This is a genomic window from Paraburkholderia steynii, assembly GCF_900100565.1.
Taxonomy (GTDB): domain Bacteria; phylum Pseudomonadota; class Gammaproteobacteria; order Burkholderiales; family Burkholderiaceae; genus Paraburkholderia; species Paraburkholderia terrae.
In genome coordinates this window covers 1-230686 of record NZ_FNDI01000014.1, presented here as the reverse complement: position 1 = coordinate 230686, position 230686 = coordinate 1, and the positions used below count along the sequence as shown (strand labels likewise).

Sequence of the window (230686 nt, the reverse complement as noted above, 5' to 3'; positions counted from 1 at the left end):
TGCCCCAGTGAAGAGTACAACAGAGCACTTCACTGAACGGCTGCCACAAACTTGTCGAGCATGATGTTGCGGCCGCACAGCACCACGGCAACCGCACGGCCACGATACGAAGGCGCGACTTGCAGGAAACTCGCCAGCGCGACGCCTGCCGCGCCTTCGACCATCCAGCGGTCCGTTTGAGCGAGCCGTTTCATCGCCGCCTTGATTTCCTCTTCGCTGACCAGCACGCATCGGTCGATTACCCGTTGCGCGATCGGCAAGGTGATCGTATCCGGCTCAACACCGCCTGCCGTGCCGTCCGAAATCGTGTCCGTCTCCTCGACGTCGATCACCTTGCCGGCCTGAATGCAGCGATAGAGCGTCGTCGCATTCGCTGGCCAGCATCCCACCACCGCCGTGCTCGCACTAGCCGCCTTGATCGCCGAGCCGATGCCGGAAATCAGCCCACCGCCGCCCACCGATGCAAACACCGCGGCAAGACCCGGCAGTTGCTCGCTCAGTTCGACGCCGATGGTGCCTTGCCCGGCAATCACGTCGATGTCGTTGTACGGCGAGACGAACGGCAAGCCTGCCTCTTTTGCGCGCCGCGCCGCTTCGAGTTCCACTTCAAGCGTGGATGCGTCGATGGTCACGACAGATGCACCGAGCGCGCGTATCGCGTTCAGCTTGACGGGCGAAGCGGACACCGATGCATAGACGGTCACGGGCACGCCCGCGAGTTTGCCCGCGAGCGCGACGCCCTGACCGTGATTGCCCGTCGATACCGTCGCGACACCGCGACGTCGAACGTCGGCATCGAGCAGCCGCAGCTTGTTCGACGCGCCGCGAAACTTGAACGACCCCGTGTGCTGCAAATGCTCGCACTTCAGATAAACGTCGCAACCCGTCTGCTCCGACAGCAGCGCGCTGTGCTCCAGCGGCGTCACGCGCACTTGCGGTCTGAGCGCTTGATGCGCGTCGAGAATACGTTCGTAGAGATCTTCCATCGTCAGAGCCTTTAGAAATCATTCAACAGATTGCCGGCCGTGCGCCCCGGCAGCGGCGTGATGCCGGCGAGCAGCGCAATACGCTGCCCCGCTTTCACGAGCTTGAAATGCTGTGCAACGACGAAGATGCCGTCTACATCGCTGAGCACGACGTCGCGTGGCGTATCCAGCGGTGCATCGATACGCACGATCTCCGCGATCACATCGCCGCGCGCAACGGCATCGCCCGGCTGCTTCCGATACACGACAATGCCCGTGGACGGCGCGCTCACATGCGAGACGCCTTCCAGAGGATAGATGCGCGGCTCGATCTCACCATCCGTATCGCGTTCGTCGTAATCGATGATCGACTCTGCTGCGAGAAAGCGCAGGATGCCGTGCGCATCCGCGATGGCAAGCTCGTCGCTGACATCGGCCTGGCCCCGCAACTCGATGGACGCGCCAAAACCACTGTGTTCCGCATCGACGAGACCCGCCGACGACAGCACGTTCCAAGGCTCCATGAATGCCTCATCGAACGGTCCACCGCCCGCGCGATCTTCGAGAAACACAGCCTCGATGCGCAGCGCTTTTGCGAGCCGCAGCGCGCGCGGCTGTTGAGCGCGCGTGCTGTACAGATGCAGGATGCCGCTCGTATCGCAATGCAGATCGAGCAGGATGTCGTGCCGCAACGCTTCGCGCAGCAGATGCGATTTCATTGCCCTGACGGGATCGCGCGGCTCGTGCGCAGCGAGTAGCCTCTCGAACAGCGTCTTGAATTGCGCGACGTCGTTGCGCTCGTAGCGCGTCTCGCCTAGCGCCTGTTCGACCGCGTCCGCAATCGACGGGAAGTGACGGTTGAAGTTTTCGCCGTTCTCGAGATTGAAGCGCCCTGTCGGCATGCCGAAAATCCGCTGGCTCATCCCGATCGGATTCGCAAACGGCAACACGACCACGCGCCCTTTGACGCGCCCGTCTTTATCGAGCGCCGTCAGCATGCGCAGCAGATGATGGACGACGAGCAGGCCAGGATGCTCATCGGCATGCAGGCCTGCCTGAATATAGGCGCTGCGTGGTGTCTCGCCTGACCCGTCGAACGTGTACCGGATCAACTGATGCGCCGCGCCGGGCGCCACCTGAGGCAGTCCTGTCGTCTCTTTGCGTACCGTCACGTCGATGTCACCCCTTGCAAAGGTTGGTCGAAAACGTCCACGTTCATCGTAGGAGACAAAGAAGTCTCATATGGACAATTACGTCTATAATAGACTACCTAGGCTTTATTTTCCAAGTGGGATCGCAACGCTTCACGCTGCCGCGCTTTTCACCGGCTCGAAGTATTCGACGACTAACCCGTCGGGATGCCGCACCGTCATGTGTCTGCCTGCGGCGTTTTCGTGCGTCTCGCCGAGGAACGTCGCGCCCAACTCGCGCAGACGCTGCGCATACGCATCGAGCGCATCTACGACCAACGCTGCCTGAATGTGCCGCACGGGCGCCAACGCTTCATCGCTTCCCGCAAGCAGAATGAACGAACCGACCACAGCGACCTCGATTCCCATCGGTTCGAAGCTCAGCCGACGTTCACAGCGCAAGTCCTGGATCGCCTCGTAAAATGCGACGCTGAATTCGAGCAGTTCGCGCGCAACGTAAAGCCTATGCATCGTCTTCAGAACTGGCATCGCTCACCTCTGATGATCGACGACGATGCATTCGAGGCCCGACGCGCTAGCGGCACGCTCGATTGCTGAAGGGACTTCGTTCATGGCGAATTCGACGGAACGAATCGCGCGCAGGTCGAGCATGCCCGCGCTCGCCAGCGTCAGCAGCCGTCGCCACGCGTCGCGCGGATACATGAACTGGCCGAGTATCTCCCAGTCATTCAGCATCACCTCCGTATAGGGCAACGGCAGATCCACGCGCATGCTGCCCATCAGCACCAGTCTTCCGCCGCGCCGCAAGCTGCGCAACGCCGACAGTGTCAGGTTCGGATCGCTTGCGTTCCCGACCATATCGAACGCGATATCGGCGCGGCCTGCGCAGGCGGAACGGATTGCATCGGTATCGGCTGCCGCATCGCCGGTTGCCGCGACGGGCACAACGCGGCCGCCGCCCGCCTTTACGAGTTCGTCCAGCGCACGGGCATTGCGGCCCACGGCAACGACGCGCGCCGCGCCCAGTGCCAACGCCAGCAACGCAGCCGCCGACCCATACGCGCCCGTTGCGCCCGACACCACGATCGTTTCGCCCGCCGCAAGCCGGCCACGCAACAGGCCGCCGAACGGCAGGACATAACGCATCGCCACCGCAAGCTGCGCCGCGGGCAGGTCCGCAACGGCATCGGCGGGCGTCAATGTCGCTGCGGGCAGCAGCGCGTAGTCGGCGAGCGTGCCGTTGGGCCAGTCCGCCTGCATCGCGTAACTGTCGGCCTGCGTGGCCGTGATGCCGACGAGTATTTGCGCGGGATCGGCGACATTCTCGTTCGCAACGAAATGCGACGAAACGACCACGCGCTGTCCTGGCTTCAGATGCCACACATCGCCGCCGACCGCGTGTACGACACCGACTCCATTGCCGCCCGGAATGAACGGATGGTCAGGCGCGTGATAGACGGGCAGCTTGCCCGCAACGTAGTCACGCATGTACGACATCATCGCGGACGCCTCCATCCGCACCACGACGCCGCCGGGCCTCGCTGCGGGCACGGGCGCGTCTATCATGCTCAAGGTCCCGCCCAATCGGTCGAGCTGCCACGCTTTCATCGGATCGCTCCTCGTTTCAACGCGCACCATGCGGCGCAACCCGACCATCATCGCGCGGGAATAGCGTTCTACATATAATCAACTGACCGGTTTTTCTTATCGAGCGTACATTTATGGACGCGTTGTCCGAAGTGCTATCGATGCTCAGAGTGCGAAGCGGCGTGTCAGACCGCTTCGAGGGATGCGGCGCATGGGCGTTCAGTTTCCCGGCGTATCAGCATCTGAAGTTCGGCACGGTGCTGCGCGGGCGGCTCTATCTGCGGATGACGGGGCACGACAGCCTGCACGTCATCGAGCAAGGCGATTTCTATCTGCTGACCAACGGCCAGCCCTTTTGCTCCGCGAGTGTGCCCGATTGCCCGCCGCTAGACGGCCCTGCCACCTACCAGTCGATTCGCGGCGCGGATGGCGTCGTGCGCTTTCGCGGCCAGGGCGCCACCGGCCCGGTCGAGCTTGCGAGCGGCCGGTTCGTGTTCGACAACGACGTGACGGGACTCTTGCTGCAGCAGTTGCCGCCCATCGTGCATCTGAAAGCAGCCGATGTGTCGGCCCACGCGCTGTCGCACGTGCTCGCGCTGCTCGGCGCCGAAACAGCCTTTGTGAAGCCGGGGTCGGATGTGGCCAGAACGAGTCTCGCCACGCTCGTTCTGGTGCAGGCGCTGCGCGCGTTCATCGAGCGCGGGGACGTGCCGGACGGATGGCTCAAGGCGTTATCGGACAACAAGGTCGGCGCGGCGCTCACGCTGATGCACGGCTCGCCGCAACAGCGCTGGACCGTCGAGTCGCTCGCTGCAAATGTGGGTATGTCGCGGACCGCGTTCGCGTCGCGGTTCCGGCAACTCGTCGGGAGCGCGCCGCTCGAGTATCTGCATCAGTGGCGCATGACGATTGCAATGAGTGTACTGAAACAGTCGGAAGAACCGCTGCTGCAGATTGCCGAGAAGATCGGCTATCTGTCCGATACCGCGTTCAGCATCGCGTTCAAACGCACGATGGGGGTCAGTCCTGGCCGCTATCGCATCCGGCATCGGCAGGAGGCGGAGGTCCGCTAGAGGCGGCGAGACATCACGCGGACAGATTCCAGTGCCACGCATCCAGCGCCATCTTCGCGCCGAGCGCGAAAAGCATCGCGCCCATCACGCAGCGTTGAACGCCGAGCCAGTTCGGCCGCGTCGAAAGAAACCTGGCGAGATTGCCCGAGAACGTCGCGACCGCCGTATTGACCGAAGCGAACGCGAAGATCAGCGAAAAGCCCAGCGTAAGCGACTGCCTGAACACGCCGCCCGCGCGATAGTCGATGAATTGCGGCAGTAACGACAGGAAGATCAGTGCGAGCTTCGGGTTCAGCAGGCTCGTCGTCGCGCCCATCGCGAACAGACGGCGCGGCCTTTCGATCGACGCCGCCTCGATCTGCAACGGCGAACGGCCACCCGGCCTGAGCATCTGCCAGGCCAGATAAAGCAGGTAGAGCGCGCCAAATACGGCTAGAACGCGGCCTGCGCCGGGTATCGCAAGAAACAGCGTGGTGATCCCGAACGCCGCGCCGAACATGTACGTCAGATAACCGAGCATCACACCCGCGAGCGAGATCAGCCCCGCTTTCGTCCCCTGCGCGACCGAACGCATCATCACGTAGACCATGTTGGGACCTGGCGTCACGGCCAGCATGCCGCCCACCGTAATGAATTCGACCATCGTTCTCATGCGCTACCTCGTCGCGTCCGTAATGCCCATCGCAATTTCAGTATCGGAGCGCGCGACAGCTAAGTAAAACGATTTAAACTGAACGAATTACTCAATTTTTCTGACTGATGAAAAAGCTCGATCTCGACGTTCTGGAAATGGTCGTCGCCGTGGCCGACACCGGCTCGTTCGCGCGAGCCGCGACGTCTCTGCATCGCACGCCTTCCGCTGTCAGCATGCAGATCAAGACCATCGAAGAAGCGCTCGGCAAGCCGCTATTCGTGCGCACGACGCGCAACGTCGCCTTGACCGAGGAAGGCAGGACGCTGATCGACTACGGCAGGCGCATGCTGGCGATGCGCGAGGAAGCGTGGTCGTCGGTGGTGCGTCCGGAGATACGCGGCCGCGTGACGATCGGCGTACCCGACGACTACGCGTCGTCGCTACTGCCGACCGTGTTGCGAAAATTCGCAGTCGCGCATCCGCGTGTGCAGGTTCGCGTGATTGGCATGCCGAGCAGCGCGCTCGTTCCCTTGCTCAAGGACAACACGCTCGATCTCGCGTGCATCACGAAGACGCGGGGCATCACAGGAGAACCGATCCGTTCGGAGCCGATGGTGTGGGCCGCCGCGCGCGGTAATCAGCAGATATGGAAAGAACGCCCACTGCCCATCGCCGTGTTTGCGCCCGGCAGCACGGCGCGCGCGCATGCGATCGGCGCGCTGCAGCAGGCCAACATCAAATACCGGATGTCGTATGAAAGCCCTAGCCTTCTGGGGCTGATCTGCATGGTCGAGGCAGGCCTCGCAGTCGCGCCGCTCGCGCGATGCAGCGTCCCGGCGCATCTTGCGCAACTCGGCGAAGCAGAAGACTTGCCGCCGCTGGCAGCGGTCGAAGTCGTTCTTGTGCGTAGCGCGCGTTCGGCTCGACCGCCGTGCGATTTTCTCGCCGAGCAGATGTTGGCCGATCTGAGATCGTAAGTCTTCCCGTCGCGCATTAACCGAAAGGCTTCACGCCAATCAGCCAGCCGTGCAGAAAGAACGCGAACGCAACCCAGATGATCACACCGGCAACGACGGGCATCACATCGCGCGACAAGGTCCCCTTCGGATACACCACACCTTCCACACGATCCCGCCGAAGCGCAGCAGCCAAATCGAGGACTGCCCAAACGAGAAACGCGCCGAACAGCACCAGCGCGTTCAACGTCCCGTTCGCCAGCAGATGCGCCAACGCCCATAGCACGACAGCGAAGGTCATCGGATGCCTGAAGATGGCCTTGAAGTGGTTGCCCGGCGCATGCGCGGCGGGAAACAGAATGAAGGCGGCAAGCGTCAACAGGCCCGCTAGATGCGGCGCCCATGCGGGCGGCGACCAGAGCACGACTGGCTCGCGCCGCGCGATGCCGTAGCCCCAGATAATCAGCACGAAGCCGATCAGCGACACCACCGAATACGCCGTTTTCCAGTTCTTCTCGCCCATCCGCGCGATGCGCGCCTTGCGCCAATCTTCCGCGAAGATGCGGACGGAATGCCCGCCCAGGAATAGCAGCAACCCCAAGATCAGTATCGACATGACGGCTCCTCATGACAGACATCGACGGATGGCGACGATTGTCACGCATGATGGCATGCTATGCCAATTTCGTGGTGCGCCGAGCTTCCCGCAACCGCTCATGCGACAATGACGCGCTTTCTCGCGCTACCGCCTTACTCCTGAAAGAAAGCAACGGCATGCTCAATAGTCCTTCGAGACATGCCGGCGTGTCATCGAAGAATTAACAATCAAAAGCGATGTTGAATCTTTCTGTCACCAGGCGGCTCATCGGCGTCGCCCTATTCGTTGCATCCGGGGTAGCTGCCGCGCATCCGCACGTATGGATACGGTTTTCGGCGCGCGTGCAGATGCAAGGCACGTCTGTGATCTCGATAGCGCAAACGTGGCGCTTTTCAGAAGGCTTTCCGGTTCAGCTCGTAGGCATCGATACCTTGCCCGACAACGGGCCGCTCGACGCGAAGCAGACCGCGATCTTCCGCGAACAGGCATTTTCATCGCTCGCGGGCGCTCAATACTTCAGCCATCTTTTTGTCGACGGCGAGGCGCAGCGTCTGGGGGACCCCGCAGGTTTTCGCGTATCGGTCGATCATGGCAAGCTCGTTTATACCTTCACACTGGCGCTGAAAAAACCGGTCGACGTGAATGCCCACAAGGTTTCGCTCGGCATCTGGGACGATTCGTTCTTCGTCGATTACGAACCGGACGGCGCAAACGCGGTGACGATAGAGGGACATGCCGCGTCCAGTTGCGCAGCGAAACCCTTTCAGGATCGCGCGCATCCGATCTTCAACGGCATCGTCGTGCCGCAAGCGACGGCGATATCATGCTGACCCTTGAACGCAGGCTACTGCATATCCTGATTGCAGTTTGCGTGGCAGTCATGGGTTTCATTCTCGCTGCGCCGTCACACGCTGCGTCACCCGCCGTCGATGTGTTCGGCCAACCAGTTCAATCGGCTTCGTCACCAGCGGACAGCGCGAGCCCATCGAGCGCGCCATCTGCCAGCGAGACCCACCACACGTTCGTGCTACCCGAGTTCGCGCGCACGGCGCTGGCGACATCGATCATCTGGCAAGGCAGACTCAACGCGCGCATCGCCGACGCCGCACAACAGTTGCATCGCGCGTCGACGCCCTGGACGTGGCTCGCGTTGATCGGCCTCGCGTTCGCCTACGGCGTGCTGCATGCGCTCGGGCCGGGCCACGGCAAGCTGGTCGCCGGCACCTGGCTCGGCTCGCGCGACACGCGCATCGCGCAGGCCGTCGCGCTGGCAAGCTGGAGCGCAGCCGTACAGGCGATGAGCGCGATCGTGCTCGTGTTCGGCGCGCTATGGTTCGCGAAGGCAGGCGTCTCGAGCGTGCTGTCGAACGCGGCATCGCTCGATATCGTCAGCTATGTTCTGCTTTGTGTCGCAGGCGGCTGGACGATCTACAACACGCTCGCGCGCCGTGACTGCTGCGTCGATCCCCGCGCGCTGAAGCTCGTACCCGCTGAGCGCAGTGCGGCACTGTCGCAGACGTCGGAGCACGAACCCGCTTACCTCGGCACGAAACTGCAATTGCACATGCGGCAATCCAGCAGCACAACGCGACTTGGGAAATCGAATTCTTCAGTGACGTCGCAGATCCTCGCGACCGGGTTTGCATCGGGCGTGCGGCCATGCGTCGGGTCGATCTTCGTACTGATCGCGTCGGTTGCGGCGCACGCGCCGTGGATAGGCATTGCGGCAACGTTTGCCATCGGCGCGGGCGTGGCAGTGACCGTCACGCTGTTCGGCCTGGGCGCAGTGGGCGCGAACCGGTTCATCATGGCGCGCAGTGTGCGCCTTCGCTCACGGTTTGAAGCAACAAAACGCGTTGTCGCCATCACGGGCGCACTCGTTATCGTGCTGTTCGGCGCCGTGCAGACTGTGCTGATTCTGACCGGCTACCTGCAACCTGCATTGACGTAGCAGAAGCGCTCGCCTTCGCTTTAAGGATTCGCGAATTCCACCCGGTTTCGCCCGCCGCGCTTGGCGCGATAGAGCGCAGCGTCCGCAAGGCCATACGCGGTGTCGAAACTGGTGCCCGCAGGGTTCGCACTGACGCCAAAGCTGGCCGTGATATGACGGTCCACAGGCGATGCAAAGACGTGTTTGCCGATCGCCTCGCGCATGTTCTCGGCTTGCCGCAACGCATCGTCCACTTCATACCCCGGAAGCAGCACGGTGAATTCTTCGCCGCCCACCCGTCCGATAAAGCCCCGCTCGCCCACGATTCGCCGCAGACAAGCGACGATACCCATGATGACGGCATCGCCTGCCGGATGGCCGAAATCGTCGTTGACCTGCTTGAACTCGTCGATGTCGAGAATGATCATGACCGCGCTGCCATGACGCAAGGCCTTCGATGCCCGCTCGATCACCGCGCTGCGATTGAAGACGCCCGTCAGCGCGTCGTGAGTCGCGCGATGCGCCAATTGCTGCGCAAGTGCCTGCATCTCGCGTTCGGCGCGATCGCTGCGGCCGATCAGGCGCCGCGTCTCGCGCATCAGGCGCTCGAAATGCCCAATGAGCTCGCCGAGCGACTGGCGATAATCACCCGCATCCGCAACAGCCGTCGCATGGATCGCGCGCGCCTTCTCAAGCGCCTCGTTCTCATTCTGGAACAGATCCGGCGCATCGTTTGCAGGCGCATCCAGAGAGGAAATCCGCGGCACCTTATTGTCCCTGGTGAGCGACGGGGCGATCGGTGAATTCGATCGCGTGGAAATCCGCCTTCAGTTCTTCGCCGAATTCGGCAATCGTTTCGTCTTCTTCGTCGCGATACCAGTTCATCAGCACGCGGCTGCCGGACTGCGCGGCTTCGTCCAGCGCATCGAACACGCTGAACAGCATCTTCGTGCTGGAGCTATTGAAGTAGGTGAGAACGACGTCGACAGTAATCACCGCGCCCACCGATTCCGCAAGGTACTGACGCAATTGTTCGATGATCGGCGCGTAGAACGCCGCTGCATTCTCGGGGTAAGACTCGCCCCTGAGCAACAGCGAATGCTGGTCGAATCGGAAGTCGACTTCCGGAGAGGTCGCCGTTGCGGCAATGTAGAGATTGTCCATAGCTCGTGCGCCTTTTACTCAGATGATGGCTTTAAGGCAAAACAGCGTGGTTCCGGGTTCGTCGGCACGCGGATGAAAAGCGAATTCAAGCGGCGCGCTTGCGTCGCGCGCCATCGTCAGGAAACCCAGACCCGCGCCCTTGCTTTCCTCGGGCGTGTCGGCTCTCAACGTGACCTTGTAGGCCTGCTTGATCTCTTCAACCGACATGCTGCGCAGCGGTTCCAGCTTGTTGCGCAAACCCTCGACATCTTCCGCCGCGATGGGATTGACACACATCATCAGATGGCTTTCGCCGTCGGTGGTGATGCACACCGCGCCTTCGCGAATGGACCCGCCGCCGTCGTTGCCGGGCTGCAGGGAATCGGACGAATAGTGGACGATGTTCTGCGACAGTTCGACGAACGATGAGAACAGCTTGCGGCGCGTTGGCCCGCTCACGCCCGCGATTTCCAGTTGCAGCTTCACGACCTCGCCCATGGCGGCCACGATGTTATGAGAGAAATAGCCCTTGTGATAGAAGAGGACGTTTCGCCGCTGCGCCAGATCGAAAAAGGCGCTGTCTTGATCGAGTAGTTGAGACATGCTTATTGGTCGGTAATACGGGCACAAAACAGGGTGAGGTCATCGCGGCGTGGTTGCGCGCCTTGCCAGTCGGCGAGCGCGTGCCGCAGTTTTTCGCAGATTGCCGACGGTGCTTCGGCACGGTTCGCGAGAATCAGGTCCAACGCGCGGCGGCGTCCGAAGGCGATATTTTTCGGGCCGCCAATCTGGTCGATAAGGCCGTCCGTGCAAATGAAAAGCAGGCTACCCGGCGGCACTGAAATCTTGCGCAACTTCCATTCATAATCGGCAAGACTGTCGACATAGCCCACACCCATCCGGTCGCCCGCGATCGTCTCGAAGTGGTCGGCTTCCGGCGTGAGAATATGTAGCGCGATCCTCGCGCCCGCGAAATGCAGTTCGCTTTCCCGTGCATCGAACCAGAAGAAGGCGGCGTCGAGGCCGTCATCCGATTGCGACACTTCGCCTGCGCTGTGTACCTGGCCCAGCAAGCTCTTCACGTTGCGGTTGACTGCCGCGAGCAAGGCAGCAGGGTCGCGCGGTCCGATCTGTTCGAGCGCCTGCGACAACGACGCCGATGCGAGCAGCGTCATGAATGCGCCCGGCACGCCGTGACCGGTGCAGTCGGCGGTGGCACCGAACCAGCCGTGTGGGAACGCGGCGAAATGATAGAAGTCGCCGCCAACGACATCGCGCGGTTCCCATACGAGCGCGGCACCGGGGAGCCTTGCGGCGAGCGTGTCTCTCGACGCGCGCAGCATCGCGCGCTGAATCACGCTCGCGTATTCGATGCTCTGCATGATCTGGCGGTTTCTTTCCGCCTGCATTTCGGCCACTGCGCCCAGAAGCTGGAGTCCGCTTCCCAAGCCTGCGAAGTAGCCGTCCCGCGTCACGATGAAACCGTCCACCAGCGCTTTTTCACCGACTTCCACTGTCTTGAAGGTGAGCGCTTCGATGCTCATGTCGGCGTCGACGACGAGCGGTTCCTTGTCCATGAACGCGATGCAACTCTTCTTGTCGTATAGCTCGCGGTGGAAAGGCTTGCTCATTTGCGACAGGAAGATATCGCGATTGATCAGCCCGATGGGACGATTACCTTCGATCACGGCGAGACTCTTCATGTCGTGACGCGAAGAGAAGATCTCCATTACCACCGAGTTCGGATCTTCTGCGTCGACGGAAGGAACCTGCTGACACAGGTCGCCGGCAGAGTGAGGTTCTCCCTGTGCGGACGGACGGCGTAACCGTGAAAACGCGGGATGCATGGCGAGGCGAGCCAGTCGATGAAGGAACCCCGCACGCTAATATTTCTCTGTGTACTTTGCGTGACAGTGAGTCGTTTCTTTAGACAATTATTAGAAAATTTGCTCGCCTTCTCTATTCGATTTTCAAATTGAAATTGGAAAAGATCTATTCTTTAGTGATATTCGCTGCAATACGTGTATGTGCAAACGTTTGCCATCCGGAGTAATGCGAAACCACTTGATTTGACGGACCTTTGCGCGAAATCTTCGGCGTTGCCATAACTCCCGCTACGTTCACCAGAAAATAGCTGGCCCAGGAAAGCGTATCGCTTATTCACCGCTTTTAATCGACCGCAAACGATTGCCTGACGTTAAGTCTACGTAAATTGGCTTATTGAAAGCAGAAGATTATGGTCCTGACGTAACGCAAGTCAGAAGCGGTCAATTTCAGCAAGCGCCGCTCGTCAACACAGCATCACCCGAGCGATCGTCACAACCCACTTCTCCCCGCCGCGTCGAAACTCGAAGGGGCCGGCGGTTCGGCGGGTGATGCAGCCTCGGTTTGGGTGTCCGCGCGTTTTGCGTTAAAATGTACGAACTAGTTAGTCCTATGCAAATCAGCGCCGTATTTTTGGGCGCATTTGCCCACATCGCATTTGTCGCGCCTAGCCATCGCCCGGCGCGCGATACAGCGATGCCCACGGCTCAGTGCGAACAGCGCTTCGCGCTGTTCGAAGCGCATGCCGAAGCGCGCTGAGCTGGCCGTTCGTCACCGCGCAAGCCCCGACTGAACGGCCGCCCGAGCCAATCCATCACGATGGAAGCGATCGCGCGTCGACCTCGCGGCCGGCTGTACGCGAATGCCCGGCCCCGTAGCGCTTCGCATGCCCCAACTTTTGCGTACCCATGAAGACAAGCAATGTCCAAGCAACCTCAAACTAAGCCACTATCGACGACGGCCCGCGTCGGTCTGACGCTCGCCGGCGCGCTCGGCCTGCTGCTCGGCCTGTACTTCGCGATCGGCGGCGCGCTGCTCGTCGCGCGCGGCGGCACCTGGTATTACCTGCTGATGGGCCTCGCCGTCTGCGCGACGGGCATCCAGCTTGCGCGACGCAAATCGAGCGCGTGTGTGATCTTCGCGCTCGTGATCGTTGCGACCGTGCTGTGGGCGATCTGGGAAAGCGGATTCGACTTCTGGCCGCTGCAGGCCCGCATCTTCATGTTCACGATGATCGGCATGCTGCTCGCGCCCGTGTATCCCGCGCTGCGCTGCTTCCAGGGCAAGCGCCCGGCGAAGGGCGCCGCGTGGACGGCGGGCCTCGTGCTGCTCGCGTGCAATGCGCTGTTCGTGTACGGCATGTTCGTGCCGCACGGCACATTCGGCACCGAGACCAACGCGATCAATGCGAAGGGCGATGCCGGCACGGGCGACTGGTCCGCATACGGCCACTCAGCGGGCGGTGACCGCTTCGCGGGCGCCACGCAGATCGATCGCAACAACGTGAAGAACCTGCAGGTCGCGTGGACCTTTCACACGGGCGACGTGCCCGTCAGCCCTGGGGGCGGCGGCGCGGAAGATCAGGAAACGCCGCTGCAGATCGGCGACACGCTGTTCCTGTGCTCGCCGCACAACACGGTGATCGCGCTCGACGCTGCGAACGGCCGCGAGAAATGGCGCTATGAATTCCCGACCAAGACGACTGTCTGGGTGCGCTGCCGCGGCCTCGCGTATTTCGACGCGACGAAACCCGTGCAGCAGCCGAGCATCGCCGGTTCGACGCCTGTCACACCCCTTGCACTGCCGGACGAGCACGCCGCCTGCCGTCGCCGCATCTACATGAACACGATCGACGCGCAGCTCGTCGCGCTCGATGCCGACACGGGCAAGCTGTGCGACGACTTCGGCAATCACGGCGTGATCGATCTCAAGGCCGGCCTCGGCCACGCGGCGAGCCCGCTGTACGAACTGACGTCGCCGCCAACCGTCGCAGGCACGACCGTCGTGGTCGGCGGACGTGTCGCGGATAACGTGTCGCTCGACATGCCCGGCGGCGTGGTGCGCGGCTTCGACGTGATCACGGGCGCGATGAAGTGGGCGTTCGATCCGGGCAACCCGCAGGACAAACAGGCGCCCGCGCCCGGCAAGACCTTCGTGCGCTCGACGCCGAACGTATGGGCGCCGATGTCGTACGACGCCACGTCGAACACGGTGTACATGCCCGTCGGCAGCGCGGCGATCGACCTGTGGGGCGTGAAGCGCACCAAGCTCGACGAATCCTACGGCGCCTCGATTCTCGCGCTCGACGCGACGACGGGCGCCGAGAAGTGGCACTTCCAGACCGTTCATCACGATCTGTGGGACTACGACGTTCCCATGCAGCCGACGCTCGTCGATTTCCCCGTCGACGGCAAGACGGTGCCGGCGCTGATCGTCGGCACGAAGATGGGTCAGCTGTTCGTGCTCGATCGTCTGACGGGCAAGCCGCTGACGAAGGTGATCGAACAGCCCGTCAAGTCCGCGACGATTCCGGGCGAGCCTTATGCGAAGACCCAGCCGTTGTCGGTCGGCATGCCGCAAATCGGCGCCGATGTGCTGAAGGGCGCCGACATGTGGGGCATGACGCCCGTCGACCAGATGATGTGCCGCATCATCTTCCACGGCATGCGCTACGACGGCCTGTTCACCGCGCCGGACACGGACACGTCGCTGAGCTTCCCCGGTTCGCTCGGCGGAATGAACTGGGGCGGGCTATCGTACGACCCGAATGCGGGCATGATCTTCGTGAACGACATGCGCCTCGGGCTGTGGGTTCATCTCGTCAAGGAAGAGCGCAAGGGCGGCACGTCGAATGGCAACGAAGCAGTGAACGCAGGCATGGGCGCGGTGCCGCTCGGCGGCACGCCGTATTCGGTGACGAAAGACCGCTTCTTCTCGCCGCTCGGCATTCCGTGTCAGAAACCGCCGTTCGGCAGCCTGACGGCGATCGATCTGAAAACGCGCAGCATCGCGTGGCAAGTGCCGCTCGGCACCGTGCGCGACACGCGTCTGTGGGGCGTGCAGATGCACATGCCCACGCCGATTGGCATGCCGACGATCGGCGGTTCGCTCAGCACGGGCGGCGGCCTCGTATTCTTCGCGGCGACGCAAGACTACTACCTGCGCGCGTTCGATAGCTCGACGGGCAAGGAAGTGTGGAAGGCACGGCTCCCCGTGGGCAGCCAGGGCACGCCGATGAGCTACGTGCTCAACGGCAAGCAATACATCGTGATCTCGGCGGGCGGCGCGCGCCAGTCGCCAGATCGCGGCGACTACGTGATCGCCTACGCGCTGCCGCAATAACGCGTGCAGTGCGAGCCTGATGCGCGCGCATTCGCTGTGCGCATCGGGCGGTCGCCATCGTGCCAGTCGCGCACAGACTCACCTCCTCCCTCATGAAACGTTTATTACTTGCGTCGCCTGCTATGCGACGCACGTCCATTGCATTCGCCGTGTTCGCCGCGCACGTCGCAAGCGCGCACGCGCAGGCGTCCGTCACACTCTACGGCGCGCTCGATACCAGCATCGAAATCACCAACCCGGGCGCGGGCTACGTCGCGCGCATGGATTCCGGCGCGTATCGCGGTTCGCGCGTGGGGCTGCGCGGCGCGGAAGATATCGGCAACGGCGTCCAGATTCTGTTCGACCTGGAGAATGGATTTAGCTCAGGTAACGGCTCGCTCGCTGTCGCGAATACGATCTTCAATCGCCAGGCGTGGATCGGCGCGGCGACGCCGTATGGCACCGTGCGCGTCGGCCGCCAGTATTCGCCGATCTACATCCCGTTCAAGGGACAACTCGACGCGTTCGGCGCAGGCACGATCGCCTCGGGCCTGAACAATCTGTCGAAGATCACGCCGTACGCGAGCAACGCGATCACGTATCTGTCACCCGAATTCCACGGTTTCTCGACGACATTCATGGCGATGGTGCGCGACCCCGCCGACGGCGACGGCAACGGTCTCGCCGGACATATCGAGACCTTCGCGTGGCGCAACGGCCCGTTGCGGGTTTCCTATGCGCATCAACAGACGCATGGCGACGGCGCGCTGCGGGCCAATCTTGGCGGCATGTCGTACGCGTATGGCGCACTGACCGGTTTCGTCTCGTTCTTCAACGGCGATGGCGGCACGCCGCGTTATCACAACGACGGCGTATCGGTGTCGGCGCGCTACGCAGTCAATGCACGTTTTCGCGCGTCGCTCGGCTACGCGTATCTGCGCGACCGCTCGGGCGGCGACAATAACGCCGACCAGTTCAGCGCCGCCTGTGAATACGACTTGTCGAAACGCGTGCTCCTCTATGCGAGCGCGGGCTGGTTGAGAAATCGCGGACAGGGCGAATTCACGCTCAAGGGCGTGAACGTCACGGGCCTCGCACCGTCGTGGCCAGGCGCGACAGTGCGAGGCGTGCAGTTGGGGATGATCGACCGCTTCTAGGCTGACTGTTTCATCGCGCTGTAGCAGCCTGCTGCGAAAGACTGCTCGCGACAGCCCGCATCGCGAGCAGATAGCCCTCCGGGCCCAGACCGCAGATCACGCCGCGCGCCGCCAGCGAAATCAGCGAATGCCGGTATTGCTCGTCACGCTGATGAATATTCGTGATGTGTACTTCGATCACCGGCTGACGGATCAGCTTGACGGCATCCAGCACGGGAATCGACGCGAACGAAAAGCCGGCGGGATTGATGATGACAGCCGCGTCCGCTTCGAACGCTTCCTGCAGCCAGTCGACCATCACGCCTTCGTGATTGGTCTGGCGAAACTCGCAGCGCATGCCGAGTTCCTCCGCGAGTGCCTCCGTTCTTTCCTTGATCTGCGCGAGCGTCGTCGTGCCGTACAGATGCGGCTCGCGTTTGCCGAGCATGTTGAGGTTCGAACCGTTCAACACATAAACCGTTGGTTTCATCTTGCTTGCCTGCGTTTCAATGGGAATGGGATTGCATCGAGCCGTGCGTGGAAGCGCCCAGCACTTCCGCTTTGGAATCGGCCCGGTTCATATCGATGCCGAGCGTTTCGGGTGCAGTCAGAATCGCGATGAGCGAGATCACGTTGAACGCCACGCATACGGCCACCACGCCCCACGGCGAGCCGTTGCACACTGAGAACAGCCACACGGCGAGCACGGGCATCGGGCCGCCGGCGACGAGATTGGCGCCCGTGTACGCGAGCGCGGAGCCCGAATAGCGCACGTTGGTCGGAAAGGCTTCTGCGAAAGCAACCGGCTGAATGCCGCTCTGGAATTGCGTGAAGCCGAGAAAGAAGCCCATTGCAAGCAGCATCGGCAGGAAGCTCTTCGTGTCGAGAATCTGGAAATAGAAGAAGAGCATGGCGAGCGTCATGCATGATCCGAGCGCCAGCGCCTTGCGTCGTCCGATGCGATCGCTCAGCATGCCGCCCGCAAGCGCGCCGGCGATCGCGCAGACATTCGCGCCCATCAGCAGCAGAAAGCCGGTTTGTTTCGGCACGCCGAGTGTCTTCGTCACATAGCTGAGCGAGAACACCACGATCAGATAGAAGATCGCCGCCGGGCCGCAGAAGAACAGCATCCAGCGCAACACCGTGCGCCAGTGCAGACGCAGCGCATCGCGCAACGGACTGCCCACTTCCACGACTTCCGTCTTGCGCAGCGCTTCGAACGCGGGCGTCTCGCTGACCCGCAGACGGATATACACGCCGACGATCACGAGAATGAAGCTCATCACGAACGGAATGCGCCAGCCGTAGCTGTCGAATGCTGCAGTCGACATCGTCGACGACAGCGCGAGCAACACGCCGTTCGCCATGATCTGGCTAAGCGGCGAGCACAAACCGAGCAGGCCCGAGTATTTGCCGCGCCGGTCGGCGCTCGCATGTTCGATCGCCATCAGTTGCGCGCCCGTCGATTCGCCACCCAGCGCAAAGCCCTGCAAGATGCGCAGCAACACGAGCAGCAACGGCGCCCACACGCCGATGCTCGCGTAGGTTGGCAGCAGGCCCATCAGCATCGACGACAGGCCCATCACCGACACCGTCGCGAGCATCAGGTTGCGGCGGCCGAGCTTGTCGCCCAGATGCCCGCAGATGATGGCGCCCAGCGGCCGCGCCGCGAGGCCGACGCCGAACGTTGCCAGCGAAGCCAGCAACGCGGAGGTCGAATCCATCGCGGGAAAGAACAGCTTGGGCAGCACGGTCGCGGCCAGTGCGCCGTACAACGTGAAGTCGAACCATTCGAGCGCGGTGCCGATGGCGGCCGCCGTGACGGCACGGGTGCGCATCGCCTGTTGCGCGGGTAGATGCGATGGGTTGTTCATGGTGTCTCCTCTCCAAACCTTTGTCGTTTCGGCGGCATATGCCGCGTGCTCTTTTCTTCGCTCGCGCCGTTGCCGCCGTTGCAGTCACGCATGGCGTCGCGAGTTGTTGCACAGATTAACAGCGCGGCTGGGACGTCATTCCAGGGTGGAATTTCATCCCGCATCGTGCAATCATCGCGAGAAATTCATGCAAACAGGAGACACGTACGATGCCCGGCGTGACCGAACGGACCATGGCCGTCCTTGAATTTCTGGCTACGCAAATGGAGGGAACACCGCTCGCGCTGATCTCGGACCAGTTGGAGATTCCGCGCAGCGCCTGCCACCGGCTACTGGTCGATCTGAAGCAATGCGGTTATGTGCGGCAGCTTCGGGAGCACGGCGACTACGTGCTGACGACGAAGATGGTCGGCCTGGGACTCAGCTATCTGGCGACTTCAGGCATCGTCGATATTGCGCAGACCATGTTGGACCGGCTGGCGGAGGGATCGGGCGAACTGGTGCGGCTCGCCATTGTCGACGGAGACAGGCTGACGTGGGTGGCGAAATCGCAAGGTGCGCTGAAGGGTCTGCGCTACGACCCGGATATGGGCATGGATACGATCCTGTCGTGCAGCGCGACAGGTCACGCGTGGATGATGACGATGACCGACGAGCGCGCGCTCGAACTCGTCACGCGGCAGGGTTTCGGCTCGCCGAAGCAATATGGGCCTAAGGCGCCCACTACGATTGGCGCATTGCTGAAGTTTGTTCATGCCGCCCGGGAGCGCGGGTATGCAACGATCAACGAAGTCTTCGCGCCGGGGATGACGGCGATGGCGGCGCCCGTGCAGCGGCGTGGCTATCCGGCTATTGGTGTGATCAGCATTGCGGGGCCGCTCGTGCGGCTCACGGAAAAGCGCATGGAGACGCTTGGGCCGACGCTGGTTGCTGCTGCTAGTGAACTCGCGGCGGCGAGTCTTGCTTCACCGTTGTTTGCGCGCGTGCGATAGCGGTGCTGCCTGCGCGGCGCGGGCGGTTTGGTTTTGGTTTGCTGGTGCTTTGCGCTGGCATCCGGGATGCGGTGTTTGCTGCGCAGGCCTTTGTGTTGTGCGTTTGCCTTTTGCGCTGGCATCCGCGTTTTGTTAGCGTGCTTCACGCGTCGCCCCTGTGCGGGGCGGCACCTACTTTTCTTTGCCGCCGCAAAGAAAAGTAGGCAAAAGAAAGCGGCTAACACCGCCAATCCTTGTTCCTGCCTGAGGGCCCCCACAGGGTCTTACGCTTCACACGGCAGCCTTTCTGTTTGCGTGCGTTACCAACGCTTCGAATGAACGCCTCACCCGCTTCGAATACCCGTACTCGGGCCAGCGGCAGCGACTGGTATGTGCCGCCCAGGTGGCAAACTGTGTGTAGGTTGTCGCGCCGTATAGCTTGGCGCTCTTACAGGGTGGAACGCGTGCGCTATCGGTCCGGAGTGATGCGTGTGCGGTACTACGGCCTACACACAGTTTGCCACCTGGGCGGCGGTGGACTATCTGGCAAGGCATGCTGAAACGCGGGTGTGTGAAGCGGGTGAGGCGCACCGCAAGAGCGCTGGCAACGAACGCGGGTCACGTGGTTGCCGTGTGAAGCGTAAGACCCTTTGGGGGCCCTCAGGCAAACACAAGCGCTGGCGGTGTGAGCCGCTTTCTTTTGCCTACTTTTCTTTGCGGCGGCAAAGAAAAGTAGGTGCCGCCCCGCACAGGGGCGACGCGTGAAGCACGCTAACAAATCGCGGATGCCAGCGCAAACACAAGCAAACCAAACCGCTTGCGCAGCAAAGAATCACACCACCTCATCCCACTGCGGCGCAAAGACAGGACTCACAAGCCGCTCACCCTTCGGCAACGCCGCAATAACCGCACGGTCTTCATCGTCAAGTCGCACATCAAGCGACGCCAAGTTCGACATCTGATTCGCCGCACCACTCGCCTTCGGCACAGCAGCAACATTCGACTGCTCAAGCAGCCAGGCCAGAGCGACCTGCGTCGGCAGCACGCCATGCTTGCGCGCAATATCAACAATCGCAGGAATCTCCGACACACGATTACGCACAAGCGGGCTATACGCCGTCAGCGCCATCTCATGCAGCCGCGCGAAATCCAGCAGCTTCGACTGACCAAGCGTCACGTGATACTCGACCTGTATCGCCGCGAGCGGCGCACCGATCGTCTCGACCGCCTCACGCAACAGCGGCAACGGGAAGTTAGCAACACCGATCGCCCGCGCAAGCCCGCGCTCCTTCAGCGCGACGAGCGCATCAATCGAGCGGCGCAAGTCCATGTCCTGCGTGGGCCAGTGAATCAGAAACAGATCCACGTACTCGCTACGCAAATCGCGCAACGAGCGCTCGCACGACGCGCGCAGCGCCTGCGGCTCGAGCTGATCCCACCAGACCTTGCTGGTCACGTGAATCTGCTCCCGCGGCACCGGCGACGCAGCGAGCGCGGCACCGACGGCATCCTCATTCTGATAGCCCGCTGCCGTGTCGATATGCCGATAGCCGAGTTCCAGAGCCTGAACGACCGCGCGCGTGCAGTCTTCGCCGAGCATCGGCCAGGTGCCGAGGCCGAGCTTCGGCATGTCGAGGCCGTGTCGATTGACGATGTGTTCCAAGCGTTGTTTCTCCATCATTGATATGGGTGTCAAGATCGTTGAGCGTCGAAACCGAAAAGCCGTCGCGGAGTTTCCCACTGAATCTGATGCCGGGTTTCCGCGTCGGGAACGATCTGCTCGAACAGCGTCAGCAGCGGCCCATAGTCGAGCCGCTCCGGCGCGCGCAGGAACGGCCAGTCAGAACCCCACATGCAGCGTTGCGGGCCGAAGGCGCCAAGCAGCGCGTGCGCGTAAGGCCATGCGTCCTCATACGGATACGCGTTACGCGAGTACTTTTGCCAGCCGGACAGCTTGACGCTCGCGCGCGCGGAATCCGCGAGCCGCAGCAGCGCCTGGAAGCCTGGCTGAGCGATGCCCGCGTCGATATCGGGCCGTCCGCCGTGGTCGATCAGAAGTTGCGCTTGCTGCTGCGCGAGCCACGGCGCCAGCTCGACCATTTGATCGCCGCACACCTGGATCTGCGCAAACATCCCGAGATCGGCCAGCAGCGCAAACAGCGCACCTGCATCGCGTACGAGTTGGACGCCTTCCATCGCCGGATTGAATGCGACGCCAACCACGCCCGCGCGACGCAGCGCGACAAGCTCGCCTCGGCCGATATCGTTATCGACCACCGCGATGCCGCGAAAGCGTTCTTCGTAAGTCCCCAATGCATCGACCAGGCAACGGTTGTCGGTCCGGTAGCCGCTCGTCGGGCCGACCAGCAACGCATGCCGCACGCCGTATGCGTCCATCACGCGAACGAACTGCGCGGCCGTGCCGATCTCCTGCTGTGCAGGCCGATACGCGGTGTCGTCCCGGTACGGAAAACGAACGGGATCGAAGATATGGCAGTGGCAGTCGATCTTGTCTTCGTCGAATACGCTCATCTCAGGTTCCCCATGCAGGCCGTCGTGTTCGCTGCGCGCAGCAGCGCAAATCGCGGCACGGCAATACTAGTGGGTTGCCGTACCGCTGTCGTATGCCGTGTTTAGGCTACCCTATAACCTTTGGTTAATCTCTGCACGGATACGGAACAACGATGCGTTTCAAGCTGCGACAGATGGAAGTGTTCCGCGCGGTGATGCTGACGGGCTCGATCAACGCGGCCGCGAAGATGCTGTACGTCTCGCAGCCCGCCGTCAGCAAGCTGGTCGCGCATACGGAGACGACGCTCGGACTGCGGCTCTTCGAGCGCGCAAAGGGCCGGCTGATTCCGACGGCCGAAGCGCAGGCGCTGTATCGCGAGGTCGAGCAGGTCTATCAATCGGCGCTGCGTGTCGACGAATTCGCGCGGGCGCTCGCGCTTGGCCCGGCCAGCCTGCTGCGCGTCGCGTGCAGCCCGTCGCTTGCGCCTGGCGTGGTCGCGCCCGCCATCGTCGAACTGAAGCGGCAGTTGCCGGGGCTCAGCGTCGACTGGCATACCACGCTGATGGCCGACTTGCCGCTCGAAGTGTTGAGCAAAACCGTCGACGTCGCAATCACGTCGCTGCCAATCGAGCATGAGCATCTGGAGGCCGTGCCGTTCATGCGCGGGCGAATGGTGTGCGCGTTGCCGCCGGGCCATCCGCTCGCCGAGCGCGAGCGGATCGCGCTCGCGGACCTGGAGCAAGAGCCGATGATTCTTTTCCGGCGCGACATCCCGTTCGGCACGATCATCGTGCGCGCATGCCAGCAGGCCAATGTCGAACTGACATCGGTGGTCGACGTCACGCGCGCCGATCAGGCGCTCGCACTCGTGCGCGGCGGACTAGGACTGGCGATCGTCGACGAGTTCGCGGCGGGGGATTTCGACTGCATCGTGCGTCCGCTCGTCGAGGATCTGGAGATGGTATCGACGTTCGTCTATTCGAAGTTCTCCCCACCGTCGCGCAGCGCGACCGTGCTGATGCAGGCCGTCTGCCGACGTGCAGACGAACTCGGCAGACGAACCCGTTGAGCCTTGAGCTCAATTCCCGAATGGCGTCGTCAGTTCGGTCTCGTTCGTATCCACCACGAAGACGGCAAGGAGCTTCGCCGGCTTCGTCTTGCTCGCATTCGCGCTGACGCCGTGGCGGTCGCCGGGCAGTTCAGAAAAATTCTGCCCGGCCTTGTAGACCGTCACAGGTCCGTCATTGACCTGACTGCGGATCGCACCCTCGAGCACGGTCGCATAGATGAACGCGGACTTCGCGTGCGTATGACCGGCCGAATAGCCCCCCGGACCATACTCGACCAGCACGCCCTTGATGCTCTTGCCCGGAACGTTCGGCAGTTCGTGCTGATAGACGAGCGTCACCTTGGCGCTCTTTTCTTTTGGTGCCTGCGCAAGCACGCTGCCGAACGGCAAGCTCGCGATGAGTAGCGAACAGAGGATGCGTTTCATGTCACACCTGTTGTTAGTTAGAAGGATGCGCAATCAGGCCTTGCTCTGCGAGCGGCGAAACCATTCGTCGAAACCGATCTTGCCAAGGCGCGCTTCGCCGAGCGGCACAAGCGAAAGATCTCCGACCAGGCCGCCGAAGTAACGGGCCTCAGGGTCGCGCACGACTTCGCGCGGATCGCCGGCCGCTTTCAGATAGCGGGCGATGATTTCGTCGAACGGCGCGCGTTCGGGTCCGGCAATATCGATGATGCCGTTGCGCGGCGCGGCAAGCGCGACATCGGCGACGATCGCGGCGACGTCATCGGCCGCGATGGGCTGGAACATGCCAGGCGAGAGCCGGACCGCGTTGTCTTGCATGCCTGAATCGGCGATGCCGCCAAGGAATTCGAAGAACTGCGTCGAGCGGACGATCGTGTAGGGAATGCCGGAAGACTCAACCAGCTTCTCCTGCGCGACCTTCGCGCGAAAGTAGCCGTTCTCGGGCGTGCGATCGGTTCCGACGATGGACAGCGCGACATGGTGCCGGACGCCCGCCTCCGCCTCGGCCGTGCGAAGGTTGCGGGCGGAGGTTTCGAAAAATGCCAGCACCGCCTTGTCTTCGAACGAGGGCGAATTGGACAGGTCGATGACCACCTGCGCGCCCGTCAGGCACGCTTTGAGCCCTTCGCCCGTGATGGTGTTGACGCCGCTTCTGGGCGAAGCGGCGACCACATCGTGATCAGCCTGACGCAGGATAGCGGCCGTCTTCGTGCCGATCAGGCCCGTGCCGCCAATGATAACGATCTTCATGAGTCACCCTCCATCGTCGATCGTTGCAGAACTTTCAACCGTTCAAACGCAACCGCTCGTTCAGTGGCCCGAATTCGGGTTGCACCGGGCCATATGGCCGCAACTGGCGGGCAGTGTCCATGCCGGGTGGGCTGCATTGCCCATCGCCATGGTGGTTCCGGATACGCCGCCGTACTCGGTGGTGCCGGGCGTGGACGTGGTTGGGGCCGGTTGCGCATTCTGTTGGGCCGGCGTGCCCTGAGCATGTGCCACGCTCGTCAGAGAGAGCGCAACAGTACACGCTGCCGAAAGGATGATTCGTGTGTTCATGATTTGACTCCTTCAATACGACAGCAGGTTTTGGAACCTGCAGTTGCGTTGGCTTCGTCAAAGCCGACGCAGCGGCAAGCGGTGCTCGACAGGCACTGCTCGTGATTCCCCACGCGGCCGGAACGAGCCGTCGCACGGCTGCGCGTCTGGCCTGCTGCCTGGTTTATGGAAAACGGGACGCGGCAAACACCGCGGGTGGCGTTCGAGGTGGCAGATGCACCTGAAGAATCGTCAGGGGGCCGGTAAGCCCCGCGCGCGTAAAGAAAACGCACCATAAAAACATAGACGTTCTTCAGGAAAATAGAAAATCAATTTGTAAGGCGGTGTACTGCGTTTGAATGCGTGGCACACGCTCGCCGCGTCACATCGCTATGCCTCGCTTTTCGCGCCGTTAGTCGATCGGGTTTGCATCGACAGGCTGATGCATGCCAATCGCCATACGATTCCACGCGTTGATGACGGCGACGGCCCACGTCAATTCGACGATTTCCCCGTCGTTAAAGTACACGCGCAATGCCTGATATTCGACTTCACGATCCGCATGGCCATCAGCAAGGCATGTCAAGGATTCGGCCCACGCCAGCGCGGCCTGCTCTTTGGCGGAGAAGAAGTGGGTCTCGCGCCACGCCGACAGTACGTTCAGGCGCTGCCACGATTCGCCGCCCTTGCGCAGTTCGCGCGCATGCATGTCGAGGCAGTAGGCGCAGCCGTTGATTTGCGACACGCGCGTCTGCACGAGTTCGATCAGCTTGCTGCCAAGGGACGACTCGGCCAGCGACTGGCTGACGGCATACAGCGACTTGAACTGGACGGGTGCGAGGGTAGTCCACGCGAGACGAGGTGCATTCATGATGAGCTCCAGAAAGTAATGGTTAAGCAATAGAAGAAGTGTTGGATTCGGATGACGCGTGGCGCTGCGGGTTGTCGCGCAGCCACTGCGCGGCCTTTGCCTCGACGAGCGCAAGCGGCTCGTCCGTCGATACGAGGCCAGCCGCATGCATGAACGTGACGTCCTTGAGTCCGATCACGCCCAGCACGGCGGACAGATAAGGTCGAAAGAAGTCCGGCTGATAGGCAGGCTCCCGGAACATCGCGCCGCCGGCGGTCACGGCAACGAAGGTGGGGCGGTCGCGCAGCAAGCCGACCTTGCCGTTCGCGCCCGCAGCAAACGTCACGTCGATACGCACCACGTGATCGATCCAGTTCTTGAGCACGGCAGGCACCGTGAAGTTGTGTACGGGCGTCGAGATCCAGAGCATGTCCGCCTGATCCAGTTCACGAATCAGTTCGTCCGATACGGCGAGCGCCTCGCCGAACCGCTCTTTCGCAACGTCACCGGGCAGCACGAGCGATTCCGCGTGCGCTTCCGTGATGGGCGGCAGCGGTTGCGTGCCAAGATCGCGCCGCGTGATCTGAATGTCCCGCCCCAGACGTTCGGCCATGGCAGGCAGCAATTGACGGGTGAAGTGCCGGCTCGTCGAGTTGTCGCGCCGGGGGCTGCAGTCGAGCAGCAACACCTTGAGGCTGTTCATGCCAGCTCCATGCTGAAGTGAAGGCCGCGGGCAAGCAGGCCGCAGCGGAAATAGAAGCGTTGCGCGAGCGCGTTGGCGAGCGCCGTATCGAGCACGAGACGCTGACAGTCTTCCGCGCGGCCCAGCGTACCCAGTTCGGCAAGCAGGCGTTCGCCATGACCATGGCCGCGTCCCGCCTCGTCCGTGATCAGATCGTCGACGTAGATGAAGCGGCCGTGAATCAGGTTGTCGATGCGCCGATAGCCGGCCAGCGCGACGGCCTTGCCGTTTTCCCAAACGCCTAGCAGGCGATAGCCCTGGGCTCGTTGCAGCGCGACACGAGCAAGGAAGTCCTCGGCCGAATTCAATTGGGGACGCAGTTGATGCATGACGTCGAAACAGGCCATCACATCGGCATCTGTTTCGGCATGTCGGAGGGTCAGTGTGTCAGTCATGATGCCGATCGGGAGGGGTTGGTGTAGGCTTCAGTGTCGTCGTTCGATGACCCAGCCAACAGGGCCATTTTTCCTGCTTTAGACCAGGCCATGACACAGCCAACGGCCCGGGCGAAACCCGGCGCTCCCCCCATCCATGAGCAGATCTATGCGCGGTTTCGCGCGATGATCGAGCAGGGACAACTCAGCCCCGGCCAGAAGGTGTCGTCCCTGCGGGCGTTGGCGACTGAACTGGGCGTGGCTCGCGGCACCGTGCAGGTCGCCTACGACCGCCTGCTCGGCGAGGGCTACCTCGTTGCCCGTGGTCCGGCAGGGACATTCGTTTCGGAACACACGGCCCCGGCGCAGCCCGCTCGCGCGAAGCAAGCGGCTGTCGTCGCCCCCCCGCTGCCGGCAGAGGGCGCACCCGGCAACATCATCGAAGTGGATGGCGGCAGTCCCGCACCGTTTCAGATGGGGCTGCCCGCGCTCGACGAATTCCCGAGGAAGCTCTGGGCAGGAGTGATGGCGCGGCAGGTTCGCAAGGCGGGATCGCTCACCAAACCCAAGCCCGCCGGTTACATGCCGTTGCGCGAGGCGCTGGCGGCCTATCTGCACCGCTCGCGCGGCATCGACGCGGATGCGGGCCAGGTCTTCATCGTGCCCGCCTATACCGCAAGCCTCGCGTTGACCGTCGACGCACTCGGCCTTGCGCGCGAAAGCGCCTGGGTCGAGCACCCGGGCTATCCGCCCACTGCGCAAACGCTGAAACGGCTCGGCCTGCCGGTCTGCGATGTATCCGTGGATCAACACGGCATCGACGTCGCCTTTGGATGCGCGCATTTCCCGAACGCACGGCTTGCTGTCGTCACGCCGTCGCATCAGAGTCCGACAGGCGTCGCGCTGCCGCTACAGCGTCGCGTCGAACTTCTCGACTGGGCGGCCGAACGTGACGCGTGGATCGTCGAGGATGACTACGACGGCGAGTACCGGTATCGCGGGCATCCATTGCCCGCGCTGAAAAGCATGGACTCGGGCGGCCGGGTGATCTATTGCGGCACGCTGAGCAAGGTGCTGTTTCCGGGGCTGCGGCTTTCGTATGTGGTCGTCGCGCAAAGCCTCGTTCCGCAGTTCGAACTGGCGTGCAGGCGTACCGCGCATGGCGGTTGCCCCGAACTGCTACAAGCGGCTGTCGCCGAGTTCATCAGCGAGGGCCACTTCTCGCGACATATCAAGCGAATGCGAACGCTCTACGCCCGACGCCGCGCGCTGCTGGCCGAAGCGCTCGCGCCCTACGCTGCCGAGGGTTTCGTCGTCCATTTGCAGGACGGCGGTATGCATCTTCTCGTCGACGTACGCGACGATCTCGACGATGTCGTGCTGGCCAGTCGCGCCCGCAACGCAGGCTTAGCCGTGCATGCGCTCACGACATGGCGCAACGGCGCGCCCGGACGGCGCGGCCTGTTGATGGGATTCACGAACGTTCGCGATCGCGACGAAGCTGAACGGCTGGTTGCGGAAATGATTCGTTCGTTCGAATTGCACGAGGGTTAGCGGCGTAGTGCTTGCGTCTCAAGGCATTCGCTCGATATGCCTGATTCACCCCATATCATTCGCGATCCGAATTATCTGAAGAGTCAATTTCTTCACAAGGCGACACTGCACCGGCGAACGCCCGAGTCAGCAGATTCACCTCATCACGCCCCCAAATTCGAAAGCGTCTGGATTGATGTTCCGGATGCAACACCATGCTCCCCTCCGCGAGTCTTCTGCGCATCGCCGCTTCCCCCTACGATTCACCCTGCGCAGAAAGAGCACACGTCGAACCGCGCGCTCCCGCGCAACGAAACAAGTCACCACTAAACACCGAGACGAATGACAACGCTACGCCCACCGCCATTGACGCTACTCGACAAGTACTCCGGACATGAGCCTCAAATCCTGTATTCGACCACGGTCACCGTCACGGGCGGCGGCACGGGTCATGGACGCGCGTCGGGTATCGCGCGCTCGGACGACGGGCAGCTCGCCGTCGATCTACGCATGCCCAAAGCGCTCGGCGGACCCGGTGGAGGAACCAATCCGGAGCAGTTATTCGCCGCGGGGTATGCGGCCTGTTTTCATGGCGCGCTCAGTCTGTTGGCGGCCCGCTCGGCTGTTCGCATTCACAACGCGTCAGTCGATGTCACCGTCGATTTCGGCCGGGACCCGATCGATGGCCTGTTCGTGCTGAGCGCCCATACGCGCGTCCATTTGCCGGGCGTCGATCGCGCCGTCGCCGAAGAGCTGGTTCGCAAAACCGAGCGGTTTTGCCCGTACACGAAGATGGCAAGGCAGGGCATCGTGAATGTCGTCGCGCTCGTCGTGGCTGGCGAGACGAGCGAGTCGTGACGCAGTTCGCCACATCGTAGAGAGGTTGGAAATGAACAGAATCGATCCATGGTTCCAGATTGTCAGCGGGTTGCACGGCCGCAGCCGGTTCACTGCGCAGCAAAATCCCGCGTCCGCAGGGCGCGGGCCGCGCGAGCGCTGCAGTCCGATGACCACCGCGATGGCCAATGCTTCATCGATCCGCCGCATCGAGTGGCAGACCACCTGCACGATTCTGGTTACGTGGAGCGATTCGACGCTGGGCAGGTTCGAAGATCAGACATGGCGCGCAGGCTTTGCGCGCACTTCAGGCATTTGCGGTCTGACGGGTGTGCCCGTTCGGCGCGGCGACCCGGTGTTCCGGCCGCTTCAGCGAGCCGGCGCGCTGCCGAGGAACGCGTTCGACATGATTCGGGCTGACACGCTAGGGGCACCGACGAGCTATAGGTCGAATGGGTAGTGCATTTAGAGCAAGGCATTAAAACAAGGGCAATGACTATGTCGAAAAACAGTAACCAGAAGCAGAATCCCACGCGCAGAAACATTCTGATCGGCAGCGCCGCAGCCGCTGGCGGCATCGCGGCATCATTGATTCCGGGCACGCTGCAGGCTGCGCAGCCAGGCGCGTCCTCAGGCGCGTCGAAGCCTCATGGCCAACATGCGGGGAGCTACATCGCGACGAAAGACGGCACGCAGCTGTACTACAAGGATTGGGGCGCCGGCCGCCCCGTGGTGTTCTGTCATGGCTGGCCGCTCAGCTCGGATAGCTGGGAGTCACAGATGATGTTCGTGGCGTCGCACGGTTATCGCGCCGTCGCGCACGATCGTCGTGGACATGGACGTTCGAGCCAGCCCTGGAACGGCAACGACATGGACACCTATGCGGACGATCTCGCCACCGTGTTCGAGACGCTCGGGCTGAAGGATGCGATTCTGGTGGGCTTTTCTACGGGCGGCGGAGAAGTGGCACGCTATCTCGGCCGGCATGGCACGAAACGTGTATCCAAAGTCGTGCTCGTTTCCGCTGTGCCGCCGTTGATGCTGAAAACGCCTGCCAATCCAGGCGGATTACCCATCGACGTATTCGATGGCCTGCGCGCAGCGCAACTGGCGAACCGCTCGCAGTTCTACAAGGACGTGCCGGCGGGTCCGTTCTACGGCTTCAATCGTCCGGGTGCCAAGCCCTCGCAGGGTTTGATCGATTCGTGGTGGATGCAGGGCATGCAAGGCGGCCACAAGAACACCTACGATTCGATCGCGGCGTTTGCGCAAACGGACTTTACAGAAGACCTGAAGAAGATCGACGTTCCCACGCTGATCGTCCATGGCGACGACGATCAGATCGTGCCCATTGACGCTGCAGGTCGTGCGTCCGCGAAGCTGATCCGGAACTCGAAACTGATTGTCTATCCCGGCGCGCCGCATGGTTTGACGGACACGCACAAAGAGAAATTCAACGCGGATCTTCTGGCGTTCATCCAGAGCTAAACCCGGTCGAAAGACGACCAGTAAGGGCAAGCACTGCCGTGCTTGCCCTTTTTAATCTGCAGTCACACTTCGTGCCTGATGGCAGAGGCGAACGCCCCGCTATTGTTGTCCTCCCGGCAACATGGAAACCGCCGTTGTCGGTCTTCTACAAGGCGGCGGATATACCTACGATAGAGACCAGTTTCTAGCCCGCTCGAACGCTTAGGCCGCTATCGAACCAGAACAAAGAAATGAACACGATTGCTATCGCTAGCAAGGATGCAGTTGAAGACATGACGGGTGACAGACGCACGCGGCAGATGCTCCGCCCGCCAGAGCACGTGTCAGTCGAAACCGAGGCAAATCATGGCAAATCGAACGCACGGGCCGAAGTCCTTACCGGCCTCGCATGGACGAAGAACTGCTCGCTGTGCCCCGTTGCGTTGGGCAATTTCATGCGGACATCGAACGCGTATCTTTTTTCGTCGGCGTCCGAGGAGTGACACAGACCGATTGCACGTCGCAGCTTCTTGCCCGTGTCGTTGAGCACGGCAAGGTCGCTTACAGGAGAGCAAGATGGTGTCACATGAACTGCTTTCGCGGTATGGCGCGTTGATCATCTTCTTCAATGTACTCGCGTCGTCGCTCGGCCTGCCCTTTCCGTCCATCACGACACTGATGACGATTGCGGCGAGCATCGCGCTCGCCCAGCAAGACCTCTCGCATACGCTGCTGCAGTTTGGCGCGCTGTTCGGCGCTGCCGTCGCCGGCGGCATCATTGGCGACCTGGTCTGGTTTCTTCTCGGCCGACGCTATGGGAAGCGTGCTTTCCGACGGGTGATCGAACTGTCGCCGTCGACGCAAGGCAGTATCACGACGGTCGAACGATACTTCGCGCGCTGGGGTACGCGCGTGCTAGTCATCACCCGCTTCGTGCCGGGCTTGTCGCTCGTCGCCGTGCCTCTTTGCGGGGCCACGGCGATAAGAACACGCTCTTTTCTGCTTCACGATTGCATCAGCATTAGCATATGGGCATGCGTGGGACTTCTCCTCGGCGCGCTGCTTGCGACACACATCGACATGTTGTTGAGCAGCATTCTCCGCTTTGGATGGCAAGTCGCATTCGTTGCCTTCACGCCAGCACTCTTCGTCTTATACCGGTGGTTCGCGCGCCGGCTCCTTTCTGTGGGCCAGCAAGCATGTGCGCCGACACACACGCCGCTTATCGTCAGCTCACACATCATATGAACCGCATTGCCTGATTTGCGACTCGTAGGCGGTTGCGCCTTGCTTCCTCGCCAAAAGAAACGCACGGCGCAAGCAAGCAGTGCTTGCGTCGTGATCTTCTTCAAGACGAAGAGCATGAGCCTTGGTCATGAGCAGCCGCGGAAGGTACAACTCGTCTCCGTTCAGCTCGATGGCCTTGATCGCTTCCTCGCAAACCAGAATCGCGCGCATGGTATCGGTGCTTGCGCATAGCGCCATTGCCAGCGAATTCCTGAACATCGACGCCGACATCGTGTACTGGCACTTCGTCATACCTTCGAGGCAGCTCTCCAGCAGCGAAATACTTTCCTCTAATCGGCCCTCGGCATACGAGAGCTGACCGCGAAGCCCTAGCACCACGTAACGGAATGGCGTGAATCCATTCACCTTGACGATGGCGTCGAATTCATCCGTTATTTCGTTCAGTCTCGGCCAGTTCGCTGCCCACGCGAAAACTTCTCCGGCCCATAGCAGCGTCACGCACTGAGTGGCCGGATGGCACAGCAAGCGTGCGCTTTCAATGGCGTCATTGGCGAAACGCTCTGCCTCCGAAGCCTGACCCGTCAGCCAAAGATTTCTCGCGTTTCCGCTCAACGCACGCAGGTAGGGATTGATGCCGAATTCCGCCGGCTGCAACGCATCCACCCCGTTCATCCTGGCCGACAGAATCACAGGTTCCCAGAGACTGGACGACGACGCGATCTCGCCCTTCATGTGCAACGTGACGCCAAGCATCGAATGAACCGTCGAAGCGTCGCGCCCACACGCAATGATCCATTGCGCAGCTTCGCTCGCGAACATATAGGCGCCCTCGAAATTGCTGGTTCGATAGAGGTACATGATGAGTCCGCACAGCAGTCTGTCATGTCGAACCGAGTCGCCTAGCGACAATGCAATGGAAAGAGCGCGCTCGTACGTCCGCCCAACCTCTGTACTTTCGCTGCCCGTGAACAGCAATGCATTGCCATAGGCCGCAATGAGATCCAGTTCCGTCAGACTCCCTCGTTCGCCGTCGTCCAGTTTCGACAATGCGATTTCGGTCCATTTTCTGGCCTCGCTGAGCATCGACTTTCGCAACAGCAGTTTCGCGTATGAAGCGACCAGCCTGCAACCTTGAACGACGTCCCGTTCACGTACGAGCGTCCATTCCAGCACCGCGCGCAGATTGCCCAGATCGGCGAGCCAGTTATCCCCTGCATTTTCCGTCAAGCCGTCGGTGGGCCACGCCGCCGCATAGTACGACGCGTGGCGTGCGCAGAACTGATCCAGCTCGCCGGCCTCTTCCAGTTTCACGCGCGCATAAGAGCGGGTCGTGTCGAGAAGAAAGTACCGAACTGCGCTCTCGTCTGGTCTCACATCCAGAAGCGACTTGTTCGACAGTTGATTGATGGCTCTCAGCACGTCAGCGCGATCGATGTCCTCCGCGCCGATCACGGCCACAGCCGCATCGAGCGCGAAGCAGCCGACAAAAACCGCCAGCCTGCGCAGACATACCTGCTCCAGCCCGGTCAGCAGCCCGTAGCTCCAGTCGAGCGTCGCGCCGAGCGTCTGGTGCCTCGGAACCGCTGTGCGGCGTCCATGCCACATAAGCCGGCTCTTCTTGTCCACCAGCTCCAGAATCCCGACGAGACCGAAAGTCGGCATCTGTCGCGCGGCGAGTTCAATCGCCAATGGAATGCCATCCAGAGCCCGGCAGAGCCTGCCCACCGACTGCGCGTTATCGTCGGTCAATTCGAAACGGCATCCGGCCTGTACCACCCGTTCGACGAACAATCGGATTGCCGAATAGCTTTGCGCATCGTGTGCTTTGAGCGATTCGCCCGGCGGCGGCGCGTCGAGCGGAGGAAGGCGGAATACGAATTCACCATCGACATTCACGATTTCCCGCGAAGTCACGAGAATATAAATGCCGCTCGCGTTTCGATAGAGAACTTCCGCGGCCTGGGCGACACCGTCTATCAGATGCTCGCAACAGTCGAGAAACACGAGCATTCGGGTATGGCCAATCGACGCACATAATTCGCTGATGGACGCGGCGACTTCCTGCCCTTCACGCAAGGCGGCCACCAGCGTCGACGAAACCAGCTCCGAATCCTGAATCACCGAGAGATCGACGGAGACGATCTTACCGTCGAAATGGTCGCGCAGCCTGTCGATCACCGCATTCGCGACTGTCGTCTTGCCCATTCCGCCCGCGCCGACAATACTGACGAACCTGTGCTCTTCGAGTTGCTGGGCGATATGCGCTATTTCGCGTTCCCGGCCAACGATGGCGGCGCCCGTATGCACGAACCGCAATTGACCACGCGCCGACGGACGCGTGGTCTTGAGTTCGACGCCGGACTGAATTCCGTCACACGGCGTCACGGTCGCGACAAACGTATAACCCCTTCCGGGCACGTTCATCACATACGTGACGCCCGGATCGCCGTCGGCAAACGCTTTACGCAGTGCGACGAGATGAAAGCGAAGGCTCCCTTCTTCGACGACCGTATCGCGCCATACTTCTGCGAGAAGCTCGCGCGCGCTGATGACGCTTCCGGCCCGACGCACGAGCGCAATCAGAATGTCGAGCGCGCGGCTACCCAGCTTGACCTGCTTGCCATGACAGACAAGCAGTCGTTTATCCGGAAACAGGAAGAACGGCCCGAACGAAAAGTTCGTCGTAGTTGAATGCGATGCCGTCGTTCCAAATTTCGATAAGCTGGCAAACAAGTATCGTCTCGCTGGAAGTCGTGGTTTCCACCGATTCTATCTGACCGATACGCTAAATCGAATCTTTCAAATCACTAAACACGAGAAACTGAAACTTTGGCATTCAGGGACTCGTAACGGGACTGATTCGGTACGCGCGCTATATTGCTTTGAGGGTACGACACCGCACATCGGGGAATGTATCGACCTGACGGTTGAGCAGCATGAAGAGCCGCGCAATCTGTCCGTTGAATAGTGAAAAATGAAGATTGACGACGAGTGGATTTGGCAATCCTCTTGAATCGAATGTACCTGTTACGGCGCCAACCACCGTCGTCACGCGGTAGTGCTGAGACACCTGCAGAACTTCGATTCTCAGGTTATCGGCAATGACTTCTCTGGCGATCCAGGCTTCGATTGCGGGGCGTCCCCAAAAATCACGAAGCTGATCATTGACGAGCGCATCGTCTCTGAAGAGAGCCGCCATAGCACCGGCATCGGCGTTATTGAGCGCCAGCAGAAATGAAGCGATCACTTGCGCGTCTTGTTGTGCGGTCTTCCGTATTCGGTTTGCCCGGTCACGCATCCCGTTTCCTTGAGGGATCAACGAGCGCAAATGTTCGTCGATCCTGCCGCTTTTTGTCTGCTATTTGTTGTTAGCGGCTGTTAGCGCTTGCGATAAGTCCATAGTGTTTTGCCTATAACGCTGCTTAATCAACTATAAACCAGCGTCGAATCGACTTCGCGAGGAAAACGTCTTCATGGAATCGACCATGTGCAATCAATCAGGCTTCCCGTCGGAAGAGGTTATGGACACGCTGTCAGCAGGATTCACGACAAGCTACGCCGCCGTCATGACCTTCATCGCCGTTGCGAAGGAAGAAAGTTTCGCCAAGGCGGGAGATCGTCTCGGCATTGGACGATCATCCGTTAGCCGGAACATACAGAAACTGGAACAGCAGCTCGGCACCAAGCTCTTTTCACGTACCACTCGCAGCGTCGGGCTGACAGCTGAAGGGGAGATCTTTTACGAGTCGTGCAAGCCCGGTATCGACGGCATCCTGAACGCGATCGAGCGAATGCGCGACCTGCGCGGCGGGCCGCCGCGTGGACTATTGCGGATCAGCTCCACCGTAGGATTCGGAAGAAAAGTCGTCGCGCCGCTGTTGAGCCGGTTTCGGGACTTGTACCCAGAGGTCTCGATCGACCTGATGCTGTGCGATAGCCCAGCCAACTTTACGAGCGACGGCATCGACATCGCGTTCAGGAACGGCCGGGTGGACGACAGCCAGATCATTGCCCGCCGCATCATTCCCATGCACATGCTTCTCTGCGCTTCTCCTGAGTACGTACTGGAGAAAGGATTGCCGACGGAAATCCAGGATCTGCCACGGCATCGCGCGATCAATTTCCGCTTCTCGTCCGGCAGAATCTACGAATGGGAATTCAAGGTAGCAGGCGAGCTGATCAAACACGCCCCGTCCGCTCATTTGACCTTCAATGACGCGGATCTTGTGCTCAATGCAGTCCTCGATGGTCAGGGGATCGCGCAGGTGGCTGGCTATCAGGCCTGCGATCACATTGCGACGGGCAGACTGATTTCCTGCATGGATCAATATGCACCGGACGATCGAAGCCATTTTCTGTGCTATCTGAGCAAACAGCACATGCCGTCCCGCATGCGGCTCTTTATCGACTTCATGCTCGAGCAGATAAGAATGCTCAACCTTCAGTGCGCGGTGGATGACACTGCGACGAGCACGTCGCGCAGGAGCACACAATGAGACCTTATATCGCCGCGTTCACTGCGATCATTCTCTGGTCGGCATTTGCAACGCTGAGCATGCCACTGCGACATCTTCCTCCGTTGCTGGTCACGGGGCTCGCACTGCTGGCCGGAAGTCTCGTCACGCTCCGGCATATCAGCGCATGGAGAGTCAAATGGTCCACATTCATCTTCGGGTCCGGTTGTCTTTTCCTCTATCACTTTTGCTTGCTGAAATCTTTCACGTATGGGTCGGTTCCCGTTGCCAACCTGATCAACTACACGTGGCCGTTCCTGCTCGTCCTCATGTCGAGTGTCTGCAATGGACGCAAGAGAGGATGCTTTGCCGAACTGACTTGCTGCGCAATCGGCTTCATCGGCTGTGCGGTGCTCGTGCTGCAACCCATAACGAATGGCACGTTCGAGGCGCGCAATTCGATCGGATATGGTTTCGCCGCTGCGGCCGCTGTCGTCTGGGCGGGTTATACGTTTCTCACACCAAGGTTCGAAGCGCATAGCGCATGGGCTGTCGGCGGGTTCTGCGCTGCAAGCGGCCTTGCTGCGCTTGCCGTTCATGCCGTGGCCGGTCCGTCTGTCGAACTGTCCGCTCGCGATGTTGCGTGGATCGCGGCAATCGGCGTGGGACCGCTCGGAATAGCGTTTGTCGCATGGAATCACGCATCCAGGTTTTGCGATCCGGGGCTTCTCGGTTCGATATCGTATCTGTGCCCGCCACTCTCACTGGTCATACTGCGGATCGCCGATCCGACAGCCGTCATCGACTGGAAGACTCTGGCCATTTCGATGCTGATGAGCGTATGCGGGATAGTCATGTCACAACATTGGCGACGTGCAGCGTTGAGTAGTTAGGCGATCTATCGTGGCCGTCAACCGTTTCCACGATAGGGACCCTCGAAAGTTGCTCCCTCGTGACGGCCATCAATGCTTCGTCCATGCCACCTTCGAAAAGTGCGTGGAGCATTCCGATCAGAATAGATGCCAGTGCATGGCTGATCATTTCCTGCCGTTCCGCGCGCATCTCATTGACACGTGAGATCAGTTCGAGCGTTGCGTGATGCAGGCGTGCAGAACCTTCATAGAGCAGCGCCGCTCTTCCGATCTTTGCCCAGACGGCATGAATCGCGTGAAGTTCACGCAAACGGTCGGCATTCGCGGCAATGAAGGCGTTCGCCAGCGCGTCGATCATTGCTTCGGGACGTTCCCCTTGCGCATCGCGACACGCGATCTCCAGAAAGCACACGACATGATCGACGTGACGACGCACCATCGCGCCCATCAGTTCGTCCTTATTCGCGAAGTACTGGTAAATCGTCCCCACGGCAAAGCCGGATCGCTTTGCGACTCGGGTCGTCGTGAGCGCTCGCGGTCCGTCCGCCGTGACGATCTGAACGGCCGCCTCGAGCAAGGCTTCGATAGTGTGTGCTGCGCGCGACTGGCGCGGCAATTTGCGAGGCTGTGGAGCAACGATGCCAATAAAGTCTGCATCGTTTGGAGCCTGGCGTCGAACGTTCATCATCGCAACAGTGTGTAAAGCGGTGGACCGATTCGCCGGTCGCGATTGTTCTAACCGGAACCGGCCCATTGATGTCACGACAGTACGATGAAAATGCCTACATGTAATGTGCCAGTTTGCGATTCGCAAGCTGGTCCACTTTCTCTATCACGTTCTCTAATGTCACAAACTCCGCGCATAAAACGTCTTGGCTATGAGGGAATGTATTTCCCAATTGCGTATTGCCGCGCTTATTAGCGTCAGTATCACGCAATCTCACTACTGCCACATGCTCCAGCTATAGACTCTGCAAATGCTATGAACGATCGGTGTGACGCCCTGGCGGGTACGAATAGACGCGAAAGGTCGACCATCGTATGGTCCCTGCCTTTGGGCACGCCCGATCCCAAAGAAGGCTTGCAGCGTTGGCTGTACGAAGCATTGAGGGTGGCGATAGTCAGTGGCCGCCTGCCCGGCGACAGCGTGCTGCCGGGCACCCGTACTTTGGCGCAGCAATACAATCTCGCGAGAGGCACGGTTGCGGCTGCGTACGAGCAACTGTTGTCCGAGGGCTATCTGGTCACCCGCACGGGAAGCGGCACACGGGTCAGCGCGGCGTTGCCGGACCAACGGCATCCTGCCAGACCGATATCTGCACCATCAGCTGCTGCAAATGCAGGCTTTTCGCGCGAATCGCACGCGCCCTGGATCAAGCGGCTCAAGGAAAACGATCCGCCATTTCCGCTCTCAGGCGCAAACGCGCTGCCGCAGCCTTTCTTCCCGCATCGTGGCGATATACGCCTCTTTCCCATCGATTTGTGGCGACAGCTGCATGTGCGGCAATTGCGGCCCTCGCGTCTGCTCACACTCAATGACACGAGTCCTGCCGGATTGCCGGCGCTACGGGCGGCGATAGCCGACCATCTCGCCATTGCGCGTGGCGTGCGAGTGCCACCGGAACAGATCGTCGTCATCGGTAGCGTGCAACACGCGCTGGACCTTTGCATGCGGTTGTTGACGGGGCCGGGCGACACCGTTTGGATGGAAGACCCCGGTTACGTGGGCGCGCGTCAGATCATGCACGCGAGCGGTGCGAATGTGGTCGATGTTCCCGTCGATCACGACGGTTTGCGCGTACACGACGGCATGCGCGACGCGCCTTCGGCCGCGCTCGTCTATGTAACGCCGACGCGTCATGCGCCGCTCGGCGTGCCATTGTCGAACGAACGGCGTGCTGCGCTGCTACGCTGGGCCGCCGCGAACGGCACGATCATTTTCGAAGATGACTACGACAGCGAGTATTGCTTTCGCTCGCATCCGCTGCCGGCGTTGCGGAGTCTTCCCGGCGCCGATCAGCATGTCGTATTGGCGGGAACGTTCAGCAAGCTGATGTTTCCATCGCTGCGGCTCGCCTATGCGGTACTGCCGCCGCGTCTGGTCGAGCCTTTCGTTCGCGCGGCGTCCCTCACCGTCCGTAGCGCGAGCAGTTTGACGCAAGCCGTTCTTGCAGACTTTCTTGGCGAAGGCCATTTCGACCGGCACGTGCGCCGCACGCGGAAAATCTATGCGCGCCGCGCTCATGCGTTCGAGCGCGCGGCACAGAAGCACTGGCAAGATCTGATCGAAGTTCAGCCGGCCATTGCGGGGCTCGACGTGGTTGGCCGGCTGCTTTCGGTCGACGAGCATACCGCCGTCCAAATGCTCAGAGCCGCGGGCATCGACGCGGCGCCGTTGGGCAGATACACGCAGCGCCATCATCATCCACCGGGCCTCGTGATGGGTTTCGCGCCTTTCAATGAGGAAGAAATCGAACGGTCCGCGCAACAGGTCGCCGCTGTCTTGCGCAAGGCGGAATGACATGAGCGATCCGCCCACGATGCCAGACGGAATGAACGAACGCGCCGACGACGTATCAGTCGCATTCCTGATGCTGCTCGAACGCCTGTCGCCCGAAGCACGCGCGGCATTTCTTCTGCGCGAGATCTTTGGCGCGGACTATCGAGAAGTCGCAGCGGTCATCGGCAAGTCGGAAGCCGAGTGTCGGCGACTGGTCATTCATGCCAGAGCACAGCTGCGTGATGAGCGGCTGCGTTAAGCTCGAATCGACGCAGTCGCTCGATCCGCTTACTGCAGCGTATATCCGTTATCGACGATTAGATCCTGGCCATAGATACCGCGTGACGCGGGCGAGAGCAGGAACATGATCGCATCCGCAATGGCGGCGGGTTCAAGGAAGCGACCGGGAAGCAAACGCTGATTGACGCGTTCCGCAACCGCGGAAAGCTGCGCTTGCGGCAATCCCAGGCTGGACCAGATTGCCGTCGCGGTTGGACCGGGCGAGACGATATTGATTCTGATGTCATCGGATGCGAGTTCGACTGCGAGCGTCCTCGCGTGTGCCTTGAGCGCAGTCTTCGAGGCGATATACGCGGCGAGTCCCGGAAACGTGACCTGTGACAGAAACGTCCCGATGAAAACGACCGATGCAGACTTTCCCAACTGCTCTCTCAAGATCGACAACGTGTTCAGCGCACCAGCGCCGTTCACGGTCCATTGCCGCTCGAATGCGGATACTTCCAGGCCATTGGCCAGCTCGGCAATACCCGCATTGGGGACCAGAAAGTCGACAGAGCCCATCTGACGGGCCTGTTCAGAAAGCGCCGCGAGATCGCCGCTTTGCGTGACATCCCCTTTTACCCATTTGAGCGTGTCGCCATATCTGGACTGCAACGAATCCAGTTCACCCATCGTGCGACTCATCGCCAGCACGCGAGCCCCGCTCGCAAGCAGACGGTCAACCGTCGCAAGACCAATACCGGAACTTGCACCCGTTACGACAGCGAGGCGATTCTCAAATCCTTCAAACATGGTTCTTTCCTTTTCATTTGTCGATTAAGTTCTTCTTGTCGTTGGGCCACAGTGCATGCCGACACGACCCACTTCATATAACAAGGATCGGGCCAGCATAAGAACGCTTTGTTTTCAGCGAGTTGACGACACGCGATGTCAAATTGACCCGAAACGAATCGACTACTTCAGTAGTCTTATCGACAACGAAAGGAAATGTATTGCGCTATGCGGAGAGCGCGAACTGTTCCGCAATGAAATAGATAGATATCCTCGCGCGAGTAGTCATTCCGCCGTCCGATGATATTTCGCAACATAGCGCGCCTGTGCGATCACTTTCCCGTGCATCTGATAAGCGACGAGCGCCGGGCTTGACGCCGCTTTCACATCGATACTCGGCACGCTCAACGCCGACGCTGTAACGATGTATCGATGTGATGTACCTTGAGGCGGGCAAGGTCCGCCGTATTTCGACTCGCCGAAATCCGTCAATGTTTCCATTGCACCTGTCGGCAACAATTTCGAGTTGCCTGAAGCGCCCTTTTCGATCGATGATTCCGACGCCGGTATATTGACGACTTCCCAATGCGTCCAGCCCAGTCCGCCCGTTGGCGCATCGGGATCATGAATCGTCACGACGATGCTCTTCGCTGCGGGCGGAACGTGGGACCACGAGATATGCGGCGAAACGTTGTCGCCGTGACATCCAAATCCGCCGTACACCTGCTCGTTCACGAACTGTCCACGCGTCAGGCCATCCACCTTGACCGTGAACGGCTCGGCAACAGCCATCGCCGGCACGATCGCCAATAGCACCGGTAAGCAGAACGTTGCCCGCAACAGAACGTTGGATCTCATGGTGCGCTCCATTGAAAAGACAGAAAGTGCAACATGCATTCGCCGCCCTCGCCGCTACGGCTCGGGCGGCACTAACGGCTTAGCCGAAAGACGCTTGCGGATTACCCGCTGCCAATGCCTCTGCGCGATTCGGCGCCGGCGGATAGATCCACTGCGTGTTGATCATCTGCTTGCGCGCCTTCCCTTCGGCGTGCGTCAGCTTGATCTGTCGATCCCAGCCTTCCGAATAGACGGCACCCCATTCGCCGAGATCGACGCACGTGGCGTAGAACGGCTGGCGATACGCCAGCGTCGGCACGCCGAGCAGATCCGCCGCGACGTTGTGTCCGCCGAATTGGCCCATCACGATGGCGTGCTGACAGGACATCAGCGCGTAGCGGCCGCTGTCGTCGGTCAACGCTTTCGCGACGTCACCCGCGACGAATACGTTGGGCGCTTCGGGCACGCGCAAATCCGGCGCCACTTCGACGCGTCCGAGCGGGTCGAGATTCGACGACACCTGCGCGGCCAGCGGGCTCGCGCGCATGCCGCCCGCCCAGATCACCGTGCTCGCTTCGATGCGTTGGCCCGACGCCGTGCGAACGCCACCTGCATCGACGGACACCACGCCCGAGCCCAGCACCGCCTCGACGCCGAGCGATTCAAAGGCTTCGGCGACGAACGGACGGGGATTCGGCCCGAGATCCGGACCAATCTCATCTTGCGTGCCGATCACCACGACGCGAATCGCCGCGTCCGCGCCGAACTTCTCGCGCAACCGCTTCGGCAGTTCCGTTGCGACTTCGATGCCCGTGAATCCGCAGCCAACCACGGCCACCGTATTGCGGGCGGGTGAAGCGGGCAGCTTCGCCAGCGCGTCGAGATGGTTATCGAGTTCCACTGCATCCTCGATACGGTCCACCGAGAACGCGTGCTCCAGACCCGGAACAGGCGGCCTGCTGAGTTTGCTGCCGCTCGTCAGCAGCAGGCGGTCATACGCGAGCGAACGCTTTTGTCCGTTGCCCGACACGACGCTCACCGTCCTGTCCTGAACCGAAATGCCGTCGACGCTGCCTTCGACATACTTCACACCGATGGCATCGAGCAGCGGCAGCAGCGGCGCAGCCATCTTCTGCGGCTCGGCCTCGTACATACGCGGGCGGATCTGCAGTTCGGGCTTCGGCGAAATCAACGTGATTTCAACGTCGCTGCTTCTCACACCTGCGCCATCGAGCACGCGAGCGGCGCCTAGCGCGCCCCACACGCCGGCAAAGCCAGCACCCACAATCAGGATCTTCTGCGACATGATATTGCCTTCGTTTAGAGAGTTGCGAAGTCGACGACAGGCGCAAAAACGCTTGCGGAAAACGTTGGCGAACGCGCCTGATCGACGTTGGCGACATTGCTCATGCGACCATCGTCGAGACGGATTGTAGGTTTGGAGATCGAACGCCAGAAGCACCGTGAACGCGTTCACCATGTTGCCTGCACGACAACAATAGGTAGTGAAGCGAGAAGGGATTTTGCAGAGAGATAAAGCAAAGACCGCCAGGAAGGCTAGCGCGCGAACTCCGTCGTCTTCGCCGCCTCAGCCAGATAATCGACGAACGAGGCAATGCGCGCCGATATCGCCGTGTTGCGATAGTAGACGGCGTTGATCGGTTGCCGCACATCCTGAGTCTGCCGCGCAAAAAGCTGGACGAGCCGGCCTTCGCGACGGTCGCGGCCCGTCATGAAATCGGACAGGCAAACGATGCCCGCACTCTCCAGCGCCAGTTGCCGCAGCGTTTCGCCGCTTGACGACGAGATGGCTGGCTCGATCCGATACAGTTCGTTGTCCGGCCCGACCAGCGGCCAGACGTTGAGCGACTCGGGCTGCGTAAATCCCAGCAGCGAGTGCTTCGCGAGGTCGTCCACGCGTTTCGGATGACCATGTGCCTTCAGATACTCGGGCGTAGCCAGCACCCGGATGCGACTGCTGCCCACCGGCCGGCTATGCAACGTCGAATCTTTGAGCCGTCCAATCCGGATCGCGACGTCGGTGCGGCGTTCGAGCAGATCGATGATGCCTTCGTTGCTGTTCAGTTCCAGTTCGACCTGCGGATAGCGCGCGCGATAACCCGCAATGAGCGGCACGATCACGTGCAGCATGAACGGCGTGGCCGCGTCGACGCGCAACCGTCCGGAAGGCCGCTCGCGCCGTGCGGCGAGTTGCTCTTCGGCGTTCTCAACTGCATCGATGATCTCGCGCGCGTTTTGCAGAAACGCCTTGCCCTCTTCCGTCAGTTCGAGGCGTCGTGTGGTCCGGCGCAGCAGCGTGGTTTGCAGCTTTTCCTCGAGTCGTCCCAAGGTGCGGCTCGCGCCGGAAACGGTCTGCTCCAGTTGCTCGGCAGCGGCCGTGATCGAGCCCGTGTCGACTACGGCCGCGAAGGTTTGCAGTTCGTCGAGAGTAACTTTCATACTTGATCTGAAATCAAAAGTGTTTCATTTATAGACCAGTTTTTCTGCAAAAGTAAAGCGGGCACACTTCGTCCATCCGTTAAAGCCTTTCAATCATGCTTCCTGGTAGACGACCATGCCACTTGCCCTCTTTGCGCTGACGCTCAGCGCCTTTGCAATCGGGACCACCGAGTTCGTCATCGTCGGACTCATCCCGACAATCGCCGCCGATCTCGGCGTCACGCTCCCCTCCGCAGGTCTGCTCGTCAGTCTGTATGCGTTGAGCGTAGCGATCGGCGCACCGCTGTTGACCGCCCTGACAGGGCGCGTGCCGCGCAAGACCTTGCTGATCGCGCTAATGGCGCTCTTCACGATCGGCAATCTGGTTGCGTGGCGCGCGCCTTCGTATGAATCGCTTGTCGTTGCGCGCATTCTGACGGGGCTCGCGCACGGCGTGTTCTTCTCGGTCGGCTCGATCATCGCGACAACGCTCGTGCCGAAAGAAAAGTCCGCGAGCGCCATCGCCACGATGTTCAGCGGCATGACCGTCGCGTTCGTCGCGGGCATTCCGCTTGGCACGTTCATCGGCCAGCATTTCGGCTGGCGCGCGACGTTTCTCGTCGTCGCGCTGTTCGGCTTCATCGCGATGCTTGGCGCGTTGTTCTTCATGCCGAACAACCTGCCGCACAAGCGTCCGGCACCGCTCAGCCAGCAGGCTCGCGTGATCGTTCATCCGCGCCTCTTGCTGGTGTATGCGATGACGGCCGTCGGTTACGGCGGCTCGCTGATCGCGTTCACGTTCATGGCACCGATTCTCGAACAGATCACGGGATTCACGCCGTCGCAGGTCAGCATGGTGCTCGTCGCGTATGGTGTTTCCGTCGCGGTCGGCAACGTGTGGGGCGGCAAACTCGCCGACGCGCAAGGACCTGTGAAAGCATTGAAGCGGATATTCCTTCTGCTCGCTGCCGTGCTGCTGGTGTTCACGTTCACGTCGCACAACGCGTGGCTCGCCGTGCTGACCATGCTCGCGTGGGGTGCGGTCGCGTTCGGCAACGTGCCCGGTCTTCAGGTCTATGTCGTCAAGCAGGCGCAGCAGTTCGCGCCGCAAGCAACGGATGTCGCGTCGGGCTTCAACATCGCGGCGTTCAATCTCGGCGTGGCGGGCGGGTCGTCGCTGGGTGGCGTGATCGTCGCGCACCTGGGGCTGGGCCACACGCCGTGGATCGCCGCTGCCGTGACCGTGCTGGCGTTCGGATTGACGGCGTGGAGCGGCAGCCTCGATCGCCGCGTAGGACTCGCCGGGCGCACCGCCGAAGCCGTCGCGGCGACTCATTGAATTCGAATCAAATCCGCGTTACGCGACGGCGTCCATCAAGCGATACCACGCGACACCAGCCGTGATGTAAAAGCGCTGCAGGCCATGAAACGGAATCGACCTGACCGGTGTCACTGCAAATGGGAATGACGCAGGCGATTCCCCACACATGCGTTCGGCCAGGTGCTTGCCGACCGTTGTGGCCATCGCGATGCCGCGTCCGTTATAGCCCAGCGCGATGCTCAGCCCAGGTGCGGGTTCATGAATGTGCGGCAGAAAATCCGCGGTGATTGCAACACGCCCCGCCCATCGATATTCATAGCTTATCCCCTTCAGTTGCGGGTACATCAGTTCCACGGCGCGTTCCAGGTGTGCCCAGTCGCCGTTCGCGCGTGGCTCGGAAAACGGTCCTCGCCCGCCCATCAAGAGACGGCCCGCCGCATCGCGCCGGAAGTACAGCAGCAGACGGCGTGAATCCGACGCGACCTCGCCGCCGCGCAGAATGTCGTCGCCGATTCCGCGCGGCAACGGCTGCGTCGCGACGATAAAGCTGTTCGCCGCGATCACCGATTGCCGCAAGCCCGGCCACAGCGCGCCCGTATAACCGTTGGTGGCGATCACGACACGCTGCGCTTCGACGCTCGCTCCGCCCTGCGTCTCGAGGCGCCAGCCGCGCGCGTTACGCGAGAGCCGCGTCACCGAGGTGCGTCCATGAATCGCCACGCCCAGCCCTTGCGCCGCACGCGTAAGGCCGCGAACATAACTGAGCGGCTGGATGCTGCCCGCGCGATGATCAACCCATCCGCCGATATAGCTCTTCGTACCCAGCCGTTGCGACACCTGTGCGGCATCGAGCAGACTGACCTCGACGCCGCGCGCCGCCCATTGCCGCGCTCGGCGCGTCACGGTTTCGAGCATCGCCGTCGATGGCGCGGGTTGAATCCACCCGCGGCGCACCGCTTCGCATTCGATGCCGTACTTGCCGATCAGATCGAAGACGTTATCGGCTGCCGCGCCGACTGTTTCGACCAGCCGGTTGCCCGCCGTTTCGCCGAAGCGCCGCACGAGTTCGTCGGGATCGTACTTGAGGCCCGGAATCACCTGCCCGCCGTTGCGGCCCGACGCACCCCAGCCGGGCTCGGCCGCGTCGAGCACGCACGCTTTCACGCCACGTTCGGCCAGATGCAAAGCCGTGGACAAACCGGTAAAGCCCGCGCCGACGATCGCCACATCGACGGATGCCGACTCGCGCAGCGGCGGCGTGTCGGGCGCAGGCTGCGCTGTCGCGGCCCACAGCGAATCGGGCAACGCGGCCCCTTCATTCACTTCGATCATGTTCAGTTCTGGTTGGCAGTAGCGTGAGCGTCGCTGGAAGAAAGCAGACGCCGCAAGAATTCCTGCGTACGCGGATGCTTCGGGTCGGTCAGCACGTCGCGCGCCGGACCCGTTTCGCAGATCGTGCCGCCGTGCAGGAAGCACACGCGATCGGCCACTTCGCGCGCAAACGCCATCTCATGCGTGACGACCACCATCGTCATGCCGTCCCGTGCGAGCGAGCGCATCACGTTCAGCACTTCGCCGACAAGCTCCGGGTCGAGCGCCGAGGTCGGTTCGTCGAACAGCAAGGCTTCCGGCTCCATTGCGAGCGCGCGTGCAATCGCCACACGCTGCTGCTGTCCGCCCGACAGTTCCGCCGGGTACGCATTCATCCGATGCGACAGCCCCACCTTGTCGAGTAGTTGCCGCGCCTGTTCGCGCGCCTGGGCCACAGGCGTGCGGCGCACGTACACGGGCCCTTCCATCACGTTTTCGAGGGCCGTGCGATGCGCGAACAGATTGAAGCGCTGGAACACCATGCCCACGCGCATGCGCAATTCGTGGATGTTCTTCGCGTGCGCATCGACACGCACGCCATCAATGGTGATCGAGCCCGCATCGTAGGTTTCGAAACCGTTGATACAGCGCAGCACCGTCGATTTACCCGAACCAGACGGCCCGATCAGGCACACCACTTCCCCGGCCTTCACGCTCAGGCTCACGCCCTTGAGCACTTCCTGATTGTGAAATCGCTTGTGTATTCCGTTGATCTCGATCATCGGCTTTTCCTCACGGCGAGTCGCTTGCCAAGCTGGTTGACGCTGAACATCAGCGGCAGGCTCAGCACCAGGTAGAGCAGCGCGACAAGCGTGTACACCGTCATGTTCTGGAACGTCGACGACGCAATCAGCTGTCCCGCGCGCGTAATTTCGGCAACGGTAATCGTCGAAGCAACGGATGAATCCTTCAGCAACATCACGAGCGTGTTGCCGTATGGCGGCAGCGCGATCCTGAACGCCTGTGGCAGCACCACGCGCCGCATGATGAGCGGACCGCGCATGCCGATCGCGTGCGCAGCTTCAATCTGCCCGTGATCGATCGCCTCGATGCCCGCGCGGAAGTTCTCCGCCTGATACGCCGAATACGCGATGCCCAGACCGATCACGCCCGCCTGAAACGCCGACAGTTGCACGCCCATGTCGGGCAGCACGAAATAGATATAGAAAAGCTGCACGATGATGGGCAGCCCGCGGATCAGATTGATCACCGTGCTGCCGAACGTCGATGCCGCGCGATTACGCGACACCTTCAGCAGCGCGAGCGCGAGACCAAGAATCGAGCTGAGCACGAATGCGCAGGCCGTGATCTCGATGGTGATGACTGCGCCCTTCAGCAGGATCGGCAGAAAGTCGATTGCGTTCTGCAAAAACATCGCGCCTCCTGACACGCTTGGCAGATCGTCCGCGTGCGTTCACACGCTGACAGGTTCGAATGCAGCGATACGCCGTGTCGTTCAGCTCATGTGCCACTTCTGCAGAATCTGCTGCAGCGTGCCGTCGGCCTTCATCTTCCTGATCGCGCTATTCAGCTGTTCCAGTGTTGCCGTGTCGCCTTTGCGCACGATGAAGCACACCTGTCCTTTCACAGCCGACTGATACTCGGGCACGAGCCGCACCTGCGTGTTGGCACCCTGCTGCAACTGATACGCGACGATGGGTTGATCCGCGAAGCCTGCCTTGATGCGGCCCAGTGCGACGTCGCGCATGATGTCCGCGACGGAATCGTAGGTGCGGACTTCCTTGAAAATGCCCTTCTTGTTGAGCGCATCGACGAACGCGGTGCCGACCTGCGCGCCGACCACTTCGCCCTTGAAGTCGTCCATCGACGTGTAATGGCCTTTGTCGTCGGCCTTCACGACCAGACCTTCGCCATACGAATAGACGGTGTCGGAGAAGTCAACGATCTGCTGGCGCGCCGGCGTCTTGAGCATCGCCGCGGAAATGATGTCGATCTTCTGCGTGGTCAACGACGGAATCAGCGCCGAGAACACGTTCTGTTGCACCTCGACCTTGAAGCCGGCTGCGCGGCCGGCCGCGTCGATGGCGTCGACCATCATCCCCTGGATCGAATTCGACTTCACGTCGAGAAACGTGAACGGCACACCCGTGGCCGTTGCGCCAACCTTGTAGACAGGCTCGGCGGCGCGCGCGGCACCCGACGAAATCGCGAAACAGGCGGCGAGACCAGCAGCAAACAGGGTGAAGCGTTTGGCAAACGTGACCATGCATATCTCCAGACGGGAGCCGGCGCGTCAGTACGACCGCTGGCGGATTTCGTTTTGTGACCGCGAAATCATGATAATCGAATCAAAAAAATCGCAAAGAGATTTTTGCGTATCGATATTCGATACGCTATGATGCAATATCGAGTTCACCACTGAGACGACGATGGACCTTTCGCCTTCCGACAGCGCCGCCGGAAACGGCTCCGACCTGCTCTTCAATCAATCGCTGGAGAAGGGTTTGAATGTGCTGCGCGCGTTCAGCGCAAAGCGCCGAACGATGACGCTGGCGGAAGTCGCGGAGTCGACGTCGATGTCGAAAAGTTCGGCGCAGCGGATGGTCTACACGCTCGAAAAGCTCGGCTATATCCGCAAGCATCCCTTGACACGCCGCTATCAGCTCACGCCGCGCGTGATGCAAATCGGCTTCAACTATCTCGCCGCCGACACCTTGATCGACGTCGCCAATCCATTCCTGTCGGAACTTACGAACATCACGGGCGAAACGACGAACCTGACCGAGCCAGACGACGACGAGATGGTCTACGTGTCACGCTTCGTGTCGACCAAGTTCGTGCCGATCCACATGCCGATCGGCAGTCGTATCCCGATGTATTGCACAGGCAGCGGCCGCGCGTATCTGAGCGCATTGCCCGCGGAAGAAGCGCTTGTGCGTCTGGAACAGATGGACCGGGTCGCGTTCACGGCGAACACCGTGACGGACCTCGCTGCGCTAGGCGAGCGGCTCACCGAGGCGCGCCAGCAAGGCTATGCGACGAACCGCGAGGAACTGTTCATCGGCGATATGTCGATCGCGGCGCCCGTGATCGGCAGCCAGGGGCGCCCGGTTGCTGCCGTGCATGTGGTTGCTCCCACAAGCAGATGGACTTTCGAAGACGCGCGTCAGAAGCTCGCCCCTGCCGTTATCGACTGCGCGAGAGGTATCAGCAACTCGATACGGACGCTGGAGTAGCGATCGGCCAGACACGCGATCGATCGAAGGGGCACTTCGCGAGCAAACCCTCGTCGTGACGGTTGCAAGTCCCCGTTGCTCTGAAGTTCCCTACTACAACCGATATTTCGGACGACGTAGATTTCGAGTCAGATAGCGAAGAAAGGGCACGGAGCCAATTCTCTTTAAAGCTCGAATATCCCCACGGTCGCCCGCAACTTTGCAGCCTGTTCATCAAGCGACGCAGCCGCCGCCGCAGCTTCTTCGACAAGTGCCGCGTTCTGCTGGGTGACTTCATCCATCTGCGAAACAGCGCGATTCACCTGCTCGATACCCGTGCTCTGCTCGACGGACGCGGCTGCAATCTCGCCCATGATGCCGCTGACACGCTTGATGGACTGCACGATCTCGCTCATCCGCTCTCCGGCGATTGCGACCTGGCTCGTACCGTCGTCCACGCGCGCCACCGACGAGCCTATGAGTTCCTTGATGTCCTTGGCCGCGGACGCGCTGCGTTGCGCCAGCGTCCTTACTTCGCCCGCGACGACGGCAAAGCCGCGTCCTTCCTCGCCCGCGCGCGCGGCTTCGACGGCCGCGTTCAATGCAAGAATGTTGGTCTGGAACGCGATACCTTCTATTACGCCGATGATCTCGCCGATCTTGCGCGATTCGTCCGCGATCGTTCGCATGGTGCCGATGACTTCATCGACGGCCTGACCGCCGCGCCCGGTCGCGTCAGACGCGAGGACGGCCAGTTCGCTTGCCTGCCTTGCGTTGTCCGCGTTCTGCTTTACGGTGGCCGTCAATTGCTCCATGCTCGCGGCCGTTTCTTCCAGCGATGCCGCTTGCTCTTCAGTGCGTTGCGACAGGTCGATATTGCCTTGAGCGATTTCTCCCGAACCGGTTGCAATCGAATCACTCGAACGCTGAATGTCGCGCACCACATCGCGAAGTTTCAGGCGCATTTCACTCAATGCATAGAGCAGGCTTGAGCGATCCGATGGCGCGAGCCTGATCTCAGACGCGAGGTTGCCTGCGGCAATCTGCGCAGCAAACGCCGCGGCGTCTGACGGTTCACCGCCGAGAGCGCGATACACGCCGCGAGTCATGAACCAGGCCATCGTCCCAACGGCGAGCAGGATCACAAGGGAGATGCTCATCAAGGTCTTTGCAAGCTTCCAGTACGCTGCGTTGATGTCGTCGTAGAAAAATCCTGTGCCGATCCACCAACCCCATGCCGGGATGTCGACCACACCTTGCAGCTTCGCCTCAAGTGGACCGTCCTGAGTACGCTTGATCAGCACGTCGACGAGGGCAATGTGATTGCTCGCCAGCCCCTGCTTGTATGCCTGGGTGTCGGTCAGATTACCCTCTGTCGTTTTGTTGCCGCCCGTCTTGGTGCCGATCAGGCGTGGGTTGGGATGAACCAGATTGATGCTGTCGGTATCGGTCACCCAGTAGTAGCTTTTGGTGTCCGCGTTGAGTTGGCTCAGCGCTGTTTTCGCGGCGGCTTGCGCGTCGGCGCGATTCATCTTGCCGCTCGTTTCGAGCGACTGGTAGTACAGGGTCAGATGCTCGGCCTTGGTCAGCAGTGTGACGATCTGCGCTTTACGGCCGTCGATAAGCGCACGATCAAGTTGCGAAAGGGCAATTGCAGCGACACCGATAACGCCCGCCAGCGCAACGCTGACAAGGATAAGGAGCTTGGTCGAGACTTTCATTTTAATCGGGGCGCACCCGGTGCAAGGTCAGGAAAATTTTAACTGTCTGGTACATATATCGGAATGCGGGAGCCAAACTTTAACTTTCCGCCAGCAGACGGTTGGCCTGACGGCTTTGCAAAGCATTCCCCAGGCCACGGATGCGCCACCCTGTTCGCCGGTCTACGATCAATCCTTCACCTGCCTGTGCGCGAGGCAGGAGGCATGTGCGGATAGGCCGTTCCGCCACCAGACCCCCGAGCGCACGCAAGCTTTCTTGTCGAGCTTCGGTCCAATCCGCCAGCACTTTGCGATAAAGCGCCATTTGCTGCGAGCTTCACTCTATCGAAAACAACCCGGCGAACGCTTCGCTGCCTGGCATCGCTTCACTGATCTCACCCAGAATCCGGCTGGCTTCCGGGAAGGAGGTCGGCCCCAGCAATACTACGTCGCGAACAATTTAACGCGACAGTGCCTGTTGAATGGCTCGCTGTGAACAATAATCGTATGCGTGTTACAGGCGATACGGTTGGTCGCGCGACTTTGTGCATAACATGAACTTCCGTGCGCGTAACATGGTGCAGGCCCGCGAATGACGGGAGCCTGACTGCAGCGCCTGGATTGACGCCATCGAGTGTTTCATCATGCATATGAGGGTGCGCGCGACGTCTGCCTTTCGTGCGGCGGCGACCACGCCAAGGGGCGCGGCGATGGTCGCTGCGCAGCCGACGTCCGGTTGGCGTGGCTGGGCCGCCTCGCCGTGCAATGCCTTGCTCGCAATGGCCTGCGCGCTGAGCGCGGCACCGGCCGCGCTCGCCGAGACACCCGCCAATGCAGCCGGTCCAGCCAGCGCCGCGCCCGCCGTCAACAGCGCGAGCCAGCCCGAACCCGCCATTTCACCGAGCGACGCCGCCGTACGCCAGGCCGTGCTAGGCATCGTGAGCTTCACGCGCTGGCCCACGCCGCCAACCCGCCTGCGCATGTGCGTGACGGGCCGCCCCGACTACGCCCACGGTCTGGTCGACACGCTGCAGGTCGGCTCGACGCCGCTCGACGTGCAGCGCATCGGCTTTGGTGACCCCGCCATCGGTACACGCTGCGACGTCGTCTATTTCGGCAATCTGAGCGACGATGAGAGAGAGCAGATCAGAGCCGCCGTGGTGGGCCACCCGGTGCTGACCATCTCGGAACACAACCCGTCCTGCGCCGTCGGCAGCATGTTCTGCCTCAATGTCGATGGCGAACGCGTCACCTTCGAGATCAATCTCGACGCCGTGGCGCGCAGCGGCGTACGGGTTCACCCGAATGTGCTCAAGCTCGCCCGGCCGGCGCTGACGCCATGAGACAGGCCGCCGCCCCCGCTTCCCCTCCGCGCCCGACGTTGCAGAGCGTGTTGCGCCGCGCGCACCTGCGCCTCGCCTTCGTCGCCATCGCGATGGCCGCCGTGTCGTTGATCCTCGTCGCCGTGATCGCGCTACGTGCCTATGCCGGCAATAACCTGAATCTGCTGGTCCGCTCGCTCGGCTATACGGTCGAGGCAGCACTGGTGTTCGGCGATCGCGTCGCGGCGGCCGAGGCGATCGCGCTGATCGCTAACAAGGAGGACGTGGCCGAGGTCATCGTCACAGATGGCAAGGGCTTGCCGTTCGCGGCGTGGCAGTTGCCCGCCGGAAGTGCGATCGCAAGGCTCGAGCGGGACGTCGCCGACATTGCCTTGCCCGGGCCCGTGACCATACGGGTGCTGCACGACGGCATCGTCGTCGGGCAGGTCGAAGTGCGCGGACAGGGTCACCAGTTCTTCGGCTTCCTGCTCGGTGGCATCGGCGGCATCCTGGCCTGCCTTGCCGTCAGCGTGCTTGGCGCCTATGTCAGCTCGCAGCGCCTGCTGCGCAATATCGTCGCGCCGCTGCGCGCGCTGGCCCGCGTCGCCCACGCGGTGCGGCGCGAGCGCGCGTTCGGGCAGCGGGTCGAGCCTGTGGCGATCGCGGAACTGAACGAGCTCGGCGACGACTTCAACGCCTTGCTCGACGAGTTCGAAGACTGGCAAAACAACCTGCGCGAAGCAAACGTGGCGCTCGAACACCAGGCCAACCACGACGCCCTCACGGGTCTACCCAACCGCGTTCAGTTCGAGTCGCGCCTCGCGAGCGCCCTCAGCGCCGCCGCGGTCACGGGCCAGCGGGTCGCTGTGCTATATCTCGACTGTGACCGTTTCAAGGAGATCAATGACTGCCTCGGCCACGAAGCCGGCGACGTGGTGCTGGTCGGCATCGGGGCGCGGCTGCGCACGCAGTTGCGCGAGATCGATCTGGTCGCGCGCCTCGGTGGCGACGAATTCGCCGTGATGCTGGCGCCAATGCGCGAAGCGGCAAGCGCGGGCCGTATTGCCGAGGGCCTGCTGGCCAGCATGGCGCCGATGATCGTTTTGCCCGATGGCCGCACGGTGGCCACCATGATCAGCATCGGCGTTGCGCTATATCCCGATCATGCGGGCGACGCCGTCGGCTTGCTGCGCGCCGCCGATGCGGCGATGTACCGGGCCAAGCGCGCGCGACCTGGCTCGTGGCAGTTTGCCGAAGGCGTCGCCGGACCGGCCTGAAGCCAACGCCTGGCGTAGCTGCCGGGATAACGGATGAGTTCGAAAGAGCGCATGCAAGGCGGAAGCACTCAAGGGGAATGGGATGATGAGACACTGGTTTCCTGCAAACATCTGGCGGATGTCCATTGCGAGCGCAATGCTTCTGTGCATGCTGCTCGAGGGCTGCCAGACGCAGACGCAGACACAGACACAGCCGCTTTATCGCGGACTGACTCAGACGCAAGTCAACGCGCTCAAGTCGGAAGGATTCCAGGAGACCGAAGAGGGCTTCGAGCTCGGCTCGAGCGAACCGATCCTGTTCGACTTCGACCGCTACGACCTCAAGCCGGACGTCCGCCGGATCGTCGAGCGGATCGGCCACACTCTCGTGTCGGTCGGCATTGTCAGCGTCCGCGTCTACGGCTACACCGACGCAGTAGGCACGAACGCCTATAACTTCCGGTTGTCCGAGCGCCGTGCCGAGACAGTGGCGGCCGAACTCGTCGACATCGGCCTTGCTCCCGGCCGTGTCTACGCCATCGGGAAAGGCAAGCGCGACCCGGTGGGTGACAACCGCACGGACGCGGGCCGGGCGCAGAACCGCCGCGCGGCGATCGTCGTCTCGCCGCGTTGAGCCGGCGCGGCTTTCTGTTCGATTGCGTCAGTCGAGCAGCGGGCTACCGCGCTTCTTCGCGTTACATTTCCCGAATTACATACGTCTGCCCGAGCCTGTTTCATCATATGTATGCCGAAGAAGCTGCGGCGGCTTATCCGCATGCAATGCTGCACGGCCCGGCAGCATTGCAACGCAAGCGAAAGTATCTCCGCTTCGGGACAGTGCTAACGGATCGGCCTCATCCGGACTGGCCCGGTCTCGAAGAACGAGATTCGATCGAGTACCTTGAGGTGACGGTTACGCGCAAGTTCTTTTGGCCGCGCTCGGGATGTTCTTCTATCCTAGAAAGCGGTCCGCGCTTTTGATGGGTTTCCGTGTGCGCGGCCGCCAATGGGACGGAGGTTGGCTGCCGGCCCACGGTGCATCGAACATCCGTTCCAAGGGCCCAGGTGAGCGTGACTTCCGGCGCATGAAAACCTTGGCATCGACGACGGGGAGCAGGAGTCAGAGATGGCGCGCCGCATACTTTTTGTCCCCTTTATCAAGGCCCCAATCGTCGGTGGGAGACCCGGCCGTGCCTACGTCAACAAAAACCTGGGTTGGATCAACAGCTACAACGCTAAAGAAATAAAAAAGAAGGCGGTTCTGGAGGGGGCCGTGGCCCACGACATCCACGAGTGCTGGTATATCCCCCGCACGCCGAACTCCATGATCGCATCGCTCGGTCCGGACGATCAGCTCTATATTCGCGGTCACAGTCTGATCGGTCTGGAAGGAATATTTGATGAGGCCACCAAAGACGAACAGGGCAAGCCGATCCATCAGTCGAGGATGGATCAGGAACTGTTGGTGAAACTCAACGAGGGCAACGACACTGGCACGAAGAAACTCGCATTCATGCTGAAGGCGTCCGACGTTGTCACCCGTCTGTTCGAAAGCGGCCTTCGAGAAGATTTCTCCGGCACGATCAAGTGCTACAACTGCCACAGCGCCGAGGGCGAACAAAACTTCGCCAAAGCGCTTGAGAAAGCGCTCACTGAGCGCGGCTATAAGAAATGCCGCATCTATGGCTACACGGGCGCGCTGTCGTCGATGTATGAAGGCGAACACAAGACCAGCACTGACCCGAAGGGACGCGCGCGAAACGCAAGAGTTGAGATCAAACGAACCTGACCGGAGATCAAGGAACGGCGCTTCGTCGGCCTTGTGGAAAGCTTCACATAAGGCCGAGTTGCGTCCGTCGAGCATCCGGCAGGTTCAGGCGAACAAAGCCGAATCCTATGCCTGCCGATAATAAAGATTCTGCGGATGCCGCGCTTCAGCGAAGAAAAACCACCGCTCGGCGACAAGCCCCGCGTACTGTATCGCGGACGCGGCACACAACAGCGCGAACGAAAAGCCAATCGACCGAACGCTCCCGCCGAAGGCCACCAGAACGAATGGCACGATGAAGCCGGCGACGATAAACGTCCACTTGATGCGCTTCAGCGTCTGAGGCGTCTTGCCATGAAAGAACTCGCGCAGATTGAATGCGCCCGCCGTGAACCCGCGCGATTTCTGCTCGACGTGCGCAGCGCGAATACCCGTCGCGCTCTGCACCGTTGATTTCGGCCTGAGCCGTGCATTGCGCGCCAGCGATGCGCCGCGCGACACGCAACCCGTCAGCGTCAACGTACACGCCGCCACCGCAAGCGGCGAAACGAGTACGGGAGCGAGCAGCGCGGCGCAGGCCGTCGCGAGCGTAAAGCCTGACGCGCAGCCAAGCATCACGAAGTTGACCAGCGTGAGCGGCGTCGCCCATTCCTGGAGGAAGCGCAGACACGCGTAGATCATCCCCGTGCAGACGAACAGCAGGGCACTCGCGATCACGGCGACAGCGCCGATCGCGAGCGTATACGGCGAAGCAAACGCATGCGCGACGCCATAAGCGAACGTGCATCCGAGAAACACCGGCAGGCACAGGCATTCGCGCGAGAGCCACGAAGTACGCCACATCGCAATAGCCCGCCACGCACGCTCGGGATGACCCAGATGAAAGAACGACGCGACGAGCCCCAACACACCAAGCAGGCACGACAGCGCCGCGCCGATGACATACATGACGGGCGGCACCGCGGCTGCATCGCCGAAGCCCAACCGCAAAGCCGCTTCGACGCCGACCAGCGCAATCAGTAACCCTTGCCCCGCCCCGCTCAACGTCGTCAGGAACACCACTGAAAAAGCCGGATTCATGCCACTCTCCCTTGACGTACTGCTTCAGACCCGCGTCGCGATCGAAGCGAGATGAAGCTCGCCGCGTTCGACCTGCGTTTCGACGGATGCGATTTCGTCGCTTTCGGACGGTGTCTTGCACGAACATGATCCGCTGCTGCACGCCGACACCTTCTGGCGCGGCAGATAGTGATTCGCGGGCCGCGTGCCCCACTCCGGCATCAGCTGATAACCGCCCCGTTCGCGGATCGCCTTCGACACGATCGATTCCGGATCGTGAATATCGCCAAACAGGCGCGCCGACGTCGGACACGCGAGCACGCACGCAGGCTTGCGATCGCGCTCGGGCAGCGCCTCGTTGTGGATGCGGTCCACGCAGAGCGTACATTTGGTCATCTCCTTGCGCTTCTCGTCGATTTCGCGCGCGCCGTAGGGGCAAGCCCACGCGCAGTACTTGCAGCCGATACAGCGGTCATAGTCGACCAGCACCAGGCCGTCTTCCTTGCGCTTGTAGCTTGCCCCGGTCGGACAGACGGGCACGCACGGCGGGTCCTCGCAGTGCAGGCACGACTTCGGAAAATGAATGGTGTCGGTAAGCGGGAACTCACCGGCTTCGTAGGTCTGCACGCGGTTGAAGAACGTGCCGGACGGATCGGCGTCGTACGGACGAAAATCCGCCAGACTGCCCGCCTCTCCCGACGTGTTCCACTCCTTGCAGCTCGTCACGCATGCGTGGCAGCCCACGCAGACGTTCAGATCGATCACGAGCGCCATCTGTGTCATGCGATGCTCCCGTTCAGTTACGTTGCGTCGTCTTCCGTTGCACCGCTTTCAGCCGCGCCGCGAACTCGCCGCGGCCCGCGAAATAGGTCTGCACGATGCGATGGATCATCCCGCCCGACCCCGTGCCGACCATGCCGGGCATCGTGGCAGGCATCGGCGCGAACTGCGGCAAGGTATGGTCGGCGTCCGCCTCTGCCGGATAGATGCGCACACGCACGTCATACCAGGCGGCCTGGCCTGTCACGGGATCGGAATTCGACGTGCGGACATGACGCGGATCGTCGACGGGAATCTCATCCGTGATCAGGTGATTCAGCAGGAACCCGCGCTGCGATTCATTGGCGTCGGGGCCGAGATTCCACGCACCCGCCGACTTGCCGATCGCGTTCCACGTCCATACCGTGCCCGGCTCGACGGCCTCGCTGTACCGCGCCATGCAACGCACCTTGCCCCATTGCGATTCGACGTAGATCCACCCGCCGTCCTCGATGCCTTGCGCGGTGGCCGTGCGCGGATTCATGTACAGATAGTTCTCGCCGTGTATCTGGCGCAGCCACGCGTTCTGTGAGTCCCACGAGTGATACATCGCCATCGGACGCTGCGTAACGGCGGCGAGCGGAAAGCGCGCGTGATCGGTGGCGGCGTGTTCTAGCGGCAGATGCCAGCACGGCAGCGGATCGAAATACTGCGCAATGCGCGCGCGCAGATGATCGGGCGGCTGCCGGCCTTGCGTCTTGCCCTGCGCGGCGAGCCTGAACTTCTGCATCACGTCCGAATACAGCGCGATCACGATCGGCGTATTGAACTTGCGAAAGCCCTTTTGGACCGCGAAATCAAGGTATGGCCCGTTGCAGTTGCGCATGTACTGCAGTGTCTCGGGCAACGTGTAGTGATAGACGCAATTGTGCTTCGCGTACTCTTCCCACTGCTTCGGATTCGGCTCGCCGACGAGGGCATCCTTGCCGTCCTTGCCGCGCCAGCCGATCAGGAAGCCGACGCCCGACCCCGGCGCGGTCTGATGATTGACGATGAACTCGGGATAGCCGCGATACTTGCGCTGGCCGTCCAGCGTCGTGAAGGCCGGGAACTTCAGGCGGCTCGCCAGTTCGATGAGCACTTCCTGGAACGGCTTGCATTCTCCTGTCGGCGGCACGACGGGCACGCGCACGGAATCGACGGGACCATCGAACTCGGAGATCGGACGGTCGAGCATAGACATCGCGTCGTAACGTTCGAGGTACGTCGTGTCGGGCAGGATCAGATCGGCGAATGCCGTCATCTCCGACTGAAACGCGTCACAGACGACGATGAACGGAATCTTATACTCGCCGTCTTCATTGCGGTCCGCGAGCATCTTGCGGACTTCGACGGTGTTCATCGATGAGTTCCACGCCAGGTTGGCCATGAAGATCAGCAGCGTATCGATGGGGTATGGATCACCGCGCCATGCATTCGTGATCACGCTATGCATCAGGCCATGCACGGCGAGCGGATATTCCCACGAGAACGCCTTGTCGATACGCACGGGCTCGCCGTTGTCGTGGATGAACAGGTCCTCGGGACCAGCGGGCCAGCCGAGCGGCCCGTTCGCAAGCGGCGTATTCGGCTTGACGTCGTCGGGACTGTTCGGCGGTTTGGCCGACGGCGGCACCGCGCGCGGATACGGTGACTTGTGCCGGAAGCCGCCCGGCCGGTCGATGGTGCCGAGCAGCGACATCAGCACGGCCAGCGCGCGTATCGTCTGAAAGCCGTTTGAATGTCCGGCGAGTCCGCGCATCGCGTGGAAAGCGATGGGCGCGCCCGTCACGGTTTCATGCGTTTCACCCCAGGCATCGGTCCATTGGATCGGCAGCGTGATCTTCTGATCGCGCGAGACATCGGCCATTTCGCCCGCAAGACGCCGGATCGTTTCGGCCGGAATGCCGGTGATCTCCGATGCCCATTCCGGCGTGCAACCGGCAAGCTGTTCGCGCAGCAGCACGAACGAAGGCGCGACGGGCGTGCCGTCCGCAAGCTCATAGCGCCCTTCGAGCGCCGGCCGCACACCCGGCGTGTGATGCAGCACTTCGCGCTGGCTGACGGGGTCCCACCACAGGTGGTTCTGCGGGAACATCGCGTTGCACGCCTGCGCGTCTTCGTCGCACACGAACAGACCATGCGTGTCGCTGTCTTCGCGCATGTCGAGCAGTTCGCCCGCGTTCGTGTAGCGCTCCACGAACTCGCGATCATACGCATTGCTTTCGATCAGCTCACGCATCAGTGCCATGAACAACGCGCCATCCGTACCCGGACGGATCGGCACCCATTCGTCGGCAATCGCCGCGTAACCGGTGCGCACCGGGTTGATCGCGATGAAGCGGCCGCCCGCCCGCTTGAACTTCGAGATCGCGATCTTGAGGGGATTCGAGTGATGGTCCTCGGCCGTGCCGATCATGAAGAACAGCTTCGCGCGATCGAGATCGGGACCGCCGAATTCCCAGAACGAGCCGCCCATCGTATAGATCATGCCCGCCGCCATGTTGACCGAGCAGAAGCCGCCGTGAGCCGCGTAGTTCGGCGTGCCGAACTGCTTCGCGAACAGGCCTGTCAACGCCTGCATCTGGTCGCGGCCGGTGAAGAGGGCAAACTTCTTCGGGTCGGTGGCGCGGATATGCGCGAGACGCTTTTCGAGCACGTCGAACGCGACGTCCCATGACACCGGCTCGAACTGCGCCGTGCCGCGCAATGCATCCGGCTTGCGCATCAGAGGCTGCGTGAGACGCGCGGGCGAATACTGCTTCATGATGCCCGACGAGCCCTTCGCGCAGATCACGCCCTGGTTGAGGGGATGCTCGGGATTGCCGTCGATATAGCGCACCTCACCGTCGCGCAAATGCACGCGGATGCCGCATCGACAGGCACACATGTAGCAGGTCGTCGTCTTGACTTCGAGCTTCTCGTTTTGCGTGCGGGCTTTGTGCTCCATCCTTACCCCCTTCAAATCGCTCTTTCCCGGCGAACGCACGTCATCGATAGTGAAACGTCGCTTGCCGGACTCCCTACATCTTCATGCTAAGAGCGACGCGCACAAAAGAAAAATCGCCGTTTTGAATCCAAATCATCGCGGTAGCCGATAGATCACTCGACGGCATCGGCCGGCGCCCGCAGTACACGCTTCACGCTCGCCACGGAATGGGGTCTCGGGTGATCGTTCCTTTCGTGCTCTTTCTGACGGTTTGACGCGAAAGGGCAGTTCGCTTTGGAGCATGCCCCATTGAGCAAATCTAGTTTGCGCAATGAAGTGGTTCCACCCGTCCGTTGTCGTGTGGCACGCTGTATTCAGTCACAGCGGACTCGGCCAGCATCCCCCACAAAAGGCACGCCGTTTGTGTCACTGGGTACACGGATCGAATGTGACTGGCAGCATGACCGCGTCGTTACCCGCGACTACTTTGTTGCGGATGCCTGGAATCACCGCCACTACTTCATTTATCGGGAATGGGTTGGAAGCCGCGACGAGCGTGTCTGAATCAAAAACTCAAACCGTAAAGAGGACTGAAATCGGCACGATACGCGCCGCCGTCACATCGCCCGTTGCCTGTGCGAGGCATCTGAAGGAATCTTGTCTCTGTGGCAGAACCCGGCCAACGGCGGCACGACCCGCACTGAAACGCCGCGACCGTTGTCCGCTCGAAAGCCGATGTTCATCAATCTGTCGCGGCTCGCTCAGCTCCACGCGTCCGAGCGTCACCGCCTTTCGTTACACGCCTTCGACAAGAACGGCCCGATAGCGTGCCCCCTTGAACCGATGCTGTGCGACTTCCTGATACGCCGGGCTGTCGTACCACGCACGCGCGGCCGCAGTCGACGGAAACTCCACGATCACGACGCCCTCAGGCGCTTCGCCCTCAAGAACCTGTTGAGGTCCGTAGGCAGCGAGAATCTTGACAGGATGACCTTTGAAGGTCTCGCCCACCTTGCTTTGATAGATGTCGAGCTCACCCTGATCCTGCGTGCTCTCCTTCGTGAAGACAATATAAGTCGCCATGACGTACGCTCCTGCGGTGGTGTGAAGGTGCGCACGATGATGCCATAAAACCGCATCGCGCCTCGCTACGCAACGTTGGTGCAGAGGTTTGTTCGACCGCGTTGTCAACTTGACGAAGATGGCAGGAGTGTCGCCAATAAACCATTGGTATCCTTATCAATCGCAGGATTTGGGGACTTCGTTGATTATCCAGCCGCCGTCCGAATGCCCTTTCAATAGCGGGGACGAACGACCGCACTTGCCCGTTTGCCGTCGACTGCCTTCCCAGCGAACTTTTCCGGCTCCCTGCGAGCACACCATTTGCGCCCAAGGATTGATTGAAAGTATGTTGTAATGTTATCGGCTGTTCTCAGCACGATTGTTACGTGGATTAAATGCCCCATCCATACCGCCGGACATACGGCGTGGCAGATCGGGAAAAATCTGGGACCCCATTTCATGATGCCGATATAGGAAAGACCGACCAAACGTGTCTTCGCGGGTTTGACGCAACCGATACGAGGGGGTGCGGTCATGGAATTGAATTTTCGAGTTATCGAGAAGGTGGTATTTTCTGCCGTCGTGTTGTCCGCGTTGTCCTGCCTTGGATTTATTATTTGCGAGAAATTCCCAGGTATTCTGGATTTTCTGCCGCGAGGTCAGCACGTAGCGATTAGCGAATTCGCGCTTGCCTGCCTGTTTCCGAGCGACTGTGAGCAACTGCTTGATCTCTTGAAGACGGCTGATGAGCGCAGTGCTGCGGCGCTCCTCCTGGAGCGACCGGAATAGGCGGTCTCCAGCCCGCCTCTACCGGGGCTGGATCCGAACGGAGCCCCGTGGCGCGTGCAAAGCTGCCATGCTTCCCGCCTGCAAAAGGCGTCGTATGCGAACCTTCAATATGCACATCGACGGCGTCGTGCGAATCGCGATGCACAGTGCCGCCCATTCTCAGATGGTTTGGGACGCAGCCGGCCGTAGCGCCATATCGCACGACGCCTCCTGAATTGCTAGCCCTCCTTCACTGAGCGCCTGGTAGCGCACTCCTCATCAGTGTCTCGTACGGTTGATGGCCACGATTTCGTATCCGGGGTCGGCGTGCTCGTTCGCAACTTTGTTCGCTTCCTCATACGAGAGAAAGGACGTGGCTTCCTTAATCTCCGGCGCCATGCCGATATCGCCGTCCTCTGCGGTGCAGAGGAACTTCTCACCAGTCTTCACGACGTAAAGGGTCGTCATGTCTCCCTCCATAGCTTGCAGGGGAACTTTCAGTCTAGCAGGTCGGAAGGGTTGTTGCCGACGATGCAAAAGGACGCGATTGCGACCAGTTCGTTATGCATAGCATATCAATGACGAATCCTTGTCGGCGCCGAGGGAAGCAACGTGCCGGGCTTCGTGCAGGCATCGGCCCCGCGCGCGCTGAGCACGGAGGAAATCGCCAAAGTGGTCGGGCAGTATCGCGACGCGCATCACACCACGGTGACATGGGCGAGCCGCTTCGAGCCAAACGACCCAAACGAGGCCGAGTCGCTCACCGCCCGTTATTGGAGTCTGTACCTGGCGGGCCTGACGCGCCTCAAGGCGGTTCTGGAAACTCAGGGCCGCTGACCCGCGCTGAACCTGTACGTGCCATTTTGAACGGCGCGTGCGTTTTACGAAACGCGGCATCCGTCGTACCAGTACGTTGCGTAGCTACTGCGGCGCCCAGCTTTCATGGGCTCCGCAGTAACCGCAACATTCGCCATGACTGGTCAACGGAGATTTACATGTCAGCAAACACCATTGCAGCTTACCTGGCTCAAACGCTCGCGGCTGCGGGCGTCGAACGCATCTGGGGCGTGACGGGCGACAGCCTGAACGGCCTTGCCTACGCGCTCGACAAGGTCGGCGGCATCCGCTGGATGCATACGCGCCACGAAGAGTCCGCAGCGTTCGCGGCGGGCGCCGATGCCGCATCCACCGGCCAGCTCGCCGTGTGCGCGGGCAGTTGCGGTCCGGGCAACCTGCATCTGATCAATGGTCTGTTCGACTGTCATCGCAATCACCAGCCCGTGCTTGCGATCGCCGCGCATATTCCGTCGACGGAGATCGGCCTCGGCTACTTTCAGGAAACGCATCCCCAAGAATTGTTCAAGGAATGCAGCCATTACGTGGAGCTCGTGTCGTCCGCCAGGCAGTTTCCGCGCGTCCTCGCGCGCGCGATGCGAACGGCCATCGAGGAACGCGGCGTCGCCGTGATCGTGTTGCCTGGCGACGTCGCATTGGGCGACGGCCCCGATGAAGCGCCGACATGGACAGAAAGCGCGCCGCCGCGCATCGTGCCTGCCGAGGCCGATCTGGAGCGTCTTGCGACGCTGCTGAATGGGTCGGATGCCGTCACGATCATGTGCGGCAGCGGCACGCAGGGCGCGCACGACGAAGTCGTGGCGCTTGCCGATACGCTTGGCGCGCCTGTCGTGCATGCGTTGCGGGGCAAGCAGTTCGTCGAATACGACAATCCTTTCGACGTCGGCATGACAGGGCTGATCGGCTTCAGCTCGGGCTATCACGCGATGATGTCGTGCGACACGCTACTGCTGCTCGGCTGCGATTTTCCGTATCGCCCGTTCTACCCGTCGCACGCGAAGATCGTTCAGATCGACTGGAAGGGTTCGCAACTCGGCCATCGCGCGCCGCTGACGTTGGGTCTCGTAGGCACGATCAAGGAGACGATCTCCGCGACGCTGCCCAGGCTTCAGCGCAAGCAGGACCGCAGCTTCATCGACACGGCGCGCAAGCATTACGCCGCCGCGCGTCAAAGCCTTGATGAACTCGCGACGCCTTCGCCCGCAGGCAAGCCGGTGCATCCGCAGTACCTCACGCGCATGATCGACGAGATCGCCAGCGAGGATGCCATCTTCACCGCCGACGTCGGCACGCCGACCGTGTGGTCGGCGCGTTATCTGACGATGAACGGCAAGCGTCAGTTGCACGGGTCGTTCAATCATGGATCGATGGCCAATGCGATGCCGCAGGCACTCGGCGCGCAGGGCGCGCATCCGGGCCGCCAGGTCGTGTCGCTTTCCGGTGACGGCGGCCTGTCGATGCTGCTCGGCGATCTGCTGACCGCGCGTCAGCTGGGGCTGCCTATCAAGGTCGTGGTGTTCAACAACAGCGTGCTGGGTTTTGTTTCGATGGAGCTGAAAGCGAGTGGCTATCTCGACGCGAACGTCGATCTGAGCAAGACCGATTTCGCAGCGATTGCAAAAGGCGCGGGCATCTTTAGCATTCGCGTCGAAGATTCGGAACACGTTGCCGGGGCGTTGAAGGAAGCCTTCGCGCATGATGGTCCGGCCGTCGTCGATGTCGTGACGGCGAAACAGGAACTCGCGATGCCGCCGAAGATCGAGCTTGAACAGGCCAAGGGTTTTAGTCTGTACATGATGCGCGCCATTCTGAATGGCCGTGGCGACGAAATCGTGGATCTCGTGCGGACGAATTTCCGTTGATGCACGGGCCTTCGGCGCGCCGCGATTCGTACTTTAAGAATGGCGGCCGCCGAAGTCCGGCATTGATTCCCGTCAGGTCGCAATTTCGCGTGTGACGCGCACTTCCGTTAATAGCGCTCCTCCAATCTCGACCACTTTGGCAGAGCCGTCGGGTTCGAATCCTCGCCGGCTGTAGAAGGAACACGCTGCTGCGTTGTCTTTCAACACCCACAGCGCGACAGTACAGTAGCCTTTTGCATGAAGCCTCTCGCAAGCCGCATGAATCAACGCAGTGCCGATGCCGCGACTCCAGAAATCCGATGCGACGTAAATCGCCTCGATCTCCGCGCAGCGCGAGTCAAGGTCTTCGTCACGCGAGGGACCGAACGCAACCCAAGCCGCTACCATCCCGTTCATCACAGCAACCAGCACACACGGCGCTCCCGCAAACAACGCCTTGCGCCATTTTTCCGCTCGTGCGTTTTCGTCGAGATTCGCAAGGTATTCGATTGGCAACAATTCCTTGTATGCGTCCCGCCAGGTCGCGACGTGAATCTTCGCTATTTCTTGTGCGTCATCAATTGTCGCAAGCCTTATATTCGCGCTCTGCGATAACCCCGCTCCATCATTCAAATCCCACCTCCTGTCGTTTTCCGCCGGTTTCCGGACGCATGAGCGACGGCCCGGTCGTGGGCATATCAGCACACTGTACTTGATGATTTTGCCTGGCGTGTTCGACGCGAAGGCATTCCACAGCCCACTGGCGCCCCATTTCGCGATCGGCTTCATGTTCGATCGAATGCCTGCTGCATCCGACGGGTTCGCCATGCAATTCATGGAGTGTGTCAATTGAGTCAATCTCAAGCGCGCGTCGCAAGCCGCGATTCTTCGAGCCCATCGCTCACGCTTGACGACATCACGATCGTCGACCACAGCCTGCTCAAACGTGCCGTCGGCGCCATGGCGCTCGGTAACGCAATGGAATGGTTCGATTTCGGCGTGTACAGCTATATCGCTGTCACGCTCGGCAAAGTGTTCTTCCCGTCGAGCAGTCCGTCCGCGCAGTTGATCGCGACCTTCGGCACGTTCGCCGCCGCGTTCCTCGTGCGGCCAATCGGCGGCATGGTGTTCGGGCCGCTCGGCGACCGCATAGGCCGTCAGCGCGTGCTCGCGATGACGATGATCATGATGGCCGTCGGCACCTTCGCGATCGGCCTGATCCCGAGCTATGGTTCGATCGGCATTCTTGCGCCCGCGCTGCTGCTCGTCGCACGTCTCGTGCAGGGCTTTTCGACGGGCGGCGAGTATGGTGGCGCGGCCACTTTCATCGCCGAGTTTGCGACGGATCGCCGTCGTGGCTTCGCGGGCAGCTTCCTCGAATTCGGCACGCTGGTCGGCTATATCCTCGGCGCGGGTACGGTTGCCGTGCTGACGGCGACGCTCTCGCAGGAAGCGCTGCTGTCGTGGGGCTGGCGTGTGCCGTTCTTCATCGCGGGTCCGCTGGGTCTTGTGGGTCTGTATATCCGGATGAAGCTCGAAGAGACGCCTGCGTTCAAGAAGGAAGCGGAAGCGCGTGAAGCGGATGAGAAGTCGCGTCCGCAGCAGAGCTTCGTGGAACTGCTCGCGCAGCAATGGAAGCCCTTGCTGCTGTGCGTTGGCCTCGTGCTGATCTTCAACGTGACCGACTACATGGCGCTCTCGTATCTGCCGAGCTACCTGTCGGCCACGCTGCACTTCAACGAATCGCACGGTCTGTTCCTCGTGCTGCTCGTGATGGTGCTGATGATGCCGATGACGCTCTACGCGGGCCACCTGTCGGACAAGATCGGCCGCAAGCCCGTCATGCTGTTCGGTTGCGTGGGTCTGTTCGTGCTGTCGATTCCGGCGCTGCTGCTGATCCGCATGGGCACTGTCCTGCCCGTGTTCAGCGGCCTGCTGATTCTCGGCGCGCTACTGTCGACGTTCACGGGCGTGATGCCGTCGTCGCTGCCCGCCCTCTTCCCGACGAAGATCCGTTACGGCGCGCTGGCGATCGGTTTCAACGTGTCGGTATCGCTGTTCGGCGGTACGACGCCGCTGGTTGCTGCATGGCTGGTAGACAGAACCGGTGACGCGATGATGCCCGCGTACTACCTGATGGGCGCATCGATCATCGGCATCGCGTCGGTGCTCGCGCTGCGCGAGACTTCATGCAAGCCGCTGCTTGGCTCGGGTCCGTGCGTGGCGACGCGTGCGGAAGCGATGAGCCTGATTCGCGGCGCCAAACGCGCTCACGCTGAGAAGAAGCGTCTGGCGCTGGTGCGCGAACGTGCGTAGCGTCAGCGCCCCGCGAGCATCCTTCCACCGAGGCCAATCAACAGCACGCCCGCCGTCGTATCGATCACGGCTTTGCGCCGAACCATGACGCTGCGAATGGCGGGGTGAGAGGCCAGCAGCGCCATCGCGCAGTACCACGCGCACGATATGCCGATCGACAGCGCCACGACAGCGATATCGAACGATAGTCCGGCATGCGCGGGCACCATCACGGCAAATATGCTTCCGTAGAACGCGACCGATTTGGGATTCGTCATGCTCACGAGATAGCCGCGTTTCGCGGCGGCCCAACCAGACCCTGCCGTCCGTGCCGGCGCGGACAAAGGTTGGCGCGCAGTCACGATCATCTTCGCGCCGAGCCAGATCAGATAGGACGCGCCCGCAATCCGCAACGCCGTCTCGATCCAGGCGACGTGCGTGACGATCAGACTCAGGCCCGCAATCGCTATCAACGCCCATGTGCCTGACGCAGCCGCCAGCCCAAGTCCAGTCGATACGCCCGCGCGTCGCGACACAACCGCCGTCGATGTGACGATCACGAAGTTAGGCCCCGGGCTGGCAACGCTCAGCAGCAACACGCCGCACAGCGCGAGCAAACTGTTGATGGGATCGAGCATGTTTTCTTCCGCGGACATTGGATGAAAGTTGGATTTCCATCATAACCGAGGCTATTTCAGTAAGCGTAGCCGCTTATCACGCGCCTGACCGTTTCCAGCGATTCGCGCAGCACATCGAGTTCGACGGAACCCAACGCGAGGCGGACGGCATGCGGCACATGGTGCGAAGTCGCGTAGGGTTCCGCCGTCGACACCGAAATACGCTCGCGCATCAGCGCCGCCGCAACCTGATCGGCGCGCACATCTTCCGACAACGGCAACCAGACGAAATACGACGACGGGTGACGAACGCAATTCAGGCCCGCGAGAATCTCGGCGGCCATGGCTTGCCGGATCTTCGCGTCGCGGCGTTTCTCCGCTTCCAGTCGCTTGACGGTGCCATCGTCGAGCCACGCGCACGCGATCGACGTCATCACGCCGGGTGTGTTCCAGGTCGTCGCCCGGATCACCTGCTCGATCGCTTTCATCGATTCAGCCGACGCCACGACATACCCCACACGCAAGCCGGTGGCGACGCTCTTCGAAAAACCTGACACATATACGGTTGTTTCCGGCGCGAGCGCCGCGAGCGGCGCGGGCGCCTTGTCGGCGAGGAACGCGTAGGCGGCGTCTTCGATAATCAATAGCCCGTGCCGGCGCGCAATCGCGACCAGTTGTTTGCGCCACTGCGCGCCCGTCACCCAGCCGAGCGGATTGTGCAGCGTCGGCATGACGTACACGGCCCGCACGCGCCGCCTCTTGCACAGACTTTCGAGCGCGTCGAGATCGAACCCCTGCCCATCCGCCGCGATCGGCGCCAGCTCGAGGCGGCAGGCCTCGGCCAGCACCTTGAAACCCGGATACGTCAACGCGTCCACGGCGACCACGTCGCCGGGGCCTAGCAGCGCCATCACCGTGGACGCCAGCCCTGCTTGCGCGCCATTCACCAGCGACACCTGTTCCCAACCGACCTTCAGCCCCCGGCTCGCGAGATGACGCGCCACTGCCGCACGTTCGTGCTGGCGTCCGCCATGCGGCTGATAGCGCAGCAGGCTTTCCAGATCGCCGGACGCAGCAAGCTGGCGCAACGCGCCGCGCAACAGATCGGCCTGGCCGGGCAGCGCCGGATAGTTGAAGTTGAGGTCGACCATGCCCGCCGCGAGCGCGAACTGATCGATGCCTTGCCTCGGCGGCAGCGAAATTTCCCGCACGAACGTGCCGCGTCCCGTCTCTCCGCTGACGAGACCCATCGCCGCGAGTTCGGCGTAGACCCGCGTCGCCGTGACAAGCGCGAGCCCGTGCGCGGACGCGAGCTGCCGATGCGTCGGCAGGCGCGTGCCGGCGCGCAGGCGTCCCGAGCGGATATCCGCGGCGAGCGTATCGACAAGTTCCTTGTACCGGGCCTGAGCCATCTGCAGATGTATCCATGACAATTATTTGATTGTAATGGTATCTGCGCATAGCATCTCTTCACCACATTCATTGGCGAGCGGACATCATGCACATCGCGATTCTCACTTTCGAAGGCTTCAACGAACTCGATTCGCTGATTGCGCTCGGCATTCTCAACCGGATCAAGAAGCCGGACTGGCGCGTGTCGCTTGCAACGCCGCATGCACGCGTGAAGTCGATGAACGGCGTGGTGATCGAAGGGCAGATCGCGCTGCACGAAGCAAATGCTGCGGATGCAGTGATTGTCGGCAGTGGCGTGATGACGCGAGACGTCGTTGCAGACCAGACGTTGATGGCGCAGATGCAATTCGATCTGTCACGGCAACTGCTCGGCGCGCAGTGCTCCGGCACACTCGTGCTGGCGAAGCTCGGGCTGCTCAACGGCGTTCCCGCCTGCACGGACCTGACGACAAAGCCGTGGGTCGAGGAGGCAGGCGTGGACGTGCTCAATCAGCCCTTTGTCGCGCGAGGCAACGTCGCGACTGCGGGCGGATGTCTTGCTTCCCAGTATCTGGCTGCGTGGGTCATCGCGCGACTCGAAGGCGTCGATGCAGCTGCGAGCGCCATGCATTACGTTGCGCCTGTCGGCGAAAAGGATGAATACGTTGCGCGCGCGATGCGCAATATCACGCCTTTCCTGCAAGAGACGAGCGCGGCCGTGTAAGCGCCGCACTTTTAAACCGTTTGCCGCTTCTCCGTCATCGAAATCGCGACACGATTCCCACGCGATGCGACATGGAAAAGGGCACAAAAAAGGCACTGAAAAAATAAATCGAATCCAGCGTCATATCCGCTCAAGCCGCCCCGATATCGGCCGACAACCAACGTAATCAACGATGCGCATTGCTTCGTCTTTCGCGCACCGCAAGTCGATATCGGATGGTAGTTCGTCATTGGGCAGAGGTCATTTTGAAGCTTACGGATTCGATCGCATTCAAATTCAGCGCGGCATCGGGCGCCGCGCTCGCAGTCACGGTTCTACTTCTCACGACGGTCGGCGCGTTGAACGTGCGTCATCAGGCTGTCGACGAGTTCGAGCAGTCCAGTCACGCCAGAATCGTCCAGGCCGACGAATCGCTCGATGTGAGCTTCAAGGAGGTCGAACAGAACCTCACATATCTGACGCAAACGGCGCAACTGAAAGCCGCCGACCAGAGCATCACCGATTATCTGAACCAAGGCGGCCAGATGACGCCGGACAAGAACGGCGAAGTCGAGAAGTCGATCTTCGCGTTGCTCAAGCAGTTCGGCGATACGCATCCGAACATGCGCTATCTCGACATCGGCACGCATTGGGGCGGCTACGTGCAGTGGCCGATCGAAAGCCTGAACGGCGAGCACTACGATCCGCGCGTCAGGCCGTGGTATCAACTGGCGATGACGGCGCCCGATCGTGTCGTGCGGCCCGCGCCTTATCTGAGCGCGGCCGGTTCCGGCGGCGCGATCATTCCGTTCGCGCGCGTCGTGAAGGACAGCAAGGACGAGATTCTCGGCGTGCTCGAAGGCGACATCTCGCTCGACGACTTCGCGCGACTCACCAGCGGCATCCAGTTCGGCAAGACCGGCTATCTGCTCGTCACGGACAGCAGCGGAAAAATTCTGATCGATCCGCGTGAGAAGAAACACGAGTTCAAGGAACTCAAGGGTCTCGGCGGCGGATACGAACAACTGTCCAATGGCAGCGACGGGCTCGTTCGCATCCAGATGGACGGCGTCGAGTATCAGTCGTTCATCTATACGTCGCCGAAGAACGGCTGGAAGTACTACGCGCTCGTGCCCGAATCGGAAATGATGGCGGCCGCCAACCGGCTCACGTGGACGCTGATCGGGATGGGGCTGCTGGTGCTCGTGGTTGCCGTGCTCATCATGATTGCATTGGGTCGCCGGATAACTGATCCCATTCGCAATCTTGCCAACTCGATGCACGAAATCGCATCCGGCGACGGCGACATGACGCGGCGTCTTCCGCAGCTCAGCAACGACGAAGTCGGCCATCTCGCGAAGCAGTTCAACGCATTCGTCGAAAAGCTGCATGGTGTGCTGCTGAAGGTGAGGACGAACAGCCGCCACCTCGAACTCGCTGCCGGTGAGGTGTCGGCGGGCAATCTCGATCTGTCGTCGAGAACCGAACAACAGGCCGCGTCGATCCAGCAAACGGCGGCCAGCATGGAAGAACTGGCTGGCACGGTGCGCGGCACGGCCGATCAGGCGACGACGGCCAACGCAGTCGCTGCGGGCGCCGTGGATGTGGCGCGGCGCGGCAACGAGGCCGTTGCGGGCGCGGCGAAGACGATGAACGCGGCCGTCGAACAATCGGGGCGCATCGTCGGGATTGTCGGGATGATCGAGGGCATCGCATTCCAGACCAACATCCTGGCGTTGAATGCCGCTGTCGAATCGGCGCGCGCGGGCGAGAGTGGCCGTGGGTTTGCCGTCGTCGCCGCCGAAGTGCGCAACCTGGCTCAGCGTTCGACCAGCGCGGCAAAAGAGATCAAGGGACTGTTGGAGGCGTCCGTCGGCAATGTCGAGGCGGGTGCCGAACAGGTCAATCTCGCGGGCAAGACAATCGCCGAACTGACGGATGCCGTTTCCAACCTCGCCACCATTACCAGCGAAATCGCGGATTCCGCACGCGAGCAAAGCCGCGCGATTGGCGAAGTGAATCAGGCCGTGTCGCTGATGGATCAGTCGACGCAGCAGAACGCAGCGCTAGTGGAGGAGATTGCCGCCACGTCCGAATCGCTCAGCACGCAAGGCAAGGATCTGAATGCGACGGTTGGGTTCTTCAAGCTTGGTGCGTGAGGCATGCAATAGCTGGCGGCAAAGCGACCCGAATTTATTCGCCGCTTTGCGGCGCCGCCGAGACGAGATACATGCGCACGAGTTGACGCATTTCGGCGAGCAGCGCGGCTCTCACTGAAGATTCCTCGTCAGCAATGCCGACTACGGCCTTCAGCATATGGATCAGCACCACCGACATCACCTTCGCCTTCGCGGCGGGCAACGCGGGGATCGCTTCACACAGGATATCCGCCACACCGCCGCGCATCACCTTGCGAAAACGCTTGCGTTCGTCCGCGCTTCCGCCGCGCGCATCCATCAACGCGATCGCGAAACTGCGCTGCGACCGTAGTAAAAGCATCATGTCGACGAATGCGTCGGCCACACGCTCCAGCGTCATGCCGGGCACCTGTTGTTTCAGTTCCGTTAGCCCGTTCTTCACCTGCTGCGCGTATTGCAGCAGCAGTGCATCGGCAAGCGCCTCCTTGGTCGGAAAGAAGCGATACAGCGAGCCGATCGCCGTTCCCGAACGCGCCGCGATCTCGGTCATCGTCGCGGCATCGTAGCCCTTCTCCGTAAATACTTCGACGCCCGCGGTCATGATCGCGGCGACGCGCAGACGCCCTCGTTCGCGTTTGGGTTCGGTGGCGCGCGCCGGGTCGGTCGATGATGTGCTCATAGTCATTACGATTCGACGATATGCGATGATTTGATAGGTATTCCTCGCATATTATCGCACTCCGCTTGCCGTGCGTCTGGTTCCTGTAATTTCGCTGCAATGTGTTATCAATTGACTTATGCGAGGGTGCCCTCTAGTATGTTTTGAGAGGATACCCTCGCATTTAAACATCACAGGTCGCATTGCTCTTTCTTCATGTTCCAGAAAATGCTCCGCAAGCCTTTCGTGTGGATCGATCGCTCGCCGCCGGTCTTGCAGTGGGCGGCGCTCATCGGCCTGTCGCTTGCGTTCGGCGCCGTGCTCTATTGGCTCGATATCCCAGCCGCCATGTTGATCGGTCCGTTGCTCGCGGGGATCGTGGTGGCCGGCGGCGGTGCAAGGCTGCCGCTTTCGCGGCGCGCGTTCGTGCCCGTCCAGGGACTGATCGGCTGCATGATCGCGAAAATGCTGCCGTCGTCGGCATCCATGGAACTCGCCGTTCATTGGCCACTGTTCGCCGCTGGCGTGTTCTCCGTCATTGCGGCGAGCGCGCTGCTCGGCTGGCTGCTGGTCCGCATGGACGTGTTGCCAGGCACGACCGCGTTGTGGGGCGTCAGTCCAGGCGCGGCCACGGTGATGACCTTGATGGCGGAATCGTTCGGCGCGGATGCGCAGCTGGTCGCTGTCATGCAGTACCTCAGGGTGTTGATCGTGGCCGCCGTCGCGTCCGTTCTCGCCCGGATCTTCGGAGCAAGCGGACCCCACGTGGCGCACGTCGTCGAGTGGTTCGCGCCCATTGCGGCATTGCCACTCGTCCAGACGCTTGCGCTCGCGCTAGCCGGGTCGCTCGTTGGGCAGCGCTTGCGCATTCCGCTTGGGCCCATGCTCGTTACGATCGTTGCGGGCGTATTGTTCGCGCATCACGGCTGGCTCACGATCGAACTGCCGCGGTGACTGCTCGCCGTCGCCTACGCATTCGTAGGCTGGCGCATCGGCCTGAGATTCACCCGGCCGCTGCTCGCGCACGCGATGAAGGCGTTGCCGCGCCTGATCGCGTGCTCGGTCGCGTTGATCGCGATTTGCGCGGGCATCGGCGGCGCGCTCGTCGTGACGGCGGGTGTCGATCCGCTGACCGCGTATCTGGCGACGAGTCCCGGCGGCGCGGATTCAGTGGCGATCATCGCGGCATCGAGCAACGTCGACGTGCGCTTCGTCATGGCGATGCAGATGGCCCGCTTCGTCGCCGTGCTCGTGATCGGACCGGCCGCAGCGCGCTTCATTGCGAAACGCGTGCATTCGAAAACCGATGAACCCGGGCGTTCGTAAAGCGACGCCTTTTCACTCCCCACGCAAGAGGTAAAACCATGCAGCATGTCTGGCTCTTTTTCGCCGGAGCACTTCTGTGCAATAGCGTCCCGCATCTGTCTTCCGGTCTGCAAGGGCATCCGTTTCCCACGCCTTTTGCCAAACCGCACGGCGTCGGCGACTCGTCGCCTCTGGTGAATATCCTGTGGGGATTCGTGAATCTCGCGCTGGCGCTGGTGATCACCTCGCATCACTGGGACGCGGCTCGCCTCGTTCCGGATGCCTCGGCCATGCTGCTGGGCGCGCTCGCGATCGGCATTTTTCTTTCGCTTCACTTCGGCAAGGTGCAACGGGACAAACGCGCGGGCTGAACCGCCGAACGCCATTATTCTCGGGCGCACAACCACCGTTCTCGTTTCGAGAAGTATCAATTGACCTGGCGAGGGATTCTGCTGCAAAGGCAGCATCCCTAGACTTTGCATCAAGTGATCGGGATGTCCCAGTCACCTCTGACCAAAGGAAACCGCCATGAAGCTCTACTACCACCCGCTGTCCGGCCACTCGCACCGCGCCCGCCTGTTCCTGTCGCTGCTCGGCATCGAGCATCAATCGATTCAGGTCGATCTCGCCGCCGCCGAGCACAAATCCGCCGACTTCCTGAAGCTGAACCGCTTCGGCCAGGTCCCGGTTCTCGTCGACGGCGACACCACGATCGCCGACTCCAACGCGATTCTGGTGTACATCGCCCGCAAGTTCGGCAAGACCGACTGGCTGCCGCAAACGCCCGCGCTGGAAGCCGCCGTGCAGCGCTGGCTGTCCGTGGCCGCTGGTGAGATCGCGTTCGGCCCGGCTGCCGCGCGACTCATCACCGTGTTCGGCGCAAAATACAACGCCGAAGAGCTGATTGCCCGCGCGCATCGCATCCTCAAGCTGATCGACGAAGAACTGGCCGGGCATGAGTTCATCGCGCAACCGCATCCGACCGTTGCCGATGTCGCGCTGTACAGCTACATCGCGCGTGCGCCGGAAGGCAACGTCGACCTGTCGTTCTACCCGAACGTCAACGCGTGGTTGCGCCGCATCGAGGCGCTGCCTGGCTTCGTCGAGTTTCAGAAAACGCCTGTCGGCCTCACCGCCAACAGCTGAGCGCGTCAGTGAGCGGGAAGCCCAACGCGTGGCTTTCCCGGCTTTACGCCCGGAGGCAAATCATGAGCACGGTATCGACGGATAAAGGGTCGCCCTGGCATGCAGGCGAAGTGGCGCTGCAAGAGAAAGTCGGCGTGGCGCCGAAGATGCAGGAACTCGGCCGCCGGGTGATCCGCGACTACCTGCCCGATCAGCACCGCACTTTCTACAGACAATTGCCGTTCATCGTGGCCGGTGCAGTGGCCGACGACGGCGACGTATGGGCGACACTCGTGGCCGGTCAACCGGGCTTCATGCAGTCGCCGACCGAGAAGATTCTGCACATGCACGTTGCCGCCGATCCGCAAGACCCTGCGTCTGCGGGATTTCATGACGGTGCGGCGATCGGCCTGCTCGGGATCGAGTTGCACACGCGCCGCCGCAATCGCATGAATGGTCTGCTGCGTGGCGCGACGTCACAAGGGTTCGACGTCGAGGTCATACAGAGCTTCGGCAATTGCCCGCAATATATCCAGGCGCGCGATTTCGAATTCATCCGCGATCCCGGTATGTTCTCCGATATCGCGCCCACGGAGTTCGACGGCCTGACGGGTCAGGCCCGCGCGATGATCGAAGCCGCGGACACGCTGTTTGTCGCGTCCTATGTGGGCGAAGGCGAGCAACGCCAGGTCGACGTGTCGCATCGCGGCGGCAAGGCGGGCTTCGTGCGTATCGGCGACGACGGCCGCCTGACCATTCCCGATTTCGCGGGCAACCTCTTCTTCGCGACGCTCGGCAACTTCCTTATCAACCCGCGCGCGGGTCTGATCTTCGCCGACTTCGAAACGGGCGACGTCCTGCAACTGACGGGCGATGCGACCGTCGATCTCGACTCGCCGGAAATCGCCGCGTTTCAGGGCGCGGAGCGGCTGTGGCATTTCACGCCGCGACGCATCGTCTATCGCAAGGGCGCGCTGCCGCTGCGGTGGAAGTTTCAGGCCAATGGCTGGTCGCCGAACTCGCTGATGACAGGCAGCTGGGACGAAGTGACAAGCCGCCTGAAGGCCGCCGAACTGGCGAATGCATGGCGGCCGTTCAAGGTGACGAATGTCGTCGATGAAAGCTCGGTGATCCGTTCGTTTCACCTCGAACCTGTGGACGGTGCGGGGCTCATTCCACATATCGCGGGTCAGCATCTGCCCATCCGCGTCATGCCGCCCGGTCACGACAAGCCTGTGATCCGCACCTATACGCTGTCGACGGCACCCGCCGATGGCCTCTATCGGATCAGCGTGAAGCGCGATGGACTCGTGTCGTCGCATCTGCACGATACGCTGCATATCGGCAGCATCATCGAAGCGCGTGCGCCCGCCGGCCAGTTCACGATCGATGCCGCCGAGCGCCGTCCCGCCGTGCTGCTCGCCGCCGGCGTCGGCATCACGCCGATGCTCGCGATGCTCAGGCATGTCGTCTACGAAGGGCTGCGCACGCGGCGCGTACGCCCGACATGGTTCTTCCATTCGGCGCGATCGCTGAAAGAGCGCGCGTTCAGCCGCGAGATCGAACGTCTCGCGGCATCCGCGAAAGGCGCGGTGAACGTGGTGCGCGCATTGAGTCACACCGACGGTGCGCGCGAAGGCAAGGACTTCGACGTGGAAGGCAGGATCGATGTCGCGCTGCTGTGCGACACGCTGCCCTTCAACGACTACGACTTCTATCTTTGCGGACCGTCGGCGTTCATGCAGTCCATGTACGATGGCTTGCGCAATCTCAACGTCGCCGACAACCGCATTCATGCCGAGGCATTCGGGCCGTCCGGGCTGCAACGCAGGAAAGATGCTGCAGCCGTCACAGGTCCCGCTCGCGTCGCAGCGGAGCAACCGGTTCCCATCGCGTTCGTCAAGTCGGGCAAAGAAGCGCGCTGGAATCCGGACAGCGGTACGTTGCTCGAGCTTGCGGAAGCACGCGGCCTGAATCCTGAATTCGGTTGCCGCGGCGGCAGTTGCGGCACGTGCCGCACACGCATCGTGGAGGGCGCGGTCGCCTACACGATCACGCCCGAGTTCACGGTGCCGGACAACGAAGCGTTGATCTGTTGCGCCGTGCCGGCCAACGCGGAAACGGGCGGCGGCGACCGTCTGCTGCTCGATCTGTGAGGCAGGCCGCGCGCGGAGGGCTGTGAAACGCTGTTATGCTTGACGCTCGCTTGCCTGTCGACGCCCGGCAGGCGTCCTCTATCCCCTTCCCGTTCATCTCCTCAGACATGGACAGGCTCCAGGCAATGAACACCTTCGTGACCGTGGTCGAGACGGAGGGCTTCGCGTCCGCGGCGCGCAAGCTCAACGTGTCGCCATCGGTCATCAGCCGGGTGATGAACGAGCTCGAAGAACACCTCGGCGTGCGGCTGTTGACCCGCACGACGCGCGTCGTGCGAATGACGGATGCAGGCGCCACGTTCTTCGAGGATTGTCGCCGCATCCTCGCGGAAGTCGAGGTGGCCGAGCTGTCCGCTGCCGGTGCGAACACCACGCCGCGCGGCCAGTTGACCGTGACGGCACCTGTCCTGTTCGGAAAGATGTATGTGACGCCCATCGCTCACGACTATCTGACGCGCTATCCGGCCGTCAATCTGAATTGCTGGTTTCTGGACCGAATCGTGAATCTCGTCGACGAAGGGGCGGATGTCGCGATCCGCATCGGCGAGTTGCCGAGTTCATCGTTGCAGGCGATCGCGGTCGGCAAGGTGCGCCGCGTGCTGTGCGCTTCGCCCGCTTATCTGGACGCGCACGGCGTGCCGCAGTATCCCGACGATCTCACGTCTCATGTGACCATCCAGGCGACAGGCCTCACGTCCGCGCCCGAATGGCGCTTCCGCGTGGACGACAAGCCGCTGACGGTGCCCATCCAGCCGCGTCTCGTGACCACCACCAATGATTCCGCGATCTCGGCAGCCTTGGCGGGGCTAGGCATCGTGCGTCTGTTGTCGTATCAGATCGCGCAGGAACTGGCAGACGGTACGTTGCGCGCCGTGCTGGCCGAATACGAACTGGCTACATTGCCCGTTCATGTCGTCCATCGTGAAGGCAAGCATGCGAACCAGAAAGTGCGCGCCTTTCTCGACCTCGCAATCGAAACGCTCCGGGCGAAAGCTTCGCTCTGGCATGCGTAGCGTGCGCTGCCCGGCTGATTCATGAAACGCACGATGCCCCATCCCGCACACAACGCGCAGCCCGCAACGAGAGAGCATACGCAGTATGGCTATGTCGACGGCGCGGGTATCGAGGTGCTTCATGCCCGCTTCGAGCACCATCGGTTTGCTACGCATGCGCACGACACGTGGGCGATCGGCGCGGTGCTCCGCGGCGCAAAGGACTCGATGACCAACTCGCGGCAACCGTCGATCGTCAATGCCGGCGAGGTGTACGCGATCCCACCGCACGTCGCGCATGCGGGAATGTCCATCGGCGATCACGGATGCGAGTACGTAATGCTCTATGTGCCCGACGCCGAATGGCAATTGCAGTGCGAGATTCACGGTGTTTCGCCGCACGCGTTTTCGCAGCCTGTGAAGATGCGCCGCGCGATGGCGCCGTTCGTGCAGTTCGCTGCGCTGTCGATGCAAAGCTTGCACATGTCATCGACATGGCCCGATGAATGGGCGCTGTTGTGTGAGGCCGTGCTCGGCTCGATGAACGATCGCGATGCGTCCGCACAGTCTTCTTCGATAGTCGCCGACAAGCGCCTGCGCGACGCGCGGGCCTATTTGCAGGCGTTTTCCAGCCGTAACGTGTCGCTCGACGAACTGGCGCGCGAGGCGTCGCTATCGGCATCCGAGTTGTGCCGTCGCTTTACTGCTGCGTTTGGACTGAGTCCGCATCGTTACCAGCTCGTGCTGCGTCTGAAGACGGCAAAGCACTTGTTGCTGGATGGCGTGACGCCTTCCGCCGCAGCTGCCGCAACCGGCTTCGCGGATCAAAGCCACCTCGGACGCCACTTCAAGTCCGTATTCGGCGTGACGCCTGGCGCCGTCGCGCGGCGAAACAGCGCAAGAACGTTCTAGATCGCATCCTGCGCGACGCATAAGGTAGTGCCTCGCACATTGCCCGAGAGCACTTTTCCATGCACGCCGCGACCACACCGCCTCGCATCGCCATGTTTCAGGATTCGTTCACCGACGAGGTAGTCGGCTTGATCCTGCATATCCAGAATGACGAGAGCAAGGTCGGTATATCGATCGACGATCAGCCCGAGCTTCTCGATATCAATCGATACTTCATCGCGAATGGCGGCGGCTTCTGGATTGCACTCGACCCGCAAGGACACGTGGTTGGCACGATCGCTCTGCAGATCGAGACGGCAACGGTTGCGGTGCTGAAGAAGTTCTTTGTAGCGGCAGCGTGGAGAGGCGCGGGGATGGGATGCGCGTCGCGCCTTTACGAAACGTTGTTGGCGCATGCAAGGCTCAAAGGCATCGAAACGATTCTGCTCGATACCCCTTCCGTTTCGACGCGCTCACATGCGTTTTATCGACGTCAGGGGTTTCAGCAGATCGCGGCTGATGAGTTGCCCGTCACGTACGCTTACCCGGATCGGGATTCGCTGCTGTTCAGGCTGGATCTTGCCTGAAATCAAAACCGGTAATTCACCGATGCAAGCGTATTGAGTTCGCTTCGACGCTCGGTGATCGGACTCGCGGCGGCGTAGTGCTGCAAACGGCCAAGCGTCACCGCGACTGAGGCGGCCCAGTGCTTCGAAATGTCGTAGCTGACGTAACCGTTCAGATGCACGTCACGAATGCCTGCACCCGTGTTGTACGCAGGCAATCCCGACGCTGCGCTCTGCTGGTTCGACACGCCAAAGAACGTTCGCGTGTACTCGGCATCCGCCCAGGTAAAGCCGGGACCCATCGAAAACAACCAGCCTCCAACAGGCAGCGAAGCATAAAGGTCGGTGACAACAGTCTTGCCCTGACCATGTCCGGCGATGTCCTGATACAACGCTACGGACCCGGTGAACATCCACACGGTGTAGTCGGCGAAGAGCTTGAGTTTCGGACCGCCGTCGACGTTACCCAGCCCGTGCAGATGCGGATCGTCCTTTTCTTGGCGCGACTGGAAATCGAAGCTCAGCGCTGCACCGACGTGATAGTCCTCGCTGCGCAACACGTTCAGGCCCAGCACGTCGGGACCTTGCGAAAACACGCGATCGTCGTAAGAGATGTCGAGCGCGGGATAGGGAAACACACGCAGTTCACGCGAGCCGGGATACAGCGGCGTGATGACGACACCCGGCCCGATGCCGATCTTCCATTTGCTGGCGGGCTTTGCTGTCGCGTCGCTTTGCTGCGAAGTTGACGAATTCGACGAAGAGGACGGAGGCGGCGCGTCGTCGGCCCATGCTCCCGCTGTGTGGAACGTCAGCGTCATTGCCGCCGCCAACGTAGCGGCGCGTCGCACCGCGTTGAAGCAACTCGACTTCGTCATCACGCGCGACCTTTACCCATCGCCGCAAGTTGCCGCAACCGGCGGGCAAGCGCCTTCGACACCACGGGCTTTCCGCCCGCATCGCCCGTACGGCTCGTGATTTCGCTTTCGCGCAGGAACAGCGCGGTCTCCCGCGCGACGATCTCGCGCTCGTTGTCGGATGTAATCATGTGATACGAATCGTCGAGCCAGATGGTGCGCAAGAACGTCGATCCAATCGACGAAGCCACGAAGCGCGGATTGCGCGGACTCGATGTTTCATCGTCGATGGCGTGGATGATCAGGCAGTCGTTGCGGATCGCGCGCACTTGCGAGCGCACGCTCGCCGCGAGTCGGCTGGCTTCGTGCAACGCGGGCAGCGAGATTGTCGATGGTCCGACTTCGCTGAAGTCGTCGCGTTCCATCGCGCGCGCGATCTTGGCCCGCAGCGCGTCGTTGCGCAGCCCGTATGGCGCCGATTCGCGATAGCGATAGCGCGAACGCAACGGCGAGTAGTACGCCCAGTTCAGCAAGAAGCGATACCACGGGATCGCCCAGCCGTCGTACGCGAGCGTAAGCGACAGCAGCGCGACGGCCTGTGCCTGCGGGCGACGATGCACGAGCGAGAGCGAGAGCGCCGCGCCGATCGAAAGCCCGCAGATCGACACGCGCTCGTAGCGCGCGGCAAGCGCATCGTATTCGCGTGTCGCCGCGTCGAGCCAGTGCTCCATCGCCTGCTCTTTCGAACCCGCCGTATAGCCGTTCAGCACGGGCACGCAGGTCGTGAAGCCTTCGTCGTTCAGAAAGCGCGCGAGGTAGCGCAATTCCAGCGGCGAGCTGGACAGACCATGCAACATCAGCACGGCGTGGCCGTCGCCTTCGTTGAAGATCGTTCGGACAGAGGTTTTCATGTGTGTCACTCGCCGACGCGCAGCACGAGGAAATCGCCCGCGTGCGTCGTGAAGCGCTCGCAGATGCAATCGACAAGTTGCGCAGCGCTATCGCCCATCTCGCCTTGAACGCCTGCCGATGCATGCATCGCGGTGGCGTCGCCCGCGCGCAGCCGCACACGATGCGAGCCCGGCCACAGTGCGTTCGACAAGCGGCGAATATCCTCGGGTTCGACATCGTCGAAGCGAGGGCCCGGTGCGATCTCCGCCGGTGGCGGCGCAACGGCAAGAACACTTGCCCCGGCCTCGCGCGTGCTGCTAGCGTCAGTACCGTGGGTCCACGCAGGCATGCGCTCGAGTGCCTGAATCAGCACAAACGACTTTCTGTGTTGCGACAGATGACGCAGCAGCCGGTGCGTTTCATCGACGGCGCGGCGCGCGAGCATGCGATCGTTGTCGTGACGCAGCAGCATCTCGTAACGTGACTGCGCGACCGACGTGATCAGTTCCGCGCGAAATTGCGCGCGCCTCAACCTTTCAACCAGCGTAATGAAGACGAGCGCAACCATCGGGTACGACACGACGAACAGCACATCGGAACGGTCGATGAAACCAAACATCGCGTAAGGCGGGACGAACAGATAGTCACCGATGCACACGCCGGCCAGCATCATGGTCAGCGCGGGCGCAAGGCCAAAGTAGTACTCGATCAGGACGGCCGCAACGCAGAACGCAGCGCCCGGCATCGCTGGACCGAGCAGCGGATGCAGGAGAAGGCGCACGCCACTCGCAATACAGAGCGCGGCAATCGCGGCAAGCCATCGCCGCGCCCCCCGAGGCGCCCAGCGACGGGCGTTTTGAACTTGCATGAATTGTTGTTTGCCGGACTACCGGACACTCTTCGACGTGCGGCCGTCATGGCCAAGATAGGCAGACAAACTAAAAATGCCTTGAACGGTCCGAAAGATATCACATGTAATTCGCCGTAATACTCGAACCTCTCCGATTTCAGCATTTATGCGACGGTAGTATTTGCCTTGTATGCGCGCTAACGTTTGCGTGCTTTAGGGGATCGATTGAAAGCGAAGTGATAGACAGTCAAAAGTACTTGCTTCTATTCGCACCGTGGCCCCACTTCACCATGAGCATTGGCTGGAGATTTCCCGCGCACAAATGAAAGGAAAACGTTAGGAGAGCAGGCAATGCCCGTGCTTTTCGTCGTACTTCAACCTTCGATCCCGTCGCGCCGTCGGTACTGACGAGCACCACAGCGCGAGTAATAGAGCAGACTCACATCGCGCCGCTACTGTCATTTCTTATCAACTATCAACTAATGCAATTCAAACGGTAATTCGTATCCGCGCAATGCGCGGATACGACCTCACATTCGAATCACATCCATTACCGTTTTCTTCTTGTCCTTGAATTGATAAATCGTAATGGCCGCGTCCTTCAGATCGCCGTGCATATCGAATGCGATTTTGCCGATCACGCCGTCATACTGAGTGACGGGCATCGCAGCCAGAACTTTGGCCCGCTCCGTCGAATTGGCGCGCTTCATGGCGTCGTAAATAACGTAGACGGCATCGTACGCAAACGGCGCGTACGCATCGATGGGCACCTTGTAGCGCGCGGTATAACGACGATCGAACTCCTGCCCCTTGGGCATCTTCGAGAGCGCGAGTCCCGCTTCGGAGCACACCAGGTTGCCGATCGCGTCGCCCGCAAGGCTCACCATCTTGTCCGTGCATGCGCCGTCGCCGCCGAGCACGCTCGCCGTCATGCCGAGATTCGCCGCCTGCTTCACCAGCGGTCCGGCCGTCGCATCGGAACCGCCATACATGATGACGTCGGGCCGCAGCCCCTTGATCTTCGTCAGGATCGCGCGGAAGTCGGTGGCCTTGTCGTTGGTCGCTTCGCGCGTGACGATCGTACCGCCGTTCGCCTTCGCCGCTTTCACGAACTCGTCGGCAAGCCCCTGTCCATAAGCCGTCGAATCGTCGATCACGGCAATCCGTTTCGCGTGCAGCGAATTGAGCGCGTAACGCGCGAGTGCAGGTCCCTGCAATGCATCCGTCGCCACGACGCGAAACGTCGTCTTGTAGCCCTGTTGCGTGTAAGCAGGATTCGTCGAGCCTTGCGAAATCTGCACGACTTGCGCTTCGCTATAGATGCGCGACGCGGGAATCGACACGCCCGAATTGATGTCGCCGACCACGGCCACCACGCCTTCGTCGACCAGTTTCTGTGCGACCTGGGTTCCCGTGCGCGGGTCGGCGGCATCGTCCTGCGAGTCCAGTTGCAGACGTACCGGCTTGCCGCCGATCACAGGGTGCTGACTGTTGATTTCATCGACTGCGAGGCGCGCAGCGTTCTCGCTGTCCTTGCCCATGTTCGCGAGTTGCCCGGTGAGCGGCGCCGCGTGGCCGATCAGCACGACAGCGGGAGTGGCATCGGCGGCATGCGCGGATGTCTGAATGGCGGCCAGCGCAACGACACCAGCTAATGAGCGAAAAGTTTGATTCACGGACTGCCTCACTTTGGTCATGAATGCGGTAAAGGTGCTGAATAAGCGCGCCGACGTTTTCATCGCGCCTGAAATCCAGTATTCGTTCGCCGTAATTGCGCGTCCAACGAGAAATTCTTTTTGCTGCCGATAAACAAACGTTATGCGTGTACGACAGTCTCGCTATGCGTGAGTAACGCTTCAACGCTGCGCGCTATCGCGAGAATCGAAGCATCGGCGAGCGCGGGCCCGCAGATCGACAGGCCGACGGGCAATTCGCCGTCCCGATGGCAAGGCAGCGTCAGCGCGCAGCCGTCCATGAAGTTCACGACAGCGGGATTGCGCAGCACCTTCGCATTCGTCGACGAGAATGCATCGTCGTCGCTTTCGACGCTCGCAATGGCAGGCGGAACGATGGCGACAGTCGGCATCAGCCACGCATCGAATCTCGCAAGACGCGTCCGCGTGTCGCGCACGAAGCGCTCGCGCGCGGCGAGCAGGTCGATATAGTCGGCGGCGCTGCGCCCTTCTCCTGTGCGCAGGCGCTTGAGCACGCGCGGGTCGTACCCATCGGCATCGCGCGCGACGTGCTCGCGATGCCACGCCCACGCCTGCGCCGCCGTGATGCCCGCGAGCGGATAGCGGCCCGCGACCTCATGCAACTCGGGAAACGCAAAGCGCTCCACGGACGCCCCCGCGCGCCGCAACATGCCGATCGCGCGATTGAACGCGGTGCTGACGGACTCGTCGAGATCGTCGGCCACGTAGTCTGACGTGACGCCCAGCCGAAGTCCTGCGAGCGGGCGCGGCGCCGTGTCGAGCGCTTGTCCGGAGACAATGCCGTCGATCAGCGCGCAACAGTCGACGCTGTGCGCAATCGGCCCGATCGAATCGAACGACGTCGACAGCGGCACGATGCCGTCAAGCGGCACGCGCCGCGCGGTCGGCTTGAAGCCGACCAGTCCGCAGAACGCGGCGGGAATGCGGACCGAGCCACCCGTGTCGGTGCCGAGCGCGGCGGCCACATGGCCGAGCGCGACGGACACCGCCGCGCCTGAACTGGAGCCGCCCGCAAGACGCGTTGCATGAGCAGGATTCAGCGGCGTGCCATAGTGCGGATTCAGCCCGAGCCCTGAGAACGCAAACTCGCTCATGTTGGTGCGGCCCACAAACACCGCGCCCGCCTCGCGCAAACGCGCAACGGCGGCAGCGTCGCGCACGGCAGGCGTCGCGTCGCGCAGTATCCGCGAGCCCGCTGTCGTCACCTGTCCTTTGATGTCAAACAGGTCCTTCACGGAAACCGGCACACCTGCCAGTGCGGAAGGCACGTAGCCGCGCTCGCGAAACGCGTCGCTGCTGGCGGCCGCTTCGCGTGCCGCCACCCGGTCGATATGCGTGTAGGTCGATCCGCCTCGTGCGAGGTCGGCGTCGATAGCTGCGAGGCTCGCGTCGAGCAGTTCGCCTGCAGAGAGCTTTTTGGCCGCGAGCGCCTTGCCGGATTCACGAATGGTGCGCATCGCCATCACTCCGTATGCGCAAGCGCATCGACGCTATAGCGATGCCGCAGGCTGCGTCCAAGCACAGGATCGTGCAGTTCCAGTTCGTACGCGCCCGCAGGCGTCAGCGCGCCGAGCACGGGCTGCGTGCCGCAGAACAGCACGGTCTCGGGAATCATCGACGTCGAACCGAACGCGCGCCAGATCAGCGGCTCGGGATGCATCAGCCGTGCAAGCGTGCCTTCCTGATAACGGATACGCTCGCCGCTCGCATCGATACGCCAGCTACGCGCGATCAGCGCGTCCCAATGCGCGGCCACATCCGCATAGCGCCACAGCGTTTTGCCGAGCGGCTTCGCGCACATCTGCTTCGACACGGCAACGTCATAGCCTTCGACCTTGCGGTCTGTATGATCCGAGCCAATGCCGACCAGCAAGCCATCCTCTTGCGTCTGGATCAGCACGACTTCCACTTCGCCCGACGAATGCTCGCCGATCACTTCGATGCCGTCCGCCGTCGTCAGCAAGGCGGGCGCCACCTCGTAGAAGCATGGCACGCTCGACGGCCTGCGCACGCCGATCGCTTCCAGCTCGCGAATATGATGCTCGACCTCGGCATGGTCGCGTCCCGCCCAGCCCGCAATCACGAGACGGCTCGCGCTCACTTCGACATGCAGCCCGCCTTCGATTTCGCATGACACTTTCTTCATCGCAACGTCCTCTGGTTTGACAGGGTGTTTGCCCTTCCATCAACGGGCATCTGTTGCAAAGTTTTGGCGCGCGGTGCGTGCGTGTCCAACAAATTAAAGTTGTCGCGCGGTTGAAATTTTTCTTGTCACCGAAGGCGGGACGCGGCGCTACACTGAGCCAATCGTGCTTGCCTCGTCAGGGCTGTGAATGAATCTGCGATTTCTGGAAACCTTCGTCTGGCTGGCGCGGCTGCGCAGCTTCCGGCTGACGGCCGAACGGCTGCACGCAACCCAGGCAGCCATTTCTAGCCGCATCTCCGCGCTCGAACAGGAACTCGGCGTGCGGCTATTCGAGCGCGGCTCGAAGGAAGCGACGCTCACGCAGGACGGCAGCAAAGCGCTGCCGTTCGCCGAACAGATGCTGAAGCTGAATCAGGCGATGCTCGCGAGCGTCGGCGATCGCTCGAAGGTGTCGGGCCTGCTGCGGCTCGGCGCGATCGAATCGATCGTACATACGTGGCTGCCCGATCTGCTCAAGCGCATCCGCGACGAGTATCCGAACCTCGTGATCGAGTTGACCAGCGACACGTCCGCGAACCTCTCCGCGCAACTGGCGAACGGCCATATCGATGTGTCGTTTCAGACGACGAGCGTCGCCGGCGCGGACATGACGAATGTCCCGCTCGGCAGTCTTCCGATGCGCTGGATGGCGAGCCCTGCGCTCAATCTGTCCGCGCAGGCGCTCACCGAAACAGAACTGGCCGCGTATCCCGTGATCAGTTTTGCGCGCCATTCGCCGCCGCATGAGTTTCTGACGGGCCTGTTCGCGGCAAGCGGGGACGTGCAGGTGCAGATCAATTGTCTTTCATCGGTGGCGGCGATCATCCGGCTCGTGGTCGACGGATTCGGCATTGCCGTGCTGCCGCCCGCGTTCGTGATGCGCGAACTCGAAGCGGGCCAGTTGCAACTGCTGCAAGTCACGCATCGCGTGCCCGCGTTGCCGCTGGTCGCCGCATACCGGCGCACGCCCGACAGTCTGCTTGCCGAGTCGATCACTCGGCTCGCGCTGAACGTCGTGCTCGATTTCAGCCTGAAGCATGGGCCGGAGTTCGCGCTGTTCCCACCATCGGACGACGCCATCTCGCATGCATGACCGATCCATTCATCAACACGAGTACGCCGACATGCTGACCGCTCTTTCCATTCCGATCGAACCGCTCGAAGCGAATCGCTGTGAACCGTATGGCTGGATGCTCGGCAAGCCCGTGCGCACGGACGGCGATGCGCCCGCGTTCGTCAGTCCGGCGTCGGACTTCTGGCGCGAGCATCTGTTCGATACGGGCACGCCGGGCGAAACCGAAATACTCTGGGTCGTGTACCGCAATCGTGGCGCAGAGATCTCCGCGCTCGAACTGCATCGTTTGACGCAGCAGGCCATCGTGCCGTTGACGGCGCCCGTCGTGCATATCGTCGCGACGTCGCTTGAAGACGGCGAGCCGGACCTCAACTCGCTGCGCGCATTCGAGATTCCCGTCGGCAAGGGTCTTTGCATGCGGCCTAATGTCTGGCATGCAACGCGTGTCGCGAACACAGAGTCCACCTGCCTGATGCTCACTCGCCCTTCGACAACCTACGATCTCGTCGTCCATCTGAAGACGGGCGCACCTGCATGCGAAAGCGTCATCAGGACGATCGACACACGCACGCTCGAATTCAGCGCGGCCTGAATGTGTTCGCGTGCAATCGCACGCGTCACGCCTCCAGAAAGTTTTGTGTAATCACTGTCTGCTTGCGATGCGTCCCGACACGGTGCAGGATAAGTCGAGTCAACAGGGCGCATGCGACGCATCGCCTTGCGCACTGATTCACTTCGCATACGTTCAGGTCCGCATGTTGCTAAGCGATACAGGTTGAGCATCGCACGCGCAACGCGCCGTGAAGCACGAACAGGAGGCTGACAGCATGAACAACGAGAGCAAAGCGAACACCTCTGAAGGCCCGTCGAGGCACACGTCGCCGCCCGTCATCGCATGGCTGACTGTTCTCTTCGCCGTGCTGTCCGGTCTGTATCTGCTGATAGGCGGCATCTGGCTCGTCACGATAGGCGGCTCACCTTACTACATCGTGGCCGGCGTCGTTCTGCTCGCCGTCGCATGGCTGATCTATCGCGGCAACGGGCTCGCGTTGTCGCTCTATGCGCTGTTGCTGATCGGCACGCTGATATGGGCCGTCTTCGAAGCGGGTTTCGATTTCTGGGCGCTCGCGCCGCGCACCGATATCCTCGTTCTGTTCGGCATCTGGCTGCTGTTGCCGTTCGTCTTCCGTCTGTTCGATGTGTCCGCGCGGCGCGGCGGCGCCGTTGCGCTCGTGGCGTGCCTCGTTCTCACGGGCGTCGCGCTCGCGTATGCGGCAATCAACGACCCGCAGGAGATCAACGGCAAGGTCGCGGAAAACGCGGCCGTGTCGCCGACGCAATCCGACTCGAACCCCGGCGACTGGACGGCATACGGCCGCACGCAAGCGGGCACCCGCTATTCGCCGCTCACGCAGATCAACCAGGATAACGCGAAGGACCTGCAAGTCGCGTGGACGTTCCAGACGGGCGACAAGAAAGGCCCCAACGATCCCGGTGAGATCACCGACGAAGTGACACCGCTCAAGGTCGGCGACATGCTTTATCTGTGCTCGCCGCATCAGATCCTGTTCGCACTGGACGCCGCGACGGGCAAAGAAAAATGGCGCTTCGATCCGGGCCTGAAAACCGACCCGAGCTTCCAGCACGTGACCTGCCGCGGCGTGTCGTATCACGAGACAGCGGCTGCCGCCGCCGCAAAAGACGAAGCCGCGCGAAGCGCATTACCCGCGTGCGCGCGCCGCGTGATCCTGCCCGTCAACAACGGCCATCTGTTCGAAGTCGACGCCGCAACGGGACAGCGCTGCGCCGGCTTCGGCAACAACGGCGACCTCGACTTGCAGCATCTGCAACCCGTGACGACCGTGGGGCAGTACGAACCGACCTCGCCGCCTATCGTCACCGACAAGATCATCGTCATGGCGGGAGCGGTGACGGACAACTATTCGACGCGCGAGCCGTCCGGCGTGATACGCGGCTTCGACGTCGAAACGGGCAAGCTCGTGTGGGCGTTCGATCCAGGCTCGGCCACACCGAACGTCATTCCCGACGACCAGCACACGTTCACGTTCAATTCCCCCAACTCGTGGGCGCCCGCCGCCTACGACGCGAAACTCGACCTCGTCTATCTGCCGATGGGCGTGAAGACGCCCGACATCTGGGGCGGCGATCGCACGCCGCTGTACGAGCGCTACGCGAGCGGCTTGCTGGCGCTGAATGCATCGACGGGCAAGCTCGCGTGGTTCTATCAGACGGTGCATCACGATCTGTGGGACATGGACCTGCCCGCGCAGCCAACCATCGCCGACATCACCGACCGCAACGGCAATGTCGTGCCCGCGATCTACGCGCCGGCGAAGACGGGCAACATCTTCGTGCTGGATCGCCGCACGGGCACGCCGATCGTGCCCGCGCCCGAGCAGCCCGTGCCGCAAGGCGCGGCCGAAGGCGATCATGTGTCGCCGACGCAGCCGTACTCGCAACTGACCTTCCGGCCCGCGAAGAACCTGTCGGGCGCCGACATGTGGGGCGCAACGATGTTCGACCAGCTCGCGTGCCGCGTGCTCTTTCATCGGTTGCGCTACGAAGGACCGTTTACGCCGCCGTCCGAAAACGGCACGCTGGTTTTTCCGGGCAATCTTGGCATGTTCGAATGGGGCGGCCTCGCCGTCGATACCGACCGGCAACTCGCCATCGCCAACCCGATCGCGCTGCCGTTCGTGTCGAAGCTCGTCGCGCGCGGGCCGCACAACCCGATTCAGCCGCCCGAGAACGGCCAGGGCGGCACGGGGACGGAAGCGGGCATCCAGCCGCAATATGGCGTGCCGTTTGGCGTGGAGTTGAACCCGTTCCTGTCGCCGATCGGCTTGCCTTGCAAGCAGCCCGCATGGGGCTACGTTGCCGCGCTCGATCTGAAGACGAACCAGGTGGTGTGGAAGAAGCGCATCGGCACGGTTCGCGATAGCGCGCCCGTTCCGCTGCCGTTCAAGATGGGCATGCCGATGCTAGGCGGCCCGATGACGACGGCAGGCCACGTGTTCTTCATCGGCGCGACGGCCGACAACTATCTGCGCGCCTACAGCACCGACACCGGCGAGGAGCTATGGCGCGCGCGGCTACCCGCTGGCGGCCAGGCCACGCCGATGACCTATGAGGCGAACGGCAAGCAGTACGTGGTGATCGCTGCGGGTGGACACGGGTCGTTCGGCACGAAGCTCGGCGACTATGTGATCGCGTATGCGCTGCCGGACAAGTGACGCTCACTGCTTCGTGAGATACCGCTGCGCCAGCGCTTCATAAAGCGGTGGCGCAAACAGCTTCGACACCTGGCTGGAAATGAGCGCGGTCGCCATCAGCGAGAGCACCAGCGCGTGTCCATTGATCATCTCGATCACGATCACGAACGCGGTGATCGGGCTTTGCGTGACTGCGGCAAGATAGCCGACCATGCCGAGCGCGATCAGCATCGGCAGCTGCATTTGCCCGAACACGAGATGCAGCGCGTTGCCGATGCCCGCGCCGATCGCCAGCGATGGTGCAAACAACCCGCCCGGCGCGCCAGGCAGATAAGACCCGACCATCGACGCCATCTTCAGCAACGGATAACTCGCGCCAAGCTGCGAATTGCCTTCTAGCATGCCGCGCGCTTCGGCGTAGCCGCTGCCGAACGTGTGACCGCCCGCAGCCACACCGATCACCGCAATGAAGAGGCCGCACGCCGCGCCGAATGCAACCGGATGTTCCTTTCTCCACGCCACGAGCCGCGCGGGCATCCAGCGGTCAGTGTTCAGCAGCAGCCAGCAGAACGCGCCGCCCGCCACGCCCGTCACGACGCCCAGCATCACGACGGCAACCACGAGTAGATCCGGAAAATGCCCGTCGATGTCGATCGTGCCGAAGTACGTGTAGTTGCCCTGCAAGCCTAGCGAGACGATGCCCGCGAAGATGATCGCCGTAATCAGGACGCCGCTGGTTCGCGTTTCGAAGCTGCGTGTCAGTTCTTCGATGGCGAAGACGACGCCCGCGAGCGGCGCATTAAATGCCGCAGACAGCCCTGCAGCCGCGCCCGCCAGCGCGAGTTTGCGCTCCAGACCCACGCCGCGAAGGCTGCGCAAGCGGGCCGGATAGAAGCGCCGCAGGCTGAACATCAGCGCGGCGCCAACGTGGATGGTCGGCCCCTCACGTCCAATGGTGAATCCACCGAGAATCGACAGAAACGACACGGCGATCTTGCCGACCAGAATGCGCATATTCAGCAGACGCGGGCCGAGGTCGCGCCCTTCGTGCAGCGTCGCGATGACTTGCGGAATGCCGCTGCCTTCAGCGCCCGCGAAGCAGCGCCGCGTAATCCAGACGCCGAGCGCCGCGACTGCGGGTGTCAGCACGAGCGGCAGCCACCAGAACTTCGTCGTATAGCGCAGAAACGCGTCGTAGCCGAAATCGATCAGCCGCGCATACATGACGGCGACAAGGCCTGTCGCGACCGCGCCGAGCCAGAACACGCCGTAATGCAGCCAAAGCCGCCTGCCGCGCAGCAACGCGCGTCGGTCGAGAAGTACTGGAATGCGCATCGGGGCGTCAACGTGATCAAAATCAAAGTAAGGCACATTGTGACATAAATGCGCGATCTCCCGTTTCGACACGTACAACCCGTGCGCAAAGGGTTATTCGCCCGTGTCGCCGAACACCCAGCCAAATGAGCCGTAGTGCGCCTTGTGCTCCGCTGCGAGCTTGAGCAGGCAGCGCTCGCCCTTCGGCGTCAGATGCACCTGCACCTGGCGGCGATCTTCGGCGTCGGGCTTGCGCGTCACGAGACCGGCCGATTCGCAACGCGACACGAGCGCCGCCGTGCCGTTCGGCGCGGCCTGCAGACGCTCTGCCAGTTCGCCGACAGTGGCCCACTGCCGCCCCTCGAAACCGCGCACGTGCAACAGCAGTTGATATTGCAGCGTCGTGATGCCCGCCGCGTTGGCGATCTCCTCGGACGCGCGCAAGAACTTGCGCAGCTCGTAACGGAATACCGACATCGCTTCCAGATCCTGTTTGCCCGGAAGGTTGCGTTTGGGCTGCCTGCTTGAACTCATCTGAAGTCCTGGTGAATGGGTGAAGACACGGTGATGTTCGCGGATCATACACACGATCGAATCGCCCGCCGTCACATGGTCTTTGCCTTTCATCTGTCTTTTCAGTATCTATACTTGGCATGGGCGAAGTCGGCGAAACGCAAGCATCGACGGGACGCTCTTTTCGTCATATCAATTCTGCCTTCTTCACGGAGGTGGCACGTGCAATACGACGAACAGAAAGTGCAGGACTTCATGGCGCGCATGGTTGGAGAGTTCGGCGCGGTTGCGTCGGCGCCGCTGATCGCGCTGGGCGACCGGCTCGGCCTGTACAAGGCGATGGCCGAACAGGGCTGGATGACCTCGGAACAGGTCGCCGACCGCGCCGGCCTCGCTGAGCGATACGTGCGCGAATGGCTTGCGGCGCAGGCCGCATCGGGCTTCATCCGTTACGATGCCGAAACCGCCCGCTACCAGCTCGAAAACGAAATGGCGATGTGCTTCGCCGAAGAAGGCAGCCCGACGTTCATTCCCGGTTTCGTCGACTGCGCCGAAGCGATGTTCCGCAGCCTGCCGAAGCTCGAAGGCGCGTTTCGCACGGGGCTGGGCGTCGGATGGCATCAGCATCATCCATCACTCTTCAAGGGCACCGAGCGGTTCTTTCGTCCCGGCTATGCGGCGCATCTGGTCGACGAATGGATACCGGCGCTAATCGGTGTCGAAGCAATACTCAAGGGACGCGGCGCGAAAGTCGCGGATGTCGGCTGCGGCCACGGCATATCGACGATGTTGATGGCGCAGGCCTATCCGGACGCGACCTTCGTCGGCTTCGACTATCACGAACCGTCCGTGCAGCGAGCACGAGAACTCGCCGATGAATCGGGTCTCAGCGAGCGCGTCACGTTTGAAATTGCGAGCGCGCAGCAATACCCAGGAAGCGACTACGATCTCGTCGCATTCTTCGATTGCCTGCACGACATGGGTGACCCGACGGGCGCGGCGGCCCACGTATTGCAATCGCTGAAGCCGGGCGGCACGTGGATGATCGTCGAACCCTTCGCGAACGACCGGCTCGAAGACAATCTCAACCCGATAGGGCGTGTGTTCTATTCGGCATCGACGATGATCTGCACGGGCGCGTCGTTGTCGCAGGAAGGTAGAAAAGCGCTCGGCGCGCAGGCGGGCGAAGCACGGCTCAGAGAAGTCGTGACTGCGGGCGGCTTCACGCGTTTCAGGCGCGCGACGCAAACACCGTTCAATCTGGTTTTTCAGGCGCAGGCCTGAACGGCCCAAATGAAATCAGCCGGGCGCGCATGCACGCCCGGCTTGTGCGGTTGCGCCAGCTTACTGCGACATCGCGCCCGATGCGGGATGATCCATTCCCATCGCGTCGTGCTTCTTCATCTTGTTGCTCTTCTTCATCGAATCGTGGGACATGTTGTCCTTTTTCATCGCGTCGTGCGACATGCTGTCTTTGCTCATCGCATCGTTTGCCATCGCGCCGCTTGCCTGTGCGAATGCAGCCGTCGTGCCCAACGCCATCGCTGCTGCGAACACTGCCGTCATCAGTCGTTTCATTGCTCATCTCCTTGCTGGGTTGAAATTGGTATCCGGTATGACCGGAACCGGAAAAACATGAACTGCGTTCAGGAACCGCCAAACCAGTTGTAGCCCTGATCGACCCAATAGCCGCCGGGATACGTGTTGGTAACGAAGATCTCGACGATATGCTTCGGGTTCTTGTAGCCGAGCTTGGTCGGCATCCGGAGCTTCATCGGATAGCCGTATTTCGCGGGCAAACGCTGGCCGTCGTACTCGAACGTGAGCAAGGTCTGCGGATGCAGCGCCGTCGGCATATCGACACTTTCGTAGTAGTCGTCCGCGCAGCGAAAGCCGACGTACTTCGCGCTCGTATCCGCGCCGACGCGGCGCAGGAACTCCGCGAACGGCGTGCCGCCCCAGCGTCCGATTGCGCTCCACCCTTCCACGCAGATATGCCGCGTGATCTGCTCCGCGTGCGGCAGCGCGTACAACTCGGGCAGTGTCCACACGCGTTGCCCCGTCACGAGACCGCTCACCTTCAGCCGATAGTCGCTGCCGTTCACTTCAGGCACATCGTCGATGCCGTAGAACGCGTTGAACGGAAAGGGCCGCGTGAGTTGTGCTTCGGTATAGGTCGGCGCGAGCTGGTGTGGATCGAACAGGAACGCCTGCGCGCGATCGTTCAGCCGTGAAACCGCAGTCAGAAATGCGTTGACCGATTTGTCGTCGGTGATCGAGCAGCCTGTGAGCAGCGACAGGCCGCCCAGGGTCAACAGGCGCTTGCCGAACAGACGGCGCGAAGGCATGTCCAGTTCGCGGCGCGCATCCGCGAGAATCGCTGCGCGGTCGAGCTTCATGATGGGTTTGTCGTCGGTCTTCATGTCGTGTCCTCGGGCGGAAATCAGCGGCCGCGCAGCATGGTCAGGAGCGAGCGCGGCACGAGCGCAACCATCGCGACATGCACGACGACGAACGCCGCCATCACGGCCATCGCGCAGAAGTGAACGATGCGCGCGTTGTCATAGCCGCCCATCAGCTCGCGCAACAGCGGAAACTGGACCGACTTCCAGATCGCGAGCCCCGACAGCACGAGCACCACGAGATCGACGATGACGACGAGATACGCGAGCTTCTGCACCGCGTTGTACTGGCGCAAATCCGTGTGAGACAGCTTGCCGCTCAATGCGGCGATGAGGTCGCGCAGCACGGCGCGTGGCGAGATCGGGAAGAACTTCGCGACGAGGCGCCCGCTCGCGATGTTGAGCGCGAGATACACGATGCCGTTGAACACCAGCAGCCACATCGCCGCGAAGTGCCATTGCAGCGCCCCGCCGAGCCAGCCGCCGAGGGTAATCGACGGCGGAATGACGATTTGAGGAAACACCGGCGACGCGTCATAGATGCGCCAGCCCGAGAACATCATCACGAGTGCGGCGAACGCATTGAGCCAATGCGTGATGCGCAGCCAGATCGGATGAATCGGTGCGGTGCGCGGTGCGGTTTCGGGCGCCGGAGTGAGAGTCGCTTTCATCGTGTCCATGTCGATCACCATGACGGTCTGATACACGTCAATTCGTCAGGGACACGGGATTGGTTACAGCCTCGCGTGCTTTTTCGAGCAATTCACTCCGCTCGCAAAAAATTTTGCGCACGGTGTAACCGGAAACTTCGAAACGACGAATTAACCCGGTAAAGGAGGCGGGTGACGACGATGGACGACGACCGCGCTATAGTGGCGCATCACGGCTTCGGCTATGCCGAAACGCTCGATCTGAAGCTCAGCGCCCCGCTCGCCGCGGCAGCGAGCCACGTGCATGTCTCGTCGTCTCGCCGTCCTGCCAATAAGGGAGTCATGTTGCAAGAAGCGGAAAGCCGCCTGAAAGCGTTGTTCGTTCGCGGTCTCGACGGCGATGCCGACGCTTATCGCAGCTTTTTGCAGGCACTCACGCGGCACCTGCGCGGCTTTCTGCGCCGGCGCATTCCGCACTATCGCGACGACGTCGAAGACCTCGTCCAGGAGATTCTGCTCGCGGTGCATAACGCGCGTCACACCTATCGTCCGGACGAACCGCTGACTGCGTGGCTGCACGCGATCGCCCGCTACAAGCTGATGGATTTCTTCCGCTCGCGCGCACGCCGCGAATCCCTCAACGATCCGCTCGACGACTACGCCGAGCTGCTCGCCGACACCGACGACGAACCCGCTCAGGCGCGCCACGACATCGGCAAGCTGCTCGAACATCTGCCCGACAAGCAGCGGCTGCCCATCGTTCATATGAAGCTCGAAGGCCTGTCGGTGACGGAGACGGCGCGCATCACGGGTCTGTCCGAATCGGCTGTGAAGGTCGGCGTACACAGGGGTCTCAAGGCGCTGTCCGCGCTCATTCGGGGGCTGCGATGAAGACCGACGACCTCATTGGCCTCCTGTCGAACCAGGTGACGCGTATCGAGCGCGGCGCCGTGGCGCGCCGCTTCACCAAAGCGCTGCTGCTCGGCGCGTTGGGCTCGCTGATCCTGATGAGCGTGGTGTTCGGCGTGCGGCACGATCTGGGCAGCGTCGCGCGCACCACGATCTTCTGGGCGAAGATGGCGTATCCGCTCGCGATCGCGGTGGGCGCGATGCTCGCCGTGATGCGGCTCGGCCGACCGGGCGCGCGCGCCGGCTATTCGTGGGCGATCATCGCGTTGCCGTTTGTCGCGGTGTGGATCGCGAGCATGATGGTGCTCGACAGTGCGGCGCCCGGCACGCGCTTGCCGATCGTGCTCGGTCATACGTGGCGCACGTGCCCGTTCAACATCGTGTTGCTTTCGGTGCCGACGTTTCCTGCCGTGTTCTGGGCCGTCAAATCGCTTGCGCCGACGCAGTTGCGGCTCGCGGGCGCCGTCGCCGGGCTGCTTGCGAGTTCCACTGCGACGATCGTGTATTGCCTGCATTGCCCGGAGATGAGCCCGGCGTTCTGGAGCGTGTGGTACGCGATCGGGATGTTGCTACCCGCGTGCATCGGCGCGTGGCTGGGGCCGAAGCTGCTGCGCTGGTAGGGACGGCGTGTGGCTCAGGCTTCGAGGTCGTCTCCTTCGGCGACGGGAGGCCCGATATAGTGCGCGCGAGGACGCAACAGGCTGCCGCTCGTCATCTGTTCGATCGAGTGCGCAGCCCAGCCTACGCTTCTTGCGATCGCGAACAGCGCGAAGGCCGCGTCCCTTTGCAGCTCGCAATGCTCGACGAGTACGGCAAGCGCAATATCGATAGTGGGCTGCATGCCCGTCAAGCTGTCCACGCAAGCGATCAGCTCGCTCGTGGTTTGCGAAGGCGCTAACGTCGACAGCAGACAGGCTGCTCGCGGATCGCCTTGCGGGTAAAGCTCATGTCCAAAACCGGGTAACGACTTGTTATCGGCGAGCCGGCGTCGCACGGTCTGCTCGGCTCCCGAATCGCGCGCATCGTCGATCAGCGCATACACCCGTGTAATCGCGTCGCCGTGCAGCGGCCCGGAGAACGCAGCAAGTCCCGCCATCATGCACGCACCAAGCGACGCCCCCGTCGACGCAGCAACACGCGCAGCAAACGACGAGCTGGTCAGTTCCTGATCCGCGAGCAGCACGAGCGTGCGGCGCAAAAGCTCCGCGTGCCGCTCATCCCGCCATGCACGAGCGATGCGCAAATGCAGCGGCCCCTCGTCCGAATCGAGCCCGACAAAAGCACTTGCGAGATGGCCGACCAATCCGGCCGCGTCCTCATGCAGGCGCTCGACGTTCGGCGCATGAACCGATCCGCCCTCAGCCGCCGCCATGCTCATTGCGGCAAAGACACGCGCTCTTGCGGAACCTTCCATCCTGACCTGTTGGGAAGCCGGAAAGCGGGGCCCTTCGGCCGAGTCCCACAACAGTTGCGCGGCTTCCTCCAGCGTCGCGGTCGCGGCCATTTGAATCGCGTCCTTGCCGCGGTAATACAGCCTGCCACGAACGATGGTCGAGATATGCGTATTGATGATCGGCTCGCCCCACGCCATCGTGCTCGCCGCGATGTTCTTGCGCGCGCGCCCGAGGTCGCGCTTTTTCATCAGCATCGAAATATCCGACGCGCGATACAGCTTGCGGCTGATGTGATCCGGGTCCCAGCGCACCTCGATCTGACCGCGGCTGACATAGGCGTATAGCGTCTGCTTGCGCACGCCGAGCGCAGCGCACGCCTCCTCCTGTGTCATCCAGTTCTTCACGTTGATTGACTCAATCAAGGTTGACGGTCATAGGTGCCGCCGGTTTAATGCAAAACATAAACACACAAAAAGATCCGCACGACGCGTACACCAAGGAGGAGATATCGATGGCTTCAGACCGAACGACCCAGTATATATCGACGGCATCAGAGCGCATGACGCGCACGCGCTACTCGATCCTCGCAACGATCCTGCTGCTGGCGACGATCGCCTATGCGGACCGCGCGATCCTGTCGATTGCAGGGCCCGGCATCGCGAAGGAATTCGGCCTGAATCACGTGCAGTTGGGTTATGTGCTGTCGGCATTCAGCTGGGCGTATGTGGTGGGCCAGATTCCAGGCGGCCTGCTGCTCGACCGGCTCGGCACCAAGAAGATGTATGGCGCGACGCTCATTTTGTGGTCGATCGCGACCATGCTGGTCGGTTTCATCGGCAACGTCACGTCGGATGTCTCCGTTGCACTTGCACTGCTGTTTGCACTGCGCTTCGCGCTCGGCCTGATCGAGGCGCCGAGCTTCCCGGCGAACGGCCGCGTCGCGGTCATGTGGTTCCCGAAGGAAGAGCGCGGGCTCGCGACATCGCTGTTCGCGTCCGCTTCCTACTTCGCGGTGGCGATCTTCTCGCCTTTCGCGGGCTGGCTCACGGCGAAGTTCGGCTGGCCCTCGCCGTTCATCGCGCTTGGACTCATCGGCATTGCAGCGGCTGGCCTGTGGGCCGTCGTCATGCACGAACCGCGCAACCATCCGCGTGTGTCGTCGAGCGAACTCGATCACATCATTGCGGGCGGCGCGATGATCGACATCGACTCGAAGCATGAACTGCAGGCTCGGCCTGCCGTGTCGTGGGCGCTCATGCGGACGCTGCTCGGCAACCGGATGCTGTGGTGCTCGTATATCGGCCAGTATTGCACCATCGCGCTGAGCTATTTCTTCATCACGTGGTTCCCGATCTATCTCGTGCAGGCACGCGGCATGAACGTCATGGAAGCGGGCTTCGCTACGATGATTCCCGCCGTGTCCGGCTTTCTCGGCGGCATTGCGGGTGGCGTGATCTCCGACATGCTCATCCGCCACGGCTGGAGCGTTTCGTGGGCGCGCAAGACGCCGTATATCGTCGGCATGCTGGTGGGCTGCTGCCTCGTGCTGTCCGCCTTCACCGAGAGCAATGTCCTGATCGTGCTGTTGATGACGCTCGCGTTCTTCGGCAAAGGCACTGCCGCGGGCGCGGGCACGTGGGCCATCGTCAGCGATACGGCGCCGCGCGAAGCGGTTGGCCTTGCGGGCGCGATCTTCAATTGCGTGGGCAACATCGGCGGCATCGTCACGCCGATCGCGTTCGGCTACATCGTGCAGGCAACGGGCGGCTATACAGTCGGGCTCTACTTCGTCGCCGCACACTGCCTCGTCGCGGCTGTCGTCTACCTGCTGTTCATGGGCAATATCAAGCGCGTGCAGATGAGCACGCCCGGCATTTAATGGAAACCAAGCTATGCAACAACCGGACACGCTGAAGCCAACCATACTCAACGCGGCGGAATTGCCCGAGTGGACCAATGCGGAACTCAGGGCGCTGTTCAATGTGCTCGATCTGCCGAAAGATCCCGACGCCGCCACTGCGTTTCTGGCGAAGCATGGCCATGAAGTGCGCGGCATTGCGTTGCGCAAGACGAAGATCGATGCAGCATTTCTTGATGCCGTGCCTGCTGTCGAGATCATTTCGAGCTACAGCGCAGGTCTCGATAATCTGGACGTGCAGGCAGCCAGGTCGCGCGGCATCACGATCGAAAACACGTCGCACATTCTGGCCGAAGACGTCGCGAATGCAGCCATCGGTCTTGCGCTTGCCGTTACCCGCGACTTCATCAACGCGGATGCCTTCGTCCGTACAGGTACGTGGCCGGAGCACGGACAATATCCGCTTGGACGTTCGATCTCGCGCATGAAGGTCGGGATTGTCGGACTCGGCACGATTGGATCGGCAATCGCGAAGCGTCTGCAGGCATTCGGCTCAAGCCTCGCGTATTTCGGCCCGAGCCGGAAATCGGTCGAAATTCCGTACTATGACGACGTCGTCCGCCTCGCGCTCGATTGCGACATGCTGATTCTGACGTGTCCGCTTTCTTCGTCCACACATCATCTCGTCGATAAAGCCGTGCTCGATGCGCTTGGACCTCGCGGGTATCTCGTGAACATCTCGCGCGGGCCTGTGGTCGACGAGGCGGCGCTGATTGCCGCGCTGGCGCAAGACGGGATTGCGGGCGCGGCGCTCGATGTTTTCGAGCACGAACCGGTCGTTCCCGAAGCGCTGATACACGATCGCAGAGTGGTGTTGACGCCGCATATCGGCTCGGCGACGGGTGAAACGCGGCGGAGCATGGCGGAGAACGTCGTCGATACGCTCGCCAGGCATTTCGGGCTCCCCGGCCCGCGCGACCAGCGGGTCGATGCTGCCGTCGAAAGTATCGGATGACATGGCCGACGCCGTTCCGGGTTCAGGCATCGCGAATGCTCAATGCCAAGGCGCTATTGATCCCGGGAGAATGACATGGCTGAATATGATGGCGAACGCAGCACCGACGAACGGATTCGCGAACGTGCGTATCAACTTTGGGAGCGGGACGACGATCCCAAGAAACATGCCGACGAGTACTGGGATACGGCACGCCGGCAGATCGAAGCAGAGGGCGCGGATGATGCGCCCGTCGAGCCCCCAATCGAGCAATCCGACAAGCGACAGCTGGAAAGCGAAGACCCGCAGGAAGACGATGCGTCAGGCAAGCCGCGCGCGAAGCGGACGAGGTGACTACCGCGGAGTGAAATCGTCACTGACTGAAAGGGCGCCCACGTCTCTATCCGCGCATGAACGTGGCTGCGCTCATTCCGTTTCGCTGTCGTCGGTGTCGGCATTCGAACTGGTTTCGTGTCGCATCGCCGCGCTGGCAAGCGTGCTTGCCGGCGCGGGCGCTGCCTCCTTCCGTTCACTATAGCGATCGGTCAGATAGTCCGAACGATCCCGAACAAGCAGCGTGAACTTGAACAGCTCTTCCATCACGTCGACCACGCGGTCGTAGTAGGCAGAGGGCTTCATCCGACCGTCGGAATCGAACTCCTGCCAGGCCTTCGCAACCGACGACTGGTTGGGGATCGTCACCATCCGCATCCAGCGGCCGAGCACGCGCAGCGCATTCACCGCGTTGAAAGACTGTGAGCCGCCACATACCTGCATGACAGCGAGCGTGCGGCCTTGCGTCGGCCGTATTCCCGCGCTTTCGAGCGGCAGCCAGTCGATCTGGTTCTTGAACACGGCCGTCAGATTGCCGTGACGCTCGGGGCTGCACCATACCTGTCCCTCGGACCACTCCGACAGTTTGCGCAGTTCGATGACCTTCGGATGGTCTGCCGCGACACTATCGGCGAGCGGCAGGCCGTGAGGATCGAATATGCGTGTGTCCGCGCCGAAATGCCGGAGGATGCGCTCAGCTTCGAGCGTAAGCAGCCGGCTGTACGACGTGGCCCGCAGCGACCCATACAGCAGCAGGATGCGCGGCGGATGCGTCGATGCAGCCGCGGGTGTCAGCCCATCCAGTTGCGGTGTTTCGAGATGTGAAGCGCTGATATTCGGCAGATCGCTCAGCATGGTCAGTTTCTCCGAAGGCTGGGCGCGGCTTGCCGATGCCCTGATTCATACCAGGCCTGCGAACGGTTCACGATGCCGACGACCAGCAGCATCACGGGCACCTCGATCAATACGCCGACCACTGTCGCTAGCGCCGCGCCCGAGTGAAAACCGAACAGGCTGATTGCCGTCGCGACTGCGAGTTCGAAGAAGTTGCTCGCGCCGATAAGACTGGATGGTCCAGCCACGCAATGTGCGACGCCAAGCCGGCGATTGAGCAGATAGGCGAGCCCCGAGTTCAGAAACACCTGAACGAGGATCGGCACGGCGAGCATCGCAATCACCAGCGGCTGCGCGACAATCGCCTGGCCTTGAAACGCGAACAGCAGGACCAGCGTCGCAAGCAATGCGCAGATCGACCACGGGCCAAGGCGCGCAACGACGCTGCGAAAATGCGCTTCGCCGCGCGCAAGCAGATGGCGCCGCAGCAGTTGCGCGAGGATCACGGGAATGACGATGTACAGACAGACGGACGCGATCAGCGTATCCCACGGCACCGTGATCGCAGACAAGCCGAGCAGCAGCGCGACGAGGGGAGCGAACGCCACGATCATGATCGAGTCGTTCAGCGCGACCTGCGACAACGTGAAATACGGATCGCCCTTGCACAGTTGCGACCACACGAACACCATCGCCGTGCAGGGCGCGGCAGCCAGCAGGATCAGACCCGCGACATAGCTGTCGAGTTGCTCGACGGGTAGCCACGGCCGGAACACGTGACGGATGAACAGCCAACCGAGCAGCGCCATCGAGAAAGGCTTGACGAGCCAGTTGACCGCAAGCGTCACGCCGATGCCGCGCCACTGGCTGCCGACCTGCTTCATCGCCGCGAAGTCGATCTTGACGAGCATCGGGATGATCATGATCCAGATCAGCACCCCGACGGGCACGTTGACTTGCGCCACTTCCATACGGCCGATCGCCTGAAACACGCGCGGAAGTATCTGCCCGAACACCACACCGGCTACGATGCACAGCGCAACCCATAGCGTCAGGTAGCGCTCGAAAAAACCGATCGCCGGGCGCACGGCTGTGCGAGCCTCAGTGCTGCTCATTGGCTTCTTCTGCCGGGCGCTCGCCGATCGCGCGCATTTCGCGCTGGATCGCGTTGTGATCGAGAACGTGCAAAGGCAGGTTCACGAATTGGCTCACGCGGTTCATGATCTGTCGATACACCTTGTCGAAGACTTTGCGCTTCTCGTCGTCGGTTCCCTGGAAGGCGGCGGGATCTTCAAATCCCCAATGCGCCGTCACGGGCTTGCCAGGCCAGATCGGACAGACCTCGCCAGCAGCCTGATCGCACACGGTGATGACGAAGTCCATCTGCGGCGCGTCGGGTTTGGCGAATTCGTCCCAACTCTTGCTGCGCATCTGTGCCGTGTCATAGCCCAGCGCGTTGCATCGCTCGATCGCAAACGGATTGACCGCGCCGGATGGATGGCTGCCCGCGCTGTATGCGCGAAAGCGGCCCTTGCCAAGCACGTTGAACAGCGCTTCAGCCATGATGCTGCGCGCGCTGTTGCCCGTGCAGAGGATCAGCACGGAATAAGGTTTGTCGCTCATTGGCGGCTCCGGAATGAAATAGCGGTCTCGGACGGAACGCAGCAGGCTGCCGTCGATCCGCTCACTGGTAGTGCCTCGATATGGGACTGCCCGTAGACGGGCGCCGATTCGAGCGTTCGAAAGGTTTCCCACGCGACGCCTTGCGGATCGACGGTCCACGCCTTGTCGGACTTCGCATAGCAACACGTGGTGCCGCTCTGGTGTTGCACAGGGAGTGCGGCCGCGGCGAAGCGCGCGTTCATCTCGGCAAGTTCTTCATCGGTTTCGACCTGGATGCCGATGTGGTCGACGCCCGGCTTCGCACCGCGTTGCGAGATCGCGAAATTCACGGGCGGATCGATCAACTCCCACTTGCAATAGTCGCTCTTCGTAACCGTCGGCTCGACGTTGCCGAACATCGCGCTGTAGAAGCGGACGCTGTCCGCAAGGTTCTCGACCGCGACGTGGATGTGCATGCGTTTCATGGCTTGTCTCCGCAGCAGTTGGAAAGGTCGCTGGCGGCGCAGGGGGCGCCGGCACAGCAGTTCTCAGTGAGAAAGCCGATCAGCGTGGTCATCGCATCGAAGTTGGCGGTGTAGATGACGTAGCGCCCCTCCTGTCGCGAACTCACCAGTTCAGCGTGCGTGAGGTCTTTCAGGTGAAACGACAGGCTGGAAGGCGAGATTCCCAACTGCTGCGCGATTTCACCCGCCGCCATACCTTCAGGGCCGGCAATGACGAGCTGGCGAAAGATGGCGAGGCGGGATTCGTGAGCGAGCGCGCCGAGCGCGCGTACGGCATTGATCGTGTCCATGTCGATTACTTTACCCGCTCCATTTCTATATTTCAAGAAATGTTGAAATGATAGTTTTTCAGGGACAGGACTGATCGTTTAGCCGTGGAGCAATCGCAACGCGTGATCGATTGCGAGATGCGGGCCCAGTTTATAGATGCGCCGGGTATTCGCGCCCGACCGCGCAAGAAATGTTGCAAAATGGACCAAACCACGGGGTGGTATAGATGCCAAATTTACCGGTTTCACTCGATTCGCAAGAGTCGCTTGCCCGCGACCTTGGTGCGGTAGCCCGGATTTCCGCCGTACCGTCCATTCTGCGGATGATTTGTGATGAGACGGGAATGGGATTCGCGGCTGTTGCGCGAGTCACTGACACCAGTTGGACCGCTTGCGCCGTGCAGGACAACGTCGGCTTCGGGTTGAAGCCCGGCGGCCAACTGGAACTCCAGACGACGCTGTGCTTTGAGTCTCGCGCAGCACGCGCGCCTATCATCATCGACAAGTTCAGTGAAGATCCGACCTACCAAGGTCACCACACCCCTGCAATCTACGGCCTGGAAAGCTACATCTCCGTTCCAATCATCTTGCCGAACGGTGAGTATTTCGGAAACCTCTGTGCAATTGACGCCCGGCCAGCGCAAGTCTCGGAGCCACGCATCGTCCGGATGTTTGAGGTCTTCGCCAATCTGATTGCGATGCAACTGGAAAGCGAAAAGCGCCAGTGGTCGACGGAAGCACAACTGATGAGCGAAAGGGAAACGGCCGCGCTGAGAGAGCAGTTCATCGCCGTGCTTGGCCATGACCTGCGAAACCCACTCGCAGCCGTGAATGCAACCGCCGAAATACTGAGCCGTCGTCACGCTGACCCAGACCTGACGAACATGGGGAAGCGCCTTAAGGCGACGGTGTTCCGGATGAGCCGGCTAATCGACGACGTGATGGATTTCGCGCGAATTCGACTCGGGTCAGGGATGAGAGTCGCCATCACGCCTGACGAAGACCTCGCAGCACACCTGCGCGCGGTCGTCGACGAGCTTCGCGCCGCAAATGAATCGCGTATTGTGACCAGCCATCTTGATGTTCGAGCAGCCGTCCGTTGCGACACTGGGCGCATCCAGCAGTTGCTATCCAACCTGCTAGCTAACGCTCTCACGCATGGATCGACCGATGCGCCGGTTGTCGTGGAAGCGAGTAGTGACGAGACTCATCTGGTTCTCGCGGTCACCAACGATGGAGAGCCTATTGAGCCGCATTTATTGGCGAAGGTGTTCGAGCCATACTGGCGACCTCCGACAAGCGCACCTGGCGGCGGATTAGGCCTCGGTCTCTACATCTGCAAGCAGATTGTCGAAGCACACGCTGGCACGCTCGAGGTGGTTTCCACCGCCGACGCAGGCACCCGTTTTACGGCGCGAATCCCTCTTATGTGAATCGTCGCATTTGACATCGCTGGTTGCTTCGCTCAAAGCAACGTTGTCAAAACCACCCGCTACTGAAGCGTAGGCTGCTGGATATCACCTGGAGACGACCATGACGCTTACCGGCAAGACGATATTCATGTCAGGCGGCAGTCGCGGTATCGGACTTGCCATTGCACTCCGCGCGGCACGTGACGGCGCGAACGTCGTGATTGCAGCGAAGACGGCCGACCCGGACCCACGGCTAGACGGCACGATACATACGGCAGCCGCTGCCGTGGAAGCTGCCGGCGGAAAGGCGCTACCGCTTGTCGTCGACATTCGCGATGAAGAACGCGTAAAGGCCGCGGTTGCCAGGGCCGTAGACGTGTTCGGCGGCATCGACATACTGGTGAACAATGCCAGCGCCATCCGGCTGACGGGAACGCTGGATACCCCCGTCAAGCGGTACGACCTGATGCATGGGGTGAACGGCAGAGGCACGTTTGTGTGTGCTCAGGCCTGCCTGCCTCACCTCCTCGATTCGCCGAATCCACACATCCTTACGCTGTCGCCTCCGCTGGTCACGGACCCCAAGTGGTTCAAGGATTTCCCGGCATACGCTATCGCGAAGTACACGATGAGCCTGTTCACGCTGGCGCTAGCAGGCGAGTTCAAGGACCGTGGCGTCGCCGTCAATTCGCTATGGCCAAGAACCGCGATTGCGACCGCGGCCGTGCGAAACGAGATTGGCGGCGCGGAAATGATTGCTACGTGCCGCAAACCGGAGATAGTTGCCGACGCGGCCTACTTTATCCTGACACGCCCATCCAGGGAGTGCTCGGGAAATTTCTTTCTCGATGACGAAGTACTATTGGCAGCTGGCGTCCGGGACTTCTCTCAATACGACATCCAGGCTGGGGCCGCATTGCAAGCTGATTTTTTTGTCGATGCCTTGCCGGGCATGCTACCGGCGGACAACATGATAAAGCCCGCCAAGCCCTCATGAGATTCGCTGGTCGCGTAGCAATGAGCCCGGAGGCGACATAGACTTGCGTGAGAAAACCACTAACGCGCAGGAGGCAACGATTCACTTCTCCAGAAGACGGTCCAGTTCTCGACGGTCGTGGGTTGCACTTCACGCAAAGGAACGGGTGAGTCAACGGTCTACGTTATCGGCAACATCTATTCGAGAATTGTTGGATGCAGGTCGATGCGTGTTGCTTGGGGAGGTTCCGCCCAACCGCCGCTGCTGCCTCATCTACAGCAAAGCGGACGACCGCTGTTTTGTCGTTGTGCAGGACATCGGTAACTGGGCTGTCGTTACCGTTCTGCCACTCTGGATGTGGAACAACGGCGGTTTGTCGGAAAGCTCGCCTCAGGCAACCGAAGCTCGCGAGCTGGCGCTCGAACCACGCTCACGCCGGCCAAAACGAGAAAATTTCGGATATCAGTCGCGACAGCGGACCGGGCTGTTCAGGCGTAGACGATAAGCCCGCCCGGCGCTTGACGACTCTCGCCGACGCGCCCACCCTCCACGTCGCGCTCTCGCTGCCTTCAATGACACATTTCACATTTCGCACAATCCTGCTTGGCGCCCGGCTCCGCGGAGTGTGTTGCCCTCAAGCAGGCGGTGAGCGTGTCATCACATGCGGGCGTGGGCAATCAAAAGCACGTGGCCCGTCCGCATTCGCGAACGGCACATAGTTGCAAGAAGAACGGTCCACCTAGGCGGACAATTCCTTGCGAGACCGCAAAAGCTCTCAGGTATCAGAGCGGTTGAATGTTGGCCGCCTGCTTGCCCTTCGGTCCTTGCTTGACCTCGAAGCTCACCTTTTGCCCCTCCTGAAGAGACTTGAAGCCCTCCGCCTTCACTTCCGAAAAATGCGCAAACAGGTCTTCGCCGCCATCGTCTGGCGTAATGAAGCCAAAGCCCTTCGCATCGTTAAACCACTTCACAGTACCGGTTGCCATGATTGTTTCCAAAATTGAAATAGGCCGCGTTTTGCAGACGCCATCGGCCTCGTCGTAGGTGCGTTCAATGTCTTCAGACGACGGAGTGTCGCGGTCCACCGTCAATCGCGTCCCCATCGTTTGCCAAGGCTTGCCGAGAAAGCACGCCCCGCAAGAATAAACCCTATGCGAACTTGCCGCGCAGCACAATGGGCGTCTTTCCGGACTACCGGATGACTGAAAAAGACTGGCGGTTGACGCCCGGACGCCGTCGCAACGACGACATGTTTGCAGTCAATTGAAATGCGACGAGCGAAGCGTTTCCGGCAAAACAGAGGGATCGCCATGAAGGCTATTGAACACGACTGCGCTTCCAGAGAAACGCTGCGCCTGAGTGCGCATGAGATTGCTACACCCCTGCTGCTACTTCATGCATCCGTCGATTTGATTGCAGCGACACCAGACGTGATCTCGCTTCGGGAAAGTGAGCTGGTTCATCTCGTCGAGTCGGGCAAGGCCAAACTATGTTCGCGATTACGGACAAAGGAAACGCCGTGCTGCGGATACTGAGCGCACGAGCGACAACCCAGCCCCACTGGGAGTCCCCGTCTTCCGACCGAGACCCCGTCTTTCGACCCAGCATGCAGCACCCCTGCGCCGGCGCTCCAATATACGAAATATGCTCAGTCGGCAGGGCCGAGCTAGCGCTATCCCTGGCTGACAGCGGTTTCGACGGCCTTTTTGGTCGTCCTTGTGGCTGCCGCATACGCTGCATCAGCGGCCTGGCTCGCGGCGCCGAAACTCGACTTCCAGAAGGCAACAATCGTGTCGCCTCCCGGCAGTGCATTTTTCGACATGTTGTCGAACCAGGCTTTGGGTTCGAATGAAGGTTGCTTGAAAACCACTTTGGCCGCCTCCTCGAACTCAGCCTGAGTGCTCGAGACAATTTCGGTTACGTGCTTCCAATAGCCCTGCGCCCTTTGAACGCCAGTCTGAAGTTGGCTCGTTTGAACTGCGAAGGCTGCTTGCGGACCCTTGCCAATGACGGGTTGGACAGCGACTTCCTGCACCTCGGCCAGAGTCGCTTTGAGCGTCTGTGTATTGAGTTCAAGCAGCATTTCGAACCCGTGGAGAGCTTTGTTCGCAAGACCGAAGACTGTGTCGACGCTTGCTTTGGTGGCGCTAATCGTTTGTTCCGGTACGAGCGTGGTCATGGCTGACTCCAAAAATAGGGGCATGTTGCCCAATTCGCATGCTGCGTTGCAGCAATTCATGAACCTATCTTAATGATAAATTCCGTGAAGTCAAACATATATTTAGCCGGTCTGGAGTACCAATCCCTGTAGAAGGCTCGCCCTGTATGAATTGTCGCGTGACCGGCCGTCAAACGAGTCATTTCTCCGGAATTTCCGTCTCCGCGCTGCGTCGCAGCAAATTTCAGCGGTTATCTCGGCGGTGGCGATAGGTTGCTGCCTTGCACGAGCGCGCTCTGCCCCGATTTCCTGAGGCAGGCAGCAATCTATCCGGATGAATAGGCTCGATGCTCGGGCGAAGGGCTTGCGTTGCCTGAACGAATTCCTGGCCGGTCTCGCAGTTGTGTCCGAACCGAACCCCACACGCTCATCGATTTGATTCGTTGGCGATTTCCAATCAAGAAATCACATGAAAAAAACTACGTGTGGAAAATTGTCGCGTGATACTCGAGGTGCCCGCCTGGTCTGCTCGCGGGTTCCTCACCTTGGCCCGCTCCAACGGGCTTGCTTTTCCTCCAGTGTCGACGGCCTGTTTTCCACCAGGAGGCAGAAACTATGGACGACTGTACCGTTTGCGCCAGTCTCGAAGGGCGGCCTGCTGACATTGCGCGCGCAGAAGGCATGAAGTTGATAGGCATAGGCCAATGCGAAGGCGTGACAGCTATTGAGCACTATCGCTGCGAGCGATGCGGTGCTGTCATGGCGCGCCAACTTTGCGGGTGCTCGTCTGAGAAAGTGTGGACAGTCCTTGCTTGACCATTACCCCGGGATAGCGACATCAACTCGAAGGTTTCGAGTTGCGAGTTCAAGTCCCGCCCTGGGCACCACGTTCGAGTTGTAGCGACGCGTACTCTGGTTCGTCACTCCACGAAGGCAACACTAACGGGTGTCGGCATATCGACCGACTCTCCCGTGTCCGACACCATGCCCGTCGTGCGGTCGATGCTGAACACATTCACTTTCCCGCTACGCTGGTTAGCGACCAGCAGCCACTTCCCCGACGGATGAATGGCAAAACCCCACGGCTTGTCGCCACCCGACGACGCGCGCTGAATCAACGAGAGCATGCCTGATTCAGGATTCACGCGATAGACGACCAGTTCGTTTTCGCCGCGGTTTTCGACATAAACAAAGCGGCCATCCTGGCTGATCGCAATTTCCGCCCCGCTCTTCACGCCTTGAAACGCGGCATTGCTGACAGGTAACGATTGCACGAGCGTCAGGCGCGCGTTCGTCGCATCCCAGCGCAGCACCATGACTTCCGCCGACAACTCAGTGAGCAGATAAGCGAGCGTGCCATCCGGACCAAACGCGATATGACGAGGGCCACTGCCAGGCGGAACGACGAACGGATGCAGACCAGCGTCGTCGCCGGTCATCAATGCATGCGTCGCGAGGTCAAAGCGATAGATGAACACGCGATCGGCGCCGAGATCGGGAACGAGTACATATCGCCCCGACGGATCGACTACGGCACTGTGCGCGTGCGCGCTCGCCTGTCGTCGGTTCGGCCCGGAGCCCGTCTCCTTGATCGTGGACACCCGCGAGCCCAGGCTCCCATCGGAATTGACCGCAATGCTAGACACCGAACCACCACCGAAATTCGCGGCAAGCAAGGTCGTCGCGGACATGTCGAGCCAGAGATTCGTCGTGCCACTGCCGCCAGCGAGAACCACGTTCATTTTCGTTAGCGCGCCCGATGCCCGGTGTACTGCATAAGCGGTGACGTTGCCTTCTCTGGCGCTGTCGTCATCGACGGCATAAAGCACGGGAAGTCGGGGATGCGCGGCGACCCACGTCGCTTTCGGGCCCTGCGCTACTCTGCCGATCGCACTCAGCTTGCCGGTTGACGTGTCGAAGCGCAGCGCGCGAATCTCGCTATTTTGCGTACCCACATAGACGAGATCCGTTTGCGCATCGCTCGGCCGCGTCGCGGCGCTCTTGCATGCGCTGATCAATCCCGTCAACAACGTCAGCGCGATGAATGCAGCGACGAATCCGTAACGCGTTAGCCTGTCTCTCTGGAGGGACCGAGTCATCAGCGGTTAGCTTCGAGAACAAATGGGCTAAGCGTAGTCGATATGCAATTGGACGTCCTTGCACAAAAATCGGATTCGCTGGTATTTTCCGATCCGATTACTGCGGCACATAGCAATGCAGACGTTTGCGACTACTGTCGCGCCGCCGCGCGGAACTGGCTCGGTGCCTGCCCCACTTCTCTGCGGAAGAAGCGCGTAAAGTACGCGGCATCAGCGAAGCCAAGCCCGAAAGCAATCTGCTCCACCGACATGTTCCCAAAGATGAGATCGCGCTTAGCCTCGGTGATGATCCGCGCGTGAATCATCTTGGTGGGACTTTGCTCGGTGGCCGAAGCACAGGCGGCGCGAAGCTGAACCAGCGACACCGCCATCTTCGATGCATAGTCTTGCAGCGGCAGGTTCTCGCGGTAATGCAGGTCGATCAGTTTGCGGAACCGGTCGACGAGGCGGATATCGTTGCGTGTTGCACTCTCGCTGCCCGTCTGGTCGAGCCGCGCTTCACGCAGCAACATCAGCAGCAGCGTGGTCAGCATTGCTTCCGCACCGACCACATGACCGACCGCGTCGGACTCAACCTCATCCTTAAGGCGCTGCATCAGGCTGTAGAACGCCATTCCCGCGTCGGCGGAATCCGCGAGCGGGATCATCCGCGGCGACGCCCACAACTCGATGAACTCGTGGAGCTTCGCGTTGACTTGCGTCAGATAGGCGACCTCGATCGTCACGACCCATCTGTCTACATCGACTTCGTAGTCGAGGCCGTGAACGCATTCTGTCGGTAACAGCAATGCGCAGGGACCTCCGAACGGCACGCTGCTGCCTTCCAGGTTCATGACGCCGCGCCCGCTACGAACGAATATGACCTGCCCGTAGGCCGGATGCGCGTGAGGTTCTGTTCGCCAGCGTCCCCGGTCCGTCACATGTCCCACATGCACCAGCCAGTTCTTTTCTTCAGGGCGTTCAACGTACAAACGGACCTTGGGAACGGTGGCGTGCTTCGCCTTGTCGTTCCACTTGGGTTGAACCTTTGCCATGGCACTGTACGTCATCTTGTCTCTCTGACGGTCTGGCTGACTGTGTGTCAGCCGCCATCGCTATTTCAGTATCACAGGACTGGGTCCCTGCGTAATTCACCGTCTCCAGGTTGCTCCACATCTTCGCACACCGTACCGTGTGCAGCGACCTGCGATTTACCCCAACGCACGCGCCGCCTGCTTCCAGATATCAGAACGTATGCACCATTCCGAGCGTGATACCGCGCGTATTGTTGCCGGGCGCAACCGTCACGCCCGTGTACGCCGTGCCGTTCAGCGTGAAGTGCGCCTGGTTCCGGTTCTGGATGAACCCGGCCGATGCGTAAAGCGTCGTGACCTTGGAAAGAAAGTGTTCGTAAGCAAGACCGACTTGCTGCGCGTTGTTTCCTTGACCCGTTTTATCGTGCGCATAACCGTACAGCAGCGCCACCGTGTCGGCGGGACTGATCAGATACGATCCCGATGCTTCGTAGACGTCACGCTTCGTGCTGTCGTCGGTTTGCCGTTCTGTGTGGTACGCCAGATAGAAGCGCGCAGCGCCTACTCCAACAGACGCACCAGCGTTGAAAATTTTCAGTATCGACGTTCCCGCCGCGTTGGCGGCCTGCTCATAGCCGGCCGCTGCGCGGAACGGTCCGTTCACGTAACGGACAGCCGCGTTATAGAACTGCAATCCGTTAGTCGGCTTCGTCGTTGCATCGCGCATCGCGACCATGAACTGCGCAGTCAGGCCGTAGACGGTCGGCGTGAAGTAGGAGATCGCGTTGTTGACGCGCACCGTCAGGCTGTTGAAGTTGTTCATCGGCGACGCGACGCTCATCACTGCGAGCGGGTCGAGTTCGGGGTTCATGAAGATGTATTGAGGCGTGTTTTGAAGCCCAAAACGCATCTCGCCGAAGCTACCCGACATGCCGACCCATGCCTGTCGATTGAAGGCGGCGGCCGAATTCGAAGCCGCCCCTGTCACGCCTGAAAAGCCCTGCTCCAGTTGAAAGTTGACGTGCAGGCCACCGCCGATATCCTCGCTGCCTTTCAATCCATATCGGCTCGCAAACAGTCCGCCCGATTCCGCACGCGTCACAGACCCCGTACCCGGATTCTGATACTCGATGCCATTGTCGATCACGCCGTACAACGTGACCGACGATTGCGCGTGTGCAATGTTGACGGCGCATACACTCGCGACGCCCGATGCGATAACCATCAGCTTCTTCATTTCGTCTCCGAACAGTCTCTGCTTTTTCTGGAACCAGCCGGATCGTCGTGAATGCATAACTCACGACGAAGCCATGCATGTGGTTCCGTTGATTAAATTCGTAGAGCTGATTGCGTCGCGTGCGCGGCTGCGCGGCGAGACGACGGGGATACGCGGCGTGGCGTGTGTCCGGGTCGTAGGGAAGCGGGAGAAGGTGCAAGGTGTGAGCGAATGCTCATCGACTGCTCAATTGGGGCGACCTTGCCTGGCAATAGCGTCTCCTGTTGACTTCGCTCGCCGACAACCGGAAGAAGACTCCAGCCGCCGGACGCATTGTCTTGTGAGAGCAAGAATAGGTGTGGCCCGCTCGCGCGTCCCTACACAAAAGTCAGATTCACTGGCATTTTTTATCAGCGAACGATCGACGACGATTCGAGACGACCACTCGACTGCGCTTCAACACACCACACAAAAATGCCAGCGAATCTGATTTTTGTGTAAAGGCAAACGTCGAGGCATTCAATAGTATTTCTTCCCACCGCGACACCCTTTTCCGTGTTGATTCGTTCAACCACACGTCGGCGGTGCGGCCGGACCGGGAGCCCGAAAGCGGCCACGCTTGATGGTCCAGACGGCTTCTCACAACTACGCCCCGAGCATCTTGCTCCTTGTTCGTCCTCCAGCAAGCTGGACAAAGCGGGGTTGATAACAAATGCACATTGGACGGAGACATGAAAAACATATCGGTAGCTTTGCGCACATCGCTTCTCGGCGCGGCAATGCTCTGTTGCTTGAGCGAACCCACGTACGCGGAGGTCTACACCGCGCCCGCTGTTTCAGCGCCGCAGGATGCGCCGCAAAAGCCACAGACACAAACGAACACCGCTGCGCCTCTCACTGCGCCGAGTCTGAAGTCGGGCGAGGAACCCGGCGAGCCGCCTGTGTCATGGAACGATACATATATCGGCTACCGCTACGGCAACGACTTCCACTATCCGGGCATGAGCGCCAAGATCGTGCAGAACATCGGCTCGCTCACGACAACGGGCGGCTTCCGGTTCGGCAGCTACGCGTTCAATGTCGATTACCTCGTCTCCAACGCTGCGAATCCTGAAGCGGGCGGTCCGTCGTCAGGTGGCGCGCAAGAGGTGTATAGCATCGGCCGCGTCGAACTGAGCGCAGGCAAGATTCTTGGACGGCGCGTGGGCATTGGCATCATCCGCGACGTGGGTTTCACCGGCGGTTATGAGTTCGGCGCGAAGAACGACGCTTACGGGGAGCGCGCACGCATGCTGGTATTCGGTCCGACCATCGAATTCGCCTTGCCGCGCGGCTTCCTGAATCTGACGGCAGGTACGCGAACCGAGAGCAATCACAACGGCATTACCGGCGTGGACGTGCATTTTCATACGGCGTGGCACATCGAAAGTTCGTGGCTGTTTCCGTTCAGGGCCGGTCCCGTTCCATTCATTTTCCGCGGCTTCGCCAGTGTGACGGGGCCGAAAGGCAAGGACGGCTTCGGCGTCGAAACAACCACCGAATTCCTCACGCGCGTCTCGCTGCTCGCAGATCTCGGCTCGTTCGCCGGTCATCCTCGCGCGGTCTACGCTGGTGTCGGCTATGAGTATTGGCATCACATGTACGGCACGCCGACCAGCGAAACAGTCGGCACCATCACATCCGCACCGATGCTCATGGCAGAAATTCACTTCTGATCGGCGGCGTGACTGAGTGCGATGATTGGCGACCCGTCAAGCGGGTTGCCAATTGTCGTTTGTGCGCTCGTTATAGCAATTACGTCCGCTATTAAAGCGATCTTCATCGCACCACATTACTCCCAACGACCGTCCATTCGAAAGCGCGGCAACTGCCGCGCTTTGTACGTCTGGGCGATAAGAAAAACTGGGCGCGATATGGCGAATTCGAATTCGCCCTGCACTCAATTTATCCGGCATCCAGCCGATAAACCTTGCAGAGCCCTAACCATTCCAACCGCAAACCAATGAGAATTTCCACCCGACTGATCGTGCTGGTCACCGTGGCACTACTGGGCATAGCCTGTGTCGTCGCCGTGTCTCTGCATGCGCTGAGCAATGCGCTGATTGCCAACCGCCAGGCCGAAGCGGTCAATCTTCTGACGAAAGCAGAACACATGATCCAGTCATACCGCGCGCTCGAAGCAAGCGGCAAGATGACGCGCGACGAAGCGCAGGCGGCTGCGAAACGCACATTGAATGCGCTCAACGCCGACAAGAAGAGCTACTACTGGGTGATGAATCCAAACGGCCTGATGCTCGTGCATCCCGTCGACGAGCTGATCGGCAGGCGCATGGTCGGTAAAGGCGCGTTGCCGGGCGAAACGGATCTGGACGCTTACCGGCGTGGTTTGTCGAACAGTCACTACGCACTCGTCGACGTGCTGATCCAGCGCTCGCAGAACGGCAAGTACGAGGCGAAGCTGCAAGGCGTCGTCGCGGTTCCCGAATGGGAATGGTGGATCGGCACCGGCTTTTTCTACGACGACATCGACGCTGCCTTCTGGCGCACCGCCACCCGCCTGCTCGCGATTTCAGCGGCGATTCTCGCGGTGGTGTGCCTGATGGCGTGGTACATGACGAAGAGCATTCGCAAGACGCTCGGCGGCGAGCCTGCGGACGCCGCCGCGTTCGCCGCGCAGATCGCGGCAGGCAATCTGGCAGCTGAGATCGATCTCGCATCGGCGGATCGCGGCAGCCTGATGTTCGCGCTGCACGAGATGAAACTCAAATTGCGCGAACTCGTGCGCGACATCCAGCTCACCAGCGAATCCATCGCAACGGGATCGAGCGAAATCTCACAAGGCAACACCGACCTGTCGCAACGAACGGAGGAGCAGGCGGCATCGCTGCAGGAAACGGCCGCGAGCATGGAGCAACTGACGACGACCGTACAGCACAACGCCGACAACGCGCGCCAGGCCAGCCAGCTTGCCGTGCAGGCGTCGGCGGCGAGCAAGAGCGGCGGCGAAGCGGTCGATCAGGTGGTCGGCACGATGCAGGGCATCGTCGAACAGTCGCGCAAGATTGGCGACATCATCGGCGTGATCGAAGGCATCGCGTTTCAAACCAACATTCTCGCGTTGAACGCAGCCGTCGAAGCAGCGCGCGCCGGCGAGGAAGGCCGTGGCTTCGCGGTCGTTGCGGGCGAAGTGCGCTCGCTTGCGCAACGCAGCGCATCGGCGGCGAAGGACATCAAGGCGCTGATCCATGCATCGCTTGTGCGTGTCGACGAAGGCACCGGTCAGGTTGCCGACGCGGGCGAACGGATGCGCGAAATCCTTCAATCGATTGCACGCGTGAGCGACATCATGGGCGAGATCGCAGCGGCATCGACCGAACAGAGCACGGGCATCGAGCAGGTCAACCGTGCTGTCTCGCAGATGGATGAAGTCACACAACAGAATGCCGCGCTGGTCGAACAGGCTGCGGCGGCGGCTGCATCTCTCGACGATCAGGCTGCACGCCTGCGCGCTTCCGTTACGCAGTTCCGGCTCGCCTGAGTCAAGCGCAAGCACGTCGGTTAGCAAATGCAAAAAAGGCGCTGTGCAAAAACACAGCGCCCTTTTTCATATCGATGCAATCAACCGGTCATGGATTCGGAATGTACATCGGCATCGCTTCTTCCCACAGCGTGTCGGTGATGGCGTGCTGATCGGTGCCGTCGGCGTTCATCACCCAGTTCTGTCCGTCAGGCTGGAAGCTGTTGTCGTATAGCGCGAGTTCGTCCCTGAAACCATAGGTGCCCGAGCTATACGCGATACGCCCATCCCACGTCCACACAGCGTGCCCCTGGTTCGAGCCGTCGTCGGTCAGGCGGCTCAGACCGGTGCCATCCGGCTTGATGGTGAACACGTCATAGTTGAACTTGTTTGGATCGGTCGGGTTGATCTGTTTGCGCGTGAAGACGATCTTCGTGCCGTCCGGCGACCAGCCCGGCAGGTTGTCCGCTTCCGTGGTCAGGACCGTCGTGGTGCGAGTATCCAGATCGAGAATGCGCAGACCCTGCACCTTCTGGCTCCATACGCGATAAACGATCTTCTTGCCGTCCGGCGAGTAGCTCGGAAAACCTGCGTTGATCGAGCCGTCCGTCAGGATTTCCGGATGTCCGCTCATGCTGCCGTCGGCCTTGATCCGCGCGATACGGCCCGGACCCGCGCCACGTGTGAAGAACCAGTCACCCACGCCAAACGCGACCCATTGACGGTCCGGCGACCACGTCGGCTGGAATGCGCCTGCGAGGCCCTTCTTCACCATATCCGGATCGAGTCCGCTCGTCGACGGATCGTAGATGCGCGTATAGCCGGAGAAATCGGGGTTGATGATGGCAATCGACGAATTGATCGCCTTTTCCGTGTACACCAGTTTCTTGCGATCCGCCGACAGCTGCGGGAACACGTCGATGTACTTGTAGTTCCATGCGCGGTCGAAGCTGAAGAGCGGCGTTCCATTCGCGTGCGCCGGGCGGAACGTCACTTTCTCATAGACCATCTTGCTGCCGTCCGCCGAATAGCGCGGCGAGCGGATACCTGTACCCGCTGTCGAGCGGAACGTGCCCGCCGTCGTGTAGATGCCTTCCGTGTCGCCGCCCTTGACGTGATAGGCAACGTTCGTCGCGCTCACGTATTGCGGAAACACCTTCAGGCCCGGCGTCGATGTCAACGTCGTTCTACCAAGGCTCGATACATCCACCGACACCAGTTGCGAACTAACCGAGTTGATCCCTTCGGGACGATGCGCGCCCCACGTCGACTCGACGGGTGTTTCATAGAACACGACCTGCTTGCCATCCTGCGACCACGACGGCGAGCCTTCATCGAAACCCGGATTGCCCGCAATCTCTTTCCAGCCGGAACCGTCGGGCCGAATCAGATAGATGCTGCTTTCCTGCGTGCGCTCCCAGCCGACGGGCAGGTTATGACCGCGCCAGTCGGAGCCGATATCCGACGACAACGCGAGCCACTTGCCGTCCGGCGACCACGAAGGCCGGAAGTAGCTATGCGGCTTGCCCGGATCGAACGCGATCGACCCCGTGACGTTCTTCAGCGCGCCCGTCGCGATGTTCAGCGTCCACACGTTGGTGGTGCCGAAACCCGCCTCGCCCCTGCGCGACGAAACGAATGCAATGAGGTTCGGATCGGTTGGCGAGATGACGGCTGCATCGTCTACGGCGATGTGATCGGTGAGCCGTTGCAAGCCCGTACCGTCGATCTTCACGCGATACAGATTCGACTCGCCGAGCCCATCGCGCTCCGACGTGAAAACGATCCACTGTCCATCCTTCGAGAAGGAAGCGTGATAGTCGAAGCCATCGGTTGCGATCAGGCGGTGCTCGCCTGAACCGTCTGCATTCGAGACATACAACTCGGACGTCACGGGTCCGATACGGTTGAGCAACAGGTCCCCGTTCTGCGCTGCACCGGCTACGGCCGGTATCACGATGCAAACGCCCCCTGCTGCAATGCATGCCAGCAGTTTCCTTAATGACGAAGTCAAATACACAGCGAAATGCCTCCAGTTGATTATGCGTCAGAGAGCGGACCGAATTGTCCGACCGCTCCTGCGTCTCCATTGTCTTGAGCGCTTTGTGTTTCTGTCTCTTACTGCTTCTTCCTGTATGTCGTCACTGTGACGCGTCGCTGTCAGCCCAGACTGCCCGTGACGTCATCGAACAGTTCGTCTACCGTCAGCCGATGCGGAATGATCTTCTGATCGAGCGCCCAATCGATCGCCAACTGGATGCCCTTGCGGTTCGCCTCCAGCCCGATCGGCGGAAACACGGTGGGCACGCCGCCTTCCGTCTGCGCGCGGCTTTCGACGATCATCCGGTACAACTCGCGAACCACGTCAGGGTGCTTCTTCGAAAGGTCCTCATGCACGACGAACATGTGATTGATGGGAACCACGCCTTCACGCGCGAACCAGTCTTTCGCAGCAGCCTGTGCATCGGGAACGAGCGTGCGCACGCGCGGGTCTTTCGGCATGTCTTCGCCGAGCAACGCGGCGCTCAGTTCACCGTCGAGCATCATCTGCGGGATCGACGAGCCCGCCGGCAAGCGCTCGCAGTTGTTCGGATCGCGGTACTCGGCGAGATGGCCGTCGCCGAGCGTCATCCACGTCACCTTGTCGAGATCGACTCCGTATTCGTGGCGCAGAATGCCGCGAATCCACAGCGCCGTCGTCTGCGTATAGGTGCGCACGCCGACCTTCTTGCCTTCGATATCCTTTGGATCGAGATGACCGAAGTCGATATTGAAGCCCGCGCAATGATGCTGGAAGCGGCCCGAGATCGGCGCCGGCAGCAGCACGTAGGGCTTGCCATACGCCTTGGCCTGCAGGAACGTGACGATCGCCAGTTCACCCGCATCGAACTTGTTCTCGCGCACCATCGCCTTGAAGCCGTTATGCGCGGGCGTCGGTCCGCAGAAGTCGAGGTTGACGAGGTCCGATGCAACCCGTCCGTCCTTCATCGCCTTCGTCACGGGATAAGTGGCGAGATTGGTGCGCAGCGTCGGCACCTCAGTGAGAGTGGTAGTCATGGATCTCCGTCCTTATGCTTGAATGAATTGCAGTCTGACCTCGACTACGTGTTCGGCTCCGTTCATTCAATACCCCGCCATCTCGCGCGCCATGCCGACGACGCCATAGCTCTTCAGCGGCGCCGACATCAGGAAGCGGTAACCTTCTTCCAGCAACCGCTTGTGATTCTTCGCGTTCACATGCGGATTGCCGACGACGACATTGTGCTTATGGCAAATCGAAACGATCTGCCGCATCGCATCGGCTACGACGGGGTGCTCGTAGTCGCGCGGATAGCCGAGTTGCTGACTCAGATCGCCTTCGCCGATCAGGATGAAGCCGATGCCGGGCACATTCGACAGAATGTCGTCGAGGTTCTCGATAGCCTCGGTGCTCTCGCACATCAGGCCGACGAGAATTTCCCCATGCGGCGCCAAAGGCCACACATCGGCCTTCTTGTAGTATTCGGCCATGCTCAAGCCCCAGTAGCGCGCCGCCGTCGCCGGGCCGTCGCCGCGTATGCCTTTCGGCTCGTACAGCGGCGCATTGTTGGGTCGCGCGTAGCGGCACGACGCGACGGCGTTATAGGCCTGCTCGACCGTCGACACATGCGGCCACACCACGCCATACGCGCCGCGATCGAGCACCTGCTTCGCAAACGCCTGATTCATTTCGGCGCCGTTGGCGGGAATACGGGCGATCGGCGTGACGCGCGGCGCGACCGAGCCGGATTCGACGATCTGCTTGCGGCTGAGCATGTACTGCAACGCGTCGCCGAGTGCCGACACGTCGTACGGGTTGTGCTCCATTTCGAAGACGATGCCGTCATACGGCGCGTCGCTCATCTCGATGGCCGACTGTTTGTCCAGTTTGGAAAACGCGGCAAACGCGGGCTTGCCGGATTCGAAAGCGCGAATGATGCTGTTCAGGCGCGAATCGCTCATGGTCTTTACTCTCTTTTGAATTGGGTCAATGCGATAAACGATGACGATCAGTCAGCGGCTTTCCAGTACATGAAGCCCATGCCTTCGCCGGTTCCCGCTGGCGTGCGCCAGCACGGCACGTAGTCCACCAGCGTCATTTCCGCGCCCGTTTCCTGCACGGCCTTCATCACGCTCACGTAGAGCTTGATTTCCGACGTACCCGACTGATACGAGCGGTCATCCACGGCAGCGAGACCGTCGTAGTCGTACTCGGCCAGCATCTTCATGATGCGGTGATCGAACTCTTCATCATTGACGAAGTGCGACAGTCCACCCGACGCGAAAATGCCGACGCGCACATCCTCGGGCCATGCGGTAATCGCGTCGCGCAACACGCGTCCGAATTCGATGCAGCGCGACATCGAAGGCTGCGTCGGCGGATAGAAGCAGTTCATGATGACGGGCACATGCGGCGGCGGATCGTCGCTCATGATCTGGTGATACACGAAGCTGTACGCGTGCGGCACCACGGGATACTCAGGCAGCGGCTTCATCCACACGTTGTCGGGCCATGCGAACAGATCGGTCAGATCGAAGCCTTCTTTCTGGAAATGGTCGATCAGATACGTGGCGAGTTGCGGATGACACTTGTGTGTGACGTGATGGTCCGGTGCGTACACGGAACGTTGCGGCGGACCGTTGTGTACTTCCTCGCCGCTGTAGATCGCAATCGACGGCGAGAAGTCGGTGAAGATCTCCTTTTGATCCTTGCCCAGAATGATCGCGACATCGATCTTCGCGTCGCGGTATGCCGCCGCCATTTCGTCGAGCGCGACACGGCAGCGCGCGGCGCGCGCGGTGCGTTCTTCCAGCGTCAGGTATTTTTCGAACGCGGCTTCGCGGTGCGCTTCCAGTTCGGGATATGTCCACGTCCGGTTGCGATACCACAGTTCCGGATTGTTGCGGTCGCGCTCGCCGTTCTTGAGCCAGTCTTCCGGTGCCTGGCCCAGCATGCCGCTATGCGGCACTGCCATCCCGAATACGATCTTCGCCATATATGGTTTCTCAATGATTGAACAGGTTCTTCAGGGCCGGGTCCCGGCCATGCTGTGTTTTTGCGTGGCTAACCAGGCCAGTCAGGCTTGCCGCAGCGAGCCGTGCGACCCGGTGACCTTGGGCGCCCATTCGGGGCGGTACAGAATCAGCGTGGCCGTCGCGCCTATCAGCAGGAAGCCGAGGATCACCATCATCGGCAGGTCATAACTTCCGCTGACATGCAGCAGCCATCCCGACAAACTCGCCGCGATGCCGCCCGCGAGACTCGTGGCAACCTGCTGCACGCCCGTGACGAGGCCGATGGCCTGCTTCGGAATCAGCGTCAGGCGCGACAGCACGAGGTTGTTCGCGGTGACGAAGCCAAGCAGCGAGAGCGACAGCACGTTCCAGAACAGCGCCATTTCGACGGTATGCGCATACGCGCCGAGCAACACCGTGCATCCGCCGATAAAGCCCGCCACCGTGAATGCCTTGCGCACGCGAATCGGATCGCGTCCTCGCGCGATGACGCGGTCTGCGGCCCACCCCGCAAGCGCCGCGACGATAGCGATGCCCGCGAAGCTGAAGAACGTGAACAGCCCGGAACGCGAGATCGACAGGTTGCGTTGCTCGACCAGATAGGCGGGCATCCACGTCATGCAGTAGAACGTGAAATAGCCGTAGCAGAAGTTGGTGATCATGCCGCCCCACACGACGGGGCTCGCCAGGATGCTCGCGAGGCTAACCGTGCGCGCGCTGCGATTGCTCGCCGTGAGTTCGGCCTTCGACGGCAGATCGTTGCGCACCACCAGCAGCCAGGGCGCGAGCCAGATCAACCCGACAAGGCCCGTCGCGATGAACATCACTTGCCACGAATAGTTGACGATGAACCAGGCGCCGACGGGCGCGCCGAGCGCCGGGCCGAACTTGTTGCCCATTGCCAGGATGCCGACCGCGAGACCGTTCTGGCTTTCGTCGAAGTTGTTGCGAATCCAGCGGTAGCTTGCGGGAATCACAATGGCTTCTGCCATGCCGATGATTAGACGCATCACGACGAGACTCGCGAGCGCCGTCACCGCGCCCATCAGCGCCGTCGCGATGCACCACAACGCGAAGCTGATCGCGTACGGCCACTTCACGCCATAGCGGTCGGCGACCCAGCCCATCGGCACCTGGAACAGACCGTACGACCAGAAGAAGGCCGAGTTGATCCAGCCGCGATCGATGTCCGTCAGCGCGAAATGCCGGATGAAGCCCGCGTCGGCCAGCGTCGAAGAAATGCTGGTGCGATCGATAAAGGAAACCAACACGCCGATCGCAAGGAGCGCGAGTGTCGCCCAGCGACTCGCGATGCCTGGTCGCCCAGATTTGTTTGTCTCCATCTTTAGCTTCTCTTCAGTTTTGTTTGGATGCTGCGTGCCGCTGGCGTCTTGTGCGGTTCGAGTCGCCCTCTGACGTCAGGCCAGCGCCGGATACAGCTTTTGCGCGGTCTTGCCGAAGATCCACGCACGATCTTCGTCGCTCAGGCTCGCGAGACCTGCCTGAGCTGTCGCGAGAATCTCGGCGAGCGTTCCCGGCGACGTGGGGAAGTTCGAGCCCCATGCCATCCGTTGCGCGCCGAAGGCCTCGACCACGCGCGGAAAGAACGTCTCCGCGCTCGCCTTTTCCTTCTTCACGTCGCCGAAAATGCGCGGCGTGAGCTTCAGGTAGATGTTATCGAGTGGCGCCAGCTCGAACAGGCTTTGAGCGTTCGCGTAAGGCGAGCCATCGGCGACTTCGGGGCGGCCCAGGTGATCGAGGACGATCGGCACAGTCGGAAAGCGTCGCGCGAGCGCGGTCACCTGCGGCAGTCCGATCGGGCCCGTCTGGATGCACATCGGCAGGGCGAATTCCGCGCACAGTTCCCATGCCGGGAATGAGCGCGGATCGTCGAGTTCGCTCGGGTCGAACTCCTTCGTGCTGCCGCCCGTGAAGAGACGCAGGCCCGCGAGACCGCGTCCGACCCATTCGCGGATACGTTTCGGCGCATCCTCTTGCAGCACATCCACCGAGCCGACCGCCACGAGACGGTCCGCATATTTTGCGCAGCCGTCGACCACGTAGCTGTTATCGAAGCCGTAAGTGGTCGACGAATGGACCACGGCGGCCTTCGCGACGCCGGCGGCGTCCATTGCGGCGATCAGCGTCTCGACGGTCGTCGGGCGTTCCTTCGACCATTCGGAGCGCTTGCCGAACAGCGGCGCGGGCGGATAAGCGCCTTCGTCGTCGGAAATGATGTGCGGGTGGATATCAACGATTGAAGTCATGAGTGTCTCTGTGTCTGTCGTCGTGCTTGCGTGCTTATTTGCGTCGTCACTTGCCGCGCGCCTCGAGCCGCGCGTCGAGGCGCGGGTAGACGCGCCGTGCGTTGCCTTCGAAAATCTTGTAGCGGTCTTCGTCGGTCAATGCGGCGCAACCGTCGATGTAGCGCTTCGTGTCGTCGAAGTACTGGCCCGTTAGCGGGTCTTTGCCACGCACCGCGCCGATCATCTCCGAGCCGAACAGCACGTTGTCCGACGGCACGACCTTGGTCAGCAACTCGACGCCCGGCTGGTGGTACACGCACGAGTCGAAGAAGATGTTGTTCAGCAGACCTTCGAGCGGACGCTCGTGCATTTCCAGCGACATGCCGCGATAACGTCCCCAGTGATAAGGCACCGCGCCGCCGCCGTGCGGAATCACGAGGCGCAGCGTCGGGAAGTCCTTGAACAGATCGCCTTGCAGCAATTGCATGAACACCGACGTATCCGCATTCAGATAATGCGCGCCCGTGCCGTGGAAGCACGGGTTGCACGACGCGGCGACGTGAATCATCGCGGGCACGTCGAGGTCGACGAGTGCTTCATACAGCGGATACCATTCGCGGTCGGTCATCGGCTTGCCAGTCCAGTAACCGCCCGTCGGATCGGGATTCAGGTTGCAGCCGACAAACCCGAGTTGCTCGACACAGCGCCGCAGTTCCTTGATCGAATTGGCAGGCGCCGCGCCCGGCGATTGCGGCAACTGGCACACCGGCGCGAAGTTGTCCGGATACAGTTCCGTCACGCGGTACACGAGATCGTTCGATACCTCGGCCCATTCGAGGCTTGTGCGCTCGTTGCCCAGGTGGTGGCTCATCAAACCGGCGATCGGCGAGAACAGCGTAAGGTCGCTGCCGCGCTCGCGTTGCAGCTTGAGCTGGCCGTTGCCGATCGCTTCGCGGATTTCGTCGTCGCTCACCCGTGCGCCATCGCGCGAAGGTGCATTGGCCGGATCGTTCGCGAATTCGACCTGTTTGGCGCGCCAGGCGCGAAACGATGCGGGAACGGTCGTGAAGTGACCGTGGCAATCGATAATCATGTTGTCTCCGTTCTGTTCGATCAGCGCGCTTGTGGATCGACGAAGAGTTCGCCAATCGACATGCGGCGCGGTGTCAACCCTTGCTTGAACGCGGTGGCTTCCAGCGTTTCGATCGTCTTGAGGTTTTCCTGCAGACCGTACGGCAGCGGATCGTGTCCGACGATCTTGCGCAGTTCGAGATACTTCTTGTCGCTTGCGCTCGTCGCTTCACCGGCGTCGAGCCGCCCGAGCCATTCTTTCTTCGCCTGCGCGAACGCATCGAAAATCGACTTCGCGATCCACGGATGCTCGGCCAGCACCGAATCCTTCACGACGATCGTGCCGTGCATCGGATACACGCCCGTGCGCTTGTAGTAATCGGCTTCGAGCGCTGCTGCGTTCGGCAGCAGGTCCGGATAGTCCGCTTCGACTTCCTTCCAGCCGCCTGTCGGCGCGCCCGTACGGCCGATGCCCGCAGCAGCCGCGAAGCCCGCCGACAGTTCGCCCTTCTCCATCATTTCCGCCAACGAACTGCCAGCGGGCGCGTGAATCACGTTCGACGGCAATTTGAGTTGCGTGACGTGTTCTTCGTCGTCGACCACCCACGTCACCTTCGACGAATCGAGACCGAACTCGTCGATCAGCACCTGACGCGTCCACACGCCCGTCGTCACCGAATAGGCGCGCACGCCGACCTTCTTGCCTTCGAGGTCCTTCGGCTCCTTGATCCCGGCATCCGGACGCACCAGCAGCCCGCCGTGATGAAAACGCCGCACGACGAAGATCGGCAATCCGACGAAGGGCGCGCCATACGCACGGGCGATGATGTAAGTTGTCGGCGCCAGTTCGCACACGTCGAATTCGACATCGCGCACCATCCGGCGAAACGCGCCGATTTGCGGCTGAACGGTGATGAACTCGGCATCCACGCCTTCGATGGGAATGGAGCCGTTGCGGATAGCCGATGTATGCGGATGCTCCGCGATGGCGATCTTGAGCGGGACTTTTCTGGTCAACATCCTCTCCTTGAGTGGTTCGTCGCCGGCGACGGGATCAGCGCCTGGCGTATCGTCTCGATGGGTTGAGAATATTTGACGGGGCCTGCCGTGTCCCTACACAAAACGCAGATTCAATGGCACTTTTGTCGATGCCGCGCGGGCGCGAGGTGATGTTCAGCGGGACTTTTGTGCGCCGACACAAAACCGGTTTATCCTTGCACGCTCAGGCCGCAGCACAAAAACGCGGTCGCCACGGGAGCATTCATGACTATCGATCAAACCGTCGTCGCCGCGTTCACGCCCACTGGCAAGGTGCGCGCGTCGATCAATCTCGGCAACCCGATCCTCGCTAACAAGAACGCTGAAACGGGCGAGCCGTTCGGCGTATCCGTCGATCTGGCGCGCGCGTTCGCCGACAAGCTCGGCGTCGAACTGGAACTGGTCGTGTTCGACGCAGCGGGCAAATCGGTTCAGGCGGTCAGCGAGGAGCGCGCGGATTTTGGCTTCTTCGCCGTCGATCCGTTGCGCGGCGAGACGATTGCGTTCACGGCGCCGTATGTGTTGATTGAAGGTTTCTATCTCGTGCGCGATGACTCGCCCGTGAAGACGAATGCCGATGTCGATCATGCGCACAACCGCGTCGCCGTCGGCAAGGGCAGCGCGTATGACCTGTTCCTGACGCGCGAATTGAAGGCCGCGGAGATCGTGCGCGCGCCGACGTCACCCGCTGTCGTACAGACGTTCCTCGAACAGAATCTCGAAGTCGCTGCGGGCGTGAAGCAGCAGCTCGAAGCCGATGCGAAGAAGGCCAGCGGACTTCGGCTGCTCGACGAACGGTTCATGGTGATCCAGCAGGCAATGGGTACGCCGAAGAGCCGTGGGCAAGCGGCGGCGGCAGCGTTGCATGCGTTTGTCGAAGAGATGAAGGCTTCCGGGTTTGTCGCCGACGCGCTGGCGAGACATGGGATCGCGGGAGCGTCGGTCGCTCCGAAAGCGTAGTGGTTGCGCGCCCAGCGCGCGCTCCAGCCAGCTTTGCATAGAAACGGCCCGAGGCGGCCGTCACGTCCAGTCAGCCCTCCGCCGGCATTGCCGACATGTTCGATCCGATGCAACGAGTTCATCGGCAAACACGTACGTCAATTGGCCGGCACCTCCCTACTATCGATTCCAGTCGCCGCACGGTGTCGTTGACAGCGTGCCGGCATTGCCATCCCGGCTTTCGCACATGTTCGCCCTTCAGGACGACTGGAATCATCATGCGCAATACGTTTATCTCCGCTTTGCTCGCCGCGTCGATTGTTTTGACGGGCGCGGCGCATCACGCCCACGCTGCCACCAATGACGACTATCTGCCGACTACATCGGCGGCCATCTCGACCGCGACCGCAAAAATCGTCGACGGCAAGGTCGACGTGAACGGCGTGCGTTACCACTACCTTCTGGCGCAGGGCGACAAGAAAGGCACGCCCGTCGTGCTGTTGCACGGTTGGGGCTCCACGTCGTACATGTGGCGCTACGTGATGCCGCAACTCGTCGCGCGCGGCTATACGGTGCTCGCGCCGGATCTACGCGGCCTCGGCGATACGTCGAAGCCCGCAACAGGCTACGACAAGGCGAACGTCGCCGAGGACATCCGCGCGCTCGTCGCGAAGCTCAACCTCGGTCCGCAGGTCAACGTCGTCGGCCACGACATGGGCGGGATGGTCGCTTATGCGTATGCGGCGCAGCATCCTGACGACGTTCGCACGCTCGCGATTCTCGACGTGCCGCTGCCCGGCATCGAGCCATGGGATCAACTCGTACAGACGCCGCGCACGTGGCACTTCCGCTTTTATTCGGTGCAGGACGTGCCCGAGATGCTGATCGCCGGACACGAACTCGAATACCTGAAGTGGTTCCACAACTCGGAAGCGGTGAATGCCCGCGCGTTCACGAACGAAGTTGAAGAAACCTATGCCCGCGAATACGCGATGCCGGGCGCGCTGCGCGCAGGCTTCGAGTACTACCGCGCGTTTCCGCAAGATGTGAAGGCCAATCAGGCGTTTTCCGCGACGAAGCTGACGATGCCGGTGCTTGGCATCGGCGGTGCGGGGAGCTTCGGGCCGATCATCGGCGATCATTTGCGGCATGTCGCCACGAATGTCGAGGCGGTCAATGTGCAGGGCTCGGGCCATTGGGTCGCCGAAGAGCAGCCTGCCGTCGTGACGGGTGCGTTGCTCCGGTTTCTGCCGCCTGCGCGTTGAATGTCGAGGCGCCTTGCCTTCGCTCGTCGGATCACGCGCCCACCAGCCACGGGCGCAAAAAGGGCCGCTGTTAATATGGCCGCTGACGGACTGCCTCGATCAGTCCGCCCCACAAGCCAAGAACGTCGACAAGGTCCGGCAGCATGCGCATCGATCCGTACAGCCTGGAGCTGTTCATATCCGTCGTGCAGGAAGGCTCCATCGCTCGGGCGGCCAGCCGCAATCACATCGCTCCTTCGGCGCTGAGCAGACGCATTGCGGATCTCGAATCCGCAATGGGCCTTCCTTTGCTGATCCGCTCGCCCGCTGGCGTCGAGTTGACCGAGGCGGGGCGCCACGCATTCTCGCGTGCGGTATCGGTCCATGACGAGTTGCAGTCGCTCGCGCGCGAGGTTCAATCGCTCAGCGGCCAGGTCGCCGGCGTCGTGCGTCTGTATGCGAATGCGTCCGCGATCGTCGGCTTTTTGCCCGAGCGCCTAAAAGCCTTTCAGGCCCGCTACCCGCTCGTACAGATCGCGTTGACCGAGCAGATCAGCGACGAAGTGATTCGCGCGTGCGTGGACGATCGCGCAGACGTGGGCATCTCGGCGAGCAGCAAGATACCGGGAGGCCTGGATTCATGGCACTTCGCCGATGATCCGCTGATGGTCGTGCTCCCGCTCGATCATGAACTCGCCGCCCTCGATGCGCCGACATTCAGCGACGTCATCCGTTTTCCGCTCGTCGCGCTGCAGGCGGGCGGCTCACTCGATCAGACGCTGAAGGAGCGCGCCGATGCGGTTCGGACGCCGCTCAATCTGTCCGTGACGGTCAACAGTTTCGATGCGCAATGCCGGATGGTCGAAGCGGGGCTCGGCATCGGCATCGTCCCGACGAGCGCCGCGTCCGCTTTCGCCGGATCGCGCGGTTTCGTGCGCCGGCCGCTCGATGAAACGTGGGCGCGTAACCGCAGCCTGCGGGTTCACGCGCTCAAAAAATCGTCACGCCTTAAAGCCGTGCAGGCGTTGATCGATTCACTCTCTCAGGCCGAGGGTTAACGAGGACATCGCGATTTGCGATGTCCCCTTTGCCGATCGAGCACTTCGTGATCGACGCCGTCGCCGTCTAGATTTCCCGTTGAAGGAGAAATCAGATGGCGAAACTGGATTTGACGGGCCGGATACTGTTTCTTTGCGACGATCCTGAACGGATCGAACGGCAACTCGACGGCTCCGATCTGACGCAAGCATCGGCGGGAACGTTGAGAGACGACGTATCGACGGACGAGATCACGCCGATGAGCGTGCTCACCCGCTTCGACGAACGTCTCGGCCGGTTTCCATACGTCGGGTTCCGCACGGGAGATCGCAATCCGATCGGCCCCGACGCGATCCGCACTGGCGGCTTTTGTGTGACGGTCGCGGGCAATCGATACGGTAAAGGTTCGTCGCGCGAACACAGTCCCGTCGCGGAATATCGCGCGGGCATACGGCTCGTGATTGCGAAGAGCTTCGAACGGATTTATCGACAGAACGCGGATAACCTTGGGCTGTTTACGTCGACGGATTTCGGGCTGATCGAACGCATCCAGCGCGGCGAGCCGATCGACATCGAGGAACTCGTTGCTTCGCGCGACAGCCTGTCTGCGTCGATCCTGAGAAGCGGCGGCCTGTTGCGCTATGGCGCGCGGCATATGCAGCGCATCGAAATCGCCGCGTGTCCCGTCGATTCCATCGATACCGAACCGCGCACGCTGGCGCACAAGATTCTGCAGCGCCACGCGCTTCGCACGGAAGGTACGGGCGATTCGCTGACGCCCGGCTCCGGCGTATTCGTTCGTGCCGACTGGCGCTTTATCCACGAGTACTACACGGGTATGGCAACGCACATGCTGCACGCGACGTTCGGCAAGCCATTGTCGCTGCATCAGCCCGAGACCATTCTCACGTTCGAAGACCATCTCTCCTATTCGCACAAGAGCGAACTGCACGTGAGAAACGGTCTGCTGCCTGATGTGCGCGAACTGTCGGAGGCACACCGGCAATTCGCCAAAGATTACGGCTTGACGAATCACGGCTACCTGAACGCCACCGGCGACACCCTTAGCGAAGGCTCCGAAGGCATCTCGCACGCGATGATGGCGGAGCGCTACGCGCTGCCGGGTCAGCTCATCGTCGGCACGGATTCACACACGCCGCACAGCGGCGCGCTCGGCTGCGTGGCGTTCGGTGTCGGCACGACGGATATGGCGAACGCTTTCGTCACGGGCGCGGTACGGATGACCGTGCCGCAATCGCTGCGTGTTGATTTCAACGGCTCCGTCCCGGCTGGTGTGACGGCGAAGGATCTCGCGCTGCATCTGCTCGCCGACCCGAGAATCCGTGCCGGCGCGGGCGTCGGCAAGATATTCGAGTTCGCCGGCGCCGCAATCTCGCAACTGACGACGGACGAACGCGCGACTCTCACGAACATGACGGCGGAACTCGGTGGCTTCACCGGTATCGTCGCGCCCGATGAAGAAACCATCCGCTTTCTCAAGGAACGGCGCGGCATCGACTTCGTAGTCGAACCGTGGATGCGCAGCGATCCGGACGCAGTCTACGCCGACGTGATCGCGATCGACTGCACGCAGATTTCGCCGATGCTCGCCGCGCCCGGCGACCCCGGCAACGGCGTTGCGCTGCGCGATCTTGCCCAACGTCCGCGCGTCGAGATTGCGTATGGCGGTTCGTGTACAGCGGGAAAGCGCGAGGACTTCGACCACTATCACGCGGTGCTGGCATGGGCCGCCGCGCGCGGCATGCGCGTGCCATCCGATGTGAAGCTCTATCTGCAGTTCGGCACTTCCGACGTCAGGGACTATTGCGTGCGGCGCGGCTATATCGACGCGTTCGAGCAGGTCGGCGCCATCCTGCTGCAACCGTCGTGCGGCGCATGCGCGAACTGCGGGCCGGGTTCATCGACGGATGCAAGCCAGGTGACGATCAGCGCGATCAACCGCAATTTCCCCGGCCGCTCCGGTCCTGGTCAGGTATGGCTTGCGAGTCCGCCAACTGTCGTCGCGAGCGCGCTTGTGGGCCGGATCGCGTCATTCGCCGAGTTGCAGGAGCAGTACGCGTGAAGCGCCGAGCGATCGACTACGGATAGCGAGCAGTCGCACGAGCCGTGAAACATTCAAACTACGAGACAGGAGACAGACATGGCCATTCTGGAGGGCGCCTCGGATCTACGCGCCACTGACATTCCAACGCGCGTCGAGACGGCATCGGCGGCCGCTACGGGCGCGATTTCGGCGCGCCTCGACAGGCTTCCCGCGACGCGCGCCGTCTGGAAGCTGATCCTGCTGCTGAGCCTTGGTTTCTTCTTCGAACTCTACGATCTTCTGTTCACGGGCTACATCGCGCCCGGTCTCGTCAAGAGCGGCATTCTCACGCCGACCACCACGGGTCTGTTCGGCACGTCAGGCGTCGCGAGCTTCATCGCTGCGCTGTTCAGCGGACTGTTCGTCGGCACCATCGCGTGCGGCTTTCTCGCCGACCGTTTCGGCCGACGCGCGATCTTCACGTGGTCTTTACTGTGGTACGTCGCGGCGAACACGGTGATGGCCTTTCAGGATACGGCGAGCGGTTTGAACTTGTGGCGCTTCATCTCGGGTATGGGGATTGGCGTCGAGCTGATTACCATCGGCACCTACATGTCCGAACTCGCGCCGAAGCATCTGCGCGGCAGGGCGTTCGCAATCTGTCAGACGATCGGCTTCTCGGCTGTGCCTGTCGTCGCGTTTCTTTCGTGGCTGCTCGTACCCACGTCGCCGTTTGGCGTGGATGGCTGGCGATGGGTCGTGCTGCTCGGCGGCATCAGCGCGCTGTTCGTCTGGTACTTCAGGCGCAATCTTCCGGAAAGTCCGCGCTGGCTGGCGGGCAAAGGCCGGCTTCGCGAAGCCGACGAAGTGCTCGCGCGACTCGAAGAAAAAGTCGCGCAGCAGCACGGACAGGCGTTGCCCGAGCCGGGACCGTCTGAACCCGTCCCGCGCAAGGCCGGATTCGCCGATATGTGGAAACCGCCGTATCGCAAGCGCACCGTGATGCTGATCATCTTCCACATCTTCCAGACAGTCGGTTTCTTTGGCTTCGCGAACTGGGTGCCGACGCTGCTCGTCAAGCAAGGCATCACGGTGACGTCCAGCTTGCTGTACACGACCGTCATCGGCCTGGCGGCACCGCTTGGGCCATTGCTCGGCTACTGGATTGCGGACCGCTTCGAACGCAAACATGTGATCGTCTGTATGGCCGCGCTCAATATCGTGGCGGGCCTGCTCTTCAGCCAGGCAGCATCGGCCGTCGAGATCGTGATACTGGGCGTGCTTCTGACGCTGGCGGGCAACATCATCTCGTTCACCTATCACGCGTATCAGCAGGAACTCTATCCGACGGCGATTCGCGCGCGTGCAGTGGGCTTCGTCTATTCGTGGAGCCGTCTGTCGGCGGTGTTCAGTTCGTTCGTGATCGCGTTCACGCTGAAGGATTTCGGCGTCGCAGGCGTGTTCGTCTTCATTGCGGGCGCGATGACACTCGTGATCTTCACGATCGGCCTGATGGGCCCGCGAACGCTCGGCAAATCGCTCGAGAGCATTTCACACTGAACAACGTCTGGCGTGTGCCGGCGGCCTGCAAGGCGGGCCGCCGCGCGCGGCATCGTTCACGTGCCGCACGCGTGAATCAGAAACTGCTGTAGCGCCGTCGCCGGCCCGCTCAACTGCGCGCCCTTCGGCCAGATCATGCCCGCATCCATTTGCGGCACCACGTCCGTGATGGGCCGCGCGTCGATGCGCTTGCCTTCCAGCGACCACGGACGGAACACCATATCCGACAGCACCGTCACGCCGAAACCATGCGCGACCAGTCCGCGCAGCGCTTCCATCGAACTCGTGCGAAACGCGATGTTCGGCTCGATCCCCTTTTTCTTCCAGTAACGCAGCGTCGACTGCTCGCCCTCGTCGACCGTAATCAGGATGTACGGATGCGCCGCGATGTCCCTCAGCGACGGCGCGTCCACCTGCGCCAGCGGATGCGACGGTGCGAGCCACAATTGTCGCCGCGAGCGGATCAAAACCTGGCTGCCGAACCGGCTGAGCTTTTCGACATTCGACAGCAGCACCACGCCGATCTCGACATCGCCATCGAGCACGGCGCGCTCGATATCCGCCCGCTCCATGTCGCGCAAGTCGAACTCGATGAACGGATACGTCGCGCGAAAACGCGCCAGCAGTTCGGGCAGGAAATAGCCCAGCACCGTATACGAAGCGGCAATGCGCACGGTCCCGCGCATATCGTGCGAGCGGAACGGCGGCATGTGGACGGCGTCGCGCGCGGCGTCGAGCACGCGGCGCGCGTGGTTGTAGAAATCCTGGCCGTCCGGCGTGAGCGTGACGCCCTGCGGCAGCCGCTCGAACAGCCGCGTGCCGAGACCGCTTTCCAGTGCGAGCACCGCGTTGGTGATCGCCGATTGCGACACGTGCTCGTTGGCCGCCGCCATCGAGAACTGGCCCGTTTGCGCCGCGGCCACGAAGTAACGCAACTGCCGGAGTGTGAGATCGAACGCCATCTGATTTTCGAATACCGGAATTGTCTATTTGTGATTTTACGATAGCAATTCGGCTTTCTATACTCGGCGAAAAACACATTCCCCGGAGACAGCCCTGCCATGAATGCGCCCGATCTAGCCGTCGCATCCGACCTAGCGACCGAAACACCCGACACGCCCGTCACGCTTGAAGACAAGTACACGCTCGAGAAAGGCCGTGTGTATATCAGCGGCACGCAGGCGCTGGTGCGTCTTCCGATGCTGCAAAAAGCACGCGACCGTAAGGCCGGGCTCAACACGGCAGGCTTCATTTCCGGCTATCGCGGCTCGCCGCTGGGCGCGCTCGATCAGTCGCTGTGGAAAGCAAAAAAGCATCTGCAGGACAACGACATCGTCTTCCAGCCCGGCGTCAACGAAGATCTGGCCGCGACGTCCGTCTGGGGCACGCAGCAGATCAACCTGTGGCCGGGCGCGACGCGCGACGGCGTATTCGGCATGTGGTACGGCAAAGGCCCCGGCGTCGACCGTACGGGCGACGTGTTCAAGCACGCGAATTCCGCTGGCAGCGACGCGCGCGGCGGCGTGCTCGTGCTGGCGGGCGACGATCACGCGGCGAAGTCGTCGTCGGTTGCGCATCAGTCGGAGCACGCGTTCATCGCGGCGGGCATTCCCGTGCTGTATCCGGCGAACGTGCAGGAATATCTCGACTACGGGTTGCACGGCTGGGCGATGAGCCGCTACTCGGGCCTTTGGGTCGCGATGAAGTGCGTGACGGACGTGATCGAATCCACGGCGTCGATCGATCTCGATCCGGACCGCGTCGAAATCGTCACGCCGACCGATTACACGATGCCCGAGGGCGGCCTCAACATCCGCTGGCCCGATGCGCCGCTCGCGCAGGAAGCGCGGCTGCTCGACGAGAAATGGTATGCGGCGCTCGCCTATGTCCGCGCGAACAAGCTGAACCGCGTCGTGATCGATTCACCGACGCCGCGCTTCGGCATCATCACGGCGGGCAAGGCCTATCTCGACGTGCGCCAGGCGCTCAGCGACCTGGGCCTCGATGAAGACACCTGCGCTCAAATTGGCTTGCGTGTACTGAAAGTCGGCTGCGTGTGGCCGCTCGACGCGCAGGATGCACGTTCATTCGCGACGGGTCTGGAAGAAATTCTCGTCGTGGAAGAAAAGCGCCAGATTCTCGAATACGCGCTGAAGGAAGAGCTATACAACTGGCGCGAGGACGTACGGCCAAAGATCTATGGCAAGTTCGACGAGCGCGACAACGAAGGCGGCGAATGGTCGGTGCCGCGCGGCGACTGGCTGCTGCCCGCGCATTACGAACTGTCGCCGGCGCTGATTGCGAAGGCCGTGGCGCGGCGTCTGTCGCGCGCGGACCTGCCCGACGACGTGCGCGCGCGGATGCTCGCACGCGTCGCAATCATCGAAGCGAAAGAGCGCGAAGCGGCGAAGCCGCGCGTGTCCGTCGAACGCAAGCCGTGGTTCTGCTCCGGCTGCCCGCACAACACGTCGACTAACGTGCCTGAAGGCTCGCGCGCGCTCGCGGGCATCGGTTGTCACTACATGTCGATGTGGATGGACCGCAAGACGGAAACCTTCAGCCAGATGGGCGGCGAAGGGGTCGCGTGGATCGGCCAGATGCATTTCTCCGGCGATAAGCACGTGTTCGTCAATCTCGGCGATGGCACGTACTTCCACTCCGGGCTGCTGGCGGTTCGCGCGGCGATCGCGGCGAACGCGAACATCACGTACAAGATTCTTTACAACGATGCCGTCGCGATGACGGGCGGTCAGCCCGTCGACGGCGTGCTGACCGTGCCGCAGATCGCGCATCAGGTGCATGCCGAGGGCGCAAAGCGCATCGTCATCGTCACCGACGAGCCGCAGAAGTATCACTCGGGCATCGTGTTGCCCGCGGGCGTCGATGTCCATCATCGCGATCAGCTCGATACCGTGCAGCGCGCGCTGCGCGATATGCCCGGCACGACCGTGCTGATCTACGACCAGACTTGCGCGACCGAGAAACGGCGGCGGCGCAAACGCGGTGCGTATCCTGATCCGGCGCGCCGTGCGTTCATCAACGATGCCGTGTGCGAAGGCTGCGGCGATTGCTCGGTTCAATCGAACTGCCTCTCCGTCGAGCCGCTCGATACGCCGCTCGGCACGAAGCGCAAGATCAACCAGTCGTCGTGCAACAAGGACTTTTCTTGCGTGAAGGGCTTTTGTCCGAGCTTCGTCACGGCTGAAGGCGCGCAGCTTCGCAAGCCTCAGGCCGCGCGCGGCAGCGGCGCTGTCAATGGCGAGTTCGATACGCTGCCGATGCCATCGCTACCGGCGCTTGCAAGACCGTACGGCATTCTCGTGACGGGCGTCGGCGGCACGGGCGTCGTGACGATCGGCGGCCTGATCGGCATGGCCGCGCATATCGAACGCAAGGGCGTCACCGTGCTCGACATGGCTGGCCTCGCGCAAAAGGGCGGCGCCGTGCTCAGCCACGTGCAGGTCGCGTCCTCGCCCGATGCGTTGCACGCGACGCGCATCGCGACGGGCGAAGCGCGGCTTGTGATCGGTTGCGACGCGATCGTGTCGGCGTCGAACGATGTGCTGTCGCGCACGCAACACGGCGTGACGGTTGCCGCGATCAACAGCGGTGCGACGCCGACGGCCGAATTCGTCAAGAACCCGAAGTGGACTTTCCCGGGCACGCAGACGGAAGCGGGACTGCGCGACAGCATCGGCGAAGGATGCGCCTTCATCGACGCCAATGCGCTCGCGCTGAAACTGCTCGGCGACACGATCTATAGCAATCCGCTGCTGCTTGGCTTCGCGTGGCAGAAAGGCTGGCTGCCGCTGCAGCTGTCGAGTCTTGTGCGCGCGATCGAACTCAACGGCGTATCGGTCGAGAAGAACCAGCAGGCGTTCAATTGGGGACGATATATCGCGCATCATGGCGAGGCGGCTATGCAGGCGCTGCTCAAGCCGGCTGTCGCGCAGCAGGCGATCGTCATGCAGATGCCGGAATCGCTCGACAAGCTGATCGCATCGCGTGAAGCGCTGTTGACGGCGTACCAGAACGCAGCGTATGCGCAGCGATATCGCGACGTGATCGACCGTATCCACGCGAAGGAAACGCAGGTCGCAGGCAACGCGAAACTGCCGCTCACGCGCGCCGTGGCGACGGGCCTCGCGAAACTGATGGCCTACAAGGATGAGTATGAAGTCGCTCGCCTGTACGCGGATCCCGCTTATCTGGACAAACTGCGCCAACAGTTCGAGGGCGAACCGGGCCGCGATTACAAGCTGAGCTTCCATCTCGCGCCGCCGTTGCTCGCGAAGCGCGACGAACGTGGGAACTTGCAGAAGAAAAGCTTCGGCCCGTGGATGCTGCCCGTCTTCCGTGCGCTCGCACGTATGAAGGGACTGCGCGGCACCGCGCTGGATGTATTCGGCAAGACGGCCGAGCGGCGCGGCGAGCGGCAACTGATTGCGGAGTACATCGCGCTGGTCGACGAGTTTTGCGCGACGCTCTCTGTTGATCGCCTTCCCTTGGCGCTCCAGCTCGCCAGCCTGCCGGACGATATTCGCGGCTTCGGTCACGTGAAGGAACGCAATATCCAGGCAGCGGCGAAGAAGAAGGAGCGGTTGCTCAACGACTATCGGACGCCGGAGCGGTTGACTGCGAGCGCGTAACATCGATTGGATGGAAGCCGAACCGGGGCTTGCGGCAAACGCTGGCCCCGGTGCTTCGCCCGATACGCGCTTCGAGGTACAACATGCCCGGGTTCTTCATCCGCCGAAGAAGGGACGCACGCGCAGGGATGATGTGCCTGTTGGCGTACCTGATCGCCGGTTGTTCGACAGTGAATCAACCGCAAGCCGGCCAGACAGAAACGGCGCAATGCCGCGTACCTGGCCACTTTTGCCAGACGTTCTTTGGCCCGTAACTGAAAAGCCAACACGCCGTGCGCATACCGAGGGGAAAAAAAGAAAAGCCCACCAAGTGGTGGGCTGAATCCATATCAGGAGGAGACATGGAGGAGACAGAGATCAGTATAAACCCCTATTCGTGTAATGCAAGCGTTTGTATCGCCGTAGCAACGTTCATTTCTCCCGCCGCCCCTGCCAAGCCCGCCCGCGTGTAGCCTGCGCGCCACACCGTACCTCCCGCCTGTTGCACCAGAGCAACGCTTGACAAGCATTATCAAACATCAGTGGGGCGGTGGCCGCTCCGGAAGGCACCGTTCAAAGCAAGCTCTCGCGCTTGCGAAACTCACGCGGCGACACGCCATAGCCATCGCGGAAACGCCTGCTGAAATGCGCCGCGTCATTGAAGCCATTGCGATACGCAATCTGTTCGATCGATAAACCGGCTAACAACGGATTGACCAACTCATCGCGACACCGCGCGAGCCTTTGCTGCAACACGTATTTCCCATACTGCAGATCGAGCGCTTCAAACAGCTTGTGTACGTAGCGCTTCGAGACACCCAACGCCATCGCGCACGCTTCGACATCCAGTTCCGGGTCGCACAGATTCGCTTCGATAAACCGGGTCAGTTGCACCCAGCGCAGCGGTTGCGCGACGGTTGGCGCCGCCTCGCGGCCAGTGCGCTGCGCGATTTCCTCCGCTTCCCGATACGCCGCGCCGAGCAACGCAACCAGCGCTTCTTCGGCAGCGGCGAGCGTGACGGGACTCATGCTCTCGAACGAAGGCAACACCTCGTCGACGAAACAACGCAGGCTCTTCACGATGCCCGATGCAGCATCCGCCCGCTGTGGACGAAACTGCGCGTACCGCGAAACCGCCTGACCAAGAAAACGCGCAATCGGCAAACGGATCATCAGCAGATGCGCGGGCTCTTCGATACGCGCAACCGACGGCACGCGTACACGCCGAAACGTGATATCGCCCTTTGCGAACGGCAGCGTGCAGCCTTGCTGGGTGACTGTGCCGCGCCCGGCCAGCGCGACCAGCACGACGACGTCGTCGCCCGTAAGCCAGCGCAGATGGTCGTTGTCGTGCCGCACTTCCTGGCGGCCCATATGTGCCGTCGCGAGTACGCCGCCGCCTGTCAGCCGGCATGCGCGCAACTCGTCTTGCGCGACCTGTCCGTCGAACAGCAGTTCGCCCGGCATCACGATGTAATCGAGCGAACGCTTCAACTCGTCGATACCGCTCGACGGCATCGGGAAAAGCGTCGGCGCATAGGGCAGACGAAACGCGGAACTGTCGGGCATGGCGAAATCCTCCCGGCCTGGACGCCGCTGGAAAATCATGAGATCGCAACGGCCCATTCTCGCATGTGTTTCCGGCCCACTCCGCCCTCAGAACAGCACGTCCGGCTCCCGCTTGATCACGCGTCGTGCGAACAGCGCAAAGCTCGACTTGACGATGCTCGGCAGCAGCAGAAAATCGTGCGACTCTTTTGCGCGCGCGGCGTCGATGGGTTTCAGTTCGCCCACTGACTGCGCAAGAATCTGGCTGCGCGCCGCGCGCTCAATCAGCATCGACAGATACGCCGATTCTTCCAGCGAAGCAGTCGCCGCGAGAAACCCGTGGTTCGCCAGCAGAATCACACGCTTGCTGCCGAGCGCCGTCGAAATGATCTCGCCTTCGCTATCGCCGATCGGCAAGCCGGGCCATTCACGCAGGAACGCGCAGTCGTCGTGAAACGGCGTGGCGTCCATGTGCGCGACTTCGAGCGGACGTCCCGTCATCGACAGCGCGTTCACGTACGGCGGATGCGTATGCACGATGCAGTTCACGTCGGGCCGCCGCCGGTAGATCCACAGGTGAAAACGGATCGCCGGATTGGCCATGCCGCGGCCTTCGATCACGTTCATCTCGTCGTCGATGCGGATCACGTTGCTGCGCGTGGCTTCGTCGAAGCCGTACGCCATCGCCGTGGTCAGAAACGTGCCATCGGATTCGCGCACGGTGATCTGTCCGGCGAGCGTTTCGGAATGGCCCTCGTACGCGAGCATGCGGCACGCGAGCGCAATTTTCTGGTGCGCGTCCCACACGCCCTGTTCGAGCTTGCGGTCCATCTTCGCCGCGAGGCCGTCGTTCAGTTCTCTGTCGTGTTCATTCATTGACTACTCCATTTGGAAAGCGTGTTTGCTTCGCGGTGCATCACGCGGAACGTGTGTCGCCCAGCGGGTTCGGGCGGATCTCCGGCGCCTGCGTTAACGGTTCCGCGTGCGTTGCATCGAGCGGGCGGCGCGGAGCAAAGAACGTGAAGCACGCAGCGACGAGCGCGCTCGCGGTAATGTAAGTCGCCACCGCGTTCGGATTGCCGTGTCCTTGCGCGAGCAACGACGAACAGATCAACGGATTAATCCCGCCGCCGACAATCGCGCCGATCGCACCAATCGATACACCCGAAAAACGCACGCGCACGTCGAACATATCGGCGAAGAAGCCGCCTTGCGGGCCGTACATCATCGGATGCACGACGCCGAGCGCGAGCACGACGGCGACGGTGATCCACATAGGATCGCGCGTATTGAGCATCGTAAAGAACGGCCACACATAAAGCGCGCATGTAACCAGTCCGGCGAGATAGATCGGCTTTCGTCCGATGCGGTCCGACAGCGCCGCAAAGAACGGCACCATGAAAACGCCGAGCGCCGCGCCACTCATGATCGCGCCAAGAATCACGGATTTCGGCAGCTTGAGCTGCACCGTGACATACGCGACCGCGAACAGCACCACGAACACCGACCACGTAATTTCACCCAGCCGCGCCATGAAGACGATCAACACCGCGCGCGCGTGGTCGCGCATCAGGTCTCTGAGCGGAAAGCGGGCCACGCCGTGACGCGCCTGCAATTGCGCGAATTCGACGGTTTCCGGCAGACGCGCGCGGCCAACAAGCCCGATCACCACCAGCACCGCGCTAAACAGAAACGGCAGACGCCAGCCCCATGACAGAAACGCAGGCTCGGGCAATAGCGAAGTCAGCAGCAACGCGCCCGTCGACAGCAGCACGCCGCCGTAGCTGCCCGAGTTGCTCCAGCTGCCGTAAAGTCCACGGCGATGCGCCGGCGCGCTCTCGACGCCGAGCACGATCGCCCCGCTCTGCTCGCCGCCGATGGCGAAGCCTTGCAGCACGCGCAGCGTCGTTAGCAGGATCGGCGCCCAGATGCCGATGGACGCGTAAGTCGGCAAACAGCCGACCAGCGTCGACGCGATGCCCATCACGAGCAGCGTGACCATCAACAGCGTCTTGCGGCCGATCCTGTCGCCGAAGTGCCCGCAGATCAACGCCCCCGCGCCGCGCGCGAAATAGCCCGCCGCGTAGGTGCCGAGCGAGGCAATCGTGCCGGCGAGCGGATCGAGGTTCGGGAAAAAGAGCCGGTTGAACACGAGCGCCGAGGCCGTGCCGTACAGAAGGAAATCGTATTGCTCGATGGCCGTGCCGAGAAACGCGGAGACAAACACATACGGCCAGCGGGCGCGGGCAGGCGTGGACATGAGGACCTCGGGCGTGGGGTGGGATGCCTGCAGTATCGTTTTTGACACGCCCGAGAATTTGTCTATGCGCGAACCGATGTCTTGTTTGCGGGTGTACCTCTTATGGCGCGACGCGGATGGGTTTTCTGCGTTGGTCGGGCTTAGCCGCGAAGCATTCGTCCCCAGCTTTTCACCGCATCGCCCGAGCAACTGCTGCTTCTCCATCCGATATGCCCATCCGGCCGCACGATCCACGCCGCGCCGCCGGATGCGCGAAACGTCGCCGCAAACTCGCCGTTCGTATCCGTCAAAACCGTCATCAGTTCGCCGCCGGGCACTTCGCAGCCCGGCGCCGCAACCAGCACAGTCGACGCTACACCAGGCAGCAACTCGGCAAGCGCCCGACAGCCATCGGCAAACGCTTCGACCTGCGCGTCAGCCGCATCGACATAACCAAGCAGCACATGCCGTCCATGCCCGACAAACTCCTGCAATCGCCGTGGACGCCCCACAAAACGCTGCGCCAAACCATACACATCCGGCAGCCGGTCGCCCGGCGCTGGCAACTCCGGGTCCGCATCCGCGCACATGTCGGCGACGATCGGACTGCCGCGATACGTAACCAGCAACTGGGTCTCGCGCATGGCCGGATTGGCGGCCTGGCGGGCGAGCACGGCGTTGAGCGCGGCGCTCGTCGACTGAACGACGTCCACGCCGACGGGATGCCGTTCCGCCGAATAGCTATCAAGCAACGCAGGATGCGCAAGACCTTTCGCCACGTGCGCGAGTTTCCACGCGAGGTTGTGCGCGTCCTGCAATCCCGTGTTCATCCCCTGGCCGCCGACGGGCGGATGAATATGCGCGGCGTCGCCCGCAATGAACACGCGGCCATGTCCATACTCGGACGCGATGCGATGACTCACCCGATACACCGACGACCAGCGCATCGAAGACAAACGCGTGCCTTCCGGCAGCGAGGGCAACAGCAGGGCGCACATCGTGTCGAAATCAGGTGCGGCAACGCCCGCCAGCGAAGCTGAATGCTCGTCCGGCACGATCATCGACAACCGGTAGCGCCGCGCCGATCCGCGAACCGGCACCGCGGCCACGCTGGTTTTCGCGCGCGCCGCGTCGCTCCATTCGAAGCGGTACATGGGCCCGCGCGGATGATCCCAGTCGACATCCACGTCAGCGAGCGCAAAAGTCTGCGGAAATTGCGCGCCTTCGTACGACAGCCCCAATGCCGAACGCACCTTGCTATGCGCGCCGTCACATCCGACGAGCCATCGGCAGCGCACCGTGCGTGCCTCGCCGTGTGGCCCCGTCAGAAACGCTTCGACCCCGTCGCCCGTTTCGACGAAGCTGTCGAGCGTGAACCCATAGTTCACACGTCCGCCGTGCTCGGTGAACGCCGCTTCGAGCAGCCGCTCCGTCTCGTACTGCGCAAGCGAAAGCGACCCGTACGGCAAGTCCTGCTCCGGCACATGCATGCTGCGCGCAGGCACCATCGCCCCGTCGACCCACGTTTCGACGCCCGTAAGCCAGACACCCGCCTCGATTGCGCGATCAACGATTCCCAGATCGTCGAAAATCTCCAGCGTGCGAGGCGTGATGCCGAGCGCCTTGCAGAAGAACCCTCTCGCCGGCATCCCGTCGATCACGCTCACGGCGACACCGTCGCGCTGCAATTCGGTGCCAAGCAGCAAGCCGACGGGACCAGCGCCGACGACGAGCACATCCACGTCTTCCATGTTCCGCTCCTCACGGTTCATCGCGCACTCAAATGGAATCAAGGCGAACTGTCACGCAAACCCAAAAAGAATAGGCGATACGGCACCGCATATCAGCGCAAGGGCGCTGTGAATCCGCTCCCGCGCTATAGCGGCGAGCTATTGGCGGGATTGCCGCAAACGAATTCAGTTGCCCTTCGCCGTCGCATATATTGAAACCGAACAGATGCGCCGACAACGCGGCGATATGCGTAATCGCACATACCGCCGCGCTTGTAACCCGAGGTGCGGGCGCAGGACGGCGATCTGTCGCACAAGCCCGACACCATCGTAAAACGCATAGTGGAGACATCTCCCAAGGAGACGACGCATGTCAAACGATGCAAAGTGCCCGTTCATTCATGCCGCCGGCGGCGGAACAACCAATCGCGACTGGTGGCCAAAGCAACTTCGGCTGGACCTGCTCAGCCAGCATTCCAGCCGGTCCAATCCGCTGGACAAGGATTTCGACTACGCCGAGGCATTCAAGAGCCTCGACCTCGCCGCCGTCAAGAAAGACCTCGCGGCGCTGATGACCGACTCGCAGGACTGGTGGCCCGCCGACTTTGGCCACTATGGACCGCTGTTCATTCGCATGGCATGGCACAGCGCCGGCACGTACCGCACGGGCGACGGACGCGGAGGCGGCGGTCGCGGCCAGCAGCGTTTCGCGCCCCTAAACAGTTGGCCGGACAATGTCAGCCTCGACAAAGCCCGCCGCCTGCTGTGGCCAGTCAAACAGAAATACGGCCAGAAAATCTCGTGGGCCGATCTGCTGATCCTGTCCGGCAATGTCGCGCTCGAAACCATGGGCTTCAAGACCTTCGGCTTCGCGGGCGGTCGCGAGGACACGTGGGAACCGGACCAGGACGTCTACTGGGGTAATGAAAAAACCTGGCTCGGCGGCGACGTCCGCTACGGCAAAGCCGCCGCGCCCCGCGACGCAGGCGACGAAGGCGTGCTCGTCGCCGACGAGGAACTGCACGGCGAAGAAGCCAGCCGCACCGATAGCGGGCGGAATCTGGAGAACCCGCTCGGCGCCGTGCAGATGGGCCTGATCTACGTGAACCCGGAAGGCCCGGACGGCAATCCCGATCCGCTCGCCGCCGCGCACGACATCCGCGAAACCTTCGCGCGCATGGCGATGAACGACGAGGAAACCGTCGCGCTGATCGCGGGCGGCCACACTTTCGGTAAAACGCACGGCGCCGGTCCCGCCGATAACGTCGGCGTGGAACCCGAAGCCGCCGAACTCGAAAACCAGGGGTTGGGCTGGAAAAGCAGCTTCGGCAGCGGCAAGGGCGGCGACACGATCACGAGCGGCCTGGAAGTGACCTGGACGGCCACGCCGACGCAGTGGGGCATGGGGTTCTTCGAGAACCTGTTCGGCCATGAATGGGAATTGACCAAGAGCCCCGCCGGCGCGAACCAGTGGGTCGCCAAGGGCGCGACGGCCACGATCCCGCACGCGCACGATCCGTCGAAAAAGCTGCTGCCGACGATGCTCACCACCGACCTGTCGCTGCGCCTCGACCCCGAGTACGAAAAGATTTCGCGGCGCTTCATGCAGAACCCGGATGAGTTCGCCGACGCCTTCGCGCGCGCCTGGTTCAAGCTGACGCACCGCGACATGGGGCCGCGCGCCCGCTATCTCGGCCCGGAAGTGCCCGCCGAACAACTGCTGTGGCAAGACCCGATTCCCGCCGTGAATCATCCGTTGGTCGATTCCAACGACATTGCGTCACTGAAGCAGAAGATTCTGGCTTCGGGGCTTTCCGTCGCGCAGCTGGTGTCGACGGCGTGGGCGGCGGCGTCGACGTTCCGCGGCTCGGACATGCGCGGTGGCGCCAATGGCGCGCGCATCCGCCTTGTGCCGCAGAAGGATTGGGCGGCCAATCAGCCCGAGCAACTGGCGAAGGTGCTGAAAACGCTCGAAGGCATCCAGAGCGAGTTCAATGGCGCGGCGGCCGGCGGCAAGAAGATTTCGCTCGCCGATCTGATCGTGCTGGCGGGCGGCGCGGCGATCGAGCAGGCCGCGAAGAGTGCCGGGCAGCTCGTCAGCGTGCCGTTCACGCCGGGACGCATGGACGCGTCGCAGGAACAGACCGACGTGCAATCCGTCGCCGTGCTGGAGCCGGTCGCCGATGGCTTCCGCAATTTCCTCAAGGGCAAGTACAACGTGCCGGCGGAAGCGCTGCTGATCGACAAGGCGCAACGGCTGACGCTGACCGCGCCGGAGATGACGGTGTTGATCGGCGGCTTGCGCGTGCTGAACGTACACACGGGCGCCGATTCGCACGGTGTCTTCACGAAACGGCCCGAAACGCTGACCAACGACTTCTTCCGCAACCTGCTCGACATGGGCACGGAATGGACGCCTACGACACCCGCGCGCGAGGTGTTCGAAGGTGCCGACCGCCGAACGGGCGAAGTGAAGTGGACGGGCACGCGCGTCGATCTGATCTTCGGTTCGCACGCGCAGTTGCGCGCGCTTTGCGAGGTCTATGCGAGCGAGGACGCGCAGGAGAAGTTCACGCGCGACTTCGTTGCAGCGTGGGTGAAGGTGATGAACCTGGACCGCTTCGATCTGGCTTGAGCGGTTGCCGCGTTTGCGGCTGTTGAATGCGCGGTGCGATTGCCGTTGTTAAAGCGGCAACGCACCGCGTTGTTTTTTTGTGCGCCGCGCATCACACCGGCTGCGGCGGTGTCGCAACGCACGACACTTGCCCAACTCATTGACCACGCATCGACATTTCCTTCCGCGCCCACAAACGCCTCGCAAACATGCGCCGTGGTGGCCCCAAAACTTGAAATCCGCGATGCGTCCCGCTATACCACAAGCATCGGTCGGGAATCTGTAAGGATCGAGCGCCGCTCCGGCGCGGGTCGTCCGTTGCCGGATGAACGTGAATCCTTGGATCAGGAAGGTAAGCCATGTACCAGCAGACCTATAACCCGTTGGGCAATGCATTCCTTTCCACGATCGTTGCCGCGATCCCGATTCTGACGCTGCTCTACTTCATCGCCCTGCACCGCCACCGCGATGCGCAGGGCAACGTGCATCTGGGCATCTCCGCGCCGTATGCGGCGTTTTTCGGCGTCATCGCCGCGTTCATCATCTCGTGTCTGGTCTTCAGGATGCCGGTGGCGTCGGCCGTTTCCGCGTTTGCGCTCGGTTCGCTTTCCGGCTTTCTCGGCATCATCTGGATCGTGCTCGCCGCGATGTTCCTGTACACGATGAGCGTCGTGACGGGCAAGTTCGAGATCGTCAAGGAGTCGATCGTCCATATTTCCTTCGATCGGCGGCTGCAATGCGTGCTGATCGCTTTCTCGTTCGGCGCGATCATCGAAGGCACATCGGGCTTCGGCACGCCTGTCGCGATCGCCGGCGCCGTGATGGTCGGGCTCGGTTTCAGGCCTTTCCAGTCCGCAGTGCTCAATCTGCTGGCGAATACGGCACCCGTCGCGTGGGGCGCGATCGGCACGCCGATCGTCACGCTCGCGGCCGTGAGCGAACTCGATCAGGTCACGCTGTCGGCGATGGCGGGCCATCAATTGCCGTTCGTCTCGGTCCTCGTGCCTTTCTGGCTGGTCGCGACCTTCGTGAAGATGGAAGGCGGCACGTGGAAAGAAGTCTTCGAAGTCTGGCCCGCGATGCTATGCGCAGGCGGCTCGTTCGCGCTCATGCAGTTCTACGCGTCGGGCAGCCCCGCGCTGCATCTGATGACGGACGTCGTATCCGGCGTGTTCTCGGTGATCTGCACGGCGTTGTTCCTGCGCTTCGTGTGGCACCCGAAAACGCGCTTTCTGCTGCGCGATGAACGCGAAGCGCTCGCGCGCGCCGGCAAGAGCACGACACCCGTCGTGACAGACCGCGGCGAATGGAAGTACAAGTACTCGGCGGCGCAAACGGTCTATGCGTGGATGCCGTGGGTGATCCTGATCGCCTGTTGCGCGCTGTGGGGCGTGCCTGAGTTCAAGAAGCTGCTCAACAACCTGTTCGCGGGCGTCACGTTTTCGACGACGCTGCTCGGCTCGCCGTTCAAAGGCACGCTGTCGCTGCCCGTCTGGGACATGCCCGCGCTGCACAACCTCGTGCAGCGGATGCCGCCCGTCGTGGCCGCCAACGCAAAAGCGGAAGCGGCGCGCTTCACGATCAACTGGCTGTCGGCGGCGGGAACGGGCGTTTTTGTCGCCGCCGTGCTGTCGGGCCTCGTGCTGAGACTGAGCGCAACGCAATGGAAAGACGCCTTCATTCAGACCATGCGCCGCATGAAAATCCCCGTGCTGGTGATCGCCCAGGTGCTGGGCCTTGGATTCCTAACGCGCTACTCCGGCACCGACGCCGTGCTCGGCCTCGCGTTCACGGGGGCGGGCGTGCTCTATCCGTTCTTCGCGGCGTTCCTCGGTTGGCTCGGCGTGTTCCTGACAGGCTCCGACACGGCGTCGAACGCGCTGTTCGGCAGCCTGCAACGCATCACCGCGCAGCAGCTCAACCTGAACCCAATCCTGATCGTGGCGACGAACTCGACGGGCGGTGTAATGGGCAAAATGATCGACGCGCAGTCGATCATGGTCGCCTGCGCGGCCTGCTATGACGATCCGAAGGAGCGTTCGTTCGCGCTCGGACCGATTTTCCGCACGGTATTCTTCCATTCCATTGCCGGCGCCGCGCTAATCGGCGTGATTGCGATGTTGCAGGCGTATGTATTCCCCGGGATGATTCCGATCCCGCCTGTTGGCAAATAGCGCTGTCGTGGCCGTCTGGCCGTCCGCGAACGGCCGCGAACGCTCCCCTGCTCCCTCCGACCCGTTGCCCGCAGGCAACGCGACCTTGCGCGTCGGTATAACCCCGCTTGCATGTGTAATTTTGCATCGTTAACATGAAACGATATATACGGTTTTCTACGCTGCGGAATTCGACGCAGTGTGGCGACAAGCGGTGATACCGCATCACACTACATAGAGCCTGTGTGGCAAGGGGGCGCATCATGTCCGACAAGCATCTCTCCAGTCAGTTCGACGCTGCGCTCAACATGCTATCGACCAACCTGCTGGAAATGGGCGGCGTAGTCGAACGGCAAATTACCCGCTGTCTGTCGTTGCTCGACGCCTATGACCCCGCGCTCGTCGAAGCCATTCGCGACAGCGAGCGTGAGTTGAACGCGCTCGAAATCGAAATCGATGAAGAAATACACCGCGTGATCGCGCGCCGTCAGCCGGCTGCACGCGACCTGCGGCTATTGATGGCCATGTCGAAGTGCGTCACCAACCTCGAACGCATGGGCGACGAAGCGCGCAAGATCTCCAAACGTATGCGGCGCATCGACGAATATGGCGGAATGCCGTCCATCTCGCTGGCCGAGCTGAAGCAGTGCGGTGAACTGGCGTCGTCGATCCTGCATCGGGTGCTCGACGCGTTTGCGCGCATGGACGCCGTGGCCGCCGCGCAGATCGTGCGCGACGACAAGGCCATCGACGATGTATTCCGCGCATTCGTCCAGCGGCTCGTGACACACATGAACGAGACGCCGCGCACCGTTTCGGTCGCGCTCGAATATCTGTTTATCGCGAAGGCGTTGGAGCGGATCGGCGATCACGCGAAGAACATTGCCGAATTCGTCGTGTTCGTCGTCAAGGGGCGCGATGTACGTCACATTCCGCTGCGCGAACTCGAACGCGAGGCATTGACGAACTGAGCACGCACTGACACACGGCATTGACATACGTTAGCGGCGAATCAACGGGTCAGGCATCCGCATCGTTCACTGTTGCAGATGCCTGTTCACGATAACAAGCGCAGCCGCACCAGAACGTGACAGGAAAGCATCGCAGCGCATATGAATAGCTCGAATGCTTTCTTGTCGTGACGTACTGCGTCGACAAGAATGAGCGCTCAAAGACGACCACTGCGCTCATTCCCATGTCGAAAGCACCCAGCCTGCAGCTCGATTCCGCCACGCTTGCCGACGAATACGATCGCCTCGGCATCCGCCAGTTCAATCATGGTCTGCAACTGCTCGACGCGCTCGACCTGCGCGAAGGCGAACGCGTGCTCGACATTGGCTGCGGCACGGGCCGCCTGACGGAATCGGCCGCGCAGCGTGTCGGCGCACAGGGCGAAGTGCTCGGCATTGATCCGTTGCCGCTGCGTGTCGAGCGCGCGCTGCAACGCGCGCAAGGCCGTTTCGCGGCGCGCGTCGGCCGTGCCGAGCAACTCGCGGGAATCGCCGACGCGCACTTCGACGTCGTCTACCTGAACAGCGTGATTCACTGGATACCGGACCAGCAAGCGGCGTTGCGCGAAGCGTGGCGCGTGCTGAAGCCCGGCGGCCGGATCGGCTTCACGACCATGCCCGCAGACGTGCCACACGACTTGCATCGCGTGCTGCACGCGCTGATCGCCGAAGACCCGGTCTCGCAGCAAGCGGAGATCGGCGCACCGAACAAGCTCACGCGCGAAAGCACGGCAACGCTAGTGGCTTCCGTGGGCTTCGAACCCACGCTCAACGAAATCCGCGAGTTCGACGACGCATTCGACAACGTCGACGACGTGCTGTCGTTCAGCCGTGCGAGTTCCTTCGGCAATTTCCTGTCGTCGCTGCCCGATCCACACGTTGCGCGTCTGCGCGAGCACCTCGCCGACGCGCTCGAGTCGCATCGCGGTCCGCGTGGTCTGCAGTTGACGCGCCGCATGATCTTCACCACGGCTCGCAAACCGCTCGCGCACTAATCGCGGCGACGGTTCGCCACCATCGGCGTCCGCCCTTCATCCCTTCTTCCGTTTGCATTCGCTCATTCAATGGACAACCGATTCCGCCGCACCTTCACGCTCGTGAAGTCCGTTCTGCTTGCGACCGCGCTCGCCTTCACCGTGCCGCAGGCACACGCCGATAAACCTGCCGTGATCCGCATCGGCGTCGCGCAGCAAGGCGCGGGCGATCCGCCCACGTTCGGCGGCTCGCCCGCCGCGACGGTGCAGCAGTTGCAATTGCTCGAAAAGGAATTCGCCGCCGACGGCATCAAGGTCGAATGGCTGTTCTTCAAGGGCGCGGGGCCCGCCGTCAACGAAGCCATCGCCGACAAATCGCTGGACTTCGCTTTTCAGGGCGATCTGCCTTCCGTGCTCGGCCGCGCGAATGGCCTGAAGACGCGCATTCTGCTCGAATCGGGCGTGCGCGTCGGTGTGAAGATCGCCGTGCCGCCCGATTCGCCCGTGCAGTCGGTGAAGGATCTGAAAGGCCGGCGCGTGTCGATCTTTCGCGGCACCAATCTGCAACTCGTCGCGGACAACGTGCTCGCCGCGAACCAGCTCGACGAACGCGACCTGCGCGTGATCAATCTCGACTCGGCGAGTTCGCTGGCTGCGTTGTCGTCGAAGGGCATCGACGCGTCGGTCAACGACTATCACCTCTACAAGCTCCGCGATCAGGGTCTCGCGAAGATCATCTACGAATCGCAGACGGACGGCCCGCAATTCACGCGACAGTCGCATTTGCTCGTGCTCGACGACTTCGACCGCGCGCATCCCGACATCGTGCAGCGCGTGGTCAATGGCTTCGTCAAAGGCGCGCAATGGTCGTCAGACGAAGCGAACCGCGACGCGCTCTTCAAGCTGTGGGCGAAGAGCGGCGTCACCTACGCGTCGTGGCAGGCGGAGTTCGCCAACCAGCCTCTGAAGTCGCGCAACTCGCCGCTCGTCGATCCGTTTATCGTCGCGCGCTACAAGGCCGTGGCGAGCGACGCGCTCAAACTGAAGCTGATCCGCCAACCCGTCGAAGTCGACGGCTGGTTCGAGACGCGCTATCTCGACAACGCACTGCGCACACAGTCGCTCGAGCACTACTGGACGCGTTACGACGCGCAAGGCAAACCGCTGGGTTGATGGGGTCCGCGATGAGCAAGGCGATAGACCAGTGGCCGGCTATTACGAAGCGCGCCAGATCGGACCAGGAGCAGGCAAGCCCGACGTCGGAGCAGATACAACGGCGCGTGCGCGCGATCGTGTGGCATCTCGCTCCGTGGTTGCTGCCTGCCGCGCTGTTTGCGCTATGGAGCGTCGGCTGCGCGCGCGGCTGGATCGCGCCGCAAATTCTTCCGCCGCCGCAACAGGTATTCGACACGCTGTACGAACTCGCGATCAGCGGCGACCTGGCGCGCAACACACTGGTCAGCCTGCAACGCGTGCTGGTCGGCTTCGGCGTCGGTGCGCTCGCGGGCTTCTTCATCGGCGCGGCATTGGGTTTGTCGCGCACCGTCGAAGCCTACGTGCTGCCCGCCTTCAATGCGCTCGTGCAAATTCCCGTATTGGGCTGGCTGCCGTTTCTGCTGTTGCTGGTCGGCGTCGGCGAGCCGTTGAAGTACATCCTGATCGCACATGCCGCGCTTGTGCCCGTTACGTTGAGCACGATGCAAGGCGTGCGGAACACGCCCGCCACGCTCGATGAAGTTGCGCGCGTATTCGGCTACAGCCGTTTGCAGCGCGTCGTGTATGTCGTGCTGCCCGCCGCCGTGCCGACACTCGCCACGGGCGTGCGGCTCGCGTTCACCAAGGCGTGGCTTGCGCTCGTCGTGGTCGAACTGGTGGCGTCGTCGGAAGGGCTCGGCTATCTGATCGTGTATGGCCGGCAGTTGTTTCAGCTCGACCTGGTGATGGCTTCCGTCGTGATCGTCGGCGCAATCGGCTTTGCGATCAACCGCGCGCTCGATGCACTCGAAGCCCGTCTGCGGCGCGGACAACCATCGGCATTTCGCGAGTGAATCATTCGATCGAGGACACACGTCATGCCTTCCACACGTCCGCTTCCACGTCTTTTTTCGCAGCGCAAACCCAGCGGACCGCCGCCGTGCAGTTGCGACGCTCCCGTAAAGCCCGAACGTCAGTCCGCACTCAAACAGCGTCTTTCCACACTCAACTTGCGCGGCCTTGTGCTGCCGCTCGCCGCGTTCGCGCTGTGGTGGCTCGTGTCGGCCTTGCATCTCGTCAAGAGCGGCTTGCTCGTCAGCCCTGTCGATGTCGCGCGCACTGCGGTGCAGCAGATTCAAAGCGGCGCGTTGCTGCGCGCGCTGTCGGCTTCGCTCGCGCGTGAAGCGAGCGGCTTCGTGATCGGCACGGCGGGCGGCCTGCTGCTCGGCGCGATGCTCGGTTTCTCGCGCATCGCCACACGACTGATCGGCCCGACCTTCGACACCTTCAAGCAAATCTCGCTGTTCGCATGGATACCGCTGATCTCCGTGTGGTTCGGTCTCGGCGACATGGCGAAAGTCGTGTTCCTGTCGCTGGCCGCGGTGCTGCCCGTCGCCGCGCACACCTGCGACGGCATTCACGCCGTGTCGCCGCGCTATGTCGAAGTCGCTCGCGCGTTTCGCTATTCGCGCCTGCAAATGGCGCGCTTCGTGATTCTTCCCGCCGCGCTGCCGTCGATCTTCACGGGCATCTATCTCGCGCTGATCTACTCGTGGCTCGCGACGCTCGGCGCCGAATATCTGCTCGTCGCGGGCAGCGGGATCGGCAACACGCTGATCGACGGCAGCGAGCAGTTCAGGATGGATCTCGTGCTGTTTGGAATCATCGTCGTCGGCATCACGGGCTGGGCGCTCAACGCGCTTGCGCGCGGCGTCGAACGGCGCGTGCTTGCGCGGCGCAGCGGTGCATCGCGCGAACGCGCCGCTGCATGACATCAACATTCAGGTAACGGCATATGACGACGACAGTCTCCGAAGGCATCCGCATCCGCAACGTCAGCAAACGCTACGCGCAACAGGACGAAGCGAACGGCACCTTGCTCGTGCTCGACGACATCTCGCTCGATATCGCGCAAGGCGAATTCGTCAGCGTGCTCGGCGCCAGCGGTTGCGGTAAGTCGACGCTGCTGCGCCTCGTCGCTGGGCTCGACCGCGACTTTCGCGGCGATATCAGCGTGGACGGCGAGCGGGTGCGCGACACGTCGCTCGAACGCGGCATCGTGTTTCAGGATCACCGGCTGTTCCCGTGGCTCACGGCTTCGCAGAACATTCTCGCCGCGTTGCGCAACGCGCCGCTTTCGACACAGCAAAAGCGCGACGCCGTCGCCGAGCATGTTGCGCTCGTTGGCCTCGAAGGCTTCGAGCATGCGTATCCGCATCAGTTGTCGGGCGGCATGGCGCAGCGCGTCGCGATTGCCCGAGGGCTCGTGAACCGGCCACGCGTGCTGTTGCTCGACGAACCGTTCGGCGCGCTCGACGCATTGACGCGCGGCCGCCTGCAAAACGAATTGCAGCGCATCTGGCAGCACGAGCGGATTACGATGATTCTCGTCACGCACGACGTCGACGAAGCGATCTATCTGGGCGACCGCGTCGTGACGATGGCGCCGCGTCCAGGCCGCGTGAAGCGCATCGCCCATGTCGATCTGCCACGCCCGCGCGAGCGCGGCGATGCGCGTTTCGTACGACTGCGCGAGCAGATTCTCGCCGATTTCACCGACCGGCCCGTGCCCGCCGATCACGACACGCCTGGCAGCGGCCTGCGTGCGAGCGTGCATGAACCGCGCATCACCGAATGGCGCCTCGCGTGGTGAAGCCCAATTTCTTTCGACGTCGATCAAGGAAACTACAGTGAGCGAAGCACGACAACACCAAAGACAGATCAGCCTCGGCGCATTCCTGATGGAAACAGGACATCACATCGCCGCATGGCGACACCCCGACACGCACGCGACGGGCGGCCTCGACTTCGCGCACTACGCGCAACTCGCGCAGATCGCCGAGCGCGCGAAATTCGACGCGATCTTCTTCGCCGACAGCGTCAGCGTGCGCGACACGCATCTGCCGTCGCTGTCGCGTACGGCACGCGCGGATCACTTCGAGCCGCTGACGCTACTGTCCGCGCTGTCCGTCGTGACTTCGCATATCGGTCTGGTCGCCACGGTTTCCACGACGTTCAACGAGCCGTACAACGTCGCGCGCAAGTTTGCTTCGCTCGATCATCTGAGCGGCGGCCGCTCCGGCTGGAATCTCGTCACGTCGAGCACGGAGACGGAGGCGCACAATTTCGGCTTCGACAAGCATCCGGACCACGCGCTGCGCTACGAGCGCGCGAAAGAATTCCACGACGTGGTGACGGGCCTGTGGGATAGCTGGGACGACGACGCGTTCCTTCGCGACAAGGCGAGCGGCGTCTATTTCGATCCCGACAAGGTCCACGTGCTCGACTATCGCGGCAAGCATTTCAAGGTACGCGGGCCGTTGAACGTCGCGCGTTCGCCGCAGGGACGGCCCGTCGTGATTCAGGCGGGTGCATCCGATGCAGGCAAGGAACTCGCCGCGCAAACGGCCGAAGTAATTTTCGTCGCGCACCAGACGCTCGCCGAAGCGAAGCATTTCTATCGCGACGTGAAAGGCCGGCTCGCGCGCTATGGACGCCGGCCCGAGCATCTGAAGATCATGCCCGGCATTTTTCCCGTGATCGGCAGGACGCAGCAGGAGGCGCAAGACAAGTTCGACGCGTTGCAAGACCTGATTCATCCGACTGTCGGATTGCAGTTGCTGTCGAATATGTCGGGTGGCGTCGATCTGTCGAAGTACGACGTCGACGGGCCTGTGCCGGAGTTGCCGGAAACCAATGGCGGCAAGAGCCGGCAACGGCTTCTGCTCGACCTCGCGCGCCGCGACAATCTGACGATACGCCAGCTATATCTGCGCATCGCGGGTGCGCGTGGGCATCAGCAGGTGATCGGCACGCCGCAGAGCATCGCCGACCAGTTGCAGCAATGGTTCGAAGAAGAAGGCGCCGATGGCTTCAACATCATGTCGCCGTGGCTGCCTGGCGGGCTGAGCGAGTTCGCCGAACTGGTCGTGCCGGAATTGCAGCGGCGTGGACTGTTTCGGACTGAATACGCGGGCCGCACGCTGCGCGATCATCTGGGACTACCGCGTCCGGAGAACCAGTTCTCGGCACGATCGGTACAAGCTGCGCAACTTGCGCAGACGGCCTGACCGGTTGTTCTACGCGCGACGGGGCGAGTCGGCTACAGACGCCCCGGTCGCGGATCAGCAACGAAGCCGTCGCGATTGGGCATGCGAACCGACGCCAGCGAATGCGCATCGAGACGCGCATCGTCGGGCACGATGCCGTTCTGGTTCAGAATCCACGCACTCACCGCATAGACTTCATCGGCGCTCAGCGATTGCGGCGCGTTGTACGGCATCGCGCGGCGGATGTAGTCGAACAGCGTCGTCGCATATGGCCAATAGCTGCCTACTGTGCGCTTCGGATTCGCTGAGGTAAGCGTGCCGCGTCCGCCAATCAGTTGATCGCCGATCAGCCCTTCTCCCTTCGCGCCATGGCACGCCGCGCATTTGGCCGCGAAGATCTTGCCGCCCATCGCGACATCACCGCTGCCCGCAGGCAAACCGTGGCCATCGGGCGCGACGTCGATATTCCACGCGGCGATGTCGGCATCGCTGACGGGCGTGCCGATCGCATCGGCCGATTTGCGCAGATCCGCATTCAACGCGGGCCGTTGCGCATCATGCGACGCGGTCAACGAAGCCGAACACGCAGCCAGCGACGCGCAAAGCAAAGACACTCGAAAAATGGACTTAAGCATTTTTCACGCTTCCATCGGCGCCGATGCGCCACTGGTGGATGCCGTTGTAGTGATAGTTCGAGTTCAGCCCGCGCGCCTGCACGAGAGTCTCGCGCGTCGGCTGCACATAACCGGTCGAATCCGTGGCGCGCGACAGAATGGCGGCTGGCTCACCGTTCCAGACCCAGCCCGATTGAAAACGCGTCAACGCGCGATCGCGCGGCGTGTCGTCGAGCGCCGCGTCCTGCCACGTCCTCCCGCCATCCGTCGATACTTCGACCCGGCGAATCGCGCCGCGCCCCGACCACGCGAGACCGACGATCGGATAAAAGCCGCGCACCGTCAGCTTTTGCCCCGACGAAGGCCGCGTAATCACCGACTTCGCGTCCATCTCGAACGCGAACTGCCGCGCGCTTCCATCCGGCAGCAGTCCCGTGTATTTCGACGTTTCCTCGCGCGTCTCCAGCGGCGCATCGACGATCTTCAGACGCCGCAGCCACTTCACGTTCGTATTGCCTTCGAAGCCCGGCACAAGCAGCCGCAGCGGATAACCGTTCTCGGGCCGGAGACGCTCGCCGTTTTGCGCATAGACGATGAGCGCCCGGTCGAGAATCCGGTCGAGTGGCAAGCTGCGCGTCATCGCGGCAGCATCGGCGCCTTCGGCGAGCAGCCATTTCGGCGCGCGTCCGTCCGTCGCCGCCGCGAGTCCGCCTGTCGCTTCGAGCAGGGTCGAAAGACGCACACCCGTCCATTCGCAACACGACAGCAGTCCGTGCGTGATCTGCACAGGCAGGCCGCTCGGGCCTTTCCATTCGCTCCCCGTGTTGCCCGAACATTCCAGGAAATGAATCCGCGACTCGGACGGCAGACGCAGCAGATCATCCATCGTGAACAGCTTCGGCTCGCGCACGAGGCCATGCACGACGAGGCGATGCGCGTCGGGATCGATATCCGGCACGCCAGAATGATGACGCTCGTACACGAGCCCGTTCGGCGTGATCGTGCCGTGCAGGTCCGCGAGTGGCGTGAGCGACGAGGCCGCGCCCGGCATCGGCCACGCGCGCGCCGCGCGGCGCACCACGTTCGCTTCGCGCGGCGACGGTTGTCCGTACGGATGATCGAGGATCGGCGCACCGGGCGTTTGCGTCCACGGATCGACGTCCAGCGGGCGCAACAGCGTCGCTGCCTTCACGCCGGGCGCGACCAGCGCGGAGAGCGCCAGCCCGCCGAGCATCCGGCGACGCGGCAACGCGGGAGCGGTTTTGGATTCAGGAATCGGCGGATTGGACATGAGAGAACCGGGTGATTCGCGAGTGCGCGTCGGGCGTATTTCGACGCCGCCCGGCATCGAGCAGGCGCGTCGCGCAAAATTGCAGCGCGGAGCACAGCAGCAGATAAACCAGACCGACGAACAGGAATATCTGCACGGGATAGACCATCAGCCGGTTATTGACCTGGTTGGCGAGAAACGTGAACTCGGGCACGCCGACGATATACGCCAGCGACGTATCCTTGATCAGCGACACCCACTGGTTCACGAACGACGGCGTCATGATCCGAACGGCCTGCGGCAGCAGCACATAGCGCAACGCCTGCCAGCGCGTGAGGCCCAGCGACAACGCCGCCTGCTCTTGCCCCGCGCGGACGGCGGCGATGCCCGCCTGCACCGAATGCGACAGATACGCGCCGCCGATCAGCGCCAGCGCGCATACGACCGTCGCGAGTCCGGGCACGTCGATGTGCAGCAGCATCGGCATCAGAAAGAAGGTCCAGAAGATCAGCATCAGGACGGGAATCGCGCGGAAAAAGCCAACCACTGCAATCAGCGCGAGATGCGCCGCGCCGCGCGTCATCGACAGTGCAATGCCGCCCGCGAGTCCGACCAAAGCGGACAGCAGCGCCGACACAATCGACATCACCAGCGTCAACGCGGCCCCACCAAGCGGGCCATTCGGAAACGTGCCTAGCAGCAGATAACGCAACGTCGGCAACCAGTCGATTGCGCTCATGCGGTGCCTCGCTGCCACGCGTGCGCGCTGCGGCGCTTCCAGAGAAGCAAACCGACTTCGATCGCCGCGATGGTCGCGATATAGAGAACCGTCGCAGCGCCGAACGCCTGGAACGTCTTGAACGTTTCCGTATCGACTTGCCGCGATGTGTATGACAGTTCCGCGAGACCGATCGCCATCGTCAGCGACGAGTTCTTCACGATGTTCATGTATTGCCCTGCAAGCGGCGGCGTCGCAATACGGATCGCCTGCGGCAGGATCACGTAGCGAAACGTGCCGAGCGGCGCGAGTCCCAACGCGGCGGCGGCCTGATACTGCCCGTCCTTGACGCCGCGCATTCCCGCGCGAAATTCTTCACCGACGAACGTCGTCGCATAACACGTCAATCCGATCCAGCCCGCGACGAATTCGAACGGCGGCCATGCAAGCGTGAACGTCCACAAGGAAAGCGTATGCGGCGTGTTGAGCCATTCCATCCAGCTTTGCGGCAGCAATGTCGCCGCGCCGAAGTACCAGAACAGCAGTTGCACGAGCAACGGCGAGTTGCGAAAGACGAGCACATACAGCGCAGCAACGCGCGTAACGAAGCCGTTACGCGCGTTGCGCGCCATCGCGAGTGCGAAACCCAACAGCGTCGCCGACACGATCACGCACGCCGACAACAGCAACGTCATCAAAAAGCCGTGCGCGAGCCACCCGACGTACTTCGGTTCCAGCCAGCCGTTCATACGTGGTTCAGCTCTTCTGCGGATCGCCGATCTTGAACAGACGCGGCAACGGCGCGCGGCTGGTCGGACCGAACCACTGATCGTAGATCTTGCCCGCCGTGCCGTTCGCTTCGAGTCCCTTGAGCGTGTCATCGACCACGTTCAACAGACGCGTCTCGCCCTTCGGCACGCCCACGCCTTCGTAGTCGTTGGAAATCGTGAACGGCGAAATTTCGTAGTTTGCCTTGTCCGGCACGTTCGCCAGCAGCGCGACGAGCTTCGGGCCGTCCTGCGTGATCGCCTGCACGTTGCCCGTGCGCAGCGCGGCGAATGCGAACGGCGTGTCGTCATACGCGACGATCGTCGCGCCCGGGAATTGCGCGCGAACCTGCTGCTCGTTCGTCGTGCCCTTATCAGCGCCGACGCGCAGGCTGTTCAGTTGCTGCGGCGTCTTAAGCACGCCCTTCTTCGCGATGAACTGCGTGCCCGACGCAAAATACGGCGTGCTGAAGTCGACCTCTTTCTTGCGCTCGTCGGTGATCGTGAAGTTCGCGAACACCAGATCGACCTTGCCCGACTTCAGAAACGCAATGCGGTTGGCGGGATTGGTCGGCTGGATTTCGAGCTTCACGCCGAGCTTGTCTGCGACGGCGCGCGCGTAATCGACATCGAGTCCGACGATCTGATTGTTCTTCGGATCGACGAAGCCAAACGGCGGATTACTGTCGAAGGTCGCGACGCGCAGCACGCCCGCCTTCTTGATGTCGTCGAGACGGTCGGCATGCGCCGCACTGGAAGCGGCGAGCATCAACCCCATGATGACAGCGCCAGCGAATCGGATTTTCATGGTAAAGACCTTCTGATAGTTATGCGTGTAGCGGCGTGCAACGGCTCATCGCCGATATCGATGATGAGCCGCGACTTTAGCAACGCCCATGCGCGCGACGAACCAATAAATCGTCACGAGCAAAGCGGTACACGTCATATGCGCCGCATGCGGCACACTTCACTATTCAGAGGCTTCCGCCGCCTTCGCGGTTTTCACGTCGCCATCCCAGCCGCCGCCCAATGCTTTCACGAGCATGACGGCGTTCTGTAGCGCGGTGCTGCTGTAATCGAGCGCGATCTTGCGGTCCTGTACTTGCGTCAATTTCGTATCGAGCACGTCGATGCGGCTAGATGTCCCCGCTGCGAAATTGCGCTGCTGACTGGCCGCGAGTTCGCCGCTGCGTTGCGCAACGTCGGTCGATGCCGCCGCCTGGCGCGTCGCGATCTGCACTGCGCTCAAATAGTCTTCGACGTCCTGGAACGCGCTCAACACCGTCTGCCGGTACGCGGCGACTTCCTGATCGTAGTTGGCGCGGGCAGCGCGCACCGACGCGCTCGTCGCGCCAGCGTCGAACACCGTTTGCGCAACGTCGAATCCAAGCGACCAGAAGCGCGTCGGCAGCGAGACTAGATGCGCAAGCGAGGTGCCGCTCCAGCCGCCATCCGCCGATAGTGTGATGGTCGGGAAATAGCCCGCCTTCGCGACGCCGATCTTCGCGTTGTATTGCGCAACCGTGCGTTCGGCCTGCACGACGTCAGGCCGCCGCTGCAACAACGCAGACGGCAGCGAAACGGGCAGCGCAGGCAAGTCGAACCGATAGTCCGCCTGCACCGGTAACGAGAACGCGGCAGGCGCTTCGCCGATCAGCACGGCAATCGCATGCTCATACTGACGGCGCGTGAGTTGCGCGCTCGCGATGCTTTCGTCGATGGCTTGCAGCGTGTTGTGTGCGGTGCGCACATCGTCATATGACGACACGCCGTGCTTATACTTTGCTTCCGTCAGCGCGAGCAGTTCGGCGTCGATCCGGCGTTCTTCATCGAGGATCGCGAGATCGGCGTCGGCGGCCCGAACGGTGAAATAGTCGACGGCCAGTGTCGCGAGCACGCTCAGGCGTTCGCCTGCCAGTTGCGCATCCGATGCCTGCGCGCTCGCCTCGCTCGCTTCGACGGAGCGCCGCACGCTGCCCCACAAATCCGGCTCCCAGCTCGCCTCCAGTTGCGCCGACACGCTCTTCGACGCATAGCTGCTGACGGTTCCGCTCGACGATACCTGCGTCGTGCTGCCGCTGCCCGAACGCGTGCCCGAGCCTGCGAATGACACCGTCGGAAACAGGCTCGCGCGTGCCGACGCCACCTGGGCGCGCGCGGAGCGATACGCCGCGTCGTACTGCGCAAGCGTCTGGTTCGCCTTCAATGCGCGCTCGCACAGATCGTTGAGCGTCTGGTCGCCGAACATCGTCCACCAGCGGCTGTCGAGCGATGCCGCCGGATCTGGCTGCGCCTGTTGCCACATTCCGCTCGCGTCGGGGCTGCTCATTTCCTTGAATGTGGCGGGCACGGCGACGTCGGGCTTTTTGTAGTCGGGGCCGATTGCGCAGCCAGCGCACAGAGTCGCAATGGCGGCAGCCACGATCGTTCGATGCACACGCCGCATCGTGCGCGTTGCTTTGTCCATCATGAAGGGTTTCCGTTACGTGAGGCGCGGCGGCCGTTGAAGCGGTCGAGCCAGAGGTAAATCACGGGCGTCGTGAAGAGCGTCAGCAACTGGCTGACCATCAGGCCACCGAGAATCGCGACGCCGAGCGGATGACGAAACTCGTGCCCATAGCCCGAACTGACGATCAGCGGCACCGCGCCGAACAGCGCGGCGAGCGTCGTCATCATGATCGGCCGGAAGCGCGTGAGGCACGCCTGATAGATCGACTCTTCCGCGCTCGCGCCTTGTTCCCGTTCGTACGTGACCGCGAAGTCGACCATCATGATCGCGTTCTTCTTCACGATACCGATCAGCAGCACGATGCCGATCAGCGCGATGATCGTCAGTTCATAGCCGCATACGTAGAGCGCGATCAGTGCGCCGAGGCCCGCTGAAGGCAGTGTCGAGAGTATCGTCAGCGGATGAATCAGGTTCTCGTACAGAATGCCGAGCGCGATATACACGGCAATCAACGCGCCGATGATCAGCAGCACTTCGCTGCCGCCCGACTGCTGCATCATCGCGCCTTGCCCCGCGAACGCCGGCAAAATCGTGTTCGGCAGATTCAGCGACGCGACGGCCGCCTTGATGGCCGCATTCGCATCGCTCATCGACACGCCTTCGCGCAGGTTGTACGACAGCGTGACAGCGGGAAACTGGTTGTCGTGCGCGATCGTGACGGGCGCGTGCGACAGCGTGCGTGTGGCGAGCGCGGATAGTGGAACCAGTGTTGCGTTTGTTGAGGAAGATGTACTTGAGGTACTGGTCGCGTTCGTCGCAGGCACGTACAACGTGTCCAACGTCTTCGGGTCTTGCCAATACTGCGGTGCGACCTCCATCACCACGTGATACTGGTTCGCCGGGCCATAAACCGTCGCAATCTGGCGCTGGCTGAACGCGTCGTTCAATGCATCGTCGATTGCTTCGAACGGCACGCCCATGCGCGCCGCCGCGTCGCGATTCACCTGCAGCATCATCGAAAGACTTGCGCTCTGCACGTCGGCATTCACGTCGCGCAGTTGCGGCAGCGCGCGCAGCTTCGCCTCGATGCGCGGCACCCACGTATCCAGTTCGTCCTGATTCTCCGCCGTCACCGAGTATTGAAACTGCGCCGAGCTTTGCCGCGCGCCGAACATCAGGTCCTGCGCGGATTGCATCAACAGACGCACGCCGGGAATGTCGGCCGTACGATGGCTCAGATCGGCGATCACCTGATTCGCGTTGTGCTTGCGTTCCGACAACGGCTTGAGCGTAATGAACATCATGCTGTTGCTCACCGCATTGCGTCCGCCGACATAGCCCGACACCGATTGCACATCCGGGTTCTGCAGAATGCGCTTGTTGATTTCATCGAACTTCTGCTTCATCGCCTGAAATGAAATGCTCTGCGACGCCTGAACGTTGCCCATCAGCCGCCCCGTGTCTTCGATCGGGAAAAAGCCTTTCGGCATCACGGCCACCATGCCGACATTGGCGAACAGCAGGAACACAGTGACGACAAGCATCGTCTTCGGATGACGCAGCGCCCAGCGCAGACTGCGCCCGTAAGCGCGTTCGACACGCGGCCCCAACGCGCCTTCGCTCTGCTTGTGCGGCACATGGCGCAACAACAGACGCCCGAGCGTCGGCGCGAGCGTCAGCGAAATGACCATCGAAATCAGGATCGCAATCGCCAGCGACACCGAGAACTCGCGGAACAGCCGCCCAACCAGACCGCTCATCATGATGAGCGGCAGAAACACAACCACCAGCGACACGCTGATCGTCAGCACCGTGAAGCCGACTTCGCGCGTGCCGTCGAGCGCGGCGGCGAGCGGCGACTTGCCCTGATCCAGATGCCGCATGATGTTTTCGACGACGACGATCGCGTCGTCGACCACGAAGCCCGTCGAGATCGTCAGCGCCATCAGCGACAGGTTGTTCAGGCTGTAGCCGAGGAAGTACATCGCGGTGAACGTGCCCGCGAGCGCGAGCGGCACGGTGATCGCCGGGATGAGCGTGCTGCGCCAGTCGCGGAAGAACGCGTACGACACTGCCGTCACCAGCAGCACGGCCGCCAGCAGCGAGACTTTGACATCGAACACCGACGAGCGGATCGTCTGCGTGCCGTCCAGCACGACGTTCAGCTTCACCGTCGACGGCAAACTCGCGGCGAGTTGCGGCAGCGTGGCGCGAATCGCATCGACGGTCTTGATCACGTTCGCGTTCGGCTGCTTCGACACGATCAGCAGCACCGCCGGCTTTCCGTTCGCGAGGCCATAGTTGCGCAGGTCTTCCGTCGACTTCACCACTTGCGCGACATCGGTGACATGCACCACCGTGCCGTCGTGCGTGCGGATCACGAGCGGCTTGTAGTCGGCGGGTTCCATCAACTGATCGTTCGCGCCCAGCACATAGTGCTCGCCGTTCATGCTGACGGCGCCCTTCGGCAGATCGACGCTCGCGTTCGCCAACGCAGTACGCACGGAGTCGAGCGCGATGCCGTAGTGGCTCAGCTGATCCGGATTCAGTTCGACGCGCACCGCCGGCAGCGCGCCGCCGCCCACGGTCACATCGCCGACGCCTTGCACCTGCAACAGCTTCTGTTGCAGCACCGACGACGCATAGTCGTACATCTGCCCGACGCCCACCGTATCCGACGTCAGCCCGACGATCATCACGGGCGCGGCAGCCGGATTCATCTTGCGATAAGTCGGCGTTTGCGTGAGCGTCGTGGGCAGATTGCTGCGCGCGGCGTTGATCGCCGCCTGCACGTCGCGCGCGGCGCCGTCGATGTCGCGGTTCAGATCGAACTGCAACACGATCTGCGACGAACCCGACGAGCTTTGCGACGTCATCTGCGTGAGGCCCGCAATCGAGCCGAAGGCGCGTTCGAGCGGCGCCGTCACGGTCTTGGCGACCGTGTCGGGATTCGCGCCCGAAAGCGTCGCGCTGACCATCACGACAGGAAAGTCCACCGACGGCAGCGCCGCGACAGGCAGCAGCCGGAACGCGACGATGCCGAACAGCGCGAGACCGATCGCAAGCAGCATCGTGCCGACGGGACGGCGAATGAACGGAGCGGACAGATTCATGCTTTAGCTCGCGTTCGTATCGCCGGACGGCGTGATCGCGGCACGCGTCGCAAGACGATGCAGCGCGAGGAAGATCACGGGCGTCGAGAACAGCGTGAGCAACTGACTCACCACTAGCCCACCGATGATCGCGATGCCGAGCGGCTGCCGCAATTCGTGGCCCATACCCGTGCCGAGCGCGAGTGGCAGCGCGCCGAACAACGATGCGCAGGTCGTCATCAGGATCGGCCGGAAGCGCAGTTCGCACGCGCGGCGCATCGCGTCGTGCGCGGTGAGGCCGAGCGTGCGCTCCTGTTCGAGCGCGAAGTCGACCATCATGATCGCGTTTTTCATCACGATGCCGACCAGCAGCACGATGCCGATCAGACCGATGATGTCCAGCTCGCCGCCGCAGAACAACAGCGCCGCGAGCGCGCCGCATGCGGCGGAAGGCAGCGTCGAGAGAATCGTCAGCGGATGGATCAGGCTTTCGTACAGGATGCCGAGCAGGATATACACGGCGATCAACGCGCCGACCAGCAACAAGGCTTCGTTGCCGAGCGACGTGCTGTAAAGCTGCGCCGCGCCTTCGAGGTTCATCTGCACGCTTGCGGGCGGGTTCAGCTTCGCTTCGATCGCCTCGATACGGTCGATGGCCGTGCCGAGCGTCACGCCATCCGCGAGATTGAACGACACATCCGCGTATGGAAACTGTGCCTGGCGTTGAATCGTCAACGGCGCGGCGCCGACCGTCGCGGTCGCGATGCTAGACAGCGGCGAGAGCGATGTCGACGTGCTGGTCGATGTCGAAGTGGAAGAAGAAGTCGATGAGGCGCTAGTCGTGCCCACATACAGCCCGTCGAGCAACGCGAGCGGCGACTCGCCAACCACCCGCACGTCCGCGCCCAACGTCACGTGATACTGGTTCACGTGCGTATAGATAGTCGAAATCTGCCGGTCGCCGAACGCGTCGTACAGCGCGTTGTCGATGTCCTGCGCGGTAAGACCAAGCCGCGATGCCGTCGCGCGGTCGAAGTCGAACTTCACCACGTTGCCTTGCTGTTGCGCCTGGCTCTGCACGTCGGTGAACATCGGGTCGGCTCGTAGCGCAGCGAGCAGGCGCTGCGTCCATTCGTTGAGTTCGGCGCGATCAGTCGCCTGCACGCCGACGCGGTAGCTGTTCGCGTTGATCTGATCGTCGAGCGTCAAGTCCTGCACGGGATGCAGATAGAGCTTGAGGTCGGCGCGCTCCGCGGCATCTTGCGTGAGCCTTTGAATCACGGAGCGGCTCGAATCGCCATCTTTCAGGCTGATGAGCATGCGGCCCTGGTTGATGGTCGGATTGTTCTGGTCGATGCCGACGAACGACGACACATTGGCCACCGCGCTATCGCTCGCGACACGGCCCGCCAGCGTGCGCGTCGAAGCCGCCATCCGCTCGAACGACGCGCGCGGCGAACCCAGCGAAATCCCTTCGATCAGGCCCGTGTCCTGCACCGGGAACAAACCCTTCGGCAGCACCACGAACAGCACGACTGTCAGCAGCGTCGCGGCAGCAACACCCAGCAGCACCACGAGGCGCTGCGCGAACGCCCAATCGAGTACACGCAGATAGCCGCGATTCAAACGCGCGAGCCAGTCCTTTGCGGCGGCATCGCTGTCGCTCGCGGCGTGATCGGCACGCAGCATGCGCGCGGCCATCATCGGCGTGAGCGTCAACGAGACCCACGCGGAGATCACGATCGCAATCGCCAGCGTCAACGCAAACTCGCGGAACAACCGGCCTATCACGTCGGGCATGAAGAACAGCGGTATCAGCACGGCAACGAGCGCCACCGAGATCGACAGGATCGTGAAGCCGATCTGCCGCGCGCCCTTTAACGCGGCGTCCAAAGGCGTATCGCCGTTCTCGATGTGGCGCATCACGTTTTCGAGCATCACGATCGCGTCATCGACGACGAAGCCCGTCGCCACCGTCAGCGCCATCAGCGTGAGGTTGTTGACCGAGAAACCGAGCGCATAGATGCCCGCCACCGTGCCGACCAGCGCGAACGGCACCGTCACGGCGGGAATCAGCGTGAATTCGAGCCGCCGCAGGAACACGAACACGACCATCACGACGAGCGCGATCGCGGCGGCCAGTTCCATCTTCACGTCATGCACGGAAGCGCGGATGGTCTGCGTGCGGTCGCTGAGCACGCTGATCTTCACGGTCGCGGGCAGCGACGCGCGCAGTTGCGGCAACAGCGCTTCGATCCGGTCGACGACTTCGATCACGTTCGCGCCCGGCTGCCGTTGCACGTTGATGATGATCGCGGGCGTCGCGCCGCTCCATGCTGCCTGGCGCGGATTTTCAGCCGTCTCCGAGATCTTCGCGACATCGGCGAGGCGCACGGGCGCGCCGTTGCGATACGAGAGCACGAGGTCCTGGTAATCGGCGGCGGACGTGAGCTGGTCGTTCGCGTCGATCGTGAAGGCCTGCAGCGGGCCGTCGATCGTGCCTTTCGCGCTGTTCACGTTCGCGTCGCCGACCGCCGTGCGCACGTCTTCGAGCGACAGGCCCATCGCGTTGAGCGCCCGCGTGTCGGTCTGCACGCGCACGGCAGGCCGCGCGCCGCCCGACAGCGTGACAAGCCCGACGCCCGACACCTGCGAGAGCTTCTGCGCAATGCGCGTATCCGTCAGGTCTTCAACGCGCGTGAGCGGCAATGCATCGGACGTGACGGCGAGCGTGAGCACGGCCGTATCGGCGGGATTGACCTTGCTGTAGACAGGCGGATACGGCAGGTTCGTCGGCAGCGTGCTGTTCGCGCTGTTGATCGCGGCCTGCACTTCCTGTTCGGCTTCGTCGAGATTGGTCGAGGTCTGGAACTGCAACGTGACGAGCGACACGCCGAGCGAACTCGTCGAATTCATGCGCTTCAGTCCCGCCATCTGCCCGAACTGCTTTTCGAGGGGCGCGGTGACGGAAGTGCTGATCACATCGGGCGATGCGCCGGGATACTGCGTGTAGACCTGGATCGTCGGATAGTCGATTTCGGGCAACGCGGAAACCGGCATCAGCCGGTAAGCGATCAGGCCGATCAGCAACAGGGCAAGCGTCATCAAACCCGTCGCGACAGGACGGCGGATGAACGGGCGGGAAATATCCATCGGTATCTTTGGGTTCGGAAGCGCGCGTCAGGGGCGAACGATCTTCACGGCGCTGCCGTCGTCGAGCTTGTCCGCGCCATCCAGCACGATCGTGTCGCCCGCCTTGAGGCCGCCTTGTTCGACGACGGTCGCGTCGTTGTAGGCGACGCTCGCCGTCACACGGCGCAGCGCGACCTTGCCTTCGCCCTGCTTCGCATCGGCGGCGCTCAGCGTCAGCACGAAATCGCCCGATGCGCCGTGCTGGATCGCGACCGTCGGCACGGTCAACGCGTCGCGCAAGGTGCCGACCGTCATCCGCACGTTGACGAAGCGGTTCGGAAACAGCCGGCCGTCGCGGTTCGGCGCGCTCGCCTTCAGCTTGACCGTGCCCGTTGTCGTGTCGGCCTGGTTGTCGATGGCGGCGAGCGTCGCGTGATCGAGCACGGTGCGCTTGTCGCGCGCGAAAATCTCGACGGGCAACGCGCCCTTGTCGTGAAACGCATCGACCACGTCGCCCATCTTGTCTTCGGGCAGCGCGTAGACGACGGTGGTCGGCGAGTCACTGGTGATGGTCGCGATGCCCGTCGTGTCGCTGGTCGTCACGTAGTTGCCCGCGTCGGTGGAAAGCAGGCCGATCGTGCCGTCCATCGGCGCGCCGATTTCGCAATAGCCGACCTGCACGCGCAGATTCGCGACGCTGCCCTGATCTGCCTTGACGGTGCCTTGATACTGGCGCAGCGTCGCGCGCTGCGTGTCGAGCGTCTGATGCGAAATCGAGCCGCCATCGATCAAGCTTTCGTAACGCGTCAGGTCCGCGCGCGCATTGGCGAGCAGCGCTTCATCGTGTTCGAGCGTGCCTTGCGCTTCCAGCAACTGCGCGCGCAGCGCGCGTGAATCGATCCGCGCGATCGGCTGGCCCGCTTTCACGCGCTGGCCTTCCTTCACGAGCATCGCTTCGAGCGTGCCGTTGACCTGCGTTTTCACGGTGACAGTGGCGCGCGGCGTGACGGTGCCGAGCGCATCGAGTTGCAGCGGCACGTCGGCGCGCGCCACCGTGCCGATGGTGACGGGCGTGACTTGCGCAACGGGACGCGGCGGCTTGTGAAACGCGGCGAACGCCTGCCAGACGACAACGCCGGCAGCAACGATGCCTGCGGCGATCAACACACGACGGATTGGACGATTGAATTTCACGCGGAGATTTGTCGGCGCTCAGGCCGTTCAACGGTTTGCCAAACGGAATAAAAGAACGACGCCACGCGGGCGTCGCCGGAAAGCAGCGCCGCGCCTCACGCGAGGATCGGCAACTGCTCAGGAGATGAAGGGGAATGTAGCAACGGGAAAGCGCGCCCAGGTTTAGCGCGCTTAGCAGGTGTTTCAGCGTGTTACGGCTGCGCGGCGACGCGCGTGGGCTGTCGAGGCTGCGCGGCTTGCTGCGCGTAGGGTGCATCGGCGGAACGGGGCGTGTCGCCCGTGCGCTCGATCCAGCCGCCGCCAAGATACTGATAGAGATCGACGAGATTCGTCAGCCGGTTCAGCGACGCCGTAATCAGCGACTGTTGCGCCGAGTACAGATCGGTCTGCGCGGTCAGCACGTTCAGGTAACTGTCCACGCCCTGGCGATACCGCAGATCCGACAGATCATAGCGACGCTGCTGCGACTCGACGTTCTCCTGCAACGCCTTGATCTGCCGGTCATACGTGCCGCGCGCCGCCAGCCCGTCTGAGACTTCGCGGAACGCCGTCTGGATCGCCTTTTCGTACTGCGCGACCGCGACGTTCTTTTCGAGCTTCGCGAGATCGAGGTTCGCGCGATTCACGCCGCCCTTGAAGATCGGCACCGAGATCGTCGGCCCGAAGCTCCATGCGAGTTGGCCTGGCTTGAACAACGTGCCGAGGCTCGCACTCGCCGTGCCGAAGTCGCCCGTCAGCGAGATGCTCGGGAAGAACGCCGCGCGCGCCGCGCCGATGTTCGCGTTCGCGCCGATCAGCGTCGCTTCGGCTTCCATGATGTCGGGACGCCGCATCAGCAAATCGGACGGCAGGCCCGCCGGAACGTCCGCAAGCAGTTGCTGGCTCGCGAGCGGCAAGCCTTGCGGCAGGTCGGCAGGCAGCGGCGCGCCGACCAGCAGCACCAGCGCGTTCTCGGCCTGCGCGCGCGAACGCTGCTGGCTTTCGTAGTTCGCCTGCGCCTGCTGCATCGTGCCCGCCGCTTCGCGCAGATCGAGTTCGGAGCCCGTGCCCGTGTCGTACTGGAGCTTCGTCAGCTCGTACGAGCGGCGCGCCGTGTCGTACGTGTTCTTCGTGCTTGCCAGCATTTCGTCGAAGGCGACGAGCGTCAGATATTGATCGGCGACTTGCGAGACGAGCAGGATTTCTTCCGCCTTGCGCGCCTGCGCCGTCGAGAAGTACGTCTGCAGAGTCTGCTCGGTGAGGCTGCGCACCTTGCCGAAGAAGTCGAGTTCCCATGAAGCGCTCGCCGCCACCTGATAGTCGGCGCCCACCGTTGCCTTGCCGACGTACGACAAATCCTTCGGCGTGCGACTGCGCGTGCCCGTGCCATCGACGGAAAGCGACGGCATCAGGTCGGCGCGTTGAATGCGGTATTGCGCCCGTGCTTCTTCGACCTTGAGCGCCGACACGCGCAAGTCGCGGTTGTTCTGCAACGCGAGTTCGATCAACTGTTGCAGGCGCGGATCGACGAAGAACTCGCGCCAGCCGATGTCAACAGCAGAGTGGTCATTAGCCGTGCGCGTTGCTGTGCCCTTCGCGGGCTGGTTGTCGTAGACGCCGCCTTGCGGAAAGGTCGCCGCGACAGGCGCGGCCGGACGCTCATAAGTCGGCGCGAGCGTGCAGCCCGTCGCGAAGAGCGCGGCGGCGAGCGTCGTCAGTAGTGTTCTGTTCATATGCTTGTCCTTACTGGGCCGTTTCTTCTTCGACGTCGTGTTCGGCGCCATGCGGTGTCGAGTCGTCGCGCGAGAACTTCTCGCGGATCACGACGTAGAACATCGGGATCATGAAAACGGCGAGGAACGTGGCCGTCAGCATCCCGCCGATCACGCCCGTGCCGATTGCATGCTGGCTCGACGAACCGGCGCCGTTGCTGATCGCGAGCGGCAGCACGCCGAGCACGAACGCCAGCGACGTCATCAGGATCGGACGCAGCCGCAGACGCGCCGCTTCGAGCGCGGCCTGCACGGCCGTCATGCCTTCCTTGATCTGCAATTCGCGCGCAAACTCGACGATCAGAATCGCGTTCTTCGCGGACAAACCGACGGTGGTCAGCAAGCCGACCTGGAAGAACACATCGTTCTCCAGTCCGCGCATCGTGACGGCAAGCAATGCGCCGATCACGCCGAGCGGCACGACGAGAATCACCGCGAACGGAATTGACCAGCTTTCGTACAACGCGGCGAGACACAGGAACACGACGAGGATCGAGATGCCGTACAGAATCGGCGCCTGCGAACCCGATTGACGTTCCTGGAACGACAGGCCCGTCCATTCGTAGCCGATGCCTTGCGGCAGCTTCGCGGCGAGCGCTTCCATGGCGGTCATCGCCTGGCCCGTGCTCTTGCCTGCGGACGCCTGCCCCTGGATTTCGACGGATGAAATGCCGTTGTAGCGTTCGAGCTTCGGCGAACCGTAGACCCAGTGTCCCGACGCCACAGACGTCAGCGGCATCATCGATCCCGAACTGCCGCGCACGTACCACTTGCTCATATCTTCGGGGGTCATGCGGAACGGCGCGTCGCCTTGCAGATAGACCTTCTTGATCCGGCCATCGGTATCGAGGAAGTTGTTAACGTACGCCGATGCCCAAGCAATCGAGAACGTCTGGTCGATGTCCGACACGGTGACGCCGAGCGCCTGCGCTTTCTCGCGGTCGATATCGACCTTGAACTGCGGCGTGTCGGACAACCCGTTCGGACGCACCAGCGCCAGCGACGGATCTTTCGCGGCCATCCCGAGCAACTGGTTGCGCGCGGCCATCAGCGCGTCGTGGCCGAGACCGGCGTTGTCAGTCAGTTCGAAGTCGAAGCCGGATGCCGTGCCGAGTTCGGGAATCGACGGCGGGTTCACGGCGAGCACGGTCGCGTCTTTGTACGACGCGTAGTGCCCGAACACGCGGCCCACCAGCGCCTGCACTTTCTGGTTCGCATGCTGACGTTGCGAGTAGTCCTTCATCCGCACGAACGCGATACCTGCGTTCTGGCCGCGGCCCGCGAAGCTGAAGCCGTTCACGGTGAACACCGAGTCGACGATGTCTTTTTCGTCGTGAAGCAGATAGTCGGTGACGTTCTTCAGCGTGCGCGCCGTGGTCTCCTGCGTCGAGCCGGGCGGCGTCTGCACGAGCACGAACATCGTGCCCTGATCTTCATCGGGCAGGAACGACTTCGGCAGACGCATGAACAGGAAACCCACGCCGACGATCACCGCGAGATACAGCACGAGCCAACGCCCCGAACGGCGGATCACATGCTGCACACCCGAGTGATACTTGTCGCGGCCGTTGTCGAAGGTGCGGTTGAACCAGCCGAAGAAGCCCGTCTTCGTGCCGTGATGCCCCTTCGGGATCGGCTTGAGGATCGTCGCGCACAGTGCGGGCGTGAGAACCAGCGCAACAAGGACGGACAGCACCATCGCCGCCACAATAGTCAGCGAGAACTGACGGTAGATCGCACCGACCGATCCGCCCGAGAACGCAACAGGCACGAACACGGCCGACAGCACCAGCGCCACGCCGACCAGCGCGCCCGTGATCTGGCCCATCGCCTTGCGGGTGGCCTCTCTTGGCGATAGCCCTTCCTCGGACATCACGCGCTCGACGTTCTCGACCACCACGATTGCATCGTCCACCAGCAGGCCGATGGCGAGCACGAGACCGAACATCGACAGCGTGTTGATCGAGAAGCCCGCCGCGCTCATGATCGCGAACGTGCCGAGCAGCACCACGGGCACCGCGATGGTCGGAATCAACGTCGCACGCAGGTTCTGCAGGAACAGATACATCACGAGGAACACCAGCACGATGCCCTCGAGCAGCGTCTTCACGACTTCCTCGATCGACATCTTCACGAACGGCGTCGTGTCATACGGATACTGCACGACGAGACCGTGCGGGAAGTTCTTCGACAGTGCGTCGATCTTCGCGCGCACCAGTTTCGCCGTCTGCAGCGCGTTCGCACCCGTTGCGAGCTGGATGCCGAAGCCCGCTGTCGGCTGGCCGTTGTACTTGGTGTCGAAGTTGTAGTTTTCGCCGCCCAGATCGATACGCGCAACGTCTTTGATGCGCACCTGCGAGCCGTCCTGATTGACCTTCAGCAGCACGTTGCCGAACTGTTCCTGCGTTTGCAGCAAGGTTGCCTGCGTGATGGTCGCCTGCAATACCTGGCCGGGTACGGAAGGCGTGCCGCCGAGTGAACCTGCCGCGACCTGCACGTTCTGATTCGTCAACGCAGTTTCCACGTCAACAGGCGTGAGGCTGTACTGGTTCAGCTTGTTCGCGTCGAGCCAGACGCGCATCGCGAATTGCGAGCCGAACAGCTGCACGGTGCCAACGCCGTCGACGCGGCTCACCGGGTCTTCGACATGCGAAGCCACATAGTTCGCGAGGTCGTAGCGGTCCATGCTGCCGTCCGTCGATACGAACGCCATCACCAGCAGGAAGCTGCTGCTCGACTTCGTCACCTTCGTGCCCTGCTGCTGCACGCTTTCGGGCAACAGCGGCGTCGCGAGCTGCAGCTTGTTCTGCACCTGCACCTGCGCGATGTCAGGGTTGGTGCCAGCCGCGAAAGTCAGCGTAATCGTCGCGTTGCCGGAGTCGTCGCTCGATGACGACATGTAGAGCAGATGGTCGAGGCCGCTCATCTGCTGTTCGATCACCTGCGTAACGGTGTTTTCAACCGTTTTCGCCGATGCGCCCGGATACGTCGCGCTGATCTGCACGGCGGGCGGCGCGATGGTCGGATACTGCGCGATAGGTAGATTGAAAATCGAAGCGACGCCCGCGAGCATCAGAATGATTGCGATAACCCAAGCAAAAATGGGCCTGTCGATAAAGAACTTTGCCATTTAAACGCCCTCGTTACTGCGCGCTGTGCGCGTCGGATGCGGGCGCTGCGGCTGCTGTTTGTGCTGCCGGGTCGGTGCCAGGCAGTTGCGCGTCGACCGTCTTCACCGTCATGCCGGGACGCACCTTGTCGACGCCTTGCACGATCACGCGGTCGCCCGTTTGCAGGCCGCTCTCGACCACCCAGTTCGCGCCATACGTGCCCGATGTCACCAGTTGCCGCGTCGCGACCTTGCCGTCTGCGCCGACCACAAGCGCCGTCGGGTCGCCCTTCTGGTCGTGCGTGACACCCTGTTGCGGCACGACGTACGCCTGCTCGTTGATGCCTTCTTCGATCTTCGCGCGCACATACATGCCCGGCAGCAACACGCGCTGCGCGTTGTCGAACAGCGCGCGCACGGTGACGGAGCCGGTGGTCTGGTCGACGGTGACGTCGGAGAATTCGAGCTTGCCCGTGCCGCCATAGGGACGGCCGTCTTCGAGAATCAGCGTGACCTTCGCCGCGTTCGGGCCGCTCGTCTTGAGCCGCCCTTCCTGCGCGTCGCGGCGCAGCTTGAGACCGACCAGACTCGATTGCGTGAGGTCCACGTAGACGGGATCGAGCTGTTGCACGGTGGCGAGCAGCGTCGCCGCGCTCGACTGCACATACGCGCCTTCCGTCACCGACGACTTGCCGATGCGCCCCGAAATCGGCGAGGTCACGTCGGTATAGCCAAGGTTGATCTGCGCCGTTTCGACGGCGGCCTTGCCCGACGCGACGTCAGCGGCGGCCTGGCCTTCGGAGGCGACGGCGTTGTCGTAGTCCTGCTTGCTGATCGCGTTCGCTGCCACCAGCACCTTGTAGCGCTCGGCTTCCGCGTGCGTCGAAACGAGCGTGGCCTGCGCCTTCGCAAGCGTCGCCTTCGCGCTGTTCAATGAGGCGATGTAGGGCGCGGGGTCGATCTTGTAGAGCATCTGTCCCGCCTTGACTTCGCTGCCTTCCGTGAACGCGCGCTTCAGCACGATGCCGTCGACACGTGCCCGCACTTCAGCGACGAGATGCGCGCTCACGCGACCCGGCAATTCGACGGTGACGGGCACGCCCGTCGGCTTGATGCTGACGACGCCGACTTCGGGCGTCTGTTGAGGAGGCGCTGCGGGCTTGTCACTGCACGCGGCGAGAAACGGGATTACAGCGGAGATCGCAGCCGTGGCCGCGAGCATACGAAAGTTACGGTTCTTTAATAGCGCTGGCATCGTACAAAGTTGTTTGAATTGAACGGGGCCGGCGCGCAACGAGTGTTGATCCAACACGCACCGACACGATAAGGTCGTGACGATAGGGGTTGTTCGCCTTTCTCGGGTTACAGCCACCAGGCTGCCGTAAGACTTGTTAATCCAACGCGGCGTCGCGCCGACTACGATGGCCGCGTGATTCACACGGTCGCTGCGCGGATTCGCGTGCGCGGCGCCGAACGGCAGGAGAAAGGCACCCGTCATGGGACGAACGAAGCAACAGGCGCTCGACACGCGGGCAAAGATCATCGACGCCGCCGAGCGCGTGTTCTTCGTGCGTGGCTTTGCGCGCGCCGCGCTGGAAGACATTGCGTCGGAAGCGGGCGTGACGCGCGGCGCCGTCTACGGTCACTTCAGGAACAAGGAGGCCGTGTTTCAGGCGATCTACGAGTGCGCGGACATGCCGCTCGATCCATTCGTCGTACAGTCTTGCGAGCAGGACGCCGATCCGTTGCAGCATCTGCATGCGCAATTGCTTCAGCGTCTGCGCGACGCGCTATATCTGCGGCGCGCGCGGCGTCTGTACAGCATCGCGCTGACGAAGTGCGAGGTGACGGCAGAGACGGCGGCGTTTTATGAGCGCGTCGCGATGGCCGCCTTGCGCGCCGAAACACAGATCGATGCGGCGCTACGAGCCGCGTCGCTGCGCGGACAGTTGCCGCCCGACGTCGATACGCGGGCGGCCGCTGGTTTCATTCACGCGGCGCTAACCGGGTTCTTACACAAGCGATTGTTGATGTCGGCCGAGTCGCGCTCCGACCTTGAAGCGGAGCAGACGCTTGCTTCGGCGCTGAGATGCGTGGGCGCAAACACTGCGTTCGCCACGTTCGAGCCCGCCCGCGCCTGACTGCGCGGCGTTGCGGGCGGAGGCCGGAATCCGTTAAGACTTGGTAAGACTTGCTAAGTCCCCCGAACCGGGGCCGCACCGCGTTGCGCTATAGTCATACGCACATCCGATACCTTGCGGCAACGACGCTGCCCCGCCCAACGCGGCGAAGCGCCGGCGCAGCCCGCTCACATCATGCCCGACACGCCCATTCAGGTGCTGCTCGTCGACGACGACGCCGACCTGCGCGACCTGCTTCGCAACTTCTTCCAGCAACGCGGCATCGAATTCTCGGTGCTGCACGACGCCACGCATCTCGCGCGCAGGCTTGAACGCGAGCGTCCGTCGATCATCGTGCTTGACCTGATGATGCCCGGCGTCGACGGGCTCACCGCGCTCAAGCAGTTGCGCGCAAGCGGCGACACGATTCCCGTCGTCATGCTGACGGCGCGCGCCGATGGCGTCGATCGCGTGATCGGCCTCGAACTCGGCGCGGACGACTATCTCGGCAAGCCGTTCATGCCGCAGGAACTGCTCGCACGTATTCACGCCGTGCTGCGGCGCCATAAGCTGCATCCCGAAGCGCCGCCTGCCGAGCATCGCGAGGCGCTCGTGTTTGGACGCTTCCGGCTCGACTTCGCTTCGCGCACGCTCTTTTGCGACAACGAACCCGTCAAGCTGACGGGCAGCGAATATGCGCTGCTCGAAGTGTTCGCGCAGCATCCGATGGAAACGCTGTCGCGCACGCGCATCGTTGATCTGCTGCACGGTCCGGATTCGGAAGTGACGGAGCGCGGCATCGACGTGCCCGTGTGGCGTCTGCGGCGTCTGCTCGAAGACGACCCCGCTGCGCCGCGCCGCATTCAAACGATGCGTGGGATCGGCTATATGTTCGTGCCGGGCGAAGGCGGTGAAGTCGGCGATGGCGGCGACGCTAGCGAAGGCGACGACAACGCATCGCGATGAAAAACCCGTTCAATACGCTTTTCGGCCGTCTCGCGACGCTGACGGTCGGCCTGATCGTGGCCGTACACGTGACGTCGCTGTTCGTCGTCGACCGCGATCGCGGCCATATCGACGCCGAGCATGCGCGCCGCGACGTGCTGCTGGCCGTGCAGGCCAAGCACGATGGCGAGGCAACCGCACGACACGTAGCGCAGACGCTCGGCATCGAATATGTCCCCGATGCCGACGCGATCCGCCTGGGTTGTCCGAACCAGTGCGAGGGCTCCAACGCGCCATTCGAGCATGATCTGTTGCCGCGCCTGCCCGAGGGCAGCCGCGTCGTGTTCGATCCGCACACGGGCTCGCTGTGGATACGGTACGGCAACGAGCCGTACTGGCTCTTCATGCGCAACGCGAATCTGCCGGGCATGCGCTTTCTCGGCTCGTCGCTGGTGATGCTGGTGCTGGCCGTTTGCGCGGCGCTGCTGGCCGCGTGGCAGTTTCAGCGTCCGTTGCACAGGCTGGCGGACGCGGCGCGTGAATTCAGAGTCGGCCGGCGCGTGCCGCCCGTGACGCCGAGTGGTCCCGCCGAAATGCGCGCGCTGATCGGCGACTTCAACCAGATGATGCGCGAACTCGCGCAGTCCGAGCAGGAACGCGCCGTGATGCTGGCGGGCGTCGCGCACGATCTGCGCGCGCCTATCACGCGCATGCAGGTGCGCGCGGACCTGCTGCCCGATGCGGCGAACCGCAGCGGCTTCTTGCGCGATGCCGAGTCACTGTCGCGCATCGTCACGCAGTTCCTCGACTATGCGCGCGATACGGCCGATCCCTCGCCACATGCGAATGTCGATGCGCATTGCCGCCGTCACTATGGCGACGGACTCGACGACGAAGCACTCGTGCGTCTGCATCTGAATGCGGGCGATGGCTTCAATCTGCCGCTCGTGGACCTCGACCGGATTCTGTCGAACCTGATCGAAAACGCGATGAACTACGGCGAGCCGCCCGTCGAGATTTCGACGTCCGCGCATAACGGCGTCTACACGCTCATCGTGCGCGATCATGGACGTGGCATTCCGCGCGAACAGCTCGAACGCGCGTTGCAGCCGTTCACGCGGCTCGATCCGGCGCGCGGCGGCGACGCGCATTGCGGGCTGGGCCTCGCGATCGTGCGACGGCTCACGCGCTATAACGGTGGACAGTTTGAATGCGATAACGCGCCCGATGGCGGGTTTCGCGTGACGTTGACGTTCGGGCGTGAAGGCTAACGGCGCGCTTTTTTTCACGCACGCCCTAAACGAAATGCCGCCCGCAATGGGCGGCATTTTTCATGGATCAACGATGCGGCGCAAGCAGGATGCTCGAAATCACGCCCGTCGCGATCGCGGCGAGCACGAAGTCGCCATTGACCTGCACCCATTGATAACCCGACGGCGGCGGCTGAAGATCATACCCACGCCAGTCGTCGACGACATATTGCGGACCGCGATAGTCGGGTGGCAAGCGGTCGCCGCGATGCCAGTCGCGGTGCGGCACCGGACGATGCGATGCATCCGCGCGAACCGGGCCGCCAGCGTGCTGCGGACCACCAGGGCCGCCGGGGCCGCCGGGACCACCATCGGGACCGCCGCGCTCGTCGGCAGCGGGATGACGGCCCGGACCGCCGTCATCGCCCGGCGCGTATTGCGCGAACGCCTGAGTTTGAGCAACGACACACGAAGCAGCAAGCAACAATACAGATACAGCTTTTTTCATCAAACACTCCCCCAAATAAAGTGAGAGTGTTTTCTGGCGCAACGATTCAAACGACGTCCTTACTGTGTCTTACGGGCGGCTTTTATGCTTGCTCCACAGGCAGTTCGAGACGCGCCAGCTCCGCGAAATATCGCGCGCCTGTCAGCAGGATATCGTCGTTGAAATCGTAGGTTGCGTTGTGCAAAGGCACGCCGCCCTTGTCCGCCGCGTCGCCATTACCGATGAAGATGAAGTTACCGGGCACGGCCTGCAAAAACGCGCCGAAGTCTTCGGAGATCATCATTGGCGGCACGTTGGCGTCGACGTTTTCCGCACCCGCGATATTGCGCGCCGCGTTCACCGCCACATCGACACATTGTGCCGAGTTCACCGTCGGCGCGAACTCGTGCGTGTATTCGAACGTGCAATCCGCACCGTGCGCCCGGCAGATGCCTTCGCTTACTTCGCGCATGCGGGTTTCGAGCAGCGTTTGCACTTCCCGCGAATAACTACGCGTATCGCCCTTGATAGTGACGTTCGACGGGATCACGTTTCTGAGTCCATCCGTAATGAACTCCGTGCAAGAGATTACCGCTTGCAGACCCGGATCAAGATTGCGCGACACGATCGTCTGCAATGCGAGCACGATCTGCGATGCGATCACGATGGGATCGTTGCCCATATGCGGACGCGCCGCGTGCGTGCCGCGTCCCTTGATGTGAATGACGAAGTTATCTTCGCTCGCCATGATGCCGCCCGCGCGCGTCGCAAATGTTCCAGCGCGCATGCCGGGCATATTGTGTGCGCCGAAAATGGCATCGACGGGAAAGCGCTCGAACAGTCCGTCCGACATCATCGCCTTCGCGCCGCGTCCGTGTTCTTCCGCAGGCTGGAAGATGAAACGCACCGTGCCGTTGAAATCGCGCCGCTCGGCCAGTAGCCGCGCGGCGCCCAGAATCATCGACATATGCCCGTCATGCCCGCACGCGTGCATCTTTCCCGGCGTACGCGATGCATGCGTACGCGCAGGCGCGCGCTCCGTGATGTTCAACGCGTCCATATCGGCGCGCAGTCCGATCGCGCGCTTGCCGTCGCCGACCGTCAGGTTCGCAACCAGCCCCGTTCCACCGATGCCGCGATGCACGTCGAGCCCCAAGGTCGCGAGAATGTTCGCGACATAGTCGGACGTGTTCACCTCTTCGAAACCTGTCTCGGGATATTGATGCAGGTGCTGGCGCCAGTTCTTCAGTTGTCCCTGCAGCGTGCTTTCCATATCGGTTGTCCTTGTCGATCGGATTCGGGTGCGCCTGTTAACGGACGCAGCTTTGCTTCCACGCCTGCTGACGCGCGGCCACCTCTTGCGCAGACTCGCCGACGAACTGCGCATAAGCGGCGGGTGCCGTCGCGCCTTCCGTGTTGATGACGAGCACGCGCGCGTTGCGATCCAGGCCTGCCGCGCGCGCGAGTTCGCCATCTCGCATCAATGCGCAAAGGCCTGCGAAACCCGCCGCGCCCGATTCGCCGGCGACGAGCGGCACATCGTCGCCCGCGCCCTTTGCGAGGCGGCGCATTGCATCGACTGCGTCGTCGTCATCGATCAGCATGAAATCGTCGACGCATTGCTCCAGGATCTTCCACGCGAGCGGCGATGTTTCGCCGCAGGCGAGACCCGCCATCACGGAATCGACCGATCCCGTCGCTCGCGCTGCGTGTCCGGCGATGGCGCTCTGATACAGGCAGTCCGCCTGGCGCGGTTCGACAACGATGAAGCGCGGCCTTTGCGCGCCAGCACGCTCCCAAAGATAACTCGCGACACCCGCCGCAAGTCCGCCGACGCCGCCTTGCAAGAAGACATGCGTACAAGCCGGCGCATCCGCGGATTGCTCGATGATTTCAGCGGCAATCGTGCCGTAGCCCTGCATGACGTCACGCGGAATCGCTTCATAGCCGTCATACGACGTGTCCGAAACCACATGCCAACCGTTGTTCTTCGCGAGCGTCGCAGCGTGTTCGACCGATTCGTCGTAGTTACCCGCGATGCGGACGATGCGCGCGCCATACGCGGCAATCGCCTGTTCACGCTCGGCGCTGACATTCGCGTGCAGCACGATCACACAATGACAGCCGATACTCTGCGCCGCGGCCGCGAGCGCCTTGCCGTGATTGCCGTCCGTCGCGCTGATGACCGTGAGATTCGCGAGCATCTCCGCATAGCGTCCTTCGATGAGCGCCTGCGGTTCGATGTCGTGCGCGTGCCATAGACGCATGACGAGACGCATCAACGCGATCGGCGCGCCCAACGCCTTGAAGCTGCCCAGCGGCGAGCGGAACGACTCGTCCTTCACGTACAGACGCGCGATGCCGAGTTGCGAAGCCGCATCCGTTAGCTCCCACAGAGGCGTGGCTTGCTGGCTAATGAGTTCCCAGCCTGACAGCCAGACGCGGCTTTGATCCGCAGATTCGACGTTGAGTATGGTCCGCAGCGTGTCCGGGTAGGCGACGTGAATGGCGCGGGGATTGGAGATCAGCATCCGTGGTTGCTCCAGAAATCGGACCGCTCGAAGGTCCGTTGATCAAAACTAAACGCGTTTGCGCGCATAGCCATGATGAAATGATATTGCGCGACACAATCAATAAAGTCTCGAAGTTTGGCCTTATCGTGCAAAAATATCTCTCACACTACGGCCCCAACGCGAAAACCATGGCTACCCAACTCGACAACTTCGACCGCAAGCTTCTGATGGAAGTCCAGCGCGATGCGCAGATTCCCCAGACCGAACTCGGTGTGCGCGTCAATCTGTCGACGGCCGCCGTCAACCGGAGATTGCGCCGTCTCGCGGATGAAGGGGTGATCGACCGTTACTCGGCGATCGTCGCGCCCGAGAAAGTGGATTACCCGCTGACCATCGTCGCGAACGTCGAGGTCGAGAGCGAGCAGATCGATCTGCTCGACGCGATGAAACGCACGTTCGCGCAGTGTCCGCAAATCCAGCAGTGCTACTACGTCGCGGGCGAATGGGACTTCGTGCTGGTGATGACGGTACGCAACATGGACCAATACACCGAACTCACGCGGCAACTCTTCTTTTCCAACAACAACGTCAAACGCTTCAAGACGCTGGTGAGCATGAGCCGCGTGAAAGTGGGCCTGGGCGTGCCCGTCGATATCGTCGACGAATGACGCGTCAGCGCACCACCGACCGATCAGTCCAGCTGCCCTGATCGAACTGCCGAACGGTAATCGCACCGTTACGGATATCGCCTTTCTCGTCGAACTGGATCGGACCCGTGACGCCGTCGAGCTTCGCCGCGCGGAGCTTTGGCAGATAGGCTTTCGGATCGGTCGATCCCGCTGCCTGCATCGCATTCGCTATGGCGATCACCGCGTCGTACGCGTACGGCGCGTACAACTGCACAGGCACGCCGAAGCGCTGCTCATAGCGTTTGAAGAACTCCGGCCCTTGCGGCATCTTGGCGGGTGGCACGCCTGCCAGCGTGCAGTACGTGTCGCTGCTCATCGACGCGCCCGCCAGCTTGATGAACTGCGGCGTGCATGCTTCATCGCCTGCAACGAACTTGACCTTCAAGCCAAGCTTCTGCGCCTGCTGCACGAACGCGGCGGCCTGCGTGTCGCCGCCCGTGAATGCGATGCCGTCCGGTTGACGGCTCTTGATGGTCGTGAGAATGGCCATCCAGTTGGTCGTCTTGTCGGTGCCGTATTCGCGCGCGACCACGTTGCCGCCCGCCGCCTTGACCGCCTTTTCGACCTCGTCGGCAAGACCTTGCCCGTATGCCGTGCGGTCGTCGACGATCGCGATTTTCCGCGCGCCGAGATCGTGAACCAGATACGTGCCGATCACCGTGCCCTGTCTCACGTCGTTGGCAACCATGCGGAACACGTTCGTGAAGCCTTGCTGCGTCAGTTTCGGATTGGTGGCGGACTCGGTGATCATCGGCACGCCTGCATCCGAATAGATTTTCGATGCCGGAATCGACGTGCCCGAATTCGCGTGCCCAACGACGCCCGCTACGCCGTCGTCGATCAGTTTCTGCGCGACGGTCACGGCTGTTTTCGGATCGGCTGCATCGTCCTGCGAATCGAGGACGAACGTGACGCTCTGTCCATTGATGCGGATTTTCCGGCTGTTCAGATCCTCGATCGCGAGGCGCACGCCGTTTTCGTCGTCTTTGCCGATGTGCGACAACTCGCCCGTCAAAGGCGAAACCTGTCCGATCTTCACCGTGAGATCCGCATGCGCCGCGAGCGGCTGCAATGCAAGCGCGGTGAGCGTCAGAAGCGATAGGGGTCGAAGTGTTTGCATGGTGGTCAGCTTGAAGAGTGGGCTCGCGCTCGGGGATGGACGTTTTCGCCATCCGGATTTGGCCTTGGGCTGCTTTGCAAGGTTGTATCGATCGTATTCGCGCGCCCTGATAGCCAAAATTTGCAGCCCGCCCGTTCCCGCAAAATCCAGTCGATACAGCGGACGTTTGAGAGATTTTTTATCGCACCGCCGCTTTTCGCCTGCTTTCGCCCGAATCGGGCCTGATTTCGGCCAAAGCAGGCGCCCTCATTCTTCGCTAATTCCCCGCCGATACGATGCACGTCATCCGCTAGTGCAGTCCGTCATCACCGATCCGAAAACATTTCGTCTGACGCATTCGTCTGAAGGAGATCATCATGTCACTCGCAGCCATCATTCACGGCACGCCCATCTGGGTTTGGGTGTTGCTCGTCTACCTGCTTTCGCGCGGATTCAAAGCCATGAACAGCGGCACCGCGCCGCTTTCCCGCCTGGCCATCGTGCCGCTCGTTTTCACGGTCTGGGGCATTGCGCACCTGGTAACAGACCCGCTGACAGGTTGGGCCGACGCGATCGTCTGGGTGGTCGCCGCGCTCGTGGGCGTCGCGGCTGGCGTGTTCATGGCGAGCCGCACGCGCTTCATCGTCGATCCGATCGCGAACACCGTGATGCTGCCCGGCTCCATGCTGCCGCTGGCGCTGATTGTCATCACCTTCGCGGCCAAGTTCTGGCTCGGCGTCGAACTGGCGACGGCAACCAGTCTCGCGTCGCTCGGCACGTATATGTTGATCAGCGCAGCCGTATCGGGCGCCGTTGCAGGCATGTTCGCCGGCCGCTTCCTGACCTACTGGCGAGCCATGAGCGCGCGCCGCATTCTCCGGACCTGCTCGCAGCAAGGCGCGTAAGCGGAGAACTGACGGAAGCGGGCACGTCCGTTGCGACCCGTGACTCAAAGAAATATCGCCAAACTTGTTACTCCCAGCGTTCGCTTTCCGGGTCCAGACTGTCTCTCGGCAAGCAATGCGCGATGAACAACCAACGAAGCCGCGCCTCATCCCCGAGGCGCGGCAACTTGTTCAAATCAGGAGGTCGCAAGCGCCATGACTACATCGGACGAAAGCGGAAGCAAAGGCGGACAACGGGCGATGCGCACACCACCCGTCGTATCGCAGCAGGAATGGGAAACCGCGCGCGAGCAATTGCTCGTGAAGGAAAAAGCCCACACGCGCGCCCGCGACGCGCTCGCCGCCGAGCGCCGCCGCATGCCGTGGACGGCCGTCGACAAGACCTACGCATTCGAAGGGCCATCAGGCAAGCTCAGTCTGCCCGATCTGTTCGACGGCCGGCGTCAGCTGATCGTGTATCGCGCGTTTTATGAACCGGGCGTGTTCGGATGGCCCGAGCATGCGTGCCGCGGATGCTCGATGGTGGCCGACCAGGTCGCTCATATCGCCCACCTGAACGCCCGCGACACGACGCTCGTTTTCGTTTCGCGCGCGCCTCAGGCGGACATCGAGCGGCTGAAGGCGCGTATGGGCTGGCAGATCCCGTGGTTTACGATTACGGACACCTTCGACACCGACTTCGGCGTCGGCGAATGGCACGGCACGAACGTGTTCTATCGCGACGGCAACCGGATATTCCGCACCTACTTCATCAACAATCGCGGCGACGAGCAGATGGGCGGCACGTGGAATTATCTCGACATCACGCCGCTAGGCCGGCAAGAGGTCTGGGAAGATTCACCCGAAGGCTATCCGCAGACGCCGACCTACAAGTGGTGGAACTGGCACGACAGCTATGTCGACGATGCGCCGCCCGATAAGAAGTGGGTCGAGATATCGGACGCTGGCGAGGCGGCATTCAGGAACAAGCCCGAGGCGTAAGCGCTGCGGCAGGTCATTTGTCGATCTGCTTCACCGTGACCACTTCGGGCCTGCCCGCCGCTTCGCCGCTGCGCAGTTTCACGCGCCAGCTTCCGTATCCGGCAAACGGAAACTGCGCGAACGCGCTTTTGACAAGCCATGGAATGGGATGCAACGCATCAGCATTGCGGTCATGGCTCGTCGCGGTGACCTTATAGACTTCCTTGCCGGTCGCGGCGTCGAAGAGGCGCAAGGTCATCGAATGCTGATACTCGCGCCCGAAGAGCGAAAAGCCTGGCTTCGCGACGCCATTGCAGGCCGAGTCTGCGCAGTCGCCCGCGATCACGCCGACAGCGGCCGGCCGCGTATCGTATGCGAGCGAGAGCATGTAACTAGCGCGCTCCGCCGATCGATCGACAAGCCCGTAATTGCCAAGCTCGCTGTGAATCAGCGCCTCGTACTGCTCGCGCGCGGCGCCCGTTTCCTGCGACGGCGTCTGCACGATCGCATACGTGCGCTCGCCCTGCAACACGACGGGCGTTCCCGACACCTGAACGTCCGTCGTCACGCCCGCGCATCCCGCGAGACCCACCACGCCCGCGACAACGACGACAGCACAACATAGCGTCTTCTTCACATTCTTCTCGCTTCGATCGAATACAGATTCATGTTCGAGTTGTTCAAGCGTTCGTCTCATCGAGCGCGGGCAGCGTGATCGTGAATGCCGTTCCCTGCCCGAGCGCGCTTTCCACATGCACGTCGCCGCCGTGCCGCATCACGACGGCTTTCACGAAAGCCATGCCGAGCCCCGTACCCGTCGCCTCAGGCCGTTCGACTTCGTGAAAGCGCTGAAACCGCTCGAACAGATGTGCCTGGTTTTCGGCCGACATCCCGTAGCCTTCGTCGCGGACCGTGCAGCGCACGCGCGCCGGCCATTCGCCCGACGCGGGTTTATCCTGCGCGACGATGCACGTAATACGCGTTTCGGGCGGACTATATTTCACCGCGTTGTTCAGAATGTTGACGAGCGCGCGCGTCATCAGCGAGCGGTCCGCGTTGATCCAGTGGCCGTCGCCCTGTTCGTCGTACGCGGCTTCAAGACGAATGTGCCTGGCTTGCGCCTGCGGCCACACTTCATCGCTTGCGTCGATCACGAGTTCGACGAGACTTACGGGTTCGAGCGAATAAGCCTGGGATTCGGCGCGCGCGAGTTGCACGAAATCGTCGGCGAGCATCAAGGCCCGCTGCGCGTATCGCTCGACACGGTTCAACAATTCGCGCAGGCGTTCGGAGTCGGGCGTGCGCGCGCGTTCGAGTTCGACGAGCGCAAGAATCGACGCTTGCGGCGAGCGCATGTCATGCGACAGCAGACGCAACGCGTCTTCACGTAGCCGTTCCGCCGCATGCACGGCCGTCACGTCGACAAGACCCGCGATCCATCCGATCACCGCGCCTTGCGCATCGGTACACTTCGCGTAACGCAACAGATGATCGCGCTGGTTGCGATCGCGGACCTCGATGCCGCGCTCCATCATCTCCGCGAATGCGACGCGGCCGGGATCGAGCAGCGCGGGCCAATGCGCGCGTCCGAGCGCATCGGCCTCCGCGCGAGAACCGATCGCCTTCACGAACGCGAGGTCGCCGAGCACGTGGCGCAGTTGCGTGCCTTCAGGCGTCGCCGCGCCGAGCCGTTCGAAGTACGCCTTCGCCGCGTGGTTCGCGATCAGCACGACACCATGCACGTCGCTGACGAGAATCGGCTCCGGCACGCTATCGAGGCTGTTCCACACGAAGCGCTTCATGTCCTGCACGCGGCGCGCCGCCTGCGCCATCAGCGCCATCTGCTGCGCGAGCGCGTCGCCGCGAAATTCACGGCTGCGTTGCGGCGCTTCGGGCAACAGATGCGGCTCGTCGGCGAGACGTTGCAGTTCCTTGCGCAGATACGACATCGTCATTTCGAGCCGCCGCCAGTTCCAGATCGGATAGACGGCAGCCAGTCCAACGATCGCGGGCACGGGCGACATCCACAGCCGCATGCCGTACAGCAGCGCTGCGCTGAGACCCAGCATCGTTACGCAGAGCACGATCGTCATCAGCAGCGAGCGCAGCGGCGACAGCACGAGCAGACCCGCAAGCAGCACGCCGAGCGGCACCAGCGACACCGCGAACACCCACAGTCCGCTGACGGGATCGATCGCGCGGCCTGTCACGAGCGTATCGAGCACGTTCGCATGAATGTAGACGCCGGGCAGCGGCCCGAGCCGGCCCGACACCGGCGTCGAGAACCGGTCGTAGAGGCCCGATGCCGTCACGCCGATCAGCACGATCTTGCCGCGCAGCATGTCGCGGGGCACGTCGCCCGCGAGCACGCTGGCGAACGACACCTTCGGATAGGTCTGCGCGAGCGGGCTGAACGGGATCAGCACCCGCCTTTCGTCATCGCCCGCGATCGAGGTGCGGTCGGGCGCGTCCGCGGTGGCGTTCGCCGGATGCGGCAGCTTCACCACGCCGCCGTCGATCGCGCGCCATACGGGCACCATCAACTGCGGCCAGCGCATATGCGCGTCGCCTTCGAACAGCGCGACACTGCGCACGATGCCGTCGGCATCCACTTCGAGGTTGATATGGCCAAGTCCCGCAGCGGCGCTCGCGAGCGGCTCGACCGGCTTGACGGCGACACGCTCGCCGTTGGCATCGTCGGGAGAAAGGAGAATTGGCAGGTATGTCGGCGTTGTGGCGATCGCGCGCGCCAGTTGCGCGTCGTCCGGCGCGGGCTCGGTGAAGAGCACGTCGTAGACCACGGCCGCCGGTTTGGCCTTCGCGATTTCGTCGAGCAGTTGCGCATGCACGGCGCGCGGCCAGGGCCAGCGGCCGAGCCGCGCAATGCTCGCATTGTCAATTTCGACGACGGCGATATCGGGCAGCACCGGTTGCGCGCGCAAGCGCAGGAAGCCGTCATAGACGAGATGATCGACGTTCGCCGTGAACCTGCCGAGCGAGCCGGCCAGAATCACCAGGATGCCAAGGCAGCCGATGCACAGCCATTCGAACAGGAAGCGGCGCCCGACTGGCCGCCCAAGACGTATGCGCGGATCGAAACTCATGCGCGGGCCGCTGGTGGTCATCACCGTGCCAGTGTAAATGAGCGGATCGCGCTGCCCTTCTGGTATAGCCGGCCGTTGTCGAACTGCTCGGCGATCACGGTCCAGTAGTAGTCGCCCGGCGGCAGATCGGAGACGACGATCTGCCCGGCTTCGAGATCCGTGCGATCGACGAGCGGCTCGCGTAGATCGGCTGTCGTAGCCAGAACGAAGCGGAAGCGGGTTTCGACACCCGTGCCGCTTGCGAGCCAGCGAAACTCGAAATCGCGGCTGCCCGCACGCGGCCCGGCGGAGACGTCGAGTCCAAATTGGCGGCGCTCGAACGCATAGATATGCGGCAGACCTTCGAGGCCCATGCCGTCGATCGACGAAATGCGCACGAAGTAGTTGCCGTCAGGCAAGTCGCCGAACGTCGCGTGCGGCACGTGTACGCGCTGGTCGCGGATCAGGTCGAACAGGTCGGCGTCGCGCGCGATCTGCACGCGGTACGCGCGGGCGTTCGCGTCGGGCGCGAGATCGAACGCGACGTCCTTGTCGTCCTGCACCTTGCCCGGGTCCACCAGCGCGGGCGCGGGCAGCAAGGCCACCGGCCCGCCGACGACGCCCGTCGAACGCGTGACGCTGCCGAAATGCGCGCCAATCAGTTGCGTCGATGCCTGCAACGGCACGCCCGGCGCGCGTGGCCGCATGCGCGCCGCATCTACGCCCACTGCGCCGTCGAGCACGGCAACGGCTGTCGATTGTTCGTCGCCGTCGTAGCTCACGCGAAAGCGCGTACCACGCACGCCCGCCACCACCGACGGCGCGCGGATCTGGAAGCGATCGTCTTTTTTGGTTGCATGGTTGACCTCGCTATCGACCTCGCCCCGCTTCAGGTCGATCACGCGGTCTTTCACGCCCGTCAGCACGGTCTGCCGCAGCGCGCCGATTTCGATCGTGCTGTCCTGAGGCACGGACACATGCGAGCCGTCATCCAGTTCCAGCGTGACGAAGCCGTTGTGCCCCGTCTGCACGCGGTCGCCTTCGACGAGCACCATGCCGACCGTGACGGGCGCGAACGGATTCTGTCTGAATGCATGCCCGGCGGGACCGCTCACGGCGACGACGCGCGCCGAGCGCGGCTCCTGCTTCAGCAATGCAACGGGCAAGCGCAACTGCACGCCAGGCTGAAGATGCAGCGGATCGGCGACATGATTCAGCTTGCGCAGCACGGTCCAGTCGCGCGGATCGCGCAGATAGTGATCGGCGACGTCGTACAGCGTGTCGCCGGACCGCGGCGTCACGTAGATTGCCGTCGCCGCCGTTGCATGCGCATTGGATGTCTGCGCGTTAGAGCTGGCAGGCAGCAGGCCCGACGCCGCGACCAGAAACGCAATGATGCCGGGAGCGCGCCGCGCCGCCCACGAAAGCGCACGCGGCGTGTTACTCGGTACAGCCACCGTCACGCATCCCCCTTTTCGATCCGTTCCAGCCGATAGCCGTAGCCGTAGATGGGAGTCAACCGGTAGCCGTGTTCGGGGCGCAGGCCGAGCTTGGCGCGCAGCATCGACACATGGGTGTCCATCGTGCGCGAAGGAATGTCGACGTCCTGCCGCCAGATCGCTTCGAGAATGTGCGCGCGCGACAGCGGCTGGCTCAGATGCCGGAACAGCAACAGCGCGAGCTCGAACTCTTTTTGCGTCAGCGTGACGGGCGTGCCGCGCGCGATGACCTGTTTCGATCCCAGCTCGAACTCGAATTCCCCGAAGATTTCTTTCGTCGCCATGTGATTGAGTTGGTAGGCGCGGCGCAGTAGCGATCGCACACGCGCGAGCAGCACGCCCGATGCAACCGGCTTGACGACGTAGTCGTCCGCGCCTTTGTTCAGCATCGACGCGATATCCGTTTCGCGGCTGCGGCTCGTCATGAACAGCACAGGCAGGCGGTCGGACAGGCTTTGACGCACCCAGTGCAGCACCTCTTCGCCCGACATGTCGGGCACGTTCCAGTCGAGCACCAGCAGGTCGAACGTTTGACGGCGCAGGTGCTTGACGAGCGCGCGGCCTTCTGCGAACGCATGGCAATCGTGGCCATCGACGGCCAGTGACTGGCAGACCAGATCGGCTTGCGCCACGTCATCGTCCAGGACTGCAATTCTCATAGATCCCCGCACGCGAAATCATTCATCGGGCCAACGGAGCAAGCGCGCCTAGGCTTGCACGCGGCTCAAGGCCACCACGTCATCATCACCAGTATCTTTCGACCGCAGATGCGCAGTCAGCGCCGCCTCGAGATGAAGCCGCACATGTTCCCACGCGGCATGCGCGTAGTCCGGCTCGCGCGCCGCCCATTCCTGCGCGAGGCCGAACACGCGGCGAACCGTCGACGCGCAATGCGTCAGACCCACACTGCTTCCAGCTGCGGAATCACGCAGCCACTCGGCCAGCCACGGCATCTCCGACGCACACGAATCCGCATACGCCTCGGTTGCCGCGCGCGCGTGCGAATCGGTCGCAGGATCGAGTTCGATCCGCTGCGGATAGCCGCTGCGTTTGCGCGTGCGTTTGCCCGTCTTGAAAGGAATCCGCGTGGTGCCTGGTCTGAAAAACATCCGATCCCTCGATATGCAACGACGATTCAGATCCACTGCGCCGACTTACCCCGTTTGCCCGCGAATCGCCATCCGGCATCAACGTTTTTCAACAATTGAGAGGGACAGTATAAAAAGAGGGCGCAATAAAATCATTTAAAGATTGTCAGATCGTGGCGCGCGCCCGGTCAGGAGGTGTTGGTTGGTCTCCTCCCGCTGTCATGTTGCTGTCTTACTTCACCCCGTTCGATTTGTAAATTGGCATGCAAGACTTTGTAAGCCTCTCTTTTCATCATTCCGGAAAGGAATGTGAAGTGCCGATTCTCCCTGATTGCTGCCTTTTGAATTCCGTACTATATGAGATTCATTGCTTGAAAACTTTTAGCAATTGTCAAGTCAGGAAAGCGCTTGAAAGCGAATACATTAAAAATGCGCTTCATGCGATCGAAACTTCACTAACATTATTTAGCAAACTGGCTCGCGCCGTTTTGGTAGTCTGCCGATGTGCCAGCCGTGCAAGGTGGTATGTGACAAGGCGCTGCAACTAATCGCAGCTTGAGCAATGCCAGCTGATATGCGAGGGGTTCATCATGCTGATGTGGATTGCAAACTGGGCAGCACGCCACGCTCCGACTCCCGAGAAACAGGCCGAACGCGCGCTTCATGAATTGCGCATGGAATTGTTCCGCGCGGAACAGCAGGTCATGGACGCACAGTTACGCGCTGAATATTTCCGCGCGCGGTTGCTCTTTCTCGAAGATGTCACGAGACAGGGTATTGAAGCGGTTTCTGATCAGCGCAAAGGTCAGCAGGAATTGACGCAGCCATCGCGGCCGGGCCCGAGACTCACTGCCGCGCAATAGCAGCGAGACCCATGTCATTTGCGGCGCAGAAAAAAAGAAGCCGCAGCGAAATTGCTGCGGCTCTAACATGCCAACTCGCGGTACGGTCACCGCAATTTCATTCTCTGACTTTGCGCTGAGTGCATCAACGCCGAATCGGCGGATTTGACTATCTTTAACAAGCGTCGCCCGATTCGTTCGAATTACGCAGACTGATTCAAGCTCGCCAACGTCTCCCCGCGCTCGACCAGTTCCACCAGCAACGGCGAAGGCTTCCAGAACAGCGGATCGTGCTTCTCGAACTCGCGGATATCCGCGAGCAACGCAGGCAAACCGATCGTATCCGCGTAATGCATCGGACCGCCGCGATACGCCGGAAACCCGAAACCATTGATCAACGTCACGTCCACATCGAGCGGTCGCAACGCGATGCGCTCGTGAATCACGTTCGCGCCTTCGTTGATCATCGCGGCCATGTAGCGACGCACGATCTGCTCGTCACTGAACGTGCGCGGCGTGACGCCCGCGCGCTCGCGCTCCGCGACGATGATCGCTTCCACTTCCGCATCGGGCGTGCCGGCGCGCTTGCCTTCGTCATAGCGGTAGAAACCGCGCTTCGTCTTCTGGCCGAACCAGCCGCGCTCACAGAGGCGATCGGGAATCTGCACATAGCGCGCATCGGGATGACGCGTCGCTGCGCGGCGCTTACGCGACGCCCAGCCAATGTCGCCGCCGGCCAGATCGATCACCTGATACGGTCCCATCGGAAAACCGAATTCACGCACGGCTTTGTCGATCTGATACGGCGACGCGCCGTCCTCCATCAGATGGTCCGCCGCCGCGCGATACACCGCGAGCATCCGGTTGCCGATGAAGCCGTCGCACACGCCCGCGCGCACGGGCACCTTGCGCAGTTTCTTCGCCAGATCGAATGACGTTGCGACGACGTCGGCGCTCACATGCGCGGGCACGACGACTTCCAGCAGCTTCATAATGTGCGCGGGCGAGAAGAAGTGCAGCCCGATCACATCTTGCGGTCGCGAAATACTGGCTGCGATCGCGTCGATGTCGAGATACGACGTGTTGGTCGCGAGCACGGCACCTTGCTTGCACACACGGTCGAGTTCCGCGAACACGGCCTGCTTCACGGCCATGTCTTCGAACGCGGCTTCGATCACGATATCGACATCGGCGAGTGCATCGTACGACGTGCTGCCGATGAAGCGCGCCAGTTTCTTCGCCTTCGCATCGCTGGTCAGGCGTCCTTTCGCGATCAGGCCGTCGTAGACCTTCTCGACGTGCGCGCGCCCACGAGCCAGCGATTCGTCGTCGCGCTCGATCATCGTCACGGGCAAGCCCGCGTCGAGCAATGCGACGGCGATGCCCGCGCCCATCGTGCCGCCGCCCACCACGCCCGCCGACGCGATCGGCCTCGGCTGCGCGCTGCGCGTTTCAGGCGCCTTCTGCACTTCACGTTCAGCATGGAATGCGTGGACGAGGGCCGCGCGCTGCGGGCTATCGAGGCATTCCAGGAATTGCTTGCGCTCGAAGCGCAGGCCTTCGTCGAACGGCAGGTTCAGCGCGGCCTCGACGCAATCGACGATCTTCAGCGGCGACAGCAGGCCGCGTGATTTCTTCGCGGTCTCGGCGCGCGCGGCGATAACGGCAGCCGCACTCGCTTCTTGGTCCGCGAGCCCTTGCGCATCGCGCGTACGCCGCACGGGTGCATGTTCGACGAGCAGTTGCTGCACATACGCGAGCCCCTCGGCGAGCACGTCATCGCTCTGACCCACGCGATCGACAAGCCCGATTTTCAGCGCTTCCTGCTCGCCGATATGCTTGCCGCTCAGCATCAGCGACAAAGCCGCCTCGGCGCCGATCAGGCGCGGCGCGCGCTGCGTGCCGCCCGCGCCGGGCAGCAGACCGAGCAGCACCTCAGGCAAGCCAAGCTTCGCGCCCGCGACCGCAATCCGATAATGCGACGCCAGCGCGATCTCGAGTCCGCCGCCGAGCGCGGCGCCATGAATCGCGACGACGACAGGCTTGCCGCACGTCTCAATGCGGTTGCACACATCGGGCAGCGTCGGCATTTGCGGCGGCTTGCCGAATTCGCGAATGTCCGCGCCCGCGATGAAATTGCGGCCCGCGCCGACGATCAGCACCGCGCGCACGGCCGGATTCGCTTCCGCGGCTTCGATCGCCGCGACGAGGCCGCGCCGGACGTCCACGCCCAGCGCGTTGACGGGCGGATTGTCGACGGTGACGAGCAGGATGTTGCCGCGTAGCTCATGGGTAACCGGCAATGCGGATGCGGCGGTCGGCGTCATACGATTTGTCTCCTCGTTGCAGCGTGTAAGCAGAATTGCCATGCGATTTGGGATTGTCTTGGGGACAACCGGAATTGACAATCACCTCACCAATTGACAGAGTGTCAAAGAATCTTTGACAGTAGGGCCGCCGTGGACGTCAACGCGCTAACGCTGCTGGTCGAGATCATCGATGCCGGCAATCTCAGCGAGGCTGCGCGCCGGCTGAAGATGACCCGCGCCAACGTCAGCTACCACCTCAACCAGTTCGAAAAGTCGATCGGCCTGCAACTGGTCCGGCGCACGACGCGCCGCGTCGAGCCGACCGAAATCGGGCTGAAGCTCTACGAGCATGGCCGCGCGATCCGCAATTCGCTGCTGGCCGCGAAGGAATCGATATCGACGCTCGGCGAAAGCCTGCAAGGGCGCGTGCGCCTGTCGGTGCCGAGCGGCTACGGGCAGCTGGTGATGTCGGCGTGGCTGATCGCCTTCAAGCGCGAATATCCCGGCATCGTGCTCGACGTGATGTTCGAGAACCGTGTCGAAGACCTGCTGCGCGACGAAGTGGACATTGCCGTGCGCGTGATGTCGGAGCCGCCGCAAAATCTCGTCGCGCGCGACATGGGGCCCGTGAGATGGGTCGCGTGCGCGTCGTCGGCGTATGCCGCGCAACATGGCATGCCTGTGCAGCTCGACGAGCTTCGCACCGCGCCGATCATTACGTCCGCCGTGGTCGGCCGGCAACTGCGCGTCGCCGCGTATCTGCGCGACGAACGGCATGAGGTGTTGCTGGAACCTGGCCTCATCTCCGAAAACTTCCTGTTTTTGCGCGACGCGATTCTCGCCGGCCTCGGCGTCGGACTCGTGCCCGATTACGTCGTACACGACGACATCCGGCGCGGCGACGTCGTCACGGCGCTCGACCCGTGGCGGCTCAGCATCTTCGGCACGAACATGTACATGCTGTATATGCCGAATCTTCACCATACGCGCGCCACGTCGCAGTTCATCGAATTCATGCTCGACGAAGCGCGCAAGGCCGGACGCGGCGCCATGCCAACCCGACCCGCCCATTTGTAGCGCAATGTATCCGCCGCAGCAGCGGATACATACGCATACACACGTCCGTTTCCACGACACAAGCGAGATACATCCGCACGCTTCAATACGGTCATCGATTGTTTGCCCCTCACCTACTCAACGGAGCACTCACCATGACGCGTATCGACAACGTACTGTACACAGGCAAGGTTCACACGACGGGCGGCCGCGAAGGTGCCGCACATAGTTCCGACGGTCGCCTCGACATCAAGCTGTCGACGCCGGGCGGCAATGGCGCGGGCACGAACCCCGAGCAACTGCTCGGCGCCGGCTGGTCGGCCTGTTTCATTGGCGCGATGGGCGGCGCTGCGCGCGCGCTGAAGATCTCGCTGCCGGCTGACACCAGCGTCGATGCTGAAATCGATCTCGGCACCACCGACAACGCGTATTTCATTCAGGCACGTCTGAACGTGAGCCTGCCCGGCCTGCCGCGCGACGTGGCCCAGGAAGTGGTCGACCGCGCGCATCAAACCTGCCCGTACTCGAAGGCGACGCGCGGCAACATCGGCGTCACGATCACGCTCGTTTAAGCCGCATGAAGAAGGGCAGTGCGACCACTGCCCTTGCCACGATATTGCATATGCAACACGAGCATCGATCATGACTTCAGACCATCGGCACGACACCTGTGCCAACGTCAGCCGGAAGATCGCGCAAAGCTGTCTGCTCACGCGCACACGGCAGATTTCAAGAGTGCTGACCGCGATCTACGATGAAGCGTTGAGGCCGTTTGGCGTCAATGCATCGCAATTCACGCTGCTAGTGCTGATCATGGAATTTGGGCCGCTTAGCCGCGCCACGCTCGGGCGCAAAAACCATCACGACCGCTCGACGCTCACGCGCAATCTTCAGCCCTTAGTCGCGCAGGGATGGGTCGTCGAAGGCATGCCTGGCGACGACGGCCGCAGCCGCCCTCTATCGCTCACGAAGCAAGGCAAGGCCCTATTGCACGACGCCGCGTCCGCGTGGTCGGCGGCGCAATCGAAGGCTCAGTCGCTGCTTGGCGAAGCGGGCGCAAACGCGCTGATGGGTATCGCGGGTGACCTGCCGAATCGAATCGGCTGATTTTTCTGTTGTTGATGTTGTATGTGCAACACGTAGCACGTTCGTTCCGCGTAGCGCAAAGTATCCGCTATGTGCCAACCGGTACTTGCGTCTACAAAAGCATCGTTTCAGAAAACACGCGCGATACATCCGCGCGTTCCAATACGCTCTCGCCGGACGCGCGCCGCGTCCGGACCGTGCGTCCAATGGCTCGTGCAACTACGCGGCCATTACCTGGAATCATTGGCGCAAAGCCAATTGGAGTTCTTATGTCAGACCACCTTCCTCCATCGCCGTCGCGTCGGCGCTTTGTCGGTGTCGCCGCGGCCACCGTCGCCGCAGGTTCGTTGAGCCAGCTTGCATTCGCACAAGCAAATCAGGCGATAATCTCAGTCGCGCAGCCAACGGGCGGCGACAAGACGGCGATTCGTCCACTTCGTGTGCATGTGCCCGAGGCGCAACTGATCGATTTGCGTCGACGCATCAAGGCGACGCGATGGCCCGAGCGCGAGACGGTTGCCGACAACACACAAGGCGTTCAGCTTGCGATGATGCAGGAACTCGCGCGCCATTGGTCCACCGGCTACGACTGGCGCAAATGCGAAGCAAAGCTGAATGCGCTGCCGAACTTCGTGACCGAGATCGACGGACTGGATATTCATTTCATCCACGTGCGCTCGAAGCATGCCAACGCGATGCCGTTGATCGTCACGCACGGCTGGCCCGGCTCGGTGATCGAGCAGTTCAAGATCATCGATCCGCTGGTCAACCCGACGGCGCATGGCGCGAGCGCATCCGATGCGTTTCATCTGGTCATTCCGTCGTTGCCGGGCTATGGCTTTTCCGGCAAGCCCGCCACGACGGGCTGGGGCCCGGAGCGCACGGCGCGCGCGTGGGTCGTGCTGATGAAGCGTCTCGGATACGACAGATTCGCGGCGCAAGGCGGCGACCTCGGCGGTGTCGTCGCGAACGTGATGGGCAAGCAGGCGCCGCCCGAGTTGCTGGGCATCCACGTCAACTTTCCCGCGACGATTCCGCCCGAGATCGCCAAGGCGCTTCAGGCGGGCGACCCGCCGCCATCCGGCCTTTCGGACGACGAAAAGCATGCATACGACCAGTTGAGCAGCGCGGCCAAAAAGCGGCGCGCCTACGCGCTGGAGATGGGAACGCGCCCGCAAACGCTCTATGGCATTTCGGACTCGCCGATCGGGTTGGCCAGTTGGCTGCTCGACCATGGCGACGGCTACGAGCAGCCGGCAGCGGCGCTCACTTCCGCTGTATTCGGCCGGGCCGTGAATGGAGAATCGTCAGGCGCGCTGACCCTCGACGACGTGCTCGACGACATCACGCTTTACTGGCTAACGAACACGGGTATCTCCGCGGCGCGCTTCTATTGGGAGTCCCATTTCAACTTCCTCGCCGCCGCCGATGTGTCCGTCCCCGCCGCCGTAAGCGTCTTTCCTCGCGAGAACTATCAGGCGCCGCGTAGCTGGACCGAGCGCGCGTATCACAACCTCATTTACTACAACCGGCTCGACAAGGGCGGGCATTTTGCGGCGTGGGAACAGCCGCAACTGTTTGCCGAAGAAGTGCGGGCGGGATTGAGGCCGTTGCGTTGATAGAGGGTTGAGCGGGGAGTCGTCACTCCCCGTCTGCCCGCCCCCGTCTCGCCGCATCGACCAACGCGCGGATCGCCCAGCGCTTCACTTTCCGGGCCCGCGCGTCGTCGAGTTGCAGCACGTCCTTGAACACCACCATCGCCTCAGTGCCGATCACCAGCGCGAGCGCCTGCGTCAACGTTTCGAACGCGGCGGACTTGAACTGGTCCTGCACAGGTTCCAGCGCCGCCTCGATCAGCGCAGTCCGCCGATTCTGCCGCAGCGGAACCTCACTGTCGGTATCGCCCTTCGCCACGCGCTCCAGCGAATGCGCGAGCATCATTCGCAGCGGCGCTTCGTTGGCGAGGATCATGTCGTGAAGCGCCGTATCGACACGCGTAAGCCGCGCCACGGGATCATCCGACGCACGCGGGCCAAACAGCGCTGACGCATCCGGCGTCGCGACATCGAGCGACGCTTCCAGCAGCAGCGCATCCATGCTCGGAAAATGGCGATATGCGGTGGCGCGCGACACCATCGCTTCCTCCGCGATCTCCTCGAGACTCGGCTTGCGCCCCTGCTTCATCAAACGCGAAGCCGCCAGCAACAAGTCCTTGCGCGTGCGCCGCTTCTGGTTCGCGCGCCCGTTGGTCGTGACGTCGGCCATATCAGGCTTGCGGCAACTGCTGCATGATCGCCGCGAGATCGACCCATACGTTCTCACGCGTGATCTGCCCGCTTTCCGCGAATTCAAGCACATGCAACATGCGGAATTCCAGCGGACGCCCGCGCCCTTCGAGTCCAAATGGCCGCCCCGGCGCCTTGCCGCGCCAGAGTGATTCGTCGACGACGAAACCGTCGCCATACAGGCGGCGCAAGCACTCGACCCGGCTCTCCGATAAATCCGCGAATAGCGCCTCGTAGAACGGCCGCACTTCGCCCCGGCCACGCACCGGCCCGGCAGGCCAGCCGACGACGTCATGCTCGACGTCCGGCGCGAGCGTGGCGAGCACGCCTTCGACATCGTCGCGTCTCTCAAAACCGAAGTGCTCTTCGATCTTCCCGTCCATCTGCACAGGCGTCAGCGTCATGATTGGCTCCTCGCGATTGCATTCGCACCGTTTGCCAATTCATTCTAGTGAGACTCGCGTCTCATTACAAGATCGTAATGTAGTTTTAACCTCAGGTAGAATTTTGTCCGACATCGACGCTATGATCCAGGCGCGGTCCAGGCAGTCTTCCCTGCAATCGGAATCACCTCATCCGGGTTCATCCACAGCCTTGAAGATCGAGCATCCGACCGACGGCCCGACGCGGCTCCCATACGCGCACGACTACTTCAGCACCGCCAGCGAGTCGCCGCAGCAGCAATTGCTCGCCTGGCGAAATCGCATCGGTCATATCCTGGATGTGCCCGTCGCAAAGAGTCAGCGGGAAAGCGGCTTTCGAGGGACCATCGACAGCTATCGCTCTGCGGATCTCGCCTTCATGGACTGCCGCACCGACGCGATCCTGCAAACGCGCACCGCCGCGCGAATCTCCACCGATAGCGCGCGCCAGTTCGTGTTCCATGTGCTCGTCGATGGCCAGATCGAGACGACGACGGGCATGTATCCCAAGCGCGTTTCCACGCAGATCAAACCCGGCATTCTCGCGCTGGACATGGGGCAGCCGATGCGCATGCAACGCACCGACTGCCGCTTGCTGGCGATCTTCCTGCCGCGCGAATGGCTCGCGCCCGTGCTACCCGAGCCTGAGTCGATTCACGGCCATGTCATCGAATACGACTCGCCGCTCGCGCGCCTGATTCCGGGCTATCTCGCCGCGTTGTCCCAAACCGGTCAGTCGACGAACCCCGCCGACTTCCACGACGCGCTGAAAACCTGCGCCATGTTGATCGCGGCCGCGTTCGGCAAGCGGACGGGACGCGCGGGCGGCACGCGCGCGGCCGCGCGCGCCGCCGTGTTCGGCACCCTCCGGCGCTACATCGAAGCCAATCTGCATGAACCCGATCTTTCGCCCGAAAGCGTACTGCTCGCGTCGCAGTTGTCGCGCCCGACGCTCTACCGGCTGTTCGAGAGCGAAGGCGGGCTCGCAACGTATATTCGCAACCGCCGGCTGAGCCAGGCCGCCGACGAACTGCGCCGCTATCCGAACAAGGCGGTGGTCGAAATCGCATATGGACTCGGCTTCAACAGCGCGTCCGATTTCAATCGCGCGTTCCGCCGCGCATTCGATATGTCGCCGCTCGATTTCCGGATGTTCACCGTTTAACGTCCCGCCACAAACGCTCAACAGGAGAAGTCATGTCGGCTGTGTCGGCATTCAAGCTGGTGCTGCTTTCGCTGATTGCGATCATCGCGCTCGAACTGATCGCGAAGCGCTTGCGGCTGCCGCCTGCGGCCGCATTGCTGGTCGGCGGCGTAGCCATGGCGTTCGCCCCCGGCCTGCCGCCCGTCGTGCTCGACCCCGACCTCGTGCTGATCGTTTTCCTGCCGCCATTGCTGATGGATGGCGCGTACTTTTTCGTCTGGACCGACTTCAAGCGGCACCTGAAGCCCATTCTGCTGTTCGCGATCGGCGCGGTTGCGTTCACGACATGGATAGTCGGCGTGGTCGTGCATTTCGTTGTGCCGTCGCTGCCGTGGGCAGCCTGCTTCGCGCTCGGCGCGGTCGTCTCGCCGCCCGACGCCGTCGCGGCGAAAGCGGTGCTCGAACGGCTCGCGCTGCCGCGCCGCCTGATGGTGCTGCTCGAAGGCGAAAGCCTGCTCAACGACGCGGCCGGCCTCGTGCTGTTCCGCTTCGCCGTCGCCGCCGCGCTCACGGGCGCGTTCAGCGCGTCGCATGCCGTGCTGAGCTTCGCGGGACTCGCGGTGGGCGGCGTGGTGGTCGGATGCGTGGTCGGCTATGGCGTCGTGTGTCTGCTGCGCCTGCTCGACGACGACTATCTGATTATCACGACTTCAGTGATCTCCGCGTGGATCAGCTACATCGCGGGCGAAATGCTCGGCGTATCGAGCGTCATCTCAACTGTGACGTGCGGCATGCTGCTCGGCTGGCATCAGCACGAAGTCTTCTCCGCCACCGCGCGAACGCGTGGCACCGCGTTCTGGCAAGTCGTCGTGTTCGTGTTCGAGGCGCTCGTGTTCGTGCTGATCGGGCTGTCGCTGCGTGGCGTGATGCAGCGGCTTGGCGGCATCGACAATGCGCTCGCACTGCTCGGTCCCGCCGCGATGGCGACCGTGGCCACGGTCGTCGTTTCGCGCTGCGTGTGGACCTTCGCGCTCGAATCGATCAACGCGGTACTGCACCGCATCTCGCGTCGCGCCGCGCCGCCCGCCGACTGGCGCTCCGCTGCCGTCGTGAGTTGGGCGGGCATGCGCGGCGTCGTAACGCTGGCGATCGCTCTTTCGCTGCCTGAAACAATGCCGGGCCGCGATCTGATTCTGTTCTCCGCGTTCGTCGTCATTCTGTTTACGGTGCTGCTGCAAGGCACGACGATCGGCATGGTGATCCGGCTCGTCAAACCAGCAAGCGATGCACACGCATCGGCCTATCTGAACGAGATGCAGGCATGGGCGCGGCTGGAGGCGGCACAACTGGAAGCGATCAAGCCGCTCGTCTATGGGCCGGACGGCAGCGTCCTGCATCCGCGGCTGCTCGAACAGTACAGCTATCGCGCGCGTCTCACGGAAGAGTTCCAGCACGCGCCGAGCTTTCCGCTGGAAGCGCGCAAAGCGCACTACGACGTCATCCTCGCCGCGATCGCCGCTGGCCGCGTGGAACTGTTGCGCCTGCATCGGAGCGGCCTGATTCACGACGACCTGCTGCACGTGATGGAACACGATCTCGACCTGCAGGAAATCTCGTCCCGCCATGCCCGAGGCTAGGCGTCGCACGCGTGGCCGCCTCAAGTAATGACCTGACTTGCCGATATGCAATTGAGGTACTGCCTCGCCCGATTTCCTAGCCGCCGTCAGGGCCCGATATGCGTGTCGCACTCGCCGCAAGCGTTTCTTTACAGGTTTCGACCGCAACGTCACGTCATGTAATCGGGCCCTTGTTTCACGGCAATCGTTTGCCGTTCGCCGCTTCGCCCATTCCGTCGCTCAAACAGCCATGCGCTTCGATCCGAAGAACCGCTCGCGCCTGCGTTTGCCGCGAAGCGGACGCGCACGCGTTCATGGCGACGCGACCGGTTTTCTCGCGAAGCAGATTGCGACGGCGTTGCGCCCGGTGCGCGACCGCTCGCTGCTAAGTGCTGCCCGATCCACTCCGAAACTGAAAGCGATTCTCACGTGCGACGACTTGCGCTTGCCTCCCTGCTATCTGGCCTGGTGACTCTGATTTTTTTGTCGTTGTACGGTTGTCACCAGAAGGACTCTGCTTCGCCGGGCGCATCCGCGCCAGCGAAGACGATCATTACCGCGCTGATCTGGGCGCCTGACTGGCCGGAAGAGATGCTCCAGATCGCCGCCGAATTCAGCAAGGAGAATCCGGACATCGGCGTGAACGTGCAGTTCATGGTCGGCAATTCCGTCGAGGCGAACATCAAGCCGCGAATCGCGTCGGGTAATCTGCCGGATCTCGTCAGTGTGAACCCGAACGCGTACTCGGCTGAACTGGCCGACCAGCACGTCCTCGCCGACGTCAGTCAGACGGCAGCGTGGAACAACATGATCGATCCGTTGAAGGGCGACTGGACGAGCCGCCAGTCGAAAGCATTCGGCATTTCCGGCGGCGTCGCGACGGTGCTGATGTACTACAACGAGGATATGTTTGCGAAGGCGGGCATCAAGACACTGCCGACCAACTTTCGCGAGTTCCTCGCGGTCTGCGAGCAGCTCAAGCGCGCGGGCTTCACGCCGATCATGTGGAACGGCGGGTTTCCCAATATGCTGGGCAACGGTCTGTTCGGCTCCGGCTTCGCGAACAACGTGGTGGCGCGCGACCCCGCGTGGAAGAAGAAAATCGACGACGGCACGCTGAATCTGAATACGCCCGCCGTCGCCGATATCTTTGCCAAAATGGCGCTGATGCCGGAACGCGGCTACGTGCAGGACGGATTCATGGCGACGGACTACGACGGCGGCATCCGCCTGTTCAAGGAAGGCAAGGTCGCAATGGCGATTCACGGCAGCTGGGCAGCCGGCCTGTTGCTGCATGGCAATCCCTTCGAAACAGGCGTTTTCATTCCGCCATGGAACGCTCCCGGCAAGCGGGTCGTGCCCATTGTCGGCAGCGAAACGGGCTTTGCGGTGTGCGAAACGCCGAACAAGGTTGCCGCCATGCGCTTTCTCGAGTTCATCGCTGCAAAGGGTTTCGCGATTCTCCAGGCGAAGCGCCAGAACATTTCGCCGTTCAGACAGAGCACGGGCGCGATGGCGGGCGACCCGAAGATCGTCGAGTACACGAATGAAGTCAGTCGCTATCCCGTCACCGCAAGCCCGTATTATTCGGTGCTTCCGTCCAACTCCATCGAGCGTTTGCACCGGTTGATGCAGGATGTCCTGTTGAACAGGATCACGCCCAAACAGGCGGCCCAGCTGCTGGATGCGTCCGTCAAGAACGAAGCGAAGATGCATTACAAATGAGCTCGATCATCGGTTCACTGCAACGCGTTCTTGAATACCTGTCGCAGGATCTGCTGCGCCGTGTCGAAATACGGTACCGGCTGATCACCGCGTTTATCCTGCTGTCGCTGTTGCCCGTACTCATTTCGGGCTACATATCGTATGCGGAGTCGACGGCGGCCATCAAGGAAAAGGCGGAGATATTCTCGAAAGAGGTCGTCAAGCAGGTCTCGCGAAACATCGTGCTGCGCATGGAGCAGATCGAAACGGAAAGCAGCCTGCTGGTGCTCTCCGATCAGGTTCAGTCCTCGCTGATGAAGGTCGCGAACGGCAACGCGAAGGAACAGAACGAGGCGCGCCTCGACATGACGCGTCTGCTGCTCGATCACTACGGCTCCGTCGATTTCATCAACGAGAAGTATCTGCTCGACACGCACGACCGGGTGATGGACACCCAGGCGTTCGCGCAACTGACGCGCGGCGTCATGCGCTTCGTCAAGCAGGCGCCCGATCGCAGCGGACGTCCATACTGGGGCAGTTACGACAACGGCGTCGGACAGCTGAACCTGGGGATGGTGCGGGCGGTTATCGGCAAGAGCAACAACCGGCGCCTCGGCAATCTGGTGCTGGTGATTCGCCCCGAGCATTTCTCGACGATCTTCAACGACGTGGCCCTCGGCACGGGAACGGAAATCTACGTGCTCGACAGCAGCAACAACAAGCTGATAGTGCGCGCCGACGACATGCCCGCCAGCACGGACACGACGGCCGAACCCGGCCTGATCGACGGGATCGCGCACAACACCGAGATGCTCGGCCAGCCAAACGGCTTCGTCAGCTTCGAAGGCAAGAATCACGCGGGCTACTTCGCGGCCTACACGCGCATTCCCGGCACGACATGGTTCGTCGTCAGCACGATTCCGGAGAAGAAGCTGACGGCCGAGGCGCAATCCGTGCGCAACCAGATCGTGCTGGTCGGCATTTCGGGCTTTCTGCTGTCGATCTTCTTCGCCTACTTCATCTCGCACAGCATTTCGTCGCCGCTGAAAGATCTCGTGCGGAAAATGCACGACACAGGCAGCGATGCGGGCGCCGAAGAGCAGGCGCTTGCCGAAGCGCACGTCGATGCCGATGGGCAGGACGAACTGGGCCGGCTCGCGCAGCGCTTCGAACGAATGCGCGGGGCGATCCGGCAGAAGATCCAGAAGATCAACGAGATCAATGCGTCGCTGGAGCAGACCGTCGTCGAACGTACGGCGGAGCTGGTCAGCCGGGAACTGGAATCGCGCACGCTGATCGAGAATTCGCCCGACACGATCACGCGCTACGACCGCGATCTGCGCCGCACGTATGCAAACCCGGCCTTTTGCGCGTCGGCGGGACGCACCCTTGGCGAAGCGCTCGGCAAGCGGCCTTCGGAAATACCCGGCGGATCGAACGCGCTGATCTACGAGCGCAAGATCAGCGAAGCGATATCGACGGGAAAAAGCGGGCAATTCGAGCTGCGCTGGCTCAGCAAGGATGGACAGGAGCAGTGCTCGCATATTCGCCTCACGCCGGAAATCGATCCATCGGGCAACGTCAATTCGGTGCTCGCCGTGGGCCGCGACCTGTCGGACCGGATGGCGTTCGAAGCCGCCATCTGGAAGCAGGCCAACTTCGACACGCTGACGCAACTGCCGAATCGCCAGATGTTCCAGAACCGTCTCGAGCAGGAAGCGAAGATCGCGCAGCGCTCCGGGCATCGGATGGCCTTGATGCTGATCGATCTGGACCGCTTCAAGGAAGTCAACGATTCTCTGGGACACGATACGGGCGACACGCTGTTGATCGAAGCCGCGCGGCGAATCACGTCGTGCGTGCGCGAAGCGGATATCGTTGCGCGTCTTGGCGGCGACGAGTTCACCGTGATCCTGCCGAATCTCGATCACATTGGCAGCATCGAGCGGATCGCGCGGACGATCATCGACAAGCTGTGCGAGCCGTTCACGCTCGGCCCGGACGAGGCGTTCATTTCGGCGAGCATTGGCGTGACGCTTTATCCGGACGACGCGAGCGAACTCGACGTCCTCTTCAAGAACGCCGATCAGGCAATGTACGCGGCCAAGAACGCGGGTCGTAACTGCCTCAGCTATTTCACGCAGGATTTGCAGATCGCGGCGGAAAAGCGCCTGCGTCTGACGAGCGATCTGCGCGCCGCGCTGCCGGGCGATCAGTTCCGGCTCTACTACCAGCCTATCGTCGATCTGACGACGGGCGAGATCTATAAGGCCGAGGCGCTGATCCGCTGGCTGCATCCCGAGCGCGGCATGATCAGCCCGCTGGACTTCATACCGTTGGCCGAAGACACGGGCCTCATCGTGCCGATCGGCGATTGGGTGTTCAGGCAGGCCGTGCAGCAGGCGAAGCACTGGCGCAACCGCTTCCATTCGTCGTTCCAGATCAGCGTCAACGTGTCGCCGGTGCAGATTCGCCAGGACAATCTGGTGTGCTCGCAATGGTCTGAGTATCTGCATCGCGAAGGCATGCCGGGACAAAGCGTTGCCGTCGAGATCACCGAAGGGCTGCTGATGCACGCCGACCTGAAGATCGACGAACGGCTGATGACGTTCCGCAATGCGGGCATCCGCATTTCGATCGACGACTTCGGCACGGGTTATTCGTCGCTGGCGTATTTGAAGCGCTTCGAGATCGACTTCCTGAAGATCGACCGGTCCTTCGTGCAGAACCTTGGCTTCGATGCGGACAATCAGGCGCTCTGCGAGGCGATGGTAGTGCTGGCGCACAAGCTCGGGCTGAAGGTCATCGCCGAAGGCGTGGAAACCATCGAGCAGCGCGATTTTCTAGTGGCCGTCGGCTGCGACTTTGCGCAAGGCTTTTTGTACTCGCAGCCGGTTCTGCCCGATCAGTTCGAAGCGCTGGTCTGGCCGCGCGTCGAAGTCAGCAGCCCGGCAAACAGCTGATGCGCAGCGCCGCCGGCTCGCGCGTCATTGCTGCGGCGTTGGTGCAGCGCGCGGTTTCACGCGCGCTTGCACGGCATCCGCAACCTGCCCGGCAACCTGTTTGATATCGGCCTGCTGATCGTTGCCCGCCATCACGTATCGTGCGGCCGCTGCATAGGGATTGAGCTTGACGATCGCACCGGGAACGTGCCGGTCCGACTGTCCTTCGACTGTCTGATAAAGCGGCGCGGGCGATTGGTTGGGCAGCGGATCAATGGCGACCGCCAGTTCGATCTTGCCTTGTCCCGCGCCGAAACCCACAACGGCACGCCGCACGCGGTTGCCTTCGTCCACGCTCAGAAATACGCCGCGCACCAGCCAGCCTTGCGCGGGAAGCGGCGCGTCGCCGGGCAGACGGCGCGCGTCGATGCCGTCGTGCTGCAAATCGGCGACGAGCGTTTCCGACATCTTCGCGACCAGTTCCTGCGATTTCTTCTGCGGGTCCTGCTCCGACAGATGCAGCGGCGACAGGCTGCCCGCGAGGCGTCGCGCGCGGCTCAAGCGGCTCTGATCGGGTGTGATGTCGGCGGCATCGAGCTCGAAGTCCGACACGTAGACGACGGGCGCCGAGGCGCCCGGCGCGCCGCTTTGCTGCGCGAGCGCAACGGACGCGAACGCGGCGAGCCAGAACGCTGCAACCGGGTATGCCCACCATCGATTGTTCATCGCTGTCTCCTGATCGTGGCCGTCGCGCGGAAACTGTTTGCGCCAGAGACGAATATACGCCGCCCGCCGCAAAGCGACCGGCACGGGCGCTTCAATGACTCTGCGACGCCACAGGATTAGGCAAGACTTCCGGAGTTTTCGAACAACAGAAACGGCCGCTTTGAGCCACACTCCGACACGTTCCCACTGCTTCGTCATCGCTGCGCATGCGGCAAGCGCGGGCGCGGGCAACCGTGTAAAACCAGAACCCGAACCTACTCGGAGTCATCGATGTCCACCACTCTGATTCTCAACGGCAAGTCCACGACGCTGGACGCCGATCCCAACATGCCGCTGCTCTGGGCCATCCGCGAAGTCGCCGGTCTGCATGGAACGAAGTTCGGCTGCGGGATGGCGCAATGCGGCGCGTGTACGGTCCATCTCGAAGGCCAGCCGATCCGCTCTTGCATCACGCCGCTCGCGGCTGTCGAGGGCCGCCACATCACGACGATCGAAGGATTGCAGGGCAAGCCGGCCAAGGCCGTGCAGGCCGCGTGGGTGAAGCTGCAGGTGCCGCAGTGCGGCTACTGTCAGTCCGGGCAGATCATGTCCGCCGCTGCGCTGCTCGCGCAAAACGCCAAGCCGTCCGACGCCGATATCGACGCCGCGATGAGCGGCAATATCTGTCGCTGTGCGACCTACACGCGCATTCGCGCGGCGATTCACGACGCCGCCGACGCGATGGGAGCGTGAGCGATGACAACCGATATCGTTGACGTTCAGCGCCCGTCGCGGCGCACCTTCCTGAAAGGCGCAGGCACGGCAGCCGCCCTCGCGCTCACGATCGGCTTCGAATGGGCGGGCACGTCGCGCCGTGCGATCGCCGCGCAAGCGCCTGGCGGCACGTTTGCGCCGAACGCGTTCCTCCGCGTCGGCGCCGACGACAGCGTGACCGTGATCGCGAAGCACGTCGAAATGGGCCAAGGCGCGTACACGGGCATCGCGACGATCGTCGCGGAAGAGCTCGACGCGGACTGGTCGCGCGTACGCGTCGAAAGCGCGCCCGCCGATGCGAAGCGCTACGCGAATCTCGCGTTCGGCACGATCCAGGGCACAGGCGGCAGCTCGGCGATGGCCAACTCGTGGACGCAACTGCGCGAAGCGGGCGCGACCGCGCGCGTGATGCTGGTCACGGCGGCGGCACAGCAGTGGAAGGTGCCCGCATCCGAATTGCGCACGGAGCGCGGCGTCGTCTATCACGACGCGAGCGGCAAGCATGCGACGTACGGTTCGCTGGCATCGGCGGCCGCCGCATTGCCCGTACCGGAAAACGTGACGCTGAAGGACCCGAAGACCTTCAAGCTGATCGGCAGCCAGGCACCGCGCGTCGACGTGCCGCCGAAAACCGACGGCACCGCGCAGTTCACGCTCGACGTGACGCTGCCCGGCATGCTCGTCGCCGTGATGCAGCGGCCGCCGCTGTTCGGCGCGACGGTGCGCTCGTTCGACGCATCGGCGGCGAAAGCGGTCCCTGGCGTGGTGAACGTGGTGCAGGTGCCGCGCGGCGTCGCTGTCGTGGCAAAGAGTTTCTGGGCCGCGAAGCAGGGCCGCGACGCGCTGAAAATCGAATGGGACGATACGCACGCGGAAAAGCGCAGTTCGGCGGACATCATGGCCGAGTACCGCAAGGCCGCCGACAAGCCCGGCCTGCCCGCGCGCACCGAAGGCGATGCGTCGAAGGCGATCCAGGGTGCGGCGCGCAAGCTCTCCGCGAGCTACGAATTTCCGTATCTCGCACACGCGCCAATGGAACCACTCGACGCCGTCATCAAGCTGACGGCCAATAGCTGCGAAATCTGGGCGGGCGATCAGTTCCAGACCGTCGATCAGGCGAACGCCGCGCGCGTCGCGGGCCTGCAGCCGCAGCAGGTCAGCATCCACACGCTGTATGCGGGCGGCAGCTTCGGCCGGCGCGCCAATCCCGGCTCGGACTATATCGTCGAAGCCGTGTCGGTCGCGAAGGCGCTCGGCGCGAACGGCACGCCCGTCAAGCTGCAATGGACGCGCGAGGACGACATCCACGGCGGCCTCTATCGCCCGATGTATTTCCACAAGCTCGATGCCGGCCTGACGCGCGACGGCAAGCTGGTCGGCTGGCAGCATCGGATCGTCGGGCAGTCGATCGTCGCCGATACGCCGTTCGCGGGGCTGATCAAGAACGGGATCGACGGGACCTCGGTGGAAGGCGCGGCGAATATCGCGTACGCGATTCCGAACATCTCGGTCGAACTGTCGACGATGCAAACGGGCGTGCCCGTTCTGTGGTGGCGGGTGGTCGGCAGTTCGCACACGGCGTTCGCGGTCGAAGCGTTCATCGACGAAGCGGCGCACGCGGCTGGAAAAGACCCGTACACGTTCCGGCGCGATCTGCTCGAACACGAGCCGCGCATGCGTGGCGTGCTCGACCTCGCGGCGCAGAAAGCGGGCTGGAGCAATGCGCCTCTGCCGGCCGGCAAGGGACGCGGCATCGCCGTCGCCGAAGCGTTCAAGACGTTCGTCGCACAGGTCGCCGAGGTGTCCGTGGATAAAGACGGCAAGGTCAAGGTCGATCGCGTGGTGTGCGCGGTCGACTGCGGCACCGCCATCAACCCGGACGTGATCGCGGCGCAGATCGAAGGCGGAATTGGCTTCGGGCTGGGCGCGGCGCTGTATGGCGCGATCACGCTGAAGGACGGTCGCGTCGAGCAGAACAACTTCGACGGCTACCGCGTGCTGCGCATCGATGCAATGCCGAAGGTCGAGGTACACATCGTTGCATCGACGCAAGCGCCGACGGGCATCGGCGAACCCGGTGTCGCGCCCGTGGGCCCCGCTGTCGCCAACGCGATTTTCGCGGCGACGGGCAAGCGGGTCTATGCGATGCCGTTCTCGACGGAAAGCCTTGCCTGAAGCAAGTGATCGCGAGCCGCCTCTGGCAGGCGGCTACGCGATGCGCTGACCGTCACGGCAGGCGGCGGGCAATGCGCCCGCTGCCTTAACTTCAATTTCCAAAGAACACCGGCTGCGGATTCCCGTCCGACGTCGTCGATCTTGGTGAGCCCATCTGCATCGTGCCGCTCGGCGCGACGCCGCCCACAGCCGTGTGCTCCATCGGCTGATCGCCTGCCGAGGCCTTGGTTTCGGCTGCCTGGATATCGGCGGGATAAGTCGCGTCGTCGGACACCGGGCGATAGCCCGCCTGTTCGACGCGTTGCAGATCATCACGCACCTGCGCACGCGTGACCTCGCCCTGCTGGGCCTGAGCGAAAGAAAGTGCCGGCGCAGCCAGCGCGCACGAAACGACTACGGCCTGAATCAGTGCTTTCATGATGGTTCACCTGCAAGAGAGTCTTCGACCAGCGCCACATCCTTGCGGGTGTGACCCCAATGCCCTTTGCCCGTTGCGGAATGCAAAGGCGGGTTGCAAAGGGTTAACGCCATTGTGTGCATTCACTGCTGACCTAACCCTGTCTCTCAGATGACAAATCGGTCATTTACGAAAGGGCGATGTAACGCGGCCATTTATCCTCAGCGTTAGATGTCGGATTCGTAATGTTGCAGTCACTAATCAGTAAGTGCCCCGCCGCCACACTGCGACCCTGTGAATTGCCCGCGCGTGATCCGCGTCTGGGCGTACCGACAGACCATCGTCCAAGGAAACGTCATGTGGATCGTCAAACTGGCCCTGCGGCGGCCTTACACATTTATCGTGCTGGCCGTGCTGCTATTCATCATCGGGCCGCTCGCGATCCTGCGCACGCCGACCGATATCTTTCCGAACATCAACATTCCCGTTGTCAGCATCGTCTGGTCGTATAACGGCTTTTCCGCCGAGGACATGGCGCACCGGATCACGTCGAACTACGAGCGCGCGCTCACGACCGACGTCGATGACATCGAACATATCGAATCGCAATCGTTGAATGGTGTATCCGTGGTGAAGGTGTTCTTTCATCCGGGCGCCGACATCAACCGCGCGATCGCCGAGGCCGCATCGAACTCCGCGTCGATTCTGCGCGTGCTGCCACCAGGCACGCTGCCGCCGAACATCATCTCGTACAACGCATCGACGGTGCCTGTGCTGCAACTGGGCCTGTCGAGCAACACGCTGCCGGAACAGACGCTCTACGATCTGGGCAACAGCTTCATCCGCACACAGCTCGCGACCATTCAAGGCGCGGCCGTGCCGCTGCCATACGGCGGCAAGATCCGCCAGATCATGGTCCAGCTCGATCCGAAAGCGCTACAGGCCAAGGGCCTCGCGCCCATCGACGTGGTCAACGCCGTCAACGCGCAAAGCCTGATTCTGCCAGGCGGCACCGCGAAGATCGGCGCGCGCGAATACAACGTCGAGATGAACGGCAGCACGAGCACGGTCGCCGCGCTCAACGATCTGCCCATCAAGACGGTCAACGGCAGCGTGGTCTATGTGCGCGACGTCGCGCATGTGATCGACGGCTATGCGCCGCAGACGAACATCGTGCGCAGCGACGGCAAGCGCGCGGCGCTTCTGCAAATCGAAAAGACGGGCAGCGCATCGACGCTCACCATCATCCAGCAGGTGAAGGCGATGTTGCCGAAGATCGCCGCCGGCCTGCCGAGCGCGCTGAAGATCACGCCGCTTTCCGATCAGTCGGTGTTCGTGAAGTCCGCGATTTCGGGCGTGGTGCGCGAAGCACTGATCGCCGCGTGCCTGACGGCCGCGATGATCCTGCTGTTTCTCGGCAGCTGGCGCGCGACGTTGATCATCGCGGTGTCCATTCCGCTTGCCGTGCTCACCTCGCTGATTGCGCTGGCTGCCCTCGGGCAGACCATCAACATCATGACGCTGGGCGGCCTGGCGCTCGCTGTCGGCATACTCGTCGACGACGCGACCGTGGCAATCGAAAACATCACGCATCACCTCGAAAACGGCGAGCCGCTGCACGACGCTATTCTGAACGGCTCCGGCGAAATCGCCGTGCCGACGTTCGTCTCGACGCTCTCGATCTGCATCGTGTTCGTGCCGATGTTTCTTCTTTCGGGCGTCGCGCGTTATCTGTTCGTGCCGCTGGCGGAAGCCGTCGTGTTCGCGATGTGCGCGTCGTACTTCTTCTCGCGCACGCTGATTCCGACACTCGCGATGTATCTGATGCGCGCGCCTTCGAAGAACGGTCACGCAGCGAAAGGACCCTTCGCGATCTTTGCGCGCTTTCAGGCAGGTTTCGAGCGGCGCTTCGAAGCACTGCGCAACGGCTACCACGACGTGCTGCAACGCGCGGTCGCGAATCGCCGCCGCTTCATTCCCGTGTATCTCGCGCTGTGCTTCGGTTCGCTCGCGCTGATTCCGTTCGCCGGGCGCGACTTCTTCCCCGCCGTCGATACGGGCGAAATCCGCCTGCATCTGCGCGCGCCAACGGGAACGCGCATCGAGCAAACGGCGCGTATCACCGATGAAGTCGAAGCCAAGATTCGCAGCGTGATTCCGAAGCCGGAACAGGCGGCCGTGCTCGACAACATCGGCGTGCCCGTGAGCGGCATCAACCTGACGTACGACTCGTCGGACCCGGTCGGCCCTGAAGACGCCGACATCATGATCACGCTGAAGCCCGATCACAAGCCGACGGCACAATACGTCGCGCAGTTGCGCAACGTGCTCGCTCAATCGTTTCCTGGTGTGACGTTCGCGTTCCTGCCCGCCGATATCGTCAGCCAGATTCTGAACTTCGGCCTGCCCGCGCCTATCGACGTGCAGATCGTCGGCAACAAGCTCGATCAGAACCGCGTCGTCGCGGACAAGCTGCTCGCGCAGATGCGCGGCGTGCGCGGTCTCGTCGATGCACGCATCCAGCAGCCCGGCGACGAGCCGACCATCGACATCAATGTCGATCGCACCAAGGCGATGCAGGCGGGCCTCACGCAGAAGGATGTCGCGCAGAACATGCTGATCGCGCTGTCGGGCAGTTCGCAGACCACGCCGAATTTCTGGCTCGATCCGAAGAACGGCGTCAGCTATCCGTTGCTGGCGGAAGTGCCGCAATACGACATTCACTCGCTGCAAACGCTCGCCAACATTCCGTTGACGACGAACCAGGTCAGCGTCAATCCGCAGAATCAGCTGGGCACGCTCGGCACGATGTCGCGCACCATGCAGCAGGCCGTCGTGTCGCACTACAACGTGCAGCCCGTGCTCGACATTTTCGCGTCGACGCAAGGGCGCGATCTGGGCGGCGTCGCAACCGACGTGACGAAGCTCGTCGACGCCGCGCGCGCGCAATTGCCGCCCGGCTCGTCGATTGTGATCCGCGGACAGGTGCAGTCGATGAACGAGTCGTTCGCGGGTCTCGGCGCCGGTCTCGTGTTCGCGATCGCGCTCGTCTATCTGCTGATGGTCGTGAATTTCCAGTCGTGGCTCGATCCGCTCATCATCATCAGCGGCTTGCCGGGATCGCTGGCGGGCATCGCGTGGATGCTGTTTGCAACGCACACGACGCTCAGCGTCCCCGCGTTGACGGGCACGATTCTCTGCATCGGCATTGCCACCGCCAACAGCATTCTCGTCATCAACACCGCGCGCGAATCGCTCGCGAACGGCATGGCGCCGCTCGCTGCCGCGCTCGATGCAGGCTTCAACCGCTTCCGCCCCGTGCTGATGACGGCCCTCGCAATGCTGATCGGCATGCTGCCGATGGCCCTCGGACTCGGCGACGGCGGCGAGCAGAACGCGCCGCTCGGCCGCGCGGTGATCGGCGGTCTCGCGATCGGCACGGTGTCGACGCTGTTGTTCGTGCCCGTCGTGTTCGGCATGGTTCACGCGTGGCTCGCGAAGCGCCGCGCAAAGCGTGCCGCCGATTCCGCCGAAGTGACCACACACGCCCAGTAAGGACTTTTCATGACCACGCCCAATCTGCCGAACGGTCACGAGCCGTCGGCCAGCACCGACCTTGCGCTGTCCAACGGCGCGCCTTTGCCCCACAAGCGGCGCTTCGTGCTGCCTGTCGCGCTCGCAGTCGTCGCCGCCGCGCTGCTCGCAATCGGCATCGTGCCGCGGCTTCACGCCAGCACGGCGCTCACGCAGCAGGTCGATGCACAGCGCTATCTGAGCGTCGATGCGCTGACGCCGACGCGCGCGCCCGCATCGCAGGAACTGCTGTTGCCGGGCAATGTAATGCCGTACGCCGATGCATCGATCTACGCGCGCACGAGCGGCTACATCCAGCACTGGTACGCCGATATCGGCGCAAAGGTCCAGGCGGGCCAAACGCTCGCCGATATCCAGACGCCGGAACTCGACGCGCAACTGCGTCAGGCACGCGCCGACGAAGCGAACGCGAAAGCCAATTACAGCTTCGCGGACAGCACCGCACAGCGCTGGCAAACGATGCTGCAAACGCAGTCGGTCTCGCAACAGGACGCGAACGCGAAGACAAGCGACAGCGCGGCGAAGCTCGCGGCATGGCAAGCGGCGCAAGCGAACGTGGCCCGGCTATCCGAACTGGTGTCGTACGAGAAAGTGACGGCGCCGTTCAACGGCGTCATCACCGCGCGCAAAGTCGATGTCGGCGCGCTGGTGACGGCGGGCGGCTCGCCGGGCATCGCGGCCAATGGCGGCGAGCTGTTTCATATCGAACAGACCGACCGTTTGCGCGTCTACGTCGACGTGCCGCAAAACGACGCGCAGAGCATCGCGCCTGGCACGAAGGTCTATCTGACGACGCAACAGTATCCGGGGCGGCAATTCGACGCGAGCGTCGCGCGCAGCGCCGATTCGATCGACCCTGTGAGTCGCACGCTTCACGTCGAAGTCGATGTCGATAACCGCGACGGCGCGTTGCTGCCGGGCGCGTATGCGCAGGTTCATCTCGCGCTGGTTACGGCGCATCCCGCGCTCGAAGTGCCCGTCAGCGCGCTGCTGTTCCGGCCGGATGGCGTGACGGTCGCCGTGATCGGCAAGGACGACAAGGTGCAGCTGAAGGCGGTGACCATCGGCCGCGATTTCGGCACGTATGTCGAAGTTGCCACGGGACTCGATGCAACCGACCGAGTCATCAACAATCCCGGCGACGCGATCAGCAACGGCGAAACGGTGCGCATCGCACCTGCGACGTCGACGACGTCGGCGAAGCACGGTTAAGCGCGAGGCGAGGCTCATCATGTTGAATATCCGTGCGTCGCTGGTTCGCAAGTCGATCGTCATTGCTGTCGCAAGCGCGTTGACAGCGTGTTCGACGCTGCCGCACTACTCGCAGCCGCAAACGGCTGTGCCCGATCATTTCGCGAGCGTGCCGCAGGCATCGGCGGGCTGGACGCTCGCAACTCCCGCCGACGCGCAGTCGCGCGGCCCGTGGTGGACGCTCTACGGCGACGACGAGCTAAATAAACTCGAAGCGCAGGTCGACGTGTCGAACCAGACCGTGGCGAAGGCCGTCGCGCAACTCGAAGCGGCGCGCGCGATGGTCGACTATCAGCGCGCTGGTTATGCGCCCACTGTGACGGCGGGAACGTCGGCGCAGCGCTTTCGAACCTCGCAGAACGTTGTACACCGGGGCCTGGCGGGCCATACCGTGCCCGATTATTCGGTGGGCGTTGCGGCGAGCTGGGAGCCCGATCTGTTCGGTCGTGTAAAGGATGCGACGGTCAACGCGCGCGATAACGCGCAGGCCAGCGAAGCGGATCTGCAATCGGTGCGCCTTGCCGTCGCCGCCGATCTCGCCACCGACTATTTCGATCTGCGCTCGCTCGACCGGCAAAAGAAGCTGCTCGACGATACCGTCACCGCTTACTCCGCCGCGCTGCGCATCCTGCAACAGCAGTTGAACGACGGCGCAATCGATGCGTCGGCCGTCGCGCAGGCGCAAACGCAGCTTGAAAGCACGCGCACGCAGGACAGCGATATCGACGTGCAGCGCGCGCAGCTTCAGCACGCCATCGCGACGCTGATCGGCCAGCCCGCTTCGTCGTTTTCGCTGCCACCGAAGGTCGAGACCATCGCGCTACCGCAGATTCCGGCAGGCGTGCCGTCGCAATTGCTGGAGCGCCGCCCCGACATCGCTGCCGCCGAGCGGCGCGTCGCTGCCGCGAACGCGCAGATCGGCCAGGCGCGCGCGGCGTTCTATCCGAATCTCACCCTGTCGGCGACAGCGGGGCTCGAAAGCACGTTCTTTGCGCCGTGGCTCACTGCGTCGAGTCTGTTCTGGTCGCTGGGCTCGCAGATCGCCGGCACGCTGTTCGACGGCGGACGCCGCACAGCGGCACTGAAGGGCGCGAACGCGCAGTATGACGGTACGGTCGCCGATTACCGGCAAACGGTGCTGGTCGCATTTCAGCAGGTCGAAGACAACCTGTCGTCGCTCGATACGCTCGCGAACGAGGCCGACAGCCAGCAACGCGCAACGACAGCGGCGGACCTCTCGCTGAAGCTGACGTCCAATCGCTTTCAGGCAGGCGCGGTCAACTACCTCGATGTCGTCACGGCGCAGACCATCGCGTTATCCAATGAACGTACGGCCGAGCAGATCGACGCGCGACGTATCGACGCGAGCGTGCAGTTGCTGAAGGCGCTGGGCGGCGGCTGGGATCGTGCCTCGTTGACGGATGCGCGCGCAACGGATTGACAGCCGCTTGCGTACACGTGGCGTGCAAATACGCGCTGTCGCGTGTTGTCCCGACTGCAGCGTCAATGACGGTCGTCGTAATATATGGCCGTTCATAACGCAACGGGGAAATCGTGATGCGCAAGCTGTTGTTGTCGGGAATCGTGTTGACGGGTCTTCTTTTCACGGGCGCCGCTTCCGCCGATGAAGGCAAGGTCGAGGTGCTGTACGCGGGTTCGCTCGTGAATCTGATGGAACGCAGCGTCGGTCCGGCTTTCGAAAAGGAAACAGGTCTGCATTTTCAGGGCTATGCGGCGGGCTCGAACCTGATCGCCAATCAGATCAAGGGCAAGCTGCGGCGCGGCGACGTGTTCATCAGCGCGAGCCCGACGGTCAATTCGGGTTTGATGGGCGCGGCGAACGGCGATCATGTGTCGTGGTACGTGAATTTCGCCGAGTCGCCGTTGATGATCGGCTACAACCCACAAAGCCGCTTCGCCGCCGACTTCAAGAAGAAGCGCTGGGACGAAGTGCTGCAGGAGCCGGGCATTCGCATCGGGCGCACCGATCCGAAGCTCGATCCGAAGGGCGCCTTCACGGTTCAGATGATGACGAAGGCGGCTGAGCTTTATAAACAGCCGGACCTCGTCGAGAAGACGCTCGGCGATCCGGAGAATCCGGCGCAGGTGTTGCCCGAAGAGACGCTGGTTGGGCGGCTGCAATCGGGTCAGCTCGACGCGGGCTTCTTCTATTCGACGGAAACCTCCGATCTGAAGATTCCCGCTTTGCGCCCCGCGCCCGAGCTTCAGGCGAAGGCCAGCTACACGCTGACTATTCTCAATGACGCGCCGAATCAGGCGGGCGCCGCACGCTTCGTCGATTTTCTGTTGAGCGCGTCCGGTCGTGCGTTGCTGAAGCAGCATGGCGTCGATATCGTCAAGCCTGCCGTGACGGGCAATGCGCAAGCCGTGCCGTCGTCCGTGCAAGCCGTCCTCGACGCCGCGCAATGACACGCAAGACCGCGCGGCCGTTGCTGTGGCTCGCCTGCCTGCTCGCCGTCTATCTGTGCGCGCCGTTTATCGCGAGCATTCCGCAGGTCGGCCACGCGGACTGGACGGGCGTCGACTGGCGCGGAACGTGGTCGGCTGTCGCGGTCTCGGCGGGCAGCGCGAGTGTCGCGGCGCTCGTGATCCTGATCGGCGGCGTGCCGCTCGGTTACTGGCTGTCACGTTCGACGTCGCGCGGTATGGCGCTGCTCGGCTTTATCGTGCAGTTGCCTCTTGCACTGCCGCCGCTCACGAGCGGCATCTTGCTGCTGTTTCTGCTCGGGCCGTATAGCTGGCTCGGTCGATTGACGAACGGCGCCCTCACCGATTCGTTCGCGGGCATCGTGCTCGCCGAAACCTTCGTGGCTGCGCCGTTTCTGATCGTCGCGGCGCGCTCGGCGTTCGCGGCGATCGATCCCGTCTACGAAGACGTCGCGGCCACACTCGGCCATCGCGCGGCAAGCCGCTTTTTCCGCGTGATGCTGCCCATCGCCTGGCCGTCGATACGCGCCGGTCTGGTGCTCGCGTGGCTGCGCGCGTTCGGCGAATTCGGCGCGACGGTGATGGTTGCCTATCATCCGTATTCGCTGCCTGTGTACACCTACGTTGTATTCGGCGGCCAGGGCTTGCCCGCGATGATGCCGCTGTTGCTGCCGACGCTCGTCATCGCCGTGTTGTGCGCCGCGCTTTCGGTGGCGTGGCGTGATGGTCGTTCAAGCCTGTTCGATATTGCCGAAAACGGCGATGCATCGGACCAACCCGCACAAGATGCAGCGCGCCCTGCCCTGCCGAATCCGCGTCTTGCGTTCGCGCTCAAACGTCATCTCGGCGCGTTCGATCTCGACATCGAATGGACGCCTTCGACACGGCGGCTCGCGATCATCGGCCCTTCGGGTTCGGGTAAATCGCTCGCGCTGAAGTTGATCGCTGGCCTTGAACGCAATGAAGCGGGCTTCGTGCGCTTCGGCGAAACGCAACTGGATGCGTTGCCGCCCGAGCAGCGCCACATCGGCTATGTGCCGCAGGACTATGGGCTGTTTCCGCACATGACACTGATGCGGCAGTTGTCGTTTCCCGTCGATGCGGATGCTGCGAGCGCGCGTTATTGGGCCGAGCACCTTGGACTGTCGGCGCTGATGGATCGCTTGCCGCGTCAGCTGTCGTTCGGTCAACGGCAGCGTGTCGCGCTGGCGCGCGCGCTTTCGCGGCACAGCCAGCTTTTAGTGTTCGATGAGCCGTTTTCCGCGCTCGATACGCCGCGCCGTCGCCGGCTGCAACAGGCGCTGCGCGCGTTGCAGCGCGAGATTTCGGCCGTCACCGTACTCGTCACGCACGATCCCGACGAAGCCGCATTGCTGGCGGATGAAGTGCTCGTCATCGAGCGTGGGCGCGTGCTGCAGGCAGGCGCCGTCGATCACGTATTCCGTCAGCCTGCGTCATTGCAGGTCGCGGCGCTGCTTGGGTTGCATAACGTCGGTGAAGGCACGGTTCGCGCGCCGGGCTCGATCGAAACCGCGTCGGGGCTCGCGATCGACACGGCAGACCGCGCCATTCCTGTCGGCGAGCGGGTGATGTGGCGTGTCGCGCCGTCTTCGATTGCGATCGCGGCGAACGGCGCGCACGTCGGGACCATCGACTCCATCGAGCTACGGCACGGCGATCTGTTCGCGGTCGCGGATATCGGCGGCATGCGCTTCGATATCGCTTGCGATGCCGAACCCGCGCACGTTCTGAAACGCGGACCCGCGCGCTTTGCAATCGATCCGCGCGGCGTCAGTGTGTGGACGAATGTCACGCGCGTGACGCCATCGGAACGCGTCTTGTCGATTGCTTCGCAGCCGTAGACAGTGCAAAGCCGTCGCGTCAGGTCAACACGACGATCTTTCCGTTCGCTGCGTTTCGCTCCATACAGCGATGCGCCTCGACAATCTCGTCCAGGCGAAACACCTTGCCGACATTGATGCGCAACTGGCCTCGCTCGATCATGCGAATCAGCCGTGCAAAAGGCGTCGTGACGAATTCCTGTGAACCGCCGCTGTAGACGGTCAGCTTCACTGTGCTCGGAATGGCTTCCAGCGGATCGGTATGGCTTCCATGATGTAGATCATGAAAGCACGCAAACTTGATGGCGATTCACAACCGGCGCGGGTAGCGAACGTGCTATATGCCCGCGTCCCGAACTGCAACGTCACTCTTTCGGAGGCGACGCCTGGCGGAACGCGTTCGGCTCGATGCCATGGCGGGTAATCTTGTCGTATAGCGTTTTACGCGGCAAGCCCAGCTGTTCGGCGGCCCTGATCACCTGTCCACCGGCACTGCGCAACGCTTCCTCGATATAGCCGCGCTCCGCACGCACCATCCGCGATGCAAGCGAATCGGCGCCTGCGGGAGGCTGCGGCAAGCCATCATCGAGGCCGAGCGTAAAGCGCTCCGCTACGTTCTTCAGTTCGCGGACATTGCCCGGCCAGTCATGCAGTTGCCAACGCATCATGTCTTCTGACGTCCACGCAGGTTCGGGTTTGCCGTATCGTGCGCATGCCGCCCGCACGAAGTGGGCGAACAGTTCGGGAATATCGTCGGCGCGCTGCCGCAACGGAGGCAGTTCGATCGAAACGACGTTGAGCCGGTAGTACAGGTCCGCGCGGAAATGGCCCTGATCGGAGAGCTGTTTGAGGTCCTGCTTGACGGCGGCGATGACGCGCACATCGATCGTCACGGACGTGTTGCTGCCCAACCTTTCAATGCAGCGTTCCTGAAGCGCGCGCAACAGTTTGGCCTGCAACGCGAGCGGCATCGTTTCGAGTTCGTCGAGGAAAAGCGTCCCGCCATTTGCATATTCGAACTTGCCGACTCTTCGTTGCTGCGCGCCTGTAAAGGCGCCCGGCTCGTGACCGAAGATCTCGCTTTCGAACACCGCTTCCGGCAAAGCCGCGCAGTTCAGCGCGACGAACGGACCGCTGCGGCGGCTTGCCGTGTGGAGCGTTCGTGCCAGCACTTCCTTGCCTGTGCCTGTCTCGCCGACGATCAACACGTCGGCGCCCGTCGGCCCGATTGCATCGATCAGACTGTGGATACGCCGCATCGGCGCAGACCTGCCGAGCAAGGTTCGTTCGCTGCTCAGTTGCGCGCGCAAGCTGCGGTTCTCGGCGACGAGCTTGCGATGCTCCAGCGCGCGTCGCACGGTATCGAGGAGACGCTCAGAATGAAACGGCTTTTCGATGAAATCGTAGGCGCCCGAGCGCATCGCGCCGACGGCCATCGCGACATCACCGTGACCGGTTGTCAGGATGACGGGAATGTCGGCGCCGTCGGGACGCGCCTTGATGCTGTCCAGCAACGTTAGGCCGTCGATGCCCGGCAAGCGGACGTCGCTCACGATTACGGCCGGCGGCGCCTGTCTGAGCGAGGCAAGCGCGCTTTCGGCATCGTCGAATTCACGCACGGCGATGCCTTCCAGCGACAACGCTTGCGTACAACCGAGCCGCACGACGGGATCATCTTCAATCACGTAGACCAGCATGCTGGCGAAGTTATCGGGCGAGTTCATAGCCTGGTTGTGACCTTTTCCGTGACACGCTGCAATTCGACGACGAAGACCGCTCCACCCAATCCTGAGTCCGCGTCGCGGCTGTTTTTCGCTTCAAGGCGACCGCCGAACTCATCGACGATGGCCTGCGAGATGACGAGACCCAGCCCCAATCCTTTTCCCGACGGCTTGGTCGTATAGAACGGCTCGAATAGCCGCGACATCGTATGCGGCGCGATGCCGGGGCCGCTATCGGCAATACTGATGCGCACGCGCGTATCGACGATCTCGGTCGTCACGAGCACTTCGCGCCGCGCTGCGGCGGCCGCACTTGCATCGATTGCGTTGGTCAACAGATTCACGAAGACTTGTTCGATGCGGATCGGACTGGCGAGCACGACGACGTCATCCGGCACGGACGCTACGCGCACCGTAACGCCCGCCGCCTTGCGATGCGATTCGATCAGCGCGAGAGCCTGTTGCAACGAATCGGCGATTGCGACGGGTTCCCTGCTGGTGGCGTCGTTTCTGGCAAACGCTTTGACATGCGAAATGATCTTGCCCATCCGCGCGGCCAGCTCGTTGATGAGCGTCAGGTTTTTCTTCAGATCCTCCGGACGGTCGAGTTCGGTCATCCGGATGGCGTTGCTGGACAGCGTCATCACGGCCGCAAGCGGCTGATTCAACTCGTGTGTAATGCCGGCCGCCATCTGGCCGAGCGCCGCGAGTTTGCCTGCCTGAATCGCCGTGTCGCGCGTATCGCGCAGAATGCGGCGCGCGTCGTCAAGTGCGTCGACCTTTTCTTCCAGCGCGGTGTTGGCGCGGGTCAATTCGGCTGTGCGTTCCGCAATCCGTTGTTCGAGGTCGCGCTGCGCCTGCTGCAATGCCGCCCGCGCGCGCAGCCGCTCCTGGTTCCGGCTGTTGCGCAGGCGCGCAGCCCAAATGAGCGCAAACACGAGGGCCGTTGCCGCGCCAGCGCTGATGGCGGCGAACATCGCGCTGCGCTCGTCGTCGGCGTCATCGGTCAGGATCGCGACCTTCCATCCGAGCGGCCCAACCGGTCGATAATGCACGTGGAACCACTTTGAACCTTGCCCCGGAGGCGCGACGAATAGCTTATCGGGGCCGACCTGCCCTTCAGGTCCGCTTTGTGCGGCATCGGCGCGCTCGGTCATTGCAGCCCGCGTGGATAGCGCGACGAGCGACGCGTCGCCGTATTGTTGCGTCTGCTGCAGTGCGCGCCGCGCCGCGTCCGATAGCGGCGCCAGCGCCCGGTAACGCCATGCGGGCACAGACGAGAGAAACGCGACGTTGTCCCGGTCGACGAACAGCACGATGTCGCCGCTCTTCGCCAATGCGCTCTCATAGTCATCCAGCGACGCCTTGATCGCGACGACGCCCACCATCCGTCGAGCCGCACCCGAGCCCTCGCTGACGGGCACGGCCAGAAAGTACCCGGCCTTCTTCGTCGTGTTGCCCACGCCGTAGAAGCGCCCCGTGCCACGCTTCATCGCATCGATGAAATAGGGGCGAAATGCATAGTCGAAGCCCACGAAGCTGCCCTCTTCGTCCCAGTTGCTTGCGGCCAGCGTTTTGCCGCTCATATCCATCACGTACGCCGCCGACAGGTCGGCATTCGTCTGGACTGCTTTCAGATAGGCGTTCGCCGCCCGCTGCAGTGCGGGATCGCCCGGCTTCGCGAGCAGCCGCGGAAGCACGGGATCGAGCGCGGCGATGCGCGGCAGCGACTCATAGCGCGCGAGTTGCGACTCGAGCGTCAATGCGTAGAGAGACGCGCGCTGCGCCACTTCGTTTGCGTGTGTACGCGAGTAGTAATGCAGCGCGGCGACGTACGCGAGTCCGGCAGTCGCGATGCAACACGCGAGCACCGCGACCGCCGTTGCGACGTGCCGTATCCGCCTCATAGGATGCGTTTTCATGATGCCGTGTCCTCGTGAAGACGGACACCACTGGCGATCTTTAACAGGACGTCAGTCCTTGATGAGCGAGTGCTTGCCGGTGTCGCGCATACAGAGGTACACCACCAGTGAGCAAAAAATCGCACCCGTGACATACCAGTAGAAGAGCGGTTCATGTCCTGCCTGTTTGAGCCATAGCGCCAGATATTCAGCGGTGCCGCCGAAGACGGATACGGTCAAAGCATAAGGAAGTCCCACGCCCAACGCACGGATTTCCGCCGGGAACAGTTCCGCCTTGACGACCGCGTTGATCGACGTGTAGCCCGACACGATCACCAGCGCTGCCATGATCAGGAAGAACGCGACCCACGCGTCATGCGTCTGGCTGATGGCCGTCATGATCGGCACGGTGAACAGGGTGCCGAGCACGCCGAAGGCAATCAGAACAGGCCGGCGGCCGATCCGGTCGGATATCGATCCGACGATCGGCTGAAGAAGCGCGAACAGGAACAGCGAGGACGCGGAAACGAGCGTCGCGTCGTGCTTGCTCATGCCGACCGTATTCACGAGGAATTTCTGCATGTAGATCGAGTACGTATAGAACGCGATCGTGCCGCCCATCGTCAGCCCGACAACGGTCAACACCGCGCGCGGATGCTTGCGCAATTCGGCAAGCGTGCCGCGCCGGTCCTTCTTGTGTTTGGCCTTTTCGAATTCGCCGGTTTCTTCCATCGTCGCGCGTAGGCGCATCGCGGCAAGCGCTGCGGCCGCGCCGATGAAAAACGGAATGCGCCAGCCCCAGCTTTCGAGTTGCTGCGTCGTCAGAAGGAACTGCTGCAGGATCACGAGCAGCGCCAGCGCGACAAGCTGTCCGGCGATGAGCGTCACATACTGGAAGCTCGAGTAGAAGCCGCGATCCTTCGCGGTGGCGACTTCGCTCAGGTAAGTCGCCGATGTGCCGTACTCACCACCCACGCTCAAGCCCTGCAACAGGCGCGCGATGACCAGCAGCGCGGGCGCGGCCACGCCGATCACGTCATAGCTGGGGCACAGCGCGATGATGAGCGAACCGAAACACATCAGCACCACCGAAACCAGCAGGGCCGAGCGCCGTCCGTGGCGATCTGCGTAAATGCCCATCAGCCAGCCGCCGATCGGCCGGGCAAGAAAGCCGACCGCGAACACGGCAGCTGTATTGAGCAGCTGGGCCGTCTGGTTCCCGGCAGGGAAGAACGACCGCGCGAAGTACAAGGCAAACGCCGAGTACACATACCAGTCATACCACTCGATCAGGTTGCCGGCAGACCCGGAGAAGATCGACTTGAGGCGGCGAAGGCGGTCGCTGGATGCGGAGGGTGCGATTGCGTGGGATTGAGGCTGACTGGCGCGCGCGCCTGCTTCCGTGTAGCTCGGATCCATAGTGTCTCCTTGGGTTTTATCGGATGCCGCACGATGCGGCGCGCCCATCTTTGCAACTCCGATGCCAACGTCGCGCGCGCAGTGCAGTTGCCTAATCCATTGTTTTTATTTGTTTTTTTTGGCGACGCGGATTCACTGGCGCAGGTGCCTGTGCGGATTGCCAGAATCCGGCCGTTTCGATGTGCGGCGAACCGCTCAGAGGGTCCCTGCGGCTGAAGCGGACGCGAGCGCGTTCGAAAGGCCTTGCATAGATGCAGGCGCAACGCCGCAATTCATTGGGGTCAGGTATGGCGTTTGCTGATTTTCCGCCGGATTCCCTCTTCCTGAATTGAACACGTTATGTGTGGCCGCAACGGACCGCGTCCACGATCCATAACCCAAGACGTTCGTCGACATGACAAAGCTACCGGTCTACGCCAGCCTCGCCTATCTCATCTGCAGCGCGCCATCCGCCCTGGCGCAAACGCCGTCGCCCCTTGGCGAATGGCAATACTCCGCAGGCATCCCGCTCGAAAAGCTGTTCCAGCCGACCAATCGGCCCGATTGGGAAGTGCGGATCGGTATAGGTTCAACGTTCGAGCCGCGCTATGACGGATCCGACCGCTATCACACGCTGGTTGGGCCAAGTACCGACATCCGCTACAAGGACCTCGCTTTTCTTTCGACAGGCGAAGGGCTGGGCGTCAATGTGCTGCAAGGCCCGAACTGGCGCGTGAGCATCGCGGCCGTCTACGATCTCGGCCGGCGTGCGCACGACGATCCTTCACGACTCGATGGCCTTGGCAATATCAATCCAGCGCCCGAGGTCAAGCTGGCCGGGGAATATGTGATCTCGAAGGAGTTTCCGCTGGTGTTTCGCGGCGCGGTGACGCGTAGCTTCGGTGGATCGAACGGATGGGTCGCGGACCTCGGCGCGTATATGCCATTGCCTGGCAGCTCGGAGAGTTTCTTCTGGTTCGCCGGACCGTCGGTGACCTTTGCGGACTCGAAGTATATGAATAGCTGGTTTGGCGTGAATGCGATGCAGGCGGCGAATTCCCGATACTCGCAATACGACGCCAGCGCGGGGCTGAAATCGGCAGGGTTCGGCGTCACGATGATCTGGTTCGTCAACAAGCATTGGTTCGTGACGGCGGATGGCGCGCTCAAACGGCTGTTGGGAAGCGCGGCTAACAGCCCGATCACGCAGACAAAGACGGGCGGCGTGTGCGATGTGTCGATCAATTATCAGTTTTAGGGCGGTTCTGATTTGGGATTCGCGCTTCGAGGGATTGTCGTAGCGCGGACAGGGGGTTGGACGGTCCGTTTGGGTCGTTTTACCTCTTCGAATTACCTGGTGATCCTTATGGTCGATTTGGATTCAGCGCTCGAGTTACGCCCATCGGGCAGTTGGCGACACGCTTTTGGGGCTGTCTTCGCCAGGTTTCCTGGCTCGTCGGATGAGTGGATGCGAGCGCTTGCGGGTTGAAAACGGGCGGGCGACTAGTGATGTTGACCATAGGTTTGTCTCGCGCGCGACCCGATTTTGGCGTTGAACGGGTCCCGGCACGCGATTATTTACCGTAAATAGACAGAGGATCGGTGTGATGTCCCCGCTTGGGGTGAGCCTGGTAGCGATGCGCTGCTGTCTGCAGGGCGTTCGCGTGAATGTCCCCATCTAGGGTGACCGTTGCGAGAGATTCTTTAGAAATGGCGCATCAGCGTGGACGTTCAAGGCTGCTCAGGCGGGATGGAGGCCCTTTTCGCCGCGTCATCGCGCGAGAATCGGTTCAATGTCCCCATTCGGGGTGGCGTACGCAGTCGCAGAGGACAACCCGTCCAATTGTCCCCAACTGGGGCGAAAGATCTAGGCGAGTAACGAACTGGCTGGCACTTATTTACGATAAATAGACGGACGGTGAGTTTGCAATTTCGAGATCCACGGAAATTGCGTTTTGCACTCAGAGAGTTAGCTCGGGTTGCTGTTAACGCTTCGAGGTTTTTTCGATTTGCTGGATCGCTGAATGTTTGCTTTGCAATCGAATCTCTCGGTAGAAAACAGCAACAAAAGCTCGGCGATTGTCCCCGAATGGGGTGTATTGAGGTTTGTATACCGTTTGGTAAACAACGTTTACTTCGTTTACACACCTAGAACCCTTATCCAGTAAGGCTTTGCAGACGTAAACGTCCCCGGTTGGGGCGTTAACTGTCCCTGTTCGGGGTGTCATGTCCGCCTATACGTCCCCGTCTGGGGTGTTTCGCGACCCCAAATGCGGCGGAAGCGTCCCCGTTTGTGGTGAATCGATCGAAAGGGGTGTGGATAGGTCTCGTCGCGCAACGCAAATTGGGACGTTTCAACTTTCTCGTCGAACAGATGTCCCGCATGGTGATTGCGCGGTGGGGTCATTTAGAGCACAATCCCGGGCATGCCCAGATCTTCGCCGACTGCGGTTCGTACTGAAAGCGTCAAAAAGCACGTGGCGGCCATCCACACGAGCGGCGAACTTTCGCTGCTGGAGCGGAAGCTGTCCAACGTGCTGCTACTGCATTCATACGACAACCTTCTGAACACGAGAACCCACCGTCTACCGGTGCGGACGCTCATGCTCGTGCTCGGCTGGACCGAAAGCGAAAACACCGAAAAGCTTCGAGAAGCGCTCAGGCAGCTTGCCACCACGGCCGTCGAGTTCAACGTCATGGACGATGGCCGGGAACGGTGGAGCGTCATGCCGATTCTGTCGTTTGCGGAGATTCGCGCTGGCGTCTGCTCGTATCGCTACGACGAGGCACTGGCGGAAAAGCTTTACGATCCGTCGATTTACGCGACCGTCAATCTCGGCGTGCAGCGCAAATTTTCGAAGTCGCATGCGTTGACGCTTTACGAAAACTGCCTGCGTTTTCAGAAGGTTGGCTCAACCGGTTGGATCGAACTACCCGTCCTTCGGAAACTGCTGGGTGCGACCCAGGAGTATTACGACGACTTTCGCCGACTGAACAGCAAGGTGATTCAGAAGGCCGTGAAGGAGATCAACGACGTCTCAGACATTAACGTCGACGTCGAATATCAGCGGCTCGGCCGGTCAGTGACTGGGGTGAAGTTTCTTATCCGGCAAGGCGCGCAGCAGTCGCTTCTTACGCCTGAGACAGAGGACGAGTTCGCACATGTCCGTGACAGCGAAATCTATCGGAAGCTTCGGGCTCACGGGATTGGCGACAAGCTGGCGCTCAGTTTCGTCATCGAGGATGAGGAGCGGGCCCGTCTGGTCGTTCAGTTGGCAGAGGAGAAAGACCGTAAAGGTCAGATCAAGCGTTCGACAGCCGGCTTTATTCGCACACTGATCGAAAACAAGGCAGATGTTTCTGAGCCGGAATACGAAAAAGAAAAGCGCGAAAAGGCTCAGAAGCAGGCGGCGGCAGCGCGCACGCGCACGCTCGACGCTCGCATGCAGGAATTGCGGATCGACTTCGATCGCCTCCAGTGCGCCTCGGCCGTCAAGGCGCTGACGCAGGATGAGAAGCGCGCGTTTGCTCGACAGTTCGTCGAAGGCGACGGAGCGAAGTATGCGCGTGAGTTCCGCCCGGATAGCCCGGGGCTGTTTTCCGGCTCCGTGGGGCGTGTGAATTTCGCGTCGTGGCTGAGAAACCGCGTGCGTCCGGAATTCGACGCGACAAAGTTTGACGGTTGGCTTTCTGAGAATCACCAGGAAGTTTCGTTGCAACGGAATTCATAAAAATAGCGATTTTCCGTTGAATGAATGGCTTTCTGTCGAGCCATCTGATATAAGCTGACTGCATTGTCTTTCGCGGATCAGCTAATGAACATCACTATTCAAGATATCGTCGATCAGGCCGCTCGCGCGACTGACATCGTCTCGCAGGTTCGGGGTCGTATGCTGGCCCCGAACGCACGCAAAAACCCCCCCGTTTTTAACGCTTCACAGCTCGCTGCGCTGTGTGAAGTCGACAAGAGTCAAATCACTTATCGCACGTCGAAGGGGGACCTTCCGCCGGGCACCGTCAATGCAACAGGCTCGCGGCGCGAATTCTCCTTGGTGGAAGCCCGCGAATGGGTACGCGCGTACCGCGGCAACGCGCTGCGGCCGGCGAAGGCGCCGGCCATGACAGTCGCCATCGGTAACTTCAAGGGCGGCGTCAGTAAGACGACGACGGCGATGACGCTCGCGCAGGGCTTGAGTCTGCGCGGTCATCGCGTGCTCGTGATCGACACCGATCCGCAGGGTTCGCTGACGACGCTGTTCGGCATTCTTCCTGATACCGAAGTCGAGGAAGATTCGACGATCACGGCTCTGGCGACGGGCGATCAAACGAGCATCGAATACGCGATCCGCGAAACCTATTGGGATGGCATCGATCTCGTGCCCGCGTCGTCGTCGCTGTTCAACGTCGAATTCATCTTGCCGAGCCGGCAGATGAAGGAACCGGACTTCGAATTCTGGAACGTGTTGAACACGAGCCTCGAGCAGGCGCGCAGCAACTATGACGTGATCATCATCGACACGCCGCCTGCGCTGAGCTACGGCACCGTCAACGCGTTCATGGCCGCCGACGGCTTGATCGTCCCGACGCCGCCGAATGCACTCGACTTTGCCAGCTCGGCGCAATTCTGGACGCTCTTTAGCGATCTCGCGTCGAACCTCACGGCAGAAACGAACACGGACAAATCGTTCGAGTTCATCCACGTGCTGCTTTCGCGGGTGGACCCTGCGGATGCAGCGGCGGGCGTCGTGCGGGAATGGATATCGGCGACGTATGCGGAGAAGGTTCTGCCCGTCGAAATTCCGAAGACCGCGGTGACGGCGGCAAGCTCGGCTGAGTTCGGCACCGTGTACGACATCTCCCGATACGACGGCAACGCGAAGACGTACCGAAGGGCGCGCGAAGCCTATGACCGTGTGACGGAAATCGTCGAGCAATCCATTGTGGCCTTCTGGGCGAAGTCAGAATAAAGGGAGGAGTAAATGTCGATCAAGGACAGACTTGCGAAAAAGACGGGGGACTTGATGGTTCCTGCCCCGTCCCAGGAGGCGGGGCGGAATGCATCACCGCGAACTGCGCCGGGGCAGATGCTCGCGTTTCGCAGCGCGATGCGGGAGAGCTCTGATCGCGTCTCGCAACTTGAAGCTCAACTCAAGGAGTACGACGGCGCCGTTGCGATTCGTGCGCTCGATCCGAAGACGATCCAGGCGTCGAAATGGGCGAACCGCCAGGATTTCGGCGATGAGAGTTTTACCGAACTCAAGTCGCTGATCGCGGAGGCGGGCGGCAATACGCAACCGATCAAGGTACGTCCTTCGAGCGACGGTGAAGGATACGAGATTGTGTTCGGGCATCGCCGGCATCGTGCGTGTCTGGAACTCGATTTGCCGGTGAACGCGATCGTCGATGGAGAGATCACTGAGCAAGGCCAGTTTGTTCAGATGGATCAGGAGAACCGCGCGCGGAAGAACCTGAGTCCGTGGGAACAGGGCGTCTGGTACAAGCGAGCGCTCGACGACAAGCTGTGGCCGTCGCAGAACGCGATGGCGAAGGCGTGTGGTCTGTCGCAGGGGAATATCTCCAGCGCGCTTCTGGTGGCTGAGCTTCCGGCCGAGGTGGTTGGTGCGTTTCCGTCGCCGCACGATATCCAGTTTCAGGCTGCGCGGAAGTTGTCGGTCGCACTCAAGAAGGCAGCCGATGAGATCGTGCAGCGGGCGGTAGAGCTTGTCGAGGATTCGTCGCGGACCGCGCCTGAGGTGCTTTCTGCATTGCTGGCGGCGGCTCGTCCTGCGGCTCCTGCTCGGAAGGAAGAGGAGGTTGGGATCGAGCGAAAGGGTGAACTGCTGGTGATTCGTCTGCGTGCTAGCGGTGTGCCGCAAGATCGCGTCGAAGAGTTGCGGCAGTTGATTACTGGGTTCCTTGAGGACGTGCAGTCGTCGGCTGATTAAGGTTTTGGCGGGGTGCCTCGCTGATAGGCGGTGGCACCCGGCCTGATGTGGTTTGTTTGTGTTTCGGTAGTTGAATGCCTTCCACTTGCGGCGTTTGTTTTTGGTGACGCCGCTTCTCTTCTCGGTCGTTCGACCGGTCTCTTCCTCACTCTCCGCGATTTTGTCCAGCACGGCGCTTTTACCGGCTGGCGTGCTTCGACGTGGCGTTGCTCGTGGGGACTTCACGGCACGGGGATTCTTCGCGGCGCTTGTGGGTGGGAGTTCCTTGATCGGTCCTGTGAAGTCGTGTGCGAGGTGGGTCACCGGCCTGATGTGGTTTGTTTGTGTTTCGGTAGTTGAACGCCTTTCCCTTGAAGCGTTTGGCTTGGTGACACCGTTTCTCTTCTCGGTCGCTCGACCGGCCTTTTCCTCACTCTCTCCGATTTTGGCCAGCACGGCGCTTCTGCCGGCTGGTGTGCTTCGGCGTGGCCTTGCTCGCGCGTGGTGCTTCAGGTTCCGGCGATTCTTCGCGTGGCACTTGTGGGGATTTCCTTGATCGGGCCCGTCACGTCGCGTGCTCACTGCGTTGCGGTGAGCGCGGCCGGCGCGCTTGCTGCCGCGTTGGCTTGGGGCTTCGCGGTGGAATTCTTCGTAGACGTTTGGGAGAGTGTCGGGTTATTTACGGTAAATAAGGCTGTGCGTATGGCTGCGTGCGTGGAGAGGGTGTCATCTCATTTCGTTATGCATTGGGGAAAATGCACGGGGATTTGCCTCGCTTGAAAGTCGGACGTGAATGGTAGTCGGGCGGACGACGGGCTATTTACCGTAAATAGCCCGCGCTAGCTGAGAAGGTGAATGCGCCAGCCATCGCGCGTCCCGGGGGTATTTACTGTAAATAGCTGCCTCACGAGCGCGACCGCGACAATGACAATTGGACTTCGAGCGGTTCCCACGTGGATTCGCTGACGCGCCGGGGAGAGTTGTCGTGCTCAGAGCGCAACGAGCGCGTCAGATGCTGGAAGCTCTTCGAGTGGTGAAAGATGGCTCGTGCTATTCGATGACGAGTGGGTCGCCGTGAAGGTCGACTGCCAATGCACTTCGCCGCGCGATATCCGCAGGGAGATTGTGTAGATGAGACGCCAACGTAGGCCAATTGCGATCGATCGAAAATTGCGCTTTCCGATTCTGGGGGATTGTCAGCGACCGAACTTCTCCATCTAGACCAGGCGCGCGACACCTCACCTCAGGAGGGGACCATGCGCTATCAGACCAACTGCCAGAAACACAGGGCGTTAATCGTCTCCGATACATTACGACCGGACCGGAAGCTGAAGTGCGTCGAACACGTCAGCCGTAGTCTTCGAAACCATGATCAGCCGAGCTGTCTTGTGTGAACTGACGGTGTGGGTTCCCCGTGATACTTCGGTTCTTCGTATGTCACATGCCACATCAACGACCGCTGTCGTGCGGCGAGCGAAGGGATTTTCGTCGCCCCACATATATGTGCCCACCGCGGAATTGATGGGCACGCGGTGGGTGCGGTTGACATAGGAGGGAGATCGCGATGATGTAGGGATTCCGACGCGGCCCCACTTTTCCTGATCGGCACACGCCGGGGATCTCCATGGCAGCGGCAAGATGATTTGCGGTAACGGCCGCAGCCAGACCTCCGGAGCGAATTAGGCTCTCGTGCATACGTCGCAGCGACAGCGACAGCGACAGCGACAGCGACAGCGACAGCGACAGCGACAGCGACAGCGACAGCGACAGCGACAGCGACAGCGACAGCGACAGCG

At 62.1% G+C, this 230686-nt stretch carries 196 protein-coding genes and 3 pseudogenes; 92 read left to right on the top strand and 107 right to left on the bottom strand.

Annotation, left to right across the window (positions count from 1 at the left end):
- Nucleotides 1-29: 29 nt before the first annotated feature.
- The 4 genes from BLT65_RS24990 to BLT65_RS24975 all read right to left on the bottom strand — a co-directional run bounded on the left by BLT65_RS24990 (nt 30) and on the right by BLT65_RS24975 (nt 3724).
- Nucleotides 30-986 carry a threonine/serine dehydratase gene (locus BLT65_RS24990; RefSeq protein ID WP_091782180.1) on the bottom strand — a complete coding sequence of 319 codons (957 nt, stop codon included), beginning with the start codon at nt 984-986 and terminating at the stop codon, nt 30-32.
- An 11-nt stretch (nt 987-997) separates the two neighbouring features.
- Nucleotides 998-2137: a succinylglutamate desuccinylase/aspartoacylase family protein gene (locus tag BLT65_RS24985; protein ID WP_091782177.1), complete on the bottom strand. Its 1140-nt coding sequence runs from the start codon at nt 2135-2137 to the stop codon at nt 998-1000.
- 132 nt (nt 2138-2269) lie between these two features.
- Nucleotides 2270-2644 carry a VOC family protein gene (locus tag BLT65_RS24980; RefSeq protein ID WP_091782175.1) on the bottom strand — a complete coding sequence of 125 codons (375 nt, stop codon included), beginning with the start codon at nt 2642-2644 and terminating at the stop codon, nt 2270-2272.
- Nucleotides 2645-2647: 3 nt separating this feature from the next.
- On the bottom strand, nt 2648-3724 hold the full coding sequence (locus tag BLT65_RS24975; protein WP_091782278.1) for a zinc-binding dehydrogenase: 1077 nt from the start codon (nt 3722-3724) through the stop codon (nt 2648-2650).
- A 113-nt stretch (nt 3725-3837) separates the two neighbouring features.
- Between BLT65_RS24975 and BLT65_RS24970 the strand changes: the two genes are divergently transcribed.
- The gene (locus tag BLT65_RS24970) at nt 3838-4776 is read left to right on the top strand and encodes an AraC family transcriptional regulator (protein WP_091782173.1); all 939 of its coding nucleotides are present in this window, start codon (nt 3838-3840) and stop codon (nt 4774-4776) included.
- A 13-nt stretch (nt 4777-4789) separates the two neighbouring features.
- On the opposite strand, the gene BLT65_RS24965 is transcribed toward BLT65_RS24970, so the two are convergent.
- Nucleotides 4790-5428, bottom strand: coding sequence for a LysE family translocator (locus tag BLT65_RS24965; protein ID WP_079502252.1), 639 nt, complete (start codon nt 5426-5428; stop codon nt 4790-4792).
- 107 nt (nt 5429-5535) lie between these two features.
- Here BLT65_RS24965 and BLT65_RS24960 point away from each other — a divergent pair, with 107 nt between their 5' ends.
- Nucleotides 5536-6387: a LysR substrate-binding domain-containing protein gene (locus tag BLT65_RS24960; RefSeq protein WP_007736292.1), complete on the top strand. Its 852-nt coding sequence runs from the start codon at nt 5536-5538 to the stop codon at nt 6385-6387.
- Nucleotides 6388-6403: 16 nt separating this feature from the next.
- On the opposite strand, the gene BLT65_RS24955 is transcribed toward BLT65_RS24960, so the two are convergent.
- The gene (locus BLT65_RS24955) at nt 6404-6982 is read right to left on the bottom strand and encodes an NnrU family protein (protein WP_091782171.1); all 579 of its coding nucleotides are present in this window, start codon (nt 6980-6982) and stop codon (nt 6404-6406) included.
- 218 nt (nt 6983-7200) lie between these two features.
- On the opposite strand from BLT65_RS24955, the gene BLT65_RS24950 reads away from it, so the two are divergent.
- Together BLT65_RS24950 and BLT65_RS24945 are read left to right on the top strand one after the other, a co-directional pair.
- Entirely contained in the window at nt 7201-7794 is a 594-nt protein-coding gene (locus tag BLT65_RS24950) for a DUF1007 family protein (RefSeq protein WP_091782169.1), read from the top strand.
- Nucleotides 7788-8915 carry a nickel/cobalt transporter gene (locus BLT65_RS24945; protein WP_091782167.1) on the top strand — a complete coding sequence of 376 codons (1128 nt, stop codon included), beginning with the start codon at nt 7788-7790 and terminating at the stop codon, nt 8913-8915. The genes BLT65_RS24950 and BLT65_RS24945 overlap by 7 nt, the downstream gene beginning before the upstream one ends.
- A 20-nt stretch (nt 8916-8935) precedes the next feature.
- Here the strand turns inward: BLT65_RS24945 and BLT65_RS24940 are convergent, their stop codons facing one another.
- The 4 genes from BLT65_RS24940 to BLT65_RS24925 are packed head-to-tail and all read right to left on the bottom strand — an operon-like array spanning nt 8936 to nt 11884.
- Complete coding sequence (locus tag BLT65_RS24940) at nt 8936-9661, bottom strand: GGDEF domain-containing protein (protein ID WP_042305587.1); 726 nt, start codon at nt 9659-9661, stop codon at nt 8936-8938.
- 1 nt (nt 9662) lies between these two features.
- Nucleotides 9663-10058 (bottom strand): DUF1987 domain-containing protein, encoded by a 396-nt coding sequence (locus BLT65_RS24935; RefSeq protein WP_007578566.1) that lies wholly within the window; start codon nt 10056-10058, stop codon nt 9663-9665.
- Nucleotides 10059-10076: 18 nt separating this feature from the next.
- Nucleotides 10077-10640 (bottom strand): SiaB family protein kinase, encoded by a 564-nt coding sequence (locus tag BLT65_RS24930; RefSeq protein ID WP_091782165.1) that lies wholly within the window; start codon nt 10638-10640, stop codon nt 10077-10079.
- A 2-nt stretch (nt 10641-10642) separates the two neighbouring features.
- Entirely contained in the window at nt 10643-11884 is a 1242-nt protein-coding gene (locus BLT65_RS24925; RefSeq protein WP_341865834.1) for a SpoIIE family protein phosphatase, read from the bottom strand.
- A gap of 898 nt (nt 11885-12782) precedes the next feature.
- Here BLT65_RS24925 and BLT65_RS24920 point away from each other — a divergent pair.
- Nucleotides 12783-15203 (top strand): membrane-bound PQQ-dependent dehydrogenase, glucose/quinate/shikimate family, encoded by a 2421-nt coding sequence (locus tag BLT65_RS24920; protein ID WP_091782160.1) that lies wholly within the window; start codon nt 12783-12785, stop codon nt 15201-15203.
- A gap of 92 nt (nt 15204-15295) precedes the next feature.
- On the top strand, nt 15296-16339 hold the full coding sequence (locus BLT65_RS24915; protein WP_091782157.1) for a porin: 1044 nt from the start codon (nt 15296-15298) through the stop codon (nt 16337-16339).
- Between the two features lie 10 nt (nt 16340-16349).
- Here BLT65_RS24915 and BLT65_RS24910 read toward each other — a convergent pair whose 3' ends face one another.
- Together BLT65_RS24910 and BLT65_RS24905 are read right to left on the bottom strand one after the other, a co-directional pair.
- Nucleotides 16350-16808 carry a type II 3-dehydroquinate dehydratase gene (locus tag BLT65_RS24910; protein ID WP_091782154.1) on the bottom strand — a complete coding sequence of 153 codons (459 nt, stop codon included), beginning with the start codon at nt 16806-16808 and terminating at the stop codon, nt 16350-16352.
- A gap of 16 nt (nt 16809-16824) precedes the next feature.
- Nucleotides 16825-18192: an MFS transporter gene (locus BLT65_RS24905; RefSeq protein WP_091782152.1), complete on the bottom strand. Its 1368-nt coding sequence runs from the start codon at nt 18190-18192 to the stop codon at nt 16825-16827.
- 209 nt (nt 18193-18401) lie between these two features.
- Here BLT65_RS24905 and BLT65_RS24900 point away from each other — a divergent pair, with 209 nt between their 5' ends.
- The gene (locus tag BLT65_RS24900; protein ID WP_007736279.1) at nt 18402-19184 is read left to right on the top strand and encodes an IclR family transcriptional regulator; all 783 of its coding nucleotides are present in this window, start codon (nt 18402-18404) and stop codon (nt 19182-19184) included.
- A gap of 811 nt (nt 19185-19995) precedes the next feature.
- Here the strand turns inward: BLT65_RS24900 and BLT65_RS24895 are convergent.
- Together BLT65_RS24895 and BLT65_RS24890 are read right to left on the bottom strand one after the other, a co-directional pair.
- Nucleotides 19996-20826 (bottom strand): aldo/keto reductase, encoded by an 831-nt coding sequence (locus BLT65_RS24895; protein WP_091782149.1) that lies wholly within the window; start codon nt 20824-20826, stop codon nt 19996-19998.
- 29 nt (nt 20827-20855) lie between these two features.
- Nucleotides 20856-21695 (bottom strand): amidohydrolase family protein, encoded by an 840-nt coding sequence (locus tag BLT65_RS24890; RefSeq protein WP_091782146.1) that lies wholly within the window; start codon nt 21693-21695, stop codon nt 20856-20858.
- A gap of 152 nt (nt 21696-21847) precedes the next feature.
- Here BLT65_RS24890 and BLT65_RS24885 point away from each other — a divergent pair, with 152 nt between their 5' ends.
- Nucleotides 21848-22744, top strand: a complete 897-nt coding sequence (locus BLT65_RS24885; protein ID WP_091782143.1) for a LysR family transcriptional regulator — start codon at nt 21848-21850, stop codon at nt 22742-22744.
- Between the two features lie 9 nt (nt 22745-22753).
- Here BLT65_RS24885 and BLT65_RS24880 read toward each other — a convergent pair whose 3' ends face one another.
- From BLT65_RS24880 to BLT65_RS24855, 6 genes are all read right to left on the bottom strand, one after another.
- Entirely contained in the window at nt 22754-23170 is a 417-nt protein-coding gene (locus tag BLT65_RS24880) for a cupin domain-containing protein (protein WP_042305601.1), read from the bottom strand.
- A gap of 33 nt (nt 23171-23203) precedes the next feature.
- The gene (locus BLT65_RS24875) at nt 23204-23959 is read right to left on the bottom strand and encodes an SDR family oxidoreductase (RefSeq protein ID WP_091782140.1); all 756 of its coding nucleotides are present in this window, start codon (nt 23957-23959) and stop codon (nt 23204-23206) included.
- A gap of 60 nt (nt 23960-24019) precedes the next feature.
- The gene (locus BLT65_RS24870; RefSeq protein WP_081920795.1) at nt 24020-24268 is read right to left on the bottom strand and encodes a hypothetical protein; all 249 of its coding nucleotides are present in this window, start codon (nt 24266-24268) and stop codon (nt 24020-24022) included.
- A gap of 391 nt (nt 24269-24659) precedes the next feature.
- Nucleotides 24660-25118 (bottom strand): carboxymuconolactone decarboxylase family protein, encoded by a 459-nt coding sequence (locus BLT65_RS24865; RefSeq protein WP_091782137.1) that lies wholly within the window; start codon nt 25116-25118, stop codon nt 24660-24662.
- 22 nt (nt 25119-25140) lie between these two features.
- Complete coding sequence (locus BLT65_RS24860) at nt 25141-25800, bottom strand: FMN-dependent NADH-azoreductase (RefSeq protein WP_091782134.1); 660 nt, start codon at nt 25798-25800, stop codon at nt 25141-25143.
- Nucleotides 25797-26234 (bottom strand): GNAT family N-acetyltransferase, encoded by a 438-nt coding sequence (locus tag BLT65_RS24855; RefSeq protein ID WP_091782132.1) that lies wholly within the window; start codon nt 26232-26234, stop codon nt 25797-25799. The genes BLT65_RS24860 and BLT65_RS24855 overlap by 4 nt, the downstream gene beginning before the upstream one ends.
- 90 nt (nt 26235-26324) lie before the next feature.
- On the opposite strand from BLT65_RS24855, the gene pdxR (BLT65_RS24850) reads away from it, so the two are divergent.
- The 5 genes from pdxR (BLT65_RS24850) (at nt 26325) to BLT65_RS24825 (ending at nt 31298) form a co-directional block, all read left to right on the top strand.
- On the top strand, nt 26325-27767 hold the full coding sequence (gene pdxR / locus BLT65_RS24850; protein WP_091782130.1) for a MocR-like pyridoxine biosynthesis transcription factor PdxR: 1443 nt from the start codon (nt 26325-26327) through the stop codon (nt 27765-27767).
- Nucleotides 27768-28088: 321 nt separating this feature from the next.
- Nucleotides 28089-28604 (top strand): Ohr family peroxiredoxin, encoded by a 516-nt coding sequence (locus tag BLT65_RS24845; protein ID WP_042305607.1) that lies wholly within the window; start codon nt 28089-28091, stop codon nt 28602-28604.
- A gap of 31 nt (nt 28605-28635) precedes the next feature.
- Complete coding sequence (locus BLT65_RS24840) at nt 28636-29043, top strand: DUF3331 domain-containing protein (RefSeq protein WP_091782128.1); 408 nt, start codon at nt 28636-28638, stop codon at nt 29041-29043.
- Nucleotides 29044-29081: 38 nt separating this feature from the next.
- The gene (locus tag BLT65_RS24835) at nt 29082-30071 is read left to right on the top strand and encodes an alpha/beta fold hydrolase (protein WP_091782127.1); all 990 of its coding nucleotides are present in this window, start codon (nt 29082-29084) and stop codon (nt 30069-30071) included.
- Between the two features lie 555 nt (nt 30072-30626).
- Complete coding sequence (locus tag BLT65_RS24825) at nt 30627-31298, top strand: DedA family protein (RefSeq protein ID WP_244186589.1); 672 nt, start codon at nt 30627-30629, stop codon at nt 31296-31298.
- Here BLT65_RS24825 and BLT65_RS24820 read toward each other — a convergent pair.
- Together BLT65_RS24820 and BLT65_RS24815 are read right to left on the bottom strand one after the other, a co-directional pair.
- A complete protein-coding gene (locus BLT65_RS24820; protein WP_091782123.1) occupies nt 31284-34031 on the bottom strand; it encodes an ATP-binding protein in 2748 nt (915 codons plus the stop codon). The two genes, BLT65_RS24825 and BLT65_RS24820, sit on opposite strands and share 15 nt — an antisense overlap.
- 139 nt (nt 34032-34170) lie before the next feature.
- Nucleotides 34171-34596, bottom strand: coding sequence for a nuclear transport factor 2 family protein (locus BLT65_RS24815; RefSeq protein ID WP_091782121.1), 426 nt, complete (start codon nt 34594-34596; stop codon nt 34171-34173).
- A gap of 175 nt (nt 34597-34771) precedes the next feature.
- Here BLT65_RS24815 and BLT65_RS24810 point away from each other — a divergent pair, with 175 nt between their 5' ends.
- Both BLT65_RS24810 and BLT65_RS24805 read left to right on the top strand, forming a co-directional pair.
- Entirely contained in the window at nt 34772-35794 is a 1023-nt protein-coding gene (locus BLT65_RS24810; RefSeq protein WP_091782119.1) for a LysR family transcriptional regulator, read from the top strand.
- Nucleotides 35791-36645, top strand: coding sequence for a DMT family transporter (locus BLT65_RS24805; RefSeq protein ID WP_091782116.1), 855 nt, complete (start codon nt 35791-35793; stop codon nt 36643-36645). The genes BLT65_RS24810 and BLT65_RS24805 overlap by 4 nt, the downstream gene beginning before the upstream one ends.
- On the opposite strand, the gene BLT65_RS24800 is transcribed toward BLT65_RS24805, so the two are convergent.
- Nucleotides 36605-37378 carry a TetR/AcrR family transcriptional regulator gene (locus BLT65_RS24800; RefSeq protein WP_244186588.1) on the bottom strand — a complete coding sequence of 258 codons (774 nt, stop codon included), beginning with the start codon at nt 37376-37378 and terminating at the stop codon, nt 36605-36607. The genes BLT65_RS24805 and BLT65_RS24800 overlap by 41 nt on opposite strands.
- A 300-nt stretch (nt 37379-37678) precedes the next feature.
- Between BLT65_RS24800 and pdxR (BLT65_RS24795) the strand changes: the two genes are divergently transcribed.
- A complete protein-coding gene (gene pdxR, locus BLT65_RS24795; protein ID WP_091782111.1) occupies nt 37679-39145 on the top strand; it encodes a MocR-like pyridoxine biosynthesis transcription factor PdxR in 1467 nt (488 codons plus the stop codon).
- Nucleotides 39146-39176: 31 nt separating this feature from the next.
- Nucleotides 39177-39380 (top strand): annotated as a pseudogene (locus BLT65_RS24790) (sigma factor-like helix-turn-helix DNA-binding protein); the annotation flags it as partial.
- 32 nt (nt 39381-39412) lie between these two features.
- On the opposite strand, the gene BLT65_RS24785 reads toward BLT65_RS24790, so the two are convergent.
- The 4 genes from BLT65_RS24785 to BLT65_RS24770 all read right to left on the bottom strand — a co-directional run bounded on the left by BLT65_RS24785 (nt 39413) and on the right by BLT65_RS24770 (nt 43432).
- Nucleotides 39413-40156: an SDR family NAD(P)-dependent oxidoreductase gene (locus BLT65_RS24785; protein WP_091782105.1), complete on the bottom strand. Its 744-nt coding sequence runs from the start codon at nt 40154-40156 to the stop codon at nt 39413-39415.
- Between the two features lie 264 nt (nt 40157-40420).
- On the bottom strand, nt 40421-40993 hold the full coding sequence (locus BLT65_RS24780; protein WP_091782102.1) for a YbhB/YbcL family Raf kinase inhibitor-like protein: 573 nt from the start codon (nt 40991-40993) through the stop codon (nt 40421-40423).
- Nucleotides 40994-41072: 79 nt separating this feature from the next.
- Entirely contained in the window at nt 41073-42278 is a 1206-nt protein-coding gene (locus tag BLT65_RS24775; RefSeq protein ID WP_091782099.1) for an NAD(P)/FAD-dependent oxidoreductase, read from the bottom strand.
- Nucleotides 42279-42529: 251 nt separating this feature from the next.
- The gene (locus BLT65_RS24770) at nt 42530-43432 is read right to left on the bottom strand and encodes a LysR family transcriptional regulator (RefSeq protein ID WP_079490514.1); all 903 of its coding nucleotides are present in this window, start codon (nt 43430-43432) and stop codon (nt 42530-42532) included.
- A 115-nt stretch (nt 43433-43547) separates the two neighbouring features.
- Here BLT65_RS24770 and BLT65_RS24765 point away from each other — a divergent pair, with 115 nt between their 5' ends.
- Nucleotides 43548-44750 carry an MFS transporter gene (locus BLT65_RS24765; RefSeq protein ID WP_091782096.1) on the top strand — a complete coding sequence of 401 codons (1203 nt, stop codon included), beginning with the start codon at nt 43548-43550 and terminating at the stop codon, nt 44748-44750.
- 18 nt (nt 44751-44768) lie between these two features.
- On the opposite strand, the gene BLT65_RS24760 is transcribed toward BLT65_RS24765, so the two are convergent.
- From BLT65_RS24760 to BLT65_RS24745, 4 genes are all read right to left on the bottom strand, one after another.
- Entirely contained in the window at nt 44769-46064 is a 1296-nt protein-coding gene (locus BLT65_RS24760; RefSeq protein ID WP_091782093.1) for an NAD(P)/FAD-dependent oxidoreductase, read from the bottom strand.
- Between the two features lie 2 nt (nt 46065-46066).
- Nucleotides 46067-46825 carry an amino acid ABC transporter ATP-binding protein gene (locus BLT65_RS24755; RefSeq protein ID WP_042305624.1) on the bottom strand — a complete coding sequence of 253 codons (759 nt, stop codon included), beginning with the start codon at nt 46823-46825 and terminating at the stop codon, nt 46067-46069.
- The gene (locus BLT65_RS24750; protein WP_042305625.1) at nt 46822-47478 is read right to left on the bottom strand and encodes an amino acid ABC transporter permease; all 657 of its coding nucleotides are present in this window, start codon (nt 47476-47478) and stop codon (nt 46822-46824) included. Before BLT65_RS24750 ends, BLT65_RS24755 begins: the two co-directional genes overlap by 4 nt.
- Before the next feature lie 81 nt (nt 47479-47559).
- Entirely contained in the window at nt 47560-48330 is a 771-nt protein-coding gene (locus tag BLT65_RS24745; protein WP_042305626.1) for an ABC transporter substrate-binding protein, read from the bottom strand.
- Between the two features lie 163 nt (nt 48331-48493).
- On the opposite strand from BLT65_RS24745, the gene BLT65_RS24740 reads away from it, so the two are divergent.
- Nucleotides 48494-49300 carry an IclR family transcriptional regulator gene (locus BLT65_RS24740; RefSeq protein ID WP_091782090.1) on the top strand — a complete coding sequence of 269 codons (807 nt, stop codon included), beginning with the start codon at nt 48494-48496 and terminating at the stop codon, nt 49298-49300.
- A gap of 164 nt (nt 49301-49464) precedes the next feature.
- Here BLT65_RS24740 and BLT65_RS24735 read toward each other — a convergent pair whose 3' ends face one another.
- On the bottom strand, nt 49465-51000 hold the full coding sequence (locus BLT65_RS24735) for a methyl-accepting chemotaxis protein (protein WP_042305628.1): 1536 nt from the start codon (nt 50998-51000) through the stop codon (nt 49465-49467).
- Between the two features lie 235 nt (nt 51001-51235).
- On the opposite strand from BLT65_RS24735, the pseudogene BLT65_RS24730 reads away from it, so the two are divergent.
- The 5 genes and pseudogenes from BLT65_RS24730 to BLT65_RS24710 all read left to right on the top strand — a co-directional run.
- Nucleotides 51236-51391, top strand: a pseudogene (locus BLT65_RS24730) (IS6 family transposase); the annotation flags it as partial.
- 232 nt (nt 51392-51623) lie between these two features.
- Nucleotides 51624-52322, top strand: coding sequence for a regulatory sequestration protein YfiR (yfiR, locus tag BLT65_RS24725; RefSeq protein ID WP_091782087.1), 699 nt, complete (start codon nt 51624-51626; stop codon nt 52320-52322).
- Entirely contained in the window at nt 52319-53578 is a 1260-nt protein-coding gene (gene dgcN, locus BLT65_RS24720) for a diguanylate cyclase DgcN/YfiN (protein WP_091782084.1), read from the top strand. Before yfiR ends, dgcN begins: the two co-directional genes overlap by 4 nt.
- 85 nt (nt 53579-53663) lie before the next feature.
- Nucleotides 53664-54191: an outer membrane lipoprotein YfiB gene (yfiB, locus tag BLT65_RS24715; protein WP_091782275.1), complete on the top strand. Its 528-nt coding sequence runs from the start codon at nt 53664-53666 to the stop codon at nt 54189-54191.
- Between the two features lie 492 nt (nt 54192-54683).
- Nucleotides 54684-55346 carry a hypothetical protein gene (locus tag BLT65_RS24710; protein ID WP_229516714.1) on the top strand — a complete coding sequence of 221 codons (663 nt, stop codon included), beginning with the start codon at nt 54684-54686 and terminating at the stop codon, nt 55344-55346.
- Nucleotides 55347-55451: 105 nt separating this feature from the next.
- Here the strand turns inward: BLT65_RS24710 and BLT65_RS24705 are convergent, their stop codons facing one another.
- The 4 genes from BLT65_RS24705 to BLT65_RS24690 all read right to left on the bottom strand — a co-directional run bounded on the left by BLT65_RS24705 (nt 55452) and on the right by BLT65_RS24690 (nt 61194).
- Complete coding sequence (locus tag BLT65_RS24705; protein WP_091782081.1) at nt 55452-56405, bottom strand: dimethyl sulfoxide reductase anchor subunit family protein; 954 nt, start codon at nt 56403-56405, stop codon at nt 55452-55454.
- 24 nt (nt 56406-56429) lie between these two features.
- Nucleotides 56430-57167, bottom strand: coding sequence for a 4Fe-4S dicluster domain-containing protein (locus tag BLT65_RS24700; RefSeq protein ID WP_091782078.1), 738 nt, complete (start codon nt 57165-57167; stop codon nt 56430-56432).
- A 13-nt stretch (nt 57168-57180) separates the two neighbouring features.
- Entirely contained in the window at nt 57181-60132 is a 2952-nt protein-coding gene (locus BLT65_RS24695; protein WP_091782075.1) for a molybdopterin oxidoreductase family protein, read from the bottom strand.
- Nucleotides 60133-60906: 774 nt separating this feature from the next.
- Nucleotides 60907-61194, bottom strand: coding sequence for a DUF1330 domain-containing protein (locus BLT65_RS24690; RefSeq protein ID WP_042305636.1), 288 nt, complete (start codon nt 61192-61194; stop codon nt 60907-60909).
- A gap of 513 nt (nt 61195-61707) precedes the next feature.
- Here BLT65_RS24690 and BLT65_RS24685 point away from each other — a divergent pair.
- Nucleotides 61708-61962 (top strand): hypothetical protein, encoded by a 255-nt coding sequence (locus BLT65_RS24685; protein WP_091782072.1) that lies wholly within the window; start codon nt 61708-61710, stop codon nt 61960-61962.
- A 258-nt stretch (nt 61963-62220) separates the two neighbouring features.
- Here the strand turns inward: BLT65_RS24685 and BLT65_RS24680 are convergent, their stop codons facing one another.
- Nucleotides 62221-62409, bottom strand: a complete 189-nt coding sequence (locus BLT65_RS24680; protein WP_042305723.1) for a hypothetical protein — start codon at nt 62407-62409, stop codon at nt 62221-62223.
- Nucleotides 62410-62553: 144 nt separating this feature from the next.
- On the opposite strand from BLT65_RS24680, the gene BLT65_RS24675 reads away from it, so the two are divergent.
- Nucleotides 62554-62778 carry an SRPBCC family protein gene (locus BLT65_RS24675; protein ID WP_244186587.1) on the top strand — a complete coding sequence of 75 codons (225 nt, stop codon included), beginning with the start codon at nt 62554-62556 and terminating at the stop codon, nt 62776-62778.
- Nucleotides 62779-62936: 158 nt separating this feature from the next.
- Complete coding sequence (gene poxB, locus BLT65_RS24670) at nt 62937-64658, top strand: ubiquinone-dependent pyruvate dehydrogenase (protein ID WP_091782069.1); 1722 nt, start codon at nt 62937-62939, stop codon at nt 64656-64658.
- A 72-nt stretch (nt 64659-64730) separates the two neighbouring features.
- On the opposite strand, the gene BLT65_RS24665 is transcribed toward poxB, so the two are convergent.
- Nucleotides 64731-65426, bottom strand: a complete 696-nt coding sequence (locus BLT65_RS24665) for a GNAT family N-acetyltransferase (RefSeq protein ID WP_244186586.1) — start codon at nt 65424-65426, stop codon at nt 64731-64733.
- A gap of 60 nt (nt 65427-65486) precedes the next feature.
- Between BLT65_RS24665 and proP the strand changes: the two genes are divergently transcribed.
- Nucleotides 65487-66953, top strand: coding sequence for a glycine betaine/L-proline transporter ProP (proP, locus tag BLT65_RS24660; RefSeq protein ID WP_091782062.1), 1467 nt, complete (start codon nt 65487-65489; stop codon nt 66951-66953).
- A gap of 2 nt (nt 66954-66955) precedes the next feature.
- Here proP and BLT65_RS24655 read toward each other — a convergent pair whose 3' ends face one another.
- Both BLT65_RS24655 and BLT65_RS24650 read right to left on the bottom strand, forming a co-directional pair.
- Nucleotides 66956-67570 (bottom strand): LysE family translocator, encoded by a 615-nt coding sequence (locus tag BLT65_RS24655; protein ID WP_091782272.1) that lies wholly within the window; start codon nt 67568-67570, stop codon nt 66956-66958.
- Nucleotides 67571-67626: 56 nt separating this feature from the next.
- Complete coding sequence (locus tag BLT65_RS24650; protein ID WP_091782059.1) at nt 67627-68961, bottom strand: aminotransferase-like domain-containing protein; 1335 nt, start codon at nt 68959-68961, stop codon at nt 67627-67629.
- Nucleotides 68962-69047: 86 nt separating this feature from the next.
- On the opposite strand from BLT65_RS24650, the gene BLT65_RS24645 reads away from it, so the two are divergent.
- Both BLT65_RS24645 and BLT65_RS24640 read left to right on the top strand, forming a co-directional pair.
- A complete protein-coding gene (locus BLT65_RS24645) occupies nt 69048-69665 on the top strand; it encodes a DJ-1/PfpI family protein (protein WP_091782056.1) in 618 nt (205 codons plus the stop codon).
- Between the two features lie 245 nt (nt 69666-69910).
- On the top strand, nt 69911-71803 hold the full coding sequence (locus tag BLT65_RS24640) for a methyl-accepting chemotaxis protein (protein WP_091782269.1): 1893 nt from the start codon (nt 69911-69913) through the stop codon (nt 71801-71803).
- Nucleotides 71804-71837: 34 nt separating this feature from the next.
- Here BLT65_RS24640 and BLT65_RS24635 read toward each other — a convergent pair whose 3' ends face one another.
- The gene (locus tag BLT65_RS24635; RefSeq protein ID WP_244186585.1) at nt 71838-72461 is read right to left on the bottom strand and encodes a TetR/AcrR family transcriptional regulator; all 624 of its coding nucleotides are present in this window, start codon (nt 72459-72461) and stop codon (nt 71838-71840) included.
- A gap of 195 nt (nt 72462-72656) precedes the next feature.
- On the opposite strand from BLT65_RS24635, the pseudogene BLT65_RS24630 reads away from it, so the two are divergent.
- From BLT65_RS24630 to BLT65_RS24600, 7 genes and pseudogenes are all read left to right on the top strand, one after another.
- A pseudogene (locus BLT65_RS24630) lies at nt 72657-73766 on the top strand (AbrB family transcriptional regulator).
- Between the two features lie 38 nt (nt 73767-73804).
- Entirely contained in the window at nt 73805-74116 is a 312-nt protein-coding gene (locus BLT65_RS24625; RefSeq protein WP_091782050.1) for a hypothetical protein, read from the top strand.
- 157 nt (nt 74117-74273) lie between these two features.
- Nucleotides 74274-74891 (top strand): glutathione S-transferase family protein, encoded by a 618-nt coding sequence (locus tag BLT65_RS24620; protein WP_091782047.1) that lies wholly within the window; start codon nt 74274-74276, stop codon nt 74889-74891.
- Nucleotides 74892-74953: 62 nt separating this feature from the next.
- Entirely contained in the window at nt 74954-77026 is a 2073-nt protein-coding gene (locus tag BLT65_RS24615) for a 2Fe-2S iron-sulfur cluster-binding protein (protein WP_091782044.1), read from the top strand.
- Nucleotides 77027-77133: 107 nt separating this feature from the next.
- Nucleotides 77134-78039: a LysR family transcriptional regulator gene (locus BLT65_RS24610; RefSeq protein WP_091782041.1), complete on the top strand. Its 906-nt coding sequence runs from the start codon at nt 77134-77136 to the stop codon at nt 78037-78039.
- A gap of 33 nt (nt 78040-78072) precedes the next feature.
- Nucleotides 78073-78930 (top strand): helix-turn-helix domain-containing protein, encoded by an 858-nt coding sequence (locus tag BLT65_RS24605; protein ID WP_091782038.1) that lies wholly within the window; start codon nt 78073-78075, stop codon nt 78928-78930.
- 92 nt (nt 78931-79022) lie between these two features.
- The gene (locus BLT65_RS24600; RefSeq protein WP_244186584.1) at nt 79023-79496 is read left to right on the top strand and encodes a GNAT family N-acetyltransferase; all 474 of its coding nucleotides are present in this window, start codon (nt 79023-79025) and stop codon (nt 79494-79496) included.
- Nucleotides 79497-79498: 2 nt separating this feature from the next.
- Here BLT65_RS24600 and BLT65_RS24595 read toward each other — a convergent pair whose 3' ends face one another.
- From BLT65_RS24595 to BLT65_RS24570, 6 genes are all read right to left on the bottom strand, one after another.
- On the bottom strand, nt 79499-80353 hold the full coding sequence (locus tag BLT65_RS24595) for a MipA/OmpV family protein (RefSeq protein ID WP_091782032.1): 855 nt from the start codon (nt 80351-80353) through the stop codon (nt 79499-79501).
- Entirely contained in the window at nt 80353-81243 is an 891-nt protein-coding gene (locus tag BLT65_RS24590) for an alpha/beta hydrolase (protein WP_042305652.1), read from the bottom strand. Before BLT65_RS24590 ends, BLT65_RS24595 begins: the two co-directional genes overlap by 1 nt.
- Before the next feature lie 5 nt (nt 81244-81248).
- Nucleotides 81249-82091 (bottom strand): DUF4118 domain-containing protein, encoded by an 843-nt coding sequence (locus tag BLT65_RS24585; protein WP_091782029.1) that lies wholly within the window; start codon nt 82089-82091, stop codon nt 81249-81251.
- Nucleotides 82092-82603: 512 nt separating this feature from the next.
- Nucleotides 82604-83770 (bottom strand): branched-chain amino acid ABC transporter substrate-binding protein, encoded by a 1167-nt coding sequence (locus BLT65_RS24580; RefSeq protein ID WP_397326776.1) that lies wholly within the window; start codon nt 83768-83770, stop codon nt 82604-82606.
- A 119-nt stretch (nt 83771-83889) separates the two neighbouring features.
- Nucleotides 83890-85245 carry an amidase gene (locus BLT65_RS24575; protein ID WP_091782267.1) on the bottom strand — a complete coding sequence of 452 codons (1356 nt, stop codon included), beginning with the start codon at nt 85243-85245 and terminating at the stop codon, nt 83890-83892.
- A 5-nt stretch (nt 85246-85250) separates the two neighbouring features.
- Entirely contained in the window at nt 85251-85934 is a 684-nt protein-coding gene (locus BLT65_RS24570) for a DUF2848 domain-containing protein (protein ID WP_091782023.1), read from the bottom strand.
- A 187-nt stretch (nt 85935-86121) separates the two neighbouring features.
- On the opposite strand from BLT65_RS24570, the gene BLT65_RS24565 reads away from it, so the two are divergent.
- The 3 genes from BLT65_RS24565 to BLT65_RS24555 all read left to right on the top strand — a co-directional run bounded on the left by BLT65_RS24565 (nt 86122) and on the right by BLT65_RS24555 (nt 90302).
- Entirely contained in the window at nt 86122-87066 is a 945-nt protein-coding gene (locus tag BLT65_RS24565; RefSeq protein WP_009771464.1) for a LysR family transcriptional regulator, read from the top strand.
- A gap of 31 nt (nt 87067-87097) precedes the next feature.
- Nucleotides 87098-87640 (top strand): ureidoglycolate lyase, encoded by a 543-nt coding sequence (locus BLT65_RS24560; RefSeq protein WP_091782020.1) that lies wholly within the window; start codon nt 87098-87100, stop codon nt 87638-87640.
- 235 nt (nt 87641-87875) lie between these two features.
- Nucleotides 87876-90302 (top strand): glucose/quinate/shikimate family membrane-bound PQQ-dependent dehydrogenase, encoded by a 2427-nt coding sequence (locus BLT65_RS24555; RefSeq protein WP_091782017.1) that lies wholly within the window; start codon nt 87876-87878, stop codon nt 90300-90302.
- 3 nt (nt 90303-90305) lie between these two features.
- On the opposite strand, the gene BLT65_RS24550 is transcribed toward BLT65_RS24555, so the two are convergent.
- Both BLT65_RS24550 and BLT65_RS24545 read right to left on the bottom strand, forming a co-directional pair.
- Nucleotides 90306-91616 (bottom strand): chloride channel protein, encoded by a 1311-nt coding sequence (locus BLT65_RS24550; RefSeq protein WP_091782014.1) that lies wholly within the window; start codon nt 91614-91616, stop codon nt 90306-90308.
- 93 nt (nt 91617-91709) lie between these two features.
- Complete coding sequence (locus BLT65_RS24545; protein ID WP_042305730.1) at nt 91710-92129, bottom strand: MarR family winged helix-turn-helix transcriptional regulator; 420 nt, start codon at nt 92127-92129, stop codon at nt 91710-91712.
- 201 nt (nt 92130-92330) lie between these two features.
- On the opposite strand from BLT65_RS24545, the gene BLT65_RS24540 reads away from it, so the two are divergent.
- The gene (locus tag BLT65_RS24540) at nt 92331-93392 is read left to right on the top strand and encodes a class I SAM-dependent methyltransferase (protein WP_091782011.1); all 1062 of its coding nucleotides are present in this window, start codon (nt 92331-92333) and stop codon (nt 93390-93392) included.
- A gap of 60 nt (nt 93393-93452) precedes the next feature.
- On the opposite strand, the gene BLT65_RS24535 is transcribed toward BLT65_RS24540, so the two are convergent.
- The 3 genes from BLT65_RS24535 to BLT65_RS24525 all read right to left on the bottom strand — a co-directional run bounded on the left by BLT65_RS24535 (nt 93453) and on the right by BLT65_RS24525 (nt 95190).
- Entirely contained in the window at nt 93453-93686 is a 234-nt protein-coding gene (locus BLT65_RS24535) for a pentapeptide MXKDX repeat protein (RefSeq protein ID WP_035992729.1), read from the bottom strand.
- A gap of 68 nt (nt 93687-93754) precedes the next feature.
- Complete coding sequence (locus tag BLT65_RS24530; RefSeq protein WP_091782008.1) at nt 93755-94531, bottom strand: molybdopterin-dependent oxidoreductase; 777 nt, start codon at nt 94529-94531, stop codon at nt 93755-93757.
- Between the two features lie 20 nt (nt 94532-94551).
- Nucleotides 94552-95190: a cytochrome b/b6 domain-containing protein gene (locus tag BLT65_RS24525; RefSeq protein ID WP_091782264.1), complete on the bottom strand. Its 639-nt coding sequence runs from the start codon at nt 95188-95190 to the stop codon at nt 94552-94554.
- A 315-nt stretch (nt 95191-95505) separates the two neighbouring features.
- On the opposite strand from BLT65_RS24525, the gene BLT65_RS24520 reads away from it, so the two are divergent.
- Both BLT65_RS24520 and BLT65_RS24515 read left to right on the top strand, forming a co-directional pair.
- A complete protein-coding gene (locus tag BLT65_RS24520) occupies nt 95506-96051 on the top strand; it encodes a sigma-70 family RNA polymerase sigma factor (protein WP_091782261.1) in 546 nt (181 codons plus the stop codon).
- A complete protein-coding gene (locus tag BLT65_RS24515) occupies nt 96048-96689 on the top strand; it encodes a DUF1109 domain-containing protein (RefSeq protein ID WP_042305659.1) in 642 nt (213 codons plus the stop codon). The genes BLT65_RS24520 and BLT65_RS24515 overlap by 4 nt, the downstream gene beginning before the upstream one ends.
- Nucleotides 96690-96703: 14 nt before the next feature.
- Here the strand turns inward: BLT65_RS24515 and BLT65_RS24510 are convergent, their stop codons facing one another.
- Complete coding sequence (locus BLT65_RS24510; protein ID WP_091782258.1) at nt 96704-97855, bottom strand: citrate synthase family protein; 1152 nt, start codon at nt 97853-97855, stop codon at nt 96704-96706.
- Nucleotides 97856-97974: 119 nt separating this feature from the next.
- On the opposite strand from BLT65_RS24510, the gene BLT65_RS24505 reads away from it, so the two are divergent.
- The 3 genes from BLT65_RS24505 (at nt 97975) to BLT65_RS24495 (ending at nt 100669) form a co-directional block, all read left to right on the top strand.
- On the top strand, nt 97975-99342 hold the full coding sequence (locus tag BLT65_RS24505) for an MFS transporter (RefSeq protein WP_042305732.1): 1368 nt from the start codon (nt 97975-97977) through the stop codon (nt 99340-99342).
- Between the two features lie 13 nt (nt 99343-99355).
- Entirely contained in the window at nt 99356-100336 is a 981-nt protein-coding gene (locus BLT65_RS24500; RefSeq protein ID WP_091782005.1) for a 2-hydroxyacid dehydrogenase, read from the top strand.
- Nucleotides 100337-100411: 75 nt separating this feature from the next.
- Nucleotides 100412-100669: a DUF2934 domain-containing protein gene (locus BLT65_RS24495; protein ID WP_091782002.1), complete on the top strand. Its 258-nt coding sequence runs from the start codon at nt 100412-100414 to the stop codon at nt 100667-100669.
- Between the two features lie 72 nt (nt 100670-100741).
- Here the strand turns inward: BLT65_RS24495 and arsH are convergent, their stop codons facing one another.
- Genes arsH through BLT65_RS24470 form a run of 5 tightly spaced genes read right to left on the bottom strand, consistent with a single transcriptional unit; the run spans nt 100742 to nt 103898 of the window.
- A complete protein-coding gene (gene arsH, locus BLT65_RS24490; RefSeq protein ID WP_091781999.1) occupies nt 100742-101503 on the bottom strand; it encodes an arsenical resistance protein ArsH in 762 nt (253 codons plus the stop codon).
- 2 nt (nt 101504-101505) lie between these two features.
- Entirely contained in the window at nt 101506-102597 is a 1092-nt protein-coding gene (gene arsB, locus BLT65_RS24485) for an ACR3 family arsenite efflux transporter (protein ID WP_091781996.1), read from the bottom strand.
- A complete protein-coding gene (locus tag BLT65_RS24480) occupies nt 102584-103105 on the bottom strand; it encodes an arsenate reductase ArsC (RefSeq protein ID WP_091781993.1) in 522 nt (173 codons plus the stop codon). Before BLT65_RS24480 ends, arsB begins: the two co-directional genes overlap by 14 nt.
- Nucleotides 103102-103569, bottom strand: a complete 468-nt coding sequence (locus BLT65_RS24475; RefSeq protein WP_091781989.1) for an ArsI/CadI family heavy metal resistance metalloenzyme — start codon at nt 103567-103569, stop codon at nt 103102-103104. The genes BLT65_RS24480 and BLT65_RS24475 overlap by 4 nt, the downstream gene beginning before the upstream one ends.
- Nucleotides 103566-103898: an ArsR/SmtB family transcription factor gene (locus BLT65_RS24470; RefSeq protein WP_091781986.1), complete on the bottom strand. Its 333-nt coding sequence runs from the start codon at nt 103896-103898 to the stop codon at nt 103566-103568. Before BLT65_RS24470 ends, BLT65_RS24475 begins: the two co-directional genes overlap by 4 nt.
- Nucleotides 103899-104104: 206 nt before the next feature.
- Here BLT65_RS24470 and BLT65_RS24465 point away from each other — a divergent pair, with 206 nt between their 5' ends.
- Together BLT65_RS24465 and BLT65_RS24460 are read left to right on the top strand one after the other, a co-directional pair.
- Nucleotides 104105-105310 (top strand): GAF domain-containing sensor histidine kinase, encoded by a 1206-nt coding sequence (locus BLT65_RS24465; protein ID WP_091781983.1) that lies wholly within the window; start codon nt 104105-104107, stop codon nt 105308-105310.
- 100 nt (nt 105311-105410) lie between these two features.
- Nucleotides 105411-106286: an SDR family oxidoreductase gene (locus BLT65_RS24460; RefSeq protein WP_091781980.1), complete on the top strand. Its 876-nt coding sequence runs from the start codon at nt 105411-105413 to the stop codon at nt 106284-106286.
- A 761-nt stretch (nt 106287-107047) separates the two neighbouring features.
- Here the strand turns inward: BLT65_RS24460 and BLT65_RS24455 are convergent.
- Entirely contained in the window at nt 107048-107251 is a 204-nt protein-coding gene (locus BLT65_RS24455; RefSeq protein WP_042305669.1) for a cold-shock protein, read from the bottom strand.
- A gap of 324 nt (nt 107252-107575) precedes the next feature.
- On the opposite strand from BLT65_RS24455, the gene BLT65_RS24450 reads away from it, so the two are divergent.
- Nucleotides 107576-107800: a DUF1668 domain-containing protein gene (locus BLT65_RS24450; RefSeq protein ID WP_244186583.1), complete on the top strand. Its 225-nt coding sequence runs from the start codon at nt 107576-107578 to the stop codon at nt 107798-107800.
- Between the two features lie 137 nt (nt 107801-107937).
- On the opposite strand, the gene BLT65_RS24445 is transcribed toward BLT65_RS24450, so the two are convergent.
- From BLT65_RS24445 to BLT65_RS24425, 4 genes are all read right to left on the bottom strand, one after another.
- On the bottom strand, nt 107938-108444 hold the full coding sequence (locus BLT65_RS24445) for a phasin family protein (protein ID WP_091781977.1): 507 nt from the start codon (nt 108442-108444) through the stop codon (nt 107938-107940).
- A gap of 899 nt (nt 108445-109343) precedes the next feature.
- Nucleotides 109344-110522, bottom strand: a complete 1179-nt coding sequence (locus BLT65_RS24435) for a lactonase family protein (protein ID WP_091781972.1) — start codon at nt 110520-110522, stop codon at nt 109344-109346.
- A 131-nt stretch (nt 110523-110653) separates the two neighbouring features.
- Nucleotides 110654-111556, bottom strand: a complete 903-nt coding sequence (locus BLT65_RS24430) for a helix-turn-helix domain-containing protein (protein WP_244186582.1) — start codon at nt 111554-111556, stop codon at nt 110654-110656.
- A gap of 190 nt (nt 111557-111746) precedes the next feature.
- Nucleotides 111747-112772: a porin gene (locus BLT65_RS24425; protein WP_091781965.1), complete on the bottom strand. Its 1026-nt coding sequence runs from the start codon at nt 112770-112772 to the stop codon at nt 111747-111749.
- Between the two features lie 770 nt (nt 112773-113542).
- On the opposite strand from BLT65_RS24425, the gene BLT65_RS24420 reads away from it, so the two are divergent.
- Nucleotides 113543-114466, top strand: coding sequence for a hypothetical protein (locus BLT65_RS24420; protein ID WP_143036544.1), 924 nt, complete (start codon nt 113543-113545; stop codon nt 114464-114466).
- A gap of 287 nt (nt 114467-114753) precedes the next feature.
- On the top strand, nt 114754-116289 hold the full coding sequence (locus tag BLT65_RS24415; protein WP_091781959.1) for a methyl-accepting chemotaxis protein: 1536 nt from the start codon (nt 114754-114756) through the stop codon (nt 116287-116289).
- Between the two features lie 88 nt (nt 116290-116377).
- On the opposite strand, the gene BLT65_RS24410 is transcribed toward BLT65_RS24415, so the two are convergent.
- The 8 genes from BLT65_RS24410 to BLT65_RS24375 all read right to left on the bottom strand — a co-directional run bounded on the left by BLT65_RS24410 (nt 116378) and on the right by BLT65_RS24375 (nt 125639).
- Nucleotides 116378-118225, bottom strand: a complete 1848-nt coding sequence (locus BLT65_RS24410) for a hypothetical protein (protein WP_244186581.1) — start codon at nt 118223-118225, stop codon at nt 116378-116380.
- Nucleotides 118226-118428: 203 nt separating this feature from the next.
- Nucleotides 118429-119325 (bottom strand): type 2 periplasmic-binding domain-containing protein, encoded by an 897-nt coding sequence (locus BLT65_RS24405; RefSeq protein WP_091781956.1) that lies wholly within the window; start codon nt 119323-119325, stop codon nt 118429-118431.
- A 66-nt stretch (nt 119326-119391) separates the two neighbouring features.
- A complete protein-coding gene (locus tag BLT65_RS24400) occupies nt 119392-120249 on the bottom strand; it encodes an HpcH/HpaI aldolase family protein (protein ID WP_091781953.1) in 858 nt (285 codons plus the stop codon).
- 47 nt (nt 120250-120296) lie between these two features.
- Nucleotides 120297-121283 carry a DODA-type extradiol aromatic ring-opening family dioxygenase gene (locus tag BLT65_RS24395; RefSeq protein ID WP_091781949.1) on the bottom strand — a complete coding sequence of 329 codons (987 nt, stop codon included), beginning with the start codon at nt 121281-121283 and terminating at the stop codon, nt 120297-120299.
- Nucleotides 121284-121364: 81 nt separating this feature from the next.
- Entirely contained in the window at nt 121365-122645 is a 1281-nt protein-coding gene (locus BLT65_RS24390) for an MFS transporter (RefSeq protein WP_091781946.1), read from the bottom strand.
- Between the two features lie 75 nt (nt 122646-122720).
- Nucleotides 122721-123569, bottom strand: a complete 849-nt coding sequence (locus BLT65_RS24385) for an amidohydrolase family protein (RefSeq protein WP_091781943.1) — start codon at nt 123567-123569, stop codon at nt 122721-122723.
- Between the two features lie 46 nt (nt 123570-123615).
- Nucleotides 123616-124641 (bottom strand): amidohydrolase family protein, encoded by a 1026-nt coding sequence (locus tag BLT65_RS24380; protein ID WP_091781940.1) that lies wholly within the window; start codon nt 124639-124641, stop codon nt 123616-123618.
- A 20-nt stretch (nt 124642-124661) separates the two neighbouring features.
- Nucleotides 124662-125639 (bottom strand): ABC transporter substrate-binding protein, encoded by a 978-nt coding sequence (locus tag BLT65_RS24375; RefSeq protein ID WP_091781937.1) that lies wholly within the window; start codon nt 125637-125639, stop codon nt 124662-124664.
- A gap of 243 nt (nt 125640-125882) precedes the next feature.
- Here BLT65_RS24375 and BLT65_RS24370 point away from each other — a divergent pair, with 243 nt between their 5' ends.
- The 5 genes from BLT65_RS24370 (at nt 125883) to BLT65_RS24350 (ending at nt 132482) form a co-directional block, all read left to right on the top strand.
- On the top strand, nt 125883-126617 hold the full coding sequence (locus BLT65_RS24370) for an ABC transporter substrate-binding protein (RefSeq protein ID WP_091781934.1): 735 nt from the start codon (nt 125883-125885) through the stop codon (nt 126615-126617).
- A gap of 257 nt (nt 126618-126874) precedes the next feature.
- On the top strand, nt 126875-127861 hold the full coding sequence (locus tag BLT65_RS24365) for an alpha/beta fold hydrolase (protein WP_091781931.1): 987 nt from the start codon (nt 126875-126877) through the stop codon (nt 127859-127861).
- Nucleotides 127862-128004: 143 nt separating this feature from the next.
- Nucleotides 128005-128898, top strand: coding sequence for a LysR family transcriptional regulator (locus tag BLT65_RS24360; RefSeq protein ID WP_091781928.1), 894 nt, complete (start codon nt 128005-128007; stop codon nt 128896-128898).
- 95 nt (nt 128899-128993) lie between these two features.
- Nucleotides 128994-130961, top strand: a complete 1968-nt coding sequence (locus BLT65_RS24355) for an aconitase family protein (RefSeq protein ID WP_091781925.1) — start codon at nt 128994-128996, stop codon at nt 130959-130961.
- Nucleotides 130962-131039: 78 nt separating this feature from the next.
- Nucleotides 131040-132482: an MFS transporter gene (locus tag BLT65_RS24350; RefSeq protein WP_091781922.1), complete on the top strand. Its 1443-nt coding sequence runs from the start codon at nt 131040-131042 to the stop codon at nt 132480-132482.
- Between the two features lie 56 nt (nt 132483-132538).
- Here the strand turns inward: BLT65_RS24350 and BLT65_RS24345 are convergent, their stop codons facing one another.
- Nucleotides 132539-133444, bottom strand: a complete 906-nt coding sequence (locus BLT65_RS24345; RefSeq protein WP_091781919.1) for a LysR family transcriptional regulator — start codon at nt 133442-133444, stop codon at nt 132539-132541.
- A gap of 99 nt (nt 133445-133543) precedes the next feature.
- Between BLT65_RS24345 and BLT65_RS24340 the strand changes: the two genes are divergently transcribed.
- Entirely contained in the window at nt 133544-137131 is a 3588-nt protein-coding gene (locus BLT65_RS24340; RefSeq protein WP_091781916.1) for an indolepyruvate ferredoxin oxidoreductase family protein, read from the top strand.
- Nucleotides 137132-137683: 552 nt separating this feature from the next.
- On the opposite strand, the gene BLT65_RS24335 is transcribed toward BLT65_RS24340, so the two are convergent.
- From BLT65_RS24335 to BLT65_RS24320, 4 genes are all read right to left on the bottom strand, one after another.
- Nucleotides 137684-138679, bottom strand: coding sequence for a helix-turn-helix domain-containing protein (locus BLT65_RS24335; RefSeq protein WP_091782251.1), 996 nt, complete (start codon nt 138677-138679; stop codon nt 137684-137686).
- Between the two features lie 87 nt (nt 138680-138766).
- Nucleotides 138767-139534, bottom strand: a complete 768-nt coding sequence (locus BLT65_RS24330; RefSeq protein WP_091781914.1) for an aldolase — start codon at nt 139532-139534, stop codon at nt 138767-138769.
- A 40-nt stretch (nt 139535-139574) separates the two neighbouring features.
- Complete coding sequence (locus BLT65_RS24325; RefSeq protein WP_091781911.1) at nt 139575-140918, bottom strand: MFS transporter; 1344 nt, start codon at nt 140916-140918, stop codon at nt 139575-139577.
- Between the two features lie 140 nt (nt 140919-141058).
- Complete coding sequence (locus tag BLT65_RS24320) at nt 141059-142648, bottom strand: FAD-dependent monooxygenase (protein WP_091781908.1); 1590 nt, start codon at nt 142646-142648, stop codon at nt 141059-141061.
- Between the two features lie 349 nt (nt 142649-142997).
- On the opposite strand from BLT65_RS24320, the gene katG reads away from it, so the two are divergent.
- From katG to BLT65_RS24275, 9 genes are all read left to right on the top strand, one after another.
- Nucleotides 142998-145262: a catalase/peroxidase HPI gene (gene katG, locus BLT65_RS24315; RefSeq protein ID WP_091781905.1), complete on the top strand. Its 2265-nt coding sequence runs from the start codon at nt 142998-143000 to the stop codon at nt 145260-145262.
- A gap of 338 nt (nt 145263-145600) precedes the next feature.
- Nucleotides 145601-147415: an L-lactate permease gene (locus BLT65_RS24310; protein ID WP_042305691.1), complete on the top strand. Its 1815-nt coding sequence runs from the start codon at nt 145601-145603 to the stop codon at nt 147413-147415.
- Between the two features lie 242 nt (nt 147416-147657).
- Nucleotides 147658-148365: a phosphate signaling complex protein PhoU gene (phoU, locus tag BLT65_RS24305; RefSeq protein ID WP_091781902.1), complete on the top strand. Its 708-nt coding sequence runs from the start codon at nt 147658-147660 to the stop codon at nt 148363-148365.
- Nucleotides 148366-148589: 224 nt separating this feature from the next.
- Nucleotides 148590-149399, top strand: coding sequence for a class I SAM-dependent methyltransferase (locus tag BLT65_RS24300; RefSeq protein WP_091782248.1), 810 nt, complete (start codon nt 148590-148592; stop codon nt 149397-149399).
- A 69-nt stretch (nt 149400-149468) separates the two neighbouring features.
- Entirely contained in the window at nt 149469-150551 is a 1083-nt protein-coding gene (locus tag BLT65_RS24295) for an ABC transporter substrate-binding protein (protein WP_042305693.1), read from the top strand.
- A gap of 11 nt (nt 150552-150562) precedes the next feature.
- Nucleotides 150563-151426 carry an ABC transporter permease gene (locus BLT65_RS24290; RefSeq protein WP_244186580.1) on the top strand — a complete coding sequence of 288 codons (864 nt, stop codon included), beginning with the start codon at nt 150563-150565 and terminating at the stop codon, nt 151424-151426.
- Between the two features lie 24 nt (nt 151427-151450).
- Nucleotides 151451-152344, top strand: coding sequence for an ABC transporter permease (locus BLT65_RS24285; RefSeq protein WP_091781900.1), 894 nt, complete (start codon nt 151451-151453; stop codon nt 152342-152344).
- Between the two features lie 23 nt (nt 152345-152367).
- Nucleotides 152368-153225 (top strand): ABC transporter ATP-binding protein, encoded by an 858-nt coding sequence (locus BLT65_RS24280; protein WP_091781897.1) that lies wholly within the window; start codon nt 152368-152370, stop codon nt 153223-153225.
- Between the two features lie 37 nt (nt 153226-153262).
- The gene (locus BLT65_RS24275; RefSeq protein ID WP_091781894.1) at nt 153263-154642 is read left to right on the top strand and encodes an LLM class flavin-dependent oxidoreductase; all 1380 of its coding nucleotides are present in this window, start codon (nt 153263-153265) and stop codon (nt 154640-154642) included.
- Between the two features lie 32 nt (nt 154643-154674).
- On the opposite strand, the gene BLT65_RS24270 is transcribed toward BLT65_RS24275, so the two are convergent.
- The 12 genes from BLT65_RS24270 to BLT65_RS24215 all read right to left on the bottom strand — a co-directional run bounded on the left by BLT65_RS24270 (nt 154675) and on the right by BLT65_RS24215 (nt 173972).
- Entirely contained in the window at nt 154675-155256 is a 582-nt protein-coding gene (locus BLT65_RS24270; protein ID WP_091781892.1) for a c-type cytochrome, read from the bottom strand.
- The gene (gene soxC / locus BLT65_RS24265) at nt 155249-156526 is read right to left on the bottom strand and encodes a sulfite dehydrogenase (protein WP_091781889.1); all 1278 of its coding nucleotides are present in this window, start codon (nt 156524-156526) and stop codon (nt 155249-155251) included. The genes BLT65_RS24270 and soxC overlap by 8 nt, the downstream gene beginning before the upstream one ends.
- Nucleotides 156504-157244, bottom strand: a complete 741-nt coding sequence (locus BLT65_RS24260) for an amino acid ABC transporter permease (RefSeq protein ID WP_091781886.1) — start codon at nt 157242-157244, stop codon at nt 156504-156506. The genes soxC and BLT65_RS24260 overlap by 23 nt, the downstream gene beginning before the upstream one ends.
- Nucleotides 157241-157972 carry an amino acid ABC transporter permease gene (locus BLT65_RS24255; protein WP_091781883.1) on the bottom strand — a complete coding sequence of 244 codons (732 nt, stop codon included), beginning with the start codon at nt 157970-157972 and terminating at the stop codon, nt 157241-157243. Before BLT65_RS24255 ends, BLT65_RS24260 begins: the two co-directional genes overlap by 4 nt.
- A 7-nt stretch (nt 157973-157979) precedes the next feature.
- Entirely contained in the window at nt 157980-158798 is an 819-nt protein-coding gene (locus BLT65_RS24250; RefSeq protein WP_007736359.1) for an ABC transporter substrate-binding protein, read from the bottom strand.
- A gap of 162 nt (nt 158799-158960) precedes the next feature.
- Entirely contained in the window at nt 158961-160460 is a 1500-nt protein-coding gene (locus BLT65_RS24245; RefSeq protein WP_091781880.1) for an efflux transporter outer membrane subunit, read from the bottom strand.
- Complete coding sequence (locus BLT65_RS24240) at nt 160457-163552, bottom strand: efflux RND transporter permease subunit (RefSeq protein WP_091781877.1); 3096 nt, start codon at nt 163550-163552, stop codon at nt 160457-160459. Before BLT65_RS24240 ends, BLT65_RS24245 begins: the two co-directional genes overlap by 4 nt.
- A gap of 3 nt (nt 163553-163555) precedes the next feature.
- Nucleotides 163556-166684, bottom strand: coding sequence for an efflux RND transporter permease subunit (locus BLT65_RS24235; protein WP_091781874.1), 3129 nt, complete (start codon nt 166682-166684; stop codon nt 163556-163558).
- Nucleotides 166685-166711: 27 nt separating this feature from the next.
- The gene (locus tag BLT65_RS24230) at nt 166712-167857 is read right to left on the bottom strand and encodes an efflux RND transporter periplasmic adaptor subunit (RefSeq protein ID WP_091781871.1); all 1146 of its coding nucleotides are present in this window, start codon (nt 167855-167857) and stop codon (nt 166712-166714) included.
- A 191-nt stretch (nt 167858-168048) separates the two neighbouring features.
- Nucleotides 168049-169569: an efflux transporter outer membrane subunit gene (locus BLT65_RS24225; RefSeq protein WP_091782243.1), complete on the bottom strand. Its 1521-nt coding sequence runs from the start codon at nt 169567-169569 to the stop codon at nt 168049-168051.
- Nucleotides 169570-169579: 10 nt separating this feature from the next.
- Nucleotides 169580-172738: an efflux RND transporter permease subunit gene (locus BLT65_RS24220; RefSeq protein WP_091781868.1), complete on the bottom strand. Its 3159-nt coding sequence runs from the start codon at nt 172736-172738 to the stop codon at nt 169580-169582.
- Between the two features lie 13 nt (nt 172739-172751).
- On the bottom strand, nt 172752-173972 hold the full coding sequence (locus BLT65_RS24215) for an efflux RND transporter periplasmic adaptor subunit (RefSeq protein ID WP_208545798.1): 1221 nt from the start codon (nt 173970-173972) through the stop codon (nt 172752-172754).
- Nucleotides 173973-174213: 241 nt separating this feature from the next.
- Between BLT65_RS24215 and BLT65_RS24210 the strand changes: the two genes are divergently transcribed.
- From BLT65_RS24210 to BLT65_RS24200, 3 genes are all read left to right on the top strand, one after another.
- Entirely contained in the window at nt 174214-174858 is a 645-nt protein-coding gene (locus BLT65_RS24210) for a TetR family transcriptional regulator (protein WP_091781862.1), read from the top strand.
- 174 nt (nt 174859-175032) lie between these two features.
- Nucleotides 175033-175803: a response regulator gene (locus BLT65_RS24205; RefSeq protein ID WP_086915653.1), complete on the top strand. Its 771-nt coding sequence runs from the start codon at nt 175033-175035 to the stop codon at nt 175801-175803.
- Nucleotides 175800-177053, top strand: coding sequence for an ATP-binding protein (locus tag BLT65_RS24200; protein WP_091781859.1), 1254 nt, complete (start codon nt 175800-175802; stop codon nt 177051-177053). Before BLT65_RS24205 ends, BLT65_RS24200 begins: the two co-directional genes overlap by 4 nt.
- 67 nt (nt 177054-177120) lie before the next feature.
- On the opposite strand, the gene BLT65_RS24195 is transcribed toward BLT65_RS24200, so the two are convergent.
- From BLT65_RS24195 to BLT65_RS24185, 3 genes are all read right to left on the bottom strand, one after another.
- Nucleotides 177121-177540: an RcnB family protein gene (locus BLT65_RS24195; RefSeq protein WP_042305709.1), complete on the bottom strand. Its 420-nt coding sequence runs from the start codon at nt 177538-177540 to the stop codon at nt 177121-177123.
- 82 nt (nt 177541-177622) lie between these two features.
- A complete protein-coding gene (locus tag BLT65_RS24190; protein ID WP_091781856.1) occupies nt 177623-178792 on the bottom strand; it encodes a M20 aminoacylase family protein in 1170 nt (389 codons plus the stop codon).
- A 37-nt stretch (nt 178793-178829) separates the two neighbouring features.
- Nucleotides 178830-180050 carry a diaminopropionate ammonia-lyase gene (locus tag BLT65_RS24185; protein ID WP_091781853.1) on the bottom strand — a complete coding sequence of 407 codons (1221 nt, stop codon included), beginning with the start codon at nt 180048-180050 and terminating at the stop codon, nt 178830-178832.
- Nucleotides 180051-180220: 170 nt separating this feature from the next.
- On the opposite strand from BLT65_RS24185, the gene BLT65_RS24180 reads away from it, so the two are divergent.
- Complete coding sequence (locus BLT65_RS24180) at nt 180221-180700, top strand: Lrp/AsnC family transcriptional regulator (protein ID WP_009771400.1); 480 nt, start codon at nt 180221-180223, stop codon at nt 180698-180700.
- Between the two features lie 4 nt (nt 180701-180704).
- Here the strand turns inward: BLT65_RS24180 and BLT65_RS24175 are convergent, their stop codons facing one another.
- Entirely contained in the window at nt 180705-181841 is a 1137-nt protein-coding gene (locus tag BLT65_RS24175) for a branched-chain amino acid ABC transporter substrate-binding protein (RefSeq protein WP_091781850.1), read from the bottom strand.
- Nucleotides 181842-182197: 356 nt separating this feature from the next.
- On the opposite strand from BLT65_RS24175, the gene BLT65_RS24170 reads away from it, so the two are divergent.
- Both BLT65_RS24170 and BLT65_RS24165 read left to right on the top strand, forming a co-directional pair.
- The gene (locus BLT65_RS24170; RefSeq protein ID WP_042305713.1) at nt 182198-182725 is read left to right on the top strand and encodes a DUF6622 family protein; all 528 of its coding nucleotides are present in this window, start codon (nt 182198-182200) and stop codon (nt 182723-182725) included.
- Between the two features lie 195 nt (nt 182726-182920).
- Complete coding sequence (locus BLT65_RS24165; RefSeq protein WP_091781847.1) at nt 182921-183706, top strand: DUF899 domain-containing protein; 786 nt, start codon at nt 182921-182923, stop codon at nt 183704-183706.
- A gap of 13 nt (nt 183707-183719) precedes the next feature.
- Here BLT65_RS24165 and BLT65_RS24160 read toward each other — a convergent pair whose 3' ends face one another.
- From BLT65_RS24160 to BLT65_RS24140, 5 genes are read right to left on the bottom strand one after another with little or no spacing between them, the layout of a single operon-like run.
- On the bottom strand, nt 183720-184322 hold the full coding sequence (locus BLT65_RS24160; RefSeq protein WP_091782240.1) for a DUF4136 domain-containing protein: 603 nt from the start codon (nt 184320-184322) through the stop codon (nt 183720-183722).
- A gap of 43 nt (nt 184323-184365) precedes the next feature.
- A complete protein-coding gene (locus BLT65_RS24155; protein ID WP_091781844.1) occupies nt 184366-186810 on the bottom strand; it encodes a CHASE2 domain-containing protein in 2445 nt (814 codons plus the stop codon).
- Nucleotides 186810-188231 carry a FecR family protein gene (locus BLT65_RS24150; RefSeq protein ID WP_091781841.1) on the bottom strand — a complete coding sequence of 474 codons (1422 nt, stop codon included), beginning with the start codon at nt 188229-188231 and terminating at the stop codon, nt 186810-186812. Before BLT65_RS24150 ends, BLT65_RS24155 begins: the two co-directional genes overlap by 1 nt.
- Nucleotides 188228-188926, bottom strand: coding sequence for a response regulator transcription factor (locus tag BLT65_RS24145; protein ID WP_091781839.1), 699 nt, complete (start codon nt 188924-188926; stop codon nt 188228-188230). Before BLT65_RS24145 ends, BLT65_RS24150 begins: the two co-directional genes overlap by 4 nt.
- Before the next feature lie 48 nt (nt 188927-188974).
- On the bottom strand, nt 188975-189376 hold the full coding sequence (locus tag BLT65_RS24140; protein ID WP_091781836.1) for a hypothetical protein: 402 nt from the start codon (nt 189374-189376) through the stop codon (nt 188975-188977).
- Between the two features lie 569 nt (nt 189377-189945).
- Between BLT65_RS24140 and BLT65_RS24135 the strand changes: the two genes are divergently transcribed.
- A complete protein-coding gene (locus BLT65_RS24135) occupies nt 189946-190218 on the top strand; it encodes a hypothetical protein (protein WP_035995975.1) in 273 nt (90 codons plus the stop codon).
- Nucleotides 190219-190400: 182 nt separating this feature from the next.
- On the opposite strand, the gene BLT65_RS24130 is transcribed toward BLT65_RS24135, so the two are convergent.
- Entirely contained in the window at nt 190401-192524 is a 2124-nt protein-coding gene (locus BLT65_RS24130) for a 3-hydroxyacyl-CoA dehydrogenase NAD-binding domain-containing protein (RefSeq protein ID WP_091781833.1), read from the bottom strand.
- Nucleotides 192525-192656: 132 nt separating this feature from the next.
- Between BLT65_RS24130 and BLT65_RS24125 the strand changes: the two genes are divergently transcribed.
- The 4 genes from BLT65_RS24125 (at nt 192657) to BLT65_RS24110 (ending at nt 196267) form a co-directional block, all read left to right on the top strand.
- Nucleotides 192657-193583, top strand: coding sequence for a LysR family transcriptional regulator (locus BLT65_RS24125; RefSeq protein WP_091781830.1), 927 nt, complete (start codon nt 192657-192659; stop codon nt 193581-193583).
- Nucleotides 193584-193717: 134 nt separating this feature from the next.
- Nucleotides 193718-194134, top strand: a complete 417-nt coding sequence (locus tag BLT65_RS24120; protein ID WP_091781827.1) for an organic hydroperoxide resistance protein — start codon at nt 193718-193720, stop codon at nt 194132-194134.
- 70 nt (nt 194135-194204) lie between these two features.
- Nucleotides 194205-194669 (top strand): MarR family winged helix-turn-helix transcriptional regulator, encoded by a 465-nt coding sequence (locus BLT65_RS24115; protein ID WP_091781823.1) that lies wholly within the window; start codon nt 194205-194207, stop codon nt 194667-194669.
- Between the two features lie 248 nt (nt 194670-194917).
- Complete coding sequence (locus BLT65_RS24110) at nt 194918-196267, top strand: epoxide hydrolase family protein (RefSeq protein ID WP_091781820.1); 1350 nt, start codon at nt 194918-194920, stop codon at nt 196265-196267.
- 22 nt (nt 196268-196289) lie between these two features.
- Here the strand turns inward: BLT65_RS24110 and BLT65_RS24105 are convergent, their stop codons facing one another.
- The gene (locus tag BLT65_RS24105) at nt 196290-196913 is read right to left on the bottom strand and encodes a TetR/AcrR family transcriptional regulator (RefSeq protein WP_091781817.1); all 624 of its coding nucleotides are present in this window, start codon (nt 196911-196913) and stop codon (nt 196290-196292) included.
- A gap of 1 nt (nt 196914) precedes the next feature.
- Complete coding sequence (locus tag BLT65_RS24100) at nt 196915-197337, bottom strand: ester cyclase (RefSeq protein WP_042315098.1); 423 nt, start codon at nt 197335-197337, stop codon at nt 196915-196917.
- Nucleotides 197338-197527: 190 nt separating this feature from the next.
- Here BLT65_RS24100 and BLT65_RS24095 point away from each other — a divergent pair, with 190 nt between their 5' ends.
- The 4 genes from BLT65_RS24095 (at nt 197528) to BLT65_RS24075 (ending at nt 204782) form a co-directional block, all read left to right on the top strand.
- Nucleotides 197528-198520, top strand: coding sequence for a helix-turn-helix domain-containing protein (locus BLT65_RS24095; RefSeq protein ID WP_042315097.1), 993 nt, complete (start codon nt 197528-197530; stop codon nt 198518-198520).
- 32 nt (nt 198521-198552) lie between these two features.
- A complete protein-coding gene (locus tag BLT65_RS24090) occupies nt 198553-200136 on the top strand; it encodes a Na+/H+ antiporter (protein WP_091781814.1) in 1584 nt (527 codons plus the stop codon).
- A 447-nt stretch (nt 200137-200583) separates the two neighbouring features.
- Entirely contained in the window at nt 200584-201840 is a 1257-nt protein-coding gene (locus BLT65_RS24080) for an ABC transporter substrate-binding protein (RefSeq protein ID WP_244186579.1), read from the top strand.
- Entirely contained in the window at nt 201837-204782 is a 2946-nt protein-coding gene (locus BLT65_RS24075) for a bifunctional diguanylate cyclase/phosphodiesterase (protein WP_091781808.1), read from the top strand. Before BLT65_RS24080 ends, BLT65_RS24075 begins: the two co-directional genes overlap by 4 nt.
- A 24-nt stretch (nt 204783-204806) precedes the next feature.
- On the opposite strand, the gene BLT65_RS24070 is transcribed toward BLT65_RS24075, so the two are convergent.
- Entirely contained in the window at nt 204807-205487 is a 681-nt protein-coding gene (locus tag BLT65_RS24070; protein WP_091782235.1) for a DUF4410 domain-containing protein, read from the bottom strand.
- 270 nt (nt 205488-205757) lie between these two features.
- Here BLT65_RS24070 and BLT65_RS24065 point away from each other — a divergent pair, with 270 nt between their 5' ends.
- Nucleotides 205758-206219 (top strand): (2Fe-2S)-binding protein, encoded by a 462-nt coding sequence (locus tag BLT65_RS24065; protein ID WP_035992296.1) that lies wholly within the window; start codon nt 205758-205760, stop codon nt 206217-206219.
- A gap of 3 nt (nt 206220-206222) precedes the next feature.
- The gene (locus BLT65_RS24060; protein ID WP_091781806.1) at nt 206223-208415 is read left to right on the top strand and encodes a xanthine dehydrogenase family protein molybdopterin-binding subunit; all 2193 of its coding nucleotides are present in this window, start codon (nt 206223-206225) and stop codon (nt 208413-208415) included.
- Between the two features lie 91 nt (nt 208416-208506).
- Here the strand turns inward: BLT65_RS24060 and BLT65_RS24055 are convergent, their stop codons facing one another.
- Nucleotides 208507-208833 (bottom strand): DUF4148 domain-containing protein, encoded by a 327-nt coding sequence (locus BLT65_RS24055; protein ID WP_042315090.1) that lies wholly within the window; start codon nt 208831-208833, stop codon nt 208507-208509.
- 336 nt (nt 208834-209169) lie between these two features.
- Here BLT65_RS24055 and BLT65_RS24050 point away from each other — a divergent pair, with 336 nt between their 5' ends.
- The 5 genes from BLT65_RS24050 to BLT65_RS24030 all read left to right on the top strand — a co-directional run bounded on the left by BLT65_RS24050 (nt 209170) and on the right by BLT65_RS24030 (nt 217967).
- Nucleotides 209170-212367 carry an efflux RND transporter permease subunit gene (locus tag BLT65_RS24050; protein ID WP_042315089.1) on the top strand — a complete coding sequence of 1066 codons (3198 nt, stop codon included), beginning with the start codon at nt 209170-209172 and terminating at the stop codon, nt 212365-212367.
- Between the two features lie 9 nt (nt 212368-212376).
- Nucleotides 212377-213618 (top strand): efflux RND transporter periplasmic adaptor subunit, encoded by a 1242-nt coding sequence (locus BLT65_RS24045; RefSeq protein ID WP_091781803.1) that lies wholly within the window; start codon nt 212377-212379, stop codon nt 213616-213618.
- Nucleotides 213619-213637: 19 nt separating this feature from the next.
- Entirely contained in the window at nt 213638-215098 is a 1461-nt protein-coding gene (locus BLT65_RS24040; protein ID WP_091781801.1) for an efflux transporter outer membrane subunit, read from the top strand.
- Nucleotides 215099-215214: 116 nt separating this feature from the next.
- Nucleotides 215215-216087: an extracellular solute-binding protein gene (locus tag BLT65_RS24035; RefSeq protein WP_091781798.1), complete on the top strand. Its 873-nt coding sequence runs from the start codon at nt 215215-215217 to the stop codon at nt 216085-216087.
- Nucleotides 216084-217967: an ABC transporter ATP-binding protein/permease gene (locus BLT65_RS24030; RefSeq protein WP_091781795.1), complete on the top strand. Its 1884-nt coding sequence runs from the start codon at nt 216084-216086 to the stop codon at nt 217965-217967. The genes BLT65_RS24035 and BLT65_RS24030 overlap by 4 nt, the downstream gene beginning before the upstream one ends.
- Before the next feature lie 19 nt (nt 217968-217986).
- On the opposite strand, the gene BLT65_RS24025 is transcribed toward BLT65_RS24030, so the two are convergent.
- The 4 genes from BLT65_RS24025 to BLT65_RS24010 all read right to left on the bottom strand — a co-directional run bounded on the left by BLT65_RS24025 (nt 217987) and on the right by BLT65_RS24010 (nt 222987).
- Nucleotides 217987-218178, bottom strand: a complete 192-nt coding sequence (locus BLT65_RS24025; protein WP_244186578.1) for a zinc-binding dehydrogenase — start codon at nt 218176-218178, stop codon at nt 217987-217989.
- A gap of 133 nt (nt 218179-218311) precedes the next feature.
- Entirely contained in the window at nt 218312-219670 is a 1359-nt protein-coding gene (locus BLT65_RS24020) for a sigma-54-dependent transcriptional regulator (protein ID WP_091781792.1), read from the bottom strand.
- Nucleotides 219667-221589 (bottom strand): sensor histidine kinase, encoded by a 1923-nt coding sequence (locus BLT65_RS24015; protein WP_091781789.1) that lies wholly within the window; start codon nt 221587-221589, stop codon nt 219667-219669. Before BLT65_RS24015 ends, BLT65_RS24020 begins: the two co-directional genes overlap by 4 nt.
- Nucleotides 221590-221640: 51 nt before the next feature.
- A complete protein-coding gene (locus BLT65_RS24010; RefSeq protein WP_091781787.1) occupies nt 221641-222987 on the bottom strand; it encodes an MFS transporter in 1347 nt (448 codons plus the stop codon).
- Nucleotides 222988-223381: 394 nt separating this feature from the next.
- Between BLT65_RS24010 and BLT65_RS24005 the strand changes: the two genes are divergently transcribed.
- The 4 genes from BLT65_RS24005 (at nt 223382) to BLT65_RS23990 (ending at nt 228911) form a co-directional block, all read left to right on the top strand.
- Nucleotides 223382-224224 (top strand): MipA/OmpV family protein, encoded by an 843-nt coding sequence (locus tag BLT65_RS24005; protein ID WP_091781784.1) that lies wholly within the window; start codon nt 223382-223384, stop codon nt 224222-224224.
- 1219 nt (nt 224225-225443) lie between these two features.
- Nucleotides 225444-226697: a replication initiation protein gene (locus BLT65_RS24000; RefSeq protein ID WP_244186577.1), complete on the top strand. Its 1254-nt coding sequence runs from the start codon at nt 225444-225446 to the stop codon at nt 226695-226697.
- Nucleotides 226698-227084: 387 nt separating this feature from the next.
- A complete protein-coding gene (locus BLT65_RS23995; RefSeq protein WP_229516818.1) occupies nt 227085-227933 on the top strand; it encodes a ParA family protein in 849 nt (282 codons plus the stop codon).
- Between the two features lie 12 nt (nt 227934-227945).
- The gene (locus tag BLT65_RS23990) at nt 227946-228911 is read left to right on the top strand and encodes a ParB/RepB/Spo0J family partition protein (RefSeq protein ID WP_042315079.1); all 966 of its coding nucleotides are present in this window, start codon (nt 227946-227948) and stop codon (nt 228909-228911) included.
- A gap of 1428 nt (nt 228912-230339) precedes the next feature.
- Here the strand turns inward: BLT65_RS23990 and BLT65_RS46545 are convergent.
- Nucleotides 230340-230686: hypothetical protein (locus tag BLT65_RS46545; protein WP_208545796.1), on the bottom strand; the 347-nt coding region annotated here is incomplete at its 5' end.

What these genes read in the sequence shown, in the direction of transcription:
- BLT65_RS24990 (WP_091782180.1), bottom strand. Translation starts at nt 986, where the DNA reads ATGGAAGATCTCTACGAACGTATTCTCGACGCGCATCAAGCGCTCAGA.
- BLT65_RS24980 (WP_091782175.1), bottom strand. Translation starts at nt 2,644, where the DNA reads ATGCCAGTTCTGAAGACGATGCATAGGCTTTACGTTGCGCGCGAACTG.
- BLT65_RS24975 (WP_091782278.1), bottom strand. Translation starts at nt 3,724, where the DNA reads ATGAAAGCGTGGCAGCTCGACCGATTGGGCGGGACCTTGAGCATGATA.
- BLT65_RS24970 (WP_091782173.1), top strand. Translation starts at nt 3,838, where the DNA reads ATGGACGCGTTGTCCGAAGTGCTATCGATGCTCAGAGTGCGAAGCGGC.
- BLT65_RS24965 (WP_079502252.1), bottom strand. Translation starts at nt 5,428, where the DNA reads ATGAGAACGATGGTCGAATTCATTACGGTGGGCGGCATGCTGGCCGTG.
- BLT65_RS24960 (WP_007736292.1), top strand. Translation starts at nt 5,536, where the DNA reads ATGAAAAAGCTCGATCTCGACGTTCTGGAAATGGTCGTCGCCGTGGCC.
- BLT65_RS24955 (WP_091782171.1), bottom strand. Translation starts at nt 6,982, where the DNA reads ATGTCGATACTGATCTTGGGGTTGCTGCTATTCCTGGGCGGGCATTCC.
- BLT65_RS24950 (WP_091782169.1), top strand. Translation starts at nt 7,201, where the DNA reads ATGTTGAATCTTTCTGTCACCAGGCGGCTCATCGGCGTCGCCCTATTC.
- BLT65_RS24945 (WP_091782167.1), top strand. Translation starts at nt 7,788, where the DNA reads ATGCTGACCCTTGAACGCAGGCTACTGCATATCCTGATTGCAGTTTGC.
- BLT65_RS24935 (WP_007578566.1), bottom strand. Translation starts at nt 10,058, where the DNA reads ATGGACAATCTCTACATTGCCGCAACGGCGACCTCTCCGGAAGTCGAC.
- BLT65_RS24930 (WP_091782165.1), bottom strand. Translation starts at nt 10,640, where the DNA reads ATGTCTCAACTACTCGATCAAGACAGCGCCTTTTTCGATCTGGCGCAG.
- BLT65_RS24925 (WP_341865834.1), bottom strand. Translation starts at nt 11,884, where the DNA reads ATGCATCCCGCGTTTTCACGGTTACGCCGTCCGTCCGCACAGGGAGAA.
- BLT65_RS24920 (WP_091782160.1), top strand. Translation starts at nt 12,783, where the DNA reads ATGTCCAAGCAACCTCAAACTAAGCCACTATCGACGACGGCCCGCGTC.
- BLT65_RS24915 (WP_091782157.1), top strand. Translation starts at nt 15,296, where the DNA reads ATGAAACGTTTATTACTTGCGTCGCCTGCTATGCGACGCACGTCCATT.
- BLT65_RS24910 (WP_091782154.1), bottom strand. Translation starts at nt 16,808, where the DNA reads ATGAAACCAACGGTTTATGTGTTGAACGGTTCGAACCTCAACATGCTC.
- BLT65_RS24905 (WP_091782152.1), bottom strand. Translation starts at nt 18,192, where the DNA reads ATGAACAACCCATCGCATCTACCCGCGCAACAGGCGATGCGCACCCGT.
- BLT65_RS24900 (WP_007736279.1), top strand. Translation starts at nt 18,402, where the DNA reads ATGCCCGGCGTGACCGAACGGACCATGGCCGTCCTTGAATTTCTGGCT.
- BLT65_RS24890 (WP_091782146.1), bottom strand. Translation starts at nt 21,695, where the DNA reads ATGAGCGTATTCGACGAAGACAAGATCGACTGCCACTGCCATATCTTC.
- BLT65_RS24885 (WP_091782143.1), top strand. Translation starts at nt 21,848, where the DNA reads ATGCGTTTCAAGCTGCGACAGATGGAAGTGTTCCGCGCGGTGATGCTG.
- BLT65_RS24880 (WP_042305601.1), bottom strand. Translation starts at nt 23,170, where the DNA reads ATGAAACGCATCCTCTGTTCGCTACTCATCGCGAGCTTGCCGTTCGGC.
- BLT65_RS24875 (WP_091782140.1), bottom strand. Translation starts at nt 23,959, where the DNA reads ATGAAGATCGTTATCATTGGCGGCACGGGCCTGATCGGCACGAAGACG.
- BLT65_RS24870 (WP_081920795.1), bottom strand. Translation starts at nt 24,268, where the DNA reads ATGAACACACGAATCATCCTTTCGGCAGCGTGTACTGTTGCGCTCTCT.
- BLT65_RS24865 (WP_091782137.1), bottom strand. Translation starts at nt 25,118, where the DNA reads ATGAATGCACCTCGTCTCGCGTGGACTACCCTCGCACCCGTCCAGTTC.
- BLT65_RS24860 (WP_091782134.1), bottom strand. Translation starts at nt 25,800, where the DNA reads ATGAACAGCCTCAAGGTGTTGCTGCTCGACTGCAGCCCCCGGCGCGAC.
- BLT65_RS24855 (WP_091782132.1), bottom strand. Translation starts at nt 26,234, where the DNA reads ATGACTGACACACTGACCCTCCGACATGCCGAAACAGATGCCGATGTG.
- pdxR (WP_091782130.1), top strand. Translation starts at nt 26,325, where the DNA reads ATGACACAGCCAACGGCCCGGGCGAAACCCGGCGCTCCCCCCATCCAT.
- BLT65_RS24845 (WP_042305607.1), top strand. Translation starts at nt 28,089, where the DNA reads ATGACAACGCTACGCCCACCGCCATTGACGCTACTCGACAAGTACTCC.
- BLT65_RS24840 (WP_091782128.1), top strand. Translation starts at nt 28,636, where the DNA reads ATGAACAGAATCGATCCATGGTTCCAGATTGTCAGCGGGTTGCACGGC.
- BLT65_RS24835 (WP_091782127.1), top strand. Translation starts at nt 29,082, where the DNA reads ATGTCGAAAAACAGTAACCAGAAGCAGAATCCCACGCGCAGAAACATT.
- BLT65_RS24825 (WP_244186589.1), top strand. Translation starts at nt 30,627, where the DNA reads ATGGTGTCACATGAACTGCTTTCGCGGTATGGCGCGTTGATCATCTTC.
- BLT65_RS24815 (WP_091782121.1), bottom strand. Translation starts at nt 34,596, where the DNA reads ATGCGTGACCGGGCAAACCGAATACGGAAGACCGCACAACAAGACGCG.
- BLT65_RS24810 (WP_091782119.1), top strand. Translation starts at nt 34,772, where the DNA reads ATGGAATCGACCATGTGCAATCAATCAGGCTTCCCGTCGGAAGAGGTT.
- BLT65_RS24805 (WP_091782116.1), top strand. Translation starts at nt 35,791, where the DNA reads ATGAGACCTTATATCGCCGCGTTCACTGCGATCATTCTCTGGTCGGCA.
- BLT65_RS24800 (WP_244186588.1), bottom strand. Translation starts at nt 37,378, where the DNA reads ATGGGCCGGTTCCGGTTAGAACAATCGCGACCGGCGAATCGGTCCACC.
- BLT65_RS24785 (WP_091782105.1), bottom strand. Translation starts at nt 40,156, where the DNA reads ATGTTTGAAGGATTTGAGAATCGCCTCGCTGTCGTAACGGGTGCAAGT.
- BLT65_RS24780 (WP_091782102.1), bottom strand. Translation starts at nt 40,993, where the DNA reads ATGAGATCCAACGTTCTGTTGCGGGCAACGTTCTGCTTACCGGTGCTA.
- BLT65_RS24775 (WP_091782099.1), bottom strand. Translation starts at nt 42,278, where the DNA reads ATGTCGCAGAAGATCCTGATTGTGGGTGCTGGCTTTGCCGGCGTGTGG.
- BLT65_RS24770 (WP_079490514.1), bottom strand. Translation starts at nt 43,432, where the DNA reads ATGAAAGTTACTCTCGACGAACTGCAAACCTTCGCGGCCGTAGTCGAC.
- BLT65_RS24765 (WP_091782096.1), top strand. Translation starts at nt 43,548, where the DNA reads ATGCCACTTGCCCTCTTTGCGCTGACGCTCAGCGCCTTTGCAATCGGG.
- BLT65_RS24760 (WP_091782093.1), bottom strand. Translation starts at nt 46,064, where the DNA reads ATGATCGAAGTGAATGAAGGGGCCGCGTTGCCCGATTCGCTGTGGGCC.
- BLT65_RS24755 (WP_042305624.1), bottom strand. Translation starts at nt 46,825, where the DNA reads ATGATCGAGATCAACGGAATACACAAGCGATTTCACAATCAGGAAGTG.
- BLT65_RS24750 (WP_042305625.1), bottom strand. Translation starts at nt 47,478, where the DNA reads ATGTTTTTGCAGAACGCAATCGACTTTCTGCCGATCCTGCTGAAGGGC.
- BLT65_RS24745 (WP_042305626.1), bottom strand. Translation starts at nt 48,330, where the DNA reads ATGGTCACGTTTGCCAAACGCTTCACCCTGTTTGCTGCTGGTCTCGCC.
- BLT65_RS24740 (WP_091782090.1), top strand. Translation starts at nt 48,494, where the DNA reads ATGGACCTTTCGCCTTCCGACAGCGCCGCCGGAAACGGCTCCGACCTG.
- BLT65_RS24735 (WP_042305628.1), bottom strand. Translation starts at nt 51,000, where the DNA reads ATGAAAGTCTCGACCAAGCTCCTTATCCTTGTCAGCGTTGCGCTGGCG.
- yfiR (WP_091782087.1), top strand. Translation starts at nt 51,624, where the DNA reads ATGCATATGAGGGTGCGCGCGACGTCTGCCTTTCGTGCGGCGGCGACC.
- dgcN (WP_091782084.1), top strand. Translation starts at nt 52,319, where the DNA reads ATGAGACAGGCCGCCGCCCCCGCTTCCCCTCCGCGCCCGACGTTGCAG.
- yfiB (WP_091782275.1), top strand. Translation starts at nt 53,664, where the DNA reads ATGAGACACTGGTTTCCTGCAAACATCTGGCGGATGTCCATTGCGAGC.
- BLT65_RS24710 (WP_229516714.1), top strand. Translation starts at nt 54,684, where the DNA reads ATGGCGCGCCGCATACTTTTTGTCCCCTTTATCAAGGCCCCAATCGTC.
- BLT65_RS24705 (WP_091782081.1), bottom strand. Translation starts at nt 56,405, where the DNA reads ATGAATCCGGCTTTTTCAGTGGTGTTCCTGACGACGTTGAGCGGGGCG.
- BLT65_RS24700 (WP_091782078.1), bottom strand. Translation starts at nt 57,167, where the DNA reads ATGACACAGATGGCGCTCGTGATCGATCTGAACGTCTGCGTGGGCTGC.
- BLT65_RS24695 (WP_091782075.1), bottom strand. Translation starts at nt 60,132, where the DNA reads ATGGAGCACAAAGCCCGCACGCAAAACGAGAAGCTCGAAGTCAAGACG.
- BLT65_RS24690 (WP_042305636.1), bottom strand. Translation starts at nt 61,194, where the DNA reads ATGGCGACTTATATTGTCTTCACGAAGGAGAGCACGCAGGATCAGGGT.
- BLT65_RS24685 (WP_091782072.1), top strand. Translation starts at nt 61,708, where the DNA reads ATGGAATTGAATTTTCGAGTTATCGAGAAGGTGGTATTTTCTGCCGTC.
- BLT65_RS24680 (WP_042305723.1), bottom strand. Translation starts at nt 62,409, where the DNA reads ATGACGACCCTTTACGTCGTGAAGACTGGTGAGAAGTTCCTCTGCACC.
- poxB (WP_091782069.1), top strand. Translation starts at nt 62,937, where the DNA reads ATGTCAGCAAACACCATTGCAGCTTACCTGGCTCAAACGCTCGCGGCT.
- BLT65_RS24665 (WP_244186586.1), bottom strand. Translation starts at nt 65,426, where the DNA reads ATGAAGCCGATCGCGAAATGGGGCGCCAGTGGGCTGTGGAATGCCTTC.
- BLT65_RS24655 (WP_091782272.1), bottom strand. Translation starts at nt 67,570, where the DNA reads ATGCTCGATCCCATCAACAGTTTGCTCGCGCTGTGCGGCGTGTTGCTG.
- BLT65_RS24650 (WP_091782059.1), bottom strand. Translation starts at nt 68,961, where the DNA reads ATGGCTCAGGCCCGGTACAAGGAACTTGTCGATACGCTCGCCGCGGAT.
- BLT65_RS24645 (WP_091782056.1), top strand. Translation starts at nt 69,048, where the DNA reads ATGCACATCGCGATTCTCACTTTCGAAGGCTTCAACGAACTCGATTCG.
- BLT65_RS24635 (WP_244186585.1), bottom strand. Translation starts at nt 72,461, where the DNA reads ATGAGCACATCATCGACCGACCCGGCGCGCGCCACCGAACCCAAACGC.
- BLT65_RS24625 (WP_091782050.1), top strand. Translation starts at nt 73,805, where the DNA reads ATGCAGCATGTCTGGCTCTTTTTCGCCGGAGCACTTCTGTGCAATAGC.
- BLT65_RS24620 (WP_091782047.1), top strand. Translation starts at nt 74,274, where the DNA reads ATGAAGCTCTACTACCACCCGCTGTCCGGCCACTCGCACCGCGCCCGC.
- BLT65_RS24615 (WP_091782044.1), top strand. Translation starts at nt 74,954, where the DNA reads ATGAGCACGGTATCGACGGATAAAGGGTCGCCCTGGCATGCAGGCGAA.
- BLT65_RS24610 (WP_091782041.1), top strand. Translation starts at nt 77,134, where the DNA reads ATGGACAGGCTCCAGGCAATGAACACCTTCGTGACCGTGGTCGAGACG.
- BLT65_RS24605 (WP_091782038.1), top strand. Translation starts at nt 78,073, where the DNA reads ATGCCCCATCCCGCACACAACGCGCAGCCCGCAACGAGAGAGCATACG.
- BLT65_RS24600 (WP_244186584.1), top strand. Translation starts at nt 79,023, where the DNA reads ATGTTTCAGGATTCGTTCACCGACGAGGTAGTCGGCTTGATCCTGCAT.
- BLT65_RS24595 (WP_091782032.1), bottom strand. Translation starts at nt 80,353, where the DNA reads ATGACGAAGTCGAGTTGCTTCAACGCGGTGCGACGCGCCGCTACGTTG.
- BLT65_RS24590 (WP_042305652.1), bottom strand. Translation starts at nt 81,243, where the DNA reads ATGAAAACCTCTGTCCGAACGATCTTCAACGAAGGCGACGGCCACGCC.
- BLT65_RS24585 (WP_091782029.1), bottom strand. Translation starts at nt 82,091, where the DNA reads ATGCAAGTTCAAAACGCCCGTCGCTGGGCGCCTCGGGGGGCGCGGCGA.
- BLT65_RS24580 (WP_397326776.1), bottom strand. Translation starts at nt 83,770, where the DNA reads ATGACCAAAGTGAGGCAGTCCGTGAATCAAACTTTTCGCTCATTAGCT.
- BLT65_RS24575 (WP_091782267.1), bottom strand. Translation starts at nt 85,245, where the DNA reads ATGCGCACCATTCGTGAATCCGGCAAGGCGCTCGCGGCCAAAAAGCTC.
- BLT65_RS24570 (WP_091782023.1), bottom strand. Translation starts at nt 85,934, where the DNA reads ATGAAGAAAGTGTCATGCGAAATCGAAGGCGGGCTGCATGTCGAAGTG.
- BLT65_RS24565 (WP_009771464.1), top strand. Translation starts at nt 86,122, where the DNA reads ATGAATCTGCGATTTCTGGAAACCTTCGTCTGGCTGGCGCGGCTGCGC.
- BLT65_RS24560 (WP_091782020.1), top strand. Translation starts at nt 87,098, where the DNA reads ATGCTGACCGCTCTTTCCATTCCGATCGAACCGCTCGAAGCGAATCGC.
- BLT65_RS24555 (WP_091782017.1), top strand. Translation starts at nt 87,876, where the DNA reads ATGAACAACGAGAGCAAAGCGAACACCTCTGAAGGCCCGTCGAGGCAC.
- BLT65_RS24550 (WP_091782014.1), bottom strand. Translation starts at nt 91,616, where the DNA reads ATGCGCATTCCAGTACTTCTCGACCGACGCGCGTTGCTGCGCGGCAGG.
- BLT65_RS24545 (WP_042305730.1), bottom strand. Translation starts at nt 92,129, where the DNA reads ATGAGTTCAAGCAGGCAGCCCAAACGCAACCTTCCGGGCAAACAGGAT.
- BLT65_RS24535 (WP_035992729.1), bottom strand. Translation starts at nt 93,686, where the DNA reads ATGAAACGACTGATGACGGCAGTGTTCGCAGCAGCGATGGCGTTGGGC.
- BLT65_RS24530 (WP_091782008.1), bottom strand. Translation starts at nt 94,531, where the DNA reads ATGAAGACCGACGACAAACCCATCATGAAGCTCGACCGCGCAGCGATT.
- BLT65_RS24525 (WP_091782264.1), bottom strand. Translation starts at nt 95,190, where the DNA reads ATGGACACGATGAAAGCGACTCTCACTCCGGCGCCCGAAACCGCACCG.
- BLT65_RS24515 (WP_042305659.1), top strand. Translation starts at nt 96,048, where the DNA reads ATGAAGACCGACGACCTCATTGGCCTCCTGTCGAACCAGGTGACGCGT.
- BLT65_RS24510 (WP_091782258.1), bottom strand. Translation starts at nt 97,855, where the DNA reads ATGACACAGGAGGAGGCGTGCGCTGCGCTCGGCGTGCGCAAGCAGACG.
- BLT65_RS24505 (WP_042305732.1), top strand. Translation starts at nt 97,975, where the DNA reads ATGGCTTCAGACCGAACGACCCAGTATATATCGACGGCATCAGAGCGC.
- BLT65_RS24500 (WP_091782005.1), top strand. Translation starts at nt 99,356, where the DNA reads ATGCAACAACCGGACACGCTGAAGCCAACCATACTCAACGCGGCGGAA.
- BLT65_RS24495 (WP_091782002.1), top strand. Translation starts at nt 100,412, where the DNA reads ATGGCTGAATATGATGGCGAACGCAGCACCGACGAACGGATTCGCGAA.
- arsH (WP_091781999.1), bottom strand. Translation starts at nt 101,503, where the DNA reads ATGCTGAGCGATCTGCCGAATATCAGCGCTTCACATCTCGAAACACCG.
- arsB (WP_091781996.1), bottom strand. Translation starts at nt 102,597, where the DNA reads ATGAGCAGCACTGAGGCTCGCACAGCCGTGCGCCCGGCGATCGGTTTT.
- BLT65_RS24480 (WP_091781993.1), bottom strand. Translation starts at nt 103,105, where the DNA reads ATGAGCGACAAACCTTATTCCGTGCTGATCCTCTGCACGGGCAACAGC.
- BLT65_RS24475 (WP_091781989.1), bottom strand. Translation starts at nt 103,569, where the DNA reads ATGAAACGCATGCACATCCACGTCGCGGTCGAGAACCTTGCGGACAGC.
- BLT65_RS24470 (WP_091781986.1), bottom strand. Translation starts at nt 103,898, where the DNA reads ATGGACACGATCAATGCCGTACGCGCGCTCGGCGCGCTCGCTCACGAA.
- BLT65_RS24465 (WP_091781983.1), top strand. Translation starts at nt 104,105, where the DNA reads ATGCCAAATTTACCGGTTTCACTCGATTCGCAAGAGTCGCTTGCCCGC.
- BLT65_RS24460 (WP_091781980.1), top strand. Translation starts at nt 105,411, where the DNA reads ATGACGCTTACCGGCAAGACGATATTCATGTCAGGCGGCAGTCGCGGT.
- BLT65_RS24455 (WP_042305669.1), bottom strand. Translation starts at nt 107,251, where the DNA reads ATGGCAACCGGTACTGTGAAGTGGTTTAACGATGCGAAGGGCTTTGGC.
- BLT65_RS24450 (WP_244186583.1), top strand. Translation starts at nt 107,576, where the DNA reads ATGAAGGCTATTGAACACGACTGCGCTTCCAGAGAAACGCTGCGCCTG.
- BLT65_RS24445 (WP_091781977.1), bottom strand. Translation starts at nt 108,444, where the DNA reads ATGACCACGCTCGTACCGGAACAAACGATTAGCGCCACCAAAGCAAGC.
- BLT65_RS24435 (WP_091781972.1), bottom strand. Translation starts at nt 110,522, where the DNA reads ATGACTCGGTCCCTCCAGAGAGACAGGCTAACGCGTTACGGATTCGTC.
- BLT65_RS24430 (WP_244186582.1), bottom strand. Translation starts at nt 111,556, where the DNA reads ATGGCAAAGGTTCAACCCAAGTGGAACGACAAGGCGAAGCACGCCACC.
- BLT65_RS24425 (WP_091781965.1), bottom strand. Translation starts at nt 112,772, where the DNA reads ATGAAGAAGCTGATGGTTATCGCATCGGGCGTCGCGAGTGTATGCGCC.
- BLT65_RS24415 (WP_091781959.1), top strand. Translation starts at nt 114,754, where the DNA reads ATGAGAATTTCCACCCGACTGATCGTGCTGGTCACCGTGGCACTACTG.
- BLT65_RS24405 (WP_091781956.1), bottom strand. Translation starts at nt 119,325, where the DNA reads ATGACTACCACTCTCACTGAGGTGCCGACGCTGCGCACCAATCTCGCC.
- BLT65_RS24400 (WP_091781953.1), bottom strand. Translation starts at nt 120,249, where the DNA reads ATGAGCGATTCGCGCCTGAACAGCATCATTCGCGCTTTCGAATCCGGC.
- BLT65_RS24395 (WP_091781949.1), bottom strand. Translation starts at nt 121,283, where the DNA reads ATGGCGAAGATCGTATTCGGGATGGCAGTGCCGCATAGCGGCATGCTG.
- BLT65_RS24390 (WP_091781946.1), bottom strand. Translation starts at nt 122,645, where the DNA reads ATGGAGACAAACAAATCTGGGCGACCAGGCATCGCGAGTCGCTGGGCG.
- BLT65_RS24385 (WP_091781943.1), bottom strand. Translation starts at nt 123,569, where the DNA reads ATGACTTCAATCGTTGATATCCACCCGCACATCATTTCCGACGACGAA.
- BLT65_RS24380 (WP_091781940.1), bottom strand. Translation starts at nt 124,641, where the DNA reads ATGATTATCGATTGCCACGGTCACTTCACGACCGTTCCCGCATCGTTT.
- BLT65_RS24375 (WP_091781937.1), bottom strand. Translation starts at nt 125,639, where the DNA reads ATGTTGACCAGAAAAGTCCCGCTCAAGATCGCCATCGCGGAGCATCCG.
- BLT65_RS24370 (WP_091781934.1), top strand. Translation starts at nt 125,883, where the DNA reads ATGACTATCGATCAAACCGTCGTCGCCGCGTTCACGCCCACTGGCAAG.
- BLT65_RS24365 (WP_091781931.1), top strand. Translation starts at nt 126,875, where the DNA reads ATGCGCAATACGTTTATCTCCGCTTTGCTCGCCGCGTCGATTGTTTTG.
- BLT65_RS24360 (WP_091781928.1), top strand. Translation starts at nt 128,005, where the DNA reads ATGCGCATCGATCCGTACAGCCTGGAGCTGTTCATATCCGTCGTGCAG.
- BLT65_RS24355 (WP_091781925.1), top strand. Translation starts at nt 128,994, where the DNA reads ATGGCGAAACTGGATTTGACGGGCCGGATACTGTTTCTTTGCGACGAT.
- BLT65_RS24350 (WP_091781922.1), top strand. Translation starts at nt 131,040, where the DNA reads ATGGCCATTCTGGAGGGCGCCTCGGATCTACGCGCCACTGACATTCCA.
- BLT65_RS24345 (WP_091781919.1), bottom strand. Translation starts at nt 133,444, where the DNA reads ATGGCGTTCGATCTCACACTCCGGCAGTTGCGTTACTTCGTGGCCGCG.
- BLT65_RS24340 (WP_091781916.1), top strand. Translation starts at nt 133,544, where the DNA reads ATGAATGCGCCCGATCTAGCCGTCGCATCCGACCTAGCGACCGAAACA.
- BLT65_RS24335 (WP_091782251.1), bottom strand. Translation starts at nt 138,679, where the DNA reads ATGCCCGACAGTTCCGCGTTTCGTCTGCCCTATGCGCCGACGCTTTTC.
- BLT65_RS24330 (WP_091781914.1), bottom strand. Translation starts at nt 139,534, where the DNA reads ATGAATGAACACGACAGAGAACTGAACGACGGCCTCGCGGCGAAGATG.
- BLT65_RS24325 (WP_091781911.1), bottom strand. Translation starts at nt 140,918, where the DNA reads ATGTCCACGCCTGCCCGCGCCCGCTGGCCGTATGTGTTTGTCTCCGCG.
- BLT65_RS24320 (WP_091781908.1), bottom strand. Translation starts at nt 142,648, where the DNA reads ATGGAAGACGTGGATGTGCTCGTCGTCGGCGCTGGTCCCGTCGGCTTG.
- katG (WP_091781905.1), top strand. Translation starts at nt 142,998, where the DNA reads ATGTCAAACGATGCAAAGTGCCCGTTCATTCATGCCGCCGGCGGCGGA.
- BLT65_RS24310 (WP_042305691.1), top strand. Translation starts at nt 145,601, where the DNA reads ATGTACCAGCAGACCTATAACCCGTTGGGCAATGCATTCCTTTCCACG.
- phoU (WP_091781902.1), top strand. Translation starts at nt 147,658, where the DNA reads ATGTCCGACAAGCATCTCTCCAGTCAGTTCGACGCTGCGCTCAACATG.
- BLT65_RS24300 (WP_091782248.1), top strand. Translation starts at nt 148,590, where the DNA reads ATGTCGAAAGCACCCAGCCTGCAGCTCGATTCCGCCACGCTTGCCGAC.
- BLT65_RS24295 (WP_042305693.1), top strand. Translation starts at nt 149,469, where the DNA reads ATGGACAACCGATTCCGCCGCACCTTCACGCTCGTGAAGTCCGTTCTG.
- BLT65_RS24290 (WP_244186580.1), top strand. Translation starts at nt 150,563, where the DNA reads ATGAGCAAGGCGATAGACCAGTGGCCGGCTATTACGAAGCGCGCCAGA.
- BLT65_RS24285 (WP_091781900.1), top strand. Translation starts at nt 151,451, where the DNA reads ATGCCTTCCACACGTCCGCTTCCACGTCTTTTTTCGCAGCGCAAACCC.
- BLT65_RS24280 (WP_091781897.1), top strand. Translation starts at nt 152,368, where the DNA reads ATGACGACGACAGTCTCCGAAGGCATCCGCATCCGCAACGTCAGCAAA.
- BLT65_RS24270 (WP_091781892.1), bottom strand. Translation starts at nt 155,256, where the DNA reads ATGCTTAAGTCCATTTTTCGAGTGTCTTTGCTTTGCGCGTCGCTGGCT.
- soxC (WP_091781889.1), bottom strand. Translation starts at nt 156,526, where the DNA reads ATGTCCAATCCGCCGATTCCTGAATCCAAAACCGCTCCCGCGTTGCCG.
- BLT65_RS24260 (WP_091781886.1), bottom strand. Translation starts at nt 157,244, where the DNA reads ATGAGCGCAATCGACTGGTTGCCGACGTTGCGTTATCTGCTGCTAGGC.
- BLT65_RS24255 (WP_091781883.1), bottom strand. Translation starts at nt 157,972, where the DNA reads ATGAACGGCTGGCTGGAACCGAAGTACGTCGGGTGGCTCGCGCACGGC.
- BLT65_RS24250 (WP_007736359.1), bottom strand. Translation starts at nt 158,798, where the DNA reads ATGAAAATCCGATTCGCTGGCGCTGTCATCATGGGGTTGATGCTCGCC.
- BLT65_RS24245 (WP_091781880.1), bottom strand. Translation starts at nt 160,460, where the DNA reads ATGATGGACAAAGCAACGCGCACGATGCGGCGTGTGCATCGAACGATC.
- BLT65_RS24240 (WP_091781877.1), bottom strand. Translation starts at nt 163,552, where the DNA reads ATGAATCTGTCCGCTCCGTTCATTCGCCGTCCCGTCGGCACGATGCTG.
- BLT65_RS24235 (WP_091781874.1), bottom strand. Translation starts at nt 166,684, where the DNA reads ATGGATATTTCCCGCCCGTTCATCCGCCGTCCTGTCGCGACGGGTTTG.
- BLT65_RS24225 (WP_091782243.1), bottom strand. Translation starts at nt 169,569, where the DNA reads ATGAACAGAACACTACTGACGACGCTCGCCGCCGCGCTCTTCGCGACG.
- BLT65_RS24220 (WP_091781868.1), bottom strand. Translation starts at nt 172,738, where the DNA reads ATGGCAAAGTTCTTTATCGACAGGCCCATTTTTGCTTGGGTTATCGCA.
- BLT65_RS24215 (WP_208545798.1), bottom strand. Translation starts at nt 173,972, where the DNA reads ATGCCAGCGCTATTAAAGAACCGTAACTTTCGTATGCTCGCGGCCACG.
- BLT65_RS24210 (WP_091781862.1), top strand. Translation starts at nt 174,214, where the DNA reads ATGGGACGAACGAAGCAACAGGCGCTCGACACGCGGGCAAAGATCATC.
- BLT65_RS24205 (WP_086915653.1), top strand. Translation starts at nt 175,033, where the DNA reads ATGCCCGACACGCCCATTCAGGTGCTGCTCGTCGACGACGACGCCGAC.
- BLT65_RS24200 (WP_091781859.1), top strand. Translation starts at nt 175,800, where the DNA reads ATGAAAAACCCGTTCAATACGCTTTTCGGCCGTCTCGCGACGCTGACG.
- BLT65_RS24195 (WP_042305709.1), bottom strand. Translation starts at nt 177,540, where the DNA reads ATGAAAAAAGCTGTATCTGTATTGTTGCTTGCTGCTTCGTGTGTCGTT.
- BLT65_RS24190 (WP_091781856.1), bottom strand. Translation starts at nt 178,792, where the DNA reads ATGGAAAGCACGCTGCAGGGACAACTGAAGAACTGGCGCCAGCACCTG.
- BLT65_RS24185 (WP_091781853.1), bottom strand. Translation starts at nt 180,050, where the DNA reads ATGCTGATCTCCAATCCCCGCGCCATTCACGTCGCCTACCCGGACACG.
- BLT65_RS24180 (WP_009771400.1), top strand. Translation starts at nt 180,221, where the DNA reads ATGGCTACCCAACTCGACAACTTCGACCGCAAGCTTCTGATGGAAGTC.
- BLT65_RS24175 (WP_091781850.1), bottom strand. Translation starts at nt 181,841, where the DNA reads ATGCAAACACTTCGACCCCTATCGCTTCTGACGCTCACCGCGCTTGCA.
- BLT65_RS24170 (WP_042305713.1), top strand. Translation starts at nt 182,198, where the DNA reads ATGTCACTCGCAGCCATCATTCACGGCACGCCCATCTGGGTTTGGGTG.
- BLT65_RS24165 (WP_091781847.1), top strand. Translation starts at nt 182,921, where the DNA reads ATGACTACATCGGACGAAAGCGGAAGCAAAGGCGGACAACGGGCGATG.
- BLT65_RS24155 (WP_091781844.1), bottom strand. Translation starts at nt 186,810, where the DNA reads ATGACCACCAGCGGCCCGCGCATGAGTTTCGATCCGCGCATACGTCTT.
- BLT65_RS24145 (WP_091781839.1), bottom strand. Translation starts at nt 188,926, where the DNA reads ATGAGAATTGCAGTCCTGGACGATGACGTGGCGCAAGCCGATCTGGTC.
- BLT65_RS24140 (WP_091781836.1), bottom strand. Translation starts at nt 189,376, where the DNA reads ATGTTTTTCAGACCAGGCACCACGCGGATTCCTTTCAAGACGGGCAAA.
- BLT65_RS24135 (WP_035995975.1), top strand. Translation starts at nt 189,946, where the DNA reads ATGCTGATGTGGATTGCAAACTGGGCAGCACGCCACGCTCCGACTCCC.
- BLT65_RS24130 (WP_091781833.1), bottom strand. Translation starts at nt 192,524, where the DNA reads ATGACGCCGACCGCCGCATCCGCATTGCCGGTTACCCATGAGCTACGC.
- BLT65_RS24120 (WP_091781827.1), top strand. Translation starts at nt 193,718, where the DNA reads ATGACGCGTATCGACAACGTACTGTACACAGGCAAGGTTCACACGACG.
- BLT65_RS24115 (WP_091781823.1), top strand. Translation starts at nt 194,205, where the DNA reads ATGACTTCAGACCATCGGCACGACACCTGTGCCAACGTCAGCCGGAAG.
- BLT65_RS24110 (WP_091781820.1), top strand. Translation starts at nt 194,918, where the DNA reads ATGTCAGACCACCTTCCTCCATCGCCGTCGCGTCGGCGCTTTGTCGGT.
- BLT65_RS24105 (WP_091781817.1), bottom strand. Translation starts at nt 196,913, where the DNA reads ATGGCCGACGTCACGACCAACGGGCGCGCGAACCAGAAGCGGCGCACG.
- BLT65_RS24100 (WP_042315098.1), bottom strand. Translation starts at nt 197,337, where the DNA reads ATGACGCTGACGCCTGTGCAGATGGACGGGAAGATCGAAGAGCACTTC.
- BLT65_RS24090 (WP_091781814.1), top strand. Translation starts at nt 198,553, where the DNA reads ATGTCGGCTGTGTCGGCATTCAAGCTGGTGCTGCTTTCGCTGATTGCG.
- BLT65_RS24075 (WP_091781808.1), top strand. Translation starts at nt 201,837, where the DNA reads ATGAGCTCGATCATCGGTTCACTGCAACGCGTTCTTGAATACCTGTCG.
- BLT65_RS24070 (WP_091782235.1), bottom strand. Translation starts at nt 205,487, where the DNA reads ATGAACAATCGATGGTGGGCATACCCGGTTGCAGCGTTCTGGCTCGCC.
- BLT65_RS24065 (WP_035992296.1), top strand. Translation starts at nt 205,758, where the DNA reads ATGTCCACCACTCTGATTCTCAACGGCAAGTCCACGACGCTGGACGCC.
- BLT65_RS24060 (WP_091781806.1), top strand. Translation starts at nt 206,223, where the DNA reads ATGACAACCGATATCGTTGACGTTCAGCGCCCGTCGCGGCGCACCTTC.
- BLT65_RS24055 (WP_042315090.1), bottom strand. Translation starts at nt 208,833, where the DNA reads ATGAAAGCACTGATTCAGGCCGTAGTCGTTTCGTGCGCGCTGGCTGCG.
- BLT65_RS24050 (WP_042315089.1), top strand. Translation starts at nt 209,170, where the DNA reads ATGTGGATCGTCAAACTGGCCCTGCGGCGGCCTTACACATTTATCGTG.
- BLT65_RS24045 (WP_091781803.1), top strand. Translation starts at nt 212,377, where the DNA reads ATGACCACGCCCAATCTGCCGAACGGTCACGAGCCGTCGGCCAGCACC.
- BLT65_RS24040 (WP_091781801.1), top strand. Translation starts at nt 213,638, where the DNA reads ATGTTGAATATCCGTGCGTCGCTGGTTCGCAAGTCGATCGTCATTGCT.
- BLT65_RS24035 (WP_091781798.1), top strand. Translation starts at nt 215,215, where the DNA reads ATGCGCAAGCTGTTGTTGTCGGGAATCGTGTTGACGGGTCTTCTTTTC.
- BLT65_RS24030 (WP_091781795.1), top strand. Translation starts at nt 216,084, where the DNA reads ATGACACGCAAGACCGCGCGGCCGTTGCTGTGGCTCGCCTGCCTGCTC.
- BLT65_RS24020 (WP_091781792.1), bottom strand. Translation starts at nt 219,670, where the DNA reads ATGAACTCGCCCGATAACTTCGCCAGCATGCTGGTCTACGTGATTGAA.
- BLT65_RS24015 (WP_091781789.1), bottom strand. Translation starts at nt 221,589, where the DNA reads ATGAAAACGCATCCTATGAGGCGGATACGGCACGTCGCAACGGCGGTC.
- BLT65_RS24010 (WP_091781787.1), bottom strand. Translation starts at nt 222,987, where the DNA reads ATGGATCCGAGCTACACGGAAGCAGGCGCGCGCGCCAGTCAGCCTCAA.
- BLT65_RS24005 (WP_091781784.1), top strand. Translation starts at nt 223,382, where the DNA reads ATGACAAAGCTACCGGTCTACGCCAGCCTCGCCTATCTCATCTGCAGC.
- BLT65_RS23995 (WP_229516818.1), top strand. Translation starts at nt 227,085, where the DNA reads ATGACAGTCGCCATCGGTAACTTCAAGGGCGGCGTCAGTAAGACGACG.
- BLT65_RS23990 (WP_042315079.1), top strand. Translation starts at nt 227,946, where the DNA reads ATGTCGATCAAGGACAGACTTGCGAAAAAGACGGGGGACTTGATGGTT.